A 230,011-nucleotide genomic window follows, 5' to 3' on the forward strand; every position below is an offset into this window, starting at 1 on the left:
GTGCGGCCGGTCGCCCCCGGCGGGACCCGTGGTCGAGTCGATCAGTCGTCTTCGAGGATGCTGTCGGGCTGGATGGGTCATCTGCACCACCGGGCCGCCGCCGCTGGCGCGTCGTCGACCCGGCGCGCGGATCGACATCCGATCAGTCGTCTTCGAGGATGCTGTCGGGCTGGATGTCGATCCGCGCGCCCGTCAGCTTCGCGGCGAGACGGGCGTTCTGGCCCTCCTTGCCGATGGCCAGCGAGAGCTGGTAATCGGGGACGAGGGCGCGCACGGCCTTGGTCGACGCGTCGATGACGAAGGCGGACGAGACCTTGGCCGGAGAGAGGGCGCTGGCGACGAACGCGGGCAGGTCGCTGGAGTAGTCGACGATGTCGATCTTCTCGTCGTTCAGCTCGGTGGTGACGGCGCGCACGCGCTGCCCCATCTCGCCGATGCAGGCACCCTTGGCGTTGACGCCGGGCTCGGTGGCGCGCACGGCGATCTTGGTGCGGTGCCCCGCCTCGCGGGCGAGCGAGACGATCTCGACCACGCCGCTGGCGATCTCGGGGACCTCCAGCGCGAACAGCTTGCGGACGAGCGACGGATGCGTGCGCGAGACGGTGATCTGCGGACCCTTCGTGCCCTTGCTGACCCCGGTCACGTAGACGCGGATGCGGGAGCCGTGCTCGTACTTCTCGCCGGGCACCTGCTCCTCGGGCGGCAGGATCGCCTCGACGGTGCCGAGGTCGACGTGCACCATGCGCGGGTTGGGCCCCTGCTGGATGACGCCGGCGATGATGTCGCCCTCGCGGCCCTTGAACTGGCCGAGCACCTTGTCGTCGCCGATGTCGCGGAGACGCTGGTTGATCACCTGCTTCGCGGCGAAGGCGGCGATACGGCCGAAGTCGCTCGGGCTGTCGACGGACTCGCCGATCACCTCGCCCTCGTCGTCGCGCTCGATGGCGTACACCGACACGTGGCCGGACTTTCGGTCGAGTTCGACGCGAGCAGCCGGCACGCGGCTCTCGGGCTGGTTCGTGTGCTTGAGATAGGCCGTCAGGATGGCCTGCTCGATGATGCCCACGAGCTCGTCGAAGGGGATTTCACGCTCGCGCTCCATGAGGCGCAGCACACTCAGGTCGATGTCCACTGAGGGCCTCCACTATTCAGATCTGCAGGCTGCGCGCGCGGTGGCGCACACAGCATCCCTCTACGGTACCCGAGTGGGGAGCACGGGACGGACCGTTCTCGGACGTCGGCACCGCGCCTCCCGATCTCGACGGCGTGTCGAGCCGAGGAGGCGCGGTGCCGGCGGTCAGGAGGCCCGCGGCGCGGTCAGCGCGGCGACCGCCTCGGCGACGGGGAGGGGTGTCCGCTCCCCCGTGCGGCGGTCCCACAGCTCGACGACGCCCTCGCCCGCCGACCGGCCGACGACGACGATCCGGGGAACGCCGAGCAGCTCGGCGTCGCCGAACTTGACGCCGGGCGAGACCTTGGGGCGGTCGTCGTAGAGGACGTCGAGACGGTGCGCCTCGAGATCGGCGGTGAGCTTCTCGGCCACCTCGTAGACGACGGGGTCCTTGCCGGTGGCGACGACGTGCACGTCGAAGGGCGACACGTTCTCGGGCCAGACGAGGCCCTTCTCGTCGTTGTTCGACTCGGCGATGACCGCGAGGATGCGCGTGACGCCGATGCCGTACGAGCCCATCGTCACCGTGACCTGCTTGCCGTTCTCGTCGAGCACCTTGAGGCCGAGCGCCTCGGCGTACTTGCGCCCGAGCTGGAAGACGTGTCCGATCTCCATGCCGCGGGCGGTCTCGATCGGACCGGAGCCGTCGGGGGCGGGGTCGCCCTCGCGCACCTGCGCCGCCTCGATCACGGCGTCGGCGACGAAGTCGCGGCCGGCCACCAGACCGGTCACGTGAACTCCCCGGCGGTTGGCGCCGGTCACCCAGGCGGAGCCGTCGACGACACGGGGGTCGACGACGTAGCGGATGCCCGACTCGGACTCGAGCCCCAGCGCCTGCGGTCCGATGTAGCCCTTGACCAGGACGGGGTTCTGAGCGAAGTCGGCGTCGCCCGCCGCATCGACCTCGGCCGGCGCGAACGCGACCTCGAGTCGCTTCATGTCGACGTCGCGGTCGCCGGGCAGACCGACCACGACGAGCTCGCGGGTGCCGTCGAGGTGACTCAGGGCGACCACGACGTTCTTGAGGGTGTCGCCGGCCGTCCAGGCGCGTCCGTCGCCGCGCGCGTGCGCGTCGTTGAGCTGACCGACCAGCGTGTCGATCGTCGGGGTGTCGGCGGGCGCGAGCTCGACGGCCGGGGGCTGCCCCTCGATCGGGATCGCCTCGGGCGCGATCGTCGTGAACGCCTCGACGTTGGCGGCGTAGCCGCCGGCCGAGCGCACGAAGGTGTCCTCTCCGACCGCGGTGGGGTGCAGGAACTCCTCGCTGCGCGAGCCGCCCATCGCCCCGGCGTCGGCCTTCACGATGACGTACTCGAGACCGAGCCGCGTGAAGATGCGCTCGTAGGCGTCGCGCTGCGCCTGATAGCTGGTGTCGAGACCGGCGTCGGACGCGTCGAACGAGTAGGCGTCCTTCATGGTGAACTCGCGCCCGCGCAGGAGTCCGGCACGGGGACGCGCCTCGTCGCGGTATTTGTCCTGGATCTGGAACAGCGTCAGGGGCAGGTCCTTGTACGACGAGTAGAGGTCCTTCACCAGCAGTGTGAAGGCCTCCTCGTGGGTCGGCGCCAGGAGGTAGTCGGCGCCCTTGCGGTCCTTCAGGCGGAACATGCCGTCGCCGTACTCGGTCCACCGGCCCGTGGCCTCGTAGGGCTCGCGAGGCAGGAGCGCCGGGAAGTGCACCTCCTGCGCCCCGGCGGCGGTCATCTCGTCGCGGATCACGGCCTCGATCCTGGCCTTGACCCGCAGGCCGAGCGGCAGCCAGGCGAAGACGCCGGGTGCCTGGCGCCGGATGTAGCCCGCGCGCACGAGCAGACGGTGGCTGGTCACCTCCGCATCGGAGGGATCTTCACGGAGGGTTCGGACGAAGAGCTGGGAGAGACGCGTGGACACGCCCCTAGCTTATGGGCTGACCTCACCAGGGCTTGCCGTCGTACTCCCCCGGGTTCTGCTCGTAGTACCGCTGCCGGTCGTTCTCCTGCTGCTGCTCGCGCTGACTCCGGTCGCCCTGGTCGCGCAGCTGGTCGAGGGGATCGGACGACCCTCCTCCGCTCTCGCCGTCGGCGCCTCCACCCTGGCCGGGCTCCCCGTCGTCGCCCGCCTGAGGATCGCCGCCCTCCTGCTCCTGCTGCGCCTCGTCCTGCTTGTCGCCGAGGCGGCCGTCGGCCTGCTCGAGCGGTTCGGACGTGTCGGGCCGGGCGGGGTCCTCGGGGGGCTGGAAGCAGCCCTCGGGCGCCTCGTCGACGGCCTGCCGCCCTTGGGCGAACAGCGCCTCGGCGTCCGCGTAGCGCAGCTCGAGCAGGGCCGCATCGCCCTGCGCCTCGATGGTGAGCACGAGATCGGTGCGGATCACGCACGAGATCGTCGGGTCGTCGGGCGCGAGCTCGAGCGCCGTCGCGAACTCGGTGCGCGCCACGTCGAGCACGCCGATCTGCGCGTAGCCCGTGCCGCGGTCGAAGTGGTGCACCCACGGCTCGATCACGTTGGCGATGCCGAGCGGCTCGCTGAGGCTCGTGCTGCGCTCGAACTCCCGATCGGCGTACGACCACTGCGTGAGAGCCGCGAAGACGGGCATGCTGAGCAGCTTCGCCGCCACGAGCAGCACGATCAGCACGACCGGCAGCGACCAGAGCAGGAGCCGCCGGCGAAGACGCCGGCGGTACGCCCCGATGGCCGCCTCGTCGTCGGCCGGCGTGCGGTCGTCGACGGGCGGGGGCGCGAGCACGGTCGTCATGGGCGGGCCCCTCTCTCGGTGCCGGGACCCGAGGAGGCGCGTGCCGGGTCGTCGCGCCGCCTCACCCGGATCTCCGCCAGCGCCCGGACCACCACGAAGACGTCGACGAGCACGAGGAGGAACAGCGGGATCGCGGGGATCCAGTACAGGTCCGTGACGCTCTCGGCCCGGCCGTCGGACGAGGTGACCCTGCCGTCGCGGGCGTCGGCGACCGCCGCGTCCACCGAGGTCCGCGCATCGCGGTGGACGTACGGGACGCCCAGCTGGTCGGCGATGCGCCGCAGGGCGTCCTCGTCGATCGTCGAGATCGCGTCGGGCTCTCCCGGGAGCGAGCGGTCGACGATGTACTCGTCCGTCGAGTACCGGTCGCCGTAGCCGTCGAAGACCTTCATGCGGCCGCCCTCGCTCGTTCCGTAGCCGAACACGGCTCCGCCGTCGACGTCACCGGCGGACCCGGCGAAGGAGCCGGGCTCGGTGTCGGCGGTCTGCTCTCCGTCACCCAGGTAGTACACGACGTTGGCCCGCCCGGGGTCGCTCTCGCGCGCCTCCTCCAGGCGGTCGGCGAGGAGATCGTCGGCCTCCGTGATCGAGCTCCCGCTCGAGTAGTAGGTGATCTCCTGGTTCATGACCTGCGCGGCGGTGACGACGGCGGCGCTGTCGTCGGTCAACGGCGTCCGCAGCACCGCGGAGCTGTCGAACGAGATCAAGGAGAAGCGGGCACCGGCCAGCTGCTCGGTCACGGCGCCGATGTCGGCTCGCACCCCCTCGAGACGCGGGGCGCCGTCCCCCCAGTCCTCTGCGGCGATGCTCGAGGTCGTGTCGACGACGAAGAAGACGTTCAGATCGGCGGCCGACGCCGCCGACGAGCCGCCGGGCACGCCGGGCCGCACGGCGATCACGAGCAGCAGCGCAGCGATCGCGGACCGGCGAGCCCAGGCGCGGACGAGGCGGCCGTTGCCTCGTTCGGCGACGACCCGCCAGACCGTGAACCCGAGGAGGAGGACGGCCGCGACCGCGAGCACGCCGACCGGGAGCACCGGGTCGAGGACGAGGGCGAGCGGGGTCACAGGCGCACCCGCCAGAGGAGCGCGAACGCGCCCAGCGCGACGAGGAGCCCGGCGATCGCGAGGCCCGCGGGGTCGTCGGTGACGACGAGTCGGCGCGTGCCGGTGAAGAGGCCGGCCTCGCGTTCGTCGATCTGCTCGATGATGCTCGCGACCGAGGTCTCGTCGTCGAGCGCGTAGTAGGCGCCGTCGGTCGACTCGACGACCGTCTTCAGCTCGGCGGCCACCTCGTCGGCGACCGCGTCGGTCGAGTAGTCCGCCGGGTTCAGGGCGTAGACGCGCACGTCGCGGTCGACGGCGAGCTCACCGGCCTCGGGCAGGGTGACGAGCGCCTCGCCGTTGACGTAGTTGTCGGTCGCGAGGATGACCGAGCGGGGCCGGGTGCTCTCGCCCTGGTCGTCGAAGCCGAGCACGCACGAGGCGAGGCCGTCGCCGATCAGCGAGGCGCCTCGCCCGAGGTCGGTGCCGGACCAGTAGCGGGTGCCGTCCTCGCCCACGGTGTCGAACGAGGTGCGGTACTGCTCGAGCTGCGTGCGGACGAAGTCGTAGTCGTCGGTCAACGGGAACGCGGTGACGGACGAGCTGTCGAACAGCGACAGCCCGATGCGCTCCCCGTCGAGCCCCTCGGCGAGGCGCGAGAACGTCTCGACGATCTGGGAGTCGACCTCGGTCATGGACCCGGAGACGTCGAGGCAGAGGACGATGTCGCGCTTGTACGACTGCGGCTCGACCACGTCGACGCTCGAGACCCGAGAGGACAGCAGGGCGCCGACGCCCGCGAGCCCGACCACGGCCACCAGCGTGGCGACGAGGACGACGCGGTAGCGGGCGACGAGGCGCCGGTAGACGGGCAGGCTCGTCAGTCGCTCGCCATGAGCCACGGGCGTGCCGAGCCGTCGCAGACGCTCGCGGTCGCTTCGACGTCGACGGAGGTGGAGGAGCACGGCGCCCGCGGCGATCGCGGCGAGCACGAGGGGCATCCACCAGAAGATCACCCCCATGAGCGCACCACCTCGCGTGCGGTCTCGACCGCTCGGCCCGGATCGCCGGGGTGGAGGCGCTGGAACGCCGGCGGATAGAACTGCTCGACGGCGCCCGTCAGGCGGGGAAGGTCGGACTCCCTCAGGTCCGCGAGGGTCATCACGTGCGTGTCGACCCCGTTCGTCTCGTGCACGAAGAAACGCAGGAGCAGGCTCAGTCGCGAGTGCACGGCGCGCTCGTCGAGGCGGCCGCTCGAGGAGGCGGCCGCGACCTCGTCGATGAGACCGAGGTAGCGGTCTCTCAGGGACGGGAGATCGACCATCCGCCCGCGCCGCGCCTCCCGGACGGCCTTCGGCAGTCGACGGGCGGTGAACCGGAGCACGAAGAGGTACCACGCGACGACCAGCGCCACGAGCAGCAGTCCGAGGACGAGCCACAGCACCCAGCCGGGGTACTGGTAGGGGCCGAAGAAGCCGTTATCGTCGAGCACGGCGGTGCTTCTCGATCACGGCGAACAGGGCGGGCACGACCTCGGCCCGGCTGGCGATCCGCTCGCTGCTGATGCCGAGCGAGCGCAGCTCGTGCTCGGTGGCGGTGCGGCGCGCCTCGTCGGCGCGGTCGAACTCCCGCCTCAGCAGGGGGCTCTCGCGCAGATAGGCGGGCAGGCCCGCCATCTCGTGGACGTCGTAGACGTCGGAGGCGTGGCCTGTACGGGTCATCAGATCGGCGTCGCCGATCGTCAGCCAGACGATCTCGTGCTGCGCGCGCAGACGCCGGAGGAGGCGGTCGAGCCGCTCGTCGAGCGCGACGTCGTCGGTCACGACGAGGAGCATCGACCGCCGACGGATCCCCCGCGCGACCCAGCCGAGCACGCCTGCCAGGTCGCTCCGCGCCGCGTCGAGCGTCGCCCTCCGGTCGACCTGACGCAGGAGCATCTCGAGGTGGGCCTCGGTGCCGCCCGCCGGATGGGCCCGCGTGCCCGACTCGTCACCGGTGACGAGGGAGACCGTGTCGCCGTGGGTCGCGGCGATGTAGCCCAGCGCGCCCGCGGCCATGATCGCGATGTCCTTCTTGGTCTCGCCGCTCGCGGCGGTCGCCGCCATGTTGCGACCCGTGTCGACGACCAGCACCAGATGCTGCCGACGACTCGCGATGTAGCGCTTGACCAGGGGCTCGCCGTGCCGGGCGGTGGCCTTCCAGTCGATGTCCTTCACGTCGTCGCCCGCCACGTACGCCCGCAGGTCGTCGAAGTCGTGGCTGCGCCCGTGGTGGACCGACGCGTACCCGCCCTCGAGCAGGTCGAGGGTCCGTCGGTGGGCGCGGAGGGACATGGTCGTCCGGACCCGCAGCAGCAGGCTGGCCATCGAGGTCAGGGAGTCTGAACCGCGCCGAAGACGGCGTCGATGACGGTCTCGGGCGCGATCTCGTCGGCGGCGGCCTCGTAACCGAGGATGACCCGGTGCCGGAGGACGCCGTGGCGGAGGTGCTTGACGTCCTCGGGGATCACGTAGTCGCGGCCGTGGAGCAGCGCCAGGGCCCGCGCGGCCTGCGTGAAGGCGATGCTGGCGCGGGGGCTCGCCCCGAACTGGACGTAGTCGGCGAGGCTGCCCGGGATGTACTGCTGCGGGTGCCGAGTCACGTAGACGAGCTGCACGATGTAGGTGACGATCGACGGGTCGACGTAGACGCGCTTCGCCAGCCCCTGGAGGAACAGGACGTCGTCGAGGGAGACCCCCGAGGCGGCTTCGGGCGTCGCCTCGTCGTAGACGCCCGACTCGATCCGCCGGATGATCTCCGCCTCCTCGGCGGGCGACGGGTAGTCGAGCACCTCCTTGAGGAGGAACCGGTCGAGCTGGGCCTCGGGCAGCTGGTAGGTGCCCTCCTGCTCGATGGGGTTCTGGGTCGCCAGGACGAGGAAGGGGTGCGGCAGCTTGTGCACGACGCCGCCGATGCTCGTCTGTCGCTCCTGCATCGCCTCGAGCATGGCGCTCTGGGTCTTGGCGCTCGACCGGTTGATCTCGTCGAGGAGGACGAAGTTCGAATGGACCGGACCGAGTCGCGTGACGAAGGTCGACTTCTGGGCATCGTAGATCTGCGTGCCGGTGATGTCGCTCGGCAGGAGGTCGGGCGTGCACTGGATGCGGGTGAAGGTGGCCGCGACCGCCTGGGCCAGCGTCTGCGCCGCGGTGGTCTTGGCCAGGCCCGGCACGCTCTCGAGGAGCACGTGCCCGCCCGTGATGAGGGCGATCAGCAGGGTGTCGCGGAGGCCGGTCTGACCCACGACCTTCCGCGAGAACGCCTGGGACACCGCACCCACGACGTGGCGGGCCCGCTCGAGCTCCGCCGGGTCGATCGGCCCGCGGGCCGGGGCGGGTGGCTGGGGTGTCGCGGTGTCCGTCACCCGCCCACTGTAAACCAGGCCTCCGACGTCACCGCCGGAGCGCCCTCCGCGCCAGGGTGTTCCCCAGGAACTGGACCAGCTGCACGAGCACGATGATGAGCAGGACGGCCGCCCAGGTCACCACGGGGTCGAACTGCCGGTAGCCGTACAGCAGGGCGAAGGCGCCGAGGCCGCCGCCTCCGACGTAGCCGGCGACGGCCGACATGTCGACGAGCGCCACGAAGACGAACGTGTAGCCGAGGATGAGCGGGCCGAGCGCCTCGGGCAGGATGATGCTCCGGATGATGCGGAACGGTCCGGCCCCGGCCGCTCGCGCGGCCTCGACGACCCCCGGCTGCACCGTGAGGAGGTTCTGCTCGACGATGCGGGAGATCGCGAACGACGCCGCGAGCGACAGGGTGAAGATGATGGCCGAGTTGCCGACCCCGCTGCCCACCGCGACCCGGGCCAGCGGTTGCGCCGCCGCGAGGAAGATGATGAACGGGATGGGCCGGAAGACGTTGACGACCACGTTCAGGACGCCGAAGACGGCGCGGTTGTCGAAGAGCGCGCCTCCTCGGGTGAGGTAGAGCGCGAGTCCGAGCAGGAGCCCGCCGAGACCGCCGAACAGCAGCGTCAGGGCGACGATGTAGACGGTCTCGTAGGCGGCCTGCCAGAGCAGGGGCTGGAGCTCGATGAGGGAGTCCATGTCAGCGCCCTTCCGGTTCGGTGGCGGCGGCGCCCAGCTCGACGACGGCGGCGTCGACGGCGGCCGGATCGCCGGAGAGGGCGAGGGTCAGGGTTCCGAAGGTCCGGCCGGCGATCTCGTCGATGCCGCCGAAGACGATCTCGAAGCCGACCGCGTGCCGCGCGAGGACGCCGAACACGTGCTGCTGGTCGACACCGCCCTCGGAGACCCGCACGGTCACCAGACGTCCGGCGTGCCGGGTGCGGAGCGCGGCGAGGTCCTCGCCCTGGGGCGATCCGGCGACCACGGTCGAGACGAAGCGCCGGGTCGAGGCCTCGCGGGGCGACGAGAAGACCTCGAAGGTCTCGCCGATCTCGACGACGCGCCCCTTGTCCATCACGGCCACGCGGTCGGCGATGGACTTGATGACGTCCATCTCGTGGGTGATCACGACGATGGTGATGCCCAGCTCGGCGTTGACCCGACGGAGCAGGGCCAGCACCTCCTGGGTGGTCTCCGGGTCCAGCGCGCTCGTGGCCTCGTCCGCGAGGAGGATGCCCGGCGAGGTGGCCAGCGCCCGGGCGATGCCGACGCGCTGCTTCTGCCCGCCGGAGAGCTGGTCGGGACGGGCGTGCGCCTTGTCGGCCAGCCCGACGAAGTGCAGGAGTTCGCTGATGCGCCGCTGGTGCTCGGCCTTCGGCACGCCGGCCGCCTTGAGGGGGAACTCCACGTTGCCCCAGACGGTCTTCGACGAGAACAGGTTGAACTGCTGGAAGATCATCCCGATCCCGGCGCGCTTGGCGCGCAGCTGCCGCTCGGGGAGACCGGTGATCGGCGAGCCGTCGATCTCGATGCGGCCGCTGGTGGTCGGCTCGAGAGCGTTGATCAGACGCACCAGGGTGCTCTTCCCCGCACCGGAGTAGCCGATGATGCCGAAGATCTCGCCGTCGGCGATCTCGAGGCTCACGCCGTCGACGGCCGTCAGCGGCGACGCGCCCTTCTCTCGGGGCGGATACGTCTTGACGACGTCGGTCAGGGTGATGGCGGGCATGGTTCTCCTCGTCACGGGCGGAACGGCCCGACCCGCGCACCAGCGTGGCACACGGGTCGGGCCGGGAGTCGATCGGGCGGCGTCAGCCGTTCTGCTCGACGAGCTTCTTCGTGTCCTCCAGCGACGACTGCAGGTCGGCGACGGGCACCTTGACGGTGACCGCGGTCCCGCCGGAGTTCTCGACGACGCCGTCGGTGACCGACTGGGTGTCCTGGTAGATCTCGACGAGCTTCTTGTAGGTCTCGTCGTCCGCGTCGCCCGCACGAGCGGCGAACACGTTGACGTAGGGCAGCGCGGCGGGGTCGTTGGGGTCGTCCTGCGCGATGACGTCGTCGACCGAGAGACCGGCCTTCGTGGCGTAGTCGTTGTTGATGATGGCGCCGTCGAAGTCGGGCAGCGACGTGGCGGCGAGGTCCGCGGCGACCGGCGTCACCGTCACGGTCGAGGCGTCCTCGTCGATGTCGTTGATCCCCGAGAAGATGTCGCCGCCGTCCTTCAGCTCGATGAGGCCGTTGGACTGCAGCACGAGCAGCGAGCGCGCCAGGTTGCTGGCGTCGTCGGGGACGGCGATGGTGTCGCCCTTCTGGAAGTCGCTCACGTCGGTGTACTTCTCGGAGTAGAGCGGCAGCGGGTAGATCGCGGTCGACCCGATGGGGACGAGGTCGGCGTCGGCGGCGACGTCGTACTGCGCCAGGTAGACGATGTGCTGGAACTGGTTCAGGTCGAGCTCGCCCTCCGTCAGGGCGGGGTTCGGCTGCTCGTAGCTGCCGAAGTCGACGATCTCGACGTCGATGCCCTCGTCGGCGGCGGCATCGGCGAAGGTCGACCAGTAGGGGTCGCTCGCCCCGACGACGCCGATCCGCACGGTGTCGTCGGACGAGCCGCCCCGCGACACGGCGATGCCGATGCCGACGGCGGCGAGGACGACGACGATGACCGCGATGATGGCGATCAGTCGGCCGGGGCCCTTCTTGGGGGCGTCGATCAGGGGGGTGGCGTCGCTCATGGTGATCCTCTCGGTGGCACAGGTACGCCTCGAGGCCGGCTGCTGTGCGGACCGTCGAGGCCCATCCATGATGACGCACCGTCGGCTCGCACCCGACATCGGCAGGTCACACGACGACACATGAGGACGGACGTCGAGGAGGCGCGATGCAGGTCGTCCTGCACCGCGCCTCCTCGATGTCCGCGCGTCGGCCGTCGTTAGACGGTGAGCACCTGGGGCGAGCCCGTCTCGCCGGGGGGCATCTCGGCCGCGAGGCGGTTGGCCTCGTCGATCAGGGTCTGGACGATCTCGGACTCGGGCACGGTCTTGATGACCTCGCCCTTGACGAAGATCTGGCCCTTGCCGTTGCCGGAGGCGACTCCGAGGTCGGCCTCACGGGCCTCGCCGGGGCCGTTCACCACGCACCCCATGACGGCGACGCGCAGCGGGACGGTCATGCCCTCGAGCCCGTCGGTGACGTCGTTGGCCAGCTTGTAGACGTCGACCTGGGCCCGACCGCAGCTGGGGCAGCTGACGATCTCGAGCTTGCGCTCGCGGAGGTTGAGCGACTGGAGGATCTGGAGACCGACCTTGACCTCCTGCGCCGGGGGTGCGCTGAGGCTCACCCGGATCGTGTCGCCGATGCCCTCGCCGAGCAGGATGCCGAACGCCGTGGCCGACTTGATCGTGCCCTGGAACTCGGGCCCCGCCTCGGTGACCCCGAGGTGCAGGGGCCAGTCGCCGCGTTCGGCGAGCTGGCGGTAAGCCTTCACCATGACGATGGGGTCGTTGTGCTTGACCGAGATCTTGAAGTCGTGGAAGTCGTGCTCCTCGAAGAGCGAGGCCTCCCAGACGGCGGACTCGACGAGCGCCTCGGGCGTCGCCTTGCCGTACTTCTGGAGGATGCTGGGCTCGAGCGAACCGGCGTTGACGCCGATGCGGATCGACACGCCGGCGGCCTTCGCGGCGGCGGCGATCTTGCCGACCTGGTCGTCGAACTTGCGGATGTTGCCGGGGTTCACCCGCACGGCCGCGCAACCGGCGTCGATCGCCTGGTAGACGTAGTTCGGCTGGAAGTGGATGTCGGCGATGACCGGGATCTGACTCTTCTTCGCGATGATCGGAAGGGCCTCGGCGTCGTCGCGACTCGGCACGGCGACCCGCACGATGTCGCATCCCGACGCGGTCAGCTCGGCGATCTGCTGGAGCGTCGCGTTGATGTTCGGCGTCGGCGTGGTGGTCATCGACTGGACGCTGACGGGGGCGTCGCCGCCCACGAGCACCTTGCCGACCTTGATCTGCCGCGTCTTGCGGCGCGGGGCGAGGACTTCGGGGACCTTCGGCATTCCGAGATTGACTGCTGGCACGAGTGCAATCGTAATCCTCGGCGCTGGAAGCCGAGTGACCGTCAGCCGAACAGATCGATCGGATTCACGATGTCCGCGTAGATGAGCAGCGCGCTCATGCCGCCGAGGAGGATGACGACGGCGAAGGTCAGGGGGATGACCTTGGCCGTGTCGACCGGACCCGGGTCGGGTCGACGGAACAGCGTGGCGAACCCTCGACGCACCGCCTCGATGAGCGCACCGGCCACGTGACCGCCGTCGAGCGGCATGAGCGGGATCAGGTTGAAGACGAAGAGCGCGACGTTGAGGCTGCCGACGAGATTGACGACGTAGGCCGCGCGATCCACGATCGGCACCGAGTCGAGGCTGACGATCTCGCCGGCCATCCGGCCGACTCCGACGACGCTGACCGGTCCGTTCGCGTCGCGCTCTCCCCCGCCGAACGCCGCCTGCGCGACTCCGACGAGGCGCTGGGGCAGGTGGATGATGAGGTCGACGACGTGCGTCACGTTGTTCCAGACCGCGGGCAGCACGGCGGTGACCGGCTGCTGGACGGTCTCGCTCGCGAAGCCGATGCCGACGAAGCCGACGTCCTGCGTCTTCGGGGACCCGTCGGCGTTCTCCTCGATCTGCCCCGTGCTGTCGTCGACGACGTACCGCTCGGACAGGGTCGGGGTCACCTCCAGGGTCTGCTCGGCGCCGTCGCGCTCGACGACCACGTCGAGGGTCGTGCCGGCGGAGTCGCGGAGGACGGCGCTGACCTGGTCGCCGTCGCTCATCGTCGTCCCGTCGATCGAGACGATGCGGTCGCCGTTCTGCATCCCGGCGGCGAACGCGGGGGCCGGGGTCGCGTCGGTCGGGCACGAGGTCTCCGTGGAACCGGCGGGCAGGACGCACTCGTTGACGAGCCCCACGGTCGTGCTGGACTGCGCCACGCCGAAGCCGCAGAGGACCACGCCGAAGAGCACGATCGCGATGAGGAGGTTCATCACCGGCCCGCCGAGCATGATGATGATGCGCTTGTAGACCGGCAGCCGGTAGAAGGTGCGGGCCTCGTCGCCCTCGTCGATCGTCTCGGCGCTGGCCGTGCGGGCGTCCTGCACGAGGGTCTGGAAGAACCCGGTGCTGGCCGTGCGCGCCGCCTCGCCCTTCTTGGCCGGCGGGAACATCCCCGACATCGAGATGTAGCCGCCGAGCGGGATCGCCTTGACGCCGTACTCGGTCTCGCCCCTCTTCCGGGAGAGGATCGTCGGGCCGAAGCCGATCATGTACTGGCCGACCTTGACCCCGAACCGCTTGGCCGGAACGAGGTGGCCCACCTCGTGCAGGGCGATCGAGACCGCGAGCCCGATCACCATGATCAGGACGCCGACGATGAAGAGCAGAACGGTGAGCACCGGGCAAGGGTAGCCGCAGCGGACCGGGAACACGCCGCGCTCCACCCCAGGCGTTGCTGGGAGCGGCCTGGTCGGGGGCCGGCCCCGGCCGGACCCGGGCCCGTCCGGCCCGGATCAGCCGGCCAGCAGGGCGTCGGCTTGCCGCCGTGCCCACCTCTCGGCCTCGAGGACCCCCTCGAGCGTGGACGCGCCTCCCTCGTGACGCTCGACGACCTCGCTGACGGTGTCGAGGATCCCGAGGTAGCCCACGCGCCCCTCGTGGAACGCGAGCACGGCCTGCTCGTTGGCGGCGTTGAAGACGGCCGGGTAGGTGCCCCCGGCCCGACCCACCTGCTTCGCGAGATCGACGGCGGGGAACGCCTCGGAATCGAGCGGCTCGAAGGTCCACGAGGAGGCGGTGGTCCAGTCGAGGGGACGGCCGACTCCCGCCACGCGGTCCGGCCACGCGAGCCCCAGGGAGATGGGCAGACGCATGTCCGGCGGCGACGCCTGGGCGATCGTGGAGCCGTCGACGAACTCGACCATGGAGTGCACGATCGACTGGGGGTGGACGGTGACGTCGATGTCGTCGTAGTCGACGTCGAAGAGGAGATGGGCCTCGATCACCTCGAGCCCCTTGTTCACCATCGTCGACGAGTTCGTGGTGACCACGAGGCCCATGTCCCAGGTGGGATGCGCGAGGGCCTCCGCGGGGGTGACGTCCGCCAGCGAGGCGCGCGAACGACCGCGGAACGGCCCGCCGGACGCGGTGAGGACCAGCCGGCGCACCTCGCCGGTCGCCCCGGAGCGCAGCGCCTGCGCGATGGCCGAGTGCTCGGAGTCGACGGGGACGATCTGACCGGGACGGGCCCGGTCGCGGACCAGGTCCCCCCCGACGATCAGGCTCTCCTTGTTCGCCAGCGCCAGGGTCGCCCCCGACTCGAGCGCCGCCAGGGTCGGGGCCAGACCGACGGAGCCGGTGATGCCGTTCAGGACGACGTCGGCCTCGACGTCGCGGACGAGGGCGACCGACTCGTCGGTGCCGAGGGCCACGTGCTCGACGCCGAAGCGTGCGGCCTGCTCGGAGACGAGGTCGCGGTTCGTACCGGCCGACAGGCCGACCACCTCGAACAGCTGCGGGTTCGCAGCGATGACGTCGAGGGCTTGAACGCCGATCGAACCGGTGGACCCGAGGATGGTGATGCGTCGCATGAGCCCACCCTACGGTCGCGTCCGACCCTCCGCCGCGTCGACCCCTCGGGTCGCGCAGGGTGCCGGTCGCGTCAGGCGACCGCGAGGATGTCGATGACGAACACCAGGGTGTCGGTCGGCTCGATGCCGGCGCCGGCCTCGCCCGCCTCGCCGTATCCGTCGGCAGGAGGCACGATCACGACCACCTGCGAACCGACCGTCTGCCCGATCATCGCCTGGGCGAAACCGGACACGACCTGATCGGTCGAGAAGGGAGTCAGCGTGCCCTTGCCCCAGCTCTCGTCGAAGACCTCGCCGGTGCGCCAGTTGGTGCCCTGGTACTGGACGGTGACGTTGGCCGGATCGGGCACGACGGCGCCGTCGCCCTTCTTCAGCACCTCGATCCGCAGGTCGGCGGGCGGGTCGTCGTCCGGGACCGTCACCGTGGGACGGCCGTCGTCGGCGAGCTCGACCTCGGGGAAGCCGCTCTGCACGGGCTGATCGGCGCCCGTGGCCCGCGTCGGCACGATCGAGAACGTGTCGACGACGATGACGGTCGCTGGATTGGGAGCGTCCGTGCCGGGCGAACCGGGCTGCATGTCGGCGGCCGAGGCGACCGTGACGGTGCGGGATCCCGCCTGAGCGCACGACAGCGCACCCTCGATGCCCGGCACGTAGAAGTCGCCGCTGATGGTCAGCTGCTCGCCTGCGGAGCCGGTGTACCCGGCCGTGCTCAGCTCGGCTCCCGTCTCGGCGTCGAAGACGGTGATCGCCACCTGCACGACGTCGCCCACCTCCGTGGTCGGTCCGTCGCCCGGCACGACCACGGTCTGCTGGGTCTCGGCGGCCGTGAGCGGCGCGGGGAGGCCGATGCTCGGCTTCTCCCCGAAGGCACCGGAGACGTCGACCGAGTCGGACTCGGCCCCGGACTCGAGACAGGTGGTCGGCGCCGCCGCGGCCGTGCTGTCGTCCCCGGTCGGGGTCGGCTCCGAGCCGCCCGTGCACCCCGCCACGAGGGCGACCACGATCACGGGGAGCACGGCGACGGCCCACGGCCTCCGCCGGGTGGCCGGGGTGGTCGAGGAGGCGCGGAGCGGTCTGATCACGGAGGTCGCGGGTCTCGATCGGTGCAGCGGGGTCAGCCGACGGCGAGGATGTCGATGACGAAGATCAGGGTGTCGGTGGCCGTGAAGGCGGCCCCCTGGGGCACGTTGTCGCCGTAGCCGTCGGCCGGCGGGATCGACACGATGGTCTGCGAGCCGACGGTCTGGCCGACCATCCCGTCGGCGAAGCCGGTGATGACCTGGCTCGTGCCGAACGTGGCCGGTTCGCCGCGCTGCCAGCTGGAGTCGAACGTCTCGCCGGTCTGCCAGACGACGCCCTCGTACTGGACGGTGACGGTGTCGCCGTCCTGGACGACGTCGCCGTCGCCCTTCTTGAGGACCTCGACCTGCAGGTCGGTCGGCGGCTCGGTGTCGGGGACCGTGACCGTCGGGGCGCCGTCGTCGGCGAGCTCGACCGTCGGGAACCCGGGGGTCGGGTCCTGGGGCTCGCCCGTCGCGCGGAGCGGCACCTCGGTGCTCGCCGAGGCGCTTGGCGTGGATGCTCCCCCGGCGGTGGACTCCTCACCGGCATCGGTGCCGCCGCAGGCGGCGAGCGCGAGGACCAGGGCGGGGACGGCGAGGAGGGCGAGGGGACGGCGCATGGGGATCTCTCGGTCGGAGGGCGGGGACGGTGACGGTGACGCGGTGCCGCCATCGGCACGGCGACCCCGGCCATTCTGCCTCACGGCCGGCAGCGGTGGCTGAGTGGGGGCGCCGCCCCCGGTTCAGCCGGCTGCGGCGTCGCCCGTCGCCGGGTCGCCCGCGACCACGATCCGGGGTTCGTGCTCGACGGGGAACGCCACCGACGAGGCGATGAAGCACTTGCGCGCGGCCTCGGCGTGCAGCTCGCGCGCGCGCTCGGCCATGGAGGCGTCGGCGACCGTCACGACGGGGCGGAGGGTGACCGAGGTGAACCGGCCGCCGCCGTCGGAGGTCTGGGTCATCCGTCCGACGGCGGAGTCCTCGTAGGCGACGACGACGACGCCGCCGGTCGCCGCGACGTGCAGGTAGCTGAGCAGGTGGCACTGCGCGAGGGCGCCGAGGAGCATCTCCTCCGGGTTCCAGCGGTCGGCGTCTCCGTGGAACGTCCGATCGGCCGAGGCGGCGATCTCGTGCAGCTTGCCGTCGGCGCTCAGCGTGTTGTCGCGTCCGTACGACCGGTAGGACACGGTCCCGACGTCGCGGGCGCCCGTCCATCGGAGGCCGACGGCGTAGTCGTGGTCGAGCATGGGGCCTCCTGGGTCGGGGTCTGGCGGTCGGTACACTCCCCATCATGACCGACCTGCGCCGTTCCGCTCCATCCGCCGTCCCCCGCCGACCGCTGACGGTCGAGGGGAGCGTCGAGCTGGCGGTCCTGACCCGGTCGGGTCTCGACGAGAGCCGGCACGTCGGGGCCGGCGTCGTCGTCGACAGCGCCGGCTCCGTGCTCCGTGCCGTCGGCGACGTCGGGGCCTCGATCTATCCGCGTTCGTGCCTCAAGCCGTTGCAGGCCCTGACCGTGATGCGCTCCGGGGTCGAGCTCGAGGGGCCTCAGGCCGTCCTGGCCACGGCCAGCCACGCCGGGACGCCCGAGCACCTCGCGGTCGTCTCGTCGCTGCTCGAGCGTTCGGGCAGCGTCGAGGACGACCTGCTCTGCCCCGCCGACTGGCCGGGCGACCGGGCGAGCGCCCGCAGGGCTCCGGAGGCCAGGAGGCTCGCGATGAACTGCTCGGGCAAGCACGCGTCGTTCCTCCTGGCGTGCGCCGAGAACGGCTGGGATCCCGCGACGTACACCGACCTCGACCACCCCCTGCAGCGGGCCACGCGCGAGACCGTGGCCGAGTTCACGGACGAGACCATCGATCACGCCGGCGTCGACGGCTGCGGCGCGCCGGTCTTCGCGACGACGATCACGGGGCTCGCCCTCGCCGTCGCCCGCGTCGCGGGCGCCGCCGGAGACGGGACGCCGTCGGGCGACCACCGTGCCGGCGCTCTGGTGCGAGCCGTGCTGGCGGACGCCTGGGCCCTCGACGGACCCGGCCGGGCCAACACCGTCGCGATCGACGAGCTCGGACTCTTCGCCAAGCTCGGGGCGGAGGGCGTCCTCGTGATGGGGACCCTCGACGGGATCGGCACCGCGGTCAAGGTCCTCGACGGGAACCTGCGCGCGGCCACGATGGTCGCCCTGCATCTGCTGGTCGGTCAGGGTGCGGTCGACGCCACGGCGGCGGAGGGGGTCGTCGAGGCCACACGCGAACGGGTGCTCGGAGCGGGGCACGACGTCGGTCGCATCCGGCTCGGAGACGGGGTGCTCGCGGCCCGGGCCTGAAGCCGCCGACCCCGGCGTCAGTCCCCCTCGCGGCACGAGACGTAGTCGAGCTCGATCGGGGTCCGGCACGCCGCGCCCGCACGGAGGACGACGACGGCCGTGCCGTCGTCGGCGATCTCGATCAGGGTGTCCACGCGGCCCGCATCCGCTCGGGTCCGCCCGTCGCGGACGGTGAGCTCTCCGGCACCGAGCATCCTCGCCTGGAGGCGGAAGCCGTCGGCGGCTGCTCGGGCCAGGACGCCCGGCCCGACGACTCCCACGACTCCCCTGGCCTCGATGCAGAGAGGGCCGTCGGCGAGGGTCGCCGCATCCTGCTCGAGCCGGGCCAGCGCGAGCACGCGATCGTCGTCGGGACCCGCACCGGCGTCCGCCCGTCGCCGGGTCGGCGCCGCCCCTCGCGACAGCCGGAGTCGGCTCTCGACGGCGCCCCGCCCCAGGACGAGGTACCGCCGACGCCGTCCCTCCGGGTCGTCGTCCCCCGGGTGGCCGGCGGTCGCATCGTCCCGGACGGACCGGGCCGTCGTGCGGCTGCCCGGGAACAGGGTCTCGAGCTCGAGGCGCTCGAGCCGGTGGTGGGCGAGGACGCTCGCGCGGGCCGCCTCCAGGTCGTCGTCGAAGCGGCGCCCCTCGCGCCGTGCCGTCGCCGGCGCGCCGATGAGGGCCTCGACGGCCCAGGCCGCGAGGACCGCGACCAACGCGATCGCCGCGGGGAGGATCACGCCGACGCACCGTCCCGACGCGACGGCGACCGCCGCCGCGGTCACGACGGCCGTGAGCACCGGCGCCCGGACGGTCGCCGCGCGCGGCGGCGGGCTGGGGACGACGACGACACGGCCACCGGGAGGGACGGCGCGGCCGCCGCCGGGAGAGCCGAGGGGACGGTCGTCGACGGGGAGCACGCCCTCAGAGCATCATGACTCCGACGACGGGCGGGGCGGTCCCCGACGGCCCTGGGGAGAGCCGGCCGGACGTCACCGGTGTGGAGGGCTCAGGCGATGACGAAGAACTGCTCGCCGATCTCGACCCGGCAGCCACGGGCGACGCGCACCCGGGTCCCGGGTTCGAGACGCCGGGCCGGCTCGTCGCGGGGGCGGACGATCGTGCCGTTGCCGGACCAGCGGTCGCTGAGCCAGAGCTGCCCGTGCTCCTGTCCGAACTCGAGGTGGGTCTTCGAGACGGACTTGCCCGGGTCGACGATGCGGACGAGCTGGTCGAAGCGCTCTCCCGGCTGGGGCAGGGGGGCACGGCCGACGAGTCCGGTGCCGTCGACCGTCACGCTCTCGCCGGTGCTGAACTGCAGGACGAACTCGGATCCCATCGGGCCCCGACGGACGATCCTCGTCTCGTCGACGTCGTCGTCCGTGTCGACGGTGGCGGGTCGCAGCGGCTCCCGGGGTCGCCAGGCGGTCTCGGGCGCGGTCGGGCGTGCCTCCGGGGCCGGGGACTCCTCCACGGTCGGGGGCGCCTCCGCGGCCGGGGGAGCCGTCGGAGACGCGGACGAGGTCGGCGGCGGCGTCAGGTCTGCGGGTTCCGGGAACGCCACGGGGCGGTCCTCCCGGGACGGCTCCTCGACGTCGTCCCGCCGACGACGGTCACGACGGCTCCGGTCGCGACGGTCTCGGCCGCCACGGCCGCGGTCACGGTCGCGACGGTCGTCGTCGGTCCCCGTGCCGGCGGGCCCGGTCGCGTCGGCGACGGCCGCTCCGGGCTCGGCCGCGGCGATCGCCGGGTCGGCGGCGCTCTCGACCTCCGATGAGGCGGCAGGCGCTCCACCGCGGAGGATCGGGACGATAGGGCCCGTGAACGACAGGGCCACCGACTGGACGACCGCACCGCAGACCCCGCAGAAGATGTCGTCCTCGTGGACGTCGGCACCGCACTGGGTGCAGCGCTCGACGCCGGCGGCCTGACCCGGCTCGACGAGGGGCACCGGGGCCGCGGCAGGCGTCGCGCTCGCCTGCGGCAGCACCGGCTCGACTCGCACGGTGTCGCCCGGTCGCGGAGTGGAGGCGTCGACTCCGGGTGTCGCCGCGTCGTGCGACGACCTCGCGGCGGGTTCCGTCGCGCTCGGGGCCGCTGGGGCGTCGTCGTCGGCCGACGGGGTCTCGGGCTGCGCGTCGGGGCGGGACGGGTCGAGGTCGGAGGCTCCGCCGACTCCTTCGTCGGGCGTGGCGCCCGCCTCGTCGGTCTCGGGGAGCGGCGTCGCGGACGCGACGGGTGTGAGGGAGGCCGTCCAGAGCGGAGCCGTCGACGGCCGAGGGCCGTCGTCGGATCGGGAGTCGGGCTCTCGCAGCGGGGCGGGCACGGGGGTGGGCACCGGGGTGGGGGCGACGGCCTGGGGTGGGGAGGACACGGGCTCGGGACGACCCGCGCCTCCTCGGGGCGCCGGCCCTCCCGGGCCGTCGGGCTCGGACGACGTCGCGGGCTGCGAGGACGTGGGCGCGACTGCGTGGGGGGCCGCGTCGGGGGTCTCGTCACGGCGCGCGGCGGGCTCGTCCGTCGGGGGCGCGTCCCGCCACGCGGGCGGGTCGAGCGGCGCGTCGGTCCGGTCGGCGGGCTCCCGGTCGCGGAGCCACCAGGGCTGCTCGCCCGACGACGCCGGGGTCGGTCGCTGCGGGCTCCACGCGGGCGGGCGTCCGTCGCGCTCGTCGGCGCCGCGGGGGCGATCGGGAGCCGACGTGTCGACTCCCGAGAGCGTGCGACCGCACTCGCCGCAGATCATCGCGCCGACGGGCAACGGGCTGGCACAGGTGGGGCACTGCATCGTGAAGAGACCTCTAACGCTCGGGACGTGTCCGGCCATGGTATCCGCGCAGGGAACGCCAGGAGACCGCGGCCTTCAGCCGCTGCCACCTCGTCGCCCCGGTGTCGAGCGAGCGTCGCATCTCGGAGACGGCCGTCCACACCCGGTCGGCGTCGTCACCCGACGGGGCCGAGGGGGCGAAGGAGGCGCGGTCCGCCACCCGGGCGAGCACGGCCGGGCGAGAACCCCCGACCACCGCGGCGACCTCGCTCCTCGTCGCCGCGACCGGCGTCTCGATCCCGTGATCGGCGAGAGCGTCGTGGAACTCCTGCCACCCCCCGGTGATCCGGGCGGCGGGATCGGCCTGGAGCCGGCGCCGTCGACGACGACGCCATTTGACCGCGACGATCACCAGGAAGGGCGCGGCCACGATGCCCACGACGAGGCCGGAGATCGCGGCGATCGTCGCGGCCAGGACGACGATGCCCACCCAGGCGGGCGGCAGGTCGGCGTCGTCCTGCTCCGACTGCGGCGGAGTCTGCTCGTCGCGGACCTGGGGCTCACGCGGCGGGGGCTGCACGACGGACTCGGGGCGCTCGAGACGGCTCGGGTCGAGCACCTGGTCGTCCGGGATGGGGCGCTCCTCGGGCACCGGGTCGAGGGCGACCCAGCCGAACTCCGCGGTGTCGACCTCGATCCAGGCCGTGACGTCGCCACCGGTGATCGTCGCCGCCTCCCCCGTCGGCGTGTCGCCGTCCGCCGTGAAGCCCATGACGACCCGCGAGGGGAACCCGATCTCCCCGGCCATCAGCGCGGCCGCCGTCGCGTACTGCTCGGCGTCGCCGATCATGACCGGGTCGGTGAACAGCTCGGCGATCCGGTCGGAGCCGTGCCCCGAGCGGCTGGCCGGCTCGTCGGCCGACACCCCGTGGCTGATGTATCCGTCGGATCGCAGGGCGGACAGGGCGGACTGGAGCCGTGCACCGGTCCCCTCGACCCCGCGGACGTCGTCGGCGAGCGCCGTCGTCAGCGCCTCGGGCACGTCCGCGGACGCCGGCACCGTCGCCGATCCGGGGGTGAGATCCGCGAGCTGCTCGGGGGTCGGCTGGACCGGGAGGACGACGTCGACCCGGTACGAGTCCCCCGCCGAGATGCCGCCGTCGACGGCGGCCGTCCCGCTGACGTCGTTGTAGACGAAGTCGTCCCGACGGGCCTGTCCGTCGGCTCCCTCGAACGCGATCGACTCGAGCCGGCCGACCGTGGGGAGCCAGACGTCGTCGTAGGCGCCGACCTGCACAGCCAGCGTCGTGCGGTCGCCGTCGACGCCCGACTGGTCGATCGACGACGGGACGCGGTCGAACGATCCGGATTCGCTCGTCACACGGGGGCTGCCGACCGTGTACGACACGCCGTCGTACGTGTCGAGCGTGGCCAGGCGGAGGAGCTGCCCCGCACCGAGCCCGCGGACCGTGAAGAGCGTGCTGTCGACGGTCGGCTGCTGCTCGTAGACCCGGAACCGCGTGAGGGGGCTCACGAGCTCGCGCGGGTCGAAGGGCTGCTCGACGAGGGTCCGCGCCACGGTGCGCGGAGTCGACGACGGAGACGCCTCGACGACGGCGGCGGCCACGGCCCCCGAGACGAGGACCGTGACGACGGTGCCCGCGACGGCTCGGGCCGCGACCGTCCGGTGTCCGTACGACCGCGTCGACCTCGCGACGTCGCCCGAGCGCTCCAGGGCGGCCCGACGGCGTCGGAGTCGCCACCAGACCGACCAGGCGATGGCGACGGACAGCATCGCCAGCCCGCTGATCACGGGCGACCAGGCCTCCTGGGGGCCCAGGACGATGCCCGCGAGGTACAGCCCGACGGGAGCGAGGACGGCGAGCTCGCCCCGACGGGAACGGAGGGCGATGGTCAGCCCGACGACGGTCGCGAGCAGGACGAGGATGAACGCCGGGACGAGGAGGGACTCGTAGCTGCCCACCGGGAGCGTGATCGTCAGCAGCCGCTTCCAGCCCAGGGCCGTCGCCGCGAGGAGCTCGCCGAACCCGTCGGCGGTGGGCAGGACGCCGGCGACGGCCCGGGAGGGGATCGCGAGGGGGACGCCCAGCACGAGGTAGACGAGCACCGTGGCGAGCAGGACGGAGAAGCTCGACAGCCGCGACGCGGCACCGGCGACGGCGACGACGGCCCCGACGACGACCGTGACCCCGACGAGGAGGACGAACTCCGCGCTCCGGTAGACCGGCCAGAGCGTCGACGCCGCGATCACGACCGCGAGGACGTGCAGACCCGTCGCGGTGGTGACGAAGGAGGCGCGGAGACGGGGCCGCCTGACCCGCGTGCGCCGTCCGGTCGCCGCCGACCCCTCGCCGCCGTCCCGGACGCTCACGACGCCGCCACCCGGGACAACGACTTCTGGAGGTCGTCGAGGTACCCGATCGTCAGGACGGTCAGGTCGGCGACCCGGCGCAGGCCCGGTACGGCCTCCGGGTCGCAGACGATGGCCACGACCTCGACGCCGAGCGGGAACTGCAGGGCCGCACCCCGCATCTCGGCGAGGCTCGTGGTGGAACCGACCACGAGGAACGCGACCGAGATCCCCGCGACGCGGTCCCGCGCGACCCGGGCGACATCGGTGATGACGAGCGCGGACTCCGCGCGCTCGACGACGGCCAGGTCGTCGAGCAGACGGTTGCGCGTGATCGTGCTGAGGGCGCGGACGGCCAGCGTCTTGCGCTTGGCGAAGTCGGGTGTCCTCTCGCTCACGACGACGCTCACCTCACGGGCGTCGCGGATGGCGCGCGCCCCGAGCGACCCCGCGGCGCTGACCGCGAGCTCGAACTCCTCGTCGGTGGCGAAGTCGGACGTCGCGAGGCTCAGGGCGATGACGAGGTGCGATCGGCGGCTGGCATCGAACTGCCGCACCATGTACGCGCCCGCCTTCGCCGTCGACTTCCAGTGGATGTTCCGCCGCTCGTCACCCGGCTGGTATTCGCGGAGGGCGTGGAACGAGAGGTCGTCGGGCGCCAGATCGCGGGTCGGGCTGCCCTCGAGGTCGCGGATGAGGCCCGTGCTGGTGCTCGGGATCCCGATGGTCGCCGGGTGCACGAAGAGCTCGGTGACCGTCGCCCATTCGAGCTCGCGACGCACGAGGCCCACGGCGTCGCCCCGGACGGTGCGAGCGGGTCCGATCCGGACGACGCCGCGCCGTCCGGTCGGCACCGGGAACGACTCGGCGACGGCGTCGCCGGAGCGCAGGCCGGGCAGCCCCACCTCGACCAGGGCGTCGCCCACCGGGATCTCGACGGTCACGCCGAGGACGCGACGCCTCGAGGGGTTGGCGACCCGCACCTCCCCGGAGGCGGGTTCGCCGACCGACACGCGTTCGTGCGGCACGACCAGGTCGATGTCGACGGCCGTCCGTCCGATCAGGAACAGGGCGGCGAGCGCGATCATCACGAGGGCCGCGAGGCCGATGGTGAGGAGCTCCACCCAGCCGAGGAGGCGGCCGCCGGCGAGGCCGATCGGCACGAGGAGGAGGACCGTCCAGCCGAGGGGCGTCACGACGGAGGACGCGCCCCGCCAGAGCGCGGTCGACCCGCGCCGCACGGCCCGGAGCACCTTGACCGCCACGACGATCGCGTCGGCCACCGGGCCCGTGCGCTGGCCGACCAGGCGCGTCCGGGCGTTCGTCAGGCCCTGCGTTCCGGTGAGGGACGACGAGTCCGCCCGTGTCTCGCTGCGCGGGGAGGCCTTGGTGGCGGCGCGACCCCGGCCGGCGCCGGTGACTCCCCCGTCGTCGGCTCCGCGTCGTCCGGTGCGGGACGCGTTCACACGGCGACCCGCTCCGCCGGCGGCGGGGTCTCGATGAGGAGCTGGCTCACGACGCTGGACGGGGTGACGCCGTCGAACTCGGCCTCGGGGTCGAGCACGATGCGGTGCGCGAGGACGGGCTCGGCCAGCGACTTCACGTCGTCGGGGACGACGTAGTGACGGCCGGACGAGGCGGCGTAGGTCTTGGCGCAGCGCACCAGCGCGAGCGCGCCTCGGACGCTGACGCCGAGTCGGACCTCGTCGGCGGTTCGGGTCGCCTCGACCAGGCGAGCGACGTAGTCGTTGATGCTGGGCTCGACGTGCACCGTGCGGGCGAGTTGCGCCATCTCGGTGACGACGTCGGCGCGGACGACCGGCGGGATGGAGCCCTCGTGCACCCGGGTGGCCGAGCCGGCGAGGATCCGGACGGTCGCCGCGTGGTCGGGGTAGCCGATGGAGGTCTTCATGATGAAGCGGTCCAGCTGCGCCTCGGGGAGCCGGTACGTGCCGGCCTGCTCGACCGGGTTCTGCGTGGCGATCACCATGAAGGGCCTGCCGACGTCGTGGCTGATCCCGTCGACCGTGACCCGCCCCTCCTCCATGACCTCGAGCAGGGCCGACTGCGTCTTCGGGCTCGCCCGGTTGATCTCGTCCGCGAGGACGACGTTGGCGAAGACGGGCCCTCGGTGGAACTCGAACTCGCCGCGTCTCTGGTCGTAGATGCTCACGCCGGTGATGTCGCCCGGCAGCAGGTCCGGGGTGAACTGCACCCGGCTGCTCGTGCCCTGCACGCTCTGCGCGATGGCGCGCGCCAACGAGGTCTTCCCGGTGCCCGGGACGTCCTCGAGCAGCAGGTGGCCCTCGCTGAGCATCGCCGTGAACGAGAGCCGGACGACGAAGGTCTTGCCCAGCAGCACCTGGTCGACGCCCGCCACGAGACGCCCGAAGACGTCGGAGAACCAGGTGGCCTGCTCGGGGGTCATGCTCATGCGATCGTGGGCTCTCTGGTCAGGGGGTGGGGCCGGTGGTGGACGGGGCGGGCGCCTCGGCGCAGCGGGCGATCGCCGCGCCGGGGTCGACGTGACCGTCGACGGTCGCCTTGACCTCGACCGACGTCGCGCCCTCCGGGACGATGCTCGACGTGGTGTACGCGTCTCCGCCGGCGTCGGTGCTGCTCCTGCCGCCGGGCAGCGTCTCGCCCACGAACGTCACGACAACGGACGTTACGGGCGATCCGGCGTTGCGCGGCAGCGACGCTCCGAGGGGCGAGCCGACGGTGCAGGTCCCGACCGTGGCACGGGTGTCGACGGGCGTCCCGGTCGCGGCGGACGACGCCGGCCCGCACTCGTCGCGCGTCTGTCCGGCACGGCAGGCGCGGAACGTCACGTCGATCGGGACGCCGTTCCCGTTGTCGTCGAGGACGACGCGGTCGGACGGGATCGGGTTCCAGGCGCCTCCTCCGACGCGGTACTGGTAGAAGTCGACCGCCCCGGAGGCCGCGAGAGCGCCGATGGAGGCCTTGAAGAGCCCGCCCGTGCCGTAGGCCGCCACCGTGATCGAGCCCGTCGTCTGCCCGGGGGGCGTCACGCTCTCGGTCGACGCTCCGGCGCTGGAGCAGAAGAGCCCGTTGCTGGCGACGACGGTGTAGGTGTACGTGGCATCGCGTTCGGGTGACTCGCTGTAGGTGGTCGTCGTCATGCCCGACGCGACCCGCGTGCCCGTGCCTGCGCATCCCGTGACGGTCGAGCCCGAGGTCGAGCGGTACACGTCGAAGCGCGGGGCGTCTCCTCCCGACGCCGAGGGCACCGTCCACGAGACCGAGACCTGGTTCCGCGTGGCCCCCGCACGGACGGCGAACGAGCCGGGGGTCCCCACGGCGGTGGCCCGGACGGCGGCGCTCCTCGACCAGTCGGCGGCGCTGGTCACCTGGGCGCGGTTCGAGGCGTGGACGCGCACGTCGTACCGGCCGCCCGGCACGAGTCCGCCGATCGTCGTCGAGGTCGACCCGGTCGTCTGTCCGCCCGGCGCGTTCGTGCCGGTGATCTCCACGGTGTAGCCGGTCACCGCGGTGCCTCCGGCCGGCCGGCCCACCGCGTCCCATCGGATGTCGAGAGCCCCGGGGGTCGACGACGACGGGACGACCGTGACCCCACCGGGTGCGGCCGGGACGAAGTCGGCGCTGTACGGGGCGCTCGGCGCGCTCGCCTCGGACGAGCCGATGCCGTTGGTCGCCACGACGGCGAAGCGGAAGGTCTGCTCGGGGTCGAGGTCGGTGAGCGTGCAGACCGTCGAGAGTCCGCAGTCCCTCGAGTAGGTCGAGCCGGCCGAGCCCTCACCCGTCAGCCGGAAGCCGGTGATCCGCGAGTTGTTCGCGTTGGGGGCCGCGTAGCTGAGCGTCAACTGCCCGCCGGTGGAGTTCCCGATGCGGACGGGTGCGACGGGCGTGTCGGGGACGTCCTGCACGGAGATGGTCACGTTGCCCCAGACGGAACGGTCGCCGTCGCCCGTCGCGTCGGCCACCTGGTACTGGAGGTTGGTGTCGCCGGGAGAGGCGGACGCCGCCACGGACACCGACAGCGTGCGGGAGTCGGCGCTCGGCGACACCGTGACGCCGGAAGGCACCGAGGCGCCGCCGAGGCCTCGGATGGCCACGACCCGCAGGGGTTGACCCGGGAACGGGTTGCGCGCCTGGTCGTTCGCCAGGACGTCGACGCGCGCGGAGGCTCCCCGGGCGACGACGACCGAGTCCGCTGCGGGGACGACCAGCGGCCGGGTCGACCCGACGACCGCCAGTCGGACCGCCCCGCCCTGTCCCGTCGAGGCGGCGTCCGACACGGTGACGGGAAGCGTCGCCGTGGTCCCCTTGGGCGTCGACGACCCGGCCGTCACGGTGAGCTCCCGCCCGGAGAGCGAGGAGGTGAATCCGTCGTCGGACAGGCGCCCCAGGGTGAATCGCAGTTCGTCGGTGTCGTCCGGGTAGGGGTAGGTCGTGACACGGGTCAGATCGATGGTGCGCGACTGCCCGGGCTCGAGATCCACGGACGTGCCGGTGAACGACGGGGGCTGATTGTCGCGCGGGGTCACCGTGATCGGCAGGACCAGCGTCGCGGTGCGACCGTCCGGATCATCGGACGAGCGACCGTCCGTCACCTCGAAGGACACCGACGCCGCTCCGAAGAACAGGTCGGCCGAGGTGAACCGCAGCGTCGTGTCGTCGACGACGAGATCGTCGCCGTTCGCATGGGTGGCCCGCACCGAGCCGGAGTCGGTGAGGCGCACCCCGCGGTCGCCGGCGGCGATGACGTAGTCGTTGAGATCGATCCGCAGGGTGTCCTCGCTGACGACGGACAGCGGACCCGCCGACCGGTCGAGCTGCGGAAGGGCGTCGTCGAAGCCCGGTACGCGGATGAAGGCACGCGACCGCACGGCGGGGTCGTCGGGGTGGGCCACCCAGAACGGGATGATCTGGCTCGCGTCCGTGATCGCGACCCTGATCCGACGGCCGTCGGTGACCTCCGACGTCGAACCGTAGCCCGGCTCGACGCCGAGCCCCAGCGTCGACACGGGGCCGTCGGCGAAGAAGACGTTGGCCATGACGTCGACGTCGACCGTCGTCCGCCCGGCGATGTCGCCGAGGTCGAGCACGCTGTCGTCGGCGATCGGCGGGTTGACCGGAGCGTCCGGGTCGACGGTGACGGTCACGAAACTCGAGCTGGAGCCTCCCTGGGCGTTCTCGACGGTGTAGACCGCCCCGTACCTCCCGGCGGTGTCCGGCGGCGTGACCGTCACGAGTCCCCCCTCGGCGACGGACGCCGTCACGGCGTCGTCGTTCGGCTCGACGGCCGTGACCGTGAGCTCTCCCCCGTCGGGATCGGAGTCGTTGTCGAGGACCCGGATCGTGATGGAGCCCCCCGGTCTCATCGTGACGTCGTCCGCCACCGCGACGGGGTCGCGGGATCCGTCCGAACGCTCGGATATCCCGATGCGGACGGTGCCGGTGGCACGAGCCCCCAGACCGTCGATGACGCTGTAGGTGAAGGTGTCGGTGCCGGCGGAGTAGGGACCGGCCTGGTACTCGAGGCGGTCCGCACCGGCCATGGACACGGACCCCTTCTCGGGGTTCGTGGCGATGCCGACGAGCTGGACGCTGTCGCCCTCGGGGTCGATGCCGTCGAGGGGCACCCCGATCCGGACCGACTCGCCCGCGACGACCCGGGCCGTCACGGTCTCGGGCACGGGAGGGGTGTTGGTCGTGACGTCGGCCTCGCGGACGGCGATGGTGACCTGCGCGTCGGCGGTCTGACCGTCCTCGCCCTCGATCGTGTAGACGGCCGTCACGTTGCCGGGTGTGGACGGCGCGAGGTAACGGAGCTCGTTCGACGCCGCGAACAGCAGCCCGCCACCGGAGGGGACGTCGCGCTGGAGGTCGTGGGCCAGCGTGATCTCGTCGCCGTCGGGCTGCGAGTCGTTCGCCAGGACGTCGATGTCGACGACGTCGCCGACTCGGACCGTCACCTGATCGTCGGCGGCGATCGGCGGCTGGGTCTGCGCCCGCCGCGGTATCTCGACCACGGTGACGGTCCCCTCCGCCGACGCCAGACCGTTCGTCACGGTGTAGGTCAGCGTCACCGGGCCGTCGTCGAGCGGACCGGTGAGCACGACGCGGATGTACCTCTGGTCGAGGGTCTCGACGCTGACTCCGCTGGACCGTGGCACCTCGGACGTCGACGTGACCATCAGCACGTTGCCGGCCGGGTCGCTGTCGGTCGCGACGACGTCGACGGTCTGGCTGCTCAGGGTCTCGACGAAGACGGTCTTCGGTGTCGTGATGGGGGTGCTGTTCACGTCGGGCGGGGACTGGACCTCGATGCGGATGGTGCCGCTCGCGGTCTGATCGCCGTCGGTCACCGTGTACTCGAGGTCGTGCGTCCGGACCTCGTCGCTGACGAAGAGGAAGGTGCCCGCGTCGTAGCTCGGCGAGATCTCGGCCCCGGTCTTCGCGGGGACGCTGTTCAGCGTGACCGCACCCGTGCCGCCGTGGGCGTAGACGAGCGGCCTGATGGTCTTCTGCTGTCCGGCGTAGGCCTGGACCGAGAAGGAGTCCGCCGTCAGAGGCGTGTCACCCGCCGCGGACACCGTGATGCGCAGCACCCCGTTCGCCTCGGCCCGACCATCCGAGACCGTGAGCGCCACGTCGACCGTGGTCGCGCCCTCCCCGCTGTCCTGATAGACGACGTCGCCCGCCGGGGTGAACGACACCGCGGCGTCGGCCGACGCGCCCGTCAGGTAGAAGGCGTCCCCGTCGGGATCCACCCAGTCGCCGAGCGCGGGCGTCGTGACCCGGCCGGAGGTCGCCACGGCGGCCGTCGTCGTCCGCACCTGGACGGGCGGGCTGTTCTCGTCGGCCCCCTGCACCGAGAGCGTGACCGTGGCGGTGTCCTGCCCGCCCCGGCCGTCGGAGATCGTGTAGTCGAACGCGTAGCGGCCGCTCGCGTCGTCGTCGACGGTCACCAGGAGCTGCTGTCGGTCGTTGATCAGATCGACGCGCCCGAAGGTCTCGTCGACCGCCGAGATCGAGTCGATCACGAGCGGGTCGCCGTTCGGGTCGAAGTCGTTGAGGAGCACCGACAGGGTCGTCGCCCGCCCCGGACGGACGCCCGACTCGTCGTCGAGCGCGACCGGCGGCTTCTGGTCGGGGTCGAGCTCCGGGCTGTCGTCGGCGGAGTCGTTCTCGTCGTCCTGCGGCTGCTGGTCGCGATCCAGCAGCGCAGCCCAGTTGTCGATCACCCGTCCGTCGGACTGCACGGCCCAGCTCCGTCCTCCGACCGGGTCGTTGAGGATCGCGCGTCGACCGTTCACCTGGAAGACCAGCTCGGCGTTGCCGGGCACGCCGTCGAGCCGGGTCACGCCTCCTCGCGAGGTCGAGCAGTCGCTCCAGGCCGTGCCGTCCGACCACGCCGCCTGGATGCAGCCGTCGACGACCACGGGGCGGGCCGGCCGACCGGACCGGTCGGAGACACGGGTGTCGATCCCCTCGCCGGAGAAGGGCACCGTGATGAGTCCCGTCGAGGTCGCGACGAGCACGCCGTCTCCCGCGTCGCTGCTGGTCTGGAGGGCGATGCCGTCTCCGATCCGGTCGGAGAGATCGACGTCCCGGCCGTCGAGGACGAGCGTCCCGGTGGACTCGTCCAGAACCGCCCAGTGCGTGCCGACGGAGGCGACCTGGAACGGGCCGGGACCGGCGAGGTCGACGGGGTGGGTCTCCTCGACGTCGAGTCCCTGCGAGGTGTCGACCCTCGAGACCGTTCCGCTGTCGGCCGAGTACACCACGAGTGCGCCGTCGGGCGAGAGGCCCGTGACGATCTCGCCTCCGAGACCGAGGTCGGGCTCCGAGTCGCTCGCGAACGAGTCCAGCTCGGCGACCGGGAGCGTCCAGAGCTCTCCCGTCCCTCCGGAGACGACGATGGCCTGGTCACCCCGGACGAGGACGTCGGGTCGGTCCGGAGGGAGCGGCGTGCTGACCTCCACGGTCGCGGTCGCGGTGTCGACGACACCGGCGGTGGCGCTGCTCCGGTCGACCATGACGACGGCCTCGGGCCCCTGCGCGACGGCGACGTCCGATCCCTGGCTCCGGACGGCGCTGTTCAGTTCGCCGACGTCGACGTTGGCCCGACCGATGGCGGTCCGGGACCCGTTCGCCGCCCAGACCGTCCCGTCGTCGAGGTCGAGACGTCGCGACTCGTAGCCCGTGCTCGTGATCGCGACCCCGGCGACGAGCCCCGCGATGACGACGCTGCTCACGGCCGTGGCGACGGCGGACCGATGGCCCCTCGCCCAGTCGACGAGACGACTCATCCGCCCGGCTCCGCCGTGCATGTCTCCGCGCTCGGCGCTCCCGTCTTGCCCGCCCGGTTCACCCGGACCGTGATGCAGACCTCGCCCTGATCGGGGGCGTCGCCCATGACGAAGCGGGTGGTCGTCTGCTGGCTCGTGTCGGTTCCCGAGTCCGTCTCGGCGACGATCACGTAGGCGTCCCCTGCCCGGAGGCCCGGGTCGTCCCACTCGAACGTCACGGATGAACCCGTCCGCGTCGCCTCGACGTCGGACACCCGCGGGATCTCCGTCGAGTCGGCCCGGACCAGGACCAGGGTCGCGGCCGCCCCGAGGGCGATCACGACGACGGCCGCCGCGACGAGCAGCCAGACCACGGCGAGCATCCGCCCACTGCGTCCGTCCGCCCTGGTCCCCGTGCCCGTCCCCCGAGGAACGGCGCGACCACGGCTCAGCTCGGAGCCGTGCACGGCGGACGCCTGGGCCTCGGTCACCCGGCGACGACGTCTCCGCCGTCGGCCGGACGATCCGAGCGGCGCGGCCCCTCGGAGGCGCGTGCGGTCCTCGAGATCGGCCACGGTGGCCAGGGCCCAGTCGTCGACGGCCACCTCGATGGACGTCGGCGACAGCCCGAGCTCGGTCTCGACCTGCTGGAGCTCGCGGATCAGCTCGAGGACGCTCGACTGCCGATGCTCAAGACGACGGGACATGGCCTTGGCGAGGACGCGCTCGAGACCGGCGGGCACGTCGGTCCGACCGGTGGGGGCGAGTCTGGCCTTGTCGATCCGACCGATGAGGTCGGACGCGGTGTTCCTGTCGCTGCCCAGGATCTCGAAGGGGCTCCGGCCGGCGAGCAGCGAGTACACGGTGGCCCCGAGCGACCAGACCTCCGACTCGATGGTGCCGTCGGTCTCGTCGAGCAGCACCTCGGGCGCGGACCACGGGATGGACATCCCGACGATGTCGTTGGGTTCGCCCTCGCCGAGGGACGAGGCGATGCCGAAGTCGGACAGCACCGGGTGCCCGTAGGCGGTCGTCAGGATGTTGGACGGCTTGATGTCGCGGTGCAGCACGCCCTGCCGGTGGGCGGTCTCGACGGCGCTGCCGATCTTGACGCCGATGCGCAGGACGTCGGCCACGGGGATGCGGTCGCGACGGTAGCGCTCGCTGAGCGACGACGAGCAGAGCTCCATGACGAGGTACGGGCGACCGTCCGCCGACACGCTGGCCTGGTAGACCGTCAGGATCGACGGGTGCCCGCTGAGCTGGGCCATGAGGTTGGCCTCCGCCTGGAACATCCGCCGCACCTGATCGTCGACGGCCTCGCTCAGCATGACCTTGACGGCCACCTGCCGACGGGGCATGTTCTGCTCGTACAGGAACACGTCGGCGAAGCCGCCCGATCCGAGCACCCGGACGTGCGTGAAGCCGGGCAGCACGGGGGGCTGGGACGGCAGTCGTCGCGCCACGTCGCCCTCCTTCTGACGGTCGGCCGGATGTCACTTCGGCGGATTCGCCGGTGTCGAGTCGGCGTCATCGATTGTAAGTGGGCGGCCGCCGGCCTGTGCCCCGGGGTACATGGCCGGGGGACGACTCGAATGCCCCCATTTCAGGGGAGGGAGGATCCGCTCCGCCCTGTCAGTCGGCGGAGATCGCCCCGTCCGACGCCGGGTCCTCGTCGTCGCCCGTACCCCGGACGTCGATCACGACCGCCGTCACGTTGTCGCGCCCTCCGGCGTCGACCGCGGCGTCCACGAGGGCCGTCGCGGCCTCCAGCGTGTCGCCCACGGCTCCGAGGATCGCGGCGATGTGGACGGTCGGCAGCTCCTTCGTCAGACCGTCCGAGCAGACCAGGAGGCGCAGGCCGACCCGCGCGGGAACGCGCCAGTAATCGGGCCGCTGGTCCACGTCGAAGCCGACGGCCCGGGTGATGACGTTGCTGTCGGGGTGGCCTTCGGCCTCGTCGGCGCTGAGCAGTCCGGCGTCGACCATCTCCTGGACGACGGAGTGGTCGACGGTGATCTGGCGCAGTCCGGCGGCGTCGAGGAGATAGACGCGCGAGTCGCCGACGTTGAACACGACGAACTCGTAGCCGTCGTCGCCGCGCGAGAGGAACGCGCCGGTCGCCGTGGTGCCGACGCCGAGCTCGGACTCCGCCGCCGCCACCGCGATGTCGGCGGTCGCCCGGCGCAGGGCCTCCTCGACGTCCTCGGTGGAGAGGACGGGGGCCGTCGCGACCTCGAGCATGCGGCGGACGACCGCGTCGCTCGCGACATCGCCCGCGCTGTGCCCTCCCATGCCGTCGGCGACGACGAAGAACGGCGACTCGGCGAGGTAGCTGTCCTCGTTGTGGGCGCGACGCCGACCGACGTCGGTCACGCCCGCCCAGTCGAGGACGAGGGAGTCGCCCTCGACGGTCACGGTATGGGCGGTCGTCGGGCGGCCGAGCTCTGTCACGTGTGGGGTTCTTCCTGGACGGTGGTTCGAGGAGGGGCGAGGATCTCGAGAGTGTTCCCGTCACCTAGGTCCACTATCGCGCCTGGGAGCGCCACGGTCGACTCGCCTTGCCGGAGTTTCACGGGATGTCGCGCCGGCAGGCGCACGACCGTGCCGTTGGTCGACCTCAGATCCGTCACGACCACCACGTCGCCGTCCTGGCGGATCTCGACGTGACTGCTCGACACCTCCTGGGCCGGCGAGGGCACGACGACGAGGCGCGGGGCCGGGCCGCTGACGAGACGCGGAGCGGACGGACGCCGCCCGACGATCACCGGGACGTCGAGCCGTTCGATCCGCTCCCCGATCCTGACCGCCGCGATCCGCGGCGGCACCACCGTCGTCGACGTCGAGGGCCCGCCGGTCGCGCCACGCGGTCGGAGGACCGTGTCGCCCCACGCGGCGATCACCGTGTCCTCCAGGTCGTCCCGGCGCGGTGCGGGTTCTCGGGTGCTCACCTGCCGGCCTTCCGTCGGACGTCGTTCAGGAGGCGCGGCTCGCCTCGATGCCCAGGCTAGCGTCCACGGGTGGGCACCTCGCCTCCCCTCCCCCGACGCTCGTCTCGGCGACTCGTCCACACCCGGCTCGGGTCAGGCCGTCCCGCCGGAAGGCCCCGCCCTACCGTGACGGCATGCCAGACCTCGTGCTCGTCCCCCCTCTTCCACCGGACGACGACGAGCTCGACGACGGCATCGGCTTCGTGCGCCTCGACAGTCCGATCGGCCGACTCGAGGTCGTGACCCGGCATTTCGCCGTCGAGCGCGTGGTCGTGGCCGTCGACGAACCGTTGCCCCACGATGACGACGCCGAGCGGCCGGATGCCTTGCTCCATGCCGCCCGGCGCCAGCTCCAGGACTACTTCACTGGCCATCGCCGCCGGTTCGACCTCCCCCTGCGCATGCAGGGCACGTCCTTCCAGCGCTCGGTCTGGTCGGCCCTCGCCGACGTCCCCTGGGGAGAGACGACCACCTACGGGCGAATCGGCGGCGTCATCGGCAGCCCCCAGGCCGGCCGCGCGGTCGGCGGAGCGATCGCGGCGAACCCGCTGCCGCTGCTCGTTCCCTGCCATCGCGTCCTCGGCCGCACCGGAGGGGTCACGGGCTACACCGTCGGGCGCGGTGTGCCGACGAAGCAGTGGCTCCTCCGACACGAGGGGATCGTCTACCGCGAGGGACCGGTTCCCGTCCTCTGAGCTCCCGGCTCCGCCAGGACGGATTCCGAGACGAGGAGGGTCTCGGCGCCCGCCTCGAGCACGATGCCTCGCATCCGCGCCCAGACGAGCAGATCGTCGAGCGTCGAGAGCTCCGGCCGGTCGGCCAGCAGGGCGGCGACGAAGAGCCCCTTGGACTTCTTGTTGAAGTGGTTCAGCGCCCGGCGGCCACCCGCGTCGCCGGAGACGACACGGACGTACGTCGACCGGCTGCCGAGAGGCCCCAGCGCCACGTATCCCTCCGAACGGAGGTCGACGACGAACTCCCCCGTGGCCTGCAGCACGGCGGCCACGTCGTCTCGCCAGGTCGACTTGAGACTCGCCCCCGGCAGCCGGGAATCGTGCGACAACCGGTAGGCCGGGATGGCGTCCCCCGCGCGGACCGGACCGAACAGCGCCGAATGGATGACGATGTGGCGCCGCGCCCACTCCCACTGGGAGTCGGTCAGGGACGCCGCGTCGATCGGATCGAAGAGGACGCCGGTGTACCGCGCCAGGGCCGGCATGGTCGGCGAGGACTCGACCACGAGGTCGCGATCGATCTCCTGCAGCTGCCGAGGGCCGAGCTTCAGGGCCGCCCTGGCCGCCTCGGGATCACGCGCCAGCGTCGTCAGCCGAGCGATGACGTCCTGACGGACCCCCGTGAGCTCGGGGAACGAGAGATCGCCGAGCGACAGTCCGGACACACCACTGCCCCCGTCGAGTTTCGTCTCGGACGGGGGCAGCAGGAACAGCATGGTGGTGCAGGTGGAGGACGAGGTCAGACGAGCTGCGCGTTGCGCGCCACCACGGTGACCGTGTCGTTCTCGACGGAGAGGAAGCCGTCGTCGGCGGTCGCCTCGACGGTAGAACCGTCGGACATCCGCACGCGGACCTGCCCCGTTGCCAGGATCGCCAGGATGGGCTCGTGTCCGGGGAGGATCCCGATCTCACCCTCGGCGGTGCGAGCGACGATCGACGACGCCTCGCCCGACCACACCTCGTGGTCGGCCGAGACGACGCTCACTGAGAGAGCAGCCACGATCAGCCGTTCTCCTTCTGGATCTGAGCCCACTTCTCTTCGACGTCGGAGATGGACCCGACGTTGAAGAACGCCTGCGTGGCGACGTGGTCGAACTCGCCGTCGGCGATAGCCGTGAAGGACTCGATCGTGTCCTTCAGCGGGACCGTCGACCCTTCGACACCGGTGAACTTCTTCGCCATGTAGGTGTTCTGCGACAGGAACTGCTGGATGCGACGGGCGCGCGACACGGTGATCTTGTCCTCTTCGGACAGTTCGTCGACACCGAGGATCGCGATGATCTCCTGGAGCTCCTTGTTCTTCTGCAGGATCGCCTTGACGCGGATGGCCGTGTTGTAGTGCGCGTCGCCCAGGTAACGGGGGTCGAGGATGCGGCTGGTCGAGGTCAGCGGGTCGATCGCGGGGTAGAGGCCCTGCGATGCGATCTCACGGGAGAGCTCGGTCGTCGCGTCGAGGTGCGCGAACGTCGTCGCCGGGGCGGGGTCGGTGTAGTCGTCAGCCGGCACGTAGATGGCCTGCAGCGAGGTGATCGAGTGACCGCGGGTCGAGGTGATGCGCTCCTGGAGGACGCCCATCTCGTCGGCGAGGTTCGGCTGGTAGCCCACGGCGGAGGGCATGCGACCGAGCAGCGTCGAGACTTCGGAACCGGCCTGCGTGAAGCGGAAGATGTTGTCGATGAAGAGCAGGACGTCCTGCTTCTGCACGTCGCGGAAGTACTCCGCCATCGTCAACGCCGACAGGGCGACCCGGAGGCGCGTTCCCGGCGGCTCGTCCATCTGGCCGAAGACGAGGGCCGTCTTGTCGAAGACACCCGCCTCCTCCATCTCGCCGATGAGGTCGTTGCCCTCACGGGTGCGCTCACCGACACCGGCGAACACCGACACGCCGCCGTGGTCCTGGGCGACGCGCTGGATCATCTCCTGGATGAGGACGGTCTTGCCGACACCGGCACCACCGAAGAGGCCGATCTTCCCGCCCTGGACGTACGGAGTCAGGAGGTCGATCGACTTGATGCCGGTCTCGAAGAGCTGGGTCTTCGACTCGAGCTGGTCGAACGCCGGCGGCTTGCGGTGGATGGGCCAGCGCTCGGTGATCTCGATCTTCTCGTCACCCTCGAGGTTCAGGATGTCGCCGGTGACGCTGAAGACCTTGCCCTTGGTGACATCTCCGACGGGAACCGAGATCGGCGCCCCCGTGTCGGTGACCTCCTGGCCGCGGACCAGACCGTCGGTCGGCTTGAGGGCGATGGCACGGACCAGGTCGTCACCGAGGTGCTGGGCGACCTCGAGCGTCAGCTCGCTGGTCGTCTCGCCGATGGTGATGGTGGTGTGGAGCGCGTTGTAGATGCCGGGGATGGCATCGTGCGGGAACTCGATGTCGACGACGGGGCCCGTGACCCGGGCGATTCGCCCGACGCCGGGAGCCGACTCGGTCGCGACCGGCGCGGTTGCGGTGTCAGTCATGGCTTCTCTCTCTTCGGATGGTGAAACTGGTGTGCAGATCTACTTGGACGAGCTCAGGGCGTCGGCGCCGCCCACGATCTCGGAGATCTGCTGAGTGATCTCGGCCTGTCGGGCGTTGTTGGCCAGACGGGTGAAGTCGCGGATGAGGGTGTCGGCGTTGTCGCTCGCCGCCTTCATCGCCTTCTGACGCGCGGCGTGCTCGGAAGCGGCCGACTGCAGCATCGCGTTGAAGATGCGGCTCTCGATGTAGACGGGCAGAAGCGCATCGAGCACCTCGGTCGGGTCCGGTTCGAAGTCGTACAGCGGAAGGACGTCGCCCTCGCTCGGCTCGTCGATTCCCTCGACGACCTCGAGCGGGAGCAGCCGGACGACCTCGGGCACCTGGCTCACCATGTTGACGAAGCGGTTGTAGACGATGTGGATCTCGTCGACGCCGCCCTCGTTCGCATCCGTCAGGAACTTCGAGACGACGGCGTCGCCGATCTCTTTGGCCGTGGCGAACTCGGGCTGGTCGGTGTTGCCCGTCCAGCTTTGCTCCGACTCGCGCTTGCGGAAGGCGAAGTAGCTCTGCGCCTTCCGTCCGACGATGTAGAAGACGACCTCCTTGCCCTGGCTGCGCAGCAGCTCGGCGAGTTGTTCGCTCTCCTTCAACGCGTTCGAGCTGAACGCGCCGTTGAGACCACGGTCGGACGTGAAGACCACGATCGCCGCGCGCTCGATGTTCTCGGGCTCGGTGGTGAGGATGTGGTCGACGTCCGAGAACGTCGCGACGGCGGACACCGCTCGCGTGATGGCACGCGAGTAGGGTCCGGACGCCTTCATCCGCGCCTGCGCTTTCTGGATGCGCGAGGCGGAGATGAGCTCCATGGCGCGGGTGACCTTCTTGGTCGTCTGCGCTGAGCGGATCCTCTGTCGGTAGACCCTGAGTTGGGCTCCCATGGTTCTCCTGTTGTCTCGTCAGTCGTGATCGTCGGCGGAACGCGTCAGCGCTTCGACTTGACGATCTTCTCCTGGTTGACGTCGTCGGCGTCGGTGGCCGTGAACTCCTCGCGTCCGACGGAAGCGAGCGGCTTGCCCTCGCCCGTCTGGAACTCCTGCTTGAACGAGTCGATGCCGGAGTCGAGGCTCGACACGATGTCGTCGCTGAGCACGTTGGTGTCGCGCAGCTTCGTGAGGACATCGGTGTTGCGGCCCATGTAGTCGAGCAGCTCGCGCTCGAAACGCAGGATGTCGGGCACGGGCACCTCGTCGAGCTTGCCGTTCGTTCCGGCCCAGATCGAGACGACCTGCTCCTCGACGGGGTACGGCGAGTACTGCGGCTGCTTGAGAAGCTCCGTCAGTCGGGCACCGCGGGCGAGCTGACGACGGCTGGCCGCGTCGAGGTCGGAGGCGAACATGGCGAACGCCTCGAGCGAGCGGTACTGGGCGAGCTCGAGCTTGAGCGTTCCCGAGACCTTCTTGATGGACTTGACCTGGGCGTCACCGCCGACCCGGGAGACGGAGATGCCGACGTCGACCGCGGGACGCTGGTTGGCGTTGAAGAGGTCGGACTGCAGGAAGATCTGACCGTCGGTGATCGAGATCACGTTGGTGGGGATGTACGCCGAGACGTCGTTCGCCTTGGTCTCGATGATGGGCAGACCCGTCATCGAGCCGGCGCCGAGCTCGTCGGACAGCTTCGCGCAGCGCTCGAGGAGACGCGAGTGCAGGTAGAAGACGTCACCCGGGTAGGCCTCGCGGCCCGGCGGACGACGGAGGAGCAGCGACACGGCACGGTAGGCCTCGGCCTGCTTCGACAGGTCGTCGAAGATGATGAGGACGTGCTTGCCGCCGTACATCCAGTGCTGGCCGATTGCCGAACCGGTGTAGGGGGCGAGGTACTTGAAGCCGGCGGGGTCGGAGGCCGGGGCGGCGACGATGGTCGTGTACTCCATGGCGCCGGACTCTTCGAGCGCGCCCTTGACGGAGGCGATCGTCGAGCCCTTCTGGCCGATGGCCACGTAGATGCAGCGCACCTGCTTGGTCTCGTCGCCGGAGTCCCAGTTGGCCTTCTGGTTGATGATCGTGTCGATCGCGATCGCGGTCTTGCCGGTCTGGCGGTCGCCGATGATCAGCTGACGCTGTCCGCGGCCGACGGGGATCATGGCGTCGATGGCCTTGATACCGGTCTGCATCGGCTCGTGGACCGACTTGCGCTGCATGACGCCGGGAGCCTGGAGCTCCAGAGCGCGACGACCCTCCGTGGCGATGTCGCCGAGTCCGTCGATGGGGGCGCCGAGCGGGTCGACGACGCGACCGAGGTAGCCGTCTCCGACGGGGACCGAGAGGACCTCACCGGTGCGGGTGACCTCCATGCCCTCCACGATGCCCGAGAACTCGCCCAGGACGATCGCGCCGATCTCGTCTTCGTCGAGGTTCTGAGCGAGACCCTGCGTGCCGTCGGCGAAGCGGATGAGCTCGTTCGCCATGACGCCGGGGAGACCCTGGACGTGGGCGATGCCGTCGCTGGCGTCCGTGACGTAGCCGACCTCGGTGGTCGAGGCCTTCGAGGGCTCGTACGACGAGACGAAGTCCTTCAGCGCGTCGCGAATCTCATCGGGGCTGATCTTGATGTCTGCCATTGTGATTCCTATTCGTAGCGAGGCTTCAGGAGGCCTCGAGTCAGTGTGGGGGAAGCTGCGCCTAGCCGGCGAGTTGCAAGCGGAGGAGGCTGAGCTTCGTCGCGACGGTCCCGTCGATGACCTCGTCGCCGATCTGCACGCGCAGACCGCCGATGATGGCGGGGTCGACGACCTGGTTGATGCGGAGGCTACGCCCGAACTGTCGGGCGAGGCCTGCTTCGAGACGGCTCGCGTGGGCGGGGTCGAGCACCGAGGCGCTGGTCACGGTGGCGACGAGCTCGTCCGACTGGTCGGCGACGATGTCGGCCGCGGTGCGGATCAGTTCGCCGATGCGCCGGCCGCGAGGCTGACTGACCAGGTGCGAGACGATGGCGAGCGTCTGCTCGCTCGCCTTGCCGCCGAGGAGCCGCTGGACGAGGCCCGTCTTGGCGGCGCCGTCGCTGAGCTTGGTTCCGATCGCCAGCTCGAGCTGAGCATCGGAACGGACCGCCGCGTCGAACGCGAACAGCTCGCCCTCGATGCTGGTGTCCGGACCGGCCGTTGTGGCGATGACCCGGAAGCCGAGTTCCTCGATGCCGGCCAGCAGGTCGTCCGAGGACGACCAGCGGCTGCCGACGACCGAGACGAGCAGCGCTCGAGCGGCTTCGGAGAACGGACCGAAGAGCCGGTCGACGAGCTGCTTCTTGACCGCGACGTCGGTCGACGGATCGGCGAAGTAGGCCTGCAGCTGGACGGACCCGCCGATGACCCGGCCGGCGTCGAGCAGCTGCTCGCCCGTGGCCAGGTCGGCCGAGCCGCCGAGGTCGGCGAGAACCGACCGCGCCGAGCCGAGGGCCTCTCTGGACATGGAACCCATCGTCAGTTGCCCGCCTTAGCGTTCTGCTCGGCCTCGAGGTCGGCCAGGAAGCGGTCGACCACGGCCGACGCCTTGGCGTCGTCGTTGAGCGACTCGCCGATGACGCCCGATGCGAGATCGATCGCGAGCGATCCGACCTCGGCACGCAGCGAGGCCACGGCAGCCTGTCGCTCGGCCTCGATCTGCGCGTGCGCGGTGGCGGTGATGCGCTCGGCATCGGCCTGCGCCTGCTGCTTCAGCTCCGCCAGGATCTCGGCGCCTTCGGCGCGAGCGGCCTCACGGATGCGAGCCGCCTCGGCCCGCGCGTCGGCGAGCTGCTTCTTGTACTCGTCGAGGGCTTCGGCAGCTTCGGCCTGGGCGGCCTCCGCGTGCTTGATGCCACCTTCGATTCGCTCGGCACGCTCGTCCAGGATCTTGCGGAACCTCGGGATCGCGAAGATGCCGAAGAACGCAGCGATGACCACGAAGACGACGAGGGACCAGAGGATGTCGTAACCAGCGGGGAAGAAGATGGCCGCCCCTTCGGGCGCACCGCCCTCGGCCGCGAGGATCGTCTCGATCATCGGTGTGTCGTCCTAACTGATCAGGAGAAGATGAAGCCGGCGGCGAGGCCGATGAAGCCCAGCAGCTCGGTGAACGCGATACCCAGGAACATGGTGACCTGGAGGCGGCCGGCGAGCTCGGGCTGACGAGCCATGGCTTCGACGGTCTTGCCCGCGACGATGCCGATACCGATACCGGGGCCGATCGCAGCGAGGCCGTAGCCGACGGTCGCGATGTTGCCGTTGATCTCAGCGAGGATCGTGGTGGTGTCCACTTGTGTTTCCTTCCAATTGGGCGGTGTCCGTCGGGCGACGGACGCCGTCGTGCTTAGTGTTCTTTCGCCGCGGCCTGTTGGATGTAGACCGAGGCGAGGAGTGTGAAGACATACGCCTGCAGCACGGCGACGGCCATCTCGACGATGGTCATCACGAATCCGCCGACGAGCGTCAGGGCACCGAATGCCATGAAGCCGCCGCTCATGCTGAAGAAGAAGAAGTGCGTCGCCGCGAAGCAGAGCACCAGCAGGAGGTGGCCGACCATCATGTTCAGCAGCAGTCGCAGGGCCAGGGAGATCGGCCGGACGATGAAGATGTTGATGAACTCGATGGGGGTCAGCAGGATGTACATCGGCCACGGCACACCGGGCGGGAACAGCGCGTTGCGGAAGAACGTGCCCGTCCCCGCTTCGCGGATCCCCGCGTAGATGAACATGACGTAGGCCACGACCGCGAGCAGCAGGGGCATCGCGACGACCGAGGTGCCGGCGATGTTCAGGCCCGGGATGATACCGGTGATGTTCATGGCGAAGATGCCGAAGAACATCGCGGCGAGGATCGGGAGGTACTTGCGGCCGAGCCGTTCGCCGAGGATCTCCTCGACGATCTGGATGCGGACGAAATCGAGGCCAAGCTCGGCAATGCTCTGACCGCGGGACGGGATGAGCCGACCCTTGCGGAGAGCCAGCCAGAAGAGCAGCAGCATGACGGCGATCGCGAAGAGGCGGACCAGCATGATGCGGTTCAGCTCGAAGGGGGTGCCCTCGAAGAAGATGGCGGGCGGGAAGAACTCGTCAAGAGTCGGGGCGTGGAATCCCCCGTCTCCGTGGCCGGCATCGGCGGCGGAGAGCAGGTTCACAGCGTTCGCTATCAGCGCTATCTCCTGTGTCGGGGCGAGCACCCTGAAGTGTCGCGACGATTGGTGGGTTTGTCATCCGAACCCGCAGAGAATCGCGGCCGGGGAACGGTCATTACCTTATCAACTGAACGAGCGTCGCGACGAATCGGCGCAGCTTATTTCACTCGCTGCAGCGTTCGCTGTCAGTCGCGCGGGGCTGCGGGGAGCGTCGCGTCGCTCACGTGCGACAGTCGACCGCGCACGACGACGAGGGCGTCGATGGCGAGGGTCCCCACGATCGACACGACCAGGGAGAGGAAGAGGACCACGTCGTTCACGAACGGCTGATCGCGCACCAGGAGGAGCAGGGCGATGAAGATCACCAGCTTGAGCAGCCAGGCCCCCATCACGATGCCGAAGAACGCGGCGAGCTCGAACCGGATGGCCACGAGCATGCTGGCGGCCGTGATCGCGGCGAAGACGACGGCGAGGGCCGTGCCCAGCAGGGCGCTCCACAGGCCGTCGGCCCCTGCGACGAGGTAGCCCACTCCCCCGCCGACGACGGCGATGACGAGGGCCAGCACGGCCGTGTAGCGCAGGACCTGGACGAAGATCGGTCGGGCGGCGTTCATGGTCGTTCCTTCGGGGGTGTGAGTTCGGGCACCGCGGCCTGCGCGGCCGTGTCGGTGTCGGCGGGGTCGAGGGCGGAGGCGGCTTCGTCGAGCGGGTCGAAGCGACCCGATTCGCTCGCCTGGAGCTGGTCGGGGCTGGTCGCCTGGACGGCGATCTCGACGCGCTTGCGTCGGCTCAGCGGCGCGAGGGTCACCGCGGCGCAGGCGACCAGCCCCACGCCCAGGAAGATCAGCACGAAGTAGGTCGGTTTGACGAAGAGGAACATCAGGCACCCCACCGCGACGACGATGGTCCAGGCGTAGAAGATCAGCACGGCCTGGAAGTGCGAGTGGCCCATGTCGAGCAGCCGGTGGTGGAGGTGCTTCCGGTCGGCCGTGAACGGGGACTTGCCGGCGCTCACCCTGCGCAGGACGGCCAGACCGAAGTCGAGCAGCGGGACGATGAGGATGGCGAACGGCAGGAGGATCGGGATGAATGCGGGCAGCAGGGCCGTCCGCGAGATCTGAGCGGGATCGATCTGACCCGTCACGGAGATCGCGCTGGTGGCCATCAGCAATCCCGTCAGGAGAGCCCCGGCGTCGCCCATGAAGAGTCGGGCCGGATGCCAGTTGAGCGGCAGGAATCCGAGGCAGGCGCCGATCAGCACGGCCGACAGCAGCGCCGCCAGGTTGAAGTACTCGGTCTGGTTGATCGTGATGGAGATGACGAAGCTGTAGACGAAGAAGACGCCGTTCGCGACGATCGCCACCCCGGCCACGAGCCCGTCGAGACCGTCGATGAAGTTCACGGCGTTCATGACCAGCACGACCGCGAGGATCGTGAGGATCAGCGACATGTAGGGCGACCCGATGGCGAGGCTCCCGCCGAGCGGCAGCGAGACCAGTTGCACGCCCTGCCAGGCCAGCACCCCGGCCGCGATGATCTGACCGGCGAGCTTGGTCATCCAGTCGAGATCGTAGAGGTCGTCCACCACGCCGATGATCACGATGACGGTCGCGGCGCCCATGATCGCCAGAGGCGGACCCGGGTCGGCGAACACGAGCCGGAAGTAGTCGACGTCGGAGATGAGGGGGAAGACGAACCAGGCCGAGAGGAGCGCCACCACGACGCCCGCCCACATCGCGACGCCGCCGAGCCGGGGAGTCGGCGTCTTGTGCACGTCGCGTTCGCGGATCTTCGGGTAGATCTTGTACTTGAGTCCGAAGCGCCAGGCGATGACCGACATGACGAAGCTGACGGCGGCCGAGATGGCCAGCGCCAGCAGGTAGTACCTCACGCGATCGCGTCGACCCCGACGACGCGTGTGATCTCGGTGTCGGGGAGCACGCCGTGCCGGACGATGCGCAGCACGCCGTCGTCCGCCGCGGTCGCGTCGACGATCGTCGATCCGGTGTTCGCCCCGGCGCGGCGTTCGTAGCCGCCGCCGACCGGGCCCGCGTCGAGGTAGACCGCGACGTCGTCGCCGAGCATCTCACGGGCGTCGGCAGCCGACGTCGCCGCGGGCCGACCGGTGAGGTTCGCGCTCGACACGGCGAGCGGGCCCGTCTCCTCGAGGAGCTCGAGAGCGAGCGGGTGGCTCGGCATGCGGAGGGCCACCGTGCCGCGGGTCTCGCCGAGGTCCCAGGTGAGCGACGGTCGGGCGCGGAAGATGACGGTGAGCGGACCGGGCCAGAACTCGTCGAGCAGCGGTCGGACGATGCCGGGGACCGACTCGGTGAGGGCGGCGAGCGTGTCGTGGCCCTTGATGAGGACGGGCGGCGGCGACTGGCGCCCTCGCCCCTTGGCGTCGAGCAGACGCTGGACGGCGGCGGGGTCGAACGCGTCGGCGCCGATGCCGTAGACGGTGTCGGTGGGCAGCACGACGAGCTCACCACGCCCGATCGCGGCACGGGCGAAGCGCATGCCGGCGAGCAGTTCGGAGTCGACGGAGCAGTCGTAGAGAGAGGCCATGACCTGTTGATGATAGTGCGACGGACCCTCGGGCCCGCTCAGCGCACCGCCGTGGTGGCCCGGTCTCGTCCGGTGAGGTCGGTGGTGGTGGCGGGTGAACGCCAGCCGTCGGCCTCGAGGATGGACCGGATCGCGCCTCCCTGGAGTTCGCCGTGCTCGATGACGAGGGTCCCGCCGGAGTGCAGGAGGCGACGTGCGGTGAGCGACAGCGCCCGGACCAGCACGAGGCCGTCGTCTCCACCGTAGAGCGCGAGCGCCGGATCGTGCAGACGCACCTCGGGATCGCGCGGGATCATGCCGAGCGGGACGTACGGCGGGTTCGACACGACCACCGAGACCGTGCCGTCGAGCTCGGGCAGGGCGTCGCGCATGTCGCCCTCGACGAGCCGGACGTTCGCCGCTCCCACCGACGCGATGTTGCGCCGGGTCCAGACGGCCGCGTCCGGCGAGAGCTCGACCGCCACGACGGACGCGTGCGGCACCTCCGTCGCCAACGCGAGGGCGAGTGCTCCGCTGCCCGTGCCGAGATCGACCGCCACCGGATGCGGGGTCGCCGTGGCACGGAGCGCGTCGATGGCGAGTTGGGCGACGCCCTCGGTCTCGGGACGCGGCACGAAGACGCCGGGGCCCACGTGCAGCTCGAGCGAGCGGAACGCGGCCGTGCCCGTGATGTGCTGGAGGGGCTCCCGGGAGGCGCGTCGCGCCACGGCCGCGGACATCGCGTCGACGACATCACGGGCGAGGCCCGCCCGTGTCACGGCGCGGGCACGCAGGACGCCCCGCTGCAGCCCGGTCACGTGGCCGAGCAGCAGCTCGGCGTCGACCTCCGGGGTCGGGACGCCGGCATCGCGCAGCACCGCCGACGCAGCCGCGAGGGCGGCGTCGACGGTGCTCACGGCGCGGAACGCGTCGGCGACCGGGACGGTCACGACGCGGTGTCGCCGATCTCGGCGAGACGAGCCTCTTCGTCGGCCTGGATGCAGGAGTCGATCACGGGCCCCAGCGCGCCGTCCATGACGGCGTCGAGGTTGTACGCCTTGTAACCGGTGCGGTGGTCGGCGATCCGGTTCTCGGGGAAGTTGTACGTGCGGATCCGCTCGGAGCGGTCCATCCCCCGGATCTGGCTCTTGCGGGCGTCGGACGCGATCGCGGCCTGCTCCTCCTGCTGGCGGGCGAGGATGCGCGCGCGAAGGACCCGCATGCCGGCCTCGCGGTTCTGCAGCTGGCTCTTCTCGTTCTGCATCGCGACGACGATCCCGGTCGGGAGGTGCGTGATGCGGACCGCGGAGTCGGTCGTGTTGACCGACTGGCCGCCGGGACCGCTCGATCGATAGACGTCGATCTTGAGGTCGTTCTGGTTGATCTCGACCTCCTCGGGCTCGTCCACCTCGGGGAACACGAGCACGCCCGTGGTCGAGGTGTGGATCCGCCCCTGCGACTCGGTCGCGGGCACGCGCTGGACGCGGTGCACCCCGCCCTCGTACTTGAGGTGGGCCCAGACGCCTTGCGACGGGTCGCTCGCGTTCGACTTGATCGCCACCTGGACGTTCTTGTACCCGCCGAGGTCGGAGTCGTCGCTCTGGATCATCTCGGTCTTCCAGCCCCGGGACTCGGCGAAGTGCAGGTACATGCGCAGGAGGTCGGCGGCGAACAGAGCGCTCTCCGCGCCTCCTTCGCCTCCCTTGATCTCCATGATGACGTCACGGCCGTCGTCGGGATCGCGAGGGATCAGGAGGCGCCTCAGGCGCTCCTGGGTCTCGTCGAGCCCCAGCTCGAGAGCGGGGACCTCGTCGGCGAACGCCTCGTCCTCCTTCGCCAGCTCCCGTGCGGCCTCGAGGTCGTCGCCCGCCTGCTGCCACGCCGAATGCGCAGCCACGATGCGGCTGAGCTCGGCGTAGCGACGGTTGATCCTCTTGGCGCGGGCGGCGTCGGCGTGGACGGCCGGGTCGCTGAGCTGGGTCTGCAGAGCGTCGTGCTCGGCCAGCAGCACCGCCACCGACTCGAACACGGGTCAGTGGTCCTTGTGGCCGTTGTCGTGCCCGTTGGCCGGGACCGACTTCTGGACCTGGACGAGGAACTCGACGTTGCTCTGGGTCTCGCGCAGGTTGCCGAGCACGATCTCGAGCGCCTTCTGCTGGTCGAGACCGGCCAGGGCACGGCGGAGGCGCCAGGTGATCTTGACCTCGTCGGGGCTGAGCAGCATCTCCTCGCGTCGGGTGCCGGAGGCGTTGACGTCGACGGCGGGGAAGATCCGCTTGTCGGCGAGGTGGCGCGAGAGACGGAGCTCCATGTTGCCGGTGCCCTTGAACTCCTCGAAGATCACCTCGTCCATCTTGGAGCCGGTCTCGACGAGAGCCGTCGCGAGGATGGTGAGCGAGCCGCCGTTCTCGATGTTGCGCGCCGCGCCGAAGAAGCGCTTGGGCGGGTAGAGCGCCGACGAGTCCACGCCGCCGGAGAGGACGCGACCTGAGGCCGGCGCCGCGAGGTTGTAGGCACGGCCCAGACGCGTGATCGAGTCGAGCAGCACGACGACGTCGTGACCCAGCTCGACGAGGCGCTTGGCGCGCTCGATGGCCAGCTCGGCGACCGTGGTGTGGTCTTCCGCGGGACGGTCGAAGGTCGAGGCGATGACCTCGCCCTTGACCGTGCGCTGCATGTCGGTGACCTCTTCGGGGCGCTCGTCGACGAGCACGACCATGAGGTGGACCTCGGGGTTGTTCTGCGCGATGGCGTTCGCGATCGACTGCAGGACGAGCGTCTTGCCGGCCTTGGGCGGCGAGACGATCAGTCCGCGCTGGCCCTTGCCGATCGGCGAGACCAGGTCGATGATGCGCGTCGACAGCTTCTGCGGCTCGGTCTCGAGGCGGAGGCGCTCCTGCGGGTAGAGCGGGGTGAGCTTGCTGAACTCGACGCGCTTGGCGGCCTCCTCGACGGGCTGGCCGTTGATCGAGTCGATCCGCACGATGGCGTTGTACTTCTGACGGCCCTGACCCTGCTCGCCCTCACGGGGCTGACGGATCGCGCCGACGACGGCGTCGCCCTTGCGCAGGTGGTACTTCTTGACCTGGCCCAGCGAGACGTACACGTCGCTGGCGCCGGGCAGGTAGCCGGTCGTCCGCACGAACGCGTAGTTCTCGAGGACGTCGAGGATGCCCGCGACGGGGATGAGGACGTCGTCCTCGGTGATCTCGGGCTCGAGGTCGTCGTTCTGGACGCTGCCGCGGCCGCGCTTGCGGTCACGCTGGCGACCACGACCCTGGCGGGCCTCGTCGGCCTGCTGGCCGTTCTGCGGGCCGTTGTTCTGGGGGCCGTTGCCCTGCTGGCCGTTGCCCTGCGCGGCCGGTGCCTGGTCTCCGCGACCGGAGTCGGCCTTCTCGCCGCCGTTCTGCTTGGCGGGCTCGTCCGACTTCGGGGCGTCGGTCTGGCCGCTCTGGCCGTTCTGACCGTTCTTGCGGTCGCCGCGGTTGCGGTTGCGGCTGCGGCGGCCACCGCCCTGCTGGCCGTTCTGCTGGTCGGCGCCGTTCTGGTCGGCGCCGTTCTGCTGCTCGGCGCCGTTCTGCTCGCTGCCGTTCTGGTCGGCGGTGTCGTCGCTCGGGGCGACGGCGGCCTCCGGCGCGCTGGCGGGGGCGACGTCGGCCGACGGCACGGCCGCGGCCTCGGCGACGCTCGCATCGGTCGCTCGACGCGAGCCGCGACGGCCACGGGACGGACGCTCGGCGGCGGGGGCCTGCTCCACGGCGGCCTCGACCACGGGAGCCTCGGCCACGACGGCGGCGGGGGTCGTGGTCGGCGACTCGACGACGGGGCTCGTGCCGGTCTCGCCGGCGTTGACGTGGTCGCTGGCGCCACGCTGGGCCGGCGCACCGGCGGCGGAGGTCGCGCGGCGCGATCCGCGGCGCCGGGCCGCAGGGGCCTCGGCGACGGGGAGCTCGACGGACGCGGCGTCGGCGGTCGCGGCGTCGGCCGTCGGGGCCTCCGCCGAGAGGTCGAGCGTCGGCTGCGCGGCGGTCGTCGCGGCCGGGACGGACTGCTCGGCGGACCCCGAGGAGGCGCCGTCGGTCGCGGCGGCGGTGGCGGCCTCGGTCGAGGCGATGGCGGCGACGAGGTCGCCCTTACGGAGCTTGGACAGGCCGCTGATGCCGAGCGACGAGGCGAGAGCCTGCAGCTGCGGCAGGCGCATGGCGCTCAGTTCGGCGGTGCGATCGGTGGACGCGGAGGTGTCGACGTCAGTCACGGGATGGGTTCCTTTCGCTCCCCCGCTCGGAACGGCGGGGCAGAGCTGGTCGCACCTCGTTGCCTCTGGCCTGCATGACTTCGCTGCAGGAGAGGCTCTCGGAGGTGCGGTGCACGACTGCCGGATCGGCAGGCGGACACTGCTGGATGTGCACTACGGGATGGTTGCGACCCGGGGACTCGAAGACGTGAAACCCCATGCGGCCCGGGTGCGATCGCGTCGACCTCTGGTCGGCGGAAACCTGCCCGAACGGTGCTAGATGCCCAGGAAATCTGAGTTTTCTACCGGGTGCGCTACGACTGTAGCACCTTTGAGATCGACGGCCAGCATCAGCGCGTTCCACTCGGAGATGCCGTGCTCGGCCACCAGCTCGGCGGCGAACAGCCGCTGCGCGGGGTCGCTGCCGAGCACCAGGAGCGAGGGCCCGGCGCCGGAGACGACCGCCGCGAGACCGGCGTCGCGGAGCAGGCGGATGAGGACGTCCGTCTCGGGCATCGCGCTCGCCCGGTAGCTCTGGTGCAGGCGATCCTCCGTCGCGGCATGCAGGAGCTCCGGGCTCTGGATCAACGCGGCCACCAGCAGCGCCGACCGCGACACGTTGAAGGTGGCGTCCTCGTGCGGCACCGAGGCGGGCTGGAGACTGCGCGCGAGCTTGGTCGACAAGGTCGACTCGGGGACGAAGACCACGGGCGACACGCCCCGGTGGACGAGGAGGCGCTTGTGCGCCGGCCCCGAGGACGTGGTCCACGCGATGGTCAGACCGCCGAACAGGGCGGGCGCGACGTTGTCGGGATGACCCTCGAGGTCGGTCGCGATGGCGAGGAGCTGCGCCGACGTGAACGCGACGTCGCCCTCGAGCAGCCCCTTCGCCGCCATGATGCCCGCCACGATGGCGGCGGCCGACGACCCGAGCCCGCGGCCGTGCGGGATCGCGTTGCGGGCGTCGAGGCGGAGGCCGGGGAGCTCTCGGCCGACCGACGCGTAGGTCGCGGCGATCGCCCGCACCACGAGGTGCGAGTCGTCGGTCGGCACCTCCCCCGCCCCGACGCCGGTGACGTTCACCTCCACCCCCGTGCCCCGGGTCGACGTGACGACGAGCTCGTCGTAGAGCGAGAGGGCGAGACCGAGCGTGTCGAAGCCGGGACCGAGGTTGGCCGACGTCGCCGGCACGCGGACCAGGACCGACCTCACGGCCGGACCGAGGGTCATGCAGACGCCGGGACGAGCCCGAGCACCTCGGCGACGCGCGCCGTGTCGCTCGCCACGACCGTGGGTTCGACGTTCGAGCCGTCGGCACGGCGGAGCGCCCACTGCGGGTCCTTCAGACCGTGGCCCGTGACCGTGAGGACGACCGTGGCCCCCGCGGGCACCACGCCGGCGTCCGCGCGCTCGAGGAGTCCCGCGACGCTGATGGCGGAGGCCGGCTCGACGAAGACGCCGACCTCGGCGGCCAGGATCTTCTGCGCCGCGAGGATCGCCTCGTCGGTGATGGCGCCGAACCAGCCGTTCGTCAGATCGCGTGCCTCGAGGGCGAGCTGCCAGGACGCGGGGTTGCCGATCCGGATGGCGCTCGCGATCGTCTCGGGGGCCTTGACGACCTCGCCGGCGACGATGGGAGCCGACCCGGCCGCCTGGAAACCGAACATGCGCGGCAGCCGGGTGGCCCGGCCGGCCTCGAGGTCCTCGCGGTAGCCCCGGGTGTACGCGGTGTAGTTGCCCGCGTTGCCGACGGGGATGAAGTGGAAGTCGGGAGCGTCGCCGAGCACGTCGACGACCTCGAACGCGGCCGTCTTCTGGCCCTCGATCCGGTCGTTGTTGACCGAGTTGACCAGGTGCACGGGGTAGTTGGCCGCGAGGTCGCGGGCGATGTCGAGGCAGTCGTCGAAGTTGCCCTGGATCTGCAGCAGCTGTCCGTCGTGCGCGACGGCCTGGCTGAGCTTGCCCATCGCGATCTTGCCCTCGGGCACGAGCACGGCCGCCGTGATGCCGGCGTGTGCGGCGTAGGCGGCGGCGGACGCCGAGGTGTTGCCGGTCGAGGCGCAGATGACGGCCTTCGCGCCGTGCTCGACGGCCTTCGAGATCGCCATGGTCATGCCGCGGTCCTTGAACGAACCGGTGGGGTTCATGCCCTCGTACTTGACGAAGACCTTCGCCCCGGTGCGGGCCGACAGGGCTGGAGCCGGGATGAGGGGCGTGCCGCCCTCGCCCAGGGTGACGATCGGGGTCGCCTCCGTCACGTCGAGACGGTCGGCGTACTCGCGCAGGACACCCTGCCACTGGTGGGCCATCAGGCTCCTTCGACTCTCAGGACGCTCGTGACGGAGTTCACGACCGGGGATACTTCCAAGGCGGCGACCGTGGCGGCGAGAGCGGACTCGCGGGCGCGGTGCGTGCCGATGATCAGAGTAGCGGTGGCCGGCGACCCGGTCTCGCCGTGTGACGCCTCGGGGCGGACCCCGCCGGTCTGCTCGACGCTGTGGACGCTGACGCCGTGCTGGCTGAGCACCCCCGCCACCTCGGCGAGGACCCCGGGCTGGTCGGCGACGTCGAGGGTGATCTGGTACCGCGTCGTGACGTCGCCGATCGGGAGCACGCGCAGATTGGCGTGCGTCGACTCGGCCAGGCCGGGGCCGCCGATGACGTGGCGACGCGCGGCGGACACCAGATCGCCGAGCACGGCGGACGCGGTCTCGACTCCGCCGGCGCCGGCGCCGTAGAACATGAGGTCGCCGGCCGCCTCCGCCTCGACGAACACGGCGTTCTTGGCGCCGTGCACGGCGGCGAGCGGGTGGTCGAGCGGCACGAGCGCGGGATAGACCCGGGCGCTGACGCCCTCGGCGCCATCGGAGTCCACGAGTCGCTCGCAGATCGCGAGGATCTTGACGACGTATCCCGCCTTGCGGGCGGCGACGACCTGCTCGTGCGTGACGCGGGTGATGCCCTCGCGGTGGACCGCCGACAGCGGCACGGTGGTGTGGAACGCGAGACTGGCCAGGATGGCCGCCTTCTGGGCGGCGTCGTAGCCCTCGATGTCGGCGGTCGGGTCCGCTTCGGCGTAACCGAGCTCGGTGGCCGTCGCGAGAGCCGACTCGAGCGTGTCGCCGTCGGTGTCCATCCGGTCGAGGATGAAGTTGGTCGTGCCGTTGACGATGCCCATGATGCGGACGATGCGGTCGCCGGCCAGGCTGTCGCGCAGCGGGCGGATGATCGGGATGGCCCCGGCGACGGCGGCCTCGTAGTACAGCTGCGCCCCGACCTGCTCGGCGGCCTCGAAGAGCTCCGGACCGTGGCTGGCCAGCAGGGCCTTGTTGCCCGTGACCACGTCCGCCCCCGAGCCGAGGGCCTTCAGCACGTGGCTGCGCGCGGGCTCGATGCCGCCCATCAGCTCGACGACGATGTCGGCACCGAGGATGAGCGACTCGATGTCGGTCGTCATCAGCTCGCGGGGCAGGTCGACGTCGCGCTTGGCGTCGAGGTCGCGGACGCCGATCCCGACGAGCTCGAGTCCGGCGCCGGCCCGCCCGGCCAGGTCGTCGGCCTGCTCGAGGAGCAGCCGGGCGACCTGGGACCCCACGGAACCGGCGCCCAGCAGGGCGACCCTCACGTTGCGGTATTCGATCATGGCGTTCCGTTTCTCTGGATGGGTCCGCGGTCGCGCGGCTCGTGTCGGTGAGGAGGACGGGCGGCAGGTCACCCGAGGCCGGCGTCGCGCGCGAGCAGGTCGGCCTCGGTCTCGCCGCGGACGATCACGCGCGAGGCGCCGTCCCGCACGGCGACGACCGGAGGCCGGCCGACGTGGTTGTAGTTGCTGGCCAGGCTCCAGCAGTAGGCGCCCGTCGCGGGCACGGCGAGGAGGTCGCCGGGCGACACGTCGCCCGGGAGGTAGTCGGCGAGGACGACCAGGTCGCCGCTCTCGCAGTGCTTCCCGGCGACGCGCACGAGGGCCGGAGCAGCCGAGGAGGCGCGGCCGGCGATCGCGACCGAGTAGTCGGCCGCGTAGAGGGCCGTCCGCGCGTTGTCGCTCATGCCGCCGTCGACGCTGACGTAGCGACGCACGGCCTGCCCCGCGCCGTCGTCGAGCGACACGACGACGTCCTTGATCGTCCCGACCTCGTAGAGCGTCGTGCCCGACGGACCGATCACGGCGCGACCCGGCTCGACCGCCATCACCGGCACCGGGATGCCGAGCCGTCGGCACTCGGCCTCGACGATGTCGGCCAGGGCGGCCGCCAGCTCCCCGAGGGGCCTGGCGTCGTCGGCGCTCGTGTAGGCGATGCCGAAGCCGCCGCCGAGGTTCAGCTCGGGCACGTCTCCGTCGCGGAGGAGGTCGGCGTGCACGCCGAGGAGCCGCGCGGCCGCCTCGGCGAAGCCGTCCGAGCCGAAGATCTGCGAACCGATGTGCGAGTGCAGGCCGAGGAACCGCAGAGCCGCCCGGGCGCGGATCGACGCGACCACGTCGGGTGCGTCGGAGAGGGGCACGCCGAACTTCTGGTCCTCTCGAGCGGTCGCGAGGTACTCGTGCGTCGACGCGTGCACACCCGAGTTGACGCGCAGTCGGACGGCCTGCACGACGCCGTGCCGTTCGGCGGCCTCGGCGACGCGGACGACCTCGTCGGCGTTGTCGAGCACGATGACGCCGATGCCGGCCTCGACGGTGCGGTCGATCTCGGCGAGGGACTTGTTGTTGCCGTGGAACCCCATGCGGGCGGGGGCGACGCCGGCGGCCCTGGCGACCGCGAACTCGCCGCCCGTGCAGATGTCGACCGACATGCCGGCCTCGCTGACCCAGCGAGCGACCTCGGCCGACAGGAACGCCTTGGCCGCGTAGTACACGGAGACGGTGGTGCCGATGCGGCCGAACTCGCGGCCGAACGAGGCGACGGCGTCGGCCGCCCTCCCCCGGGCGTCGTCCTCGTCGACGACGTAGAGCGGAGTGCCGTAGGTCGCGGCGAGCTCGCCGGCCCGGACTCCGCCGACGACGATCTCGCCGGTGGCGTCGCGACGCGCCGATCGGGACCAGACGGACTCGTCGAGCGCGTTGGCGTCGGCCGGCTCACGGAGCCAGGCGGGGGCGAGGGGGTTCGGCGACACGGATACCTCGGTGGTCGGGGACGGCGGGATCGGATCAGAGCCTAGCGACAGCGCGCACGGCCACGAGCCGTCAGGAGCAGGTGGCGCCCTCGTCGAGGGTCGCCGTCGAGAGGTCGAGCCCCGCCGACGACAGATCGACTGTGGCGCGCTCGGGAGTGACGGCGACATCGCTGATGGTCGCCTCGGCGGGGAGGTACTCGGCCACGCACACGGACGTGGCGAAGTCCCCGAGGAACCGCGTGAGGTCGATCCGCAGCGACGTCTCGGGCAGCGAGGCGGCCGTGGGGGCGAACGCGATGGCCCGGCCGCCGTCGGCCACCGTGGGCGACGCGGACACGTCGACGGGGACGTCGCCGACGATCGGGATCTGGAAGGTCTTCTCGTAGGTGACCGATCCGTCGCCGAACGACACCGTGCCTCCTGAGTCGCGGACGCCCTGCAGGGCGTTCACCGTCGAGGCGTCGGCGGAGATCGTGCCCCGGACGGCGCCGGTCTCGCCGGCGAGGTCGGTCGGGACGTCGGCCGCGTCGATGCGGAAGCTCACCGGGTCGGACGCCGAGCCGGACGACAGGGTCACCGAATCGAGCGTGCCCCGAGAGAGCTGCCAGAGGATGGAGAGACCGTGGACGTCGACGGTCACGTCGTCGATGCCGGAGGTGGACTCGATCTCGGACGCCGCCCTGTCTTCGATGACCGCCCTCGTGATGACGTCGGCGACGACGGCGACGATCGCGAGCATGGCCACCAGTGCGAGGAGGACGACGACCACGAGCAGGGGGCGTCGACGGCGTCGCCGGGTCACCGGCCTCTCGACGAGGAGGTCGTCGGGGGCGCTCATCGGTCGCCCCCGGAGGACCGCGCCGTGCTGACGGCGATCACATGCGGTCCGGTGCGCTGACGCCGAGCAGGCCGAGCCCGTTGCGGATGACCTGACCGGCCGCGTCGTTGAGCCACAGGCGGGTGCGGTGCAGGTCGGTGACGGCCTCGTCGCCGAGCGGGGTGACGCGGCACGAGTCGTACCAGCGGTGGTAGGTGCCGGCCAGCTCCTCCACGTAGCGGGCCACGCGGTGCGGCTCGCGCAGCTCGGCGGCCTGGCGGACGACGCGCGGCAGCTCGGCGAGGGCGCCCAGCAGGGCGGCCTCGGTCGGGTGCGAGAGCAGGGCGGCGTCGAAGGCCTCGCGGGTGACGCCGGCGGCTTCGGCGTTGCGGGCCACCGCCCGCGTCCGGGCGTGGGCGTACTGGACGTAGAAGACCGGGTTGTCGTTGCTGCGCCTGGTGAGCAGATCGAGGTCGATGTCGATCGAGCTGTTCACCGGGCTCCGCACGAGCGAGTACCGACCGGCGTCGACGCCCACCGCGTCGACGAGGTCCTCCATCGTGACGACGGTGCCGTTGCGCTTCGACATGCGCAGCGGCTCGCCGTCGCGGAGCAGGTTGACCATCTGGCCGATGAGGATCTCGAGGTTCACCCCGGGCTCGTCGCCGAAGGCGGCGCACATGGCCATCATGCGGCCGACGTAGCCGTGGTGGTCGGCGCCGAGCATGATGAGGTTCCGCTCGAAGCCGCGCTCGCGCTTGTCGAGGTAGTACGCCAGATCGCCCGCGATGTAGGCGGCCTCGCCGTCGGTCTTGATGATGACGCGGTCGCGATCGTCGCCGAACTCGGTGGTGCGCAGCCAGGTCGCACCCTCGGCCTCGTAGACGTGGCCCAGCTCGCGGAGCCGCGCGACGGCCCGGTCGACGGCCTTCGACTCGTGCAGCGCGTTCTCGTGGAAGTACACGTCGAAGTCGACGCCGAAGTCGTGGAGCGACGCCTTGATGTCGTCGAACATGAAGTCCACTCCGACCGAGCGGAACGTCTCCTGCGCCTCGTCGCGCGGCAGGGCGCGGACGTCGCCGTCGACGGCGGCCATGACGCGGTCGGCGATGTCGGAGATGTACTGCCCGCCGTAGCCGTCCTCCGGGGTGGGCTCGCCCAGCGCACGGGCCAGCAGGCTGCGGGAGAACCGGTCGATCTGCCCGCCGTGGTCGTTGAAGTAGTACTCGCGCGTCACGAGGGCGCCCTGCGCCTGGAACACCCGGGCCAGGCTGTCGCCGACGGCCGCCCAGCGGACGCCGCCGAGGTGGATGGGACCGGTCGGGTTGGCCGAGACGAACTCGAGGTCGATGGTGACGCCCTCGTAGTAGTCGCCGCGGCCGTAGGCGTCGCCCTGCTCGACGATCGACTGCGCGAGCAGCCCGGCTGCGGCGGCGTCGAGACGGATGTTGATGAACCCGGGCCCGGCGACGTCCACGTCGGCGACCCCGTCGACCTCGGCCAGCTCACCCGCGATCTCGGTCGCGAGCTCACGCGGGCTGCTGCCGACGCGCTTGGCGAACTTCATGGCCACGTTGGTCGTCCAGTCGCCGTGGTCGAGGTTGCGAGGCCGCTCGAGGACGACGTCCGCGGGGGTCACCGCGACCTCGTCGGCCAGGCCTCGACGCTCGAGCACACCCGAGACGACGGCGAGGAGGGACGTGGAGAGTTCGGCGGGAGTCACGGTGGACGATCTTACCGGCTGCGGCCTCCTCGGGACGCAGCCTCCGGTCGCCTCCCGAGGTCGCGTCGGTCAAGATGGGAGCATGACGTCGAACCACCGCCGCGCCCGGAGCGGACTCCGTGCCGCCGCCCTCGTCGGACTCGCCCTCGCCTCCCTGTCGGCCTGCACGGCGACCGGCGCGACCTCGCCCACGACGCCTCCCTCGTCGGCGCCGGAAACGAGCGGCTCGGCGACCACCGCATCGCCGACCCCGACCGCGCCCGCTCTGGTGAGCACGCCGTTCGCCGCCGACTGCGCCGCGCTCGTCGATCCGGCGACCCTGGAGTCCAGCTTCCCCGGGCTCACGGTCGCGGACGCGCCCGATCCGGGCACGGGAGTCGACGCCGCCGACGACGACGACGACGACGCCACCGCGACTCCGCTCCAGCAGGTCGCCGACGCCGACGGGACGCTGTGCGCCTGGACCGATGCCGCGGGCGACGAGTTCACCCTCGGCGTCGCGCACTACGACGACGCGGGCCTCACCTCGCTCGCGAACGAGCTGGTGGCCTCGAGCAACTCCGTCCCGACCTACGGGGTCGAGGGGTACTTCCAGGTCGACGGCGGCACCGGCCGCGCGGACTTCTTCCCGCTGCCCTACTACGTCGTGCTCGAGTCGACGGCCTTCGTCGAGCCGGGCTCGGCCGAGCCGATGGCCGCCCAGGTGGTGGCGGCGCTCGACGCGACGGGCACGGCCGGCTGACCCGCGCCTCCTCGGCTCCGGCTCGTCCGGCGGTCAGGCCGCGTGGGCCACGGCCCGGACCGACGCGACGGCGGCGCGCAGCCGTCCGAGCAGCGCCGGCAGCTGCGCACGGTCGGAACCGCGGTCCTCCGGGTGCCACTGCACGCCGGTGACGGGCGCCGAGCGGTGCTCCACGGCCTCCACCGTGCCGTCCGACGACCGGGCGACGACGCGCAGCCCGTCGCCGAGACGCCCGACGGCCTGGTGATGGGCGCTGCGCACCCGCGCGCCGACGCCCAGGGCGGCGGCCAGACCGCTGCCGGGCTCGATCGCGACGTCGTGGCCGACCATCGACCGATCGGCCGGGACGTCCGCGGCGCGGTGCAGGCCGTGCGCGTCGTCGAGGTGCTGCACGAGAGTCCCCCCGAGCGCCACGTTGATGATCTGATGCCCGCGGCAGATGCCCAGCAGCGGGGTGCCGCGACCGATCGCCCGACGGACGAGCGCGATCTGCGCCGCATCGGCCACGACGTCGTGGCTCCCCTCGGCGACGTAGCCGGAGCCGCCGCCGTAGAACTCCGGGGCGATGTCCTCGCCGCCGAGCACGACGATCGCGTCGGCGGCGTCGCTCAGCCGGAGCAGGTCGTCGACGCCGAGGTCGCCGGCCGAGAGCCGGTCGGCCGCCCAGCCGCCCTCGCCCGCGTCGGCCAGCACCTGCGCCACCATCGTCTGCACGTACGCGTCGTAGCGCGGGGCGTGCGGGCGGCGGCGGGTCACCTCGACGACGGCGAGGCGGAGCGGGGCGCGGGACATGACCCCATCGTCGTCACGTCCGCGCCGGGACGCCAGCCGCGTTGCGTCACGTTACGACGCGCCGCGCCGCGCCTCAGGGCCAGAGGGAGGCGCGGGTCCAGCCGTCGCCGTCGCGGTCGTACCGCAGACGCACCTGGTCGCGCCCGCTCGTGGCCTGCCAGAACTCGATCGACGAGGGCTCGACCCGGTAGGCCGTCCAGTCGTCGGGCACGAAGTCGTCGTCCGCCGCGATCCGCTCGCGCGCCGCTGCCAGGCTGCGCCGCGCCTCCTCGGGGTCGTCGACGACGGTGCTCTGCGGCACGGCGATCGCGCCCGCCCGCGAGTCGGGGTGGCGCGATGTGAAGTCGGCCTCGCTCGCGGCCCGCGGTCCGGCGACCGCGCGCCCGACGACCCGGATCTGTCGTCCGCGCTCCGACCAGAAGAAGGTCAGGGCCACGCGGGGATCGGCGCCGATCTGGCGACCCTTCGGGCTGAGCGACGACGAGGCGAACCAGAACGCGTCGTCGACGTCCTTGAGCAGCACGACGCGGGCGGCCGCCCCGCCTCCGGTGTCGACGGTCGAGAGCACCATCGCCTGCGGCTGGGCCACGCCGGCGTCGACCGCGTCGATCAGCCAGTCGACGACCAGGCTGCGCGGGTCGTCCGGCGACTCGTCGGCGACGAGGGCGGGCAGGTCGGGATGCGGGGGCTTGGCCCCGCGGAGACGGTCTCGCAGGGCGGGGGCGGGGGCGTCGGAGCTCATCCGCCCACCCTGCTCCCCCGACCCGAGCCGCGACCGGACGAGTCGCGCGTCGGAGGACCCGCCGAATCGCTGCTAGCCTTGTCGACGACCCGGGCCCCCATAGCTCAGGGGATAGAGCACTGCCCTCCGGAGGCAGGGGCGAAGGTTCGAATCCTTCTGGGGGCACCCTTCTCCTCGTCTCGACCGCGATGGTCCTCCTCGTCGCAGGCGACGACGGCCGTCGTGCGATCAGCCGAACGTCTGCGGCCGCGTGTCGTCCGCGCGGTCCTCGCCGCCGCCGGTCGAGTCGCGCTCCAGCTCCCGTCGGAGCAAGCGCTCACTGACCCCCAGGTGCCGGGCGATGTCGCGGACGGGCGCCTCGTCGGCCAGCATGTCGCGTGCGATGCGGAGTCGATGCCGGCTCACGGTCTGGCGCCGGGGCTGACGCGCATCGCGCTTCCTCCTCTCGGCCGCGAGACCGACCTCGGCCTCGACGGTCCGTTCGTGCGCGGCGAGCGCCGACGCGGCCCGGAAGAAGAACCTCCCCCACGGGCCGATCTCGTCGATCCCCTCGTCCAGGCTGCGGAGGGCGACACCGCGCTCGTCGAGGTCGGCCACGAGCGCGAGCAGGTCGGCGACCGTGCCTCCGAGGCGATCGAGCCGGGTGACGACGAAGACGTCGCCGTCGCGGAGCGAGGCCAGGGCGTCGGCCAGGAAGGGCCGCCGAGCCCGGAGCCCGGTCGCGCGGTCGATGTAGATGCGTTCGCAGGCGGCGGCTTCGAGTGCGGCCTGCTGCCGGTCGGGCGACACGTCGTCGTCCGAGATCCGCGCGTAGCCCACGACGCTCATGGCCCGAACCCTCCGAGGGAGACGAATGGCCCCGCCGAGGCGGGGCCGTGGTCTGGTCGCCTCACCCGCCGGGCGGGTGAGCCGCGTCGATCAGCTGTACGTCAGGGCGATGACCGCGACGTCGAGGGTGCGGTAGGCCCCTTCGGCGCGCGTGGCCGAACGGACGCGACCGCGCAGGACCTCGAAGCGGCCGTCGGTCTCGCGGACGAAGCCGATGACGCCGGCCGTGGGGGTCGAGACGCGGTGATAGCCCTCGCCCAGCGGGATGACCTCGGCGCGGGACGTCTTCTCGAGAACAGCTCCCATGGTGTTCCTCCTCTTGCTGTCGCCGGACCGGCACTGGTCCGACGGATGAAGAGTACGCGTGGACACCCCGCGATCGGGGTACAGATCGCCCAGGAACCATCACACGGGTGGTGGCTCGGTCGGTCGGGCGATCCGGCGCCGCGCCGTGGCCGTCACGCCGACGCTCGCCGCGGTCACGAACGTCAGCGCGACCAGTTCGCGCAGGCCCAGCCGCTCCCCGAGCACGACCAGCCCTGCGAGCGCCGCGACCGCCGGCCCGAGGCTCGACAGCACGCCGAACACGCGCGTCGGCAGGCGGCGGAGCGCCACCATCTCGAGGGCGTAGGGAACGGCCGAGGTCGCCAGGGCGACGATCGCGAAGACGCCGAGGAGGCGCGGGTCGGCCGAGACCGCGGCCGTCGCGTCCGCCGCGCCGAAGGGGACGACCACCACGGCGGCGACGAGCATCGAGACGGCGAGTCCGGACAGGGAGTCCCGGCGCCGTCCGAGGCTCGCGTTGGCGACGATGTAGCCGGCCCAGAAGGCCCCCGCACCGAGGGCCAGCACGACTCCGATCGCCGGGATCGTCCCGCTCGAGTCGGAGCCGAGCACCACCACGCCGGCGAGCGCGAGCACCGCCCAGCCCGCGTCGAGCCATCTCCGGGTCTGCGCGAGCGCGACGACGAGGGGGCCGAGGAACTCCAGGGTGACCGCGACGCCGAGCGGGACGACGTCGATGGCGAGGTAGATGAGGGAGTTCATGCCGGCGAGCGCGAGGCCGAGGAGGACGACGCCGAGCCAGGTGCGGGCGTCCCAGCCCCGCACCCGGGGCCGGAACACGACGAGGAGGATGACGGCTCCGAAGCCGAGTCGCAGGGCCGCGGCCCCCATCGGGCCGAGCGCCTCGAAGTGCGTCCGGGCCAGGGCGGCGCCGAACTGGACGGAGAAGATGGCGGCGACCGCGAGGACGGGCGCGGGGACGAGCTCGAGCGACGGACGTCTCACGACGGGACTCTCCTCACAGGGACCGGCCGGACGGGACGGCGGTCGGGACGTGTGCCGCGGGCGGCCGTGGCCGCGACGCGGCACTACGATCGTGGCATGCCCGACGCTCTCTCCGTCACCTCCTCGGTGATCGAGCTCTTCGGCTGGTTCGGCTTCGTCGTGGGGACGCCGTTCGTCCTCGCCGGAGCCGCGCTGCGGAGCCGCGCCCGACGCTACGAGGAGACGGTCGCCGTGGTCATCCCGGCCCCCGCGTACGCGCGCGTGGCGACCGCCCGCTGGATGGACTCCTGGGGCGACCTCCACGAGACGCAGTTCGAGGAGTACGCGATCGAGACGCCGGTCGAGACCGAGCTGACGGTGCACTACGACCCCCGCCGCCCCTCCCGGGCCCGGACGGATGCGCCGCATGAGGACGGGCGTGCGCTGACGATGGTCGGCCGGGTGCTGCTGAGCGTCGGAGCGGTGTGCGCCCTCGCCTCGGTGGCCCTCCTGTTCGTCGACTGACCGACGACGCGGACGGCGTCACTAGACTCGGCCCCAATCGTCGAGGGGAGAGTCGTGGGCGTCATCACACGGGCAGTCCGGTTCGCGGCGGCGACGGCGTTCGGCGCCGTCGTCCTGATCGCCGGGACGACGATCGGCGTCTCCCCCGCCCATGCCGAGGCGCCCGTGGACCTCGCGGGCTCGTACGTGGTCGACCAGGCCGGTGTGCTCGATCCCGACGACGAGCAGCGGGTCGAGCAGTCGCTCGACACCCTCGCGGCCGAGAACGGCACGAACCTCTTCGTCGTCTACGTCGACTCGTTCAGCTCGCCGTCCGATCGGACGGACTGGGGCCGGGCGACGGCCGAGCTGAATCAGCTGGGGGTCAACGACATCCTGCTCTCGGTGGCCGTCGACGACCGCCTCTACGACCTCTCGATCGCCGACGACTCCGCCGTCACCGCGGCGGACCAGGCGAGTCTCGAATCCGACGTGCTCGTCCCCGAGCTGCGCGACTCGGACTGGGCGGGCGCCGCGACGTCGTTGGCCGCCGCGCTCGGTTCCGACGGGGCGGACTCCGGGGGCGGTGGCGACGCCACCTGGCTGCTCTGGACCCTGGGCGTCCTGGCCCTCGTCGTCGTCGTGGTGGTGGCCGTCGTCCTGCTGGCGCGCGGCCGTCGCCGCCGGCGGCTGCTCGAGCGGACCCGCGCCGAGCTGACCGAGCTCGAGCGCCGCGCGGCGGGCATGCTCGTCGCGCTCGACGACGAGATCACCGCGGGTGCCCAGGAGGTCGGCTTCGCGTCGGCGCAGTTCGGCGACGAGGCCGCCCGGCCGTTCGTCGCGGCCGTCGCCGCCGCACGCGAGAGCGCGCGTGAGGCGTTCGAGCTGAGGCAGCGACTGGACGACTCCGTGCCCGACTCGGACGAGCAGCGTCGCGAGTGGACTCAGCGCATCATCGAGCTCTGCGAGAGCGCCGGCGAGGCGCTGGACACGCAGTCGGACGCCTTCGACGAGCTCCGTCGCGCCGAGGACGACGCTCCGCGCGACGCCGCGGCCCTCACGGACGAGGCGCGCGTCCGCCGCGCCCGCCTCGACGACACGCGCGCCACCCTCGTCTCGCTCGCACGGACGTACTCCCCCACGGCCGTCGCCACCATCGTCGACAACGCCGACCAGGCCGATCGGCTGCTCGACTTCGTCTCGGAGTGCCGGTCGGCGGCCGAGGCCCACCTGACGTCCGCCGAGACCGGACAGGCCGTCGCCCGTATCCGCGCCGCCCGTCAGGCCCTCGGCCAGGTCGACCAGCTGGCCGACGCGGTCGACCGCTCCGCGTCCGCGCTCACCACGGCGGGCAGCACCATCCCGGCCATGACGGAGGATCTCCGGTCCGACCTCACGACGGCTCGATCCGTCGATCCGTCGAGCTCACCGTCCGGAGGCGACCTCTCCGCTGCCGTCACGGCCACGCAGGAGGCTCTGCGCTTCGCGGAGACGACCCGCGACGATCCGCTCGCGGTCATCGATCGTCTCGACACGGCGAACAGCCGGATGGACGCCGCCCTCGCGGCGGTCCGCGACGCCGAGACCGCCGCCCGGCGCGCCCAGGCGGCTCTCGATCAGGCGCTGCTCTCCGGCCGCAGCCGGATCAGCGCGGCCCGCGACTTCATCGAGACCCGCCGCGGAGGCATCGGTCCCGGACCCCGTACCCGGCTCTCGGAGGCCGAACGACACCTGGCGACCGCCGTGTCGCTCGCGACCACCGATCGCGACGCCGCGCTGGGCGAGGCGCATCTGGCCAATCAGGCGGCCGAGGCCGCGTCGACCGAGGCGGCCGCGGAGGTCTCGTCGTACCAGCAGCAGTCGCCGTTCTCCCCGGGCGGCGGGCGGGGGTCGGCGGGGGCCGACCTCGGGGGCATCGTCACCGGTCTGATCATCGGCGGCATGTTCAGCGGAGGCGGCCGCGGCGGAGGCGGCTTCGGCGGCGGCGGTGGCTTCGGCGGCGGAGGCGGCGGCGGCGGCGGCCGACGCTCCGGCGGCGGCCGGTTCTGAGCGGCTCTCCCCCGGCCCGCACGACTCCGCACGGTCCACGATCATCACCAGCATCATCACTCGAAGGGAACACACCATGTCGAAGCAGTCCATCTTCGGTCGGATCGCCCAGCTGACCCGAGCCAACGTCAACGCCCTGCTCGATCAGGCCGAGGATCCGGGCCTCATGCTCGATCAGCTCGTCCGCGACTACACGGCCAGCATCTCGGACGCCGAGAGCGCGGTCGCGCAGACGATCGGCAACCTCCGCCTCATCGAGCAGGACCACGCCGAGGACGTCGCCAACGCGGCCGAGTGGGAGCGCAAGGCCCGTGCGGCGAGCCGCAAGGCGGACGAGCTGCGGACGGGAGGCAACACCGTCGACGCCGACAAGTTCGACGCCCTGGCGAAGGTCGCCCTCGGCAAGCAGCTCTCCGCGGAGAAGGAGGCGAAGGACGCCGAGCCCACGATCGCCTCGCAGACCGAGGTGGTCGACCGCCTGAAGACCGGTCTGACGCAGATGCGGGGCAAGCTCGACCAGCTCAGCAGCAAGCGGGACGAGCTGAACGCGCGCGTGAAGACCGCCGAGGCCCAGTCGAAGGTGGCCGACGCCGTCAAGAGCATCGACCTGATGGACCCCACCAGCGAGATCAGCCGCTTCGAGGACAAGGTCCGTCGCGAGGAGGCCAAGGTGCTCGGCCAGCAGGAGCTGGCCGCCTCCAGCCTCGACGCGCAGTTCGAGGACCTCGAGGACCTCGACGAGCAGACCGAGATCGAGGCCCGGCTGGCCGCTCTGAAGCTCGGGGCGTGACGGCGGTCCCCGCGGGTCCGGCCGTGCCCACGGCCGAGGCCGTGGGCGCCCGTCGCCGAGGGGCCGACCGTCTCGTCGGAGTCGACGTCGCGCGAGGGATCGCCGTCCTCGGGATGTTCGCGGCTCACATGTGGCCGCGCGACCTGCTCGACGAGCGGTTCTTCGACGGCCGCTCGGCCATCCTCTTCGCGACGCTCGCCGGCGTCTCCCTCGGGCTCGTCTCCGGGGGCGCCTCCCCCGCGCCTCGGGATCGACGTGGACCGGTGGCGGGGTCGATCGCGATCCGGGCGGCCCTCCTGATCGTGCTGGGCCTCCTGCTCCAGGCCTGGAACGCCTACGTCCTCGTGATCCTGCCGTACTACGGGGTCATGTTCGTCCTGCTGCTGGGGCTGCTCTGGCTGCCTCGCCGCGCACTCGTGCCCGTCGGCGCCGTCGTGACCCTGGTCGCGCCGTACCTCGCCGGCCGCGTCCCCGTCGACGGCTTCGGCGACACGACGCTCACCGGTCCGCTCGGCCTCGCCGCCGACGCCCTGCTCGTCGGCGCCTACCCGGCGCTCGTCTGGCTGCCGTTCCTCATCGCCGGTCTCGTGGCCGCGCGGAGCGATCTGCGCCGCCGACGCACCCAGCTGACCATGGTGATCGTCGGCGCCGTCGCGGCGGTGCTCGGGTACTCCGCGAGGTTCCTCCCCGGCGCCGGGGCCGTCCCCGCCCTCGACCCCGCCGACCACGAGGGCATGCCCGCCGAGATCGTCGGCTCCGGCGGCGTCGCCGTCGCCGTGATCGGGCTCCTGCTGCTCGTCACCGGTGCGGGTCGTGAGATCGGCGCACCGACGGCGATCGCCCGGACCGCGCTCTCGCCCCTCGCGGCCACGGGCGCGCAACCGCTCACCGTCTACACCCTGCATCTGCTCATCACCGCCCCGCTCTTCACGGCCTACCGGTTCGCCGGAGGCTCCTACGGTCTCCCTCTCGGCTGGCTGGTCACGGCCGTCGTCGGCACGCTCGTCTACGCCTCGCTGTGGCGGCGGTTCGTCGGACGGGGTCCGCTCGAACGCCTGGTCGCGAGGGCGAGCCGGCCCTGGGACCGACCCGGCGACGTGTCGTCGGGATGACCCGCGCCTCCTCGGGGACGACTCCTGTCGACCGGGCGTCGGCTGTGCCAGACTGACGCCCGTGAGGTTCGTCGTGGTTCCGCAGTGGCAGGGTTCTCCGTCGTCGAGGGCGATGCGACTCGCCGAGGGCGCCTACGCGATCCTCGGCGATCTGCCCGCGAAGGCGACCACGCTGGTCGAGGTGCCCGTGGGCGCCGGCGATTCCCTGGGCACGCGGATCCACCGACTGTCGTCCGTGCTGTCGATCGCCGAGGCGGTCGGGCGCGAGCTGCGGTCCGACGACTCGCCCGCGCTCGTCGTGGGCGGCGACTGCGGCGTCGAGTACGCCGCCGTCCGTCACGCGCTCACCCCTCGCACCGCGGTGGTCTGGTTCGACGCCCACCCCGACCTGCACAGCCCGCGGAGCAGCGAGAGCGGCGCCTTCAGCGGCATGGTGCTGCGCGCCCTGATCGGCGACGCGACCGACGAGATGCCGTCGCTCGAGCCCGGCCCCGTCGCCGAGCCGCTCGACCCCTCCCGGGTGGTGCTGGCGGGCACCCGGACCTTCGACGACGCCGAAGATCTCTACGTCGAGAGCCGCCGGGTGCGCTCGGTCTCGTCGCTCGACCTCGCACCCGACGACGTCGTCGCGGCCGTCGCCGACTCCGGGGCGACCGAGGTCTACATCCACATCGACCTCGACGTGCTCGACCCCGGCAGCCTCGACGGTCTGCTCGCGCCCCAGCCGTTCGGCATCGAGCCGGCCGTGCTGATCTCGACGATCGCGGCGCTGAAGGCCCGATTCACCCTCGTCGGAGCCGGCCTGTGCTCGTTCGCGCCGGTCGACGCCGCCCACGCGTCGGACGACATGGGCACCATCCTGCGCATCGTCGGGGCGCTCTCGCGATGACCCCGTCGACCTCCGACGACCGCCCGCGGGTCAGCGTCGAGCAGCGCGGGCACGTCCTGCTGATGGGGCTCGACCGCCCCGAGAAGCGGAACGCCGCCGATCTCCGGATGCTGCGCGAGCTGGCGCTCGCCTACGGCCGGCTCGACCGCGACCCCGACCTCCGCGTCGGCCTGCTCTTCGCGCACGGCGACCACTTCACGGCCGGGCTCGACCTCGGCGACGTGATGCCGGCCGTGACCGACGCCGGGCTCGACGTCGTGCCCGAGGGCGGCATCGATCCGTGGCAGGTGCACGGCCGCTCGCTGAGCAAGCCCGTCGTGATGGCGGCCCAGGGCACCTGCCTGACCCTCGGGGTCGAGCTGGCCCTGGCCAGCGACATCGTGGTGGCGAGCGGCGACGCGCGGTTCGGACAGATCGAGGTCGGCCGCGCCATCCTGCCCTTCGGCGGGGCGACGATCCGTCTGCCCCGGCGGGTGGGGTGGGGCGACGCGATGCGCTATCTGCTGACCGGCGACCTGATGGACGCCGAGGAGGCGCGGCGCATCGGACTCGTGCAGGATCTCGTCCCCGAGGGCGCCGCTTTCGGTCGGGCGCTCGAGCTCGCGGAACGGATCGCCGTCCAGGCCCCCCTCGCCGTCCAGGCCACGCTCGAGAACGCCCGCCTCGCGGTGCGCGAGGGCGACGCCGCGGCGGAGCGGCGGCTGCAACCGGAGCTCGTGCGCCTGCTCGCCACCGACGACGCGCGCATCGGATTCGAGGCGTTCGTCGCCCGCAGCGATGCCGAGTTCACCGGCCGCTGACGAGAGCGCCCATGCGAAGAGCCCGCCCGCCCCGAGGGGCAGGCGGGCTCTGAACGCGGCAGCGCAGCCTACTTGAAGACGTCTTTCACGTCTTCGCCGGCCTTCTTCGCCGTCGCGGAGGCCTGGTCCTTCTGGCCTTCGACCTTGAGGTCGTCGTCACCCTTGTGGTCACCGACGGCCTCTTTGGCCTTACCCGCGATGTCTTGAGCGGCGTTCTTGATCTTGTCGTCGAGTCCCATGGTGACCTCCTCATGTTGGCGCGTCAGCGCGTGATGACTGCACGATATCCACGCCGCGGATCGCCCCGACCGAACGCACACCTGGCGTTCAGGAACATCACCGTTCCCGGCCAGGGCGGCGCCGGGCATCCACCCTGGCGCGAGGACTACGGTCGAGCGATGACGACTTATGACCTCATCGTGATCGGCGCCGGCGCAGTCGGCGAGAACGTGGCGGACTACGCCAAGCGAAACGGCCTCTCGGTCGCCCTGGTCGAAGCCGACCTGGTCGGCGGCGAATGCTCGTACTGGGCCTGCATGCCGTCCAAGGCCCTGCTCCGCTCGACCTCCGTGCTGCGGGCCGCGCGCTCGGTCGGAGGCGCGGCCCAGGCCGTGACGGGCGACGTCGACGTCGCCGCGGTGCTGCGCCGGCGCGACTCGTTCACCAGCGGCTGGGACGACTCCGGTCAGGCCGACTGGGTCTCCGGCGCCGGCATCGACCTCGTCCGGGGCCACGCGACCATCACCGGCGTCAAGGAGGTGACCGTCGACGGGGTCGTGCACACGGCGACCCACGCCGTCGTGGCCGCGACCGGCTCGACGGCGCTGCTGCCCGACATCCCGGGTCTCGCCGACGCGCGCCCCTGGACGAGTCGCGAGGCGACCAGCGCGACGACCGTCCCGCAGAGCCTCGTCGTCATCGGCGGCGGCGTCGTCGCCACCGAGATGGCGACGGCGTACCAGGGACTCGGCGCGACCGTGACCCTGGTCGCCCGCAGCGGACTCCTCGGCGGGCAGGAGCCCTTCGCCGGGGAGCTCGTGGCCGACGGCCTGCGCGAGCTCGGGGTCGACCTGCGCGTCGGGGTCTCCCCGACGAACGTGCTGCGCACCGAGCACGACACCGTCGAGGTGACCCTGGACGACGGCAGCACCGTGGTCGCCGACGAGGTGCTCGTCGCGACCGGGCGCCTGCCCCGCACCTCGGACCTCGGACTCGAGAACGTCGGCATCGAGCCCGGCGACTGGCTGCAGGTCGACGACACCCTGCTGGTCCACGGCACCGACTGGCTCTACGGCGTCGGCGACGTCAACCACCGCGCGCTCCTCACCCACCAGGGCAAGTACCAGGCCCGCGCGGCGGGCGAGGTCATCGCGGCGCGGGCGCAGGGCCGCGAGCTGTCGACCGCCCCATGGGGCGCGCACGTCGCCACGGCCGACGACGCGGCCGTGCCCCAGGTCACCTTCACCGACCCCGAGGTCGCGAGCGTCGGCCTCACCGCCGACGCCGCGACCAAGCGCGGCATCGACGTCCGGGTCGTCGACTACGACCTCGCGGCCGTCGCGGGCTCGGCTCTGCACTCCGACTCGTACAAGGGCCAGGCCCGCATCGTCGTCGACGAGTCCCGCAAGGTGATCGTCGGCGCCACGTTCGTCGGCCCCGACGTCAGCGACCTGCTGCACGCCGCGACCGTCGCCGTCGTCGGCGAGGTGCCGATCGGCCGCCTGTGGCACGCCGTGCCCTCGTACCCCACGGTCAGCGAGGTCTGGCTGCGCCTCCTCGACAGCTACGGGCGCCCGTGACGGGTGTCGTCGTCGACTCGCCGCTCTCGCGTCTCGGCTGCTCGTTCGCGACTCTCGTGGGGCTCACGATCGGCGTGCCGCTCAGCACCGGCCGGGTGCGCGTGGTCGGCGACCTCATCGTCTGCCGAGGGCTCCCCCGCTGGGCCTTCAAACGGGGCGGCACGTGCATCGGGCGGGTCTACCTGACCCGCGACAACGACGGCCCCCGCGTGCTGCGCCACGAGGCCGTGCATGTCACCCAATGGCGGAAGTACGGCATGCTGATGCCACTGCTGTACTTCCTGGCCGGCAGCGATCCACTGACGAACAGGTTCGAGATCGAGGCCGGCCTCGAAGAAGGGGGTTATCGATGACCCGCACCGTGATCATCACCGGAGCCAGCAGCGGCATCGGTCGGGAGGCCGCGAGGGCCCTGGCGAAGGGCGGAGCCGACCTGGCGATCGTCGGCCGCAACCCCGAGAGGACGACCGCCGTCGCGGAGGAGGTCGGCGGCACCGCGTTCACGGCCGACTTCGACCGACTGGACGACGTCCGCGCGCTGGCCGAGCGCCTCCTCGACCGCTATCCGCGGATCGACGTGCTGGCCAACAACGCCGGGGGCCTCGTGAACCCCCGAGGCGTCACGGCCGACGGGCATGAGCGCATCTTCCAGTCGAACCACCTCGCCCCGTTCCTGCTGACGAGGCTCCTGCTGCCGCGCCTGGTCGAGAGCGGAGCACGCGTCGTCTCGACGGCGAGCGTCGCGAACCTGTTCGGCCGTCTGCGCCTGGACGACCTCGACTGGTCGAAGCGCCCCTGGCTCGGCGGCTGGCGACAGTACGGCACGAGCAAGATCGAGACCATCCTGTTCATCCGTGAGCTCGCGAAGCGCACCGGACTCGAGGCGTTCTCGTTCCATCCGGGGATCGTCAAGACGAACTTCGGGGCCGACTCGCCCATGTGGCGCATGGCCAACGTGCTGTCCAACGGTCACTACGGCATCTCCGCGGCCGCCGGTGCGCTGCCGCTCATCCAACTGGCCGGTCCGAGCACGGTCGGCGTGCCGAGCGGCACCTACTTCGACCAGCTGAAGCCGAACGGGCTGGTCGTCGGTCAGGCGAAGGACGATCACCTCGCCGAGGCCCTCTGGGATCGCAGCTCCGAGCTCGTGGGGCTTCCCGCCGAGGTCTGACACGCACCGCGGGCGGGCCGGGCTACATCTCGGCCCGGCCCAGGCGCCAGTAGCCCATGAACGCGACCTGCCGGCGATCGAGGCCCACCTCGCCGACCAGGAACCTCCGCAGGGCCTTGATGGCGGCGGCTTCTCCGGCGAGCCAGGCGTAGAGCTCCCCCTCGAGCGCCTCGCCGTGGCGGCGATCGCCCGGGGGGACGTCCCAGAGGATGTCGTGGTCGATGTCCACCTCGTCGAGCTCGACGCCCCGGTGCCAGGCCGCGACGTACCGGGCCGTCCAGGCGCGCACCGCGTCGACGAGCAGCCGGCCGTGCTCGGAGCCGCTCGCGGAGCGGGGCAGCCAGACGACCGAGACGCCGGCCGGCGCGACGAGGTCGAGGCGGTCGGCGGCTGTCGGGACCTCGAGGAAGACGCACCCCCTGGCGTCGTCGGGCAGGCTCTCGACGATCGAGCAGATCGCCGGGACGGCGGTCTCGTCGCCGGCGAGGAGGACCGAGGAGGCGCGCTGCGGGTTCCATTCGACCCCGCTGCCGGTCACGCCGCTGGTGGCGTCGGGGCCGATCAGCACGATCTCGTCGCCGACCGCCGCGGTCGACAGCCAGGCCGCGGCCGGACCTCCGTCGTCGTGCACGACGAAGTCGACGTCGACCTCGCAGGTGGCCGGGCGCGCGGCCCGCGCGGTGTAGGTGCGGAACGGGTTCTGCTCGTGCGCGGGAAGGGCGCGCCAGGAGGTCCACCAGTCGTCGGTGGGGAAGGTCGCGTAGCCGGTGCGCTCGAGGGGCAGCACGACCTTGATCCGCTGGTCGAGCCCGTCCGCGCCGAAGTCCGTCAGGTCGGGGCCGGTGAACGTGATGCGGACGAAGGACGGCGAGAGCGGCGTCAGCCGGGCGACCCGGACGCGGTACGGGCGGTGGGCCGGACGCGACGGCGCGGCGGCCGGTCGGTCGAGCGCTGTCGGGGACAGGGTGTCAGCCACGGATCAGAGGACCGACGCCCCGTCGACGGCGTGGAAGACGCCGTGGAGGTCGTGCCGGAGGTCGTAGGCGAACGACGTCGGACCGGCGATCCAGATGACGTGCTCTCCCGCCAGGAGGGAGTCGGTGTCGACGTACATCTCGGCGAGCCAGGCGCGGACGGCGCGTTCGAGCGCCTCGCCGGGCGCGCAGGCCCGACCCGACCCCGGCGCGCCCGATCGGCGGTCGCGGGCCAGCCAGGTGACCGAGACGCGACCGGGCGCGACGAGGGTCTCGATCTGTTCGCTGTCGTCGACCTCGACGAAGACCTGGCCCCTGGCGCAGATGGGCAGGGCGGCGAGCATGGCGCGCAGGGCGTCGACGGACGAGGCGTCGCCGGCGAACAGGACGCGCGTGGCGTCGTGCTGGAGGGGCGGGTCGCGGTATTCGAGGTACATGGCCATCTCAGTATAGGTAAGGCTCACCTATCCCGATAGGCGCCCGACGCTTTCCCAGGCGATCGATCGCACCGAGGGCGCGCCGTCCGTCACGGGACCTCGGGTTCGAGGGCGGGAGGCCGCCCGGATGGTAAGTTCTGACGCGTCCGCGGATCCGGCAGCGACCCGCGGCGAGGGGCCGCGCCGTGTCCGACAGCACCACGGTGGCGGATCGTGACGACCGGTTCGGCAGCGACCGGAGATCCCCCGAAGAACCGCCGACTCCCCGTGTCGGCATCCCCCGCCGTGGCGACGTCGCCACGGCCCTCTCCGGAAGGCCTCTCCAGGTGCGCACCCTCCCCCTCCTCGCCGCCGTCGCCGCGCTCGTCCTCGTCACCGCCGGCTGCACGTCGAGCGACTCGTCCGACACGACCGGCACCCCCGACGCGGATGCGACGGTCACCGTCGGGCTCGTCCTCGAACCCACCGACCTCGACATCCGCCGGACCGCCGGCATCGCGCTCGACCAGGTGCTGATCGACAACGTGTACCAGGGTCTCGTCGGCCGCACGCAGGACAACGAGATCGTCGACGTCCTCGCCGCGAGCCACACCGTCAGCTCCGACGGCCTCACCTACACGTTCACCCTGGCCGACGGCGTCACGTTCCACGACGGTGCGGCCCTGACCGCCGACGACGTCGTGTGGTCGCTGCAGCAGGTCGCCGACGACGACACCCTCGCGAACCACTCCGACCTCGCCGCCGTCGACACGATCTCGTCGCCCGACCCGAGCACGGTCGTCCTCACGCTCTCGCAGCCGGACTCGGCGCTGCTGTTCGCCCTCACCGGACGGGCCGGCCTCGTCCTCCAGGAGGACGCCGACAACGACCTGTCGACGAGCGCGAACGGGACGGGCCCCTTCACCCTGGCGAGCTGGACCCAGGGCGACAACCTGCAGCTGAGCCGTTACGACGACTACTGGGGCTCGCCCGCATCCGTCGCCGGCGTCGTGTTCCGGTACATCCCCGACGCCTCCGCCCGGATGAACGCGTCGATCTCGGGCGACATCGACGTCCAGACGGCCGTCGACGCCACCCTGCGGAGCCAGCTCGACGGCGTCGACGGGATCACCGTCGACGAGGGCAGGACCACCGACAAGTACACGCTCGCCTTCAACAACGCCGTCGCCCCCTTCACCGACCCCCGGGTGCGGAAGGCGATCCGGCTCGCCGTCGACAACGACGCGCTGATCACGGCGACGGGCGGCTCCGCCGTCGACCAGGGCGGACCGATCCCCGAACTCGACCCCGGCTACGCCGACCTCACCTCCGTCGACGCCTACGACCCGGACGCCGCGCGCGAACTGCTCGACGAGGCGGGCCAGAGCGACCTCGACCTGACCCTCGAGTACGCGAACGTCTACCCCGCGGCGATCGGAGACGTGCTGACCACGCAGCTGGCCGCCGTCGGCATCACGCTCACCGTCGAGCAGGTCGACTTCTCGACCTGGCTGAGCGACGTCTTCGTGGCCCCGTCCGACGGTTCGACCCGCGACTTCCAGCTCAGCATGGTGAACCACGCCGAGACCCACGACTTCGGCAACTGGGCGAACCCCGACTACTACTGGGGCTACGACTCCCCCGACGTCCAGGCCCTCTACGCCGACTCGCTCGCGGCCACGGACCCCGCCGAGGCCGCCGCCGATCTGGCCGAGGCGGCCGAGATCGTCTCGGAGGACGCGCCGGCCGAATGGCTCTACACCTCGACGACGCTGACGGCCGTCCGCGACGGGGTGACCGGGTTCCCGACCTCGTCGACGACCACCCGACTCGACCTCTCGAGCCTGGCCGCGACGGAGTGATCCGTTTCGTCGCGGGGCGGTTCCTCCTCTTCGCCCTCGGTCTGGTCGTCGCGAGCGTCCTGATCTTCGCGACGCTGCGCCTCCTCCCCGGCGATGTCGCGCAGGTGATCGCGGGGACGACCGGCTCACCCGCCCAGGTCGCCGCCCTCCGCTCCGAGCTCGGTCTCGATCGGCCGGTGGCGGCGCAGTACCTCGACTGGGTCGGCGGGCTGCTGCGCCTCGACCTCGGACGATCGCTGGTCACCGGCACGCCCGTGATCGACGAGATCGCCGAGAAGCTCACCGTCACGCTGCCCCTGGCCGGACTGTCGCTCGTCGTCGGCCTCCTGGTCGGCGTGCCGCTCGGCGTGCTGTCGGCCCTCCGCCGCCGCCGCCCGCTCGGCGTGGGGGTCGGCGTCGGCGCTCAGGTCCTGGCGGCCGTCCCGGCCGTCTGGGCCGGCATGCTGCTCATCGCCCTCTTCGCGGTGACCCTCGGCTGGCTGCCCACGCAGGGGTTCCCGATCGACGGATGGGGCGACCCGGCCGCCGCTCTGAGGTCGCTCGTCCTGCCCGCCGTGACCATCGGCGTCGTCGAAGGCGCCGTCCTGCTCCGCTTCACCCGCTCGGCCGCGCTCGGCGCGCTCGGGGCCGACTACGTCCGCGCCGCGGCCGCCAAGGGCATGACCCTCGACCGCGCCCTCGTGCGCCACGGGCTGCCCAACGTCATGCTGAGCGTCGTGAGCGTGCTCGGCATCCAGATCGCGGGGCTCGTCGTGGGCGCCGTCCTCGTCGAGCAGCTCTTCACCCTGCCGGGCGTCGGCCGCATGCTCGTCGCCGACGTCGGCCGCCGCGACCTCACGAAGGTCCAGGGCGAGCTGATGACGCTGACCGCGATCGTGCTCCTCGTGGGCTTCGTCGTCGACGTCGTCCACCGCCTCGTCGATCCTCGACTCCGGGAGCGCGGCGAATGAGGCGCGGGTCGTGGTTCCGCGCCCTCGTCGCGAGCCCGCAGGGGGCCTTCGGCGTCGGATGGCTCGCCCTCGTCGTCGCGGTGGCCGTGGTCAGCCGCTTCTGGACGCCCCTCGATCCGTTCGCGACCGACCCCTACACCGCCTGGGCGCCTCCCTCGCCCGCCCACCTCTTCGGCACGGACTCGGTCGGGCGCGACATCTTCAGCTACGTGGCCGCCGGCTCGGCGACGACCGTCGTCGTCGCGCTCTGCGCCGGCGTCGTCGCGCTCGTGGTCGGCGTGAGCCTGTCGGCCCTCGGTTCGCTCACCTCGCGGTGGGTGCGCGAGTCGGTCTCGGTGCTGATCGACATCCTCATCGCGTTCCCCACCGTGCTGATCGCGATGGCCCTGGCCGCCGCCTTCGGCGGCTCGCTCGCCGTCGTCGTCGTCGCGGCGGGCACCGGCTACGGGGTGAACATGGCGAGGGTCTCCCGCGCCGAGATCCGCCGGGTCGGCCGCGAGGACTACGTGCTCGCCGCCCGTGCGGCGGGCGTCGGCTCGATCGAGGTGCTCCGCCGCCACCTGCTGCCCAACGTGGCTCCCGTCTTCGCCGTGCAGCTCTCGCTCGCCATGGCGACCTCCCTCCTGGCCGAGGCGGGGCTCTCGTTCCTCGGGTACGGGGCGTCGGCCGAGACGGCGTCGTGGGGGCGCCTGCTCAGCGACCTGCAGAAGTTCATCGGCGTCCACCCGTGGACGGTCGTCTGGCCGGGGGCCGCCATCACGCTGACCGTGCTGGCGTTCAACCTGCTGGGCGACGCCGTGCGCGACGCGGGCGACCCCCGGCTCCGGCGACGCCCCCGACGTCCCTCGCCGGCCGCACCGACGGCGACGGCGGGCACCGACACCGACCGGCCGGGGGTCGTCTCATGAGTCTCGAGATCACGGACCTCCGGATCGAGGTCGACGGGCGACGCGTCGTCGACGGCGTCTCGCTCTCGGTCGCCGACGGCGCCCGGGTCGGACTGATCGGCGAGTCCGGATCGGGCAAGTCGATGACCCTGCTCGCCGTGCTGGGTCTCCTGCCCGAGTCGGCCACCGTGAGCGGCAGCGTGCTGCTCGACGGAAGGGAGCTCGTGGGCCTCGGCGAACGGGAGCTCGCGCCGTTGCGCGGCGCCTCGGTGGGCGCCGTCTTCCAGGATCCGCGCTCCTCGCTCGACCCGCTGCGCACCATCGGCCGCCAGATCGCCGAGCCCCTGCGACTGCACGGCGCCATCACCCGACGCGAGGCGCGCCGGCGAGCCGTCGACGCGGCGGCCGAGGTCGGCCTGCCCGACCCCGAGACGCTCGTCGACCGCTACCCGCACCAGCTGTCGGGCGGTCAGCGCCAACGCGTCGTCATCGCGACGGCGCTCATCGCCGGGCCCCGCCTCCTCCTGGCCGACGAGCCGACCACGGCGCTCGACGTGACCACGCAGGCCGAGGTGCTCGACCTGTTCCAGCGGCTCGTCGACGAACGCGGCGCCTCGCTCCTGTTCGTCACCCACGACCTCGCCGTCCTCCGGCGCGTCACCGACAGCGCGTCGGTGCTGTCGCACGGTCGCGTCGTCGAGCACGGGCCCGTCGAGTCCCTGCTGACCGCGCCGCGGCACGCCGTGACCCGCGGCCTGGTCGAGGCCACCCGCGCGACCACCTGGAGGGCGACGTGAACGCCGACGACACGACCCGCGCCTCCTCGGCACCCCTGCTGAGCGGACGAGGCCTCGGCCGGACGTTCCGCCTGCCCCGCTCGTCGCCGTTCCAGCCCGGACCGGTCCGGCACGCCCTGGTCGACGCCGACCTCGACGTCGCCGCCGGCGAGAGCGTCGCCCTGATCGGCGAGTCGGGCAGCGGCAAGAGCACGCTGGTGCGCCTGCTCCTCGCCCTCGACGCGCCCACCACGGGCGAGGTGGTCTTCGACGGACGCGCCGTCCGCCCGGGCAGGGCCGCCGACCTGCGCTGGTTCCGCCGCGACACGGGCGTGGTGCTGCAGGACCCGTACAGCTCCCTCGACCCGCGGATGCGGGTGCGCGACACGGTCGCCGAACCGCTGCGCGCGCTGCGGATCCCCGGCGACCACCGCGCCCTCGTCGACGAGGTGCTCGAGCGCGTCGGCCTCTCGCGGGACGACGCCGACGGCTACCCGCACGAGTTCAGCGGCGGCCAGCGTCAGCGCATCGCCCTCGCCCGAGCGGTGGTGCACCGCCCGCGCCTGCTGGTCGGCGACGAGCCGATGAGCGCCCTCGACGTGACCGTGCGCGCCCAGATCCTCGGCCTGCTGCGCGAGCTGCGCGACGATCTCGGCCTCGCCCTGCTGACCGTGTCGCACGACATCGGTCTCGTGCAGCATCTGGCCGATCGCGTGGCCGTGCTGCACGACGGGCGCATCGTCGAGGAGGGCCCGGTCCGGTCGGTGCTCCGGCATCCGCAGCACGCCTACACGCGGTCGCTCGTCGCCTCGGTTCCGACGCTCGACTGACGCGCGGTCACCAGACGGGAGGGTGCCTCCGCTGCCAGCGCAGGCGCCGCTCGAGCTGCGCGCCGATCGCGAGCAGGACGTCCTCCCGCCCGGGGCGTCCGATCAGCTGCACGCCGACCGGCTGCCCGTCGACCTCGCCGACCGGCAGGGTGATCGCCGGCAGGCCGGCGACGTTGACGAACGACGTGAACGGCGAGTAGAGGCACTGCTGCTCGAAGTTCCGCTCGGCGTCGACGGCGTCGTACCAGCCCACCGGTCGCGGCAGCATGGCCAGGGTCGGGGTGAGCACCGCGTCGAACGGGGCGAAGCGCTCGACGACCATCCGCTCGAAGCCGGCGAGACCGGTCAGGGCGGCGCCGAGCTGACGGGCCGGGACCTCGCGGCCGCGCTCGACCAGCCACCGGGTGATCGGTTCGAGCAGCGCGAGCTCGTCCTCGGTGTCGGCGGGGATGCCCGCGGCTCCGGCCTGCCAGATGGTGCGGAACAGGTCGGGGTAGTCCGACGCCGGCATCGACGTCTCGTCGACGCCGTGACCCATCGTCGCGAGCATGTCGGCGGTGTCGGTCAGCACGCCGAGGAGGCGCGGGTCGACCCGGACGTCGAAGGCGTCGTCCCACGGGCTCGTCGTCATCACCGCGAGCTGAAACCGACCCTCGCCCCGGACGGCCGTGCCGAGGTAGGCGCCGTCGGGCGACGGCGGGGCCCAGAGCGCCTGGTGGTGCCGGGGAGGCCGCCCGTCGGGCGACACCAGGGCGTCGAGCAGCAGGGCGGCGTCGGCCACCGACCGAGCTATCGGACCGCCCACCGGCAGACCCGCGAGGCTGGACAGCCCCGACTGCGCGGGCACGCGACCACGGGACGGCTTGAGGCCGACCAGCCCGGTCGCGGCCGCCGGGATGCGGATGCTGCCTCCCCCGTCGGATCCGGGCGCGAACGGCAGGAGACCGGCCGCGACGGCGGCCGCGGCCCCGCCGCTGGAGCCGCCCGCACCGGTGTCCGGTCGCCAGGGATTGCGCGTCGGCGGACCGATCAGCGTCTCGGTGTAGGCGGTGAGACCGTACTCGGGCGTGGCGGTCTTGCCGAGGCTGACGGCCCCCGCCTCGTCGACGGCGTCGACGATCTCCGACGAGGCGGCCGCGACGCGCCCTCGCGAGAGTCTCGACCCCGACCAGGTGGCGACGCCCGCCCGGTCGCCGAGGTCCTTGTCGGCCAACGGCAGCCCCCAGAGCGGCGCCGGGGAGGAGCCGCCCGCCGTGAGCTCCGCCGCCCGCTCCCGGGCCGCGTCGGCGGTGACCGTGACGAACGCCCCGATGTCGCCGTCGAGCCGCTCGATGCGGTCGAGGTAGTGCCGGGTCAGCTCGAGCGGCGAGACCTCGCCGCGACGCAGCCAGTCCCACTGCTCGTGAGCGGTCAGGTGGTGAAGTTCGAACACCCGTCGAGCCTAGGCCGCGAGACGTTCCGGCCGTTTTCTGGTACGTTTGTCCCATTCGTGCTCCCTCGCCCGCAGACGGCGGCCGGGATCGTCGCACGCATCGAGAGATTCGGATCATGGGTTACGTCTTCCTGGCGCTCGCCATCGTCGGCGAGGTCTTCGCCACCAGCTTCCTCAAGGTGACCAGCGGTCCCGACGCGAAGTGGTGGCAGTACGCCGCCGTGGTGGTCGGCTACGTCTTCGCGTTCAGCATGCTGTCGCAGTCCCTGTCGAAGGGCGTGCCGCTCGGCATCGCCTACGCCGTCTGGGCCGGGATCGGCGTCGTGCTCGTGGCGCTGATCAGCTGGCTGATCTTCAAGGAGCCCCTGACGCTCGTCCAGCTCGGCGGCATCGTGCTCGTGATCGGCGGGGTCACCATGCTCGAGCTCGGCGGACGTCACGAAGCCGCGGCCTAGCCCGTGAGTGCCGGAACGCCGCCCGGCCCCGCCAGCACCCCGAAGGGCGAGACGAGGAGGCGCGCCCTCCTCGACGGCGTCCTGGCCGTCCTCGAGGCGGGCGGCCCCTCCGCCGTCACGCACCGCGCGGTCGCCCGGGCGGCGGGCGTGCCGGTGTCGGCGGCCACGTACTACTTCGCCGGGCGCGACGACATGCTCCGGGCGGCCCTGCGCCACGCGACCACCGCCTGGGCGGGCTCGTTCGACCGACTCGAGCGCGCCTCCCTGCGGAACCTCGCCGAGACCCTGGTGCGGTACGCGATCGTCGAGCGCACCTCCGCCCTGGCGCAGTACGAGCTGCTCTTCGCGGCGATGCGCGACGAGGCGCTGCGCGACGACGCCGAGCTCTGGTACTCGTCGCTCGAGCACGTGCTCGCGCGCGTCGGCGTCGCCCCTGAGCGTCTCCCCGTCGTCGCGCTCGGCGTCGACGGGCTGATCCTCCGCATGCTCTGGCGCGGCGACCCCGCCGACGTCGACGCCACCGGACGACTGCTCGGCGAGATCGTCAGCGGGCGGGTCGACCCCGGCGCCTCCTGAGCGACTTCTGCATCGTGACGGTGCCGAGCCAGCGGCCGAACTTGAAGCCGACGCGGCCCATCCGGCCGACCTCGGTGAAGCCGAGCCTGGCGTGCAGCCCGATCGACGCGTCGGCGTTCTTGTCGGCGATGACGGCGACCATCTCGCGGATGCCGGCCTCGCGGCACGACTCGACCAGCGCCTCCAGCAGGGCCCTGCCCAGTCCCTTCCCGGTCGAAGCGGCCCGGAGGTAGATCGAGCTCTCGACCGTGTAGCGATAGGCGGCCTTGCCGCCCCACGGCGAGGCGAGAGCGTAGCCGAGGGCCTCCCCCGAGGGGTTCACGGCCACCAGGAAGGGCATGCCGAGGTTCGTGACGAACGCGAACTTGCGTCGCCACTCGACGAGCGTCATGGCGTCCTCGTCGAAGGTGACCGACGAGTTCGCCACGTAGTGGTTGTAGATCTCGCGCACGTACGGCAGATCGGTCGGCCTCGCGGGCCTGATCTCGAAGGCGAAGGACGGCTCGACCGGGGTCGGCGGCTGCAGGGCGCGCGGCAGACGACGCCGGGGCTGGTATTCCTCTTCGAGCACGGCACCACTCTGCCACGCCCGGCGCGGTCAGGCGGGGGGCAGCGACCAGTCGATCGGTTCGCCGGCCTGGGCGACGAGCAGCTCGTTGGCGCGACCGAACGGCTTCGACCCGAAGAACCCCCGGGAGGCCGACAACGGGCTCGGGTGCGCCGACTCGATCGTGGGGACCTCGCCGAGCAGGGGCTTGAGCGCGAGGGCGTCGCGACCCCACAGGATCGCCACGAGCGGCCCGCCCCTGGCCGCCAGGACCTCGATCGCGCGCTGCGTGACCGGCTCCCAGCCCTTCCCGCGGTGCGACGCCGTCTCGCCCGGACGCACGGTCAGCACCCTGTTGAGGAGCATCACGCCGTTCGCCGACCACGAGGTCAGGTCGCCGTGCTCGACCGGCGCGACGCCGAGATCGTCGTGCAGCTCGCGGTAGATGTTCGCCAGGCTGCGCGGGACGGGACGCACGCTCGGGTCCACCGAGAACGACAGGCCGATCGGGTGCCCGGGGGTCGGGTAGGGGTCCTGTCCGACGATCAGCACCCGCACGTCGGCGAGCGGGTACCGGAAGGCGCGGAGCACGTTCTCTCCCGCGGGGAGGTAGCCGCGACCGGCCCGCACCTCGGCACGGAGGTACTCGCCCATGTCGGCGATGCGGTCGGCGACCGGCTCGAGGGCCTCGGCCCAGCCCGCGTCGATCTGCTCGGCGAGGGGACGCCGGCCCGGGACGTCGCCGGGCTCCGTCACGCGGCGCCCAGGGTGCCGACCGAGACGCCGACGATCTCGCCGTCGTCGTCGACCTGGGGCTCGACCCGCCAGACGCTGCCGGTGCCGAGCACGGTCAGGGCGCCCTCGCCGACCACCAACGCGGTGTCCTCGTCGATGGCGACGCCACCCGAGACCAGTCCCGCCTCGGTCGCGGCGATCAGCCGGGTGAGCGTGCCCCACTGGGCGGCGTGGACGTCGACCGCGATGTCGACCAGGCCCAGGCCGCCGCTCAGGGTGACCTCGTCGAGGTCCTCGGAGGCGTCCTCCGGGCAGACCGGCACGTCGCCGATCAGCCAGCCGCCGAGCAGAGCCCGGTCGGCGGCGATCATCGCTCCGGCCGAGAAGCCGAGGTAGGGCAGCCCGTCGGCCACCAGGAGGCGCACCTGGTCGACGAGAGGCGTCATCGCCTCGAGATAGGCGGGCGTCAGCCCGCCCGCGACGACGAGCCCGTCGACGTCGCTCAGCACGGGCGTCTCGAAGCGCTCGCCCGCCTCGATGATCGTGGTGGTCACCTCGCAGCGCCCGCCCGCGGCCAGCATGGCCGGGTAACCGTCGCGGAACTCGGCCGACGGCGAGTCGTCGGCGACGACGACGAGCAGGGCGATGCGCGGCACGGCGCGGCCGACGGCGCCGCCGCGCACGGCGGCCTCGGAGACGAAGAGGTCGTACAGCTCGGGGGCGTCCGGGGACCAGCCCCCGCCGACCAGGTGGATGCTCACGCGCCGACCGCCGCGGTCGCGTCGCGCGTCACCGGCGGGAGCGCGCTCCACGGGAAGGTGATCCAGCGCGAGGTGCGCTTCCAGACGAAGTCGGGCTCGAGGATGGTGCGCGGCTTGCTGTAGAGGCACACGGTGCGCACCTCGTCGGCGACCTCGCCGAGCAGGTCACGCACGAGCGCCAGGGTGCGACCGGAGTCCGAGACGTCGTCGACGATCAGCACGCGCTTGCCCTCGAGCGACGGCGCGTCGAGGGTCGGGGGCAGCAGCACGGGCTCGGGCAGACGCTCGTCGACGCCGGTGTAGAACTCGACGTTGATCGAACCGCACATCTTGGTGTCGAGGGCGTACGAGATCGCGCCGGCCAGGACGAGCCCGCCTCGGGCGACGGCCACGATCACGTCGGGGGTGAAGTCGGCCGCGACGACGTCGCTGGCCAGATGCCGGGCCGCCTCTCCGAACTCGAGCCAGCCGAGCACCTCGCGCTCGGGAGCGGCCTCGGCCGTCGATCCGGTCGACTCCGCCGGCGGGGCCTCCGGGGCTGCGGAGGCGGTGTCGGTCGAGTCGTCGGGTGAGGAAACCATGGGAGCAACCGTACTGGGCGCAGCGCCCCGCCGCGAAGGCGGCGGGTCAGGGCGAGACCCAGCGACCCCCGGGAGGCGCGAAGACGGTGTCGACGCCGTCGGACCAGAGCAGCGAGTCGGGTTCGCGATCCGCGACGCCCGGCAGACCGGAGTCGGCCACGAGCTCGTCCCGCAGGTCGACCAGCTCGGCCCGTCGGAGCGGCCAGGCCTCGTGCCGGTTCGGCCAGAACAGCGTGCGTCCCGCCCGCTCGACGTGCATCCCCCAGCGGGCCGTGAGGAACTCGGCGAGGGGGTCGCCGTCGACGACCTCGTCGGTCGGACGGACGTGCAGGCGCGTCGAGGGGGTGGGGCCGGGGCCGTGACGCCGCGAGGCGTACTCGACGACGCCCTCGCGCCTCCTGCGGGTCATCGAGGCCCAGCGGTAGGGCAGACCGAGACCGACGTTGGCGGCGAGCACCGGCAGCAGCTTCTGCGCCTCGAGGGTGCGGAACACGACGCCGCGCCGGCCGAGGTCGTCGACCGAGTAGAGCCGCACGTTGGTCTCGAGGAACGTGCCGAGCACCGGGACGGGCGGGAACGGGCCGAAGGCGCTGCGCGAGAGCTCGAACGGGATCAGGCCGACCCAGGCCGATCCGTCGAAGACGTCGGGCCGCGTCCCGGTCGGGAGGAGCGGAGCCACCCGGTCGGGCTCGACCCGCCAGTGCGCGAAGGCCAGCCCGCCCCAGTGCTGACGGATCACGGCACGTCGGGCGAGGTCGGGCGCGACGGCGGAGACGGGCTCGGGATCGCGGACGGTCATGGCCTCACCCTACGTGCGCCGGACGGAACCGGGAGGGTCGCGTGAGTAGGGTCGGAGGAGACCCCCGAGAGGAGCGCCGGACGGTGACCCGTGACGACCCCGACCGCGCAGCGGACCCGAGCCCGCTCGAGCGCGCCGTCGACGAGGGGTTCCTGATCATCCGGGCGGCCGCCGTCGTCTCGGTCGCGAACACGGTGATCCGTCGGGCCCTGCAGGAGCATCTGCCCTTCGACGACGAGGTGGCCACGGCGGCCGCCCGGGACGAGCTCCGACGCCTCGAGGCCGAGCAGCGGGACGGCGTCGGGCGACTGCGCTCACTGCGCCGACGGACCCACCGGGCCTACGGGCAGTCCCGTCATCAGTTCGACTACCGCGTCGACGACATCGACGCGCTGCGCCTGCGCGAGGCGACCCACAAGGAGCTGGCCGCGCGCATCGCCCGCAGCGCGCGCGACGACGCCTTCGTCGCCGCCCTCGTCTCCGCTGCGCGCTCCCGCGCCTGGGACGACGTCGGCAGCACCGTCGTCGATCGGCTCGGCTGGGCGGCCGCGCCGTCCCCCGACTACGACGACGGACGCGACGAGCGGATCCGCACCCTCCTCGACGTCGATCTGGCCGCTCTCGGCGCGGCCGACGGCGCGACGACCGACGGCGGCGGCGGGGTCTGAGCCCGGACGGCTACCGCCGCACGACTCCGTCGAGCAGGGCGACCGGGTCGTCGACGAACGATCGCACGGCACGCTCGACGGCCTCCCGGTCGAATGTCGTGTCGTTGTACGAGACGGTGGCGTGCAGCACGCCGTCGAGCACGACCAGCTGCGCCGCGACGGTCTCCGGGGCGATCGGGTGCACGGCCGACACCGCCTCGATGGTGCGGCCGTCGCGGATCCACGGCAGCGACTGGAGGGGCCGGTTGACCCCGAGGTTGCTCACCACGACGTGGGCGCGCGCGTGGGCCGGCGTCGTGTCGGGGCTCTCGTGCCGACCGGGGCGCAGCGACTCCTTGACGGCGCCCGCCATCAGAGCGGCGAGCGGCCGGCCCGAGTCGGTGGTCTGGGCGATGCTCTGGTCGACGGCGACGAGGTCGTCGCCGCCGGTGACCGGGACGCCGGTCACGAAGTTGCCGGTCACCTCCGTGCCCGAGGGCAGGTAGCCGCGGACGTCGTAGACCATCTCGCTGTCGGCGGCCAGTCTCAGGCCCTCCGCGGCGAGCGCCGCCCGCAGGGCGACGATGGCGCCCGCTCCGAACGACACCGACTCGTCGCGCCGACGCAGCCAGGTGTGCAGCCCGCGGAAGGACTCCCGGGTGCCCGAGGCCGCCACGACGGAGGTCGAGCCCGTCCAGTCGATGACCGGACGGTCGACCGGCTCGGCCACCGGGACGACCGACGACTCGACACGGCGGGCGCGGAGCAGCGTCAGGACACGACTCGGGTGCTTCGCGAAGGTCTCGACGAAGGCCCGCCAGAGCGGTCGGCCGGCGTTGTCGGCGCTCAGCCAGGTCGGCAGGTCGCCTCCGCGCGCGACGTCGATGAGCGTCGCGGGGAGGCGCGTGGTGAAGCGCGCGTCGACGACGCCGTGGTCGAAGACGGTGAGGAGGCGCTCCCCCGCCAGCAGGACGAGCACCGGGAGCCCCGGCTCGATCCGGTCGACGAGGAGCTCGATCGCCTCGGCCGCGGTGACGTCCTCGAGCTCGGGCGCCTCGACGACCATCCGCTCGCAGCGCTCCCGCAGGCCCTCGAGAGTGAACGCCCAGTCGCGCGCGCCCGTGGCCCGCAGGCCGAGGCGGGCGTCGGGGCCGAGGGACGCGATGCGCCAGAGGGCGTCCACCAGCGCCTCGCGGGAGGGCAGCGCGACGGGGCCGAAGACGCTCAGCACGTGGCCGCCGGCACCCAGCCGGTCGACGGCGGCGATGGGGAACCGCGTCGTCGGGGCCTCGGCGGGCGCGGACGGGACGTTCCTGCGGACGGCGGAGACCACGGAGGTCACCGGACCCGCTCCGCCACCGAGGGCGCGTGCTCGCGGGTGGGACGGGACGACGAGGCCGGGAGGCGGCGGCCCATCAGGCCGGCGCCGGCCCGACGCTGCCGGAGGTAGAGGTACGGGCCGCGCAGCACCGAGACGAGCTCGTGACGTGCCGTCCGAGCGATCTCGCCCGCCAGGTCGGAGTCCGGGGTCGGGACGGCGACGGCGACGCGGGCGGGCGCCACGGCCGGCTCGGCGACGCGGCGTTTCGCCGCGAGCACGGCGAGCGCCCCCGGTGCCCGGCGGAGGGCCAGACGGAGGGTCGTCGGATCGAGCGCGACCTTCGTCAGCCAGGCTCCGAGACCGGTGCCGTAGCCCGTGGCCTGGACGCGGAGGGCCGCGATGTCGGAACGGTGACGGTGCCAGACGAGGGCGGAGGGCTCGACGACGAGGGCGTGCCCCGCGAGGAGCACCCGGGTGAACACGTCGAGGTCCTCCCCGCCGCCGGTCCGGGTGCCGACGCCGAACGCCGTGTCGAACCCTCCGAGCGACAGGGCGACCTCACGGCGGAGGGCGAAGTTCGCCCCCGTCCCGAAGGCGCCGACCGAGAACGGGAAGAGCGGGAGGTCGGCCGGCGGGGCGGACAGCCGGAAGACGCGCGTCTCGACGTTGCGCGACCACGAGACGCGGTCGTCGAAGAACCGCTGGACGGGGGTGCGCAGCTCGCCGCTCGGGACGAGGCCCGACACGCAGGCGACGTCCTCGCCCTGGGCGAAGCCCGCGACGAGGCCGTGCAGCCAGTCGGCGTCGACGACGACGTCGTCGTCGGTGAAGGCCACGACGTCGCCGGTCGCCGCCGCGAGTCCCGCGTTGCGGGCGCTCGACAGGCCGGGGACGCCCTCCTCGACGTAACGGACCCGGGGGTCGTCGAACGACGAGCGCACCAGGTCGCGGGTCTCGGTCGTGGCCGCCGCGTTGTCGACGACGACGACGTCGAACGACGGGTAGTCGAGGTCGAGCACGCTGCGCAGGGCCCCGCGCAGGTGCTCGGCGCGGTCGCGCGTGCACAGCACCACGGTGACGGTCGGCAGGACGATCGGCTCGACGGGGCTGACCGCCGACGGCAAGGACGAGACCTCCGACCGGACGAGGTCGACGGAGATCCGGCCGTGGAGGACGGGCACCTCGACGAACCCGAGCACGCTCCGCCCGCGACGCACGAGCAGTCGGGCGGCACGGTGGCCGACGGCGGCCAGCGGGACGATGTCGTCCAGGTCGGGGCGGGCCAGCTCGTCGACGTCGATGGCGCCGATCCAGAGCGCGCCGTCCCAGGTGGGGGCCTCGGCGCTGCTCATCGGCCGGGTGAGGTACAGGTTGGTCACGAGGCACCGTCCGTCCGCGCGGCCGTGGCCCCGCGGGTCGTGTCGGAAGAGAGGAGGGCCCGGCCGACCGTCGGGTCGACGGGTGACAGGGAGGCGCGGCGCAGGCTGCCGAGGGCGTAGCCGGACACCGTGGCGACGACCGCGGTGACGAGCGCGACGAGGCGACCCGCGCCTCCTCGGCCGATCGAGCGGAGCTCGCGGAGCACCGCGAGGGGTATGTCCCGTCGCAGGTACGCGGACTCGGTCGAGAGCGAGTCGGCGGCTCCGAGCTGCCGACTGAGCGCGGCCTTCGAGACGCCCTCGTAGAAGGCGCGTCGACGCAGGTAGGCCCAGGTGACCCGGCCCGCCGTCACATGGTGGCGAACGTCGGCCCCGGGCTCGAGGACGATCCGCGCGGAGGGGTCGGCCTGACGGATGCGGATGCAGAGGTCGGTCTCCTCGCAGCCGAGCGGGATGCTGCCCACCCGACCGGTGTCGAGGTTGAAGCCCCCGACCGTCAGGATGCTCTCGCGGCGGAACGCCATCGAGCAGCCGATCACGTTCCGGACGTCGGCCCGGTCGGTCGGCAGGCCGCGGTGACTGCACCCGACGATCCAGAGGAGCTCGGCGGGGTAGAGGGTGTTGCCCCCCTCGGGCCAGACCGGCGTCGCATGCCCGCCGACCCCGGCGACCGCCGGGTCGGCGAAGGGGGCGAGCAGGTGCGTGAGCCAGTCGGGCTCGGCCGTGGCGTCGTCGTCGAGGAACGCCACGACGTCGCCGGAGGCGAGCTTGACGCCCGTGTTGCGGGCTCCGGAGAGCCCCTGCCGGAACTCGTTGGGGACCACGATCACGTCGGACCACCGGTCACGACTGCGCGCCAGCAGGGCGTCGTTGTGGTCGATGACCAGGAGCGCCTCGGGCGCCTCGGGGAGGCCGCGGACGGACTCCACCGAGGCGACGAGGTCGTCCCAGCGGTCTTCGGTGTACGCGCAGACGACGACCGTGGTCGTCGTCGTGCGCGAGGTCACGCGACGTCCTGGCGGGCTCCGAGTCGGGCGTCGAGCCGCGCGCCGTCGACGACCGCGAAGACCGGGGCCGGCTCGTTGGTCGCCTCGGCGGCCGTGACGGCGGCCTCGCGGATCGACCGACGCAGGCGGGCGGCCGCGGACGGGCGACGACGGCGCTCCTCGAGGATGACGCGCAGCACGCGGAAGCCGTCGGAGATCGCGTTCAAGTTGCTGACGCCGTGGATGCGCAGCTTCTCGACGCTCGGCACCTCGACGATGTCGTAGCCGAGGGCGGCGATGCGGCAGTTGAGGATCGTCTCGATCTCGAAGCCGTCTCCGTTGTGCATCTGACCGTCGGCCCGGGGGGCGAGGTCGCTCGGCAGCAGCTCGAGGCTCGGCACGATGCGCTTCCAGAAGGCGTTGTAGCCGTAGCAGAGGTCGGTGTACTTCGTGCCCAGCAGGACGTTGGTCAGGGCGTTGAGGCCCCAGTTGCCGAGGGCGCGGAAGTGCGTGATGTCCTCGCTGCCGCCGCCGTGGACGAAACGGCTGCCCTTGGCCACGTCGGCGCCGGAGGTGAGCGCCTCGACGAAGCGGGGGATCTCGGCCGGGTCGGCGGAGCCGTCGGCGTCGAACATGACGATGATGTCGCCCGTGGCCGCCTCGAAGCCGCAGGCGAGGGCGTTGCCCTTGCCCTTGCGGGTCTGGTGGACGACCCGGATGTCGGGCATGACTCGCTGGGCCGTGGCGACGGTGTCGTCGACGGAGTTCCCGTCGACGAGGATGACCTCGTGGACGGCGGGGAGCATCGGGAGGACGATCTCGAGGTTCCGAGCTTCGTTCCTGGCGGGGACGACGATCGAGATACGGGGGGCGACGCCGTTTTCGGGCGTGGGGAACACCTGGTTCATGGGGTCCTTGCTAGGGGTAAGCGAACTGGCAAAGGGGTGGTGCGGGAGAGGCCCTGCACAAGCGGAGTTTCGGGTTCACGCCAGGAGGGCTGGGTTCGGACGAGCAGATTCGGGCTGATCGTCGTCACCGTCGGGTGAGAGCAAACATACGCGCCATCCGGCAGAACACAAGCGGGCGTGTCGTCGCCGTGTCGCGCTCCGAGCCGACGATCCGCCCTCGCCGGGGACGACTCACCCTCCGCCCGGACCGGCCACCCCGCCTGGGAGGACGCCGGGCCCCGTGTCCCCCGAAAAGCCCCGTCCCCCGAGGGCCGGGGTCGACGTCGGCGTCGGGCTCGGACCCGATCACGATCCCGGGCCGCCCGATAGGCTCGTGCCACGACGGCGGGCTCCTCCACCGGGAGGACCCTCGGCCCCGACCCCTCGGAGGGCACCATGGCGCGGACCGTGAGCGACGACAGCACGCCCTGCGTGTGCGGGCACACCAAGGCGGCGCACGAGCACTACCGCCGCGGGAGCGACTGCGCCCTGTGCGGGGCCACGGCCTGCGGCCGGTTCCGCCCCGCCTCCCGGTCCGGCCGGCGCCGCTTCGGGGGACGCTCCGTGTCCCCCGAAATAAACTGACGGGTACTCAGATTCAAGGCCACCCGGTCCCCCGAAGTGCCGACACAGAGCCGATACCGCCCCTCGAACGGGGGGTCACGGGAGGCTCGCCCGCGGCTCGGGACGACACCGCGGCGGCCGGCTGCCCCCTGTTCTGGGGCGCGCCTCTAACCCGCCGTATCCTCCGCGAATCACCCGTCCGCGACCCGTCCGCGCCACCGGTCAGCGTGTCCGGAGACTCCCCTTCGCCACCTTGTACGTGGCGGCCTGGGCGACGGGCTTGATCGTGACGAGGTCGAGGTTGACGTGCGCGGGCAGCTCGACCGAGTGCACGATCGCCTCCGCCACGTCGTCGGCCACGAGAGGCGCCTCGACGTCGGCGTAGACGGCGTCGGCCCGGTCACGATCTCCCCCGAACCGGACGAGGGAGAACTCCTCGGTGTGCACCATGCCCGGCGCGATCTCGATCACACGGATCGGCTCGCCCGCGAGCTCGAGCCGCAGCACCGCCACCAGGGCGTGCTCGGCGAACTTGGCGGCGTTGTAGCCGCCGCCGTTCTCGTAGGCGACGTGACCCGCGATCGAGGTCACCGTCACGATGTCCGCACCGCCCTCCGCGTCGGCTCCGCGCCGCAGCGCCGGCAGGAGCGCCGACACGGCGCGCTTCGTGCCCAGCACGTTCACGTCGAACATGCGCTGCCAGTCGTCCACCGAGCCGGACTCGACGCTGTCGAGCCCGAACGCGCCTCCCGCGTTGTTGACCAGGGCGTGCAGCGCTCCCGTCGACTCGACGTGCGCTCGGAGGGCCGCCACGTCGTCGTCGCTCGTCATGTCGGCCCGGAACCACGTGGCGCCGGTCTCGTCCGCGAGCTGCCGGAGGCGGTCCTCGCGGCGGGCGACCGCGATCACGTCCCAGCCCCGCCGCCGGAGGAGCCGGACCGTCGCCGCCCCGATCCCCGAACTGGCACCCGTCACCACGACACGCTTGGCCATCTGATCCTCCTCCGTGGTCGTCGACCGCTCGACGACCGTCCGTGCGACGCGTCCCGGCGCACCGCCTCGACGGTAGCGCGCCCGTTACGTCGCGTGTCCGGTCGCATGGACAGCCCGAGCGGGGCCTGCGTACCGTTGCACCACCGCAGACCGGCCGATCCGGCCCACGCAGACCCCGACCGCAGGAGCAGACCATGAGCGACGAGACGCCCGCCTGGAAGTTCGAGACCCGGCAGATCCACGCCGGAGCGCAGCCCGACCCGACGACCCACGCCCGGGCCACGCCGATCTACAAGACGACCTCGTACGTCTTCCGCGACGCGCAGCACGCCCAGGACCTCTTCGCCCTGGCCGAGAACGGCAACATCTACTCGCGCATCATGAACCCCACCCACGACGTCGTGGAGCAGCGCATCGCCGCGCTCGAGGGGGGCACCGGTGCGCTGCTGGTCGCGTCGGGCCAGGCCGCGTCGACCTTCGCCGTCCTCAACATCGCCCAGGCGGGCGATCACATCGTCTCGTCGTCGTCGATCTACGGCGGCACCTACAACCTCTTCAAGTACACGCTCGCGAAGCTCGGCATCGAGACCACCTTCGTCGAGAACCAGGACGACCCCGACGAGTGGCGTCGCGCGGTGCGCCCGAACACGAAGCTGTTCTTCGCCGAGACCATCGGCAACCCGAAGATCAACATCCTCGACATCGAGAAGGTGTCGCAGGTCGCTCACGCCGAGGGCGTTCCCCTGATCGTCGACAACACCATCGCGACGCCGTACCTGATCCGCCCGTTCGAGCACGGCGCCGACATCGTCGTGCACTCGGCCACGAAGTTCCTCGGCGGGCACGGCACCGTCATCGGCGGCTTCATCGTCGACGGCGGCACCTTCGCCTGGTCGACCCATGCGGACCGGTTCCCCGGGCTCACCCGGCCCGACCCCTCGTACCACGGCGCGGTCTACACCGATGCCGTCGGCGATCCGCTGGCCTACATCATCAAGGCGCGCGTGCAGCTGCTCCGCGACCTCGGCGCCTCGAACAGCCCCGACACGGCGTTCTCGCTGATCCAGGGCATCGAGACCCTCAGCCTCCGCATCGAACGTCACGTGCAGAACGCCCAGGAGATCGCCGAGTGGCTCGACGCCCGCGACGACGTCGCCGCCGTCTACTACGCCGGCCTGCCGACCAGCCCCTGGTACGCGGCGGCGAACAAGTACGCCCCGAAGGGCGTCGGCGCCGTGCTCTCGTTCGAGTTGAAGGGCGGCGTCGACGCCGGTCGAGCCCTCGTCGACAGCCTCCGGCTCTTCAGCCACCTCGCCAACATCGGCGATGTGCGGAGCCTGGTGATCCACCCCGCCTCGACCACGCACTCGCAGCTCACGCCCGAGCAGCAGCTCACCACGGGCGTCACCCCGGGGCTCGTCCGGCTCTCGGTCGGCCTCGAGAACGTCGACGACCTCAAGGCCGACCTCGACGCCGGCTTCGCCGCGGCGCGCGCGGTCACCCGGGAGTCGCTGCGCAGCAGCTGAGGCGAGGACGTCCGAGGAGGCGCGGTGCGCGTAACAAACGCACCGCGCCTCCTCGGCTCGTCCAGGATGGATCTCACATGGACTGGCAGAGCACACCCGAGGACACCGTTCCGTCGAGCGTCGTCAGCGAGCGCACGCGCCTCGCGATGCTCGGACGCCCGCCGGTCACCGGCGCCTGGCGCGACGGCGACGACCCCGGCGGCCGCTCCTTCGCCGCCCTCGACGACCTCGTGCTCGAGAGCGGCGTCACGCTGCCCCGCCCGCGCCTCGCCTACGAGACCTGGGGCGAGCTCGACGCCGACCGAGGCAACGCCGTGCTGCTGCTGCACGCCCTCACCGGCGACAGCCACGTGCTCGGTCCGGCCGGGCCCGGGCACCCGACCGCGGGGTGGTGGAACGGCGTCGTCGGCCCCGGCCTCGCGATCGACACCGACCGGTGGTTCGTCGTGGCCCCCAACATGCTCGGTGGTTGCCAGGGCAGCACGGGGCCGTCCTCGTTCGCCCCCGACGCCGCCGAATGGGGCTCGCGGTTCCCGCACCTGACGATCCGGGACCAGGTCGCGGCGCAGGCGGCCTTCGCCGACGGACTCGGCGTCGAGCGCTGGGCCGCGGTCGTCGGCGGCTCGATGGGCGGCATGCACGCCCTCGAATGGGGCGTCAGCCACCCCGACCGGGTGGCCCGGCTCGGGGTCCTGGCCGCGCCGCCGATCGTCAGCGCCGACCAGATCGCGCTCAACACCGTCCAGTACGAGGCCATCCGGATGGACTCCGCCTGGCACGACGGCGACTTCTACGACGCCCCCGACGGCGAGGGCCCCTACCGCGGTCTCGCTCTGGCCCGCCGGATGGCCCTGCTGAACTACCGCTCCCCCGACGAGCTCAACGCGCGGTTCGGCCGCAGCTGGCAGAGCGACATCTCGCCCCTCGGCGGGCCCGGCCGGTTCCAGGTCGAGAGCTACCTCGACTTCCACGGCAACAAGTTCACGCGGCGGTTCGACGCCGGCAGCTACGTCACCCTGCTCGGCGCCATGAACTCGCACGACGTCGGCCGCGGACGCGGCGGCGTCGCGGCCGCGCTCGACCGGGTCACGGCCCGCACCCTCGTGCTCGGCATCGACAGCGACCGGCTGTTCCCCGTCGCCGATCAGATCGTGATCGCCCGCCACATCGCGACCGGCGTCGACGGGCACGAGCCCGCCGTCATCGCCAGCGAGTTCGGCCACGACGGGTTCCTCATCGAGAACGAGGCCGTCGGCGGGCACCTCCGGCGCCTGCTCGAGGGCTGATCGGGACGATGAGGACGAGGAGGCGCGGGTCGCCTCGTCGACTCGACCCGCGCCTCCTCGGCACCCGCTCCCGAGGTCCCGACCGGGTCGCGACGAATCGCGACCACGAGCGTCCCCCGCAGGGGGGTCCTGTGTGAAAGCATGGGGTCTGCTGTCACCCCGACAGGTTGAACGACACCCGATGCACACCTTGGATCTGCATGGACATCTTCTCCCAGGAGCGTGACCGACTGCTCAGCAGCACGGCACGGGCACTCGGCATCCCGTGCGCCCTGGTGTCCCTCGTCGCCCTCAGCATCCCCGGAGTCACCGACCCGGCGCATCTGGCCGCGATCGTCCCGCTCGTCGTGCTGCTCATCGTCTCGCTGTGGATGGTGGCGCGCTCGACGTCGCCGCGCTGGGTGCTGATCGGGCTGGGCTCCGGCATCGCGGTGTCCGTCGTCGCCCTGCTGCCCTCGGGCGATTCGACCGACCCCGCTCTCGCGACCGCGGTGATCCCGCTGGTGGGCGGCGCGACGGCCGCGTTCTGCGTGGTGCTGTCGTCCAGTCGCATCCGCATCGTCACGGCCGCCGTCGCCTTCGTCGTGGCCGTCGCGCTCGTCGCCTGGGCCACCGGATCGCTGCTCACGTTCCCGGTCGCCGCCGTCATCCTGGGCTGGACCCTCATCTTCGTCACCGGGGTCTGGCTCGGTCGCAGCGTCCCGTTGGCCGCCCGCCGCATCTACAGCATCGGCAACGCGCACCGTGCCGAGCGTCAGGCCAGCGAGACCGAGGCGCAGCGCCGTCAGGGCGCTCGGCTGCTGCACGACACCGTGCTCGCCACCCTCACGCTGCTGGCCCACTCGGGCTTCGGCGTCACCCCGCAGGCGCTCCAGGCCCAGGCCGCGGAGGACGCCCGACTGCTCAGGCATCTCCGACTGGGCGGCACCCCGCAGCCCCAGGCCTCCGGCGACTACTCGCTCGAGACCGTCGAGGAGTCGCCGCTCGGTCAGACCCTCGAGTCGGTCAAGCAGCGCTTCGGCCGGATGGGCCTCGAGGTGAGCTGGCACGGCACGGGTCAGGTCCTGCTGCCGACGCACGTGCTCGACGCGTTCCTGCTCGCCCTCGCCGAGTGCCTCGAGAACGTCCGCCGGCACGCCGGGGTGACCGAGGCCCACGTCACGATCATCCACGACGACAGCATGGTCCGCGCCATGGTGACCGACGCCGGCGTCGGCTTCGACCTCGAGGGCGTCAGCGAGGAGCGCCTCGGCTTCAAGGAGTCGGTGGTCGGCCGCCTCCGGGAGGTCGGCGGCAGCGCCAGGCTCTTCTCGTCCCCCGGAGCGGGGACGACCGTCGTGCTGGAGGCACCGCGATGAGCGTGGACGAGAACACCCTCGGCGTCACCCGTGGACGGCGTGCGGCCAGGGGGCTGCCGATCGGCTCGACCGGAGCGCGGTCGCTCCGACAGGCCCGGGCCGCCGGCGCCACCCTCGGCACCGGCTACCTCGGCCTCGGGGCCGCGGTGGTCGCGGGCCTCCAGGCGGTCTACGGCCTCATCTTCTTCTTCAGCCACCTCGAGGACTACCCCTCGGTGGCTCCCGCGCTCGTCGCCTGGCTGCTGTACATCGCCGTCTTCGTCGGCACCGCCGCCCTCGTGACCATCCGGGGTCAGCGTCTGACCGGTCGGATGTTCGCGGCCATCGGCGTCGTCCTGGCGGGCGTCGTCGGGTTCGACTTCCTGGCGATCGCCCCGCTGCACGACGTCGGCGCCTACGCCACGGCCAGCGTCGCCGTCGGCTTCGGCCTGCTGCCGGTCGTCACCCTGCGCCCCGCTCGCGAGATCGTCGTCGCCACCGTCGTGCTCCTGGGCGCCCTCGTCGCCTTCACGCTGGCGACCACGCCCATCACCGCCGACACGGGTCCGCAGCAGCTCGCCGTCATCTCCCTCGCCGTCCTGCCGAGCGCCGTGGCCACCGCCGTGCTGCAGCGGTTCCGCCGCATGGTGCAGGTCGAGCTCGACCGCGTGCTGGTGCAGAGCAACGTCACGCAGCCCCGCTTCGCCGTGGGGATGCTCGCCAGCGACGAGCTCGCCCGACTCGACCTCGCGGCCGAGAAGCTGCTCGACGGCGTCGCCGGCGGCGACGTCCCCCTGCCCCTCTCGCCGAAGGTCGCCTCGCAGGCCGCGTCGCTCGCCACCGAGCTCCGACTGCACCTGATCGAGGGCCGACGCGAGACCTGGCTGCACCACGCGGTGACGGAGTCCGAGTACCTCGGGCGCTCGGTGACGCTGGCCGACCCCTCGTCGCTCGCGGGCCTCCTGTCTCCCCCGCAGCGCGACGGGCTCCTGCAGGCCGTGTGGCTGCTGCTGGGCGACTCGAAGAGCCGGACGCCCGGGACGACGATCACCCTCACGCTCGGTCCGGTCACGGCGGCGGGCCAGTCGGCGGCGGGTCGCAGCGTCGAGGTGCCGGTGACGATCACGACGACCGGCATCCGACGCAACCGCGTCACCCCCGCCACGTGGAACGCCCTCGAACGAGTCGGCGAGTACACCGTGTCCACCCACGAGCAGAGCGTGCGCCTGCGCGTCTCGTGCATCGTCGACAACCCGGCCGAGGCGTGATCGGCGTGGTGACGGCGACGGGACCTCACCTCGTGTCGGCCCCGTCTAGCATGGACCTCACGTCCTGAGAAAGAAGGTCCCCGTGACGAACCCCGACGAACGCATCCGCCTGGCCCTGGTCGACGACCACAAGATGCTGCTCGGTGCCCTGAGCGAGTGGATCCGCGGTGCGGCGAGCGACATCTCGATGGTCGCCGCGGTCGCCTCGTGGCCCGAGCTGCTGACCCACCCCGAGTTCCCCGTCGACGTGGTGCTGCTCGACCTCGACCTCAAGGACAACATCCCGATCTCGCTGAAGATCAACACGCTCAAGACCACCGGCGTCAAGACGGTCCTGATGAGCACCTACTCCGAGCCCAACGTGGTGCGCGAGGCCCTCGCCGCCGGCGCCCTCGGCTACCTCGTCAAGAGCGAGGACGCCGAGATGATCGTCGAGGCGATCCGGTCCGCGGCCCAGGGCGAGTCGTACATCTCGGCCGAGCTCGACCTGGCGCTCAACGCGGCCGAGATCGGCGGAGTGCCCAAGCTGAGCGCGCAGGAGCGCCGGGTGATGGCCCTCTACGGCGGCGGCGAGCCCGTCAAGGCCGTGGCCTACCAGCTCGGCATCAGCGAGGAGACCGCGAAGAGCTACCTCAAGCGCATCCGCGAGAAGTACCGGGTGGCCGGATACGACGTCGGAACGAAGGTCGCGCTCCGCAAGCGCGCCATCCAGGACGGCATCCTGCTGCAGACCGACGCCCCCGCGCAGACGTTCTAGCTCCCCGGGCGGCCAGCCCGCAGCCTCGACCGTCCCGCCTGATCCGTCAGGCGGGACGCGCCTCCGTCAGCCCTGGGTGATGAACACCGATCCGGTGTCGGTGTCCTCCTGGTGGTCCGCTCTCTCCGCCGCGGCGCACAGGGCCGCCTGGCGGGCGTCGCCCGTGCGTTGGAGGCGGAAGCTCACGACGGTGAGGACGACCCCGGCCAGAGCCAACGCGACCCCGACCCAGCCCGGCGCGGCGAACCCGAAGCCCGCCGCGATGACGGCACCGCCGAGGTATGCGCCGGCGCTGTTGCCGAGGTTCATCGACGAGTGGTTGAGGGCGGCGCCGATCACCTGGCTCTCGCCCGCCACCTCCATCAGCCTGGACTGCACCGACGGGCCGATCATCGAGCTGACGAGGCCGAGGAGGAACGTGGTCACGAAGATCCCGACGATGCCGTCGACGAGCAGCGCGTAGGCGACGAGTGCGGCGATCAGGCCGACGAACCCGACGGTCAGTGCGGCCTTGAGGTTCTTGTCGGCCGCCCAGCCGCCGATCACGTTGCCGATCGTCATGCCCACGCCCACGCCGACCAGCACCCACGGCACGACGCCCTCGTCGACGCCCGCGCCCTCGGTCACGGCGTTGGCGATGTAGCTGTAGACGGCGAAGAACCCGCCGAAGCCGATGGCCCCGACGCCCATGACGAGCCAGACCTGGGGCTTGCGGAACGCGCTGAGCTCGCGCTTCATCGAGGCCGCCGAGTCGCCCTCCAGACGGGGCACGGCCAGGGCCACGGCGACGAAGGTGAGGGCGAAGATCGCGGCGACGGCGAGGTAGGCGGTGCGCCATCCCTGGGCCTGCCCGAGCGCGGTGATCGTCGGCACCCCGACGACGTTGGCGATCGTCAGCCCGCTCAGCACGAGGGCGACGCCCTTGCCCCGGTTGCCCGGACCCATGATCGTCGCGGCGACGATCGACGCGATGCCGAAGTAGGCGCCGTGCGGCAGACCGGCGAAGAACCGGGCGCCGAGCACCCAGCCGAACGAGGGCAGCACGGCCGAGAGCACGGTGCCCGCGACGAAGAGCGCGAGCAGCCCCATCAGGAGCTTCTTCTTGGGCAGGTGAGACGACATGGCGGCGATCGTGGGCGCTCCGACGACGACGCCCAGCGCATACGCGCTGACGAGCCAGCCCGCACGGGCGATGCCCTCCTCCGACGACTGCGCGTACAGCCCCGGCAGGAGGTCCTGAGCGATGTTGGGCAGCAGCCCCATGGCCACGAACTCGGTCGATCCGATGCCGAACCCGCCGAGGGCCAGGGCGATGAGGGCGAACGTCTTGCGACGGGTGGAGAGGGTGTTCACGGGCGGCTGCCTTCGCTGGGCTGGAGGGTGTCGGGCGGCGGGGGCCCGGGGCTCTCCGTCGAGCGGGCCGGGGTGGGGCGTCGGGTCACCGGCGCCTCCGGCCCGCGTCCGCCGAATCGATTCGATCGGCGCCGGGCCACCGACGAGCTTACGACCTCGGGAGGCGCGGCGGAAGTCGCCCGCGGCAGGCCCGGTGACCGGGCCGCAGCCCGCGTCAGGAAGCGGGGGCGACGTCGTAGACGGGCGGTTCCTGCCTGACGAGATCGAGGAGGCGCTCGATGCGGAGCGAGCCCGAACCGACCGAGAACACGTACGTCTCACCCTCGGTCAACTCCGCGGCGACGTCGTCCACCGTCTCGGCGGTGATCCCCTCGCGCCTGGCCGACTTCTCACTCGGCGATCTGCGGATGCGTCGTGCGGGATCGGGCACGGCCGCGTCAGGCTGCGGGGCTGAAGTCGTAGAGCGGCGGCTCCTGCTTGACGACCTGGAGCAGCCTCTCGAGACGGAGCGAGCCGGCGCCGACCGAGAAGTCGTAGGTCCGACCCGGGGTCAGCTCGGCCGCGATCCGCTCCGCGTTCTCCGCGGTGACGCCCTCGCGCATGTCGAGGATGCCGCACGACGAGGTGCGCACGCGTACCAGCGCGTACTCGCCGCCGATCCCCGTCCGGCTGGAGCTCCGGCCCGAGTAGGCCTCGACGGAGTCCACCCGGCAGGTCAGCGTCTCACGGTGCGAGGAGTCGTACGACGAGAGCACACGCGGTCCGACGCCGAACGTGCCGACGACGAGCACGAATACCGCGAGCAAGGTGATCAGGATGAGCCGCGCGCGGCGCGTCGAGCGCTTCCTCGGCGGCGCTGCGGCGGAACGGTGTGAATCCGACATGCTCGTTCATCTTTCTCGTCAGACGGCTCGTGCTGCGTCCGGTCAGTGTCGCGGGAGGCTCGGCCCTTCGGCCCCCGAGAGGAAGCCGTTCGAGAACGCCTCCCCAGGGGTCGACTCGGGGTCCGGATCCAACACGTACTGCGCCAGCTCCGATGTCCCGCCCACGAGGCTATCCTGACCCATGTCGAGCAGCCCCTCGCCGGCCGCGTTCCACCGCGGACTCAGCGACGGCAGAGCATCCGACAGGATGTTGGTCGACGAGGGAGCGGGGATGGCGCTCGAGATGCCGCTGGTGACCGACCCGGCGACGAACCCGTTCACTCCCTGGCCGACGTAACCTGCGAACGAGTGATCCTGCTTCGGGTCCAGGCCGTAGTCGAGCACGTTGCTCGTGGCCCCCTCGACGCCCGCGGCCACGGCGCCCTGCCCGGCCCGGCCCACGGCGGCCGTCGCGACGCGCTGCCCGATCGGGGACGCGATGCGCTGGACGGCGGGAGCCACGGCCTGCGAGACGGCCGGAGCCGCCTTGGAGGCGACGGTCGCCGCGGCGCCGCCCGCGGCGCCGGCCACACCGCCGATGAGCATCTGCACCCCGACCTGCTTGTAGTCGACGTTGCCGCTGTCCGGCCCCTGCTGGATGATGTTCATCCCGCCGGCGAGGAGGGCACCGCCCGCGGCGAGCGCGAGGATGTTGACGCCGGGTACGAACATCAGGGCGATGCTCCCCGCGATCATGACTCCTGCGAGGATCGCCTCCCTGTGCGACCAGACCTCTTTGGCGGCGTCGACGATGAACCCCTGGTTCGCATCGTTGTACGCCTTCAGGTCGGCGTCGGTCGCGGGCTTGAGGCCCAGCGGGTCCAGCGCGTGGATCGGGTCGTTCCCCGCGTAGGAGTAGGGGTTGGCGGCCCATCCCGCGCCGAGGGTGGCCACGATCGGATCGGTCGACAGGAATCCCCGCGCCGACGGGTCGTAGACCCGGGCTCCGAGCCAGTCGAGGCCGCCGATGGTGAGTCCGCCGCCCGCCGTCAGGCCGACGCCCTCGGGCAGTCCGAGCCCCGCTCCCAGCTCCGATGCGGAGGCCAGCGCCTCCCAGGGGTCCTCGACGTCGGTGGCTCGTGCCGCACGCCACCCGCTGGAGGTCACCGCCTCGTCGACCGCCGTCACACCACCGGGCAAGGTGAGCACGGGCGCCCCGCCGAGGCAGGCCAGAGACGGCACGGTGGCGACCGAGTCCCACCAGGTGGCCACTCCACCCGCCTCGGCGAGCTCGCCCAGGCCGTCGACCCAGACGTCGATGCGTCCGGTCTCCGTGCCGTCCCGATCGCGATCGACGATGCCGCCGAGACGACCGAGGTCGGACCACAGGTACTCCCGCGTCGAACCGTCCGGCTCGGTCCGCCGGATCCGTCGCCCGAGGCCGTCGTGAACGTACTCGACACGGACGCCGAGCCTCTCCGTGGCGACGAGCTGCGCAGCCCGGTCGTACTCGTGGCGGGTCTCGACCCCGTCCGCGGTCTCGGCGACGAGACGGCCTGCGGTGTCGTACCCCCAGGTCCGCCCGGCACCGGCGCTCCGCTGCGCGGCCACGAGCTGCGCGGCGTCGTCGTAGCGGTACTCGACCCTGCCGCGGGGCCCCTCCACCGCCGCGATGCGTCCGTCCGCGTCGTGTTCGATGCGGGTCGCGTCGACTCCGGTCGCCCGGGTCTCGACGTGCTCCACCACGACGCCGCCCTCGTACGACCACGTCTGCACGAGGTCGCCCGCGATCGACTCGACGACGCGACCGGCGCCGTCGTACGCGACGCCGCCGAGGGGCACGCCGTCGCGCGTCGCCCCGACGATGCGACCGTTCGCATCGCGGCGGTAGTCCGTCCGCACTCCGGCGGGGTCGACTCGGGCGACGACGATCCCGTCGGCGTCGCGCTCCCACGCCATCGCCTGGGCACCCCGTGAGCGACGGACGAGCAGCCCGCGACGGTCGTACCGCAGCTCGTGGTCCACCGCACGACCCGGGCCGCGGGTGTGGTCGGTCACGACGACCGTCCGATCGAAGGGGTCGCGAGCGATCTCGAGCACGACGGCGCCGTCGACCCTCACGCTCTGCTGCCGCCCAGCGCGGTCGTAGCCGTTCTCCGTGACGCGTCCGTCGGGGTCCGTCCGAGCGACGGGCCGACCGGCGGCGTCGTACGAGTACGTCGTCGTCCGCCCGAGGGGGTCGGTGACGGCGATCACGCGATCCGCGGCGTCGTAGGCCCGGCGCGTCACCCCGCCCACCGGGTCGGTCACCGCGACGGGGCGGCCACGCTCGTCGTACTCGTACGAGGTCACTCCCCCGAGGCCGTTCGCCACGGCGATCATCTGACCCGCCGCGTCGTACCGGAACGTCCGCCGCCCGAATCGCAGGTCGTGGCTGGCGACGAGTCGGCCCACCGCATCCCAGCGGTATCGCGCCGTCCCCGCCCCCGGGATGGTCCGGCTCACGACACGACCCACGAGGTCGTACTCAAGACGCTCGACGTCGCCGGTCGGCGCGGTGCGGGTGGACACGCGCGAGTCGGCGTCGTACGTCAGCGTGGTCCGCGCGCCGGTGGCGTCGGTCGCGGCGGCCGCGCGACCGCACGCGTCGTACTCGTAGGTCGAACGCGCGCCCGTGGGCGACGTGACGGCGACCACGCGACCGGCGAGATCGCGTTCGAGGCGCGTGAGCCCGCCCTCCCCGTCGACGAGCTCGACCGGGCGACCGCAGGCGTCGTAGGTGACGAGCTCGTGCCCGCGTTCGTCGGACGTCCTCTCGACGGGCCGGCCGAATTCGTCCGTCCGGAGCGTCGTCGTCGTGAACGCGTCGCGCAGCGACGAGAGTCCGGTCGTCTCGTCGCGGTCAGCCTGGCGGCGCACCCCCGTCGGGTCCGTGATGGACGTGAGGTCTCCGTTGACCCCGTACTCGCGGTCCCATCGGGCTCCGGTGGGGTCGGTGACGACCCGGAGGCGCGACAGGGCGTCGTGCTCGAAGGCCCAGGCCGCGCCTCCCGGCAGCTCGATGCCCGCGACGTCGCCCTGATCGTCCATCGTGCGGGTCGTCGTCCGGCCCAGGGGGTCGGTCTCGGAGACGAGGTCGCCGGCCGGACCGTAGCCGTACTCCGTCCGCGCACCCGTCGGATCCACCTGCGCCTCGAGTCGACCCGCGGGTCCGCGCTCGAATCGCCATTTCGCTCCGTCGGGATCGCGCCGGGAGACGAGCCGCCCTGCTTCGTCGTACCGGTACTCGGTCCGCGCCCCCGACGGGGTGACGGACGCCACCACCTGGCCCCGGGGGTCCCGCTCCAGGCGCACCACGTCGCCCTCGGCGTTCCGGGCCGCGACGACGTCGCCGTACCGGTCGTGCTCGAGGTCGAGCGAGACACCGGTCGCGTCGACCGCCCGCACCAGGCACCCGTCCCGCCAGGTCAGCTCCGATCGCCCCCCGACGGGGTCCTCGAGCGCCGACGGGTTCCTGTCGTCTCCCTCGTACTCGTAGGCGACCACGCCGCCGGACTCGGTCACGACGGTGGTGACGCGGTCGAGGTCGTCGTAGCCGTAGGTGATGTCGGCGCCGGCCGGGGTGACGGTCCGCGTCCGTCGACCCCGGTCGTCGTACCCGTGGACCGTCACGGACCCGTCGCGCTGCGTCGCGGAGACGAGGTTGCCGTGCGCGTCGTAGCTCATGGACTGGCGGCGGTCGTCGCTGTCGACGATGCCCACGAGTCGACCCTTCGCGTCCGCCGACCAGGTGTTCGACCGCGTGCCGTCCTCGTCGGAGACGACGGTCACGCGACCGGGCAGGTAGCCGAAGCGGACCCGGCGTCCGTGCGGGCTGACCTGGAGGACGACGCGCCCGCGCTCATCGTAGGTGTTGTCGACCTCGGTCACGCCCGCGGCGCTCGTGACGGTGGCGATGAGGCCGGCGTCGTTCCAGCCGTAGCGGCGGGTGCCCTCGGCCGTGGTGACGCCGACGAGCCTCCCGTGCTCGTCGTACTCGTACTCGACGCGACGCCCGTCCGAGCCCCGCAGCACGACCACCCGTCCGTCGGCGTGCTCGATCTCGACGAACCGGCCCCGCTCGTGCACGAGCCGGGTGACCACGTCGCCCTCGCGCTCGACGCGGACGGCCGTGCCCCGCCTCCCGCGCTGTCCGACCCACCGACCCGAGGGGCTGAAGTCGATGCGGGTCCCCTCGTTGTCGCGCACGACGAGGAGGCCGTCCTCCTCGGCCAGCCAGCGGTTCTCCCCGATGCCGCGAGCCCACCCCGCGCCCGACCGGGGGAACCTGATCTGACGCCCGTCGGCTCCGACGAACGAGGCGCCCTCGTCGTCGATCAGCAGCCTGGTCTCGAGCACGGACGACCAGCCGGGTCCGAACAGCCCGACGTTCTCGTCGAGCGAGTTGTACATGCGGGTGACGGCCAGCGACGCGGAGCCGCCGGCGAAGCCGAGGTCGTGCTCGGGCTCCAGGAAGTTGCCCGTCGTCGTGTTGACGGGGTCCATGGTGAATCCGGTGGTCGGCTGCTCGCCGTAGGCCCGGGGCGGGTCGATCGCGAGGACCGTGCGGTCGGCGGAGACCCCGGCCGACTGGAGGGCTGCGGCGAGCGCCGAGTCGGCCACCGTCGAGACCGCGCCCTCCCCGCCCGCCGCGGCGAAGGCGTCGGCGACGGTGGTGGCCCACGTGACGTCCTGGCCGTTGGCCTCGAGCCACTTCTCGAAACCGGTCACGAGACCGCTCGCGTCGATCTCGCCCCACTTGCAGCGCGAGGCGAAGTCGGTGAGCTTGCCTCGCAACGAGGCCGGCTTGCCGTTCAGCTCGGTGTCGAGCCCGGAGGATCCCGTCGCGAACGACCGGAGGTTCTCGGGGCGCGCCGATGACGCGCCACCCTCACCCCCGCCGGAGCCGGGCGCCGGGGTGTCGCGGGTGCCGGTGGCGACGGTCGACGCGGGGAAGGTCGGCTCCTTCTCCGCGGGCTCGTTGGGCATCTCCTCCTCGCCGACGATGCCGTCCCACCACTTCTCGATCCCCGATCGGTTCTCGTGGCGCTCGGTCCACTCGCGGGCGCGCTTCCGGCGGGCGTTCTCCTTCTTCGCCGACTCCTTCATCGTGCCGGCCCAGGTCGCGACGTCCCGCAGAGCGGCGCTGATCTTGTCGCCGTCCGCCTTCGCGGTGTCCTGGTTCGAGGCGAAGAGCTCGGAGAAGCGCCCGAGGAAGTCCTGCTCGGCCGTGGTCCGGTACGACCGGCGCGAGCTCACCTGCCCGTCGATGGCCTCGGCCGACGCGTTCGCCTCGCTGATGAGAGCGTCCGCAGCCGCGTCGTCGAAGGTGACTGCCTCGTTGCCTGTCGGATCCGTCACGGTTCTCGTTCCCCCTGGTGATGCGTCTGAAAGACGTCCCGTCGCGACGAACGACCTCGTCGCGATCCCTGCCGTCACCCCCGCGCGAGACGCGCCCCCGGGGCTCGAACGTCCTGACTCTACCGCCGAACGGTCGATCATGCGGGACATCCCCGACAGAGGGGTCGGTATCATCGCGGAATGATCGACTGGACGGTCCTCGGACTCGTGGTGTCCGCCGCCTCCGTGCTGGTCGCCGTCGGGGTCCCCCTGGTCGCCTCCGTCGCCGGGCGGGCCTCCCGTGTCGCCGCTCCCGACGCCCCTCCCCTCTTCAGCACCCGCCCGCCCCGAGCGATCGCCGTCGTCTTCGCCGTCCTGGGTTCCGCCTCGTTCTTCTTCGGCCTGGTGCTGGCGGTCCAGGTCCCCCTCCGTGACGGACCCGACGTGGCCGCGGGGTCGATGACGGCCGGTGCCCTCTGCGCCCTGGGAGCCGGGGAGCTCCTCCTCTGGCGCGGCATCCGGCGCACTCGCCTCGAGGTCCACGACGAGGGATTCCTCGTCCAGGCGTGGTTCCGTCCCGCCCGGTGGGTCCGGGCGGACGAGATCGCCTCCTTCCGTCCGCTGCTCAGTCCGGGAGGCGGCGTCGACGGTTCGGGCATCGACGCCCGCGACGGTCGGCGCAGGCGGCTGTTCATCGCCACCGGACGCGATGAGAACTACCGGGAGCTGCTCCGCCACCTCGAGCGACGTGCCCCGGAGGCGCTGGCCGCCTTCCGGGGGCGACCCGTCGGCTGATCGCGCGCCGGCCGGACGGGCCCTGCGCTGCCCGCACGTCGGGAACGGGTCTCGCCATGGCGACGGGTCTCGCCTAAGCTGACTCTCGGCCGTCCCCGGGGCCTTTTGTCCGATCACGAGCGACTCACCCACGCTCACCGCACGAAAGAGCCCTGTCTTGCGCACTCCTCCCCTGCGTCGCCTCGCGACCGTCCTGGCCGCCGCGGCCCTCGTCTCCACCGTCGCCGTCGTCGCGCCCGTGGCGTCCCCGCCCGCCGAGGCCGCCACCGTCGCGACCAGCGCCTACCCGACCGGGTCGACGTCCCTCGCGACTCCGGCCGCCGGCGGCACGACGATCTGGGTCTCGACGAGCGGCAGCGACTACATCGACCTGCGCTACCCCGATGGTCACGTCGAGCCCTACAAGCGCTCGTACTGCATCGGCAACGCCGCCGCGACCGACTGGGTGAAGAGCCAGTGCCCGGCGGCGAACGCGTCGAACCCGGTGCGTTCGGTCCAGATGGCGATGCTGCTCGTTAAGCCGGGTGACGTCGTCGTGCTCCGTGGCGGCACCTACGAGGAGTCGGTGAGCAACAACTCGAAGGCGGCGACCGCCGCCAAGCCCATCGTGATCCAGAACGCGCCCGGCGAGCGAGCCGTGATCGCCGGGCGGTTCGTCTTCACCGGCGCCGACCACTGGACCGTCTGGGGTCTCCGCTTCGCCTACAACGCGGCGAAGTCGAACACCTACGGACTCGTCACCTTCGCCGGGGGCACGGGCTGGACCTTCCGAGCCAACGACGTCTCCGCGTCGCGGCGCACCGCGAACGTCATGGTCACGACGAAGACCGCCACGGGCACGTCGACGGCCGCCCGTGTCGCGGCGGCCCCGCACGACTGGACGATCGTCGGCAACGTCATCCACGAGAACAAGGGGCAGGACGCGCTCGGCACCGACCACAACCTCTACCTGCTGTCGTCGATCTGGTCGACGAACGGCCTCGTCGAGCGGAACCTGATCTGGGGCGCTCCCCGCGGCTCGAACATCAAGGCGGCGGGCAGCAGCGACCCGAACGAGAGCCCCCGCGACGTGGTGATCCGGTACAACACGTTGATCTACGCCGGCAGCGGCATCACACTGGGGCTCAAGGCCGAGGGCATCGTGATCTGGCGCAACGTCATCGGGGCCCCGCAGGGCGAGCAGTACAACAGCGGCGGGATCAAGACCTACCGGATCGCGCAGCCGGCGAAGAACGTCGCCAAGTACAACTACATCGCCGGGTACCGCTACCCGTACTACACCGACCCCGGCGCGGGCCAGATCGCGAAGGCCGAGAACGTGGCCGTGTCGTACGCCCTGCCGCTGACCGGCTCGGTGAAGACCGACACCGTCCGCCCGGCGAGCTCGTACGTCGACCGCGCGTACGGCCGGAACTACCGCCTGTAGCCGCAGCCCGCTGCGCGACTCGAGGGCTCAGGCGTCGAGCGCGGCCTCGAGGCGGTCGACCTTGCCGGTGAGCTCGCCCGTGCGGCCGGGACGGATGTCGGCCTTCAGCACGAGCGAGACCCTGCTGCCGAACGCGCCCACCGCCTCCGTGGCGGCCTTGACGACGGCCATCACCTCGTCCCACTCGCCCTCGATCTCGGTGAACATCGACGACGTCCGGTTCGGCAGGCCCGAGTCGCGCACCACGCGCACCGCGGCGGCGACGGCATCGTGCACCGAGTCGCCGTGCGCATCGGGGTCGAGGCTGCCGGCGGGGGCACCGCCGCTGGGCGAGAGCGAGAACGCGACGATCATGCGCCCATCCTGTCAGCGCCTCCTCGGGCCCGCACTCCCCCGAGCCGCCACAGCATGACGCAGGCCACGACGAGCAGCACGATCTCGCCGAGGTTCCGCAGGGTGATGACCACGAGCATCCAGGGCTGCACCGTCAGCAGGTCGTCGTAGAACCAGGGGTAGATGACCTGCGTCAGCCCGCCCACGACCAGGGCCACCACAGCGGCGAGGCGGAACGACGGGCCTGCGGCCGTTCCGGCTGCGGACGACCCGGCCCCGTCCCTCCTCGGCCTCGACGCCACCAGGCCCACGACCACGGGCACGGCGAGCCAGGCGACGAACTGGGGCGACCCGACCTTGTTGGTCGCGATCAGGGCGACCGTGAGCGCGAGGGACAGAGGGCCGAGGAGGCGCGTGGCGGCCACGCCCGCCCGTCGCGCGCGGAGCCCCAGCAGCACCACCCCCACGACGACGAGCGCCATGATCACGGTCGTCGCGCGCGCGGCGAAGCCCACCCCGTCGCCCGAGACCTGGAACGTGAGGATCTCGCGGTCGTAGTAGACGGCCGTCCCGGCGACACCCGCGGCGGCACGCCAGAGCCACGGCGTGGCGGCCGGCGACTCGATCTGCAGACCGCGGCCGGCCTGCTGGCCGACGAAGCCCAGCACGGTGGCACCGCTGCCGAGGGCGAGCGAGACGGCGACCACGGCCGCGGTCGTCGCGACGGCACCGAGCAGGACGCTCCACCGGTGACGCGACGAGATCAGGGCGGCGGCCACCAGGGCGGCCGGCCAGACCTTGACCCAGGCCGCGACGGTGAGCAGCACGGAGGCCGCCAGAGGACGGGTCGCGACCAGCAGCAGACCGACGAGCGCGAGCGGCACGGTGACGGCGTCGATGCGGCCGAGCGCGATCGGCCCGAGGGCGAGCAGGAAGGCGAGCCACCACCAGGCGGCCGTCAGCGGTCGCCCGCCGCCGCGGCGTGTCAGCACCGCGAAGGCTCCGGCGTTCAGGGCCAGGACGACCACCAGCCAGGCGTCGCCGTAGTGGGCGTCGCCTCCGAGCCGGGCCAGCAGCATCGGGACGGCGGCCAGCAGCGGATAGACCCAGGGCCGGTCGACGCCCACCCGGGCGCCCCCGTCGACGGCCTCCTGCATCCACTGCCGGTACACCGTCCAGACGTCGCCCATCGACTGGTCGGGCCCGACCAGGTTGATCCAGATCAGCCAGAGGTGGACGGCGGCGAAAGCGGCCCAGAGGACCGTGCGGCGTCGAGCCAGATCCGTCACGAGGCGACCGGCCGCCCCGGGGGCGCGTCGGGCTTCGGGAGGCGCGGCGACGGTCATCCCGTCAGGCTAGCTGCCGGACGTCACATGACGCCTCACAGGGCGCGCGACGTCGGCGGTCACCGATATCCTCTCGCTCATGACCCGAATCCCGTCCCGACTCGTCACCGCGGTCGCGACCGCCTTCGTCGTGGCCGGCGCCCTCGCCGCCTGCGCCCCCACGTCCGACTCGGGGGGCTCCGGCGCGAGCGGTTCCGACACCGTCACCGACGGCGAGCTGACCATCGCCACGGGTGAGCCGGCGTACTCGCCGTGGGTCGAGGACGACGACCCGACGAGCGGCGACGGCTTCGAGGCGGCCCTCGCCTACGCCGTCGCCGACCGGCTCGGCTACGAGCGCGACGACGTCGTCTGGGTGCGGGCCACCTTCGACGAGTCGATCGCCCCGGGGCCGAAGACCTTCGACCTGAACCTGCAGCAGTTCTCGATCACCGAGCAGCGCGCGAAGGCCGTCGACTTCTCCTCGCCCTACTACGAGACCCGCCAGGCGGTCGTCACGCTGCCGGGCTCGGCCGCCGAGGGGGCCACCAGCGTGGCCGACCTGAAGGGTCTCGACATCGGGGCGCAGAGCGGCTCGACGAGCTTCACCGCCGCCGAGTCGGTCATCGACCCCGACGGCGGCGTCCAGGCCTACAACTCCAACGACGACGCCAAGGCGGCCCTCGAGGCGGGCCAGGTCGACGCGATCGTGCTCGACGTCCCCACGGCCACCTACTTCGTCGAGGGCGGCGTCGTGCTCGGCCAGCTGGCCGCGGTCGACGGTGCGAGCGACCAGCTCGGCATCGTCCTGCCGCTCGACAGCCCGCTCACCGACGAGGTCACCCGGGCCGTCGACGATCTGCGCGACGACGGCACCCTCGGCGACCTGCAGCAGCAGTGGCTCGCCGACTACGACGTGAAGGACCTCTCGTAGCGCGCCCCGCGGTCGGCGTCCCTCCGTCGGGCGCCGGTACGACCGACGCCCCGCCGATCAGCGACCTCGAGTTCGGGCGTCGCGCCTACCGCCGCCGTCAGTCCGTACGGTCGGTGACGATCGCCGTCGTCAGCACGGTCGTCTTCGCGGGCGTCGCGTGGCTCGCCGTCACGAGCACCCCCGGCTGGGAGCGCGTCCGCTTCAGCTTCTTCGACGGCGACACCCTCGTCGCCGCCTGGCCCCGCGTCGTCGAGGGCCTCTGGCTGAACGTGCGCGTGCTCGTCGTCGCCGCTCTGGGCGTCGCCGTGCTCGCGACGATCCTCTCGGCGCTCCGCACCCTGCGCGGGCCGGTGTTCTTCCCCGTCCGGGCGCTCGTCCGCGGCTACACCGACCTCTTCCGGGGCCTGCCGCTGATCATCGTGCTCTACCTCGTCGGGTTCGGCGTCCCGGGCCTCGGGCTCGGGATCCCGCGCCTCCCCGCCGAGTTCTGGGGCACCATCGCGCTCATCCTCACCTACTCCGCGTACGTCTCCGAGGTCGTCCGGGCGGGGATCGACGCCGTGCACCCGTCACAGCGCCTCGCCGCCCGATCGCTCGGTCTGAGCCACGCCAAGACCCTGCGGCTCGTCGTGTTCCCGCAGGCGATCCGGAAGGTCACGCCCGCCCTGATGAACGATTTCGTCTCGATGCAGAAGGACGTCGGCCTCATCTCGGTCCTCGGCGCCGTCGACGCCGTCCGAGCGGCCCAGATCGAGACCGCCACCGCCGCCAACTTCACGCCCTACGTGCTCGCCGGCCTGCTGTTCGTGCTGCTGGCCCTGCCGACGCTCTGGCTCACCGACGCGCTGTCGGCGCGCCTGCGTCGTCGCGAGCAGGCCGGGAGCGTCGTATGAGCCGGGCGGCAGGAGGCACGGAGGCCGATCCCGAGATCGTCCTCCGCCTCGAGGGCGTCCGCAAGGCGTTCGGCCCCGTCACGGTGCTCGACGGCATCGACCTCGACGTGGCGCGCGACGAGGTCGTCGCCCTGATCGGAGCGAGCGGCTCCGGCAAGTCGACCCTGCTGCGCACCGTCAACCTGCTCGAACCGATCGACGACGGCCGCATCGTGCTCGGCGGCGACGACATCAGCGACCCCCGCGTGAAAGTCGACGCGGTACGAGCGCGGATCGGGGTGGTGTTCCAGCACTTCAACCTGTTCCCCCACCTGACGGTGCTCGACAACGTCTCGTTGGCGAGCCGGCACGTGCTGCGTCGACCGAAGGCCGAGGCGAACGCCCGGGCCCGTGAGCTGCTCGAGCGGGTCGGGCTCGGCGACAAGGCCGACGCCTATCCCGACCGCCTGTCGGGCGGCCAGCAGCAACGGGTGGCCATCGCCCGGGCGCTCGCGCCGCGTCCCGCGGTCCTGCTGCTCGACGAGATCACCAGCGCCCTCGATCCCGAGCTGGTCGGCGAGGTGCTCGACCTCGTCCGCACGCTGAAGGAGGTCGGCACGACCATCCTCATGGCCACGCACGAGATGGCCTTCGCGCGCGACGTCGCCGACCGGGTCGTGTTCCTCGACTCCGGGCGGATCGCCGAGCAGGGCCCGCCCGAGCAGCTCTTCACCGCACCGCGGACCGATCGGGCTCGCGAGTTCCTCACCCGCTTCACCGCCTGACGGGTGACTCCCAGGTGATCCCAGCCCACACCTAGGGTGACACGTCATCATCTGCGGAGGGCCTGACGGCCCCGCAGCATCCGAGCCGACCCCGAGACGCGTCCGCGTCCGACCCGAGCCGACCCAGGAGAGACGCATCATGAAGAAGAAGACCGGAATCATCCTCGGCGTCGCGGCGGTCGTCGTCGTCGGCGTCGGCGTCACGGCGGCCGTCGCCGGCCCCGCCTTCTACCGCGACGTCATCGTCGGCGAGCCCGACGCCGCCCCGACGGTCTCGTTGACCCCCGGGGCCAGCACGGTCGACCAGAGCCGGCTGACGGGCGACTGGACCGTCGGCGACGGCAGCACGGCCGGCTACCGGGTCGACGAGGTGCTGAACGGCACCGACGTCACCGTGGTCGGCACCACCGATCAGGTGTCCGGCACGGTCACGGTCGACGGCACCAGCGTCACGGCGGCCGACATCACCGTCGACGTCGCCAGCATCGCCACCGACAGCGGCAACCGCGACGGGTACTTCCGCGACGACGCCATGGAGGTCGGCACCTACCCGACCGCCACGTTCACGCTCACCGACCCGATCGACGCCGCCGTCCCCGCCGACGGCGAGGTCGAGACCGTCCAGGCGACCGGCGAGCTGACGATGCACGGCGTGACGCAGACCGTGGAGGTGCCCCTCCAGGCGGCGCTCTCCGGCGACGGCGTGCAGGTCAGCGGGTCGATCCCGATCACCTTCTCCGACTACGGCGTCACCGCTCCGAGCTTCGGGTTCGTCGAGGTCGAGGACCAGGGATCCGTCGAGTTCCTCGTGGCGGCGACTCCCGCCTCCTAGGCCGTCCGCCCGGGGTCGTGAGCGTCGCACCGCGTCGCACCGCGCGATGCGATGCGTCGTTCACGCCTCGGTCGACCCTCCCCGGACCAGCGACGCGATCGTGGCCGGGAGCGCGTCGATCAGGCCGAGCACGGTGATCGGACCGCCGCCGCTCGCTCGGGACGCCGCGATGCCGTGCACGACCGAGGCGGTGGCGGCCAACCGGGCCGTCGCCTCCGGATCCGCCGCGATCTCGTCCGCATGCGTGGCGAGCAGGGCGCCCAGCACTCCGCCGAGCGCGTCGCCCGCGCCCGCGGTCGCGAGCCACGACGGAGCGCTGGCGGCGACCAGGCGGGTGCCGCCGGGAGATGCCACGTAGGTGCGGTGCCCCTTGACCAGGACCGTGCAGCCCCACTCCCCCGCGGCCCGCACGGCCGCGTCGCCCGGATCGGCCGCGACGTCGTCGACCTCGCGCCCCGCGGCTCTCGCGAGCTCGCGGAGATGGGGGGTCAGCACGACCGGCCCCGTGGCCTCCTCGCGCAGCGACAGCGCACCCGCGTCGAGCACGAGCGGCAGCCCGGAGGAGGCGCCGGTCGCGAACCCGTCCCGGGTCTCGTCGTCGAGGTGGTCGGGGTCGACCCCCGAACCGAGCAGCCACGCCTGGACGCGTCCCGGGCTCGTGACGGCCTCGGGGCGACGGTGGAGGACGAAGTCCGAGGCGCGAGCGGGCCCGAGATAGCGCACCATGCCGACGCCGGTGTGCAGGGCGGCCTCCACGCCGAGCACGGCGGCGCCCGGATACGAGGACGATCCGGTGACGACGCCGAGCACGCCGCGGCTGTACTTGTCGTCGTCGGCGCCGGGCACGGCGATCCACTCGGCGGCGTCGGCGGGGGTCCACGGCTCGAAGTCGGTCATGCCGTCGACGGTAGTCGGGACGCGCGGCGCTCGGACCGGGAACACCGGGACCCCGCGTACCGTTGCGTTCGTCGACCGCACACCATCGAAAGGCGATGAACCCCCTCGTGACCCAGACGGCAGCAGCCCCCACGACCCCCGAGACGACCCCCGGCACGACCGTGGGGCTGTTCGATCCGATCACCCTCCGCGGCCAGGAGTTCCGCAACCGGCTCTGGGTCGCCCCCATGTGCCAGTACTCGGCAGAGCTCGAGGACGGCGTCCCCACCGACTGGCACCTCGTGCACCTGGGCTCGCTGGCCCGAGGAGGTGCGGGTGCGGTGATCGCCGAGGCCACCTCGGTCACACCCGAGGGCCGCATCTCGCCGCAGGACCTCGGCCTGTGGAACGACGCCCAGCTCGAGGCGTTCCGGCCGATCACGGCCTTCATCCGGTCGCAGGGCTCCGTGCCCGGCGTGCAGCTGGCCCATGCGGGCCGCAAGGCGTCGACCTTCCGCCCGTGGAGCGACGAGCAGGGCACCGTGCCGGCCGACCGCGGCGGCTGGGCCACGGTGGCCCCCTCCGCCCTCGCATTCGAGGGCTACGACGAGCCGGTCGCTCTGACGACGGCCGAGGTCGCCGACCTCGTGGAGGCGTTCCGCGTCGCGGCCCGCCGGTCCGTCGACGCCGGCTTCGAGCTGATCGAGCTGCATGCGGCCCACGGCTACCTGCTGCACCAGTTCCTCTCGCCGCTGAGCAATCGGCGCGACGACCAGTACGGCGGCCCGCTCGAGAACCGCGCCCGGTTCCTCCTCGAGGTCGTCGCGGCCGTCCGCGCCGAGGTCGGCGACGGGTTCCCGTTGCTGGTGCGCTTCTCGGCGACTGACTGGGCCGACGGCGGCTGGAACGAGGACGACACCGCGACCGTGGCCGCCTGGAGCCGCGACGCCGGGGCCGACCTGTTCGACATCTCGACCGGCGGTCTCGTCGCCGGCGTGAGCATCCCGGTGGGGCTCGGCTACCAGGTGCGCTTCGCCGAGCACGTCCGCACGCGGGGCGAGGTCGAGACCGGCGCCGTCGGCCTCATCGTCGGCGCCCAGCAGGCGGACGACGTCGTGGCGAGCGGGCAGGCGGACGTCGTGCTGATGGCGCGGGAGTTCCTCCGCGACCCGCACTTCCCGTTGCGGGCCGCCGCCGAGCTGGGCGTCGAGCTCGACTACTGGCCGTCCCCGTACCTGCGGGCGCCCTTCCGCGTGCGCTGAACCGTCGTGATCGGCGAGGTGTCAGCGGCCGCGACGCGTGGCGTCCTGCACCTCGCCGATCAGCTCCTCGAGGATGTCCTCCAGGAAGAGCACGCCCTCGGTGGTGCCGTGCTCGTCGAACGAGCGCGCCACGTGCACGCCGCTGCGCCGCATGGTGGCCAGGGCGTCCTCGAGATCGGTTCCGCGGAAGATCGAGATGAGCTGGCGGATCCGCTTGGGCGGCACGGGGTCGCCGAACTCGTCGTCGTCGAGATCGAGGACGTCCTTCAGGTGCAGGTACCCGGTCGGGTCGCCGACGTCGTCGACGAGCACGTAGCGTGAGAAGCCGTTCTGGGCGACGGCGCGCTCGACGTCGGACGGCGTCGCGTCGTCGGGCAGCGTGACGAGGCCCGGCATCGGCACGGCCACGTCGGACACCTTCTTCTCGGTGAACTCGAAGGCCGCCTGCACGGTGCCGCTGGCATCGGTCAGCGTCCCCTCGCGGCGCGACTGCGCGACGATGTTCGCGACCTCGTCGACCGTGAAGGCGCTGGCGGCTTCGTCCTTCGGCTCGACCTTGAACGCCCGCAGCACGGCGTTCGCGGACCAGTTGAGGGACACGACGACCAGGTGCAGCACCCGCGCGATCGCGACGAGGGGCGGGGCCAGCAGCAGAGCCGCGCGGTCGGGCAGCGAGAACGAGATGTTCTTCGGCACCATCTCGCCGAACACCACGTGCAGGAACGACACGAGCACCAGCGTGATGACGAACCCGATCACGCCGACGAGCTCCTCGCTGAGGCCGGTGAGGCCGAGGGGACCTTCGAGCAGGTGGTGGATCGACGGCTCGGACACGTTGAGGATGAGCAGCGAGCAGATCGTGATGCCGAGCTGGGTGGTCGCGAGCATCATGGTCGCGTGCTCCATGGCCCACAGCGTCGTCCGGGCGGCCCGGCTGCCGGCCTCGGCACGAGGCTCGATCTGCGATCGCCGGGCCGAGATGACGGCAAACTCGGCCGCGACGAAGAACGCGTTGCCCATCAGCAGGACGACGAGCCAGACGATCCCCCACCAGTCGCTGCTCATCGGAGGGCCTTCCGTTCGGTGGCGGACCGTCGGTCCGAGGAGGCGCGGGTCGGCTCGTCGCGCCCGGTGCCGGAGTCGTCGCCCGCGTCGTCGTCCGGGGTGGGCGTGAAGCGGATGCGGTCGATCCGCCGCCCGTCGAGCCGCTCGACCCGGAAGACGCCCGCGTCGCTCTCGACGACGTCGCCGACCACGGGCAGACGCCCGAGCTCGCTCATGAGCCAGCCGCCGACGGTCTCGTAGGGCCCTTCCTCCGGCACCTTCACGGAGGCGCGCTCGAGCAGCTCGTCGGGGCGCAGCATGCCGGGGAAGGTCAGCCAGTTGCGCGACCGGACCACGTCGACGCGACTGCGGTCGTGCTCGTCGGAGACCTCGCCGACGAGCTCCTCGATGAGGTCCTCGAGGGTGACCACGCCTGCCGTGCCGCCGTACTCGTCGACGACGACGGCCATCTGGTAGCCCCGCCCGCGCACCTCGGTGAGGAGGTTGTCGAGGGTCATCGTCTCGGGCACCCGGACGGCGTCCGTCTGCAGCGCGGACACCGGCACGTCGGCGCGTCGGTCGCGGGGCACCGACACCGCCTGCTTGACGTGGACGAGGCCGACGACGTCGTCGATGCCGTCGTCGGTGACGGGGAAGCGCGAGTAGCCGGTGCGGCGGGCGAGCTGCAGCACGGTCTCGGCGCTGTCCGTGCGCGCGACGGACGAGAGCCGCGGACGGGGCGTCATGACGTCGGAGGCGGTGTGGTCGCTGAAGGCCAGCGTGCGGGCCAGCAGGGTGGCCGTGTCGGCCTCGAGGCTCCCCTCGGTCGCCGATCGTCGCACCAGCGACGAGAGCTCCTCGGCGGTGCGTGCTCCGGAGAGCTCCTCCTTCGGCTCGATGCCGATCATCCGCAGGATGCCGTTGGCCGTGTTGTTGAGCAGGGCGACGGCCGGCTTGAAGACGGTCGTGAACCCGACCTGGAACGGCATGACGAGCTTGGCCGTGCGGAGAGGCAGAGCCAGGGCGAAGTTCTTGGGGACGAGCTCGCCCACGATCATCGACAGAAGGGTCGCCACGACGATCGACACGATGGGGGCGCCGACCGTCACGGCAGCCTCCGGCACGCCCACCGCCGTCAGCGGGGGCGAGATGAGCCGCGAGATCGCGGGCTCCATCGTGTAGCCGGTCAGGAGGGTGGTCAGGGTGATGCCGAGCTGGGCGCTCGAGAGATGCGTCGACGTGATGCGCAGGGCGCCGATCGTCGTCGCGAGCCCCTTCTCGCCCTTGGTCTGACGGGACTCGAGCTCCGAGCGGTCGAGGTTGACCAGGGAGAACTCGCTCGCGACGAACAGCCCGGTGCCGACGGTGAGGAAGAGGCCGAAGCCGAGGAGGATCCATTCGTTCACGACGAACGGTCACCTCGCTCGGCGCGGTGATGGTGTGCGGTCTCTGACGTCTGAGACGGAGGGTCGTCCATAGACGGACGATCTTACGGTACGGACGGGCCCGGCGGGACTCCGGCCGCGCCTCCCGGGGATCCGCTCGAGCGGCGCCCGGCGCCTCGGCTCACCAGCTGACCGGCAGCGCCTTGCCCTCCTCGTAGCCGGCGGCCGACTGCACGCCGACGAGGGCCCGCTCGGCGAACTCCGGCAGCGAGCGCGCACCGGCGTACGTGAAGGAGCTGCGCACACCGGAGGTGATCATGTCGAGGAGGTCCTCCACGCTGGGCCGCAGCGGGTCGAGGTAGATCCTCGACGACGAGATGCCCTCGGCGAAGAGGGTCTTGCGGGCGAGCTCGTAGGGGTCGAGACGGTCGAAGCGGCCACGGACGGCCTTCGTCGACGCCATGCCCCAGCTCTCCTTGTAGAGCCCGCGCTCGTCGCTCGCGAGCTCCCCCGGCGCCTCGATCGTCCCGGCGAACCACGACCCGATCATCACCGACGAGGCGCCGGCGGCGAGCGCCAGGGCGACGTCGCGGGGGTACCGGACTCCCCCGTCGGCCCAGACGTGGGCGCCCAGCGCCCGGGCGGCGGCGGCCGTCTCGAGCACGGCGGAGAACTGGGGGCGACCGACCGCGGTCATCATGCGCGTGGTGCACATCGCGCCGGGCCCCACGCCGACCTTGACGATGGTCGCGCCCGCGCCGACGAGGTGATGGACGGCCTGCTCGGTGACGACGTTGCCGGCGACGATCGGCAGACCGAGCTTCAGTTTGGCGACGGCGGCGATGGCCCGGACCATGCCGTCCTGGTCGCCGTGCGCCGTGTCGATCACGAGGACGTCGACGCCGGCCGCCGCGAGGGCTCTGGCCTTCTCGACGACGTCTCCGTTGATGCCGACGGCCGCGGCGACGCGGAGTCGTCCGTCGCCGTCGAGGGCCGGTCGGTAGAGGGTCGAGCGCAGAGCGCTCTTGCGGCTGATGGTGCCGATCACCCGGCCGTGGCGCAGCACGGGGGCGAAGTCGATCTCCGCCGCGACCATCCGGTCGAAGGCCGTCCGCGGCCCGTCGACGTCGTCGGCGTCGAGAGAGGTCAGCGCGCCGTGCAGGAGATCGCCCAGGACGGCGTCGCGCGGCGCGGTCGCGAGCCGTGAGGCGGCGATGCAGCCGAGGTAGGCGCCGTCGGCGTCGTGCAGGACGATGCCGTGGCCCTCCACCGCGGGCAGAGTGGCGAGCGCCTCGCCGACGGTCCGACCGGGGTCGAGGGCGTAGGGCGTGTCGTAGTCGACGGGCTGGTCCTTCACCCATCGGATGGCCGCGTCGAGCTGCTGGAGGGGCATGTCCTGGGGAAGCACCCCGAGACCGCCCCGCCGGGCGAGGGTCGCCGCCAGGCGGGGGCCCGTGACCGAGTTCATGTTGGCCGAGACGAGAGGGATCGTCGCTCCCGTGCCGTCGCCGGGTGCGAGCGAGACGTCGAGGCGACTGGTCACCGTCGACCTGCTCGGGACCAGGAACACGTCGGAGTACGTCAGGTCGTGGGTCGGCGTCGTCTCGTAGAACCTCATGTCGACAACGGTAATCCCTGTGAGTCCCCGGGCCGAGGTCGGGGCGAATGCGATTAAGCTGGGACGGAGGCGGGCCCTCGGGCCCCATCTGATCAACAATCAACGGAGAGTGGGCGATCGGCAGTGACAAGCCACGTGACGGGAACGACTGACGACGGCTCGGCAGCCGAGTTCGGGGCCAACGAGTGGCTGGTCGACGAGCTCTACGAGCAGTGGGTGGTCGACAGGAACTCGGTGGACGAGTCGTGGTGGCCGATCCTCGAGTCGTACACGCCGTCCGAGGGGCAGACGCCCTCCGCGCCGTCCGTCCCGGCCGGATCCGACCCCGAGCCCGCCGCCGCCCCCACCGCGGCGCCCGCGTCGGCGTCGGCGACGCAGCCCGTGGCCGCCCGGACCACGTCGGTCGAGCCGTCCGCGAAGCCCATCCCGGCTCAGGCCCCCAAGAAGGAGCCCGCCAAGTCGACCTCCTCGGGCGAGCAGCCCCAGCCGGAGCCCGAGAACACCGTGACCCCGCTGCGGGGCATGGCGAAGTCCCTCGCCACGAACATGGACGCCAGCCTCACCGTCCCGACGGCGACGAGCGTCCGCACCATCCCGGCCAAGCTGATGATCGACAACCGGATCGTCGTCAACAACCACCTCAAGCGGGCGCGAGGGGGCAAGATCTCGTTCACGCACCTCATCGGCTGGGCTCTCGTCCAGGCGCTGAAGGAGTTCCCGAGCCAGAACGTCTTCTACGACGAGGTCGACGGCAAGCCCTCGATCGTGACCCCGCCGCACATCAACGTCGGCCTCGCCATCGACATCCCGAAGCCGGACGGCACCCGCGCCCTCCTGGTCCCGGGCATCAAGAAGGCCGACGAGATGCACTTCGGCGAGTTCCTCTCCGCCTACGAGGACGTCGTCAAGCGCGCTCGCGACAACAAGCTGACGGCGGCGGACTTCCAGGGCAACACGATCTCGCTGACGAACCCCGGCGGCATCGGCACCGTGCACAGCGTCCCTCGTCTGATGAAGGGCGCGGGGTCCATCATCGGCGCCGGCGCTCTCGACTACCCGGCCGAGTTCCAGGGGTCCGCGTCGAAGACCCTGGTCGAGCTCGGCATCGGCAAGACGATCACCCTCACCAGCACCTACGACCACCGGGTGATCCAGGGCGCCGGGTCCGGCGAGTTCCTCAAGAAGGTCCACGAGCTGCTCATCGGTCAGCGCGGCTTCTACGAGGACATCTTCGCCGCCCTGCGCATCCCCTACGAGCCCATCCGCTGGAACCCCGACATCAACGTCAACCTCGCCGAGCGGGTGAGCAAGACGGCCCGCGTGCAGGAGCTGATCAACAGCTACCGCGTGCGCGGTCATCTGATGGCCGACATCGACCCCCTCGAGTACCGCCAGCGGACCCACCCCGACCTGGCGATCGAGAGCCACGGCCTCACCTTCTGGGACCTCGACCGCGAATTCGTCACCGGCGGCCTCGGGGGCACGACCAACGCTCTGCTGCGCGACGTCCTCGGGATCCTCCGCGACTCGTACTGCCGCACCATCGGCATCGAGTACATGCACATCCAGGACCCCGAGCAGCGCCGCTGGATCCAGGAGCACATCGAGGTCCCCTACGTGAAGCCGTCGCACGACGAGCAGATGCGCATCCTCGCCAAGCTGAACGAGGCGGAGGCGTTCGAGACCTTCCTGCAGACGAAGTACGTCGGTCAGAAGCGGTTCAGCCTCGAGGGAGGCGAGTCGACCATCTCGCTCCTCGACACGGTGCTGCAGCAGGCCGCCCGCGAGGGGCTCGACGAGGTCGCGATCGGCATGGCCCACCGCGGCCGTCTGAACGTCCTGACCAACATCGCGGGCAAGACCTACGGACAGATCTTCCGCGAGTTCGAGGGCACGCAAGACCCCAAGACCGTCCAGGGCTCGGGCGACGTCAAGTACCACCTCGGCACCGAGGGCGAGTTCACCAGCGCGACCGGCGAGACGATCCCGGTGTACATCGCGGCGAACCCGTCGCACCTCGAGGCCGGCGACGGCGTGCTCGAGGGCATCGTGCGCGCCAAGCAGGACCGCGGGCCCTCCGGCGCCTTCGCCACCCTGCCCATCCTGATCCACGGCGACGCGGCCATGGCCGGACAGGGCGTCGTGGTCGAGACGCTGCAGATGTCGCAGCTGCGCGGGTACCGGGTCGGCGGCACGATCCACCTCGTCATCAACAACCAGGTGGGGTTCACGACTCCCCCGACCGAGTCGCGATCGTCGGTCTACTCGACCGACGTGGCGAAGACGATCCAGGCGCCGATCTTCCATGTGAACGGCGACGACCCCGAGGCCGTGGCCCGCGTGGCCGAGCTGGCCTTCGCCTACCGTCAGCGCTTCAAGCGCGACGTCGTCATCGACCTGGTCTGCTACCGCAGACGCGGCCACAACGAGGGCGACGACCCCTCGATGACGCAGCCCCTGATGTACAACCTCATCGAGGAGAAGCGCAGCGTCCGCACCCTCTACACCGAAGCCCTGGTGGGGCGCGGCGACATCACGCGCGACGAGTACGACGGTGCGCACCGCGACTTCCAGGACCGTCTCGAACGGGCCTTCGCCGAGACGCACGCGGCGCAGACCGGCTCGATCCCCGTGATCACCGACGACGCCCACGACGTCGCCGACCTCGAGCGCCCCGTCACCCAGCGCGACGACAGCGCGGGCGAGCCGGAGTCGACGGGCATCTCGCTCGACCTCCTGCACCGCATCGGCGACGCCCACGACAACCCCCCGTCGGGCTTCACGGTGCATCCCAAGCTGCAGCAGCTGCTCAAGAAGCGCGTCGACATGAGCCGCAACGGCAACATCGACTGGGCCTTCGCCGAGCTGATAGCCATGGGTTCCGTCGTCGCCGAGGGCACCCCCGTCCGGCTCGCCGGTCAAGACAGCCGTCGCGGCACCTTCGTGCAGCGACACTCCGTGCTGCACGACCGAGAGAACGGCCAGGAGTGGCTGCCGCTGCAGTACATCGCCGACAACCAGGCGAAGCTGTGGATCTACGACTCGCTGCTCAGCGAGTTCGCGGCGATGGCCTTCGAGTACGGCTACTCCGTCGAGCGGGCCGACGCGCTGGTCATGTGGGAGGCGCAGTTCGGCGACTTCGCGAACGGCGCCCAGACGGTCATCGACGAGTTCATCTCGAGCGCCGAGCAGAAGTGGGGGCAGCGCTCCAGTGTCGTCCTCCTGCTGCCGCACGGCTACGAGGGCCAGGGCCCCGACCACTCGTCGGCGCGCATCGAGCGCTTCCTCCAGCTGTGCGCTGAGGACAACATGACGATCGCCCGCCCGTCGACCCCCGCGTCGTACTTCCACCTGCTGCGCCGCCAGGCCTACGCCCGCCCGCGTCGTCCGCTGGTGGTCTTCACCCCGAAGGCCATGCTCCGACTCCGCGGCGCGACCAGCAGCGTCGACGACGTCACCTCGGGCCGTTTCGAGCCCGTGCTCGACTGCACCCGCGTCTCCGAGCCCTCGACGACGAAGCGGGTCGTGCTGCACAGCGGCAAGATCCACTACGACCTGGCGAGCGAGCTCGACAAGCGGGGCGTGCAGAACGACATCGCCCTCGTCCGCCTCGAGCAGCTCTACCCGCTCCCGCTCGACCGGATCCGCGAGATCCTGTCCCGCTACCCCGAGGCGGAGCTCGTCTGGGCCCAGGAGGAGCCCGAGAACCAGGGCGCGTGGCCGTTCGTGGTGCTCGAGCTGCAGAAGCACCTGGGCCGCCCCATCACGGTGGCGTCGCGACCCGCATCCGCCTCCCCTGCGGCAGGCTCGACGAAGGCCAGCGCCGCGCAGCAGACCGAGCTGATCTCGAAGGCGCTGACCCTCTAGCCCGAGGCTCCGCGGACGACGACGCCCGTCCCTCCTCTCGGAGGGGCGGGCGTCGTCGTGTGCGCGTTCGGGCGACCTCGGGCGGAGGTCAGATGAGCTTCGAGTAGCGGACGCCGGCCTCGTGGTACCCGCGCTTGCGGTAGAACCGGTTGGCGGAGTCCGTGGCCGCAGCGGACACCGCGTTCACGACGCGGGCCCCGTGTCCATGCGCCCAGGCCTCGACATGGCCGAGGAGGTGCGACCCCAGACCGTCGCGACGGCCCGCCTCCGAGACGACCAGCAGCAGCAGTTCGGCGGTCGGGGCGTCGTCGTTGTACGCCCAGACGATCCGGCCGCCGGCGACGGCGGTGATGCCGCCGTCGTCGCCTCGCACCACCCAGGTCTCATGACCGGCGTCGGCCGTCAAGCGCTCCAGCCGGGCCGAGAGGACGTCGGCGTCGAGGCTGTAGCCGAGGAGTCGGATCAGCGAGACGAGGTCGTCGAGGTCGCGGGCGGTCGGGATGCCGAGGGGCTGCACCGGTGCGGTCATGCGACGACGCTAGCGCAGCCCCGCAGGGTATGACGACACCGGCCGGCGGCGCCTAGCGGTGAGCGGACTGGAGCTCGCGCAGCCGGGCGAGCACGGTGGCCCGGAGGTCTTCGGGAGCGGTCTCGCGGCAGGCGCGCTGGACGGCCTCGGTCAGCACGACGCCGACCTCGTGCTCACCCGAGCAGTCACCGCAGTTCGCCATGTGCTCTCGGATGTCGGCCGCGTCCTCGCGGCACAACTCGTCGTGCAGGTACTCTTCGAGCTCTGCCTTGGCCTTGGTGCAACCGCAGTCGGTCATTTCTTCACGCCCTTCGACGAGCCGACCGGCACGGCGATGCCACGATCGCGGGCGTAGTCGGCGAGGAGTTCACGGAGCAGGCGACGGCCACGGTGCAGGCGGCTCATCACGGTGCCCACGGGGGTCTTCATGATGTCGGCGATCTCCTGGTAGGAGAATCCCTCGACGTCGGCGAAGTAGACGGCCATCCGGAAGTCCTCCGGCACCTTCTGCAGGGCGTCCTTCACGGCGCTGTCGGGCAGGTGGTCGATGGCCTCGGCCTCGGCCGAACGGGTCGAGCCCGATGCGCGCGTCGCCGACTCGGCGCCGCCCATCTGCCAGTCCTCGAGCTCGTCGATGGTGCCCTGGTAGGGATCGCGCTGCTTCTTGCGATAGGTGTTGATGAAGGTGTTCGTCTGGATCCGGTACAACCACGCCTTGAGGTTGGTGCCCTGCTGGAACTGCGCGAACGCCGCGTAGGCCTTGACGAAGGTCTCCTGCACGAGGTCGGACGCATCCGCCGGGTTGCGGGTCATGCGCATGCCCGCCGCATAGAGCTGGTCCATGAACGGCAGGGCCTGCTCCTCGAACAGGGCGCGCTTGGCAGCATCGCCGTCGACGGCCTCGAGGGCGGCGTCGACGGTGTCGTCGGTCGGTGTGGGCTCGTGGCCCTCGGGGGTGCTCATCAAGGCCGATTCTAGTTCGGCGACGGTGATTTCCCTCGGTGCAAGTGCAACAGGCACAGGTCCTCCAGGTTCTCGCTGCATTACTGTGGTGAACCGATGCAGGTGTACAGGTATTCCGGGCCCGAGTTCTCTCCCTACGGCGACGGGAAGGTGCCGGAGGTCGACGAGGGGCGCTGGGTGGCGCCCACCGCGTCCCGCCCGCTCCGCGCCTCCACGGCGTTGCCGGGGTCGAAGTCCCTGACGAACCGCGAGCTGGTGCTCTCGGCGCTCGCCTCGACGCCCTCGACGCTGCGCCTGCCGCTGCACTCGCGCGACACCGCGCTGATGATCGAGGCGCTCACGGCCCTCGGCACCACCGTCGCCGAGTCCCCCGGCGACTCCCCGTTCGGCCCCGACCTGCTGATCACGCCCGGCGAGCTGCAGGGCGGCGCCACGATCGACTGCGGTCTGGCCGGCACCGTCATGCGGTTCCTGCCGCCGGTCGCGGCCCTCGCGCTCGGGCCGGTCACGTTCGACGGCGACGCCGGCGCGCGCAGGCGCCCCATGCGCACGACGATCGACGCCCTCCGGGCCCTCGGCGTCGAGGTCAACGACGACGGCCGCGGCGCCCTGCCCTTCAGCCTCTACGGCACGGGCGAGGTCGAGGGCGGCGACATCGAGATCGACGCCTCGGCCTCGAGCCAGTTCGTCTCGGGTCTGCTGCTCTCGGCCGCCCGGTTCGAGCGCGGACTCACGCTGACGCACACGGGTGAACGCCTGCCGAGTCTGCCCCACATCGAGATGACGATCGACGCGCTCGCGCAGCGCGGGGTCGAGGTCACCTCGCCCGCCGTCGGCACGTGGGTCGTCCCGCCGACGCCGATCCGGGGCCGTGAGATCGTCATCGAACCCGATCTGTCCAACGCGGCGCCGTTCCTGGTGGCCGCGCTGGTCGCGGGGGGCACCGTGTCGATCGTGCACTGGCCGGCCGACACGACCCAGGTCGGCGCCGACCTGATCGAGCTGCTGCCGCTCTGGGGCGCCACCGTCACGCTCGACGGCGACACCCTGACCGTCGACGGCGGACCGGGGCTGATCGGCGGGGGCTCGCTGCCCGGCGTCGACGTCGACCTGTCGCGCGGGGGCGAGCTCGCCCCGGCCCTGGTCGCCCTCGCGGCCCTCGCGTCCGGGCCGAGCACGATCACCGGCATCGGTCATCTCCGCGGCCACGAGACGGACCGGCTCGCCGCCCTCGCGTCCGAGATCAACGCTCTCGGAGGAGCGGTGACCGAACTCGACGACGGCCTGCGCATCGAGCCGGCCCCGCTGCACGCCGGCCAGTGGCGCACCTACGAGGACCACCGCATGGCGACCGCCGCGGCGATCATCGGACTCGCCGTGGAGGGCGTGGAGCTCGACGACGTCCGCGTCGTCGCGAAGACGCTGCCGCAGTTCGTCGAGCTGTGGGACGACATGCTCGGCCGGGCCGTCCATCGGAGCCCCGCCGACATCGACCTGCTCGGCTTCCTCTAGGCGCCGGGATGATCACGACGAGCGGACGACGATGAGCTGGTGGAGCGACGGCGACGACGCCGACGACGACGACGGCGACTACGCCCAGTACGACGAGAGCTCGGTGCGCGTGCGCCCCAACCCCAAGGGGAACAAGCCGCGCACGAAGCAGCGCCCGGCCTACGCGAACGCCGAGGAGGGCGTCGTCTGGACGGTCGACCGCGGCCGCTACGGCGTGCTCATGGACGCCGGCACGCCGGACGAGCGCGAGATCACCACGGCGCGTGCCCGCGAACTCGGCAAGAAGAGCGTCGTCACGGGCGACCGGGTCGACGTGGTCGGCGACACGAGCGGCTCCGAGGGGTCGCTCGCCCGCATCGTGCGGGTGCGCGAGCGGTCGACCCTGCTGCGCCGCAGCGCCGACGACAGCGACGCCGTCGAGCGGGTGATCGTGGCCAACGCCGACCAGATGCTGATCGTCGTCGCGGCGGCCGACCCCGAGCCCCGCCCGCGCCTGGTCGACCGGTACATGGTGGCGGCCTTCGACGCGGGGGTCGAGCCGATCCTCTGCATCACCAAGACCGACCTGGCCGACCCCGCCCCGTTTGCGGCGCACTTCGCGTGCCTGGACCTGCGGATCGTGACCAGCACCTCCACGTCGTTCGACGAGGTCGCGCCGGGCGGCGAGCCCTCCCCCGCCCTCGACGAGCTGCGGCGCATCCTCGACGGCCACGTGACGGTCACGGTCGGCCACTCGGGCGTCGGGAAGTCGACGCTGGTGAACGCCCTGACCGGCTCGCAGCGCGAGGTCGGCGTGGTCAACGCCGTGACCGGTCGGGGCCGGCACACTTCCTCGTCGACGGTGTCGTTCAAGGTGCCGACCGGCGGATGGATCGTCGACACCCCGGGAGTGCGGTCGTTCGGGCTCGGGCACGTGGACCCCGAGAACATCCTGAAGTCGTTCGCGGCGCACGCCATACCGGCCGAGGGCGAGCCGGTCGACGGGATCCCGCTGGCCGAAGCCCACGACTGGGAGATCGTCGACCGCGTCGCGGCCGGCGAGCTCGGCGAGACCGGGCGACAGCGCCTCGAGTCGCTGCAGTCGCTGCTGGCGTCGAAGGGCGGCGTGAGCGGTCGCGATCAGGCGGCGGCGGCGGACGACGCCCGCGACGACGAGCGCGGCTGAGACGCACCGACCGGCAGGGCGGGCTGGGTACGCTGGCAGGGTGACCGCTGCCGCCGACCCGACCCGCGCCTCCTCGTCCGCTCCGACCGGCGACGCACCCGCCGCGCCCGGCGCCACCCCGCCCTGGGCGGACGACCTGGCCCTGGCCCTCGAGCTCGCGGACCTCGCCGACGCGATCAGCACCGAGCGGTACCGGTCGGCCGATCTGCACGTCTCGCTGAAGCCCGACCGGACGCACGTCACGGACGCCGACCAGGCCGTCGAGCGGGCCATCCGCGATCGCGTGGCCGAGGCGCGACCCGACGACACCTTCTACGGCGAGGAGTACGGCCACGACGCCCCCTCGCACCGCCAGTGGGTGGTCGACCCGATCGACGGCACGGCGAACTTCCTGCGCGGGGTGCCCGTCTGGGCGTCGCTGATCTCGCTGGTCGTCGACGGCGTGCCCGTGGTCGGCGTGGTCAGCGCCCCCGTGCTCGGACGCCGCTGGTGGGCCACGCAGGGCGGCGGCGCGTTCTCGTCCGAGCACGAGGGGCCCCTGCGGGTCTCGGGCGTCCGCGACCTGGCCGACGCGTCGATCAGCTTCAACGGGCTCGACTACTGGATCGACGCCGGGCGTCTGCCCCAGCTGCTCGACCTGACGGCGAAGGTCTGGCGCACCCGCGCCTACGGCGACTTCTGGTCGTACATGCTCGTCGCCGAGGGCGGCGTCGACATGGCGGGCGAGTTCGATCTGCAGCCCTACGACATGGCGGCGGTCGCGGTCGTCGTCGAGGAGGCCGGAGGGCGGTTCAGCAGCGCGGACGGCGAGCCGGGGCCCTGGCACGGCAGCGCGATGGCCACCAACGGTCTGCTGCACGAGGCCGTCCTCGGGATCGTCGCCGCGCCTCCTGCGGGCTGAGACATCGCCCCCGCACGCCAGGATCATCCTCGAGGAGGAGGGCGCTCCGCCTTCCGCTTATGTCGCCGCAACACCCCGACCGCTTGACTGGTCGCACGACGACGCCCGCCCCATCCGGGGCCGAGACACTCGATGTGCGCGTCGGAGAGCCGGTCGCCCCCCCTGTCGGCGGGCGGCCGGCCCTCGCCGACCGACACCACTCGAAGGGCCACTCATGATCGTCACTCCCGCCACCGTCGTCGAGACCTCCAGCGCCTCCTGGGCCTCGATCGACCCGGCAGCGGTCTCGCTGCCGGCCACCCGCCAGGTCGACCTCACGTCGTACGTCGTGGCGGCTCAGTCGGTCGTGTAGCTCGCGACCCGACCGGTCTTCCGGGCGCGCAGGTCGAGCAGGCCCAGCACGAGGGCCACGACGATCAGCGCGATGACGACGAAGAAGCCGTTGCGGTACGCCTCGTGGTAGACGTCGAGGTCGGCGGCCGCGGCGCCTCCCGCCCCGGCGATGACCGAGTAGAACGTCGAGACGGCGGCGGCCGTCCCGATCGCCGTGCCGGCCCGCTGGCCCACCTGCCCCATCGACCCGGCGACGCCGCCCATCTCGACCGGGACCTCGGCCAGGGTCAGCGTCTGGTTGGGCGAGATGACGAACCCGCCGCCGGTGCCCGCGATCAGCATGCCCACGCCCATCGCGTAGGGCGTGAGGTCACGCGGCGTGAGCACCGCGGCCAGCAGCAGCGCGACGAACCCGACGGCGACCAGGACCAGGCCGAGCACCACGAGGCTGCGCCCGTACCGGTCGACCAGGCGTCCTCCGTAGAACGCCGCGACGGCGCTCGTCAGGGCGAACGGGATCGTGACCATGCCGGCGTACACCGGCTCGAGGCCCAGCCCCTGCTGCAGGTAGAGGGTCGTCAGGAGGAACGTGGCGGGGAGAGCGCAGAAGTACACCGTCGCGATCAGGGTGCCGTTGCGGTACGACGCCAGCGAGAACAGGCTGAAGTGCACGACGGGCGACTTGCCCCGGGCCTTGTAGCGCTGCTCCCACCAGACGAACGCGGAGCCGAACGCCACGAAGCCGATCAGGAACAGCCAGCGCAGCGGATCGTCGCCCTGTCCGGTCGTCAGCACGAACGGCAGCATGAGGGTGAAGATCGTGAGGCCCAGCAGCACGATGCCGAACAGGTCGAGCTCGTTGTGGCCGCTGGGTGCGGTCGTGGCCTTCGGCAGCAGCTTCACGGCGAAGACGATCGCGACGAGGCCGAGCGGGATGTTCATCCAGAACAGCAGGCGCCAGCCGTCCTCCGGGCCTCCGACGGCGATCAGCAGACCGCCCAGGGTCGGGCCGAACGCGGTGCTGACCCCGATGATCGCACCGAAGAAGCCGAAGGCACGGCCGCGTTCCCTTCCCTGGAAGAGCTGCTGGATGAGGCCCAGCACCTGCGGCATCTGGATGCCCGCCGCGACCCCCTGCAGGATGCGGGCGGCGACGAGCAGCTCGATCGACGGGGCCAGGGCGCAGAGCAGGCTCGCGACCGTGAACGCGCTGAGCCCGATGACGAACATGAGGCGTCGCGACTTGAGGTCGCCGAGTCGACCCGAGGGGACGAGCGAGAGGCCGAAGGCCAGGGCGTACCCGGCGACGATCAGCTGCAGCGCGGTCGGACCGGCGCCGAGGGACGCTTCGATGCTCGGCAGACCGACGTTGACCTTCGACAGGTCGAGGATCGTCAGCGCGGCGACCCCGACGCACACGGCGAACGCCTGCCACTTCTGGCGTTCGGCGTCCGGCCCCGGGGTGGACGGATCGGGCTGGGCGGAGGCAGGGGTCTCGGGTGTCTTCGTCATGGGATCGTTCCGTCTTACACCCGACCCGCTCGACGCGACCCGCGCCTCCTCGGTGTCGGAGCCGAGGAGGCGCGGGTCGTCGTGGACGGCTACGACGCCGTGATGTAGTCGTTCGGGTTCAGCACGTACTTCGTGGCGGCGCCCTTGTCGAACTCCGCGTAGCCACGGGGCGCGTCGGCGAGGCTGATCGCCTGGGCGTGCACGTTCTTCGCGATGGAGGTGCGGTCGTTCAGGATCGCCGACATCAGCTGCCGGTTGTACTTCATCACCGGGCACTGCCCCGTGGTGAACGACAGCGACTTGGCCCAGCCCGTGCCGAGGCTCAGCGACAGCGAGCCCTTCTGGGCCGCTTCGTCGACCCCGCCCGGGTCACCCGTGACGTACAGCCCGGGGATGCCCAGGGCGCCGCCGGCCGCGGTGATGTCCATGAGCGAGTTGAGCACGGTGGCCGGCGCCTCGTCGCCCGACCCGCCGCCGTGGCCCTTGGCCTCGAAGCCGACCGCGTCGATGCCGCAGTCCACGAGCGGCTCGCCCAGGATCTGGTCGATCTGGTCGGCCGGGTCGCCCTTCGTCAGGTCGACGGTCTCGCAGCCGAAGCTGCGGGCCTGGGCGAGACGATCGGCGTTCATGTCGCCGACGATCACGACGCCCGCGCCGAGCAGCAGCGCTCCGGTCGCGGCGGCGAGGCCGACCGGACCCGCGCCGGCGACGTAGACGGTCGAGCCGACCTCGACCCCGGCGGTGACGGCGCCGTGGAACCCGGTCGGGAAGATGTCCGAGAGCATCGCCAGATCGAGGATCTTCTCCATCGCCTGGTCCTTGTCGGGGAACCGCAGCAGGTTCCAGTCGGCATAGGGCACGAGCACGTACTCGGCCTGGCCGCCCACCCAGCCGCCCATGTCGACGTAGCCGTAGGCGCTGCCGGGCCGGTCGGGGTTGACGTTGAGGCAGATGCCGGTCTTCCGCTCCTTGCAGTTCCGACAGCGGCCGCACGAGATGTTGAACGGCACCGAGACCAGGTCGCCGACCTTGATGAACTCGACGTCGGGGCCCACCTCGACCACTTCGCCGGTGATCTCGTGTCCGAGCACGAGATTCGTCGGGGCGGTGGTGCGCCCTCGGACCATGTGCTGGTCCGAACCGCAGATGTTGGTGGCGACGGTCCGCAGGATCGCGCCGTGGTTGACCTTCCGTCCGACGTTGGCCGGGTTGACGCCCGGGCCGTCCTTGAGCACGAAGGTGGGGTACTCGGTCTCGATGACCTCGACCTCGCCGGGTCCCTTGTACGCGACCGCATGATTCGTTGCCATGGTGATCCTCCTCGACCACTCGAGGGGCACGTCGTCGTGCCCTCGGGTCGAGGCTAGGGCGCGTCCGTCGCGTCGCGGCGGAATCTCAGCGACCCCTCAGACGCCGCGGCGCCGCATCCGGCGTGGCGCCGCGTCCCTGTCATCAGCACGGCGCGACGCGGCTGAAAAATACTCACGTGAAACGGGGTATCTGGTATTCTGCACTCATACTCACAGACGGCGGACGAAAGACGACCGCTCGATCCGACCCGACGCCGTAGGCGCATTCGAGAGACAGGACACCCGTGGAACTCCGCCACCGCATCCCCCGCCGCGCTCCGGGCCGGCGGGACATCCTCGCCACGGAGCGCCGCATCCCGAGCACGACCGGTTCGCACGAGGGCGGGGTCGCGGCGTGATCGATCGGCTGCTGTCGACCGCGGTTCGCCACGCCGGACTGCAGATGGGGCTCGACGCCGCCTCGTGGGTCCTGGCGATCGCCTTCTCCGTGTCGTTGCGCCACGACTTCTCGTACGGACAGGTCTCCTGGCCTCCGGTGTTCGCGGTCGCCGCGGTGACGGTCGCGGTGAGCGGGTCCGTCGGCTACGCGACGCGTCTCTACCGTCGCCGCTTCGTGCCGGGCAGCTTCTCGGAGATCCAGGCGATCGCCGTCGCGGTCGCGCTGACCGGCGTCGTCGTCGGTCTGCCCGTCCTGGCCGTCGGCACGGAGATCTCCGTGGCTCGGAGCACCATGCTCATCGCGGCGCCCGTCGCCTTCGTGCTGATGGGTGCAGGGCGCTCGGCGGCCCGGTTGTCGGCCGAGACACGACACCGGCCCGGCGACGACGCCCAGCGCACGTTGATCTTCGGCGCGGGCCGCCTGGCCGACCACCTCGTCCGACGCATGCTGACGGATCCGGACTCGCCGTACCTCCCGGTCGGCCTGATCGACGACGACCGCACCCGAGCCGGACTGCACCTGTACGGCGTCCCCGTCCTCGGCTCCCGGGCCGACCTCGTCGACGCGTCGAGACGGAGCGGAGCCGAGGCGGTCATCGTCGGGATCGCCGGGGCGGACGCGGCGCTGCTCCAGGAGATCACCGACCTCGCCGCCGAGGCCGGGCTGCGCGTCATGGTCCTGCCGTCGCTCGACGAGATCCTCGAGGGCCGGTCACGCCTCCGTGATGTCCGGGACATCGCGATCGAGGACATCATCGGGCGCCGCCCGGTCGACACGCAGGTCGAGTCCGTCGCCGGCTACCTGACCGGGAGACGCGTGCTGGTCACCGGAGCCGGCGGGTCGATCGGCAGCGAGCTGTGCCGCCAGATCGCGTCCTTCGACCCGGCCGAGCTCATCATGCTCGACCGCGACGAGACCGGACTCCAGGCCTCGCAGCTGGCGATCTCGGGCAACAGTCTGCTCGACTCGCGCGAGGTCGTGCTGGCGGACATCAGGGAGCCCGACGCGCTGCGGGCGATCTTCGACGACCGCCGGCCGGAGGTGGTGTTCCACGCCGCGGCGCTGAAGCACCTGCCGATGCTCGAGCAGTACCCCGACGAGGCGTGGAAGACCAACGTGCTGGGTACGCAGAACGTCCTGGACGCGAGCAAGGCGGTCGGGGTCACGACCTTCGTGAACATATCGACCGACAAGGCGGCGAACCCCACCAGCATGCTCGGGCACTCGAAGCGCCTCGCCGAGCGGCTGACGGCGGCGGCGGCGGCCGAGACGGGAGAGCGCTACCTGTCCGTCCGCTTCGGCAACGTCCTGGGCAGCCGCGGGTCGATGCTGCCGGTCTTCACCTCGATGATCGAGGCCGGCGGCCCCCTGACGATCACGCACCCCGACGTCACCCGGTTCTTCATGACGATCACCGAGGCGTGCCACCTGGTCGTCCAGGCCGGGGGGATCGGCGCACCCGCCGAGGTGCTGGTGCTCGACATGGGTGAGCCCGTGCGCATCCTCGACATCGCCGAACGCATGATCGCGATGTCCGGTCGCGACATCGAGATCGTCTTCACGGGCCTGCGCCGCGGCGAGAAGCTGCATGAGGAGCTCATCGGCGACGGCGAGAGCGACGACCGGCCCGTGCACCCGAAGATCTCGCACACGTCCGTCCCCGCCCTCTGCCCGTCGGAACTGCACGGCGTCCACGTCCCGGCCGGGATGCGGACGGCGGAGCTCGCGATTCCCGAGTTCGGACGCCGCGAGACGACGAACGCCCCCGCCTGATCAGACGGGGGCGTTCGCGAGGCGACGGAGTGTGACGACGGCCGGTGGTGGAGATGGGGGGAATTGAACCCCCGTCCATCGCTGAGATTGCACGCATTCTACGGGCGTAGCCAGATGAGACGTTCTGCTCGGCCCCGACCTTTGCTACTGGCTTCTAGGTCGACGGGCCCAGCCCGAGTGCGAGTCCCGCGTGACCCCCAGGCGTAGTCACGCAGCGAGCCCTCTTGATGACGTCAGGGACTGGTTAGAAGGCGGTCACCAGACTGACGGACTTATTGGCTCTACTGCTTACGCAGCGAGAGCGAAGTCAGTGCGCTTGTTATTGGCACTTATTGTTTTCCAGAGATCGTTTACGAGATAACCCTGGATCCTCGGCCCGCTTCTCGTTCGCACACAGGCGATGTCGAAACCGATCATCCCCCTGAGGGGCCGTTGTCACACTCTGTTTATTTACCAACGCGCCAGTCGGCGCGATCCCTCATTGTACGTCGCCGCTGGCCGCGACGCCACCTCGGCTCGGGCCGTCCGACGCGACGGCGCCGCGCTCACTCGCCGAGGTGCTTGCGGGCCGACATCGCGGCCTGCGCCTCGCGCGTCGCCGTCCGCTCGCGGAGGGTCTGCCGCTTGTCGTACTCGCGCTTGCCCTTGGCGACGGCGATCTCGACCTTGGCCCGACCGTCGCTGAAGTAGATCTTGAGAGGGACGATCGTGAAACCGCCCTCCTTCGTCTTCTGCCCGATCTTCACGATCTCCTGCTTGTGCAGCAGGAGCTTGCGCTTGCGACGGGGCGCGTGATTGTTCCAGGTGCCCTCGGTGTACTCGGGGATGTGCACCGCGTCGAGCCAGGCCTCCCCCGCGTCGACGAACGCGTAGCCGTCGACCAGCGACGCCCGCCCCTGACGGAGCGACTTGACCTCGGTGCCGCTCAGCACGATCCCCGCCTCGTACGTGCTCTCGATGGTGTAATCGTGGCGCGCCCGACGGTTGGTGGCCACGACCTTCTCGCCGCGCTCTTTGGCCACGGTGTGCCTCCTGGTCGTTCGTTCGATGACTGCCCGAAGCGAGCAGCCTGTCAGTATACCTGCGGACGGGACGGCAGGAGGCGCGGTGCCCGTCGGACCGGCACCGCGCCTCCTGAGGGCACCGACGTCGCCGCGCCGTGCCCCGAGGTCACACCTTGAGGTAGCGCCTGATCGCGACGTTGGCCGACAGGGCCGCCAGCACGATCCCGACGAGGATCACCAGCGGGACGACGATGGCCGTGTCGCGCAGACCGACGAACGGCGTGCCGACGAAGTTCACCGCGAGATAGCCCTTCACGAAGAAGTTGACGATCGCGATGATCGCGCCGCCGGCCAACAGCGATCCGATGAGCGCGGCGATCACGCCCTCGAGGATGAACGGCGTCTGGATGAACCTGTTCGACGCGCCGACGAGTCGCATGATGCCGAGCTCGCGCCGCCGACTGAACGCGCTGAGCCGGATGGTCGTGGCGATCAGCAGCACCGCGGCGATGAGCATCAACGACGCGATGCCGATGGCCGTGTAGCTGGCGGCGTTCAGCACCGAGAAGATCGGGTCGAGGTAGCCGCGCTGATCGACGACGCTCTCGACGCCGGCCAGGCTCGACAGGCTCTCGGTCAGCACGTCCGACTGAGTCGGGTCCTTGAGGTTCACCCAGAAGGTCTCGTTGAGGTACGACGGCTGGACGAAGCCCGTGGCGGGGCTGTCGGCGAACTGCGTCGTGAAGCGGTCGTACGCCTCCTGCTGGGTCTCGAAGTACGACCGGTCGACGAACGGCTGCAGCACCTCGGAGTCGAGCTGATCCTGCACCGCGTCGATCTGATCCTGGGTGGCCTTCGCTCCGGTGCAGTTGCCCGTGGTGTCGGTGTCGGTGCAGAGGTAGACGGCGACCTGGGCCTTGTCGTACCAGTAGCCCTTCATCTGGTTGATCTGCATCTGCAGCAGGGCCGCGGTGCCGACGAACGTCAACGAGATGAACGTGACGAGGACGACCGAGACGACCATCGACGCGTTGCGCCGCAGGCCGCTGCCGACCTCGCTGAGAACGAGTCCGAGCCTCATTCGTCCGCCCCTCTCAGGCTGAGGTCCTCGACCCCGATGGCTTGGATGGGCACCGCCTGGGTCTGGTAGCCGCCGCGGCGCTCGTCGCGCAGGATGTTGCCGGCGCTGAGCTCGATGACCCGGCGCTGCATCTGGTCGACGATGCCGGCGTCGTGGGTGGCCATGATCACCGTCGTGCCTCCGGCGTTGATGCGTTCGAGCAGGGTCATGATGCCCGCGCTCGTCGACGGGTCGAGGTTCCCGGTGGGCTCGTCGGCCAGCAGAACCGCCGGCTTGTTGACGATCGCGCGCGCGATGGCGACGCGCTGCTGCTCGCCACCCGAGAGCTCGTGCGGCAGACGCTGCTGCTTGCCGACCAGGCCGACCATCTTGAGCACGTCGGGCACGGCCTCCTGGATGAAGCCCTTGCTCTTGCCGATCACCTGCAGGCTGAACGCGACGTTGTCGAAGACGTTCTTCTGAGGCAGCAGGCGGAAGTCCTGGAAGACCACCCCGATGTTGCGACGGAAGTACGGGACCTTCCGACTCGAGAGCGTGCCGAGGCGCTGGCCGAGCACGTGGATCTGCCCGGCCGACGGCTTCTCCTCCTTCAGCACGAGCCTCAGGAAGCTGGACTTGCCGGAGCCGCTGGCCCCGACCAGGAACACGAACTCGCCCTTGAGGATCTCGAGGGTGACCGCATTCAGCGCCGGGCGGGGGTTGCCGGAGTAGACCTTGGTGACTTCATCAAACCGAATCATGACGGGGATCACCCTAAGCGCCATGACCGTCGATCCGGTCAACGACTCGCCTCGCCGACGGCCTATGAATCAGCTGAGCCCCTGGGGAGGGACGACGCCGACGGGCGGGCCGCCGGGCCGTCGATCAGTCGTCGTCGCGCTTGCGCCAGCGGATGCCCGCCGAGATGAATCCGTCGAGGTCGCCGTCGAACACGTTCGAGGGGTTGTTGACCTCATGCTCGCTCCGGAGGTCCTTCACCATCTGGTACGGCGCCAGCACGTAACTGCGGATCTGGTCGCCCCAGCTGGCCGTGATCGTTCCGGCGAGCTCTTTCTTCTTGGCGTTCTCGGCCTCCTTCTGCAGCAGCAGGAGGCGGGACTGCAGGACGCGCATGGCGGCGGCGCGGTTCTGGATCTGGCTCTTCTCGTTCTGCATCGAGACGACGGTGCCGGTCGGGATGTGGGTGAGGCGGACGGCCGAGTCGGTCGTGTTGACGCTCTGACCGCCGGGGCCCGACGACCGGAAGACGTCGACGCGGATGTCGTTCTCGGGGATGTCGATCGACTCGGTCTCCTCCATCAGGGGGATCACCTCGACGGCGGCGAAGCTCGTCTGGCGCTTGCCGGCCGCCCCGAACGGGCTCATCCGGACCAGGCGATGGGTTCCGGCCTCGACGCTGAGCGTGCCGAACGCGTACGGCGCGTCGATCTCGAAGGTCGCGCTCTTGATCCCGGCCTCTTCGGCGTAGCTGGTGTCCATGACGGTGGCGGACATGCCGTGCTTCTCGGCGTAGCGCAGGTACATGCGCAGCAGCATCTCGGCGAAGTCCGCCGCGTCGACGCCGCCGGCGCCGGCGCGGATCGTGATGACGGCCGGTCGCGGGTCGTACTCGCCGTCGAGCAGCGTCTGCACCTCGAGGGTGTCCATCATCTTCTGCAGCGCTTTGAGCTCCGCCTGCGCCTCGTCGGCGCTCTCCTGGTCGTCGCCGTCGTTGGCCATCTCGACGAGCACCTCGAGGTCGTCGAGACGCTGCTCGGTCGTCTCGAGCTTCTCGAGCTCGGACTGACGGTGGCTGAGGGCGCTGGTGACCTTCTGCGCGTTCTCGGTGTCGTCCCACAGATCGGGGGCGGAGGCCTGCTCGCTGAGGTCGGCGATCTCGGCGACGAGACGCTCTTGCCCGATCACCGCGCGGATGTCCTCGAACGTGGCCCGGAGGGCGGCAATCTGCTCAGAGAAATCCAGTGCGATCATGGTCCCCGAGCTTACCGGGCGCGGCCGACACCCGCGTCTCGCAGGGCCAGGTCGGCCAGTCGCCTGACCGTGTCGACGTCGCCGGCCCGCCAGGCGGCGACCGGATTCGGCGTCACGGCCGCGAGCTCGCGCGCGTCGAGCGTCGACAACGCCCGCAGGGCGAGCAGGTCGTCGCCACCGGGGCTGCGGAGCAGTGCCGACACCGAGGAGGCGCGGCGCACGAACACGATCCGTCGCCTCAGCCAGGTCAGCAGGATCACCACGACGGGCAGACCCGCGACGACGAGCCCGACCACGAGGGAGGCGGTGCCCACCGCCTCCTGCTGGTCCCGCCCCGCAGCCACCAGCGTCGACGCCGCGTCGCTGGCACCGATGAAGGGACGCCCGGCGGCCTCGCCGACGAGCGGCAGACCCGCGATCGACTCGGCCGCGTCGCCCATCGACTGCTGGAAGCCCAGCCCCGCGTCTTCGACCCGACGCCCCAGCTCGGCGAACGTGCGGACGAACGCCGCCGCCGCGAGACCCGCCACGACCGCCGCGACCAGGAACGCGAGCGCCACGACGTCGGAGGTGATCTGGCGCGCGCGGACCGCTGTCGACGCCGAATAGAGCTGCATCGCCCCAGTCTGCCCGCCCTGCCAGCATCGATGTGGCCCGGCCAGGGCATCCGACGCCCTCCAGGGGTTCCGACGGGTCACCTCGACGCGTGGCAGGCGAGGTAGCGGCGGATTCGGGCCGTGAGGACGGCCGCGGCTGCGCCGCGCAGATCATGGCGGCTGACCAGCACGACGCGCCAGCCCTCGTCCTCGAAACGCTCGCGGCGGGCCAGGTCGTACCGCCACGTCTCCAGATCGGTGCGATGGTGATCGCCCTGGTACTCGAGAGCGAGCCGGCACCACCCGTAGCTGAGATCGGGCTTGCCGAGATACGAGCCGTCCGCCGCGTACCTCTTGACGTTCACCTCGGGCTCGGGCAGCCCCGCCCTCACGATCAGCAAGCGCAGGTCCGTCTCCTGAGGCGAGTCGACCCCCGGCCGCACGAAGTCGAGCGCCTCCCTGAGCCGGCGGATGCCGGGGCGACCCCGCGCCGACGCCGCAGCCTGCAGGGTCGTGAGCGGCACTTCACGCGCGAACGCGTGACTCGACCACGACCCGGCCAGTGCATCGCCGAGACGCACCAGGTCGTCCAGGCCGACGTCGTTCGCCGCTTGGACGAGCGCATCGACCGGGTCGGCCACCGGGAGACCGTCGGCGTCGTGGAGCGCGGCCGGGACGAGGCGGTGGCCGACGACGCCGGCCCGACGACGCTGCCGGGATCGAGTCGTGCCGACGTGCAGAGGCGCGGGCTCGGACCGGCGGGGCGTCGGCAGCCCTGCGAGCGCGAGCGCCGTCTCGTGGGCGAAGTACTCGTCGGGGCGAAGCAGGGGCGCGAACTCGCGACACCGGCCGACCAGCCCCTTCGCCGTCGACGGCGACCAGACGCCGTGGAAGGGAGAGCGGAGATCGCGGGCACGGAGGCGCTCGGGCGCGACCCCGTGCGACCGCGCCGTCGCCGTCGAGAACGGGCCCTGGGCCAGTGACGGAGGCAGAGGACGTGGGTGCATGAGGCCATGCTCGCTCCCGCCGCGCGGCGTCTAGCCGGGGCGGTCCACCGCTGTGCACGACCCGAGCACCAAGCCCCCTGTAGAGGAAGCACCGCGCGCCACATCCAGGTGACGCGAACCGGGCACTCCGAGCCGCCCACGGCCCGCTCCGCGTCACCTCGATGGAGCGGGCGGCGCGGCGCGCCGCGGCGCGCGGCGCTAGCGGGCGCCGAGGGCGGGGGCGCGGTCGGCGTAGCCGGCCCGGCCGGCGCGCGCCACCGCGTCGGGCAGCGCCGCGAGCAGCGCGTCGACGTCCGCCACGGTCGACGTGTGCCCGACCGTCATCCGGAGGGCGCCGCGCGCCGCGTCCGCGGACAGGCCCATCGCGAGCAGCACGTGCGAGGGCTCGGGGATGCCCGCCTGGCACGCCGACCCCGTCGACACGCTCACCCCGGCGGCGTCGAGCAGGAACAGCAGGGAGTCCCCCTCGCAGCCCTCGAACGTGACGTGCGCGTTGCCCGGCAGCCGGTCGACGGGGTCGCCTCGCAGCACCGCACCGGGCACCGACGCGAGCACCCCGGAGATCAGCCGGTCGCGCAGCGGCTCGTAGGCGCCGTGCGGCTGCTCGGCCGCGACGGCGAACGCGACGGCGGCCGGGGCGTCCTGCGTGCCCGAGCGCACCTGCCGCTGCTGCCCTCCCCCGTGGATGAGGGGGACGACCGTCGCCGTCCGCGACAGCACGAGCGCGCCGATGCCGATCGGCCCGCCGATCTTGTGCGCGCTGACGCTCAGGGCCGCGAGCCCCGACGCCGCGAAGTCGATCGGCACCTGGCCGTAGGCGGCCACCGCGTCGGAGTGCACCGGCACCCCGTGCGCCGCGGCGAGCGCCACGACCTCGTCGACCGGCTGCATCGTGCCGACCTCGTTGTTGGCCCAGAGCAGGCTGACCAGCGCGACGTCGTCGTGCTCGTCGAGGGCGTCGGCGAGCGCGTCGACCCGGACGCGGCCGAGCTCGTCGAGGGGGATCCAGGTGACGACGGCGCCCTCGGAGCGCTCGAGCCACTCGACGGCGTCGACGGTCGCGTGGTGCTCGCCGGCGGGGACGAGGAGGCGCGGGCGGGGCCGGTCGGACTGCCTCGCCCACCACAGGCCCTTGATGGCGAGATTGACCGACTCGGTGCCGCCCGAGGTGAAGACCACCTCGATCGGTTCGCAGCCGAGGGTCGCGGCCACGCGTTCGCGGGCCTCCTCGAGCACCCGCTTGGCGTTCTGGCCGGCGGAGTGGATCGACGAGGGGTTGCCGACGGTGCCGAGCGCCTCGGCGTAGGCGGCGATGGCCAGCGGGTGCATCGGCGTGGTGGCGGCGTGGTCGAGGTAGACGCTCATGTTCGACTCCTCAGAGGGGTGGGGGCGGGGCGCCTCGGTGACGATCGATGATTTCGGGGCCGACACGCGCCTCCTCTACTGTAAATGCCGTGACCGACCTCGACCCCCTGCGCGACCTCGGCCTGAGCCGAGGTCCGGACGGGCCGACCCTGCGGGTCTGGTCGTCCTCCGCCACGCGCATCGACCTGGTCGTCGACGACGCCCCGCACGATCGCGTCGTGCCGATGGTCCGCGACGCCGACGACGTGTGGAGCGTCACCGACGGCGCGCTCACCCCCGGCCGGCGGTACTGGCTCCGCGCCGACGGCCCGCCGGGCGCCGGCGACGCCTTCGACCCGTCGCTCGAGCTGCTCGACCCGTATGCACGGGGCCTGGGTCGCACCGGGCGGGGCACCTGGCGGTCGGCGGTCGTCGACGAGACGTTCGACTGGGGCGGGGTCGCCAAACCGCGCACCCCGCTCGACCGCGTCGTCATCTACGAGGCGCACGTCCGTGGGCTGACCCGTCTCGCCCCGTTCGTGCCCGAGGAGCTGCGCGGCAGCTACGCGGGACTCGCCGCCGAGTCCACGATCGCCTATCTCACGGGTCTCGGCGTCACGGCCGTGCAGCTGCTCCCGGTGCACCAGCACGTCGACGAGCAGCGACTGGTCGCCCAGGGCATCGAGAACTACTGGGGCTACAACACGCTGAGCTACTTCGCGCCGCACACCGCCTACGCGAGCCGCGACGCCCAGCTGGCCGGCGCCTCCGCCGTGCTGCGCGAGTTCAAGGGCATGGTGCGACTGCTGCACGAGGCCGGCATCGAGGTCTATCTCGACGTCGTCTACAACCACACCGCCGAGGAGGGCGAGGTGGGAGGCCCGGTGACGAGCCTGCGCGGCCTCGACGGCTCCGGCTACTACCGGCACGACTCCGACGGCGAGCCGGTCGACGTGACCGGCTGCGGCAACTCGATCGACACGAGCACCCCGGCCGCGTCGCGGCTGGTGCTCGACTCGCTGCGGTACTGGGCGAACGAGGTCCAGATCGACGGGTTCCGGTTCGACCTGGCCGCGACCCTCGGCCGGGGATCGGACCACGTCTTCGACCCCGAGCACCCGCTGCTGCAGGCGATCGTGGACGATCCGGAGCTGGACGGCGTGAAGATGATCGCCGAGCCGTGGGACGTCGGACTGGGCGGCTGGCAGACCGGCGCGTTCCCCGACGGATGGATCGAGTGGAACGACCGGTTCCGCAACCGGGCCCGCGACTTCTGGCTGACCGACGTGGCGGCCGCGCGGTCGCACGGCGCGCCTCCTTCGGGCCTCGGAGGCTTCGCCTCGAAGCTGAGCGGCTCGAGCAACATCTACGCCCATGAGCGCGGGCCTCTCGCCGGCGTGAACTTCGTCACCGCCCACGACGGCTTCACGCTGCTCGACCTCGTCTCGTACGACGCCAAGCACAACCTCAGCAACGGCGAGGGCAACCGCGACGGCAGCGACGACAACCGCTCGTTCAACCACGGCGTGGAGGGCGAGAGCGTCAACCCGTGGATCTCCGACGCCCGTCGCCGCTCGATGCGCAACCTGCTGGCCACGCTCTTCGTGTCGGCGGGCATCCCGATGCTGACGGCGGGCGACGAGCGCGGACGCACCCAGCACGGCAACAACAACGCCTACTGCAACGACAGCGAGCTGACCTGGGTCGACTGGTCCGCCGAACCGTGGCAGGACGCCCTGCACGACGACGTCGCGACCCTGACCCGGCTCCGCGCCGAGAACCCGGCGCTGCGCCCCGTCCGCTTCGGCGTCGACGGCGCCTGCACGCTCAGCGCCAACGAGATGTCCTGGTACTCGGCGTCCGGCGACGAGATGCGGCCGGACGACTGGAACGACGTCGGCGTCCGGACCCTGCAGTACCTCGCGATCTCGACCCCCGAGCACGAGGCGCTGAACCGCGTCCTGGTGATCGTGCACGGCGCCGAGACGACCGCCTCGGTCGTCCTCCCGAGGCACGACGGCGTCTCGCGGTACGAGGCCCTGTGGTCGAGCGACGACCGCAGCCTGCCGACGGCGTCCACCCCCGGCGACGAGGTGCTGGTCTCGGGCCCGACCGTCGTGGTGCTGCGGGCGAGCTGATCGGGTCCGCCATGTCGAAGAGGAACCCCGCAGGAGGCGCGCACGGCCCCGGCACGCCGGCCACCGTCGCGTTGACGGCGGCCGGCGTGCCGTTCACCGGTCACACCTACGTGCATCACGACACGGCGACGAACTTCGGCGAGGAGGCCGCGGCCGCGCTCGGCCTGTCCGACGACCGGGTGTTCAAGACGCTCGTCGCCGACGCCGACGGCACCCTCGTGGTCGGCGTCGTGCCCGTCGGCGGTCGCCTCGACCTCAAGGCCCTGGCCTCCGCGGTCGGGGCGAAGAAGGCCTCGCTCGCCGACCCGGCCGTGGCGGAGCGGCGCACCGGCTACGTGGTCGGCGGCATCAGCCCTCTGGGGCAGAAGACGGCGGCGACCACCGTCATCGACGCGAGCGCCGCCTCCTTCTCGTCCGTCTTCGTCAGCGGCGGGAGGCGCGGGTTCGACATCGAGATCGCCCCCGACGACCTCGTGCGCGCCACCGGCGGTCGGTACGCGCCGATCGCCCGGGCCTGAGGTGACCGTCGCCTGGGTCGCCGTCGCGCTCTCGCTCGTGCTCGGTCTGAACGTCGTCACGGCGGCCGTGTACGCCGCCGACAAGCGCGCCGCCCGGCGCGGCCGCCGACGCGTCCGGGAACGCACCCTGCTCGCGCTCGGGCTGGCGGGAGGGTGGCCGGGGGCTCTCGTCGCGCAGCGGACCCTGCGTCACAAGACGGCCAAGCGATCGTTCCGTCGCGCCTTCGCGGGCACGGTCGCGGCGAACGTCGCCCTCGTGGCCCTCGTCGCCGCCGTCGCCGTGACGGCCGCCGGAACGGGCCTCGCGCCCTGAGCCGGGAGCGGGTCGGGCGGGCGACCGGACCGGTTCGGGCCGGGTCCGGGCGCACGCCGTCGCTCGTCGTGCTCGTCGATCCCGCGCCGACGCCCAGGGGTTGCGGGCACGGCCGGGATCAGGTGCGATGACCGACTGAGGGCATCGCCGCTCGACGGGCGCCGGGCTCTCGGAGAGTGTCGCTCCGGGCGGGCAGGCCGCGTCGTCGTCCCGACTGTATCGGTCCCCCAAACGGCCGACAAGCGCCATGCGGGAGGCGGGCGTCCCCAGTACGGGGCACGCGTCAGGGTCGGCGGTCGGCGGGCTCGGCGCGTCGGCCCGGAGCCCGCTCCCGGCGCCGGTCGGCTCGTCGCTGGACGAGCCCGGTGGCGATCATGTAGCCGGCGTAGCCGAACAGCGCCACGGCGAGCAGCGGGACGATCCACGCCCTGGCCTGACCGTTGACGGCCTGGTTGACGAAGCCGAGCCAGGGCACGTTGTACCAGAGGGTGCCCCTCACCTGGACGGGCAGCACGGCGGCCTCGTCGGCGGCGTCGTTGTTGTCGCCCTTCGTGACGAACGACGTCGTGCCGTCGGTCGACGAGACGATCTCGATCACGCGGTGGCTGATCACCTCGGGTCGGCCCGACTCGATCTGGTAGGTCACGACGTCGCCGACGCGGATGTCCTCCGTGCTCGTCGGTCGCACGACGAGGAGCGTCCCCGGCGGGAGACTCGGCTCCATCGAGCTCGTCAGCACGGTCAGAGGGGTCGACCCCGTCGCCCTGGGCACGATGACCAGGACGACGGCGAGGGCCGCCACGAGCAGCAGCAGCCCGACGCTGAGACCCAGGCCGAGGGCGTGCAGCAGTCCCCGCTCCCGGCGTGCGACGCGACGCCCGCTCACGGACGGGCCGCCCGGGCGAGGGGCGGGCGGTCATGCTCGTCGGCCTCTGCGTCGGAACGGCGCCGTCGCCCGAGGGCGACGTAGACGCCGCCGAGCAGGGCGACCGCTCCGACGACGGCCGGCAGCCACTCGTCCGGCAGCGGGACGCTGACGAATCGGCCGGTCCCGTCGGACGGCAGCCCGGAGCCGAGCCCCGTCGCACCGGCTCCGGCGGTGTCCGACGCGGTCCCCGCCGTCCTGCCGAGCAGCGCGCGGACGCCGGCCTCGAGCCCTGCGCCGGTGCCGGTGCCGGAGACGGGCGTCTCCTGCACCGACGTCCCGGCGGCCGGGACGGACCCGGCCGACTCCCCCGTAACCCCGCCGTCCGCGCCGTCTCCGGTCGATCCGGACCCCGCCGGGTCGCCGCCCACGACCACGCCGCCGCCCGTGCCGCAGGCGTCGGCGTCCTCGCCTCCGCCCAGACCGGTCAGGGTGACCAGGACGGTGACGCCGATCGACTGCTCGGCGGTTCCGGTGGCGGCCGACTCGGCGAGCCGGATCGTCACGGTGATGGGCGCCTCCTCGCCGGCGGGGAGCGACATGGCCGGCAGGAGGGCGGTGCAGGCGGGTGACGCGAGCGTGACCGGCTCGGGCGACGCGGAGTCGCCGCCGGGAACGGCCGCGGTGCGGGCCGCGGCGCCCGTCGACGCGCTGGCCGTGACCGCCACCTCGCGGGCGAAGGCGTCCGACGACGCCGTGACGTCGACCAGCCGTGCGCCGAGCATCGCGGGCTCGGCGGTCGTGTTCTTGACCCAGAACGTGCCCGACGTGCGTCCGCCGGGCACCAGGGGCAGCCCGTCGGCGAACAGACCGGAATCGAGTCGCGCCTGCCAGAGGAGGCCGTCCGCGCTCACCATCATCCGGGGCTCGTCGGACGACTCGGCCGCGGCGGGCCCGGAGGCCGCCCCGGGGCCCGCGACCGTCAGGAGCACCGTCGACGCCGCGAGCAGGACGAGGCCGGCCCGTCGGGCGAGAGTCACGAGCACTGGATGTTCCTCATGCCGTTGGGGTCGTAGCCGGCCACCACGACTCCGGTGGCGGCGACGTCGCCCGCCTTGCCGTCGACCACGACCCGGATGTCGACGGTGATGGGTCCGTCGCCGTAGGGGTTCTTCGGCAGGGTGTCGCGGGTGAAGGCGAACTCGGGGTAGTGACCGGTCTCGGTCGCGGTGCCCACCCGGGTCGATCCGACGAACGAGCCGTACGACGTCGAGAGGTCGCGATCCGACGGGTCGAAGGTGAGCCGCGCGTAGTAGATGTCGGTCGTCGAGCAGGTGGCCGTCCGCCGCGGCGCGACCGTGTTGTTCTGCACGAAGGACCGGCTCTGCACCGACGCGCTCCACGACCCGGCGGCGAGCGACACCGAGAGCGTCGGGACGACCTGCCCCTTCGGCGACGTGGTCGACGTGGACGACCGGATGCACCAGGCCGTCGACGCGGCGGCGGCGAGGGACCCCGTCAGCCGAGGAGGCGCGGACCAGGTCCCCGAGACCGAGCCCGACCCGACCGAGGCGGACGCCGTGCACGCCGAGGAGGCCGTCGAGCCGCGGGGCACCGGCCAGGCGACGACCGTGATGGACGAGGCCAGATCGGCGGAGCTGCCGGAGCCGAGGGCTCCCGTCGTGGAGTAGGTCGCGTCGACGGACCCGGTGTTCGTGAACGACCACGAACCGGTGATCGCCGGGACCGACGTCGTGTAATCGCGACCGAGCGACGCCGGGTCGGTCGCCGTGAGGGCGACGGTGCCGGTCTTGACCGTCGTCGAGACGGGAGCGCTCGTCGTCCAGAGCGCGGCCGCGGCGCCGCCGGCGGCGAGCGTCGCGCCGACGACGACGCCCGCCACGAGCGAGAGGGCGAGGCCATGACGGCCTCGCGGGCGCCGAGGGACCATCACGGGGCCACCTGCGTTCCGGACAGCACGAACGACACGGGTGCGGTCCTTCCCTGGAGGGACGAGGGGGCATCGGAGTCGAGGGTCAGGACGAGGCAGCCGGTGACCGACTGCCCCGCGGCGAGGGTCGTCCAGGAGGCGCCGGTGTCGAGCGTCGCCGGGCGGGCCTTCGTCCCCGTCGTCGACGCGGTGCACGAACCGCCGCTCGCCAGGACCGCCGTCGTCGCCGTCAGCTCGTTGAGCACGGCGACGTCGGAGCTCTTCGGCGTCGTGCCGGCGAGACGGAGCCCGAGCGCGACCGTCCCGGTGTTCTTGGCGACGAACGTCCCGGAGACCGCCCGGCCCGGCCCGAGGGCCGTGACGTCGAGGGCGGAGACGGAGCTGATCGTGAGGCCCGCGGAGCCCGACGTGATGACCGAGGCGGGTGCTGTGGCCGAGGACCCCAGCAGCGCGTAGGTGCCTCCCGCCGTGGCGACGACGCCCAGCAGGGCGGCGGCCAGCAGCCCGGTGGCCGACAGGAGGGAGCCTCCCGCCCGCCCGCTCCGGGGTCGGCGGGTCGGCTCGGCGCGATGCCGCCCTGCGGTCGGGTTCCGACGGCTCATCACCCCGGCTCCTGTCGTGGTCGTGGCCGTCGACGCGGCCGATTCCGGGACGACGCGGTCGCGGCGTCCCGGGTGGGACGGGATCAGGCGATGGCGCGCTGCTTGAGCGTGAAGCTCAGCTTGCTGAGGTCGAGCGTTCCGTTCATCGTCGACGTGCCGTCGGCGGCCTGGGGGAACTCGACGACGAACGTCACGACCGCGGTCGTGCTGCCGGCGGCGACGGGGCGGACGACGAAGCTCTTCGCGTTCGCGGAGTCGGCGGTGACGCCGGCCGGCAGCGAGGTCGACCCGGCGGCGCTCGAGATGCCCATCCCGGTGACGACGACGCTCTTGAGCGAGCCGGTGATGGAGGCGTCGGAGTAGGTGAGGTCGGCGACGAGGTCGTTGCCCGTGGCGTCGATCCTCATCGGCTGCGAGAAGCGGAGCTTGTTGCCGGGGACGATCTTGAACTGCGACACGTCGGAGATGGCGGCGTTGCGGCCGTTCGTGATGTCGGTCCACGAGCCGGCCGCGGTGGTCGAGAGCGCCAGGGTGCCGGACGTCACGCTCGCGGCGGCGACCTCCGTGTTGGCGTTCCAGAGGGCGAAGGTGCCCGCTCCGCCGAGGAGGAGGGCGATGCCGGCTGCAGCGGCGACGGAGCCTTTGACGAGCTTGTTCATGACGAGTCCAATCCGCGCCGTTCATGGCGCGACGAGCACCGCCTGCGCGTCGAGTCGGGAGGACGCGCAGGTCGATGGAGTTCGGGTGGAGTCCTCGGTCCGTGTCGGCCGGGGCGAGGTGTCGCAGGCGCCGGGCTCTCGGGATTCGGGTTCCGGGCGGGCAGGCCGTGCTGACGTCTTCGACAGTACAGGTCCCCCAAAGTGCTGACACGGAAAATCATGCAGACGTACGGACCCAGTACGGGGGTCAAAACGGACCAGCTGGTCTGTCCCCACCGGTGCGGACGCGATCCTGTACCCCGATCGGCCCGTCGAGCCCGCGTCCGGGGGACGACGACACGCGTCGGGGACGACCGGGACGGATACCGGGTAGCGTCGGCCACGTGGCGACAGCATACGAACCCAGAGTCGGGCGGATCCCCGTCACGACGCTCACCCCGACCACCCCCGACCGGGTGTTCCCCACCAAGGCGTTCTCCGGAGAGGTCGTGCCGTTCGGCGCGACGGTCTTCCGCGAGGGGCACGACCTGATCGGAGCCGACCTCCTCCTGGTCGATCCGGCCGGCGTCGAGACCCGGCACCCCCTGGTCGCGGGCATACCCGGCACCGACCGCTGGACGACCGAGGTGCAGCTCGAGACCGAGGGCGACTGGACCTGGCAGGTCGAGGCCTACACCGACGACTGGGCGACCTGGCTGCACACGGCCGAGATCAAGGTCCCCGCCGAGCTCGACGTCGACGTGACCTTCGCTCTCGGCAGCGAGCTGCTGACGGCGGCGATCGACGACTATCCCGAGACCGCCCTGGTGCGCGACGCCGCCTCGGCGCTGGGCAACACCTCCTTGTCGGCAGGGGCGCGCCTCCGCGTGGCCACGGATCCCCGTCTCGCCGCCGTCTTCGCGAACAAGCCGCTGGCCAGCCTCCGCACCCGGAGCGAGCCGGAGGACCTCCGGGTCGAACGCAGCCGGGCCGGGCTCGGCAGCTGGTACGAGTTCTTCCCCCGGAGCGAGGGCGCCAGGAAGCAGGCCGACGGCAGCTGGCGGAGCGGCACCTTCCGCACGGCGGCGCGGCGTCTCCCCGCCGTCAGCCGGATGGGCTTCGACGTGGTCTACATCCCGCCGGTGCACCCCATCGGCACGACGTTCCGCAAGGGGCCGAACAACACCCTGACCGCCGGCCCGAACGACCCCGGCTCGCCCTACGCGATCGGCTCGCCCGACGGCGGGCACGACGCCATCCACCCCGAGCTCGGCACGGTCGCCGACTTCCGCTGGTTCGTCGAGACGGCGAAGAACAGCGGCCTCGAGCTCGCGCTCGACCTCGCCCTGCAGTGCTCCCCCGACCACCCCTGGGTCGCCGAGCACCCCGAGTGGTTCACGACCCTCCCCGACGGCTCGATCGCCTACGCGGAGAACCCGCCGAAGAAGTACCAGGACATCTACCCCCTGAACTTCGACAACGACTACGACGGCCTGAGCCGTGAGATCCTCCGGATCGTCCGATACTGGATCGACCTCGGGGTCACGATCTTCCGCGTCGACAACCCGCACACGAAGCCCGTCCGCTTCTGGGAGTGGCTGCTGCACGAGATCCGCGAGACCAACCCCGAGGTGGTGTTCCTGTCGGAGGCGTTCACGAAGCCCGCCATGATGCAGGCGCTCGCCCAGGTCGGTTTCCACCAGTCGTACACGTACTTCACCTGGCGCAACGAGAAGTGGGAGCTCGAGGAGTACCTCGACGAGCTGTCCAAGGAGACCAGCGCCTGGCTGCGCCCCAACCTCTTCGTCAACACCCACGACATCCTCACCCCGTACCTGCAGTTCGGCGGGACCCCGGCCTACAAGATCAGGGCCGCCATCGCCGCCACCGCGTCGCCGACCTGGGGCGTCTACTCGGGCTACGAGCTGATCGAGGACGTCGCCCGCCCCGGCAGCGAAGAGAACATCGACAACGAGAAGTACGAGTACAAGCCCCGCGACTGGGCCGCCGCCGAGGCGGCGGGCGCGTCGATCGCGCCGTACCTGACGCAGCTGAACCGCATCCGGGCCTCGCACCCGGCGCTCCGCCAGCTCCGCAACCTCGAGATCCACTCGAGCGACGACGAGGCCGTCCTCGTCTACTCGAAGTACCTGTCGCGGGCGCACACCCGCAGCGGCCGGGCCGACGCGATCATCGTCGTCGCCAACGTCGATCCCCACTCCGCCCGCGAGACCACCGTCCACCTCGACGTGACGAAGTTCGGCCTGACACCGGGAGGCACGTTCACGGTCCGGGACCTCGTCACCGGACAGTCCTGGACCTGGGGCGACGACAACTACGTCCGCCTCGACGCGTTCGTCGAACCCGTGCACATCCTCACCGTCGACCTGAACCGCGCCCCGTAGGAGCCACCGAGATGACCTCCCCCCTCACGCCCCATCCCCGCGAAGACCCGACCCCGGCCGACGTGCCGGTCTCGGCGGCCGACGCCGCGCGCACCGCTCCCCCGCTCGACGACGCCGAGGTGGCGGCCGCCGCCGAGGGCCGCCACGGGCACCCGCACGCGATCCTCGGAGAGCACACCCGCGACGGGGTGACCGTCGTGCGCGTCGTCCGACCGCTGGCCGCGTCCGTCACGGTCACCGGCGCCTCCTCGGAGGTCGTCGTCCTGGAGCACGTGGCTCACGGCCTCTGGCAGGGCGTCGCCGACGCCCCGCTCGGCGACTACGAGATCGAGGCGACCTACGACGGAGGCGCTCCCTGGGTCGCCGCCGACCCCTATCGGTTCCCGCCCACCGTCACCGAGTTCGACCTCTACCTCTTCGGCGAGGGGCGCCACGAGGAGCTCTGGACCGTGCTCGGCTCGCACGTGCGCCGGCACGACGGCGTGCTCGGCACGTCGTTCGCCGTCTGGGCTCCGCACGCCCACGCCGTACGGGTCGTCGGCGATCTGAACGGCTGGTACGGCGCTCTCCACGCGATGCGACGTCTCGACGGGAACGGCGTCTGGGAGCTGTTCGTCCCGGGGCTGACCGAGGGCCGGTACAAGTACGAGATCCTCACGCCCGACGGCGCCTGGGTCGAACGGGCCGACCCGATGGCCCGTCGCTCGGAGGTGCCGCCGGCCACCGCCTCCGTGATCACCTCGTCCGGGCACGACTGGTCCGACGCGGCCTGGATGGACCAGCGCGCCGCGACCGACCAGCACGCCGGCCCCATGAGCGTCTACGAGCTCCACGTGGGCTCGTGGCGGCCGGGGCTCGGCTACCGCGAGCTGGCCGACCCCCTGGTGGACTACGTCACCGCCCTCGGCTTCACGCACGTCGAGTTCATGCCCCTGTCGCAGCACCCGTTCGGCGGGTCGTGGGGCTACCAGGTGACGGGCTATTACGCGCCGCAGAGCACCTACGGCTCGCCCGACGATCTCCGCTACCTGATCGACCGGCTGCACCAGGCGGGCGTCGGCGTCATCATGGACTGGGTTCCCGGGCACTTCCCCAAGGACGAGTGGGCCCTGGGGAACTTCGACGGCCGCGCCGTCTACGAGCACTCCGACCCTCGCCGCGGCGAGCAGCCCGACTGGGGCACGCTGGTGTTCAACTTCGGCGACTCCCAGGTCCGCAACTTCCTCGTCGCGAACGCGCTCTACTGGCTCGAGGAGTTCCACATCGACGGCCTCCGCGTCGACGCCGTCGCCTCGATGCTCTACCTCGACTACAGCCGGAACGACGGCGAGTGGCTGCCCAACCAGTTCGGCGGGCGCGAGAACCTCGAGGCGATCTCGTTCCTCCAGGAGGCCAACGCCACCGCCTACAAGCGCCACCCCGGCATCGTGATGATCGCGGAGGAGAGCACCAGCTGGCCCGGCGTCTCGCGGCCCACGGGCGAGGGCGGCCTCGGTTTCGGGCTCAAGTGGAACATGGGGTGGATGCACGACACCCTCGACTACGTCGAGAAGGACCCGCTCTACCGCTCGTACCACCACGGCGAGATCACCTTCTCGTTCCACTACGCGTTCAGCGAGAACTTCATGCTGCCGATCAGTCACGACGAGGTCGTGTACGGCAAGGGCTCGCTGATCGAGAAGATGCCGGGCGACGAGTGGCAGAAGCGCGCGAACCTCCGCGCCTACCTCGCGTACATGTGGGGGCATCCCGGCAAGCAGCTGCTGTTCATGGGGTCCGAGTACGGGCAGCCCACCGAGTGGAGCCAGGAGAACGGCCTCGACTGGTCGGTGCTCGACCGCCCGGAGCACCAGCAGATCTTCGACCTGGTCAGCCGCCTGAACGCCGTGTACCGGTCGGAGAAGGCGCTCTGGGCGCACGACTTCGACACCGAGGGATTCGAGTGGATCGACGGCGGCGCCGCTCAGCAGAGCGTCGTGGCCTTCATGCGGAAGTCGGGCGACGGCGAGAGCGTCGCCGTCCTGGCCAACTGGTCGGGTCAGCCCGTCCAGATGCGCTTCGGGTTCCCCGAGGCCGGGACCTGGACCGAGATCCTCAACACGGACGCCACCGAGTTCGGCGGCTCCGGTGTCGGCAACTTCGGCGCGGTCGTCGCCGCGGACAGCCCCTGGGCCGGACGGCCGGCCTCGGCCGACGTGCTCCTGCCCCCGTTGGGCGTGATCTTCCTGAAGCTGCGCCGCTGAGGCCGACCGAGCCCCGGCTCGACGCGAACGACGCCCCCGTCCGATCGGACGGGGGCGTCGTTCATGGTGCTGGTGCGGGCGTCAGTACAGGAGCATCGTGAGACGACGGCGCGCCGCCCCGACCCGCGGGTCGTCCACGCCGACGATCTCGAAGTACTCCAGGAGGCGCGCCCGGGCCGCGTCGCGACCCGCGGCGTCCTGGGTCGGGAAGACCGTCAGCACCCGATCGAAGGCGTCCTCGACGTGTCCGCCGCTCACGTCGAGGTCGGCCACGGCCAGCTGAGCCTCCAGATCCGACGGGTCGGCGGCCGCGGCCTCGCGCACCTCGGCGAGCGTCACTCCCTGCAGACGCGCGATCAGCGACACCTGGGCCAGACCCGCGACCGCGAGCTGGTCTCGGGGGTCCTGCGCGATGGCCGTCCGGTAGGCCGTGATGGCCGCGTCGTAGTCGCCCCGGTCGATCGCGTCGTAGGCGTCCTGGTGGTGCGGCGGCAGCGGCTCGGGCTCGGGCTCGGGTTCGGGCGTCTCGCCGTCGACGCCGGGCGCCCCGTCGACCACGGCCGTGCCGGTCACGCCGTTCTGGGCCGCGAGCTCGAGGACCTGCTCGAACGCGTCGCGCACCTGGGCCTCGGGTAGAGCGCCGACGAAGAGCTGGACCGGTCGCCCGCCGATCACGGCGGCGACCGCGGGGATCGACTGCGCCTGGAAGGCCTGGGTCAGCTGCGGGTTCGCGTCGACGTCGACCTTCGCGAGGAGCAGCCGCCCGCCGTATTCGGTGACCAGCTTGTCGAGCACCGGCGAGAGCTGCTTGCAGGGCCCGCACCACTCCGCCCAGAGGTCCACGATGACCGGGACCGTGTTGCTGATCTCGAGGAACTGCGCGAACGACTCGTCGGTCGCGTCGAGCACGAGACCCGGGACCGCCACCGATCCCGGAGCCGCGCCCGCAGGACCGCCCGCCACCGCGCCTCCCTGCTGTCCGGCACCGGCCGGGTCGACCGGTCCGGCACCCGGACGCTGGACGAGCGAGGAGAGGTCGACGGCTCCGCGGAGTCCGGCGGGGAGAGGAGGGACGTTGGTCATGGCAGCTCCTTCGCGCTGATGAGGGCCTGGCTGAATCCGAGCAGGACGATCTTCTGATCGCTGCCCACGGCGGGGACGGAGAAGAGCAGCTCGACGCCGTAGGTGGCCTCGATGCCCTTCGTCGTCTTGTCGAGGCCGGTCAGGTTCTTGACCGCGCCCTCGGGGTTCACCTCGGCGCCCTCGGCGGTCGGCTTCACCGTCTCGACCTCGTTCAGGCCGACGGAGACGATCGCGCCGGCGTCGTTGGTCGCGAAGGCCACGGCGGAGTCGTCGTCGGGACTCGACGAGAACTCGATCGAGGCCGTCTCGGGGAGCGCCTCGCGCTTGGCGTCCTTGTAGGGCTTGCCGATCTTGTCGCGCAGCGTGTCGCCTTCGGACTCGAAGAGCGACGCGTACTCGCTGTCGTCGCCGTTCCGCAGGATGTCGCCGTAGGCCGTGGCCAGCTGGTCGGGCTGCAGGGTGAGGAGCTTCACGTCGGGCGACAGGCGGGCCGCGCCGATCGTGGCGGGGGCGACCGTGGGAGGCGTGGCTCCCGCCTCGAGACTGGTCAGGTACTCGACCTGGTAGTTGTCGCGGGCGCTCTCCTGCACGAGGGTCATCGCGATCGGCGCCACCGCGTCGTCATCGGACTGGACGATCACGAAGACGCTGCGCGGCCATGTGTCGGCCTGCTGCGGCAACGTGAGGGTGACAGCGCCCTCGGGGACGGCGATCGGCTCGGCGGCCCCCGAGTCCTTCGAGCGGAGGGTGTAGTTGGCCTCGCGCTGGGCGAGCGCCGGTCCCGTGAAGCGCGTCGCCGCGAGCTCGGGGTCGAGGGTGCCGTCGGCCTGCGCCGCGGTCGTCGAGATGCGTTGCACGATGCGCTCGGCCTGGGCCACCGTCACCACCGGGGGCTGCAGGTCGTCCTGCTCGTCGCCGACGGGATCGGTCGAGGTCGGCGTCGGCGTGGCGGAGACGCCCGAGCCGTTGCCGCCTACGGCGCTCGGCCAGTAGTCGGCCGTGCACCCGGAGAGGGCGAGCGCGCCGACGAGCACGACGGGCACGACGGCCACCGAACGACGGATCCCCCGGCGGCCGCCCTCGGCGGCGGACGACGTCGAGTCGCCGGCGCCGAGCGCCTTGCGACGCGACCGCCTCGTCAGACGGGGCGGCTTGCCCTGGCCGGAGGTCCGGCGCGGGCCGCGGGTGCGACGGTGGTGCGCGATCGCCCAGATGTAGAGCAGCACGCCGATGAGGAGCACGAGGAGCCCTCCGGCGATGAGGGGTCCGGCTGTGGGCGTCGAGGTCGAGAGCGGCCAGGTCACCCGGACGGTGTCGGGCGCCGGCGCGGTGCCGTCGGAGACGACGATGAGCGAGACGTCATCCGGTGCGTCGAGTGAGAAGGTGGGGGCGGCGCCGGTGTACTCGGCGTTCCAGAGGTCGGAGTCGGCGGGGCTCGGGACGTCCGCCCCGTCGCCGTCGACCAGGGTGCTCACGAGCTCCCCGGTCGACTCGTCGAAGTCCACCTCGTTGTAGGCGGAGTCGCCCACCCAGCCGAGGACGTCGGACGTGCGCCCGTAGGCGGCGAAGACGGAGTCCGACTCCGAGCCGGAGATGCTGATGGTCTGTCGACCGTCGTGCCCGTGCAGGGCCTCCGACGGGACGACTGTGATCCGTGCCTCCGAATCGGAGGTCGACACGGTCGAGGACACGCTCGGCGGGGGCGCGAAGACGGTCCGCTGGGCGAAGCCCAGGGCCACCATGAGCGCCGCCAGGACGACGACGATCACTGCGACGATGAAACGCACGTTTCTCTCCCTCCGTGCCACCATCCCGGTCGGGTCGCGACGAACCGCTCGGGACGGTCACGCCAGCGCGGGCCCTGGCCGGATGGCCGGGCGCGGCAGCAGAATTTAAGACGGCTCAGCGTATCCGACGAGCCTGTGAGGCGCCTAACCGGCCGGTGCAGCCCCCCGTCCGGGGTGGCGACCGGCCTCGCTGCCGCTAAAATCGACGCGTCCGGGCCGTGAGACTTCGCGCCCGCCGCCGAGCTTGAGGAGACACCGTGGCCGCTGACGAAGCAGAATTCGGAACGGAACTCCGGGGCTACCGCAAAGAAGAGGTCGACCGCGCGCTGAACGACCTGCGCCGCGAGCTCATCAAGTCCAATGCCGACCGCGCCGAGGTCGCGTCCGAGCTGGGCCGCATGCAGGTTCGCCTCGACGACCTGCAGTCCGAGCTCGACGAGGCGGGCACCCCGACCTACTCCGGCCTCGGCAGCAAGCTCGAGCAGACCCTGCGGCTCGCCGAGCAGCAGGCGACCCGGCTCGTCAGCCAGGCCGACATCGACGCGGAGGAGCTGCGCCGCTCGTCCGGCGCCGAGGCCGAACGGCTCGTCTCCGACGCCACCGAGCGCGCCGACGCCCTGCTGAACGACGCCAGGGGCCGCGCCTCGGCTCAGATCGACGAGTCGCGCGCGGAGGCCGATCGCATGGTCGCGCGCGCCCGCAACGAGGTCCGATCGCTCCTCCAGGAGGCCCAGCGCGACTCCTCGGCGATGCGCGGCGCCGCCGCGACCGAGGCGGCCGAGAACGTCTCGACGGCACGCCACGAGGCGGCGGCGCTCCGCGCCGACGTCGAGCGCGACGTGGCCGAGCAGCGCGCGGTCGTCGGCCGCGAGGTGGCCGAGGCACGCGACGGGGCCGCCGAGCTGGCTCGGACCACCGAGGAGACCCGCGCCCTGTTCGTCAGCGACAGCGAGCGGCAGCGAGCCGATCTCGAGCGCGAGGGAGACACCCTCCGCGCCGAGCTGGCGCGACTCGACGAGACGACCCGGGCCGAGCTCGACCTCGAGGTGACCACCCGTCGCGCGGACCTCGATCGCGAGATCGCGGCCGCCCGCGCCGACCTCGACGACGACGTCGAGAACCGTCGCGCCGAGCTCGACCGCGACATCGCCGAACAACGCGCCGAGCTGGCTCGCCACGTCGCCGAGACCCGCGCCGAGCTCGCCCGTGAGCAGGACGCCCGACGCGACGACCTGGCCCGCGAGGTCGACTCGACCCGCGCCTCCCTGGCCGCCGAGGCCCTCGAGGTCCGGGCCGGCCTCGAGCTCGAGATCGAGACGGCCCGCGCCCAGCTCGACCGGGACGCCCGCGCCGTGCGCGACGAGCTCGAGCTGGCGCGCACGACCACGCGCGACGAGATCGAGCGCACGACCGTCGAGACGCGCGAGCGCCTGGCCCGCGACGTCGAGCAGCAGGGCGACCGCCTCGCCCGCGAAGCCGACGAGCACCGGGCTCTGGTCGAGGCCGAGACGGCGAACGCCCGGGCCGACCTCGACGCCGAGGTCGCCGAGAGCCAGGCCCGACTCGTCGACGACGAAGGGGCCCAGCGGGCACGGCTCGAGAACGAGGCCGCGACGGCGCGTGCCGAGCTGGCGGCCGAGCGCGACCGAGCCGAGACCGAGCTCGCCCGCGAGCTCGAGGACGCCCGGACCGCCCTCCGTCTCGAGATCACCACCCGCACGGACGACCTCGAGCGCGATCTCGTCGCCCGGCATCAGGCCGCCGTCGCCGAGACGCAGAACTACCTCGACGACGCCCACGCCCAGCTCGACGAGGCGCGGCAGCGGGCGGTCGACGGCCGGCGCGAGGCGGACGAGCTCGAGCGGTCGTCGCACGAGCACGCCCGTTCCGTCCGCGGAGAGGCCGACGCCACCGCTCACGAGGTGCTGACGAACGCCGAGGTCCGGGCTCGGGACATCGTCTCCGAGGCCGAGGAACGCGCACGGGACCTCGTCGGCGACGCCGAGCAGAGGCTGTCCGAGCTGCGGGAGGAGCGCGACGCCGTCGCCTCGTACCTCGAGAACCTCCGCGGCATGTTGAGCGAAGCCGCACGGGTTACGACAGAGTAGGCAGTCGGTGACGTCCCGGTGAACGACGCCATCACCGTCGACAGGAGTCCCCGCCAGTGAAGATCCACAACCCGTTCCGGCTGGGCCTGCTGGCAGGACTCGGCGTGCTGGTCGCCCTCGTGATCGGCGGGGCCGTCAGCGAGCTCTCGACGATCATCACCTACGTCGGGGCCGCGATCTTCATCTCGCTGGGCCTCGACCCCGTGGTGACCTGGCTCGAGAGACGACGCGTGCCGCGGTCGCTGGCCATCGTCATCGTGATGACGGCGGTGCTGGGTGCGGTCGTCGGCGTGGTCTTCGCCATCGTCCCGGTGATCGTGAGCCAGGCCACGGCCCTCATCACGAACCTCGTCACCTATCTGCAGAGCGTCACGACGCAGCAGTTCGTCGACAACCTGCAGGAGCTCGTCCCGCAGAACGTCTTCGACGTGCAGCAGGGTCTCGACTCGGTGGTGTCGTTCCTCAGCGACCCCGACAACGTCGTCACCATCGGCGGCGGGGTCCTGGCCGTGGGCGTCGCCATCGGCAACGGCCTCTTCGCCACCGTCATCGTGCTCATCCTGACCCTCTACTTCACGTCATCGATCACCGTGTTCAAGCGCGGCCTGTACCAGCTCGTGCCGGCCTCGAAGCGCCTCAGATTCGTCGGCATCGCCGAGCAGATCAGCGAGTCCGTCGGCCGCTACGTGATCGGACAGTTCACCCTCGCGGCGATCAACGGCATCCTCAGCTTCGTGTTCCTGAGCATCATCGGCGCCGAGCAGCCGGCGGTGTTCGCCTTCATCGCGTTCCTGGGCTCGATCATCCCGCTCGTCGGCACGATCAGCGGCTCGGCCGTCATCGTGCTGGCCCAGGTCGCGCTGCTGCCGCAGTCCCCCGCGACCTGGATCACGGCCGCGATCTGGTACCTCCTGTACATGCAGGTCGAGGCCTACCTGCTCAGCCCCCGCATCATGCGGCGCGCGGTCAAGGTGCCCGGCGTCATCGTCGTCATCGCCGCCCTGGTCGGCGGCACCCTCCTCGGCGTGCTCGGCGCGCTGATCGCCATCCCCGTCGCGGCGTCCGTGCTGCTAATCATCCGCGAGGTCGTCGTGCCTCGCCAGAACGAGCTCTGACGCGCATCCCGCGTGGCCCGGTCGGCTCGGTGTCGCGAGGCTGAGCCTCCGCCCCCGGGCTCGCAGCTCGGGGGTGGAGCTCCGACCTCAGGGCCAGCTGCTCGGCAGAGGCAGAGCAGCAGGGGCCGCTCGCCGGACGATCTCGGTCAGGACCCGGGACGTCTGCTTCTCGCCGACCCAGAGGTGCTTGCCCCCCTCGACGTCAACGACCTCGACACGCGGCACCGCGCCGAACCGGCGACGGGCCTCGTAGGGCCGGAGGTAGTCGTCGAACTCCGGCACGACGGCGACGATCGGCGTCGACACCTCGTTCCAGGCCTCCAGCTCGGCGTCGCTCGTGCGGTGCAGCGGAGGCGACAGGAGCACGAGACCGGCGACCTCGACGTCGCGACCGTGCTTGAGCGCGACCTCGGTGCCGAACGACCATCCGACCAGCCACGGCGTCGGCAGCCCCTCGTCGCGCACGAACGCGACGGCCGCCGCGAGGTCGGCGGCCTCGGCCACCCCGTCGCCGAATGCCCCGTCCGACCGGCCCCGCGGCGATGAGACCCCCCGGAAGTTGAACCGCAGCACCGCGAGATCGGCGAGAGCGGGGAGGCGCGCAGCGGCCTTCCGGATGACGTGGGAATCCATGAACCCCCCGGCCGTGGGGAGCGGGTGCAACGTCACGAGGGTGCCGACGGCGGGACGATCGAGAGGGACGGAGAGCTCGCCCACGAGGGTGAGGCCGTCGCCGGTGCGGAGCTCGACGTCGCGGCGCCGGGCGGGGAGTTCGACTCCTCCGCGGATCTCGACGGGGCGGTCGGGAGCGTCGGTCACGAGATCCTCCAGCAGTGGGTGTGCCAATGACGGCGGGACGCGAGATCGTCCGCCTCTCCGAACAGGCCGTCGGCCCGCCACACCACGACGTGGGCGGTACCGGGCGCCACGATCAGCGAGCAGCCCGGACAGACGTATTCCTTGACCGACGACGACGCGCCGATCGCCTGAACGGTGTAGCTGCGGCCGTGTCGGGTCTCGGTGGTCGCACCGCCGCGGATCGCTCTCTCGATTCCACCGGACTCGTCGTCCTTCGGTCGGTCGCGGGGTCGGCGCGGTCGATTGCTGCGGGGCATGGGATCCACCGTATCGCGGTCGAGACGGACGACGACGCGGAACGACCGTCTCGACGGGTGAGCCTCGTCGGTCCGACCGGCCCGGGCTCGTGACGTGGGGCCTAGTACCAGTTGACGGCCTGCGAGTGCGACCAGGCGCCGCAGGGCGAGCCGTAGACGCCCGAGATGTAGTTCAGCCCCCAGGTGATCTGGGTGGCGGGGTTGGTCTGCCAGTCGGCGCCGGCCGTGGCCATCTTGCTGCCCGGCAACGACTGCGGGATGCCGTAGGCGCCGCTCGAGCCGTTGGAGGCGTACACGTTCCAGCCGGACTCCTTGTTCCAGAGCGAGACGAGGCAGTCGTACTCGCCCGTGCCCCAGCCCCGAGCCGAGACCATGCCGGCGGCGATGGCCTTGGCACTGCCGGGATCGGGGACCCCGGCCGCAGGAGCGGCGGACACCGCGGGTGCGGCCGCCGAGCTCGACGACTCGTCGACGCTGGCCGTCTCGGCCGTGACGTCGGCGACGACGGGCTCGGGTTCCGGCTCGGGCGGCGGCGGCAGGGTCACGCCGTAGCCGTCGCGGTCGACGGTGACGGCGGACGCACCGGCCACGGAGTAGGACTGCCCGGGCGCCACGAGCACCGAGGCGCCGCCGACGACACGCGTGGTCGCCTCGGCACCCGAGAGGGGATTGACCAGAGAGGCCGACACGAAGGCGAACGAGGCGCAGAACCCGAGGAACGGGACGACGTAGCGACCTCTGCGCGCGCGCCCGGGGCCCGCGGGAGCCGGGGTGGGAGACACCAGGGTCGACGCCGCCACGACTCGGCGGGGAGCCGAGGGTCGTGAGACCAGCGCCGGATGCTCTCGTCGAGTGATTCCGGTCGTCGAAGTTGCCGCGTGCCTACCCATGAGTTCATTCATGGTAACGGAAATGTCACGACCTGACCAGGTCCGCACCCCCGTGTGTCGGCCCGGCAGCTCGTTCCGGCAGCCGGTGGCCCGCGTCCGGCGGCCCCGGCGGCCCCGGCTGCGCCGGGGTCAGCGGACGGCGAGCATGACGTCGACGACGGCGTCGAGCACGACGTCCACCTGGGCCTCGCGGTATCCGCCCCGCTTGGGACGGAAGACCGACGCACGGACGTCGTCGATGCTGAGGGCCCGTCCATCGCCGAAGTAGCCCTGGAGTCGACGGGCGAGGCGATCGACGTCGGCCGGGTGGTAGCCGACCGTGAGGAATCCGACCCGGTCGAAGCGGTGGCCCACCGGACGGTCGAGTCTCGCGACGATCTCCTCGGCGGTCGTCCGGGCGTCCGCGAGCCACGTCGCGTCGGCCGATCCGGAGGCGGACTGCTCCTTCTCCCGGCTGGCGAAGGCGTCCTCGAGTCGTTCGAGAGCGGCGTCGACGTGAGCCGTCGAGTACCCGCCCTTCGCCATCGTGAACGCCGTGCGCCGGATCCGCGTCGAATCGACGTCGGACGCGGTCCGCCCGCCGGAGGCGCCGCCGGAGTACGCGGCCCGCGCGGTGGCGAGGAACGACTCGACCTCGTCGACGTCGTAGCCGAGCTGACCCTGCGGAGCAATCGGGAATGTCGTCTTCACGATGTCCATCATGCCGCACGGGGACCTCGCGTCCGCCTGGACGCCCCGCCGCCCCTCGACCGGCGACGCCCCTAGGTGACGATGAGGAACAGCGCGTAGGCGGCCGCGGCCGAGGGCAGCGTGCTGTCGAGCCGATCGAGGAATCCGCCGTGACCCGGCAACCAGGTGGAGATGTCCTTGATGCCGAGATCGCGTTTGATGAGCGACTCGGAGAGATCGCCGATCGTCGCGGTGACGATGATCACCCCGCCGAGGACGAAGCCGAACCACCAGGCCTCGCCGAGCATCAGCCACGAGGTCAGGATCGCCGCGATGAAGCTCGCCGCGACGGAACCGGCGAAGCCCTCCCAGGTCTTCTTGGGGCTGATCCGCGGCGCCATCGGGTGCTTGCCGAAGTTCAGGCCGGTGGCGTACGCCCCCGTGTCGACCGCGATCACGATGATGAGGGTCGCGAGCGTCCAGTTGGCCCCGTTCGGCTGAGCCGCCATGAGGGCCATGAAGCTGCCGAGGAACGCGCAGTAGATCAGGACGAAGGCCCCTGCGCCGATGTCGCGGAGGACCGAGGAGGCGCTGGTCCGGTGAGAGGGGCGCGCCAGCTCGACGAGTCTCCACACCGACACCACCACGACGCCGCCCAGCAGAGCGAGCCACTGCCCCTGCGCCCCGTAGAGGAACGCCGCCGGGACGATGGCCACTCCGGCCAGGACGCTCGGCAGCCGCGGGACGTCGCGGCCGGCGAACCGCAGGGCGCTGGCCAGCTCGAAGCAGAGCGATCCGATCAGCGCCGCAGCGACGATCATGAAGAACGCCGGCTCGAAGATCAGACTCACCAGCACGGCGGCGCCGAGTCCGACGCCGACGGCGATGGCCGCCGGCAGGTTCCGGCCCGTCCGGGCGGTGAGCTTCTCGTTGCGCGCACCCAGCGCGGCCTTGCGGTTCCGCAGCTGGTTCTCGAGGTCGTGGCGGGCGGCCTGCGCCCGCGCGTCGAAGTCGGCGCGACGGCTGCCGAGGGTTGTCTTGGGGGTCGGCGCCGATTCGTCGGGACGGGGGCCGTCGGGAGCGTCGCTCATCTAGACCTCGAGCAGCTCGGCTTCCTTCTTCTTCAAGGCGTCGTCGATCGAGTCGATGAAGCTCTTGGTGAGGCTCTCGAGGTCCTTCTCGGCACGAGCCACCTCGTCGTCGCCGACCTCGGACTTGAGAGCGTCGAGGTCGTCCTTGGACTTGCGACGGATGTTGCGGATCTGGACCTTGGCGTCCTCGCCCTTGCTCCGGACGATCTTCACGAACTCCTTGCGGCGCTCCTGCGTCAGCTCGGGGATCGTCACGCGCACCAGGGTGCCGTCGTTGGTCGGGCTGGCGCCGAGGTTCGGGAACGTCGCGATGGCCTTCTCGATCTCCTTGAGAGCCGTCTTGTCGTACGGGGTGACGATCATCGTGCGAGCCTCGGGCACCTGCAGCGACGCCAGCTGCGCGAGCGGGGTCGGCGTGCCGTAGTAGTCGACGGGGATCTTCTGGAAGAGCGCCGGATTGATGCGCCCCGTCCGGACCTGACCGAAGTCGGTCTTGGCGGACTCCAGGGCCCGCTCCATCTTCTCGCGCGTCTCGTTCTGTACGTCGGTGATCGCCACAATGCTCCCTTGATTCGTTGTCGAGCTTAGTCGTCAGTTGCTGACGAGGGTTCCGATGCGCTCGCCACGGATGGCGCGGGCGATGTTGCCCTCGCCCTCCATGCCGAACACGTGCATGGGCATGCCGTTGTCCATGCAGAGGCTGAACGCGGTCGAGTCGACCACCTTGAGTCCCTTGACCAGGGCCTCCTGGTAGGTCAGGACGTCGAGCTTCACCGCCGACGGGTCGTGGCGCGGGTCGGCCGAGTACACGCCGTCGACGCCGTTCTTGGCCACGAGCACCTCGTCGGCGCCGATCTCGAGGGCGCGTTGCGCCGAGACGGTGTCGGTCGAGAAGTAGGGAAGTCCGGCCCCGGCGCCGAAGATGACGACGCGTCCCTTCTCGAGGTGGCGCTCGGCGCGACGCGGGATGTAGGGCTCGGCGACCTGGGTCATCGAGATGGCGGACTGGACGCGGGTCGCCGCGCCCGCCTGCTCGAGGAAGTCCTGCAGCGCGAGGGCGTTCATGACGGTTCCGAGCATGCCCATGTAGTCGGCCCGACCCCGGTCCATGCCGCGCTGGCTCAGCTCGGCGCCTCGGAAGAAGTTGCCGCCGCCGACCACGACGGCGATCTCGACGTCCTTGGCCGCCGTGGCGATCTCGCGGGCGATGGCTCCGACGACGTCGGGGTTCACACCCAGCTGGCCGCCGCCGAAGGCCTCGCCGGAGAGCTTGAGGAGCACCCGTCGGCGTCCGGTGGTCTCTGATGTCATCTGGATTCTCCCTCGTTCGTGGCCGTAGCCAGGTTAGCGAGTCGGCGCGCGGCGCCGCTCCTCACCGGTGTCGTCGACCGCACCGCATCGTGATGGGTGCGGGCGCGAAAATGGGGCCTGAGACGTCACGCTGTCTCAGACCCCATCTCGATGCTGGCTAGGCGCCGACCTTGACCCGGGCGAAGCCCGAGATCTCGATGCCGGCCTGCTCGACGACCTTGGCGACGGACAGCTTGTTGTCCTTCGCGTAGGCCTGGTCGAGAAGCGCGATCTCCTTGAAGAAGCCGGTCAGACGACCTTCGATGATCTTCGGGAGCGCGGCCTCGGGCTTGCCCTCGTTCTTCGCGGTCTCCTCGACGATGGCACGCTCTTTCGCGACCTGGTCGGCGGGGACCTCGTCGCGCGAGAGGTACGTCGGAGCGGCGAAGGCGATGTGCTGCGCGATGGACCGCGCGGTCTCCTCGTCGGAACCGGTGTAGCCCACGACGACGCCGACCTGCGGGGGCAGGTCCTTCGAGGTCTTGTGCAGGTAGATCGCGAAGGCCTCGCCGTCGACGCGGCTGACCGAGCGCAGCTCGACCTTCTCGCCCATGAGGGCGGCCTCGTCGTTGACGAACGCCTCGACGGTCTGACCGCCGATGGCGGCGGCGTTGCCCTCGGCGGCGTCCTTCGCGCCGGCCGCGGCGACGGCCTCGAGGACCGAGTCGGCCAGAGCGATGAACTTGTCGTTCTTCGCGACGAAGTCGGTCTCGCTGGCGAGCTCGATGATGGTCGCGTAGCCCGACGACGCCTTGGCGGCGACGAGACCGGCGGTGGTCTGACGGCCCTCGCGCTTGGCGACGCCCTTCAGTCCCTTGACGCGGAGGATCTCGACGGCCTTCTCGATGTCGCCGTCGGCTTCGACGAGGGCGTTCTTGCTGTCCATCATGCCCGCACCGAGGCGGTCACGGAGGGTCTTCACGTCAGCGGCGGTGAAGTTTGCCATGTCTGACTTCCTTTCGTGGAGTCGGAGTGGAAGGAGGGGATTACTTCGAGTCGGCGGCGGCGTCGGCGTCGGCCGGCTCCGCAGCGGTCTCGTCGGTCGCCTCGGCGACGGGCTCGGCGACCGGCTCACCCAGGGGCTTCTCGGCGACCTGAGCGTCGGCGTCGTTCTCCTCGGTGGGGAGCGACTCGGCGGCGGGTGCCTCGGCGGCGGCGTCCGCGGCCTTGGCCTCGCCCTGCGCGAGCAGCTCGGCCTCCCACTCGGCGAGGGGCTCGACGGGCTGGTCGGCGTCCTCGGGCTTCTGGTGACGCTGCACCAGACCCTCGGCGGCGGCGTCGGCGACGATGCGCGTCAGCAGGCCGACGGAGCGGATGGCGTCGTCGTTGCCGGGGATCGGGAAGTTGATCTCGTCGGGGTCGCAGTTCGTGTCGAGGATGCCGATGACCGGGATGCCCAGCTTCTTGGCCTCGTCGATGGCGAGGTGCTCTTTCTTGGTGTCGACGATCCAGAGCGCCGACGGCGTCTTCGTCAGGTTGCGGATACCACCGAGCGTCTTGTGCAGCTTGTCGAGCTCGCGCTTCTTGATCAGGAGCTCTTTCTTCGTGAAGCCCTGAGTGGTGTCGTCGAAGTCGATGTCTTCGAGCTCCTTCATGCGGGCGAGGCGCTTCGAGACCGTCTGGAAGTTGGTCAGGAGGCCGCCGAGCCAACGCTGGTTGACGAAGGGCTGGCCGACGCGGTTGGCCTGCTCGGCGATGGAGCCCTGAGCCTGCTTCTTGGTGCCGACGAAGAGGATGGTGCCGCCGTGGGCGACCGTCTCCTTGACGAAGTCGTAGGCCTTGTCGATGTAGCCCAGCGACTGCTGGAGGTCGATGATGTGGATGCCGGAGCGCTCGGCGAGGATGAATCGCTTCACCTTCGGGTTCCAGCGACGGGTCTGGTGTCCGAAGTGGACGCCGCTGTCGAGCAGCTGGCGGATGGTGACGACGGCCATGGTCGTTCTCCTGTTTCTGGGCGCACGCGTCGGTGCGCCGGATTGTCGGTTTTCTGGACGACCGGTCGGTCGCCGCTGCCTGGTACCCGGGCGCACGTCCGCCGAGCGCACCGTGAGATGCGATCGGACCGAGTGGATGTGGAGGCCGTGAGCGACCGGAGCCGGACGGACCGGCTCGCGATCGGTGAGTCCGGGGACTCACGGGGCACGCGAAGTCAGCCTGCTGAGCAGGCTGCATCGATCATGTTAGCACCCCGGGAGGCGGTGGTCGCCGCCCCGGAGGACGGCGACCACCGCGGATCTCACCGACCGGATCGCCTGCCCAGGCCGAGCAGACGCCGCTTGGTGGGGCGCGCCTCCTCGAGGCCGAAGTGGTCGCCGATGCTGTCGCGGAACTGACGACGCTGCGCCCGGAGGAACCGCTTGTGCTCCGAGTCGAAGGCACGGAACGTCGCCACGCAGATGCCGATCATGACGACGCTGAACGGCAGCGCCGTGATGATGGCCGCCGTCTTCAGCGCGTCGAGCCCGCCCGTGACGAGCAGGGCGATCGCGACGAGGGCCGTGACGCAGGCCCAGAAGATGCGGACCCAGGTCTTGGGCTCCGTGTCGCCGCCGGTCGAGATCATGCCGAGGACGAGGGAGCCCGAGTCGGACGACGTGATGAAGAACAGACCGATCAGCAGGATGGCGCCGAAGACCGCGATCGAACCGCCGGGCAGACCCTGCAGCATCTCGAACAGGGCTCCCTCGGTGTCGACCGACCCGTCGGCGCCCACCAGGGCGCCGTCGCCGAACACCTGCCGGTAGAGCGCCGCCCCGCCCATGACGCTGAACCAGAGGAAGGTGAGCAGAGTCGGGACGACCAGGACGCCGACGACGAACTCGCGGACGGTCCGCCCCTTCGAGATGCGGGCGATGAAGATGCCGACGAACGGCGCCCACGACATCCACCAGCCCCAGTAGAAGGTCGTCCACGAGCCCTGCCAGGCCTCGCCCTCGGCACCCGAGAAGGCGCTGACAGTGAAGGTCAGACCGACGACGTTCTGGAGGTAGGCGCCGAGCGACTGCACGAAGTCGCGCAGCAGGAAGAGGGTCGGTCCGCTGACGAGGACGAAGACGAGCAGGAGCGCGGCGAGCACGATGTTGATGTTCGAGAGCCACTTCATGCCCTTGGTGACACCGCTGACCAGGGAGAAGATCGTGACGCCCGTGATGGCGGCGATGAGGACGATCTGCACGACGATGGTCGGGTCGGCCAGCCCCGCGGCCGAGAGGCCGGCCGAGATCTGCAGCACGCCGAGGCCGAGCGACGTCGCGACCCCGAACAGGGTGCCGACGACCGACACGACGTCGATGACGTTGCCCCAGCCGCCCTTGACGCGGTCGCCGAGCAGGGGCTCCAGGGCCCAGCGGATCGACACGGGACGTCCGCGACGGTGGATCGCGTAGGCCATGCCGAGGCCGACCACGATGTAGATCGCCCACGCGTGCACGCCCCAGTGGAGGTACGTCTGGCTGAGGGCCTGCCCGGCCAGCTCGTTGTCGTTCCCGGTGACGCCGGGACGCGGGCTCGCGTAGTGGCTGAGCGGTTCGGCGACCCCGTAGAAGACGAGGCCGATCCCCATGCCGGCGGCGAAGAGCATCGAGAGCCATGACACGCGGGAGAACTCGGGTTCGTCGTCGTCCTTGCCGAGGCGGATGTCGCCGTAGCGGCTGACCCCCATCCAGAGGGCGAAGACGACGAACGCGGCGGCCAGCAGCACGTAGTACCAGCCGAAGGCCCCGACGATGCCGCTCTGGACCGAGCTGAAGAGCCCCTCGGCGACCGAGGGGAACGCCATCGCGAACGCGACGAAGGCGAGGATGACGGCCGCGGCGGGCCAGAAGACCCACGGGGCGAACGCGCGCGTGCGGGGTGGCGCGACCACCGCCTCCTCGGTGCCGGCCCCGCCGGTGTCTCCGCCGGCCGGGGCCTCGGAGGTCGTGGTGGTGGTGGTCTCGTCGGCAGGCTCGAACGGGGTCGAGTCGTCGGCGTGGCTCATCGGGAAGTCCTTTCACACGGCGAACGCCCCGGCCGGTACGCGGTCGGGGCGTTCATCGATCATGCCAGCGATCAGGCGCGGGCGTTCTTGGCGGAGACGGATCCGTCGGTGGCCGAGACGCCCATCTCCTCGAGGGAGCGCCCCTTCGTCTCGGGGATCTTCGCGAAGACGAAGAAGAACGAGACGAGGGCGAAGAACGCGAAGATGCCGTACGACAGGGTCAGGCTGAGGGCCGCGAGGCTCGGGAACGACACCGTGACGATGAAGTTCGCGATCCAGTTCGCCATGCTGCCGACGCCGAGCGCGGTGGCGCGGATGCTGTTCGGGAACATCTCGCCGAGCAGCACCCACATCAGCGGGCCCCAGGTGGCGCCGAACGAGACGACGAAGAGGTTCGCCGCGACGAGCGCGACCGGACCCCAGGCTCCAGGCAGCGACGGGTCGCCGCTCGCCGACGTGGTGGCCTGGCTGAAGGCGAGGGCCGTCACCGCGAGGCTGACGAACATGCCGACGGAGCCGGTCAGCAGCAGGGGGCGACGGCCGACCTTGTCGACGAGTCCGATCGCGATGAAGGTGACCGCGACGTTGACGATGGCCGTGATCGTCGAGATCAGGAAGCTGTCCTCCTCCTGGAAGCCGACGGCCTGCCAGAGGGTGGTCGAGTAGTAGAAGATGACGTTGATGCCGACGAACTGCTGCAGCACGGCGAGGATGATGCCGACCCAGACGATGGGCTGGAGCCCGAAGCGGTTGCCGCGGATGGAGGACTTCTTGTCGAGCTCGGCTTCGGTCTTGATGGAGTCCGTGATCTCCTTCAGGCTCGTGTCGACCGTCTCGGTCGGCACGATGCTCTCGAGCACGGCCCGCGCCTCGCCCTCTCGCCCTTCGCCCGCGAGGTACCGGGGCGATTCGGGGAGGCGCCAGGCCAGGATGCCGTAGACGACCGAGGGCACGATGCCGACGAGGAACATCCAGCGCCAGGCGGCCAGGCCGAACACCGACGGCTCGGAGGCGCCGCCTGCGGTCACGGCGAAGAGCTGGTCGGACAGCAGCGCGGCGAAGATGCCGAGGGTGATCGCGAGCTGCTGGAACGACGCGAGACGCCCGCGGATGGCCTTCGGCGAGACCTCGCTGATGTAGGCGGGGGCGATCACCGAGGCGATGCCGATGCCGAGACCGCCGATGACGCGCCAGAGGACGAGGTCCCAGACGGCGAAGGCCGCGGCGGCGCCGATCGAGCTGATCAGGAAGAGCGCGGCCCCGATCAGCATGACCTTGATCCGGCCCATCTTGTCGGCGAGACGGCCTGCGACGTACGCGCCGATGGCGCAGCCGATGAGGGCCGACGCGACGGCGAAGCCGGAGGCGAACTCCGTGAGGCCGAACTCGTCGGTGATGGACGACACCGCGCCGTTGATGACGGACGAGTCGAAGCCGAAGAGGAAGCCTCCGACGGCCGCCGCGATCGCGAGACCCGTCACCCGCCTGTTCAGCTTCTTGGCCTCTGGTGATGCTTGCGCCGAGTTCGACACGGTTCTCCTTCTTGCTCCGAGGAGAGGGGCCTGGCCTCGTCTCCCCCACAACGTCGTGCACCCGATGGTCGTGCACCCGTGAACGATACGCCTCGGCGAACCGGGGTGCACACTCGGCAGAATCGCGGCATGACACCCGCACGAGATCCGTCCTCGCGGCAGGCCGCGGCGACGGCGCGCCGGACCGTCGAGGCGGTCGTGGTCGCCGTCGTGCTCGCCGTCGTGCTCGTGGCGGGCGGGGTCGTCGCGGCCGGGGCCTCGCCGGACGAGGCGGCCCCGGAATCGGCCCCGGTCGGAGGTCGAACCCCGGCCCCGTCGTCCGCGGCGGCGACCCGGGCCCTCGCGCCGCGCACGCCCTGGTCGTGGCCCGTGGCCGAGCCGCACCCGGTCGTCCGTCCCTTCGTCGCCCCCGAGCAGCCGTGGTCCCCCGGCCACCGGGGCATCGACGTCGGGGCCGCCCCCGGCTCGATCGTCACCGCGCCCGACGACGGCGTCGTCCGGTTCGCGGGCACGGTCGTCGACCGCCCCGTGCTGTCGATCACCCACGCCGACGGTCTGGTCAGCAGCCTGGAACCCGTGACCGCCGCCGTCTCGGCGGGCGACCCGGTCGCTCGCGGAGAGACGGTGGGCGTCGTCGTCGCCGGACACTCCCCCGACGTCGACGCCGTGCACCTCGGGGCCCGGCTCGACGGCGAGTACGTCTCGCCTCTGCTCTACCTCGGCGGCGGCCGACCGTCCGTGCTGCTGCCGACGCGCCCCCTCGGCTGACACCGACGGGGCCGGCTCAGGCGCGGGGGTGCGCCGTCCGGTAGCTCTCGCGCAACCGCTCGGTCGACACGTGCGTGTAGATCTGCGTCGTGCCGAGGCTGGCGTGGCCGAGCATCTCCTGCACGGCCCGCAGGTCGGCCCCTCCGTCGAGCAGATGCGTCGCGGCGGTGTGGCGCAGGGCGTGCGGCCCCGCGGGGCCCGTCCCGGGGAGGTCGCCGAGGAGGCGCGCGACGAGCCGATGGACCGCCCGCGTCCCGAGACGGTCGCCTCCGCCGCCCACGAAGAAGGCCGTCGTGCCGGACCCGTCGCCCGCGGCCACGAGCGTCGGGCGGGATCGGTCGAGGTATCGCCCGAGGGCCTCGGCCGCCGGCACGCCGAAGGGCACCACGCGCTGCTTCGCCCCCTTCCCGGTCACCCGCACCGTCAGCCGACCGAGGTCGACGTCGGTCACGTCCGCGCCGACGAGCTCGGAGACGCGCAGGCCCGAGCCGTAGAGGAGCTCCACGACCGCGAGGTCGCGCCGCGCCCCCGGGTCGTCGGTCTCGGCGCGGACCTCGAGGGAGTGCAGGAGCGTCTCGATCTGCGGTTCGGTCAGGACCCGGGGCAAGCGGCTCTCGGCCTTGGGAGCCCGGAGGCGGACGCCCACGTCGGTCGGTGTCCGGCCGGTCTCCTCCGACCAGCGGGTGAAGGCGCGGGCGCTGGCCGACCGACGGGCGAGGGTGGCCCGGGCCAGGCCCGATCGCGTCGCACGGTAGAGCCACTCGCGGAGCAGATCGAGGTCGAGATCGCCGAGGACGGGCTCACGACCGGTGCGGACCCGGGCGAAGTCGACGAGATCGGCGAGATCCGAGCGGTACGACCGGATGGTGTGCTCGCTGAGGCCGCGACCGTGTCGCAGGTGCTCCACGAAGGAGTCGACGTCGATCATGCCGCCAGAGTAGTCACGACGCGGAGGGACGCACGGTCTCCGACGCCGAGTGGTCGCGGATGCGTCTCGCGGGCACGCCCGCGTAGACGCCGTGCGACGAGAGCCTGCCGGTCACGACGGCGCCGGCCGCCACGACGACGTCGTCCTCGATGACGGCGCCCGGGAGGATCACCGCTCGAGCTCCCACCCAGACCCGCTCGCCGATCGTGACGGGCCGACCCGACGCACGGGAGTCCCAGGCGCCGGTCGGCGACAGCTCGTGGTGACTCGTGACGATCATGACCTCCATGCCCAGTGCGCTGTCGCTCCCGATGGAGACGGGGGCGACGGCCTCGACGAAGACGCCGCGGTTCATGTAGACGCTCGTGCCGATGGTGAGATCGCCCGGCCGGCCCACGAGGCGGAAACCGCCGCCCGGCCCCGAGCCCGCGCGCGCCCCCGCCGCACGCAGCAGCAGCCGCCGCGCGGTGCGGGGCACGAGCACCGATCCGAGGAGGCGCGAGAACACGATGTGCTCGACGGCCGACGTCGCGTCCTCACGGAGGTCGCGGGCGAACCGGCGACCGGGAGACGGTCGGCGCGGGGCGGCCGGCCCGGTGTCGGTGTCGGTGTCGGGCAGGGTCATGGCGGTCCTGTCGGGATCGGTCACGGGTCCCGCCCGGCCGCGCAGCGGCCCGGCACCCGCGTCGTGCGACGCTCGCGAGACGGTCGTCCCGCTCCGAGACGCTAGGCCCTCGTCGGCCTCCCCCGCTACGGCGCAACGACCCCGTCACCCCGCGTCCCACCTCGCTCTCACCCCCGGCCCGTCGCCGCCCGCATGCGCCGCCAGCCGTCCGCCGACCGGGCGACGAGCCCGAGCTGCTCCAGCTCGCCGAGGACCTCGCGGGCGCGACCCGTCGACAACCCGCTCGCCGCCGAGACCTCGTCCGTGCTCCGGTCGACACGCACGCTGAGCGCATCGCGAACCCGGACCAGGTTGGGGTGCTCGCGAGCGGAGGCCTCGTCGGCGTCCTCCGGGAACCGCCCCGGCAGGAGTCCCACGACGTCGTCCACCGACGTCACGCAGACACCGAGCCCCGACCGGATCACCGCATGGCAGCCCGCCGACGACGGCGAGGTGACCGGCCCGGGCACGACGCCGACCGGTCGCCCCAGCACCTGCGCGTGCGCCGCGGTGTTGAGCGCACCGGATCTCCGCCCCGCCTCGACGACGACCGTCGCGGCCGTCAGCGCCGCGATGACGCGGTTGCGCTGCCAGAAAGTCAAGTTATATGCACGCTAGGCAGGCGGCGTCTCCCCCTTCGCGACCTGCTCGCGGAGGGCTGCGTTCTCCTGGTGGAGAGACTGATTGTCTTCACGGAGTGCGGAGAGCGTCCCGTTTGTCTGCGACTTGATTGTGTCGATCTTTTCGCCCTGCTTGCCCAGCGCGTAGAACGTTCCTACGGCGGTGACCGCGAGTCCAAGGATCGTAACTATAAGAGAGGTAAAGGTTGCAGTCGCGTCGGGGCGGTGGATCGCTAGGACCACTGACCCGATAAGTCCTACAGCGGCCAGGCCGATGAAGGCAATGAAGGCGGCGGTCTTGTTCATGGTGCTTACTTTCTGTTCTTGATGGTGTCGAGGTCGTCAGGCTGGGTTGCCCAGTCGATGCGCGCGAATTCGAGTGCGGTGACGGTGACCTCGGTGATACGGACCGTTGGGGCACGCTTGAGCACACCAAGGGTCATATTCATTTCGCTGGTGTCCTTGAACTTTTGGTTGAATCCCGACCCAAAGATGCCCCGTTCCTGGGGTGCTTTGAGTAACAGAATGTCGATCATGTCTTCCTCCTCGGGAAGGGTTGGTGCGGGTAGGGGTTGGGCCGTGGCGGGGTCACAGACGCCGTGCCATAGCTCGTTTTTGATGGGAAAACTGAAGCCGTAGATCGGCCCGAGACGGTGAAGGGCAAGTTGCACGGGTGTGCCTGCGTAGCCCGCGCCGGAGCCGAAGTCGATGGCGTTCCCCCACTGGTGGTCGGAGGGTCGGTCGGGTGAGTACGCGGGGTTGAAGCCGGGCTTGCCCTGATTCACGAATAGGTAGTTCTGTCGCGCCCACGTGCGGGTGCCCTCGGTGTAGGTGAGGGTCGTGATGCCCGCCGCGACTACGGCAGGGTCGGCCAGCACGGCGGCGGTGAGCGCAGCGAGGTACGGCGCGACCGTTGCGTTGATCGTCTGCCCGTTACCGATTGAGACCTGCGGGCCTGCATAGTCGGTAGCCATTAGCCGACCGCGACCCACGTGAATTGCACAGTGTTGCCGGTGAAGGCCTGCCCATTGCGCCCGTCATCATGCCTGTACACGCGGAAGGCGAAGTTCGTGCGCGAGATCGACCCGTTGACGACGACGGCGGTCAAGTGTTCCGGGATCGTTGATCCGGTCACGACGCTGACGGTCACCCCTTTCGGTATGACCCCGAGCCCGTGCGCGACCGAGATCGTCCCCGAGCCGTCCGTCTGCGCAGACGAGAGTCCGGCGTTGACAATGTTGCGGTTCTCGACACGTGTCGTCCGGGCCATGACGGCGGCGATCTCGTCACCGCGCCTGTTGTCGTTCTCGTAACCAAGTCTGATGTCTTGGTTGCTTGTGTACGTTGCGAGCCCTGCGGCTGCTGCTGCGTCTCCGATTGCCATTTTGTGTTCCTTAACTAGTTGTGTAGGTGGCCCACGTTGTGCCCGTGGGAAGGGAGGTCCAGGTCTTCTGGGCGGGCTGCTGATTCCAGGCATTGACCGGCGTGTTTACGAGCCCCTTCGTCGTGACCGTCATTTCTGCGGTGCTTAGGTCCCATGTGACGGCGGTGACGTAACCGGTCCGGGTCACGTCCGGCGCGCTCGTAATCGAGACCTCGCGGCCCGGCATTAGGTCGAAATCTTCGGCAGCGGTTACCTCTTGCATCACGCGCTTCGCACGGAGGCGGACTAGGAGGTATGCGGCTGCGGTCTTGCCCGGGTAGCCGGTGCTGGTCCGCTCGATGGGGTAGACAGACTGCGGATTGGTCGGCCCCGCGTAGTCGGTCCGCTTGCGGTCGATGCCGTTGCGGTCCCGCCACGTATACGTGATCAGCACGCCGTCCGCGAAGAGAGGCGTGCCGTCTGGCTGTGTGGCGGTGCGGCTCCGTAGCTCATTGGCCGAATACAGGTTCGCCCCGTAATCAAAGTGCACAACGTCGGAGCGGTCTCTGTAATCGTTATTCGTGAGGATGAACGTGCCGTCGAGATCACAGAAGAGACGCTGATTGGCCGCGTCGAGGATGCCCTTAAGGAAGTCGTACGCTGACTGTCCAGGGCTCCACGTCAACGACTCAGGCGGACGCTCCGTGACCGGTACGCGGGTGGACGTTGACGCGTTGGCGTCCCCGTCCCACTTGTAGGCGTACGCGCTCGTATTAGTAGTGTTCCCGTCGAAGTACGGGATGAGTGAGACGTTGTTGGTGTCAAGCCCATTGCCCGCAACGAGGAGAATTGCGTCCCAATACACAACGTCATTCGCCCGGCCAGAGCCGTTATATAGACGTACCTCGACGTTGCTCGCGGTAGCCGGAACGGTGAACGTCGTGCGTACACGTCCGTTGGTGAATCGTGCGGACGGCCCCGCGTCGGACTGTGCGATGACGCGGCCTGTGCCGTTGACGGTGGCAACAATGACGATGCGGCGGGCGCGACTGTTGATCATGCCGCCCGGGGTCTCCCCCATGCGGAACGTGGCCGAGATGCTGTACTGCTGGCCCGCCGACATGCCCGGCTGCGTGGCCGTGTACGTGTCATTAGTTGATCCTGTCGGATTGATTCGACCTGAGAAGGTGCCCGTCGCCGCCCACGAATCGGAGCGCTCAATTGCGGCGTTCCCTGCCGTCCACCCTGCGGCGTTCGCGATTTCAAAACTGGGGTTTTCGATCAGGTTCGTCATCTCGGAGTACGTGATAAACGGTGTGTCAAGGGCGTCATACGATGCCGTGAAGCTCGGTCCCAGGACACGGTTCAGCACGTTGTAGACGATGCTTCGCAGGCTCGACTGCTGGCCCCATGCCGCCAAGTCTTCGGTTGTCGAGGGGAGCTTGTAATCCTGCAAATACTGCTCCGCGGACATAAGGCTGAGAGAGACGGTTCCCTCTGCATCGTTGACTTCAGTTCCGACCAGGGCCAAGCGGAAGAGAGACGTGCCGTTCCACACCGCAAGGGCGCTGTCATCCGCGGCAAGCTCAAGCTCAACGGACACCCGAGTTGCAGGGTCGAGCAACGCCATCACGGCAGCGGATGGTTTCGCGATAACGATCTGCGCGCGACCGAACGGAGCCCAATCCTCGTCAGCCGACAGCGAGCCGGAGAGGAGCCGGAAGGTGGCGAGGGTTTGCAGGCTCGAGTTTTTCAGGCGCGCCATGCGTACGGGTCGGCGGATCATACGATCACCTCGCGGAAGGCGACGCTGACAAGCCAGAAGACGCGCCCCTCAACGTTGAGCTCACGGGTGATGGAGCCGTCCGGCACGTAGGCCATACCAATGGTGGTCAGGTGGTCGTCACGGAACTTCAGGACGCCGGTGCCCGAGTGCATTAGCTCGCACTCGTAGGCGTCAGCCTCGGTCAAGAATTTGTAGGTCAGCGTCCCGGTGCGGAGTCCGGCAGGCGAGAGGGCCGCGTCCTGACCGCCGCCGAGCACGTCGTGGAAGACGTTCTTGGACTCGCGGTTGGACTCGTAGCCGACAACCTGAATGGGATTTGAGGCTGCGGTGCGGGCGTCACTCGACCCGTCGAAGTACGTCTGATCGTTCTGCGCCTCGGTGATGAGCACGGAGTCCCAGCGGATTACGTCTGCGGCAAGCTCCGAGCCGTTGTAGAGCCTGATAAGAGGTGCGTTCGCACCGACCGTGAAAGTGACGGCAAGGCGGCGGGTATCTCCCGCAATATTCAATGCGGCGGCGCTTTGCAGAGCAGCATTTTCGACGGCGTTATATACGACTACGCGGCGCGCACGTGCGTCCAAGGCCGTGCTCGTCTGCGCTGCGGGGACCTGGATATCGGCGCTGACCGTGTACGTAGTGCCCTGTGCAAGGCCATCGAAGGTGACTGTGAGGAACGAGTCCCGGGATGCGGAGCCGTCCGGTGTAAGACCAACGGACGCGCCGCCCGAGGTGGACCACTCGGTCACGCGCGTCTGCGTCACGCGGTTGCCCGTATTACTTCCGGCCTCAACTTGGGGTCGGGATGCGTAGTTTGTGCGCGCAACGACGCCACGGGTTACCTCTTGCGAGGTCGTGGCGTTAGCGGTGCCGGTCCAGCGGTATGCGCTGACAATTTCGGTACTTGTAATTTGGCTGCTCACGGCACGCCTACTCCCTGGCGTGTGCCGAATTGAGATGAAAATGTGGACTGGGTGCGGGCGGTGACGTCCGCGGCGAAGCTCTGACCGTCGAGGGCCCGCTGCACGTCGCGCGGATCGACAACGAGGCGGACCCGAGCGGTGAGCGCTGCGGTGTCAAGCTCGGACTGCGCCTGCGAGGCGAATGAGCCCGAAGCGGTCGGCGTGATGGCGGGTGTGTCGGTGACGAGATTGGTCAGGGCACGCATCGATGCGCGGACCGGTGCTAGCTCTGCGAGACCACCGGCGAAACCCTTCACCGCGAACACGGCGAGTTCCTTCATGCGGCGCGACGGCGAAGCGATACCCAGCGTGGATTTCACGTTGCTGAGCAATGACCGACCGATGTCGGCAGCGATGGACCCGATGCGTCCGAAGCTCCCCCGCACACCGGCGACAAGACCTGAGACGATCTGCCCGCCCGCGGACACGAGGAGGCTCCCCAGGTTGCCGACTGCGGAACGGACCTGACCGGGAAGCTGACGGAAGAATGCGACGGCAGCGCTCAAGCCGGTGCGGATGCCAGCACCGAGGTTCCGGACACCCGCGACGATTGACGACCAGATGCCCGAGAAGAATCCGACCAGGGCGGAAGCGCCAGCGCGGAGACCCGCTACAGCCGTTTGGAAGACCGCTTTGATTCGGCCCCAGACGCTCGACCAGAGGTCACCGAGAGAACGGACGGCACCGCTGAAGTTGCCACTGAAGAGGGCGCTGATCGCCCGGACGGCAATAGTCAACGCACCAGCGATGACCTTGACCACAAAGGTAATGACTTGGATGAGGACGTTCAGGACGGGGACCAGGGCGGAGACGATGACACCGACAAGACCCAGGATCGGGGTCAAAATGACGGTAAAGAGTTCTATCAGCGGTGTGAGGACCGCTGCGGCAAGCTGGATCAGCGGTGCGATCAGGGTTAGGACGGCGGCGACCAGGGGCAGGATGGCACCCGTGATCAGCGGCATGATCGCCGTTAGCAGCGTCGAGATGACCGTTGCAACGAGGGTGATGATGGGCGCGAGGGCGACCAGGATCGTCGTCAGGACAGGCCCCAGAGCACTCACAAGCTGGCCGATGATCGGGGCCAGCGTCATGAGGATGGTGACGAGGGCTCCACCGATGGTCCCGGCTACCTCTGCAATGACCGGGGCAAGGGTGACGAGCACCCCGGCGAGGGCGCCGACAAGCTGGATCACAACGGGCATCACGGCGGCCACGACGGTCCCTAGGACAGTCCCGAGGCTCGTAGCAAGCTGCACAACGGTCGGCAGAAGTGCAACGAATGCACCGCCGAGGGCCGCACCTAGAGCAGCGAACGTCGGAGCAACGGTTGAGGCGTTAGTGCGCAAGTAGTTGAAGACCTGGGCCAGAGGGGACACAGCGGTAGCGATACCTAGGAATTGCTTCACCACGTCTGCTGCGGGGAACGTCCCAGAAATCAGAGTCGAGATGACGCCGTTGAGGCCAGAGACGAACGAGGCGAACCCCTCGGAGTCGTTCAGGCGGACCAGGAAGTCATTGACGAGGGTCAGTGCACCCTTGATGGAGGGCATCAGGCCGGAGGCCAGGGACTCGGTGACGGTGCCGAATTCGTTGCCGATCTTGGCGACGAGACCGGACGTGGTGGAGCCGAACGCGGCAGCGGACCCGCCGAACTCTTTGTTGACTTCGGCCAGGATGATGCCCTGCGCACCCGCCATGTCACCCGCGGCCTGCATGGCAGCGACCTGCTGCTTCTGCTGATCGGTGAACGTGACACCTTGCTTGGTGAGCTTGCTGAGACCTGCCGTGGGGTCGTTCAGCGCCTTACCAAGAGTCATCGACGCAGACTTCACGTCAGTGCCCATGGCAACGGAGAGGTCTAGGGCTGACTTGGTGGCCGCATCGAAGGTCGTGCCCTTGATGTTCGTGAACGTGAGGAGCATGTTCTGCCCCTCTTGGATCGACTCGGCCTCAACGCCTGTCAGTCGTTCAAGTGCGCCGTTAAGCGTGTTGATTTGCTCAACGGAGCGCCCCGCAGCACCGCCCGTTGACTTCACAACGGCCTCGGTCTGCGCGTTCAGGCGCTCAATGCGGGCGAGGCTCTTAACGGCCTCAACCCCGAGGGCACCGATGCCGATAGCGGCAGCGCCGAGGGCTGCGGCGGCACCGAGGGCACCGAGCTTTGCAACCTTGCCGAGCTTGCCGAATCCGTTGGACACGTCGGAGAGACCCGCGGTTGCCTTTTTGGTGTCGGCAAGCACGCTGACGATGACGGTCTGTCCAGCCATTTTGTGCTACTTTCAACGTGGAATAGTGTGGGCCCCGGCAGAGAACGGAAACTCTGCCGAGGCGGCATAGGGGTTACTTGCGTTTGTTTGCCTCGCGAATGATCGCGTCCCGCTGGCGAACGGTCAGGGCGTGGTATTCGGAGGGCGCGACGCCCAGATGCACGACGAACTTCGCGAGATCGTCGGCCCTCCGCTGGACTAGTTTTTTACTTCGGGGTCCTCGTCATCACCGAGGCCGATGATCGCGTTAGCGGCGGTAAGGGTTAGCTGCGCGGCGTCCACGGTTGTGTACTCGGGGCTCCCCGTGCGGCGCTTGACGATTACGACTAGGGCCATGAGAAGGTCGCCCTTTGGTGCGTCGTCATCCCCGATGCTCCCTAAGGAGAGACCGGTGGTCTTCTCTAGGAATGCCACCTCGCCGAGGGTGAGGGATTCGAAATCAAACTTGCTAGACATTGCTTTTCCGTTTCTTATTGAAGATCGTTGCGGCGAAGGATTTCGCCTATACCCTGATCCAGGGTTGAGATCGCATTACCCTTTTGAGCTTCTGCTGCCTCGTTGAGGAATCGTGTTCCGGGGATGTTGCGGGCGGGCCACCCGTAGTTCTGCACGCCCGCGTATTTGGCTTTCACTCCCCCCGCTCGGACTACAGCCTTTGTTGCGCCGCGTCCTGCACGGATACTTCCTGCGAGGGCTCCCGATTTGACGGGAGGTTGTGCTGCGTTGACAATCAAGGTGCCTATTTCGTGCATGAGGTCTTTCATGTCCTGCATATCGGCACCGCTCTGGCGGAGGGCGCGAATTGTTTTATTCAGGCCCTCCACCTTGACGGTCACCGGCGCGGCCATTCTTAGCTGACCAATGTTGTTACTTCGCCGACAACTTTCCACTCAAAATCAGCAGTCCAGTCATCCCCGCTTACCTGGGCGTCTCCACCGAGATCGGGGCGGTTACCGATACGGACCGTGCCGGTAAAAATGGGCTTATCTGCGGTTGCAGTCGTATTTAGTCCGGGTGCAAACTTGAACGCGATCTCCTTACCAGAGTTTGCCCAGGCATAGCGCCAGAAGCTTGAACTGGTAAGGGACTGGATCATCGTTCCGGCGATTGAGGCCTGCTGAGTTGTGCCCTTGGAGGCGTCCTCGAAGGTCACCGTGCCGGAATCTGAATCGGTGTGAAGTATGCGGACATTAGTTGCGTCGGCGGCAAAGTCAGTTGTGCCAACTGTGAATACGAGGCCGGAGCCTTTTAGCCGTGTGCTAGGCATTTTGATTCCTTAGAGATCGATGGTGAAAGAGATTTGGATGGTTTGAGACAGGTACGCGATGCCGTTGAGCGTGATGCTTTGAGGCTGATCGGCCCCGTTGACGGAGATGCCCGCGGACATGAGAGCGGTGATAGCGGAGGAGATGTTGTCGTCTACTTCCTGCGTGACCTTTTCGTTGCCTCCACGGGCCGATACGTACGTGACTTCAAGGTTCAAAGTCGCCGTGGCGAAGGTCTGGCCTGAAGAGAGGTACGGGCTATTCGGGGTGACAAGATAGGCGGGGAGCACAGTGCGCTCGGGAATGTACGTGTATGCCGCTCCGTCGTCCCCAATGAGGTCTGCGAGGATGACGCGCACAAATTCACGCTCTGCGGCGAGGTCGAGACTCATGCGAACCCCAATCCGACAAAGGGCTGAAGCAACGGGTAGACGCTCACCAGGGGGTCGCGGTTCACTCGCATGGGTGCCCCGTCCGCTGTCGCGAACTGGCTGATCCCCATGGGTGCGGACTTGCGCTGGAAGACCTCGGAAGCGGCGACGAGATACGAGTAATCGCGCACCCCAACGGGGACCACGGCACTGCCGACATACTGATCTACTAAAGCGACACCTGTTGTCAGGGCGCGCTCTAGATCAGCGTCGTCGCGGGCCGTGATCCCGACGTAGCTCCGAAGGTCATCCAACGTGATCATGCTTACGCAGCCTTCAAAGGCACGATGCCATTAGGAAGCTCGTTAGCGATAGCTGTGTAGCTGTAGACGCTGAAGTCCTTGGAAAGGTTGATGATGTTATCGTCCTGCAAGCGGACAAGAGGGCTGCGGAATTCGCGGAGCGCATTCGTGTTGATGAACGCGTTCTTGTTTGCAGGGAGCTTGGGGTCAAGCACGATACGAACACCAGCAATGTCGCCGGTTAGAGACTTAACAGATACGGCACCAACGTTGTTTGTACCGGCACCCGTGATAAGGAAGACGGGGCGTCCATCACTGCCTTGCAGAGCGATGAGCTTCTTGAAGGTCGCGGTGTCAACAACGAGGGCGTCAAGGGAGAGGCCATTGTCGGAGTAAATACCCGATGCGTCAACGATTGCGTTGATCCAATCAACATAGGTCGCGGATGCACCAGGAGCAGTAACAGTGTTGTTGTTAGTGGTCGAGGTTGCTACAGCCTTAACGTATTCAGTGCGGAATAGCGTGTTGAGGGCCTTTCCGGCGGCGATTGCCTGAGCGTTGAGGCTGGCGTTCAGGATGTTGAGGCTGCTGCGCTCAATCTCCTGGCGGGAAAGCTGCGTGTAGCCACCGATGGTCTTTACGGGTGCGAACTTGGTTTCTAGCTGCACCTTGCCGAAGACGAGATCGTCGCCCTCGTTGGCCTGTACGGCAACAACAGAGGAGTCGCTCTTCAATTGCCCGTACTCAACGTTTAGTCCTTCAGAAGGGAGAGTGCCGCTGGCGAAGAGGGCACGGAGTGGTGCCGCCTCTTCGATCAGGCGAGTGAGGTCTCCGACCCATGCGTCCTTAACTACAGAGTCAGCAGTGGTGCCACCTGTATAAGCGCGTGTGGTCTCAGCGTCACCCTTGGCGATAGCCTTAAGAACCTCACCAGCGGAGCGGTTGTCGGTCGTAAATGCAGGCTCACCCTGCTCGGATAGTCGAGAGTTTGTGACCTCTAGACGGCGGTCTAGGGCCTCAATAGAAGTGCGGAGTTCTGCAACTTCTGCAGTTGCGTCGGTGCTTTCTGACACGGGAATTTCCTTATTGGTTGGGGTGGCCTCACGGGCCTCGGTGATGGTTGCGCCGGAATAGGCGGGGAATGTAACGGCGGAGACCTCGCGGAGGTCTACGCGGGTGCGGACGATGAGTCCGTCGTCTTCGGTGCGCTGCTCAACGGGAATGAAGCCGACCGAGAAGCGGTCAACTACGCCGTCTTTGAGAAGCGCGCGGGCGTCGCGGCCCTGAGTGGTGTCGCTGATCTGGGCACGAATAAATAGGCCGTCCTCGCGATCCTCAGAGGCGATGACCTTCCCGATGACCTCGCGGTGTTGCCAGAACAACTTCACGTCGGTCGCGTCGATGGAGCCGCGTTCGAACATCTCTTCGAACCGTCCACCGATGGTGGCGCGCTCGTTCCAGGGGACGGCGATGCCCTCAACGACGCCGGAGTCGGCGTCGGCTCGTAGCTCTACGGAGCGGGTTTCAATGGCGGTCATTCGGTTACCTCAGGGGTCTCGGGAGTGGGAGCCGGCGATGCGGACTTGAGGTCGTCGCCGCCCGCTAGAGGCGCTAGGCCTTCGATGGCGCGGACCTCGTTGACGGTCACGAATCCGGCTCCGAGCGCTACGGCGTGGGCGGCATAGCGGGTCGTGGTGTCGGCGCGGAGTAGGCCCTCAAAGTTCCCGCGGACGACGCCGAGGCCGGGGACGAGAGTGGACAGAGCGTCCTCAATCTCGGAGACATAGGCGGTGAGAGAGAAGCGGGCGAATTCGGTCCACGCCTGGGAGACGTTGCTGTAGGTCTGCGAGGTGCCCTGCACGTCAGCTAGGAGGAGTGCTGCGGGGATGCCGAAGATGCGGGCGATGCCGGTCGTGGAGAAGCGCTGGGCTTCAATCCATTGGGCGTCCTCGGGGCTTAGGAAGATCGGGTTGTAGTTGAGCCCGTTGCCGAGTACGCGAACCCCGTAGCCGTTGTTTTCCCAGCGGGCTTTGGCCTCTTCGGCGGACTCGGGAGTGAGGCTCTGGTCGGACTTGAGGATGCCGGTAGGTGTGTCGGTGTCGCGGAACCAATTTGCTGCGTAGTCTCGCGTGTCTATCGCACCACGAAGCTCGGACTGGGCGGCCTGAATGGGACCGAGACCGAGCGCTTGCCCGGGGATGCGGGTCAGGCGAAGGTGACGGACGCGCTCAGGACGCAAGTAATCGGAACCGGTGCGGTACCCCTTGACGGTCCCTGCGCTGTCTACATCAACCTGCGTGGCCTGCGGGTCGAGCACGGTGACGTTGAGAACCTTGCCCGAGGCGTCGCGGTCAACGCGCCAGAAAGCATTACCCGTGAGCGCCATGCTGGTAACGGTTGTTTCCACAAAGCTGCGCTGTGACATATCGGCGGAAGGCTGACGGATGAACGTAGGCGAGTTGGCAACAAGGCGGTCGCCGCGGTACACGTCAAGGGAGACCTGCTTGGCCGCGGTGCTGATGAGCGCTACGGCCCGGTAGACAGTCCCGAGCGTCACGGCCTGTTCGGTCGTCACGCCGGTAGCGCTGGGCGCGCGCGAAGGAATGCGGTGCGCGAGACGGTTGTCGGCGGACGTGGAATCGGGCGGAGTCACCGTGCTGTCAGCACGGGACTCGACGCCCCAAAACCAGTCACCGAAACGGCTCAACGTTTTTCCCTACATTCGAATGTTTATACTTAACATTCTACCTGATATATAGGGTGGTGAGTTGAGGGTCAGAACAATTGGAGTCCCATATCGACGTTATTCTCCGCAACATAGACGGCATTGACGGTCGCTATTACGGAATCAATATCCATAAGTGTTGGCCCTTTAATGAGCCGATAGTCATCTCCACGCGCTTTGGTCGCCGTGCGGGGTATCTGCATCGTCAGCAGAAGGTCTCCCCCATGCCGTATTTCCTTATGTGCAACCTTCGAATAGAACAAGGAAGCCCCGGAATACACGTCCCCGACGTTGATAAACCGGACAGGCATACCGCGTCCCTTGAGGCGGAGCCCAAGTTCCCTGAGATTGAATGAGTCAACTACGAAAGTTGCGACACCTTTCGCGTACAGGGCGATGCACAAGCGCTCTAGCTGATCGATGGTGGGGTTGCGGGGCCACGCGACCAACTCGGTGAAAAGTGTTCCGTCTTCGCGCTTGATGGCGGCGGCGAAGGTCGCGGCGGACCAGTCGTTGGTGCGGTCGATGCTGATGACGGGTCGACCCTTGGGGAACGCCTCTGTGCTGGCGCACTGCGTCCACATCCCGAGGTCCATCCAGCCGGAGTTTCCGGAGATGAAACGGTTGAGGTAGTAGCGGATGGCCTCGCTCTTCGGCAGTCCTCGCACGTCAGACATGACCGCCTCAACGTCCTTGTATCCGCCCTGAACGGCCGGATTTGCGGCGGTGATGTATTGGGCCAGGGTCTCGTCATCGTCCGGCACACGGGCCTCAGGGGCGTCGTAGATCACCGCGTAGAAGCGATCAAGCTCCCCCGCAAAGCTCTTCTCGGCATTGACGTAGAGACGCTGCAGTAGCTCCGACTCGTCATCACCTGCGGTCGTGGCACCGAAGACGAGCGTGTTCCGGCGTCCACCCGTACCAGCTACCAGGGCATCCCAGACTTCAGGCTTGAGAAGGTGAAGCTCGTCGCACACCGCGCCCGAGACAGGGATGCCCTGGAGGCTCGCACTTGATGACGCCTTTAACTCGTAGCGTCCACCCGCTACAGCACGGATACCGCGTGTCTCGGTGAGCTTTTTGAATCGACTGGCAAGCGCGGGGTTGGACTGAATGACCGAAAGGGTCCTGTCATAAATCAGCGCCGCTTGCTCGCGACTGCGGGCCACGCCGACCACATACGCCCCGCGGAGATCGCGGAGCAAAAGATATAAACCGAATGCTGCGGTGAGTTCACTTTTACCAGCCTGGCGGCCCACGCTAAGGAACGCCTGGCGGTGTCGTAGCTGACCGGCGCGCTTGTGGCCCTCAGGGTATTGCTCGGTCGCGCCTCGCAAGATATCGACCTGCCACTGAGCGAGCGAGTACCCGGTACCCGATTTCCAGGCACGCTGAATCACCGGCAAATAGGCATCGATATCGGCGGTGAATTCCGGGGACAGGGGTGGGGTACTTCGCATGGCGCTTACCGCTTTTCGAGAGCGGCAAGCTCAGCCTCTAGAGGGTCGATGGTGACCGGGTTTGCCATCGCGTCCACACGCTTTACAAGGTTCCGATATACCAGTCCGAATTGGCTCTGAAGTGCGCCTTGGCTCGGATCGTCGTCTAGCTCCTTCGCCAGACTGCGGAGTTGCACGAGTGCCGGGGTGTCGGTCGCGGTTAGCTCGGGATGAGCGGCAATGAATTTGCGTACCGCGCCCATATAAGTGGTCGGTAGTCGGTCGGACATTTCAAATCTTTCAGAGTTGGTTTGTGAAAAGAAGAGGTTGAGGCGGGGTGATCTGGGTGCCCTCAGAAAAGCCCCCGGGTCGGATCAGAGCCGATCAAGCCATTTCGGGTTGAATCCCGACATGCGAACGAGTTCTTGTGCTCCTTTTGAGGAGTTGTCAGACCGGCATGATGCAATGAGATTGGTCAGCTCATCTGTGCCGCCATTGGCCTTAGCTATTAGGTGATCGACCGTTGCGTCTGCACCCTCAAGGTGCTTGCCACACCACGCGCACTGCCAGTTATCGCGTGCCAATACCTGCGCCCTCAGCCGATCCCACTCAGGCCCGTGTGAACTGTGCTGACTCACGAAACAGCCCGCCTTCCACGTGCGTAAGCAGCGTGTGCGGCACGGCAGCACTGCTCCCTGCATCCCCTGCCATACCCGCCCTCGGTGCCGTGTGGGACGGGCGCTGAGGTGCTGGCCAGCCACACGCGGCGGTAGTGCGGCGTGCACAGCCCCTTGGCGTACAGGGGGCGTTCACACCCCTCTTCCTGGCATATCTTCATGTATCTATTATCTCATGCTATATATCACATGAGTGCGGCCAAGGGAGATTAGTCCGACTTCCTATATGGGAAGTCGTGCTTATCTGAGTGTTGCTGATTTCCCCTAAACAAACTTGGAACAGTTTGAATTGAGTATGTATCCCACCAACCCACGGTTGACAAGGAGAAAGTTGTTAGTACTCTTCAATCAAAGTGTTCAAGCCGTGCAATCATAGATATATGGCACGCTCGACACCTGCCATTCATATAGACCACCCCGCCCTCCCTTATGCGTGTCGAGCCGCATAACGTTGAGGGCGGGGCTTTCCGTTAGGAATGAAATGCAACCGATCACATGGAGTGAAGCGCACTCGATGCTCACTCAGATTCTTGAACTAACCACCTCAATGACAGAGAGCAACGACAATGACTGACCTAGTCGGGCAGGGTGAGCCTGCTGAAGTAGATTTTGACAAAGTGGCCGCGTTCTACACGGCATTTCAAATGCAAGACTCGCTTCTTGCCGAATTGCTTGCTGAAGGAAGCATCGCGGGCGCTAATTGGAGCGAGGCGATTGCTGACCCCATGACGACGTACCTCGCATGGACTCGTGATCGCGGGTGGCTCCACTGGGAAGGGAAGGTATGGGTCTCCATCCCCGACCCCTCCGCTACCGAACTCGTGCGCCGGGAACTCAAGCTGCTCTTCGGCATGCTCTGCTCGCGACCCGATGTGGACGCCCACCATGTGAAGACTCAGTACGCCCAACTGCTCACCGAGTCCAAGGCCAAAAAGGTCACGTTCTTCCTCAAGGGGCTACTCACTAGGCAGCCCGATTGGTTCGACCGTGAGCCGGATCTGATCAACTGCCAAAACGGAGTGCTGGATCTCCGGACCGGAAGCCTGCATCCACACGCCGCTCGGTGGTACATGACCAAAATCACGGATGCGGAGTATCACCCCCGCGCCAAGCACGCCGACTGGAACCGCGCGCTTCAGGCGATGCCAACTGATATTCACGACTACATGCAGGCCCGCTATGGACAGGCCATCACCGGATATCCCACAGATGACGACGTACTTCTCGTCCAAACGGGCGGAGGGCAGAACGGAAAATCGACCATCGTCAACGCCATCGTGTCGGCCCTGGGCGGGTACGGCGGGTTCGTGCCGGAGAAGGTCTTGCTGGCCAACCCAGGTGAGCACCCGACAGAACTCATGACGCTGCGCGGCACCCGCATGGCCGTAATCGAGGAGACCCCAGAGGGTCATCGCCTCCCTACGAAGAGGCTCAAGGACCTCGTTGGAACCCCGGTCATGACTGCGCGCGCGATGCGTCAGGACTTCGTGTCGTGGAGCACCACGCACACCCTGTTCCTCAACACGAATTACGTTCCCCAAGTAGCTGAGACAGACCACGGCACCTGGCGTCGTCTACAACTCGTCAAGTTCCCATACAAGTTCGTAGACCCCAACGATCCACTCATGGCCCCCAACGAGAAACACGGTGACCCCGGCCTACGAGATCGCATCCGCTACAACAAGGATCGCCAGCTTGAGGCCGTGCTGGCCTGGGTGGTCGAGGGCGCGATGAATTACTACACGAACGGCAAGCGCCAGTTCTCGGTACCCCTCAGCATTCAGTCCGACACGCAAGCTTGGCGCGAAGAGGCGGACCTGATCTTGGCGTACAGCAAGGAGCGCCTCACGTTCGAACCGTCCTCGTCTGTTGCGACGACCGAACTCTACGAAGACTTCTCGACGTGGCTGAAGGACTCAGGACGTTCGACTTGGAACGATCAGACGTTCGCCTCGCGGTTTGGCGGTCACGATCTCGCGGATCGAAACCACGTGACGAAGGTTCGAACGTCTTCACACGCTAGCATCGTGCGTCGAATCGGTGGTGGCTTCGCTCCACCGCTCCCCACCAAGGTCAACGTCTGGAAAGGCGTTTCGTTTAACTAGGTGGACAGGGGTGGACAGGGGTTCATTGTTCGTCTCCTAGTAATCATCTCTAGAGAACAAACCAAGTACCCCTGTCCACCCCTGTCCAGTCGAATCTCACAAAATTACGTCTCCCCGGGTCCTAGACCGATGATAAGTAAAGACCGCTGGCATCACCGTGCTAGTAAGCTCCCGGTCAAATATGCCCGTAATGCGCCATGATCCTTCTTGATCCGGAACCGGCTCAACGATGGAGCCCGAATTTTTGATGGTGTACACCGCATCAACGTCCGAATCATTTGGTCCGCGATAGCTCAGCACGAACTGTCCTGCTGTTGGAGTGCCCTCACCGTCTTTGTCTTGATACTTATGTGCACCAATCCAGTGAGACAACGCATACTCGATCTTGTACTCACCCTTGGTCACTTGGTTCGGCTCTACGATGAGAACGTGCACTCGGTGTAAACCCCCTACACGGAACCCGCTGCTGGCCTTGAGTTCAATCGGCACTTGGCCGTCGTTGCGGATTTCAACGTCGACCAACACTCGCAAGCGGATTGACTCGTCACGTGGCAACCGAAAAATCGTGTTGTCTTCAACAGTCGTCTCTTTCAAATTTGGACCCGGCATCGTCACGTCGGTCATCACGTACCGAGACGCTGAGATGATCAGTTGCGGCGCCCGCGCGTCAAGGCGAGCGATCTGAGCCTCTCGCAGCGTGTCTTGAGCTACAGCAACCGCCGCTTCAGCGGACTGAGCGGACCGTTTCGTGTAGACAGCCTGAAACGCCACCACGACGGCGGAGGCAGTCGTACCGATGGCGGCACCGATGGTTGCGACCACCGACCATTCGTTGAGTTCCATTCATGTAGTTTGGCAGATCACAGCACATCGTCCATGTCAGACGCCACGGCCAGGAAACGAACAACGGCCCTGCCGATGAGGCAGGGCCGTCGTTTCGTTCGTTACGTCAACAGATCGAACAGGTCAGTGACGTTCACAACCAAGTACGTGACCGCCACAACAAATTTCGTCATGGCGGATACGATCATGTTGATTGCACGCGCGACGCTGTTGAAATGTGCCGCACGTTCGTCAATTTTGTCCTTGACTGCGCTAGACTGGGGCATGCCCCGATGTTGAGTACTCATGACGTTCCTTTCGTTGGGTGCCGCCGCGGTGTGAGACTCGAAAACTCACCGTGACAACAGAATTGATGCAGCCCCGTAGCTCCTGCCAGAGCTAACGGGGCTGTGTCTTGCGACATAGCCCTAACGGGCATTGTCGATTCTACATCTGGCTAGAGGCGTTCGTGGGGAAACTGCTCCCGGGAGACAAATCGGCCGACTTTCTTTCTCTCTTGTCCCCGCCTTCTACGCTCATACGGTGTCACAGAGTGGTTTTTGTACCCCGAATTTCTTTCTCTTCTATCTGAAGACCTTCGGCGTGTCGCACTGCCTTCGACTCTTCCTGGGGCTAGCTCAGGGGCTCGACAACAAGCCTTTCCACATCTCGGCTCGGACTCTTCGGATACTTGCGGGCCGAATGGATCGTGATACGGAAGCTCGTACGGAGGATTTCCCTCTGCCTCTCGATACCGAGCGACGCCCAAAACTCTGGCCATCCGGCCTCGTCTCCGTTGTCCGCTTGAGCCTCAGCCCACATCCGTTTCACCTCGGCGGCAAGGTCAGCGGAAGCTAGCTGTCCCCGCTCGCGAGCAATCGACTCCCCCACTTCCAACGAGAGCGCGTCGATCTCGGACAACTCGCGTCGGATGCGAGCCATGTCGATGCCGGGCATCATGGCCAGTTCGGTGACTTGCGTACGTCGTGTAGATAGTTCTGCGGACTCGGACAGAAGCTTGCGGATCGTGTTCGACTCGTGAGCGGTGTCATGCGGCGTGCCTTGCGTAAGGAAGCGCCATCCGATCTCCTCAATGACGATGCTGTCCGCCACGTCTTTTCGGATGAAGACGTGGTTGCCGTTCGTGTTGCCACAGCGGTAGCCGCGCATCATTACGAGTGGTCCACCGCATTCACCACAGATTGCAATGTTGGACAGCAGGTGTTTGGCGACATTGCCCGGACTCGTGCGGCGGCTCGGATCAGCGAGAATCGCGCGTGCGGCCTCGGCATCCTCACGAGATACGAGTGGCGTGATGGCCGTCCCCTCAGTCACAACACCCTGATGCTGCACCTGCCCGCCGTACGCCACCACGTTGATGAGGTCCCGCACACGGCGCGGTTCCCACCGGACCACCTTCGAGTTGGCCCGGGGCACCCCCTCGGCGTTCAGTTCCTTCGCGAGGCCGTAGACCGTGCCTCCGGACAGTATGTGCGCGAATGCCCGCCGTACGATGACGGCCTCTTCTTCGCGGGGCGTCACGTTGTCAGGCTCGTATCCGTAGCGCCGCCGACCAGGGACTGGCCTGCCCGCTGCAACCCGCGCGATGTTGGCCCTCTTCTGGCGCTCCCCCTTGCGTGCGACTTCGAACCGAGCGAGCGCGGTGAGCATCGTTGCCCGGAATTCACCGTCTGCGGTGGTGAGGTCGATCTCACCATCTACGGTGACGATCTTGAGACCGAGATCCAGCAAAGTCAGCATGTCCCGTTGCGAACGGATGAGCCGGTCCAGGTCTACGGCGATCACGTGCGTGAATTGGCCGTCTTCGGCGTCTTTGAGCATTCGGCCCCACGCGCTCTTGGCTCCGCGTACTTTGGAGGCACTAGCGGCGTTGTCCTCGTACTCCGCGGAGACCGTCCAGGAACGCGAAAGCGCCAGTGCCCGCGTGCGGGTCAACTGGCGCTCGATGCCTTCCTGGTGGTCCTGAGACTGGCGGACGTAGATGGCAACTCGGGTCATGCATACGACTGTACTTTGTGGTGCAGGAACCGCCACTTGCTCGGCGTGCTCCCGCAGGGCGACTCGGAGATCACCAGCCCGGTCTCCGCCACCGACCGCAGCAGGGAGTCGTGCCCCGAGGGGTAGAACCGGTCGACGCCGCCCGCCATGACGGCCACCGTCGCGGACTCGGCCGCCAGCGCCGCACGATGGGCCATGCCGTCGATGCCGTAGGCGCCGCCCGAGACGACCGTGAAGCCCCGGTCGCAGAGGGCGCTGCTGAGATCCGCCGCGACCTGCTCGCCGTACGAGGTGGAGGCCCGGCACCCGACGACGGCCACGGACGACTCGACGGTGGGCAGCTCGCCCGCACCACGCAGCCAGAGAGCCGCGGGTGCGTGCTCTCCGAGCCCGTCGAACGCGCGGGGCCAGTCGCGGTCGCCGGGCACGACGAGACGGAGGCCGAGGACGGTCGCCGCCCGGAACGACGCCAGGACGCGGGGCTCGTCGACGCGGGGCGCCCAGCGGGAGAGCGCCTTGGCGATCCGCCGGTCGGGGATCTCGCCGGGGTCGACCCCGGCGGTCCGCAGCGCTCGGCCGAACAGCGACGGGTCGCCGTCCGACTCCCGCCGCTCGATCGACTCGAGCACGACGCGCAGGGCGACGGCCGCGCCCAGCACGCGCCGTGCCAGGCCGCCGACGGCATCGCCAGGCTCGACCAGACCCGACCACGCCGCATGGGCGAACGCGTCGACGGCCCCCTCGCCGCCCGCCCCGTCGCGACGCAGTGGCGCCACGATCTCGGCGAGCTCCTGGCGAGTCGCCCGCAAGAGCCCGTTCACATCGACCTCCGCAGGCCGAGCGCCCCGACGACGTGCCGCCGTTCCGGTCGCTCGACTCCGTCGAGATCGGCCAACGTCCAGGCGACGCGCAGCACCCGGTCGTAGCCCCGCATCGTGAGCGCACCCGTCTCCAGCGCCCGGTCGGCGGGCAGGGTCTCGGCGACCGGCAGGCGGTTCGGCCGGTCCCGCAGCCAGGTGCCCGGCACCTCGGAGTTGAGCCGCCACGGGGTGGACGCGAGGCGCCGGCGCGACCGGGCCCGCGCCTCCTCGACGGATCGCCGCGCCTGGGCCGTCGTGAGACGCTCGGCCTGATCCGCGAGACGGAAGGCGGCCGAGCTGATCCGGGCGACCCGCAGCTGGATGTCGATCCGGTCGACGAGCGGACCCGAGAGCTTGGCGAGGTAGCGGCGCCGGTGATACGGCGTGCAGTCGCAGTCGCCGTCACGGGTGCCGTACTGGCCGCACGGGCAGGGATTGGCCGCGGCGACCAGCTGGAACCGGGCGGGGAACCGCGCCACGGCCCGAGACCGATGCACCACGGCCTCGCCGGACTCCAGCGGCTGCCGGAGACAGTCGAGCACCGACTGGGAGAACTCGGGCGCCTCGTCGAGGAAGAGCACGCCCCTCGTCGCCCGGGAGACGGCTCCCGGGCGGATCACGCCGCTGCCCCCGCCGATCAGCGACGCCGCGCTGCAGGTGTGATGCGGGCTCTCGAACGGCGGCCGGTGATCGAGGCCCCCGGTGACGGGACGGCCGGCCAGCGATCGCACGCTGCCGACCTCGAGGGCGGCGTCGACGTCGAGGTCGGGGAGGATGCCGGGCAACCTCGCCGCGAGCATCGTCTTGCCGGCCCCGGGCGGCCCCACCATCAGCAGGTGATGTCCACCGGCCGCGGCCACGATCAGCGCCTGCACGGCGTCCGAGTTGCCGACCACGTCGGCCAGGTCGGGCCCGGCGACGGACTCGGCTTCCCCGGCGGACCCCGGACGCGCCCGGACGATCGCCTCGACCGGCTCCGGGCTCAGGGCGGCCCCGTGCCAGATGGCCGCGTCGCGCAGACCCGCGACGGCCACCACCCGGATGTCGGGGACGAGCGACGCCTCGTCGGCGTTGTCGGTGGGCACCATGACGATCTCCGCCCCCGCACGCCGGGCGGCCAGCACCGCGGGCAGGACCCCGTCGACCGGCCGGAGGCGCCCGTCGAGCCCGAGCTCGCCGATGTGCACCACCCGTCCGACGGACTCGGCCTCGACCAGGTCGGCCGCGGCCAGGGCGGCCACCGCGATGGCGAGATCGAACGAGGACCCCTGCTTCGGCAGCGACGCCGGCGAGAGATTGACGGTGAGCTTGCGCGTCGGGAGACCGCACCCGGCGTTGGTCGCCGCGGCCCGGACCCTGTCCCGCGCCTCACCGAGCGAGGTGTCGGGCAACCCGATGATCATGAACGCGGGCAGCCCCGCCCCCATGTCCGCCTCGACCTCGACGAGCGCACCGTCGAGCCCGAGCAACGACACCGCCCGCGTCCGCCCGATGCTCACGCGTCGGCCCCACGGACGTGCTCGATCCGCTCGTGACCCTGGCAGCGCTCGATGGTGATCGCCACCACGTCGATGCGCAGGCCTCGGCCGACGCCCGGATGCTCATGGCGCCACGCGCCCGCCAGCCGCCTCAGACGAGCGAGCTTCGTGGCCGTCACGGACTCGAGAGCGTGCCCGTAGCCCGTGCCGGATCGGGTCTTCACCTCGATCACGACGGCCTCGTCGCCGTCGAGGGCGATCACATCGATCTCGCCCTCGCGGCAGCGCCAGTTTCGTCCGACGACGCGCATGCCCTGCGCCTCGAGCCACTCGGCGGCCACGTCTTCGCCGTGCTGCCCCAATTCGTCCTTCTTCGCCATGTCGGCCTCCTCGACACCAGCGTCTCGGAGGCGGACGCGGTGACGCGGGGATCACGTGCAGACGTGGGGAGAACGACGCCCGACCCCCGGTGGTGGAGGGATCGTCAGCGCGGCGAGGAGGTCACTCGTCGAGGGCGAGCTCTTTCGGCAGTTCGAGATCGCGCGAGGTGAGCTCCTCGACGTTCACGTCCTTGAAGGTCAGCACCCGGACGGACTTCACGAAGCGGTCGGAGCGGTAGACGTCCCAGACCCAGACGTCGGTCATGCTCAGCTCGAAGTAGAAGTCGTGCTCGGTGTCGCGCCGGACGAGATCGACCTCGTTGGCCAGGTAGAACCGGCGCTCCGTCTCGACGACGTAGCGGAACTGCGACACCACGTCGCGGTACTCGCGGTACAACGCGAGCTCGACCTCGCGGTCGTAGTCTTCGAACTCGTCCTCGTCCATCGGGAGATCATCTTACGCGGCCTCGTCGCCCGTCGGCGACGCCGGGTCCACGGGGCCGCGCGACTCAGTGCAACCAGGTGAGACGGTGCAGCGGGGACGGGCCGAGCTCCGCGAGCGCTCCGAAGTGGGCCGACGACCCGTAGCCCTTGTTCCCCGACCAGCCGTAGCCCGGGTGGCGGTCGTCGGCCTCGATCATCAGGCGATCGCGTTCGACCTTCGCGATGACCGAGGCGGCGGCGACGGAGGCGCAGTCGCGGTCGGCCTTCACCCGCGTCGTGATCCGCGGCGGCGTCGCCAGGTGCGGCGAGAGGTAGTCGTGATTGCCGTCGAGCACGACGACCGACTGGAGGATGCCCACTCCGGCGTGGTGGAGCGCGGTCAGCGCGCGACGTCCGGCGAGCCCGAGCGCGGCCACGATGCCGATCTCGTCGACCTCGCTGGCGTCGGCGAACCCGACGGCGTGGTGGGACACCCACGCGGTCGCGAGCGGATACAGGGCCTCGCGCCGCTTCTCGGAGAGCATCTTCGAGTCGCGGAGCCCCGCCGGGACGTCGGTGCAGTCGACCGGAACGGCCCCGAGTCCGACGGCGACCGGACCGGCGATCGCGCCACGCCCCACCTCGTCGCATCCGATCACCCAGGTCGCGCCGGCGGCGTGCAGCTCACGCTCGTAGTCGAGCGTCGGGTCGACGACACCCATCAGTCGCCCTCGCGCTCCGTGCCGCGGAAGACGTCGGGGTAGTCGTCGAGCCACTGCCAGCGCGAGCTCGGCCAACTGATCACGAACGCGCGTCCGACGACGTCGCTCATCGGGACGAAGCCCTTGCTCGGGGTCGCGCCGTTGTACCGGCTGTCCTTGGAGTTGTAGCGGTTGTCGCCCATCACCCACAGGGAGTCCGCCGGGACGGTCACCGAGAAGTCGTCGCCGGAGACCCGCGACTCGCCGGACGGCAGCGTCACGTACGGCTCCTTCAGGGGCACGCCGTTGACGGACATCTGTCCGAAGTCGTTGCAGCACGAGACCGTGTCGCCCGGCAGGCCGATGACGCGCTTGATGAGGTGGTCGTTGCTGTCCTGCGCGCCGAGACCGACCTGTGTGAGGAACCACGCGATGCCGTCGGCGACGGGGTTGCCCGACTCGGCCGAGACCGGCGGCGTCCCGTCGAGCCAGCCGCCGGGATCCGTGAACACGACGACGTCGCCGCGCTTGACGTCGACGACGTCGGGGACGAGCTCGTTGACGATGATGCGGTCGTTGATCTGGAGCGTGTTCTCCATCGACCCCGAGGGGATGTAGAACGAGCGGATCAGGAACGTCTTGATCAGGAACGAGATCAGCAACGCCGCGAGGAAGATGATCACGATGTCGCGGAGGAAGGTGCCGACGCCTCGCGGACGGTCGTCGCGCCGTGAGGGGCGCAGACGGCGCCGAAGAGAAGATGTGTTGTTTGTCATTTAACCGCCCGAGCTCCCCGCCATCGTATACGGCGGGGAGCTCGGAAGAGGTTTCAGGAGGCGATCAGTTGTCGCGCTTCTCCTTGATCTTCGCCTTCTTGCCACGCAGTTCGCGCAGGTAGTAGAGCTTCGCGCGACGGACGTCGCCACGGCTCACGAGCTCGATGTGGTCGATGACCGGCGAGTGGACGGGGAACGTGCGCTCGACACCGACCTGGAAGCTGACCTTGCGGACCGTGAAGGTCTCGCGGACGCCCTCGTTCTGCTTGCCGATGACGACGCCCTGGAACACCTGGACACGCGAGCGCGTGCCTTCGATGATGTTCACGTGCACCTTGACGGTGTCGCCGGCCCGGAAGTCGGGGATGTCGTTGCGCAGGCTGGCGGAGTCAACCGCGTCGAGGATGTGCATAGTCGTTCGCTCTCTGCAACCGCCACAGGTCGACTGCCGTTCGTGGTGGTGGACCACCGGTTCGTGATGAAGAGGACGTGCTCTGAGATGGCAGACTCCCCTGTGGCAGAGTCGTGCGCAGGCACAATCGTCAAGTGTGCCATAGACCGACCACGGCGCGCTACCGCGGGCCAGTCGCTCAGGGCCTGGTCGGACCGTCGGGGCCTCGAGGCGCGATGCGGATCACCGGCCCGTCACCTCGCGCGGACGACCCGGACGATCGCGCAGCCTCGGGACGCGTCGTCTCGCGTCCGGCGGAGCTGCCGGACAGACCCGCCAGCCGGTCGAGGTCCGCCATCGACGCCGCCACCCGACGCCCCGTCTCGCGGACGAGCTGCCAGACGGCCGAGGCGATCAGCGCCAGACCCGCGGCGATGACCACGACGGCCGACAGGGCGAAGAGAGCCGTGGAGAGATCCAGCCCGCCCCCGGCGACGCGCGTGTAGGCCGACGCCGCCGACGCGCCTGCCGAGCTGTCGACCAGGAAGAAGCCCAGGGCGAGCTGCGCCGACCACGACACGGCGAGCAGCCCGGTGTCGAGCCAGGAGAGCGTCGAGCTCGAGCGGACGCTGCGTCGAGCGACGATCAGGCCGCTCGCCACGGCCTGGCCGGCGAAGAGGAGCGGGACGAGGAGCAGCTGCCCGACGAACTGGAGACCCAACGGCACGCCGAAGAAGGATCGGCCGAACAGCACCCAGAGCGGGAGGAGGAACAGCGCGGGCCAGAGGAGTCGGTGGAAGACGCGGCGGATCGTCATGCGGCCCAGGATACGGAGCCATCGTGGGGAACGGCTGATCAGGGGACCCCGCCGGGACATCCGCTCGTGCCGGCCCGTGGCCGGCCGCTTCAGTCGAGGAGGTCGGGGCGGACCCGGCGGGTGCGCTCGATCTGCTGTTCGTGCCGCCATGCGGAGATCGCGCCGTGGTTGCCCCCCAGGAGGACCGGGGGCACGTCGAGACCCCGCCAGGTCGCGGGCTTGGTGTAGCTGGGGTACTCGAGCAGGCCGTCCTCGTGGCTCTCCTCCGAGAGACTCGCCGGATTGCCGACCACGCCCGGCACGAGCCGGCCGATCGCCTCGATCATGGCGGTGACGGCGACCTCGCCGCCGTTCAGCACGTAGTCGCCGAGGCTGATCTCGCGGACCGTGACCCGGGAGGCGGCGTGGTCGACCACTCTCTGGTCGATGCCCTCGTACCGCCCGCAGGTGAAGACCAGATGCGGCTCGAGGGCCAGCTCGCGCGCGACCGCCTGGGTGAAGGGGGTGCCCGCCGGGGACGGCACGATCATCGTCGTGTTCTCCGGCGTCGCCGCGTCGCCGAAGACGTGGTCGAGGGCCTCCCCCCAGGGCTCGGGGCGCATCACCATGCCCGCTCCCCCGCCGTACGGGGTGTCGTCGACGGTGCGGTGCCGATCATGGGTGAAGTCACGCAGATCGTGCACCGCGACGTCGAGGAGGCCCTGCCTCCGGGCCTTGCCCATCAACGAGATGTCGAGCACCCCGAAGAACTCCGGGAAGATCGACACGATGTCGATGCGCACGCTCAGCCCTCGTCGGTCGTGCGCGCCGAGGTGTCCTCGTCGTCGGAGGACGCGTCGGCCAGCTCCTCGAAGAGCCCGGCGGGAGGCGTCACCACGACGACCCCTGCCTCGATGTCGACCGAGGGGACCAGGGCCGACACGAAGGGCACGAGCACCTCGCCCGTCGGGGTGTCGACGGCCAGGAGGTCTTGAGCGGGCAGGTGGTCGACCCGGGCGACGGTGCCGACCTGGACGCCGTCACGCTCGACCCGGAGGCCGACGAGCTGGTGGTGGTACCACGCGTCGTCTTCGTCGGGGAGCTCGTCGAGGTCCTGGTCGACCCAGAGGATCGCCTTGACCAGCGACTCGGCCGCGGTGCGGTCGGGGACGTCGTCGAAGAATCCGACGGGCTGCCCGTTGTACCAGCGCAGCTCCGTGAGCGTGAGGGTCCTGCCGTGCCAGGCGCTCGTCTCGGGGACCTGGAGGGTGAACTCCGCGCCCGGGACGAACCGGGTCTCGGGGGTGTCCGTGAACAGCTCGAGCTTGAGCGCGCCCTTGAGTCCGTGGGCCTTGGTCAGTCGTCCGACCCGCAGCTGGGTCGTGTCGTCGGTGCCCACGGCTCAGAAGTCGCCGTCGACCACGTCGACCCGCACGCGCTTGCCGTCGGCCAGCGCCGTGACGAGCGTCCGCAGCGCCTTCGCGGTGCGTCCGGCACGACCGATGACGCGCCCGAGGTCATCGGGGTGCACGTGCACCTCGAGGACGTCGCCGCGCGGCGAGGTCGAGGCCACGACCTGCACCTCGTCCGGGTGATCGACGATCCCCCGGACGAGGTGTTCGAGTGCAGGTGCGAGCACTGACTACGCCTCGGTGGTCTCGGCGTCGTCGGCGGGTGCCTCGGCAGGAGCCTCGGCCTTGGCGGCGGGCTTCTCCGACTTGGGGACGAGCACCGGCTTCTTCTTCTCGTCGGCGACGAAGGCCTCCTTCGGGGCCTTGACCTTGACGGTGCTGACGGCGTCGGCGTCGCCCTTGAACTTGCCCCAGTCGCCCGTGAGCTTCAGCAGCGCCGCGACCTGCTCGGTCGGCTGCGCGCCGACTCCGAGCCAGTACTGGGCGCGGTCCGACTCGACCTCGATGAACGAGGGCTCCTCGGTGGGGTGGTACTTGCCGATCTCCTCGATCACGCGGCCGTCGCGCTTGGTGCGCGAGTCGGCGACGACGATGCGGTAGTAGGGGGCACGGATCTTGCCCATACGCTTGAGACGGATCTTGACAGCCACAATTCTCCTGTGTGATGTGATGTGGGCGAGTTGCTAGCCGTGAGCGTGGGGGCACACTCGGCTCGAAAGCTCTGATGGGAGTCGAACGTCGCCTGATTAGAGGGTCGGACGACACGAGACTCGACCTCCCATTGTTGCAGACGAACGCCACTCAGCACGAATCTCGTCTCACCGTGTCCCTCGCCGCGTCTCGGACCGTCATGGAGGAGGCGCGCGCGGCCCCCGAGGACGACCGCCTGGCAGGATGGACCCCGCCCTGACGCCCATGGGAAGGCCACGCGGATGCGCATCGACTTCACGACCTCCGAGAGGTCGACCCTCGGCATCGAGTGGGAGCTCGCGCTGGTCGATCGGGAGACGGGCGAGCTGGCCCCGCACGCTCCGGCCGTCCTCGCCGACCTCGACCATCTCAACGACGGCGGGCCGGTGCGCCTGACCCACGAGCTCCTGACGAACACGGTCGAGGTCGTCAGCGGGGTCCACCACCGGGTCGCGGACGCCGTCGACGACCTCCGCGGCACCGTCGACTCGATCCACGGGCCCGCCTCCGTCCTCGGCGCCGACCTGATGTGCGCCGGCACGCACCCATTCAGCCGCTACGTCGATCAGGAGGTGACCCCCGACAACGAGCGTTACGCGACCCTCATCGACCGGACACGCTGGTGGGGTCGCCAGATGATGATCTGGGGCGTGCACGTGCACGTCGGCATCGACGCCCGCGACAAGGCCCTGCCGATCCTCAACGGGCTCCTCACGTACCTCCCGCACTTCCAGGCGCTGACGGCGTCGAGCCCGTTCTGGGTCGGCGAGGAGACCGGCTACGCCTCGAATCGCGCTCTGATGTTCCAGCAGCTGCCGACGGCGGGCCTGCCGCCCCAGTTCGGCGCCTGGGCGAACTACGAGGAGATGGTCGCCGACATGACCCGCACCGGGGTGATCGACCACCACAGCGAGCTGCGCTGGGACATCCGCCCCTCGCCGAAGTGGGGCACGCTCGAGACCCGGGTGTTCGACGGGATCGCGACCTTCGACGAGGTCGGAGCCCTCGCCGCCCTCGTGCAGTGCCTGGTCGACGAGATGTCCGAGTCGCTCGACCGGGGCGAGGAGCCCCCGCAGATGCAGCCGTGGTTCGTGCGCGAGAACAAGTGGCGCGCCGCCCGGTACGGGATGGACGCCATCGTCATCCAGAACTCCGACGGCGACGAGCGCCTGGTGACGGACGATCTCCGTGATCTCGTCACCCGGCTCGAGCCGACGGCGGAGCGGCTGGGCTGCCTCGCCGAGCTGCATTCGCTCGACGCGATCCTCGAGCACGGCGCCAGCTACCAGCGCCAGCTGTCGGTCTCGGCGCGCCACGGGGGCGCCCTCCGTCCCGTCGTGTCGTCGCTGGTCCGGGAGCTCCGAGAGGGCGTGGCCGCCGCCTCCTGAGCCGAGGAGGCGCGGTGCCGGAGACGACGGACGCCCGGCGGGTCGTCCCCACCGGGCGTCCGGTCGCGATGGTGCGACTCGACGTCAGCCGCGACCGAGCATCTTCTGCAGCGAGGCCAGCTCGTCAGCAGTCGGGGCCTTGTCGCCCTGCGCGGCTCCGCCGAGGCCGAAGCCCGAGCCGCCGGGCGCGCCGGAGGGCTTGACCCCGGTGGCGAGCGCGGCGTTCTGCGCGGCGCGCTTGGCGGGGTTGCCGGCCTTCGAGCCCTTCTTCTTGGGCTGCGCCTTCTTGCCCCCGTAGGACGCACCGGGGATCGGGCCCATGCCCGGCACCTGGGGCACGCCGCCCTTGGCGACGGTCTTCATCATCTTCGCGGCCTGCTCGAAGCGCTGGACGAGCTGGTTGACGTCGGTGACGGTCATCCCGCAGCCCTTGGCGATGCGCAGACGGCGCGAGCCGTTGAGCAGCTTGGGCAGCTCGCGCTCCTGGGGGGTCATCGACTGGATGATCGCCTCGGTGCGGACGATCTCACGCTCGTCGAAGTTCTCGAGCTGCTCGCGCATGCCCTTGGCGCCGGGGAGCATCCCGAGCATGCCCTTGATCGACCCCATCTTGCGGAGCTGCTGCATCTGCTTCAGGAAGTCGTCGAGGGTGAACGAGTCGGTCGCGATCTTCTGCGCGACCGCCATCGCCTCGTCTTCGTCGAAGGCCTGCTGGGCCTGCTCGATGAGCGAGAGGATGTCGCCGAGGTCGAGGATGCGGCTCGCCATGCGGTCGGGGTGGAACGGCTCGAAGTCGTCGAGGGACTCGCCCGTCGACGCGAACATGATGGGCCGGCCGGTGACCGACGCGACGCTCAGCGCCGCACCGCCTCGGGCGTCTCCGTCGAGCTTGGAGAGCACGACGCCGGTGAAGTCGACGCCCTCCTGGAACGCCTTCGCCGTGGCCACGGCGTCCTGACCGATCATCGCGTCGATGACGAAGAGGACCTCGTCGGGGTCGACGGCCTTGCGGATGTTCGAGGCCTGCTTCATCAGGTCGGCGTCGACGCCGAGTCGACCGGCGGTGTCGACGATCACCGTGTCGTAGACCTTGTCGCGCGCGAACTTGATGGCCTGCTTGGCGACCTTGACCGGGTCGCCGACGCCGTTGCCCGGCTCGGGTGCGAAGACGGCCGCACCGGCCTGCTCGCCGACCACCTGGAGCTGCTGCACCGCGTTCGGTCGCTGCAGGTCGGCCGCGACGAGGAGGGGCGTGTGACCGTCTTTCGCCAGCCACTTCGCCAGCTTGCCCGCCAGGGTGGTCTTACCCGCGCCCTGGAGGCCGGCCAGCATGATGACGGTGGGCGGGTTCTTCGAGAACTCGAGCCGTCGCTGCGTGCCGCCGAGGATCTCGACGAGCTCCTCGTTGACGATCTGCACGACCTGCTGGGCGGGGTTCAGCGCCTTGCTGACCTCGTCGCCGAGCGCCCGCTCGCGCACCGTCGTCGTGAACGCCTTGACGACGTCGAACGCCACGTCGGCGTCGAGCAGCGCGCGGCGGATCTCGCGGACGGTGCCGTCGACGTCGGCCGGGCTGAGCTTGCCCTTGTTGCGGAGGTTCTTGAAGGTGTCCGCGAGGCGGTCGGAGAGCGTTCCAAATGTGGCCATGGTGCAGACAGCTTAACCGACCCTCGCGCTCATGCGATTAATGCACTCAGTACATCAATCGGGCTACACTCCCCCCATGGCCACGATCCGACTGGGGCTCGACGGTGAGCCGCTCGACTACCTCGACGGCTGCGCCCTGCAGCGCGACCTCCACGACGACGTCGTGCTGCATCGCCGCGACGGCGCCCTCGTGATCTGCCAGCACGCGTCCGTCTACACCGCGGGTCGACGGACGGAGCCGGGCGACCTGCCGCGCGACGGCAGCCCCGTGGTCGAGACCGACCGCGGGGGCCGGATCACCTGGCACGGTCCCGGACAGCTCGTCGCCTATCCGATCGTCCGCCTGCCCGAGCCGCTCGACGTCGTCGCCCACGTGCGCGCCCTCGAGGACGTCCTGCTCGAGGTGTGCGCGGCCGTCGGGGTCGCCTCGGTCCGGGTCCCCGGGCGGAGCGGGGCCTGGCTGCCCGGCGCGCTGACGACGTCGGGCCGCGACGAGAAGGTCGGCGCGGTGGGCGTCCGCGTGGCGCACGGCGTCACGCTGCACGGCGTCTCGCTCAACTGCGACAACCCGCTCGGCCCGTACGCCGCGATCGTGCCGTGCGGGATCGCCGACGCCGGCGTGACCACGCTGACCCGCGCCTCCGGACGCCCCGTCTCCCCCGCCGACGTCGCCGACCTGCTCGACGAGGCCCTGACCCGCTACATCACGTCGCTCGCCCACCGGGCCGCCCGGACCGACCGCCTTCTGGAGGCAACCCCATGACCGCAGCACCCGAGGGGCGACGCCTGCTCCGCATCGAGGCGCGCAACGCCGAGACGCCGATCGAGAAGAAGCCCGCCTGGATCAGGACCACCGCCCGGCAGGGGCCCGAGTACCGCGCTCTGACCGACCTGGTGGTCGACAAGAAGCTCCACACCGTCTGCCAGGAGGCCGGCTGCCCCAACATCTTCGAGTGCTGGGAGGATCGCGAGGCGACCTTCCTGATCGGGGGCTCGCAGTGCACGCGCCGGTGCGACTTCTGCCAGATCGACACCGGGAGGCCGAGCCCCCTCGACCGGCGCGAGCCGCTGTCGGTGGCCGAGTCGGTGCGCGAGATGGCGCTGCGCTACGCCACGGTCACGGGCGTCGCCCGCGACGACCTGGACGACGGAGGCGCGTGGCTCTACGCCGAGACGATCCGCCTGATCCACGAGCTCAACCCGGGCACCGGGGTCGAGATCCTCGTCCCCGACTTCAACGGTCGCCCCGATCTACTCGGCCAGGTGTTCGACGCCCGGCCGGAGGTCTTCGCCCACAACGTCGAGACCGTTCCGCGGATCTTCAAGCGAATCCGGCCCGCCTTCACCTTCGAGCGTTCGCTCGACGTGATCACGCAGGGGCACGAGGCCGGGCTCGTCACGAAGTCGAACCTGATCCTCGGCATGGGCGAGGAGCGCGACGAGGTCATCGACGCCCTCGAACGACTCCAGGAGGCGCACACCGACATCATCACGCTGACCCAGTACCTGAGGCCCAGCCCGAGACACCTGCCGGTGGCCCGGTGGGTGCGCCCGGAGGAGTTCGTCGACTACCGCGAGATCGCGGAGGACATGGGTTTCAGCGGGGTGCTCGCCGGGCCGCTGGTGCGCTCGTCGTACCGGGCGGGGCGCCTCTGGGCGCGGACCACCGAGGCGCAGGGCCGCATCGTGCCGGAGGCGCTGCGGCACCTGCTCGAGGCCGGGGCGGGCCGCCAGGCGGTGTGACGCCTCGACCGACTCAGGCGATCAGGCGATCAGGTTCTGCACGCGCGCTGGAGCTCAGAGCGACGCGCCAGCGGCGCCGCGACGCCAGCGCCGAGGGAGCCTGCGACCGAGGGCCCGGTCGCGGCCGAGAAGCGCGACTCAGGCGATCAGGTTCTGGACGAACACGTGCGGTGTGAAGCCGGTGAGGTCGTTGATGCCCTCGCCCTGACCGACGAGCTTGATCGGGATGCCGGTCTGCTCCTGCACGGCCAGCACGAACCCGCCGCGGGCGGATCCGTCGAGCTTGGTCAGCACGAGCCCGGTGACGCCGGCGTGCTCGATGAAGGCCTGGGCCTGCGCCAGTCCGTTCTGGCCGGTCGTGGCGTCGAGCACGAGCAGCACCTCGGCGATCTCGGTCTGCTTCTCGACCACGCGCTTGATCTTGCCCAGCTCGTCCATCAGACCGGACTTCGTCTGCAGCCGGCCGGCCGTGTCGATCAGCACGATCTCGATGCCCTCGCGCATCGCGACCTCGACCGTCTGGTAGGCCACCGACGCGGGGTCCTGGCCCGGCTGCTGGGGCCGGACGATGCGGGCCCCGGCCCGGTCGGCCCAGGTGGCGACCTGCTCGACCGCGGCGGCACGGAACGTGTCGGCGGCGCCGACGACGACCGATCGGTCGTAGTTACGGAGGAACTTGGCGAACTTGCCGATGGTCGTCGTCTTGCCGACGCCGTTCACGCCGACCATCAGCACCACGGCCGGACGGTTGCTCAGCTTGAGGGTGGAGTCGAGCTTCGACAACCGCTCCTCGAGCACCTCGCGCAGCATGCGCTTGAGGTCGGCCGGGTCGGTGGTCGAGTAGCGGCGCACCTTGCCCTGGAGGTCGTCGACGATCTGCTCGGTGACGTCGGGCCCGAAGTCGGCTCCGATGAGCGCCGCCTCGAGGTCGTCCCACGTCGTCTCGTCGATCGTCTTCTTGGCGAACATGCCACGCAGGGCACCGGAGAGAGACCAGGGGGAAGCCATGCCCGTCAGCATATTCGGCTCCCGACGACGGTGCAGACCGTGCAGAGGCTGTAAGCTCGGCGAGTTGAAGGGGAGTACTCCCGCGCGGTGGCGTCGTCAATACGGAAGAGACCGATCTCGACCCGGTGCACCGGTTCGCAGCCGTTCGTTCAGAGCGTGCCCGCGAGTGGAGGAGACCTTCGGTACCCGCTGCGTACTGGAGGTACACACATGGACGTCCATTTCATCACCTGGGCGATCACCATCGCCGGCATCATCGGCCTGCTCTTCTTCGACTTCTTCAGTCACGTGCGCACGCCCCACGAGCCGACCATCAAGGAGTCCGCCATCTGGTCGGGCGTCTACATCGGCATCGCGATCCTGTTCGGCGTCGGGGTCGGCGTCTTCTCGAACTGGACCTACGGCGGCGAGTACTTCGCCGGCTGGATCACCGAGAAGGCCCTCTCGGTCGACAACCTGTTCGTCTTCCTGATCATCATGACGAGCTTCGCCGTCCCGCGGATCTACCAGCAGAAGGTGCTGCTGGTGGGCATCGCCATCGCCCTGCTCTCGCGTGGCCTGTTCATCGCCGCCGGCGTCGTCATCATCGAGAACTTCTCGTGGGTGTTCTACCTGTTCGGAATCCTGCTGTTCTGGCTGGCCTACAGCCAGGTGCGCGGCGGCCACGACGACAAGGACGAGGCGGACAGCAAGCTGATCCGCGCCCTGCGCCGCGTCATCCCCACCTCGACGGACTACGACGGCCAGAAGCTCACGACCAAGGTCGACGGCAAGCGGCTCTTCACGCCGCTCTTCCTGGTCATGGTCGCCATCGGCCTGACCGACGTGCTCTTCGCCCTCGACTCGATCCCCGCGATCTTCGGCCTGACCCAGGAGGCCTACATCGTCTTCACGGCGAACGCCTTCTCGCTGCTGGGCCTCCGTCAGCTGTACTTCCTCATCTCGGGCCTGCTCGAGCGTCTCGTCTACCTCGCGCAGGGCCTGGCCGTCATCCTGGCGTTCATCGGCGTCAAGCTCCTGTTCCACGCCCTGCACGTCAACGAGGTGCCGTTCATCAACGGGGGCCGGCCCATCGAGTGGATCCCCGAGATCCCCATCTGGTTCTCGCTCGGGTTCATCCTGCTGACCATCGCGGTCGCCACGTTCCTCAGCCTCGCGAAGACCCGTCGCGACGCCCGTGCCGCCGCTGCAGCCGGCACCCGACCCGGCGTCTCGGGCACCACGGACGCCGACCACTAGCCCGACCCGCCGTGCGGTCGCCGACCGCGGCCGCACGGCACCGCACCACCTGAACGGAACTCCCCCATGCGTCTCGAACTCATCCGCCACGGCCAGACCGACTGGAACCTCAACGACAAGCTGCAGGGGTCGTCGGACATCCCCCTCAACGAGACGGGCCGGGCCCAGGCGCTCGAGGCGGCCGGACTGCTGGCGGACGCGGAGTGGAGCGCCATCGTGTCGTCGCCGCTCGGTCGCGCCCGCGAGACCGCGCGCATCATCGCCGACACGCTCGGCATCGAGCTCGGCGACGCGTACGACGAGCTGATCGAGCGCGACTACGCGTCGCACGAGGGGCGCACCCCCGAGTCCCCGATCCCCGACGAGCCCAACGCCGACTACCCCGACATCGAGCCCCGCGAGTCGGTCGCCCGCCGCGGCCTCGAGGCCCTCGAGACGATCCGCGATACGCGCCTCCCCCTCGACGGGGACGACGCCCACATCGTGGTCGTCTGCCACGGCACCATCATCCGCTTCGTGCTGTCCGAGATCCTCGGCCGCGAGGTGCCGCACATCGAGAACGCCGCGGCGAACACGCTCGAGTGGGACGGCACGGCCTGGCACGTGCTGAGCATCAACGGCGGGGTCGTCGACACCGACATCGACTGACGACGCGAGTCGTCGACACGGAGCCGAGGAGGCGCGACCGGGCGGGTCGCGCCTCCTCGGCTCCGTCGTCGGGTCGGGTCAGCGCGACGCGCGGCCCACGAGGGAGCGGAGCGAGGGCCCCATGGTGCCGCGCGCGAGCACCGAGGCCGTCACGAGCAGGGCGAGGAGCACGGCCCCTCGGACGAGGCCGTCCCAGTAGTAGCTGACGCCCAACAGGGCGAGCCCGTTCGACAGGATCGTGAAGACCAGGACACCGACGAGGGTTCCGAGCACGTTCGGCCGCCCGTGCCGGCTGAGCGTGGCTCCGACGAACACGGCGCCGATGGCGTCGAGCACGTAAGCCTGACCGCTTCCGCCGACGAACCCGTAGCTCCGCGACGCCAGCAGGATCCCCGCGATCGACGCCACGAGCGCGGCGACCACGAAGACCGCCCCGAGGGCCGGCACCGTGGCCCGCCCCGCGATCCGGGTCGCGGTGCGCTGCTCCCCCGCCGCCGTGACGACGCGACCCCAGCGCGTGCGATCGAGCAGGAACCAGACGGCCACGGCGACCGCGACCGCCGCCACCACCGGCAGGGGCACGCCCAGCACGGTCGCGTTGCCGATCGCGGCGAACGAGTCGGGGGTCGCCGGTCGGCGGAGGTAGATCGGCGCACCGCCGTCGGTGAGCAGCTGCTGCACGCTCGTCCCGACGAACCAGACGCTGAGGGTCGCCAGGAACGCGCGGATCCGCAGCAGCGTCACGAGCACGGCGTTCACGACGCCGGCCAGCGTGCCGAAGGCGAGCCCGACGGCGACGGCGAACCAGGTCACGTAGCCGTCGGCGATCAGCGCGGTGGCGCCCAGGGCGGCCAGGTCGACGGCGACGCCGACCGAGAGGTCGATCCCGCCGCCGCGGACGACGACGGTCATCGCGCAGGCCACGATCGCGAGGAGCGCACCGGCCGAGAGCACCGAGACGAGGTTCGCGCCCGTCGCGAAGGCCGGCGTCGACGACGCGAGCACGACGACGATCACCAGCAGCGCCGCGGGGGCGAGGAGACGGGTCGCCAGCCGCCGGGCGCGATCGGGGTCGGCCGCGGCGGACGGACCTGCCCCGCGCCCCGGGTCGCGCTCGGACCCGGCGGGATCCGGACGGCCCGGCGCGTCGGGGGTGCTCGGCGTCAGCCTGGAGTCCGGCGAGTCGGGGGTGCGCGGCGAGTCCGGGCCGCCGGCGATCGTGTCGGGCGCTCTGCTCATCGGGTGACCCCTCTCTCTCGGACGGCGGCCAGGGCGAGGACCGCGAGGATGAGCACGCCCTTGACGACGCCGACCCACTGGCTCCCCACCCCCAGCAGGGTGAAGCCGTTGCTCAGGGCCGCCACGAAGACCGCGGCCACGAGGGTGCCGCCGATCGTGACGACGAGGCGGCGGGAGAACACCACGGACATGTACGCCGTGAGCACGATGTCGAGCAGGATCTGCTCTCCGACGTCCGGTACGGCGGCGGCGAGGCGGGAGGCGAGCAGGATGCCGGCGACTCCCGCGAGCAGAGCGGACAGCACGTAGCTGCCGGCGACGTACCGCCAGACGGCGACGCCGGTGACCGCGGCAGCGGTCGGGTTCTCGCCGACGGCGTAGCTGCGGACGCCCCAGCTCGTCCGGCCCACCGCCAGGCCGACCACCACCGCGGTGACCGTGAGCACCAGGACGGGTGCCGGGACGCCGCCCACCGTGCCGTCCCTCAGCCACCGGAACACCGCGTCGTCGAGCGGGACCTTCACGTTGCCGGTGGCGAGGTAGACGACGCTGGTGACGATGCCGCCCGACGCGAGGGTGACGAGCAGCGGGCTGACCCCGAGCACGACCACGGTGGCGTTCAGGGCTCCGAAGCCCGCCGACACGGCGAGCGCGGCGGCGATGGCGGGGAGGGCTCCGGCGCCCGTGGCGGCGACCAGGGCCGCGACGACCCCGGAGACGGCGACCACCGCTCCGCTCGAGAGGTCGATGCCCCCGCGGACGACGTCGTCGCCCCCGGTGATGACGACGATCGCGAGTCCGAATCCGGCGATGGCGTACACGGCCGCCTGCGAGAGGATCGTGGCGGCGTTGCCCGTGGTGGCGAACGAGGGCGAGACGACGGCGAGCACGACGAACTCGGCGAGCACGACGGACCAGCCCAGCAGGGAGATCCAGCGGGGCGCCCCGCGACGACGGGGGCGGGAGGTCCCGGTCGGGCGCACCGGCGCGAGGGTCGGTTCCCGGAGGGTCATGCGCCGACCTCCGCGACGTCGTCGGCCCCCGAGGCGATCGAGAGCACCCGGTCGACGCTGATGTCGGCGTGGTCGAGCACGGCCCGGACGCGACCCCGGTGGAGCACCACCACGCGGTCGGCCAGGCCGACGAGCTCGTCGAGGTCCACCGTCACGAGGAGCACGGCGGCCCCCTGGTCGATCTGCTCCTCGATCCGGTCGTAGACGGCCTGTCGGCTGCCGACGTCGACTCCGGCGGTCGGCTGGTCGAGCACGAACACCGTGGAGCCGGCGACCAGCCAGCGCCCGAGCACGACCTTCTGCTGGTTGCCTCCGGAGAGCCGACCGGCGACCGCCTCGGTCGACGCGGGTCGCACGCCCACTCGGTCGATCTGCTCGCGGGCGAGGTCGCGCTCCCGGGGACGGTGCACGAAGGCACCCCACCGGGAGATGGCTCGCGGGCTCGCGAGCGACAGGTTCTCCCGGACGGTGTGCCGCAGCACGATGCCGTCGCGGCGGCGATCGCTCGGCACGTGGGCCCCGCCGGCCCGGACGAAGCCACCGGGGGTGCGGACGGTGCGCGTGCCCACCCGCACCGTGCCTCCTCGGTGCCGGAGGCCGGTGACCGCCTCGGCGAGCACCTCGACCCCGGAGCCGACCAGGCCGGTCACCCCGACGATCTCGCCGGGACGCACGGCGAGGTCGAGACCCTCGAGATGGCCGGGGACGCTCAGCGATTCGAGGGCGAGCGCGGGCTCGACGCCCTCGACGGGCGAGCGGTGCCGGCGTCCGCCGTACTCGTCGACCTGTCGACCGACCATCAGCTCAACCACCCGCGACACGCTCGCGCCCTCGTGCCGGAGGTCGACCTCGCCGACGACGGAGCCGTTGCGGAGCACGACCACGCGGTCGGCGATGCGGCGGACCTCCTGCAGGTAGTGCGAGATGTAGACGACCGGGACGCCTCGATCCCGGAGGCGCGCGATGGTCTCGACCAGCCGCTCGACGTCGTGCGCGGCCAGCGGCGCCGTCGGCTCGTCCAGCACCAGCACCCGAGGTTCGGTGAGGACGGCCCGCGCGATCTGCAGCAGCTGGCGCTCGGCGACCGTGAGGTCGTCCACGAGCAGATCGGCCCGGAGCTCGAGCCCGACGGCCTCGCGGAGGTCCTGCTCGGCTCTCCGACGCAGGGTGCGGGGCGAGACCCAGCCCCTCCTCCCCTCCGAACGGCCGAGATAGAGCTGCTCGGCCACCGTGAGCCGCCCGGCCTGGTGGCGGTCCTGGTGGACCACCTGGATGCCCAACCGGTCGGCATCGGCGGCGGACCCCACGGTGACCTCGACTCCGCCCAGCGTGATCGTGCCCGAGTCGGCGGGGTGGAAGCCGGTCAGCACCTTGATGAGGGTGGACTTGCCCGCACCGTTCTCGCCGACGAGCGCGACGACCTCGCCCGGGGCGACGTCGAGGTCGACGCCGTGGAGGACCTCGATCCCGGCGAACGACTTCACGATCGCCCTCATCGCGAGGGCGACGCCCTGCGGTGCCGCGACGGACGGGGCGGCGACCGGCGGGGTGTCGTGCACCGCGCCTCCCGGGCTCGACCCGTCGGGGCTCTCGAGCGCCGTCACAGCCCCAGCTCGTCGCGCTTCTCGGCGATGTTCTCCTTGGTGATCAGCACGGGAGGCAGGTAGCTCGTCACCGGCACGTCCGCCTCGTCCCCGTCGAGGAACCGGGCGACGTTGTCGACCGAGGTCCGTCCGATGGCCGCGTTCTGCTGGGCCACCGTGGCGGTGTACGACGAGTCGGGGTCGGCGATCAGGTCGAGGGCGCCCTGGTCGGCGTCGACGCCGTAGATCTTGATCTCGTCTCGTCCCGCCGCGTCGACGGCCTGGGCGGCCCCGATCTGCGGCGTGTCCCAGCACGACCAGATGGCCGAGATCTCGCCCTCCGGGTAGCGCTGGAGAGCGTCGGTGATCTGCTGCTTGGCGTCCTCGATGGTGCCGACGTACTTGTCCTGCAGTTCGGGGCTGATCAGCTGCACGTCGGGGTAGTCCTTCAGCACGAGGGAGAGCTCGTCGTAGCGGATGCGGCAGGGCGCGACGCCCGGGAACCCGTTGAAGACGAGGATCCGCCCCTTTCCGCCGATGTCCTCGGCGATGGTGCGGGCGAGGGTCGAGCCGATCTGCCAGTTGTCGCTCGTGACGTTGTTCTCGCTGTACTCGCTGACGTTGTCGATCGTGAACAGCGGGATGCCCGCCTCGTGCACCTTCTCGAGCTCGGGCGCCAGGGTGGTGGCGTCGCCGAGGATGACCACGATCGCGTCGACGTCGCGGGAGATGAGGGCGTCGATGTCGCTGACGTGCTTGTCGTCCTTCGCCTCCGCCTGGGTGGCGACGACGGTGCCGCCCAGCGCCTCGACCCGGTCCTGCACGTTCTCGTAGACGATGCGGCTGAAGTCGTGCACGACGTCCTTCGCGGCGACGCCGACGGTCTTCCCTTCGAGGCTCGGCACGTCCGCGGTGCTCGCCGCCGTCGCGGCGGACGACGGGGCGTCGTCCGCGTCGGCCGTCGACGTCTTGAGCGAGCAGGAGGTGAGCACCAGGCCGATGCTCAGGGCTGCGGCCACGGCCGACGCGAGTCGGGCGGAGCGTGCGGTGCGGGTGATGGGCATGGTGTCCTCTGGGGTGCGCGGGGCCGGTGGGCCGTGGGTGCCGACGCGGCGGGTCGACCGCGGTGGCCACATCCTGGAGCACCGCGTCGGTCCTGCGGAAGCGCAGGACGCCATGCTCCGTCACAGGGCGTCACGCGGCGTAACGACGGCCTCGTGCTCGGCCGACGGACCCCTAGCGTGACTGTCCACACCCACGACTGGAGGCCACGCGATGACCGATCTGCTGAGCTCGCCGACCGCCGACGACACGTCGACGCTCGATCCCGCCACCACGGCCGCTCCCGCGCGGAGCCACTGGACGGGCGTCGCGGCGGAGGACGAGATCGCGCACTGGTCGGCGGTCGCGTCCGAGGTCGCCGCCGTGCTGGCCCGTGACGTGCTCGAGCGCGACCGGCGCGGGGACGACCCCACCACCGAGCTCGACCCGCTGCGCTCGAGCGGCCTGGTGACCCTCCTCGACCCCGCCTCGCTCGGCGGCGGCGGGGCCCACTGGCAGACGGCATTCCGCGTGGTGCGGATCCTCGCCCGGGCGGACGGCTCGCTGGCTCAGCTGCTGCTGTACCACTACGTCAACGTGGCCAACATCGCGACCAGCGCCCCCGCGAGCGAGCGCGAGCGCTTCTACCGCCGGACGATCGAGGGTCGCTGGCTCTGGGGCGACTCGGTCAACCCGGTCGACCCCGACCTCCGTCTGACGCCCGACGACGCCGGCGGCTTCCGCCTGAACGGCCTCAAGCGCTTCTCCACGGGCGTCTCGTCGGGCGACCGTGCGCTGGTCAACGCCGTCGTCGACTCGGGCGACCGGGAGGGCGACGTGATCGCGTTCGTGATCGACGCCCACGCACCCGGCGTCGCGCACCTCGGCGACTGGGACGCCCTCGGCCAGCGGCAGAGCGCGAGCGGCAGCGTCCGCTTCACCGACGTCCGGGTGGAGCCGACGGACGTGCTCGGCGCCCTCGACGGCGAACCGTTCTCGACCCTCATCACGGCCGCCATCCAGCTCGGGTTCGGCAACCTGTACCTCGGTCTCGCCGAAGGGGCGATCGCCGCCGCACGCGAGATCACCGTGGCCCGTCCGAACGCCTGGTTCCTCAGCGACGCCGAGCGGTACGCGGAGGATCCGTTCGTCCGACGCCTCTACGGCGATCTGGTCTCCCGGACGGCCGCGGTCGAGGCTCTGGCCGACCGGGTGGGCGCGCTCTTCGACGTGGAGACGGCCAAGGGCGACGGCGTCACGGCCGAGTCGCGCGGCGCCCTCGCCATCGAGATCGCCAAGGTGAAGGTGGTCTCGAGCGACCTGGCCACCGACGCGACCTCCCGGGTCTTCGAGGCCACCGGGTCGAGCTCGACCCGCAGCTCGGTCGGACTCGACCTCTACTGGCGGAACGCCCGGACGCACAGCCTGCACGACCCGGTCGACTACAAGAAGCTCGAGGTCGGCGCGAACTTCCTGACCGGGGTGCTGCAGCCCCTCTCGCTCTACACCTGAGCCCGCCGCACCGATCGCCCTCCACCGCCGCCCCGTCCGAATCGGAGACCCCGTGACCCTCGACCTCCCCCGCACGATCGCCGGACCGCTCGACCTCGCCGAGGCCCGAGCGCGCTTCGCGCCGCTCTTCGAGCGCATCGCCGAAGGCGCCGTCGGCCGCGAGCGGGATCGGGAGCTGCCCCGCCGGGCTCTCCGCGACCTGCAGGAGGCGCGGTTCGGCGCCCTCACCGTCCCCACGACGCACGGCGGGCTCGGCCTCGGCCTGGCCGACGCCGTCGAGCTGCTGAGCGATCTCGCCGAGGCCGACTCGAACGTGGCCCACGCCCTCCGCGGGCACCTCGCCTTCGTCGAGGACCAGACCACGTCCGTCCCGTCGTCCGCCCGCGACGAGTGGCTGCACCGGATCGCCGACGGGACCCTGATCGGCAACGCCTGGAGCGAGCGGGGCTCCGCCGAGGTCGGCACCACCGCCACGCGGCTGGTCGAGGACGACGACGGCACCCTGCGGGTGCACGGCACGAAGTACTACACGACCGGCACGCTCTACGCCGACTGGACGGACGTCACCGTCGGCCGCGACGGCCTCCCGGACACGGCCGTCGCCGTCTGCGTCGACCAGCCCGGCGTCACCGTGCTCGACGACTGGGACGGCTTCGGGCAGCGGCACACGGGTACGGGCACGGTCGTCTTCGACGGCGCCGTCGTGCAGCCGGAGCACGTCTTCGCCGGGATCGAGCGGGCGCCGCACCAGACGCCGTTCTTCCAGCTCGTGCTGAACGCCGTGCTGACGGGCATCGCCCGGGCGGTCGTCCGCGACGCCACGACCCGGGTGACGGGCCGCAGCCGGGTCTACAGCCACGGCAACGCCGACCACACGCGCGACGACGCGCAGATCCAGGCGATCGTCGGCGAGCTGTCGGCGACCGCCTTCACCGCCGAGGCGCTGCTCCGACGGTCCGCCGAGGCGGTCGAGCGCGTGGCCCTCGCCGCCCGCGACGGCGCGCGCCCCGACGGGCTCGACGAGCTCGTGGCTCGGGCGGGCGCCGATGTCTACCGGGCGCAGACCGTGCTGAGCGACGCGGTCCCCGCCGCGGCCGCGCACCTGTTCGACGCGCTCGGCGCGTCCGGCGTCTCGGTGGACGCCGCCCTCGACCGGCACTGGCGCAACGCCCGCACGGTGGCGTCGCACAACCCGCAGATCTTCAAACGCCGGATCGTCGGCGAGTGGGTGCTGAACGGCACGCCCCCGCCCACCGCCTGGGCCATCGGGGTCGTGCCGGGCGCGTCCTGACCGGCGCCGCGCCTCCTCGGTCCCTCCCGGACGTCCCGACCCGCGGGAGGCCGAGGACGATTCAGGAGGCGCGGGCCAGGTGGTCGCGGAGCAGCCCCGCCAGGGTGGTCGCGTGCGGCTCGCGCAGCAGCGAGCTGTGCTCGCTCGGCAGGTCGACGAACGTGTGCGGGCCCTGCAGCACCGGTCGCCAGTCGCGCTCGGCGCCGTCGTTGCCGTCGGCGACGACGAACAGCACCCGGCCGGCGTACGGGCGCAGCCGGTAGCGGCGCGCGGCGAGACCGGCCTGATCGAAGAACGCGTCGAACTGACGCCGCCCGCGGAACCGCAGCGGACCGACGACGCGGGCGCGGACACGCTCGCCCAGCTGCCGCGCGGCCGGGAGGCCGTCGGGGAGCACGGCCTCGACCCGGCGATCGACCGCGGCACGGATCGCCGACGGCACCCGCCCGAGCACCCCGGAGGCGGCCGGCTCGGGCTCGTGCGCGCGCAGCGGCTCGAACGCGAGGTCCGCCCGCGTCGCCGTGGTGGTCGGCGGGAACGTGTCGAGGAGGGCGAGCAGGGCGACCTCCTCGCCCGCGGCCCGGAGGCGCGAGGCGATCTCGAGGGCGACCAGACCGCCGTAGGAGTGTCCGACCAGCCGGTACGGGCCCCGCGGCTGGATCAGCCGGAGGACGGCGAGGGCGCGCTCGGCGGCCGCCTCGACGCTGCGGTCGGGCAGGCCCCGGGTCTCGAGCGCGTGCTGCTGGACGGCGTACACGTCGTGGTCGCCGAGGTGCCGCGCCACGGGCAGGAACGTCAGCGCGAGGGCGCCGGCGCCCGCGAAGCAGAACAGCGCCGGTCCGCCCGAACCGCTGCGGAGGGTGACGACGTCGGGGTGGCTCGGCAGCGAGCGGTCGCCGCCCGACGCGAGCCGCGAGAACTCCCGGAGGCTCGGCGACCGGACCAGGCTCGTCGACGGCAGGTCGACCCCGAGGGCGGCGTGCACCGCCGCCAGCATCTCGGCCGCGGACAGCGAGTCGCCGCCCAGAGCCATGAAGTCGTCGTCGAGCCGGACGTCGTCGAGGCCGAGCACCGTCGACCAGATCCCCGCCACGACCCGCTCGTACGGGTCGAGGTCCTCCGCCGCGGTCGGACGGGACGGGACGGGCGGCAGGCTCTGCCGGTCGACCTTGCCGCGCTCCGTGCGCGGCAGGGCCGGCATCGTGACCACCTCGGCGGGCACCATGTACTCGGGCACGAGCGCCCGCACCGCGTGGCGGAGCGCCGCGGCGGACGGGGGACGCGACGTCTCGTGCGCGACGACGTAGGCGACGAGCCGCGTGACCTCGCCCGGCACGACGACGGGCACCACGACCGCCTCGCGGAGCTCGTCGACGGTCATCAGGGCGGCCTCCACCTCGGCGGGCTCGACCAGGTAGCCCCGCACCTTCACCGCGGCGTCCGAGCGCCCCAGCAGCACCAGGTCGCCGTTCTCGTCGAAACGCCCCAGGTCGCCCTGACGGATGGTCCGGACCCCGGCCGGGGAGCGGCCGAAACGGAGGGCGTCCTGCTCCTCGTCGCGCCAGTAGCCGGCCGACAGCAGGTCGGACACGACCTCGATCTCGCCGGCCTCGCCGTCGGCGACCGGATCGCCGACGGCGTCGGTCAGACGCACGGTCTTGTTCGCCCCCACCCGGCCGGCGGGCAGCACCCCCGAGGGGACGGGAGACGTCCCCGGCAGGCGGAAGTGGGCCAGGATGCCGATCTCGCTCGACCCGACCTCGTTGACGAACACGGCCCCGGGGGCGAGGTGCCGTCGGGCCGCCTCGACGTCGCGGCCGAGCACGGACTCCCCCACGGTCGCGACGAGGCGGACCCGCGCGAACGCGGGCGCCGGTCGCCCGCGGGCCGAGGAGGAACGGTCGGCCCGCGAGTCGAGGGCGGCCGTCACCGAACGGAGCAGGTGCGGCGTGCTGTGGAGGAGAGTCGGCTCGATCCGCTCCATGACGTCGAGGAGGCCCGCCGTGCCGACCTCGCGGGGGTCGACGCACCAGGCCTCGGCGCCCGACTGGAGGATCGTGAACAGCGAGGACTGACCCGCGGCGAAGCTGAAGGGCAGCACGAACACGGCCCGGTCTCCCGGCGCGTAGCCGAACGCCGCCTGACGGGCGCTCGAGTCGTTCATCACCTGACCGTCCATCTGCACGACGCCCTTGGGCCGGCCGGTCGAGCCCGAGGTGTAGACGATGCTCACCGGACTGGTCGGCGTGCCCGTGCGGGCCGGGACGCCGAGACCGGCGGACACGCCGGACGCCGGGCCGTCCGCGGCCTCCGGCGTCCCGAGGTCGGCGAGCAGCTCGTCCGCCGGCACCACGACCGACATGGTCACGGTGACGCTCGACGCGTCGACACCGGCGGACAGGCCCGCCCCGGGATCGACGACGCAGGCGGTGGCCCCCGAGAGCTCGACGATCCGCTTCAGCCGCGCCTCCGGGAGATGCGGGTCGAAGACCGTCACGAGGTGACCGGCCTTGAGCAGGGCGAGGAGCAGCACGACGGTCGACGCCCGGTGTCCGACGAAGACGCCGACGGGCGACTCGCGGGCGGCGACGCCGGCGAGCAGCGGCACGAGGCGTCCGGCGACGACGTCGCTGCGGCGATCGAGCTCGGCGTAGTCCAGGGTGCCGGTGTCGTCGCTGACGGCGGGCCGGTCGCCGAACGCGGCCACGACGGCGTCGAAGCGGTCGAGCACCGTCGGCCACGGGCCGGGGACGACGAGCGGGGCGAGGGAGGGGTCGGTCGGGGACGCGAGCGAGACGGTCGACGGGGCGTCGACGATCCCGGTCCGGTCCGCGTGGGCGCGCGGAGACATCGGGTGTCCTTTCGGGTAGGACGGTCCCCGCTCGGGTGCGGGGACGTTCAGATGCTAACCCCGGCGGACTCCGAGGTCGAGGGCCTATCCGGCCCGCTCGGTCACGACGCGCTGGCCGACGACCGCGCTGACGCCGTCCTGGCGCATCGAGACGCCGTACAGGGCGTCGGCGATCTCCATCGTGCGCTTCTGGTGCGTGATGACGATGAGCTGACTCGACTCGCGCAGATCCTCGAAGATGGCCAGCAGGCGACCGAGGTTGGCGTCGTCGAGCGCCGCCTCGACCTCGTCCATGATGTAGAACGGGCTGGGCCGGGCCTTGAAGATCGCGATCAGCAGGGCGACCGCGGCCAACGACCGCTCGCCGCCGGACAGCAGCGAGAGCCGTTCGATCTTCTTGCCCGCCGGCCGCACCGTCACCTCGATGCCGGTCGTGAGCAGGTTCTCGGGGTCGGTCAGGTGCAGCGAACCGCTGCCGCCCGGGAAGAGGATCGGGAACACCCGGTCGAACGCGGCCTTCGTGTCGTCGAAGGCGCTGCCGAAGATGGTCTGCATCTTGTCGTCGATCTCGTCGATGATCGTCAGCAGGTCCCTGCGGGTGCGGGTGAGGTCGCTCAGCTGCTCGGTCAGGAACGCGTGCCGCTGCTCCAGGGCCGCGAACTCCTCGAGCGCGAGCGGGTTGACCCGGCCCAGCCGGGCGAGCTTCCTCTCGGCGACGGCGAGCCGCCGCTGCTGCGCGTCGCGGTCGAAGGGCGAGCCGGCAGGAGGCACGGGGCCGTTCCCCGGATCCGCGTCGGCGTCGGCGTCCGCGTCCGCGTCCGCGTCGGATTCCGTCGACGTCGTTCCGCCGAGGTCGTCCGGGACCGGCACGTGCGGTCCGTACTCGTCGACCAGCACCTCCTCGACGAGCCCCAGCTCGGATCCGGCCCGCTCGAGCAGCCCCGAGAGGTGCAGCTTCTTCTCGTAGATCTCCATCTCGAGGCCGTGCACGCTGTCGGTCACCGCGTTCAAGCGGTCGCGGAGCACGCGCTCGTCTCGACGCAGCGCGCTCAGCTCGGCGTTCTGCTCGGTCCGGGCGGCCTCCGCCGCGACCAGCACCGCGCACGCCTCGGTGAGCGACCGCGCGACGGCGTCGAGGGTGGGCGGAAGGGCCTCGAGCACCGACGCCGTCGCGGCCATCTGGCGCTGTCGCACCACGGTGCGCCGCGCCTGGTCCTCCGCCGCGGCCCGCTGGTCGTCGAGCTGCCGCTGAAGGGCGGCGGCCCGCGCGACCTCCGAGCGCACGCGCTCGCGCACCGTCTCGAGCTGGATGCGTCGTTCGATCTCGACGCCCCGCGCCGCCTCGACCTCGGCCGACACGGCGCCGCGCGCCGAGGCGTCGAGCAGCGGACGAGGGCGGGAGGCGTGCTCGTCGTGGGCGGCCGTCGCCATGGCGACCGCGTGCTCGGCGGCGTCGACCGCCTCGACCGACGCGGTCAGACCGGTCGACAGACGCTCGACCTCGGCCTCGGCGGCCTCGACCCGGGCCCGCAGACGACCGAGACGCTGCTCGTGGGCGGCGACCCGCGCCTCCTGCTCCCGGGCGGCCGCCTCCGCCTGCTGCGCCCGGGCACGGGTCTCGGCGAGGACCCCCTTCGCCTCACCCTGCCGCCGCGTCGCCTCGACGTGCTCGGCGGTGAGGCCCTCGAGGGCGGAGTCGACCTCGGCCAGGCGCTCCGCCGCGGCCTCCCGCTCGGCGACGAGCTCGAGCCGCGACCGCTCGGCGCCCGAGCCGCCCCGCAGCAGGTAGTCGGTGAGGACCTCGCCCGACCGCGTGATCACGGTGACGGGCAGCGGGTGCGTGGCGAGGGCCGACCAGGCGAGCCGGGCGACCGCGAGGTCGTCGGCGATCACCGTGCTGGCCAGCACGCCGAGCACCCCGGGAGGCGCGGTGACGACGGACACGGCCGCCACGGCCCCGCCCGGCAGCTCGACCTCGAGCGCCGACAGGCGCCGTTCGGGCTCGGCGATGACGACCTCGACCCGGCCCAGCTCGGCGCTCGTGGCGTGCGCGACGGCGTCGAACGCGGCCTCGGCGTCGTCGGCGAGGACGGAGTCGGTCACGCTGCCCAGCGCGGCCGCGACGGCGGCCTCGTAGCCCGGCCGCACCTGGACGTGCTCGGCGACGAGCCCTCTGACCCCCGGCCGCTCCGCCGCGACGAGCGCGCTCGAGCCGTCCTGCCGGTCGAGCGCCAACGACAGGGCGCCGTGCCGCGCGGCGAGGGCGTCGCGCTCGCGCTCGGCGGCGTGCACGGCGTCGCGGGCCGCCTCGACGCGGACGGTCAGGTCGGCCACGATCTCGTCGGCCTCGGCGCGCGCGGCCTCGTGGTCGACGCCGTCCTCGTCCGCGCGCCCCTGCGGGGTCTCCGCCTCGAGCGCGGCGTACTCGTCCCGCCCGAGGTCGCGTCGGGCCTCGGCGGCCTCGAGAGCGGCACCCTGACGCAGCCGCTCGCCGCGCACCGCCGCCAGCCGCGACTGCGCGACCTCGACCACGCCTCTCAGCCGCGACGCCTCGAGGTCGTGCTCGGACACGAGGGCGCTCTGCGCGGCGATCTCGTCGTCGAGGGCGTCGAGCGTCGAGCGGGCGGCGGCCAGGTCGACGCCGGCCCGGCGGACCGCCTCCTCGGCCTCGGCCACGCCGCCCTGCAGGCGCTCGGCCTCGTCGCGGGCGTCGGCGACCATGGCCGCGCTCACCGTGCTGGCGGCGACCGGCTGGTCGGCCTGCTGCGCGAGCAGCTGCAGACGCTGCTGCGCGAGGCTCGACAGGCTGCGCAGTCGCTCGTGCACCGACTCGAGGCCGAAGGCGACGCGCCGGGCGTCGTCGACGGCGTCGCCCACCATCTCCTGCTCGAGGCGGGTCTCCCGGGCCTTGTTCTGGTCGAGCTGCTCCTGCAGGACGATGCGCTCGCTCTTGCTCTCGGACTCGGTGCGCGACTGCGCCGTCAACGAGTCGCGCAGGGCGACGACCTCGTCGGCGAGCAGACGGGCCCGGGCGTCGCGCACGATGGCGGCGATGGTCTGCGCCTCGCGGGCGATCTCGGCCTGCCGCCCGAGGGGCTTGAGCTGCCGCCGGATCTCGCCGGCGAGGTCGCTCAGCCGGGTCAGATTGGCCTGCATGGCGTCGAGCTTGCGGAGCGTCTTCTCCTTGCGACGACGGTGCTTCAGGATGCCGGCCGCCTCCTCGATGAAGCCGCGGCGGTCCTCCGGGGTCGCGTGCAGCACGGCGTCGAGCTGCCCCTGACCGACGATCACGTGCATCTCGCGGCCGAGACCCGAGTCGCTGAGCAGCTCCTGCACGTCGAGCAGGCGGCAGCCCTCGCCGTTGATCGCGTACTCGCTGCCCCCGTTGCGGAAGAGGGTGCGGCTGATGGTCACCTCGGTGTAGTCGATCGGCAGGGCGCCGTCGGCGTTGTCGATCGTGAGCACGACCTGCGCGCGTCCGAGCGGGCCGCGGGTCGACGTGCCCGCGAAGATGACGTCCTCCATCTTGCCGCCGCGGAGGTTCTTGGCCCCCTGCTCGCCCATCACCCAGGCGAGCGCGTCGACGACGTTGCTCTTGCCCGAGCCGTTCGGCCCGACGACGCAGGTGACACCCGGCTCGAAGGCGAACGTCGTGGGCGAGGCGAACGACTTGAACCCCTTGAGCGTGAGGCTCTTCAGGTACATGCGCCGCGCCTCCTCGGGTCCGTGCCGGTGGTGATGACCAGGGCTCAAGGATAGGGCGCTCGCCCCGTGGCGCCGGGAGGCGCGGGGGGCGTCAGCGCACCCGCTGACACCTCGGGCAGAAGTGGCTGGAGCGGTTCATGAACGCCTCGCGCACGATCGGGGTCCCGCAGCGGGGGCACGTCTCGCCCTGCCGCCCGTACGCGTTCAGGCTGTGACTGAAGTAGCCGGACTGCCCGTTGACGTTGACGTACTGCGCGTCGAAGCTCGTGCCTCCTTCGCCGAGGGCCCTAAGCAGCACCACGCGCACCTCGGCGAGCAGCACGCGGGCCCTCGCGGCGGACAACGACTCCGTCGGCTGCTCGGGGTGCACTCGGGCCGCCCAGAGGCTCTCGTCGGCGTAGATGTTGCCGACGCCGCTCAGCAGCCCCTGGTCGAGCAGGGCGCGCTTGACGCCGGTGCGGCGCGCGAGCAGGCGGGCGATCACCCGGCGCTCGTCGAACGCCGGATCGAGCGGGTCGCGGGCGATGTGCGACACCTGGTGCGGCACGCGTCGCACCCAGTCGGCCGGGTCGGCGTCCGTGCCGACGGCCCCGGGGACGTCGCGGTGGCCTCGTGCGTCCAGCGCGTCGGGGTCGGAGCCGAGGAGGCGCGGGCCGGCGAACCCCGCCGGTCGCCCGTCCAGGGTCGGCACGGTCTCGTCGAGGGCCATCGACCCGAAGATGCGCTGGTCGACGAACGCGAGCCGGATCGGACCGACCGCCGGGCTCTCGACGTCGAGGCGGATGCGCATGAGGCGATCGGGTTCGGCGTCACGGTCGCGCAACAGCACCTGCCCGCTCATGCCGAGGTGCGCCACCAGCGCGAGGGGCTCGTCGTGCGCCCGGGCGGGCTCGAAGGGGAACCAGAGGAACTTGCCGCGGCGCACGGCCGCGTCGATCGTGCCGCCCACCAGCCGGTCGACGAAGTCGTCGGACGGACCCCCGTGCCGCTTGAGCGAACGGGGATCGAGGATCTCGACGCCGGACACGACGGCGCCCGAGACCACCGGCTGCAGACCGGCGCGGACGACTTCGACCTCGGGGAGCTCGGGCATGGCGCGATCGGTGCGTCAGCGGCCGTCGGCCGACACGCTGAGACGCGTCCAGGCCTCGAGCGCGGCGGCCATCTCGGCCTGCTTCTTGCTGCTGCCGATGCCCTGGGCGACGTCGTCGCCGCCGAGCCGGACGGTGGCGTGGAAGCGCTTGTCGTGATCGGGACCGCTGTCGCTGACGTGATACGTGGGCATGCCACGACCGAGCGCCGCGGACAGCTCCTGCAGGCTGGTCTTCGGGTCCATGGCCGCGCCGAACCGATCGGGGTCGTCGAGCAGCGGCGCGATCAACCGCAGCACGAAGGCCGTGGCGACGTCGCCGCCGGCGTCGAGATACGTCGCGCCGATGATCGCCTCGACCGTGTCGGCGAGGATCGAGTGCTTGTCGCGGCCGCCGGTGAGCTCCTCGCCACGACCGAGCCGGAGGTGCGCGCCGAGACCGATGTGGCGGGCCACCTCGGCCAACGCGACCGTGCTGACGAGACTGGCGCGCCGCTTGGCGAGGTCGCCCTCGTCGAGGTCGGGGTTGGTCGTGAAGAGCATGACCGTGACGGCCTGGCCCAGGATCGAGTCGCCGAGGAACTCCAGGCGCTCGTTGTTGGCGATGCCGCCGTTCTCGTACGCGTACGAGCGGTGCGTCAGAGCGAGGTCGAGGAGATCGGGACGGATGTCGATGCCGAGGCGCGACAACAGATCAGCCCGGTCGGCACCAGGGCTCGACACGGGCTGATCGGGGGTCGTCGTCACGTCGACACCGGGGACGAAGACGTGATCACGAGGAGATGGATCAGACGTCGGCGACCTTGCGGCCCTTGTACTCCATGTACAGGGCGGTGCCGGCGCTGTCCTCGACGACCTTCGCACGGTGCGGGAGGCTGTAGGTGACCTTGCCGTTCTCGACGGTCTTGACGAGCTGAACAGGCGCGGCCTTCCACTGCGAGCGGCGGGCGTGCGTGTTCGAGCGTGACTGCTTCCTCTTGGGAACGGCCATGAGCTTCTCTTCTCTCTAGCGGCGCCCTCGCGGGTGCCTGATCTGACTGGTGGGTGACGCGGTGGTGTGATGCGGTCCGACCGGACCGCAGGCCACCCCTACCGACGCGAGTCGGTGTCGGGCGAGCCCTCGGCAGGTGCCGATTCAGCCTGGAACTCCGCGAGGGCCGACCAGCGGGGGTCGATGCTCTCGTGGGGTTGGTAGTCGTGGATCTCCTCGATTCGTTCACCCGTCTCCGGGTCGAGTCCAGGACAATCCGGCCGACACACCGGCTGGAAGGGCAGTGACAGAACCACTGCGTCTCTGACCACAGGTTCAAGATCCACGTGGTCGTCGTGAACCTGATAGTCAAAAGCTTCGTCGACAGCGTACGCGAAAAGCTCGGCGAAATCGACTTCGACAGGCTCGGACAGCGGTTTCAGGCACCGGCTGCACTCCCCCGTGGCCGTGCCGGACACGTGCGTCGAGACGAGGATGCCGTCGTGCAGACCCTCGAGCTTGACGTCGAGACGGAGCGTGTCGCCCTGGGCGACCGCGATCTGACCCTCGCCGAGCTTCTCGGGCACGACGACGTCGATCGAGTGCTCGCGCATCTCGCCCGCGCGGTGCATGAGGTCGTAGACCGGCAGCGTGTAAGGGGTCTTGATGAAATGGGGCACGAGCGGAGAGTTTACGCGGTCGACTCCGAATGCGCGCCGGGCGGGCCCACGAGCGACCGCGGCGCCAGCGTCGCGGTCAGCCGTCGCGCCGGCCCCGCCGCCGCGCGGAGCCCGCGCAGCACCACGGCCGCATCCCGCTGCGCCGACGCGTCGGCCGCGGCGCCGCCGAACCGCTCGCGCTGCAGGGAGGCGACCAGACGGCCCAGGGCGACCCGCGCCTCCTCGGCGATCGGATCGGCGCCTCCCGGTCGGACGTCGCCCGTCTCTCCGGGCCGTGGTCCGCCGAGGTGCCCGGCGAGCAGATCGGCGGCGCCGACGGGCGTGGCGCCCGGCGGGACGCGGACGCCGAGGTCGGCGGCCGTGTCGAGGACCTCGCGCCAGGCCTCGAGGGCGATGTCGGGAGGCGAGGCGTTCAGCCGACGTCGACGGCGCCCCGAGCGCAGACCCGAGGGCACCACGAGCACGATCACCAGGAGCGCCAGGGCCACGAGACCCCCGAGGGCGAGGCCCCGGCCCGACGAGCCGGACGCCGGACCGGCCGCCGAGGCGTCGGACGGGTCGCCCGTGGGCGTCGCCGACGGCGTCGACGACTCGGGGGCGTCGCTCGCGGACGCGCTCGGCGTGGCGCCGTCGCTCGCCGACGGCGCGGCGCTCGGTTCCACCCCGGTCTGCTGGAGGTAGGACTGCGGGGCTCCGAGGCCCACCGTCGGCTCGAAGGGCACCCAGCCGAGTCCCTCGAAGTAGAGCTCGGGCCAGGTGTGCAGATCGTCGCTGCTGACCTGCCGCTGCCGGTCGTCTCCGAAGCCGGTGAGCTCACCGGGCAGGAACCCGACCGCCACGCGGGAGGGGATGCCCAGCGTCCGCGCCATGACGGCCATCGACGAGGCGAAGTGGACGCAGTAGCCGCTGCGCACCTCGAGGAACGTCTGCACCATGTCGAGCCCGCTGCCGTCGTAGCCCTGCTCGACCGGGGTGTCCTCCGAGTAGGTGAAGTCGCCGTCGCGGAAGAAGTCCTGCAGCTCGACGGCCGCGTCGAACATGTTCGGGGCGTCGGCGGTGACCTCGGCGGCGAGATCGGACACGCTCGCGGGCACGCCGTCGACCGCGAGGTAGTCCGCCATCTCGGCGCCGTCGCCGGCGAGCGAGGCGACGACCTGCTCGGGGCTCGGGTCGACGGGGGCGCTCTCGACGCTGTACTCCAGACCCTGGGTGCCCTCGGTCGTGCTGCGCACGGTGACGCCGGACTCGTCGACGGCCTGCCACCCGCGGTCGAGACCGACGACGCTCGTGGCCGGCACGGGGACGGGGAGGTACGGACTGCGCAGCGCTCCGATGGTCACGTCGGTCGTCACGGAGCGCCGGTCGGTGGTCTCGGCCACGCCGGGTGCCGCCGGCAGCTCGTCGAGGGCGATGGAGGGGTCGGGCTCGGCGTCGACCGGGCTCCAGGTCCGACCCGAGAAGTCGACGAGGTCCACGAGCTTGAGGTAGTCGCCGTCGGAGTCGGTGGAGCGGTACGTCAGCACGGTGACGGGAGCACCGCGGCGGAGGTCGTCGCCGAGGTCGACGATCGGGTTGACCCCGGTCGCGAGCCCCAGCCCGGATCCGCCCGAGCCGCTGAGCGGCGCGACGCCCGCGATCGGCACCGTCGCCGTGAGCAGCCCCGCGACCGCGATGGCGGCGAGCCCGCCCACGAGCGCCCCCCTGGTGGGACGCCGCCCCGTCGCGAGGCCGAGCAGGGCGACGAACCAGACCGTCGCGAGCACGACGAACGGCCAGCTCGTCGTGACCCCGGGCACGAAGGCGGGCACCGCGACGACGACGACGGCGACCACGCTCGAGAAGGTCGGGAGCTGACCGATCGACGAGACCAGGTCGATGAGCACGGACGCGAGCAGCACCGAGCCGAGAACGGTCGCCAGGATGCCGTCGGTGACCTCGATCGGCGCCGACTCTCCGACGATCGCCGTCCCGGCCTGATCGGCCAGATCACGGATCCGTTGGACCGTCGCGGGCGTCGGGACGATCCCCAGCACGGCGGTGCCGCCCGAGAGGAACGCCGTCGTCACGGCGAGCCCCGAGATCGTGCCCGCGAGCCAGCCGAGCCAGGCCGGGGCCCGGAGCGCCCGGACGGCCAGGGAGACCCCGAGCACGACTCCCGAGACGAGCGCGGCGGCGAACCACCATCCGACCCCGGCGAAGAGGGGGTGCAGGCTCGCCAGCGCGGTGACGAACACGAGCCAGACGAGCACCGTCGTCAGCCACGATGCGACCCCGACCGGCCGCGGGCCGAACCAGCCCTCGCGGGCGCGCCCGCGAGCGGCGGAGGGCAGGGCGCCTGCCGTCGCGGTCGCACCCGTCGACGTCTGCTCAGCCATCGAGGAGTCCCGCCGCGAGGACGACGTCGGCCACCGGCTCGGCGGACGAGGCGGCGACGACCCGCCACCCCGCGTCGCGGAGCGCGGTCTCGACCTCGTCCGGTGCGAGCAGCCGGTCGGCGCCGGAGCGGTCGGAGACGGCGGGCGCCGGGGTCTCACGGAACCCGAGGGTGGGCGAGACCACCAGCGCCACGGCCGACGACCCGACGCCGCGCGACCGTCCGAGCGCCTCGATCTCCCGCATGCGGAGGCTCGAGACGACGGCCACCACGGGTTCGCGAGCGGCGGGTGGCGGCGACATCCGGTCGAGGGGTTCGTCGAGCCGGACGTCGGCGAGCACGTCGAGGTACGCCGCGGTCGAGTCGGGGTCGTGCCGGGCGACGAGGTCGCCCTGCGGCGTGGTCAGCTGCGTCACCGATCCGGCGTGGCCGAACTCGACGCCCAGGGTCGCCACGACCGAGACGGCCCACTCGAAGGCGTCGCTCGTCGACGCCGCGGCGCCCGCCCCCGGCCTCGCGTCCGACCAGCCCTCCCCCGCGATCGACAGCACGATCCGGGCGCTCGGCAGGCCGTGCTGCTCCTCCTGGCGGACCATGAGCTCGTCGTGCCGGGCCGAGGCCTTCCAGTGCACGCGCCTCATCGGGTCGCCCCGACGGTACTCACGCGTCACCGGATCGTCCTCCCCGCCGGCGAGACTGTGCTCGCGCTGCCGACGAGCGCCGTCGCCGAGTGAGCGGGACTCCCGGGCGACGCCGAGGTCGAGGACGTCGGGGACGACGACGAACTCGGCCGTGCCCGGTGCGACGACCCGACGACGCGCCACGCCGAACGACTCGACGAGATCGACGTGCAGCGGTCCGATCCGGTGACGTCCGCGGGGCAGGGCGCCGTGCCGGAAGACCGCCGAGGAGGCGCGCCCCGTCACGAGCGCGACGGGCACCGACTCCGAGGCTCGCGTCCGGCGCCACGGCAGCTCGTCCCGGAGGCCGACGCGCCCCGCCGATCCCTCGCGGGCCGTCACCGACACGGTCTCGACGACGGTCCAGCCGGCCATGCCGCGGTCGGGCGAGAACCGCCGCGCGACGGACAGACGCGGCCGTCGGACGAGCAGCGAGATCAGCACCGCCACGACGAGCACGACGAGCGTCGTGCCGACGAAGACGAGCGGGGGCGACGGGACCACGGCGCCGGCGGCGACGAGGAGCCCGCCCGCGACGAGCACGCCGTAGCCCCGTGGCGTCGGACGGGGGGCCCCGCCGCGGGCGCCGGCACGAGGCGCCGGGGCGGCCGGCGCCGCGGAGGCGGGACCATCCGCCGTGGACACGCCTCGACCCGCCACGATCAGCCGGCGTCGCCGAGGGGCACGGGCGTCGACCCGACCACGTCCGCCACCACGTCGTACGCCGCGGACACGGCGCCGGCCCCGGCCCGGCCGGCGAGGATGATCCGGTGGCCGAGCACCGGACCGCTCATCGCGTCGATGTCGTCGGGCACCACGAACTCGCGCCCGTTCAGCGCGGCCCATGACTTCGCGGCTCGCATCAGCTGCAGGGTCGCGCGCGGGCTCGCCCCGAGCCGCACGTCCGGGTGCACGCGGGTGGCCTGGACGAGCGCGACCGCGTAGCGTTCGACGGCCTCGGCCGTGTAGACGGCACGGACCGCCGCGATCATGCGGGTCAGCTCGGTCAGCGACACGAGCGGACGGAGCACGTCGAGCGGGCTGACGCGCTCCCGCTGCTGCACCATGCGCAGCTCGCTCGCGGCGTCGGGGTAGCCGAGCGAGATCCGGGCCATGAAGCGGTCGCGCTGCGCCTCGGGCAACGAGTAGGTGCCCTCCATCTCGACCGGGTTCTGCGTGGCCACCACCAGGAAGGGGTCCGGCAGCGGGTGGGTGATGCCGTCGACCGTGACCTGCCGCTCCTCCAGGCTCTCGAGGAGGGCCGACTGGGTCTTCGGCGACGCGCGGTTGATCTCGTCGCCGATGACGACGTTCGCGAAGACCGGGCCGGGCTTGAACTCGAAGCCGCCCGACGGGCGGTCGAAGACCGAGACGCCCGTGATGTCGCTCGGCAGGAGGTCGGGGGTGAACTGGATGCGGGTCACGGTCGCGTCGACGGCCTTCGCCAGAGCGCGCGCGAGCTGGGTCTTGCCGACGCCGGGGACGTCCTCGATGAGCAGGTGCCCCTCGGCCAGCAGCACCGTGAGCGCCGTGCTGATGGCGCCGTCCTTCCCGTCGATCACCGTGCCGACCGCGTCGAGGATGCTGCGTGCGCGGCGCTGCACCTCGTCGAGCGGCATGAGCCCGTCGGCGAGGGAGGCGTCGGTCCGGTCGACGGGACGGCTGGTGGTGGTCATCGGGATGCTTTCTGACGAGTCGGATCGGTCGGGCGGTGCATCGTGTGCTGTTCGGAGCGGAGGTGCGCTCGGGTCGGTCCTCGGACGTCGTGACGCGGGGATCGTGCGGCCGGAGCCGCGCCCTCAGGTCGTCGACAGGTACTCGGCGACCACGCGCGGGACGTACGGCGCGACGTCGCCGCCGAGACCGGCGACCTGACGCACGAGCGAGCTCGACACGTGGGCGTGCGCGGGGTCCGGAAGCAGGAACACCGTCTCCACGCCGGCGAGACTGCGGTTCATGATCGCCATCGGGGTCTCGTACGCCACGTCGACCTGCGAGCGGATGCCCTTGACGAGCACGCTGGCGCCCACGTCGGTGCAGTAGTCGACGAGGAGTCCCATGCTCCAGCTGTGCACGCTGACCCTCTCGGGCAGGCCCGCGTCGCGCAGCGACGCGGTCAGCAGCGAGACCCGCTGGGCCAGGGGCAGCAACGCCGACTTGTCGGGGTTGTGGACCACGAGCACGTGGACCTCGTCGAAGATGTTGGCGGCACGCGCGATCACATCGATGTGACCGAGGGTGACCGGGTCGAACGACCCCGGGACGACGGCGATCCTGCTCATGTCGACACAGTAGTCCGTGCGCCCCGGGGGTTGACCGAGCGCCGCCCGTGACGGCGACCGTCAGTTCTTGCCCATCGCCTCGCGACCGCGATCGTCGAGACGGCGGGCGATCGCGGCGGCCAGCGCCGGGTGCTCGGCCAGACGGGGATCGGCGTCGAGCACCTCGGCCGCATGCTCGCGGGCCAGCCCGATGAGGTCGCCGTCGCGCGCCACCCTCAGCAGACGGAGCGACGAGCGCCCGCCGGACTGGAGGTTCCCGAGCACGTCGCCCTCGCGGCGGAGGTCGAGGTCGACCTGCGCCAGCTCGAATCCGTCGAGCGTCGAGGCCACGGCGTCGACCCGCTCGCGGGCGACCGTCTCGAGCTCGGCATGGGTCACGAGGAGGCACAGACCCGGGTGCCCGCCGCGCCCGACGCGCCCGCGCAGCTGGTGCAGCTGCGACACGCCGAACCGGTCGGCGTCGAGCACGACCATGGTCGAGGCGTTGGGCACGTCGACGCCCACCTCGATGACCGTGGTGGCGATGAGCATGTCGATCCGGCCGGCCGCGAAGCGGCGCATGACGTCGTCCTTCTCGTCGGAGCTCATCCGCCCGTGCAGGGGCTCGATCCGCAGACCGGCGAGCACGGGGAGGGTCGCCGTCGACGCGAGGACGCCCTCGACGCTCGCCCGCTCGGGGGCGGGCGCGGTGCCGTCGCCCTCGGCGTCGCCCTCGCCGGGTGCCGCGTCGGGGACCTCGTCGCCCGGCTCGGTCGTGGCGGCGTCGATCGCCGGGCAGACGACGAAGACCTGCCGCCCCTTCGCGATCTCCTCCGCCGAACGCTGCCAGATGCGACCGGCCCAGCCGGGGTGGTCGGCCAGCGGGACGACGAACGACTCGATCGGCTGACGACCCTTCGGCAGCTCGGCGATGGTCGAGATGTCGAGGTCGCCGAAGACGGTCATGGCTACGGTGCGCGGGATCGGCGTGGCCGTGAGCACCAGCACGTGGGGCGGGGTCGCGCCCTTCCTGCGCAGCGCCTCGCGCTGGTCGACGCCGAACCGGTGCTGCTCGTCGACGACGACGAGTCCGAGGTCGAAGAACTCGACCGTCTCGCTGATGAGGGCGTGCGTGCCGACCACGATGTGCGCCTGCCCGCTGACGATCGACAGCAGGGCCTTCCTGCGCTGGGCGACGGTCATCTGCCCGGTGAGCAGGGTGGGCCGCAGCCGGGCGGCCAGGTCGGGACCGAGGGTCGCCGTGATCGACCGCAGATGCTGGGCCGCCAGCACCTCGGTGGGGGCGAGCAGGGCGGACTGGCCGCCGCTCTCGGCCACGGCGAGCATCGCCCGCAGGGCGACGAGGGTCTTCCCCGACCCGACCTCGCCCTGCACGAGGCGGTTCATGGGCACCTCGGCCTCGAGGTCGCGGGTGATCTCGTCGCCGACGAGCCTCTGGTCGCCGGTGCGTTCGAAGGGCAGGGCCGCGTCGAACCCGGCGAGCAGGGCGCCCCCGCGCCGGGGGGTGGCCGCCGAGCGTCGGACCAGCGCTCGCTGCTGCAGCAGGGCGCTCTGCAGCACGAAGGCCTCGTCGAACCGCAGCGTGTCGCGGGCCGTGAGGTGGTCGCGGTCGGTCTCGGGGCGGTGGATGCGCTCGTACGCCTCGGCCACGGGCATCAGGTCGAGCTCGGACCGGACCGATCGGGGGACGGCGTCGTCGATCGGGGGCAGCGAGTCGAGCAGCACCTCGACCGACTTCTGCACCTGCCAGGAGGCCACCGAGGCGCTGGCCGGGTAGATCGGGATCGGCTGCTTGGCCCACTTCTGGGCCTGCTGGTCGCCGACCCCCGCCACGGCCTCGTGCGAGGCGTCGAAGAGCTCGTAGTCGGGATGGGCCAGCTGCCGGAGACCCCGGTAGTCGCCGACCTTGCCGGCGAAGATGCCGCGCGCGCCGGGGACGAGGTCCTTGGCCCGCCAGGCCTGGTTGAAGAACGTGAGGGTGAGGATGCCCTGGCCGTCGCCGATGCGCACCTCGAGGATCGACCCCCGGCGAGCGCGCATGGTCCGTTCGCGGACGTCGAGCACCTGGGCGACGATCGTGACGGACTCGCCGAGGGGCAGTTGGTCGAGCGCCGTGAGCTCGCCGCGGCGGGCGTACCGCCGGGGGAAGTGCGTCAGTAGGTCGCCGACCGTGCGCAGCCCGAAGGCCTTCTGCAGCGCCGTGGCGGTGCGCCCGCCGAGGGCACCGGCGAGGGACGCGTCGAGGGGTGAGTCGGGCACGGACACCACGCTACTGCCCGCCCCCGACACGCCACGGCCGGTCAGAGCGAGAAGGAGTAGCCCCCGGAGGCGCGGGTCGCCGCGGCGAGCGCCGTCACGTGCCGGTCGTCGTTGACCTCGAGCGCCCTCAGCCGTCGCCCGACCTCGCGTGCGGACTGCTCGCAGAACCCGACGGCCACGCGACGCTCGGCGTCGGAGTCGGCCCGTGCCTCCTGGAGGGCCGTCGAGGCGCGGGAGAGCACGGCCGTCTGCGCGTAGATGCCGCTGGCCGCGTCGGCGAGGCGCTTCTGGACGAGCTGCTGCTCCTGCACCTTCCTGCCGTGCTTCCGCAGCGCCCCCTCGGCCCGCTCACGCAGGCGCGAGACCTGCTCGCCGACCTGGGCGGCCTGCTTCGCGAGCGCGGGGTGGACGCCGACGGGACGCTCGGGCCTGATGCGGCGCTGCACGCGGCCGGCGACGTACGGGGCCAGGACGCCGAGAGCCCGCCCCGGGTCCCCGATCCTCAGCGATGCCACGTCGGGCAGCTCCTCGCTCAGCGTCTTGAGGCCGTTGAGGGCGACGAACGCCCGGAGGACGTCGTTGGCCCCCTCGAAGATCGGGAAGATGCGGAAGTCGCGCAGGGCCTTCGACAGCGGGTGCCCCTCCATGTACGCCTCGCCGCCGTGCAGCTGCACGGCCCGGTTGAGCGCATACCACCCCGTGTCGCTCGCCGCGACCTTGGTCATGGCGGACTCGAGCGCGAAGTCGGTGTCGCCGCGGTCGACGAGACCCGTGGTCAGGTACGACATCGACTCGATCCCGTAGATCTGCCGGGTCATCCACGCGAGCTTGTCGCCGACCATCTCGAAGTCGGCGAGCGGCCTGCCGAACTGGTGTCGCGCCTCCGTGTGCTCGAGGCTCAGCTCGAGGAACCTCTTCATGCCGCCGGCGATGGCCGTCCCCATCGACATGCGACCGTTGTTGAGCGTGTTCACGGCGATCCGGAAGCCGTCGCCCGGCTCGCCGAGCAGGTTCTCGGCGGGCACGCGGACGTCGTTGAAGTGCACACGCTGCAGGTGATTGGCCTTCAGACCGTGCGTCTCGAAGCGCGGTCCGGTGCTCAGCCCCGCCATGCCCTTCTCGACGATCAGGGCGACGTGCCCGAGGTCGCTCTGCGCGAAGACCGTCAGGACGTCCTTGTCGCCGTTGCCGATCCAGCGCTTCTCGCCGTTCAGGATCCAGCTGCCGTCGCTCTGCCGCTCGGCCCGGGTCTCGAGCGCGTAGGCGTCGCTGCCCACGTTCGGCTCGGTGAGGACGAACGCCGCGAGCTTGCGACCGCTCGCGAGGTCCGGCAGCCACCGGGCCTTCTGATCGTCGGTGCCGTACAGGTGCAGGGGCTTCGT

At 71.0% G+C, this 230,011-nt stretch carries 210 protein-coding genes, 1 tRNA gene and 1 other RNA gene (1 of these 212 cut by a window edge); 55 read left to right on the forward strand and 157 right to left on the reverse strand.

Going from position 1 to position 230,011, the window contains the following annotated elements; all coding sequences use genetic code 11:
- Positions 1 to 142: 142 nt before the first annotated feature.
- From nusA to FFA01_RS00085, 17 genes are all read right to left on the reverse strand, one after another.
- A complete protein-coding gene (gene nusA / locus FFA01_RS00005; protein WP_146851635.1) occupies positions 143 to 1,132 on the reverse strand; it encodes a transcription termination factor NusA in 990 nt (329 codons plus the stop codon).
- Positions 1,133 to 1,297: 165 nt separating this feature from the next.
- On the reverse strand, positions 1,298 to 3,061 hold the full coding sequence (locus FFA01_RS00010; RefSeq protein ID WP_146851638.1) for a proline--tRNA ligase: 1,764 nt from the start codon (positions 3,059 to 3,061) through the stop codon (positions 1,298 to 1,300).
- Between the two features lie 22 nt (positions 3,062 to 3,083).
- Positions 3,084 to 3,902 carry a hypothetical protein gene (locus tag FFA01_RS00015; protein WP_146851640.1) on the reverse strand — a complete coding sequence of 273 codons (819 nt, stop codon included), beginning with the start codon at positions 3,900 to 3,902 and terminating at the stop codon, positions 3,084 to 3,086.
- Positions 3,899 to 4,969, reverse strand: coding sequence for a vWA domain-containing protein (locus FFA01_RS00020; RefSeq protein WP_244289613.1), 1,071 nt, complete (start codon positions 4,967 to 4,969; stop codon positions 3,899 to 3,901). The genes FFA01_RS00015 and FFA01_RS00020 overlap by 4 nt, the downstream gene beginning before the upstream one ends.
- Positions 4,966 to 5,967 (reverse strand): VWA domain-containing protein, encoded by a 1,002-nt coding sequence (locus tag FFA01_RS00025; protein ID WP_146851643.1) that lies wholly within the window; start codon positions 5,965 to 5,967, stop codon positions 4,966 to 4,968. Before FFA01_RS00025 ends, FFA01_RS00020 begins: the two co-directional genes overlap by 4 nt.
- Positions 5,958 to 6,437 (reverse strand): hypothetical protein, encoded by a 480-nt coding sequence (locus FFA01_RS00030; protein WP_146851645.1) that lies wholly within the window; start codon positions 6,435 to 6,437, stop codon positions 5,958 to 5,960. The genes FFA01_RS00025 and FFA01_RS00030 overlap by 10 nt, the downstream gene beginning before the upstream one ends.
- On the reverse strand, positions 6,424 to 7,311 hold the full coding sequence (locus FFA01_RS00035) for a DUF58 domain-containing protein (protein WP_146851649.1): 888 nt from the start codon (positions 7,309 to 7,311) through the stop codon (positions 6,424 to 6,426). The genes FFA01_RS00030 and FFA01_RS00035 overlap by 14 nt, the downstream gene beginning before the upstream one ends.
- A 5-nt stretch (positions 7,312 to 7,316) precedes the next feature.
- Entirely contained in the window at positions 7,317 to 8,348 is a 1,032-nt protein-coding gene (locus FFA01_RS00040; protein WP_146851653.1) for an AAA family ATPase, read from the reverse strand.
- A 28-nt stretch (positions 8,349 to 8,376) separates the two neighbouring features.
- Positions 8,377 to 9,036, reverse strand: coding sequence for a methionine ABC transporter permease (locus tag FFA01_RS00045; RefSeq protein ID WP_146851656.1), 660 nt, complete (start codon positions 9,034 to 9,036; stop codon positions 8,377 to 8,379).
- A 1-nt stretch (position 9,037) separates the two neighbouring features.
- Positions 9,038 to 10,066 carry a methionine ABC transporter ATP-binding protein gene (locus FFA01_RS00050; protein ID WP_146851659.1) on the reverse strand — a complete coding sequence of 343 codons (1,029 nt, stop codon included), beginning with the start codon at positions 10,064 to 10,066 and terminating at the stop codon, positions 9,038 to 9,040.
- An 82-nt stretch (positions 10,067 to 10,148) separates the two neighbouring features.
- Positions 10,149 to 11,072, reverse strand: coding sequence for a MetQ/NlpA family ABC transporter substrate-binding protein (locus tag FFA01_RS00055; RefSeq protein WP_146851661.1), 924 nt, complete (start codon positions 11,070 to 11,072; stop codon positions 10,149 to 10,151).
- 197 nt (positions 11,073 to 11,269) lie between these two features.
- The gene (ispG, locus tag FFA01_RS00060; protein WP_182501110.1) at positions 11,270 to 12,418 is read right to left on the reverse strand and encodes a flavodoxin-dependent (E)-4-hydroxy-3-methylbut-2-enyl-diphosphate synthase; all 1,149 of its coding nucleotides are present in this window, start codon (positions 12,416 to 12,418) and stop codon (positions 11,270 to 11,272) included.
- A gap of 41 nt (positions 12,419 to 12,459) precedes the next feature.
- Complete coding sequence (locus FFA01_RS00065; RefSeq protein ID WP_244289614.1) at positions 12,460 to 13,794, reverse strand: M50 family metallopeptidase; 1,335 nt, start codon at positions 13,792 to 13,794, stop codon at positions 12,460 to 12,462.
- A gap of 114 nt (positions 13,795 to 13,908) precedes the next feature.
- Positions 13,909 to 14,985, reverse strand: a complete 1,077-nt coding sequence (dxr, locus tag FFA01_RS00070) for a 1-deoxy-D-xylulose-5-phosphate reductoisomerase (RefSeq protein WP_146851664.1) — start codon at positions 14,983 to 14,985, stop codon at positions 13,909 to 13,911.
- Positions 14,986 to 15,056: 71 nt separating this feature from the next.
- On the reverse strand, positions 15,057 to 16,070 hold the full coding sequence (locus FFA01_RS00075; RefSeq protein ID WP_146851667.1) for an FKBP-type peptidyl-prolyl cis-trans isomerase: 1,014 nt from the start codon (positions 16,068 to 16,070) through the stop codon (positions 15,057 to 15,059).
- A gap of 32 nt (positions 16,071 to 16,102) precedes the next feature.
- Positions 16,103 to 16,669 carry an FKBP-type peptidyl-prolyl cis-trans isomerase gene (locus FFA01_RS00080; protein ID WP_146851669.1) on the reverse strand — a complete coding sequence of 189 codons (567 nt, stop codon included), beginning with the start codon at positions 16,667 to 16,669 and terminating at the stop codon, positions 16,103 to 16,105.
- Between the two features lie 123 nt (positions 16,670 to 16,792).
- On the reverse strand, positions 16,793 to 17,296 hold the full coding sequence (locus FFA01_RS00085) for an OsmC family protein (RefSeq protein WP_146851672.1): 504 nt from the start codon (positions 17,294 to 17,296) through the stop codon (positions 16,793 to 16,795).
- Positions 17,297 to 17,340: 44 nt separating this feature from the next.
- Between FFA01_RS00085 and FFA01_RS00090 the strand changes: the two genes are divergently transcribed.
- Positions 17,341 to 18,375, forward strand: a complete 1,035-nt coding sequence (locus FFA01_RS00090) for an asparaginase (RefSeq protein ID WP_146851674.1) — start codon at positions 17,341 to 17,343, stop codon at positions 18,373 to 18,375.
- A 17-nt stretch (positions 18,376 to 18,392) separates the two neighbouring features.
- Here the strand turns inward: FFA01_RS00090 and FFA01_RS00095 are convergent, their stop codons facing one another.
- The 9 genes from FFA01_RS00095 to FFA01_RS00135 all read right to left on the reverse strand — a co-directional run bounded on the left by FFA01_RS00095 (position 18,393) and on the right by FFA01_RS00135 (position 34,719).
- Entirely contained in the window at positions 18,393 to 19,274 is an 882-nt protein-coding gene (locus FFA01_RS00095; RefSeq protein ID WP_146851676.1) for a hypothetical protein, read from the reverse strand.
- A gap of 89 nt (positions 19,275 to 19,363) precedes the next feature.
- A complete protein-coding gene (locus tag FFA01_RS00100) occupies positions 19,364 to 21,139 on the reverse strand; it encodes an FHA domain-containing protein (RefSeq protein WP_146851679.1) in 1,776 nt (591 codons plus the stop codon).
- 13 nt (positions 21,140 to 21,152) lie between these two features.
- On the reverse strand, positions 21,153 to 23,510 hold the full coding sequence (locus FFA01_RS00105; protein ID WP_146851682.1) for a transglutaminase TgpA family protein: 2,358 nt from the start codon (positions 23,508 to 23,510) through the stop codon (positions 21,153 to 21,155).
- A complete protein-coding gene (locus FFA01_RS00110) occupies positions 23,507 to 24,955 on the reverse strand; it encodes a DUF58 domain-containing protein (RefSeq protein WP_146851684.1) in 1,449 nt (482 codons plus the stop codon). The genes FFA01_RS00105 and FFA01_RS00110 overlap by 4 nt, the downstream gene beginning before the upstream one ends.
- Positions 24,952 to 25,923, reverse strand: coding sequence for an AAA family ATPase (locus FFA01_RS00115; RefSeq protein WP_146851687.1), 972 nt, complete (start codon positions 25,921 to 25,923; stop codon positions 24,952 to 24,954). Before FFA01_RS00115 ends, FFA01_RS00110 begins: the two co-directional genes overlap by 4 nt.
- Positions 25,924 to 25,942: 19 nt before the next feature.
- Positions 25,943 to 31,789: a fibronectin type III domain-containing protein gene (locus FFA01_RS00120; RefSeq protein ID WP_146851690.1), complete on the reverse strand. Its 5,847-nt coding sequence runs from the start codon at positions 31,787 to 31,789 to the stop codon at positions 25,943 to 25,945.
- Positions 31,786 to 33,234 carry a serine/threonine-protein kinase gene (locus FFA01_RS00125; protein WP_146851692.1) on the reverse strand — a complete coding sequence of 483 codons (1,449 nt, stop codon included), beginning with the start codon at positions 33,232 to 33,234 and terminating at the stop codon, positions 31,786 to 31,788. Before FFA01_RS00125 ends, FFA01_RS00120 begins: the two co-directional genes overlap by 4 nt.
- Before the next feature lie 169 nt (positions 33,235 to 33,403).
- Positions 33,404 to 34,222: a PP2C family protein-serine/threonine phosphatase gene (locus FFA01_RS00130; protein WP_146851695.1), complete on the reverse strand. Its 819-nt coding sequence runs from the start codon at positions 34,220 to 34,222 to the stop codon at positions 33,404 to 33,406.
- Positions 34,219 to 34,719 (reverse strand): FHA domain-containing protein, encoded by a 501-nt coding sequence (locus FFA01_RS00135; RefSeq protein WP_244289615.1) that lies wholly within the window; start codon positions 34,717 to 34,719, stop codon positions 34,219 to 34,221. Before FFA01_RS00135 ends, FFA01_RS00130 begins: the two co-directional genes overlap by 4 nt.
- A 173-nt stretch (positions 34,720 to 34,892) precedes the next feature.
- On the opposite strand from FFA01_RS00135, the gene FFA01_RS00140 reads away from it, so the two are divergent.
- Positions 34,893 to 35,453: a methylated-DNA--[protein]-cysteine S-methyltransferase gene (locus FFA01_RS00140; protein ID WP_167627242.1), complete on the forward strand. Its 561-nt coding sequence runs from the start codon at positions 34,893 to 34,895 to the stop codon at positions 35,451 to 35,453.
- On the opposite strand, the gene FFA01_RS00145 is transcribed toward FFA01_RS00140, so the two are convergent.
- The 21 genes from FFA01_RS00145 to argS form a co-directional block, all read right to left on the reverse strand.
- Positions 35,423 to 36,208, reverse strand: coding sequence for a YaaA family protein (locus FFA01_RS00145; RefSeq protein WP_146851701.1), 786 nt, complete (start codon positions 36,206 to 36,208; stop codon positions 35,423 to 35,425). The two genes, FFA01_RS00140 and FFA01_RS00145, sit on opposite strands and share 31 nt — an antisense overlap.
- Positions 36,209 to 36,231: 23 nt before the next feature.
- Entirely contained in the window at positions 36,232 to 36,492 is a 261-nt protein-coding gene (locus tag FFA01_RS00150) for a F0F1 ATP synthase subunit epsilon (RefSeq protein ID WP_146851704.1), read from the reverse strand.
- Positions 36,493 to 36,494: 2 nt separating this feature from the next.
- Positions 36,495 to 37,955, reverse strand: coding sequence for a F0F1 ATP synthase subunit beta (atpD, locus tag FFA01_RS00155; RefSeq protein ID WP_146851706.1), 1,461 nt, complete (start codon positions 37,953 to 37,955; stop codon positions 36,495 to 36,497).
- 39 nt (positions 37,956 to 37,994) lie between these two features.
- On the reverse strand, positions 37,995 to 38,894 hold the full coding sequence (locus FFA01_RS00160; protein WP_146851709.1) for a F0F1 ATP synthase subunit gamma: 900 nt from the start codon (positions 38,892 to 38,894) through the stop codon (positions 37,995 to 37,997).
- A gap of 44 nt (positions 38,895 to 38,938) precedes the next feature.
- Entirely contained in the window at positions 38,939 to 40,576 is a 1,638-nt protein-coding gene (gene atpA / locus FFA01_RS00165) for a F0F1 ATP synthase subunit alpha (protein WP_146851712.1), read from the reverse strand.
- 61 nt (positions 40,577 to 40,637) lie between these two features.
- On the reverse strand, positions 40,638 to 41,432 hold the full coding sequence (locus FFA01_RS00170) for a F0F1 ATP synthase subunit delta (protein WP_146851715.1): 795 nt from the start codon (positions 41,430 to 41,432) through the stop codon (positions 40,638 to 40,640).
- 2 nt (positions 41,433 to 41,434) lie between these two features.
- A complete protein-coding gene (locus FFA01_RS00175; RefSeq protein ID WP_146851717.1) occupies positions 41,435 to 41,995 on the reverse strand; it encodes a F0F1 ATP synthase subunit B in 561 nt (186 codons plus the stop codon).
- Positions 41,996 to 42,015: 20 nt separating this feature from the next.
- On the reverse strand, positions 42,016 to 42,249 hold the full coding sequence (gene atpE, locus FFA01_RS00180; RefSeq protein ID WP_043594505.1) for an ATP synthase F0 subunit C: 234 nt from the start codon (positions 42,247 to 42,249) through the stop codon (positions 42,016 to 42,018).
- A 53-nt stretch (positions 42,250 to 42,302) separates the two neighbouring features.
- Entirely contained in the window at positions 42,303 to 43,109 is an 807-nt protein-coding gene (gene atpB, locus FFA01_RS00185) for a F0F1 ATP synthase subunit A (RefSeq protein ID WP_146851720.1), read from the reverse strand.
- 182 nt (positions 43,110 to 43,291) lie between these two features.
- Positions 43,292 to 43,720, reverse strand: coding sequence for a Cg1360 family ATP-synthase-associated protein (locus FFA01_RS00190; RefSeq protein WP_146851723.1), 429 nt, complete (start codon positions 43,718 to 43,720; stop codon positions 43,292 to 43,294).
- Positions 43,717 to 44,997 carry an MraY family glycosyltransferase gene (locus FFA01_RS00195; protein ID WP_244289617.1) on the reverse strand — a complete coding sequence of 427 codons (1,281 nt, stop codon included), beginning with the start codon at positions 44,995 to 44,997 and terminating at the stop codon, positions 43,717 to 43,719. The genes FFA01_RS00190 and FFA01_RS00195 overlap by 4 nt, the downstream gene beginning before the upstream one ends.
- Positions 44,994 to 45,671 carry an L-threonylcarbamoyladenylate synthase gene (locus tag FFA01_RS00200; RefSeq protein WP_146851725.1) on the reverse strand — a complete coding sequence of 226 codons (678 nt, stop codon included), beginning with the start codon at positions 45,669 to 45,671 and terminating at the stop codon, positions 44,994 to 44,996. The genes FFA01_RS00195 and FFA01_RS00200 overlap by 4 nt, the downstream gene beginning before the upstream one ends.
- 38 nt (positions 45,672 to 45,709) lie before the next feature.
- Complete coding sequence (prmC, locus tag FFA01_RS00205; protein ID WP_371859147.1) at positions 45,710 to 46,600, reverse strand: peptide chain release factor N(5)-glutamine methyltransferase; 891 nt, start codon at positions 46,598 to 46,600, stop codon at positions 45,710 to 45,712.
- A complete protein-coding gene (gene prfA, locus FFA01_RS00210) occupies positions 46,597 to 47,679 on the reverse strand; it encodes a peptide chain release factor 1 (RefSeq protein ID WP_146851729.1) in 1,083 nt (360 codons plus the stop codon). The genes prmC and prfA overlap by 4 nt, the downstream gene beginning before the upstream one ends.
- A gap of 3 nt (positions 47,680 to 47,682) precedes the next feature.
- Complete coding sequence (gene rho, locus FFA01_RS00215; protein WP_182501109.1) at positions 47,683 to 49,905, reverse strand: transcription termination factor Rho; 2,223 nt, start codon at positions 49,903 to 49,905, stop codon at positions 47,683 to 47,685.
- Between the two features lie 255 nt (positions 49,906 to 50,160).
- Complete coding sequence (gene thrB, locus FFA01_RS00220) at positions 50,161 to 51,114, reverse strand: homoserine kinase (RefSeq protein WP_146851732.1); 954 nt, start codon at positions 51,112 to 51,114, stop codon at positions 50,161 to 50,163.
- Positions 51,111 to 52,193: a threonine synthase gene (gene thrC / locus FFA01_RS00225; RefSeq protein ID WP_146851735.1), complete on the reverse strand. Its 1,083-nt coding sequence runs from the start codon at positions 52,191 to 52,193 to the stop codon at positions 51,111 to 51,113. The genes thrB and thrC overlap by 4 nt, the downstream gene beginning before the upstream one ends.
- Positions 52,193 to 53,527, reverse strand: coding sequence for a homoserine dehydrogenase (locus tag FFA01_RS00230; protein WP_146851738.1), 1,335 nt, complete (start codon positions 53,525 to 53,527; stop codon positions 52,193 to 52,195). Before FFA01_RS00230 ends, thrC begins: the two co-directional genes overlap by 1 nt.
- 68 nt (positions 53,528 to 53,595) lie before the next feature.
- Positions 53,596 to 54,996, reverse strand: coding sequence for a diaminopimelate decarboxylase (gene lysA, locus FFA01_RS00235; RefSeq protein WP_146851741.1), 1,401 nt, complete (start codon positions 54,994 to 54,996; stop codon positions 53,596 to 53,598).
- Positions 54,997 to 55,066: 70 nt separating this feature from the next.
- Positions 55,067 to 55,834, reverse strand: a complete 768-nt coding sequence (locus FFA01_RS00240) for an LmeA family phospholipid-binding protein (protein WP_146851744.1) — start codon at positions 55,832 to 55,834, stop codon at positions 55,067 to 55,069.
- A gap of 37 nt (positions 55,835 to 55,871) precedes the next feature.
- Entirely contained in the window at positions 55,872 to 57,536 is a 1,665-nt protein-coding gene (gene argS, locus FFA01_RS00245; protein ID WP_146851747.1) for an arginine--tRNA ligase, read from the reverse strand.
- Between the two features lie 82 nt (positions 57,537 to 57,618).
- On the opposite strand from argS, the gene FFA01_RS00250 reads away from it, so the two are divergent.
- A complete protein-coding gene (locus FFA01_RS00250) occupies positions 57,619 to 58,278 on the forward strand; it encodes a hypothetical protein (protein ID WP_146851750.1) in 660 nt (219 codons plus the stop codon).
- 33 nt (positions 58,279 to 58,311) lie between these two features.
- Here the strand turns inward: FFA01_RS00250 and FFA01_RS00255 are convergent, their stop codons facing one another.
- Positions 58,312 to 59,070: a gamma-glutamyl-gamma-aminobutyrate hydrolase family protein gene (locus FFA01_RS00255; protein ID WP_146851752.1), complete on the reverse strand. Its 759-nt coding sequence runs from the start codon at positions 59,068 to 59,070 to the stop codon at positions 58,312 to 58,314.
- Between the two features lie 73 nt (positions 59,071 to 59,143).
- Positions 59,144 to 59,812 carry a pyridoxine/pyridoxamine 5'-phosphate oxidase gene (locus tag FFA01_RS00260; protein ID WP_146851755.1) on the reverse strand — a complete coding sequence of 223 codons (669 nt, stop codon included), beginning with the start codon at positions 59,810 to 59,812 and terminating at the stop codon, positions 59,144 to 59,146.
- 93 nt (positions 59,813 to 59,905) lie between these two features.
- On the opposite strand from FFA01_RS00260, the gene FFA01_RS00265 reads away from it, so the two are divergent.
- Positions 59,906 to 59,977, forward strand: a tRNA-Arg gene (locus FFA01_RS00265).
- A 63-nt stretch (positions 59,978 to 60,040) separates the two neighbouring features.
- On the opposite strand, the gene FFA01_RS00270 is transcribed toward FFA01_RS00265, so the two are convergent.
- The 3 genes from FFA01_RS00270 to FFA01_RS00280 all read right to left on the reverse strand — a co-directional run bounded on the left by FFA01_RS00270 (position 60,041) and on the right by FFA01_RS00280 (position 61,930).
- Positions 60,041 to 60,640: a recombinase family protein gene (locus FFA01_RS00270; RefSeq protein ID WP_146851757.1), complete on the reverse strand. Its 600-nt coding sequence runs from the start codon at positions 60,638 to 60,640 to the stop codon at positions 60,041 to 60,043.
- A 90-nt stretch (positions 60,641 to 60,730) separates the two neighbouring features.
- On the reverse strand, positions 60,731 to 60,946 hold the full coding sequence (locus FFA01_RS00275; RefSeq protein WP_146851760.1) for a hypothetical protein: 216 nt from the start codon (positions 60,944 to 60,946) through the stop codon (positions 60,731 to 60,733).
- Positions 60,947 to 61,045: 99 nt separating this feature from the next.
- Positions 61,046 to 61,930: an EamA family transporter gene (locus FFA01_RS00280; protein WP_244289618.1), complete on the reverse strand. Its 885-nt coding sequence runs from the start codon at positions 61,928 to 61,930 to the stop codon at positions 61,046 to 61,048.
- 96 nt (positions 61,931 to 62,026) lie between these two features.
- Between FFA01_RS00280 and FFA01_RS16170 the strand changes: the two genes are divergently transcribed.
- From FFA01_RS16170 to FFA01_RS00305, 6 genes are all read left to right on the forward strand, one after another.
- On the forward strand, positions 62,027 to 62,434 hold the full coding sequence (locus FFA01_RS16170) for a hypothetical protein (protein WP_244289619.1): 408 nt from the start codon (positions 62,027 to 62,029) through the stop codon (positions 62,432 to 62,434).
- Positions 62,435 to 62,488: 54 nt separating this feature from the next.
- Positions 62,489 to 64,462: a TPM domain-containing protein gene (locus tag FFA01_RS16050; protein ID WP_146851765.1), complete on the forward strand. Its 1,974-nt coding sequence runs from the start codon at positions 62,489 to 62,491 to the stop codon at positions 64,460 to 64,462.
- A gap of 76 nt (positions 64,463 to 64,538) precedes the next feature.
- Positions 64,539 to 65,252 carry a PspA/IM30 family protein gene (locus FFA01_RS00290; protein WP_146851768.1) on the forward strand — a complete coding sequence of 238 codons (714 nt, stop codon included), beginning with the start codon at positions 64,539 to 64,541 and terminating at the stop codon, positions 65,250 to 65,252.
- Positions 65,249 to 66,364, forward strand: coding sequence for a DUF418 domain-containing protein (locus FFA01_RS00295; protein ID WP_146851771.1), 1,116 nt, complete (start codon positions 65,249 to 65,251; stop codon positions 66,362 to 66,364). The genes FFA01_RS00290 and FFA01_RS00295 overlap by 4 nt, the downstream gene beginning before the upstream one ends.
- A gap of 61 nt (positions 66,365 to 66,425) precedes the next feature.
- Positions 66,426 to 67,253, forward strand: a complete 828-nt coding sequence (locus FFA01_RS00300) for an arginase family protein (protein WP_371859148.1) — start codon at positions 66,426 to 66,428, stop codon at positions 67,251 to 67,253.
- On the forward strand, positions 67,250 to 68,053 hold the full coding sequence (locus FFA01_RS00305) for a crotonase/enoyl-CoA hydratase family protein (protein ID WP_146851774.1): 804 nt from the start codon (positions 67,250 to 67,252) through the stop codon (positions 68,051 to 68,053). Before FFA01_RS00300 ends, FFA01_RS00305 begins: the two co-directional genes overlap by 4 nt.
- A gap of 68 nt (positions 68,054 to 68,121) precedes the next feature.
- On the opposite strand, the gene FFA01_RS00310 is transcribed toward FFA01_RS00305, so the two are convergent.
- Positions 68,122 to 68,292, reverse strand: a complete 171-nt coding sequence (locus FFA01_RS00310) for a CsbD family protein (RefSeq protein ID WP_146851777.1) — start codon at positions 68,290 to 68,292, stop codon at positions 68,122 to 68,124.
- Positions 68,293 to 68,451: 159 nt separating this feature from the next.
- Here FFA01_RS00310 and FFA01_RS00315 point away from each other — a divergent pair, with 159 nt between their 5' ends.
- The 3 genes from FFA01_RS00315 to FFA01_RS00325 are packed head-to-tail and all read left to right on the forward strand — an operon-like array spanning position 68,452 to position 71,023.
- A complete protein-coding gene (locus FFA01_RS00315) occupies positions 68,452 to 69,852 on the forward strand; it encodes a dihydrolipoyl dehydrogenase family protein (protein WP_146851779.1) in 1,401 nt (466 codons plus the stop codon).
- Complete coding sequence (locus FFA01_RS00320) at positions 69,849 to 70,205, forward strand: Fe-S oxidoreductase (protein WP_244289620.1); 357 nt, start codon at positions 69,849 to 69,851, stop codon at positions 70,203 to 70,205. Before FFA01_RS00315 ends, FFA01_RS00320 begins: the two co-directional genes overlap by 4 nt.
- A complete protein-coding gene (locus FFA01_RS00325; protein ID WP_146851782.1) occupies positions 70,202 to 71,023 on the forward strand; it encodes an SDR family NAD(P)-dependent oxidoreductase in 822 nt (273 codons plus the stop codon). The genes FFA01_RS00320 and FFA01_RS00325 overlap by 4 nt, the downstream gene beginning before the upstream one ends.
- Positions 71,024 to 71,045: 22 nt before the next feature.
- On the opposite strand, the gene FFA01_RS00330 is transcribed toward FFA01_RS00325, so the two are convergent.
- Positions 71,046 to 71,999: a siderophore-interacting protein gene (locus FFA01_RS00330; RefSeq protein WP_244289621.1), complete on the reverse strand. Its 954-nt coding sequence runs from the start codon at positions 71,997 to 71,999 to the stop codon at positions 71,046 to 71,048.
- 3 nt (positions 72,000 to 72,002) lie between these two features.
- The gene (locus tag FFA01_RS00335) at positions 72,003 to 72,434 is read right to left on the reverse strand and encodes an SIP domain-containing protein (RefSeq protein ID WP_244289622.1); all 432 of its coding nucleotides are present in this window, start codon (positions 72,432 to 72,434) and stop codon (positions 72,003 to 72,005) included.
- A 185-nt stretch (positions 72,435 to 72,619) separates the two neighbouring features.
- On the opposite strand from FFA01_RS00335, the gene FFA01_RS00340 reads away from it, so the two are divergent.
- Genes FFA01_RS00340 through FFA01_RS00360 form a run of 5 tightly spaced genes read left to right on the forward strand, consistent with a single transcriptional unit; the run spans position 72,620 to position 77,718 of the window.
- Entirely contained in the window at positions 72,620 to 74,275 is a 1,656-nt protein-coding gene (locus FFA01_RS00340; RefSeq protein ID WP_244289623.1) for an ABC transporter substrate-binding protein, read from the forward strand.
- Positions 74,272 to 75,225, forward strand: coding sequence for an ABC transporter permease (locus FFA01_RS00345; protein WP_244289624.1), 954 nt, complete (start codon positions 74,272 to 74,274; stop codon positions 75,223 to 75,225). Before FFA01_RS00340 ends, FFA01_RS00345 begins: the two co-directional genes overlap by 4 nt.
- A complete protein-coding gene (locus FFA01_RS00350) occupies positions 75,222 to 76,133 on the forward strand; it encodes an ABC transporter permease (protein ID WP_146851790.1) in 912 nt (303 codons plus the stop codon). The genes FFA01_RS00345 and FFA01_RS00350 overlap by 4 nt, the downstream gene beginning before the upstream one ends.
- Positions 76,130 to 76,909, forward strand: a complete 780-nt coding sequence (locus tag FFA01_RS00355; protein WP_146851793.1) for an ABC transporter ATP-binding protein — start codon at positions 76,130 to 76,132, stop codon at positions 76,907 to 76,909. Before FFA01_RS00350 ends, FFA01_RS00355 begins: the two co-directional genes overlap by 4 nt.
- On the forward strand, positions 76,906 to 77,718 hold the full coding sequence (locus FFA01_RS00360) for an ABC transporter ATP-binding protein (protein ID WP_371859149.1): 813 nt from the start codon (positions 76,906 to 76,908) through the stop codon (positions 77,716 to 77,718). The genes FFA01_RS00355 and FFA01_RS00360 overlap by 4 nt, the downstream gene beginning before the upstream one ends.
- Positions 77,719 to 77,725: 7 nt before the next feature.
- Here the strand turns inward: FFA01_RS00360 and FFA01_RS00365 are convergent, their stop codons facing one another.
- Positions 77,726 to 79,150, reverse strand: a complete 1,425-nt coding sequence (locus tag FFA01_RS00365) for an amidase (protein ID WP_146851796.1) — start codon at positions 79,148 to 79,150, stop codon at positions 77,726 to 77,728.
- A gap of 116 nt (positions 79,151 to 79,266) precedes the next feature.
- On the opposite strand from FFA01_RS00365, the gene FFA01_RS00370 reads away from it, so the two are divergent.
- Positions 79,267 to 79,605, forward strand: a complete 339-nt coding sequence (locus FFA01_RS00370) for a DMT family transporter (RefSeq protein WP_146851799.1) — start codon at positions 79,267 to 79,269, stop codon at positions 79,603 to 79,605.
- Positions 79,606 to 79,608: 3 nt separating this feature from the next.
- Positions 79,609 to 80,181 (forward strand): TetR/AcrR family transcriptional regulator, encoded by a 573-nt coding sequence (locus FFA01_RS00375; RefSeq protein ID WP_146851802.1) that lies wholly within the window; start codon positions 79,609 to 79,611, stop codon positions 80,179 to 80,181.
- Here FFA01_RS00375 and FFA01_RS00380 read toward each other — a convergent pair.
- From FFA01_RS00380 to FFA01_RS00400, 5 genes are read right to left on the reverse strand one after another with little or no spacing between them, the layout of a single operon-like run.
- Positions 80,150 to 80,752 (reverse strand): GNAT family N-acetyltransferase, encoded by a 603-nt coding sequence (locus FFA01_RS00380; protein ID WP_146851805.1) that lies wholly within the window; start codon positions 80,750 to 80,752, stop codon positions 80,150 to 80,152. The genes FFA01_RS00375 and FFA01_RS00380 overlap by 32 nt on opposite strands.
- A 27-nt stretch (positions 80,753 to 80,779) precedes the next feature.
- Positions 80,780 to 81,484, reverse strand: coding sequence for a uracil-DNA glycosylase (locus tag FFA01_RS00385; RefSeq protein ID WP_146851808.1), 705 nt, complete (start codon positions 81,482 to 81,484; stop codon positions 80,780 to 80,782).
- On the reverse strand, positions 81,481 to 82,224 hold the full coding sequence (locus FFA01_RS00390; RefSeq protein WP_146851811.1) for a Type 1 glutamine amidotransferase-like domain-containing protein: 744 nt from the start codon (positions 82,222 to 82,224) through the stop codon (positions 81,481 to 81,483). Before FFA01_RS00390 ends, FFA01_RS00385 begins: the two co-directional genes overlap by 4 nt.
- Positions 82,221 to 82,805 (reverse strand): phosphoribosyltransferase, encoded by a 585-nt coding sequence (locus FFA01_RS00395; protein WP_146851813.1) that lies wholly within the window; start codon positions 82,803 to 82,805, stop codon positions 82,221 to 82,223. Before FFA01_RS00395 ends, FFA01_RS00390 begins: the two co-directional genes overlap by 4 nt.
- Positions 82,806 to 82,851: 46 nt before the next feature.
- Positions 82,852 to 83,604 (reverse strand): YqjF family protein, encoded by a 753-nt coding sequence (locus tag FFA01_RS00400; protein ID WP_146851816.1) that lies wholly within the window; start codon positions 83,602 to 83,604, stop codon positions 82,852 to 82,854.
- A gap of 83 nt (positions 83,605 to 83,687) precedes the next feature.
- Here FFA01_RS00400 and FFA01_RS00405 point away from each other — a divergent pair, with 83 nt between their 5' ends.
- Positions 83,688 to 84,272 carry a hypothetical protein gene (locus FFA01_RS00405; protein ID WP_146851818.1) on the forward strand — a complete coding sequence of 195 codons (585 nt, stop codon included), beginning with the start codon at positions 83,688 to 83,690 and terminating at the stop codon, positions 84,270 to 84,272.
- 10 nt (positions 84,273 to 84,282) lie between these two features.
- Here the strand turns inward: FFA01_RS00405 and FFA01_RS00410 are convergent, their stop codons facing one another.
- The 5 genes from FFA01_RS00410 to FFA01_RS00430 form a co-directional block, all read right to left on the reverse strand.
- On the reverse strand, positions 84,283 to 85,593 hold the full coding sequence (locus FFA01_RS00410) for a hypothetical protein (RefSeq protein ID WP_146851820.1): 1,311 nt from the start codon (positions 85,591 to 85,593) through the stop codon (positions 84,283 to 84,285).
- On the reverse strand, positions 85,590 to 86,951 hold the full coding sequence (locus FFA01_RS00415) for a glycosyltransferase family 2 protein (RefSeq protein WP_208720820.1): 1,362 nt from the start codon (positions 86,949 to 86,951) through the stop codon (positions 85,590 to 85,592). The genes FFA01_RS00410 and FFA01_RS00415 overlap by 4 nt, the downstream gene beginning before the upstream one ends.
- Positions 86,948 to 87,958 (reverse strand): glycosyltransferase family 2 protein, encoded by a 1,011-nt coding sequence (locus tag FFA01_RS00420; protein ID WP_146851823.1) that lies wholly within the window; start codon positions 87,956 to 87,958, stop codon positions 86,948 to 86,950. The genes FFA01_RS00415 and FFA01_RS00420 overlap by 4 nt, the downstream gene beginning before the upstream one ends.
- The gene (locus FFA01_RS00425) at positions 87,955 to 88,845 is read right to left on the reverse strand and encodes a glycosyltransferase family 2 protein (protein ID WP_146851826.1); all 891 of its coding nucleotides are present in this window, start codon (positions 88,843 to 88,845) and stop codon (positions 87,955 to 87,957) included. Before FFA01_RS00425 ends, FFA01_RS00420 begins: the two co-directional genes overlap by 4 nt.
- Positions 88,846 to 89,670: 825 nt before the next feature.
- Positions 89,671 to 90,441: an SDR family oxidoreductase gene (locus tag FFA01_RS00430; RefSeq protein WP_146851830.1), complete on the reverse strand. Its 771-nt coding sequence runs from the start codon at positions 90,439 to 90,441 to the stop codon at positions 89,671 to 89,673.
- A 194-nt stretch (positions 90,442 to 90,635) separates the two neighbouring features.
- Here FFA01_RS00430 and FFA01_RS00435 point away from each other — a divergent pair, with 194 nt between their 5' ends.
- The 5 genes from FFA01_RS00435 (at position 90,636) to FFA01_RS00455 (ending at position 96,615) form a co-directional block, all read left to right on the forward strand.
- Positions 90,636 to 91,967: a bifunctional o-acetylhomoserine/o-acetylserine sulfhydrylase gene (locus FFA01_RS00435; protein ID WP_146851833.1), complete on the forward strand. Its 1,332-nt coding sequence runs from the start codon at positions 90,636 to 90,638 to the stop codon at positions 91,965 to 91,967.
- Between the two features lie 77 nt (positions 91,968 to 92,044).
- Complete coding sequence (gene metX, locus FFA01_RS00440; RefSeq protein WP_146851836.1) at positions 92,045 to 93,253, forward strand: homoserine O-acetyltransferase MetX; 1,209 nt, start codon at positions 92,045 to 92,047, stop codon at positions 93,251 to 93,253.
- A gap of 200 nt (positions 93,254 to 93,453) precedes the next feature.
- Positions 93,454 to 94,611, forward strand: a complete 1,158-nt coding sequence (locus tag FFA01_RS00445; RefSeq protein ID WP_146851839.1) for a sensor histidine kinase — start codon at positions 93,454 to 93,456, stop codon at positions 94,609 to 94,611.
- Positions 94,608 to 95,858: a hypothetical protein gene (locus FFA01_RS00450; protein WP_146851841.1), complete on the forward strand. Its 1,251-nt coding sequence runs from the start codon at positions 94,608 to 94,610 to the stop codon at positions 95,856 to 95,858. The genes FFA01_RS00445 and FFA01_RS00450 overlap by 4 nt, the downstream gene beginning before the upstream one ends.
- Before the next feature lie 82 nt (positions 95,859 to 95,940).
- Positions 95,941 to 96,615: a response regulator transcription factor gene (locus FFA01_RS00455; RefSeq protein WP_146851843.1), complete on the forward strand. Its 675-nt coding sequence runs from the start codon at positions 95,941 to 95,943 to the stop codon at positions 96,613 to 96,615.
- Between the two features lie 66 nt (positions 96,616 to 96,681).
- Here FFA01_RS00455 and FFA01_RS00460 read toward each other — a convergent pair whose 3' ends face one another.
- The 4 genes from FFA01_RS00460 to FFA01_RS00475 all read right to left on the reverse strand — a co-directional run bounded on the left by FFA01_RS00460 (position 96,682) and on the right by FFA01_RS00475 (position 104,231).
- The gene (locus FFA01_RS00460; RefSeq protein ID WP_146851845.1) at positions 96,682 to 97,968 is read right to left on the reverse strand and encodes an MFS transporter; all 1,287 of its coding nucleotides are present in this window, start codon (positions 97,966 to 97,968) and stop codon (positions 96,682 to 96,684) included.
- Positions 97,969 to 98,182: 214 nt separating this feature from the next.
- The gene (locus FFA01_RS00465) at positions 98,183 to 98,398 is read right to left on the reverse strand and encodes a hypothetical protein (protein WP_146851847.1); all 216 of its coding nucleotides are present in this window, start codon (positions 98,396 to 98,398) and stop codon (positions 98,183 to 98,185) included.
- 7 nt (positions 98,399 to 98,405) lie between these two features.
- Positions 98,406 to 98,774: a hypothetical protein gene (locus FFA01_RS00470; RefSeq protein WP_146851849.1), complete on the reverse strand. Its 369-nt coding sequence runs from the start codon at positions 98,772 to 98,774 to the stop codon at positions 98,406 to 98,408.
- A 120-nt stretch (positions 98,775 to 98,894) separates the two neighbouring features.
- The gene (locus FFA01_RS00475; RefSeq protein WP_146851851.1) at positions 98,895 to 104,231 is read right to left on the reverse strand and encodes a DUF6531 domain-containing protein; all 5,337 of its coding nucleotides are present in this window, start codon (positions 104,229 to 104,231) and stop codon (positions 98,895 to 98,897) included.
- A 180-nt stretch (positions 104,232 to 104,411) separates the two neighbouring features.
- Between FFA01_RS00475 and FFA01_RS00480 the strand changes: the two genes are divergently transcribed.
- Both FFA01_RS00480 and FFA01_RS00485 read left to right on the forward strand, forming a co-directional pair.
- On the forward strand, positions 104,412 to 105,005 hold the full coding sequence (locus tag FFA01_RS00480) for a hypothetical protein (RefSeq protein WP_146851853.1): 594 nt from the start codon (positions 104,412 to 104,414) through the stop codon (positions 105,003 to 105,005).
- Between the two features lie 157 nt (positions 105,006 to 105,162).
- Positions 105,163 to 106,431, forward strand: coding sequence for a right-handed parallel beta-helix repeat-containing protein (locus FFA01_RS00485; RefSeq protein WP_146851855.1), 1,269 nt, complete (start codon positions 105,163 to 105,165; stop codon positions 106,429 to 106,431).
- A gap of 27 nt (positions 106,432 to 106,458) precedes the next feature.
- Here the strand turns inward: FFA01_RS00485 and FFA01_RS00490 are convergent, their stop codons facing one another.
- Positions 106,459 to 106,785: a thiamine-binding protein gene (locus tag FFA01_RS00490; RefSeq protein ID WP_146851857.1), complete on the reverse strand. Its 327-nt coding sequence runs from the start codon at positions 106,783 to 106,785 to the stop codon at positions 106,459 to 106,461.
- On the reverse strand, positions 106,782 to 108,110 hold the full coding sequence (locus FFA01_RS00495; RefSeq protein ID WP_146851859.1) for a glycosyltransferase 87 family protein: 1,329 nt from the start codon (positions 108,108 to 108,110) through the stop codon (positions 106,782 to 106,784). The genes FFA01_RS00490 and FFA01_RS00495 overlap by 4 nt, the downstream gene beginning before the upstream one ends.
- Before the next feature lie 79 nt (positions 108,111 to 108,189).
- On the opposite strand from FFA01_RS00495, the gene FFA01_RS00500 reads away from it, so the two are divergent.
- The 4 genes from FFA01_RS00500 (at position 108,190) to FFA01_RS00515 (ending at position 111,512) form a co-directional block, all read left to right on the forward strand.
- On the forward strand, positions 108,190 to 109,023 hold the full coding sequence (locus FFA01_RS00500) for an ABC transporter substrate-binding protein (RefSeq protein ID WP_146851861.1): 834 nt from the start codon (positions 108,190 to 108,192) through the stop codon (positions 109,021 to 109,023).
- A gap of 113 nt (positions 109,024 to 109,136) precedes the next feature.
- Entirely contained in the window at positions 109,137 to 109,916 is a 780-nt protein-coding gene (locus tag FFA01_RS00505; RefSeq protein ID WP_244289625.1) for an amino acid ABC transporter permease, read from the forward strand.
- On the forward strand, positions 109,913 to 110,680 hold the full coding sequence (locus FFA01_RS00510) for an amino acid ABC transporter ATP-binding protein (protein WP_146851863.1): 768 nt from the start codon (positions 109,913 to 109,915) through the stop codon (positions 110,678 to 110,680). The genes FFA01_RS00505 and FFA01_RS00510 overlap by 4 nt, the downstream gene beginning before the upstream one ends.
- Before the next feature lie 139 nt (positions 110,681 to 110,819).
- Positions 110,820 to 111,512 carry a YceI family protein gene (locus FFA01_RS00515; protein WP_146851865.1) on the forward strand — a complete coding sequence of 231 codons (693 nt, stop codon included), beginning with the start codon at positions 110,820 to 110,822 and terminating at the stop codon, positions 111,510 to 111,512.
- Positions 111,513 to 111,572: 60 nt separating this feature from the next.
- On the opposite strand, the gene FFA01_RS00520 is transcribed toward FFA01_RS00515, so the two are convergent.
- Positions 111,573 to 112,409, reverse strand: a complete 837-nt coding sequence (locus FFA01_RS00520; RefSeq protein WP_146851867.1) for an ADP-dependent NAD(P)H-hydrate dehydratase — start codon at positions 112,407 to 112,409, stop codon at positions 111,573 to 111,575.
- A 95-nt stretch (positions 112,410 to 112,504) separates the two neighbouring features.
- Here FFA01_RS00520 and FFA01_RS00525 point away from each other — a divergent pair, with 95 nt between their 5' ends.
- Complete coding sequence (locus FFA01_RS00525; protein ID WP_146851869.1) at positions 112,505 to 113,650, forward strand: NADH:flavin oxidoreductase/NADH oxidase; 1,146 nt, start codon at positions 112,505 to 112,507, stop codon at positions 113,648 to 113,650.
- 21 nt (positions 113,651 to 113,671) lie between these two features.
- Here FFA01_RS00525 and FFA01_RS00530 read toward each other — a convergent pair whose 3' ends face one another.
- From FFA01_RS00530 to guaB1, 3 genes are all read right to left on the reverse strand, one after another.
- Complete coding sequence (locus FFA01_RS00530; protein WP_146851871.1) at positions 113,672 to 114,715, reverse strand: hemolysin family protein; 1,044 nt, start codon at positions 114,713 to 114,715, stop codon at positions 113,672 to 113,674.
- Positions 114,712 to 116,100, reverse strand: coding sequence for a hemolysin family protein (locus FFA01_RS00535; protein WP_146851873.1), 1,389 nt, complete (start codon positions 116,098 to 116,100; stop codon positions 114,712 to 114,714). The genes FFA01_RS00530 and FFA01_RS00535 overlap by 4 nt, the downstream gene beginning before the upstream one ends.
- Before the next feature lie 160 nt (positions 116,101 to 116,260).
- Positions 116,261 to 117,697, reverse strand: a complete 1,437-nt coding sequence (gene guaB1 / locus FFA01_RS00540) for a GMP reductase (protein WP_146851875.1) — start codon at positions 117,695 to 117,697, stop codon at positions 116,261 to 116,263.
- Positions 117,698 to 117,820: 123 nt separating this feature from the next.
- Here guaB1 and FFA01_RS00545 point away from each other — a divergent pair, with 123 nt between their 5' ends.
- Positions 117,821 to 121,564 (forward strand): multifunctional oxoglutarate decarboxylase/oxoglutarate dehydrogenase thiamine pyrophosphate-binding subunit/dihydrolipoyllysine-residue succinyltransferase subunit, encoded by a 3,744-nt coding sequence (locus FFA01_RS00545; protein WP_146851877.1) that lies wholly within the window; start codon positions 117,821 to 117,823, stop codon positions 121,562 to 121,564.
- Between the two features lie 88 nt (positions 121,565 to 121,652).
- Here the strand turns inward: FFA01_RS00545 and FFA01_RS00550 are convergent, their stop codons facing one another.
- From FFA01_RS00550 to FFA01_RS00560, 3 genes are read right to left on the reverse strand one after another with little or no spacing between them, the layout of a single operon-like run.
- The gene (locus FFA01_RS00550; RefSeq protein ID WP_146851879.1) at positions 121,653 to 122,093 is read right to left on the reverse strand and encodes a GNAT family N-acetyltransferase; all 441 of its coding nucleotides are present in this window, start codon (positions 122,091 to 122,093) and stop codon (positions 121,653 to 121,655) included.
- Between the two features lie 52 nt (positions 122,094 to 122,145).
- Entirely contained in the window at positions 122,146 to 122,391 is a 246-nt protein-coding gene (locus FFA01_RS00555) for a zf-HC2 domain-containing protein (RefSeq protein ID WP_146851881.1), read from the reverse strand.
- Complete coding sequence (locus FFA01_RS00560; protein ID WP_146851883.1) at positions 122,388 to 123,056, reverse strand: sigma-70 family RNA polymerase sigma factor; 669 nt, start codon at positions 123,054 to 123,056, stop codon at positions 122,388 to 122,390. The genes FFA01_RS00555 and FFA01_RS00560 overlap by 4 nt, the downstream gene beginning before the upstream one ends.
- 96 nt (positions 123,057 to 123,152) lie before the next feature.
- Here FFA01_RS00560 and aroA point away from each other — a divergent pair, with 96 nt between their 5' ends.
- From aroA to FFA01_RS15825, 4 genes are all read left to right on the forward strand, one after another.
- On the forward strand, positions 123,153 to 124,568 hold the full coding sequence (gene aroA, locus FFA01_RS00565) for a 3-phosphoshikimate 1-carboxyvinyltransferase (RefSeq protein ID WP_146851885.1): 1,416 nt from the start codon (positions 123,153 to 123,155) through the stop codon (positions 124,566 to 124,568).
- A 31-nt stretch (positions 124,569 to 124,599) separates the two neighbouring features.
- Complete coding sequence (gene rsgA, locus FFA01_RS00570) at positions 124,600 to 125,733, forward strand: ribosome small subunit-dependent GTPase A (RefSeq protein ID WP_146851887.1); 1,134 nt, start codon at positions 124,600 to 124,602, stop codon at positions 125,731 to 125,733.
- A gap of 136 nt (positions 125,734 to 125,869) precedes the next feature.
- The gene (locus FFA01_RS00575) at positions 125,870 to 126,634 is read left to right on the forward strand and encodes an inositol monophosphatase family protein (protein WP_220478147.1); all 765 of its coding nucleotides are present in this window, start codon (positions 125,870 to 125,872) and stop codon (positions 126,632 to 126,634) included.
- A gap of 214 nt (positions 126,635 to 126,848) precedes the next feature.
- Entirely contained in the window at positions 126,849 to 126,986 is a 138-nt protein-coding gene (locus tag FFA01_RS15825) for a hypothetical protein (RefSeq protein WP_167627243.1), read from the forward strand.
- Here the strand turns inward: FFA01_RS15825 and FFA01_RS00580 are convergent.
- The gene (locus tag FFA01_RS00580) at positions 126,971 to 128,479 is read right to left on the reverse strand and encodes an MFS transporter (RefSeq protein ID WP_146851891.1); all 1,509 of its coding nucleotides are present in this window, start codon (positions 128,477 to 128,479) and stop codon (positions 126,971 to 126,973) included. The genes FFA01_RS15825 and FFA01_RS00580 overlap by 16 nt on opposite strands.
- 89 nt (positions 128,480 to 128,568) lie before the next feature.
- Entirely contained in the window at positions 128,569 to 129,789 is a 1,221-nt protein-coding gene (gene fdhA, locus FFA01_RS00585) for a formaldehyde dehydrogenase, glutathione-independent (RefSeq protein ID WP_146851893.1), read from the reverse strand.
- 394 nt (positions 129,790 to 130,183) lie between these two features.
- Here fdhA and FFA01_RS00590 point away from each other — a divergent pair, with 394 nt between their 5' ends.
- On the forward strand, positions 130,184 to 132,001 hold the full coding sequence (locus tag FFA01_RS00590; RefSeq protein ID WP_244289627.1) for a polysaccharide biosynthesis protein: 1,818 nt from the start codon (positions 130,184 to 130,186) through the stop codon (positions 131,999 to 132,001).
- A gap of 45 nt (positions 132,002 to 132,046) precedes the next feature.
- Here FFA01_RS00590 and ssrA read toward each other — a convergent pair.
- The 8 genes from ssrA to FFA01_RS00630 form a co-directional block, all read right to left on the reverse strand.
- Positions 132,047 to 132,422: a transfer-messenger RNA gene (gene ssrA / locus FFA01_RS00595) on the reverse strand.
- Positions 132,423 to 132,546: 124 nt separating this feature from the next.
- Positions 132,547 to 133,023 carry an SsrA-binding protein SmpB gene (gene smpB, locus FFA01_RS00600; RefSeq protein WP_146851895.1) on the reverse strand — a complete coding sequence of 159 codons (477 nt, stop codon included), beginning with the start codon at positions 133,021 to 133,023 and terminating at the stop codon, positions 132,547 to 132,549.
- Between the two features lie 148 nt (positions 133,024 to 133,171).
- Positions 133,172 to 134,086: a permease-like cell division protein FtsX gene (ftsX, locus tag FFA01_RS00605; protein WP_146851897.1), complete on the reverse strand. Its 915-nt coding sequence runs from the start codon at positions 134,084 to 134,086 to the stop codon at positions 133,172 to 133,174.
- Positions 134,083 to 134,826 carry a cell division ATP-binding protein FtsE gene (gene ftsE, locus FFA01_RS00610; RefSeq protein ID WP_146851899.1) on the reverse strand — a complete coding sequence of 248 codons (744 nt, stop codon included), beginning with the start codon at positions 134,824 to 134,826 and terminating at the stop codon, positions 134,083 to 134,085. The genes ftsX and ftsE overlap by 4 nt, the downstream gene beginning before the upstream one ends.
- 124 nt (positions 134,827 to 134,950) lie before the next feature.
- A complete protein-coding gene (prfB, locus tag FFA01_RS00615) occupies positions 134,951 to 136,057 on the reverse strand; it encodes a peptide chain release factor 2 (RefSeq protein ID WP_146851901.1) in 1,107 nt (368 codons plus the stop codon).
- Positions 136,058 to 136,068: 11 nt separating this feature from the next.
- The gene (locus FFA01_RS00620) at positions 136,069 to 136,674 is read right to left on the reverse strand and encodes a hypothetical protein (protein WP_146851903.1); all 606 of its coding nucleotides are present in this window, start codon (positions 136,672 to 136,674) and stop codon (positions 136,069 to 136,071) included.
- 77 nt (positions 136,675 to 136,751) lie between these two features.
- Positions 136,752 to 137,660 (reverse strand): putative endonuclease domain-containing protein, encoded by a 909-nt coding sequence (locus tag FFA01_RS00625; protein WP_146851905.1) that lies wholly within the window; start codon positions 137,658 to 137,660, stop codon positions 136,752 to 136,754.
- A gap of 198 nt (positions 137,661 to 137,858) precedes the next feature.
- Complete coding sequence (locus tag FFA01_RS00630) at positions 137,859 to 139,025, reverse strand: cysteine desulfurase family protein (protein WP_146851907.1); 1,167 nt, start codon at positions 139,023 to 139,025, stop codon at positions 137,859 to 137,861.
- Between the two features lie 47 nt (positions 139,026 to 139,072).
- On the opposite strand from FFA01_RS00630, the gene glgX reads away from it, so the two are divergent.
- From glgX to FFA01_RS00645, 3 genes are read left to right on the forward strand one after another with little or no spacing between them, the layout of a single operon-like run.
- A complete protein-coding gene (gene glgX, locus FFA01_RS00635) occupies positions 139,073 to 141,142 on the forward strand; it encodes a glycogen debranching protein GlgX (RefSeq protein WP_146851909.1) in 2,070 nt (689 codons plus the stop codon).
- Between the two features lie 11 nt (positions 141,143 to 141,153).
- Entirely contained in the window at positions 141,154 to 141,660 is a 507-nt protein-coding gene (ybaK, locus tag FFA01_RS00640) for a Cys-tRNA(Pro) deacylase (protein WP_146851911.1), read from the forward strand.
- A 1-nt stretch (position 141,661) separates the two neighbouring features.
- Positions 141,662 to 141,973, forward strand: coding sequence for a DUF1294 domain-containing protein (locus tag FFA01_RS00645; protein ID WP_146851913.1), 312 nt, complete (start codon positions 141,662 to 141,664; stop codon positions 141,971 to 141,973).
- Between the two features lie 283 nt (positions 141,974 to 142,256).
- Here the strand turns inward: FFA01_RS00645 and FFA01_RS00650 are convergent, their stop codons facing one another.
- The 5 genes from FFA01_RS00650 to FFA01_RS00670 all read right to left on the reverse strand — a co-directional run bounded on the left by FFA01_RS00650 (position 142,257) and on the right by FFA01_RS00670 (position 146,050).
- Complete coding sequence (locus FFA01_RS00650) at positions 142,257 to 142,859, reverse strand: signal peptidase I (RefSeq protein ID WP_146851915.1); 603 nt, start codon at positions 142,857 to 142,859, stop codon at positions 142,257 to 142,259.
- Entirely contained in the window at positions 142,856 to 143,878 is a 1,023-nt protein-coding gene (locus FFA01_RS00655; RefSeq protein ID WP_146851917.1) for a hypothetical protein, read from the reverse strand. Before FFA01_RS00655 ends, FFA01_RS00650 begins: the two co-directional genes overlap by 4 nt.
- Positions 143,875 to 144,789: a hypothetical protein gene (locus FFA01_RS00660; RefSeq protein WP_146851919.1), complete on the reverse strand. Its 915-nt coding sequence runs from the start codon at positions 144,787 to 144,789 to the stop codon at positions 143,875 to 143,877. Before FFA01_RS00660 ends, FFA01_RS00655 begins: the two co-directional genes overlap by 4 nt.
- Complete coding sequence (locus FFA01_RS00665; protein WP_146851921.1) at positions 144,789 to 145,391, reverse strand: TasA family protein; 603 nt, start codon at positions 145,389 to 145,391, stop codon at positions 144,789 to 144,791. The genes FFA01_RS00660 and FFA01_RS00665 overlap by 1 nt, the downstream gene beginning before the upstream one ends.
- Positions 145,392 to 145,474: 83 nt before the next feature.
- Positions 145,475 to 146,050: an alternate-type signal peptide domain-containing protein gene (locus FFA01_RS00670; protein ID WP_146851923.1), complete on the reverse strand. Its 576-nt coding sequence runs from the start codon at positions 146,048 to 146,050 to the stop codon at positions 145,475 to 145,477.
- A gap of 383 nt (positions 146,051 to 146,433) precedes the next feature.
- Here FFA01_RS00670 and FFA01_RS00675 point away from each other — a divergent pair, with 383 nt between their 5' ends.
- Positions 146,434 to 148,434: an alpha-1,4-glucan--maltose-1-phosphate maltosyltransferase gene (locus FFA01_RS00675; RefSeq protein WP_244289628.1), complete on the forward strand. Its 2,001-nt coding sequence runs from the start codon at positions 146,434 to 146,436 to the stop codon at positions 148,432 to 148,434.
- Positions 148,435 to 148,445: 11 nt separating this feature from the next.
- On the forward strand, positions 148,446 to 150,677 hold the full coding sequence (gene glgB / locus FFA01_RS00680; RefSeq protein ID WP_146851927.1) for a 1,4-alpha-glucan branching protein GlgB: 2,232 nt from the start codon (positions 148,446 to 148,448) through the stop codon (positions 150,675 to 150,677).
- Between the two features lie 81 nt (positions 150,678 to 150,758).
- Here the strand turns inward: glgB and FFA01_RS00685 are convergent, their stop codons facing one another.
- The gene (locus FFA01_RS00685) at positions 150,759 to 151,760 is read right to left on the reverse strand and encodes a tetratricopeptide repeat protein (protein ID WP_146851929.1); all 1,002 of its coding nucleotides are present in this window, start codon (positions 151,758 to 151,760) and stop codon (positions 150,759 to 150,761) included.
- Entirely contained in the window at positions 151,757 to 153,547 is a 1,791-nt protein-coding gene (locus FFA01_RS00690) for a DUF8094 domain-containing protein (RefSeq protein WP_146851931.1), read from the reverse strand. The genes FFA01_RS00685 and FFA01_RS00690 overlap by 4 nt, the downstream gene beginning before the upstream one ends.
- A 257-nt stretch (positions 153,548 to 153,804) precedes the next feature.
- Here FFA01_RS00690 and FFA01_RS00695 point away from each other — a divergent pair, with 257 nt between their 5' ends.
- Positions 153,805 to 155,655 (forward strand): DivIVA domain-containing protein, encoded by a 1,851-nt coding sequence (locus FFA01_RS00695; protein ID WP_146851933.1) that lies wholly within the window; start codon positions 153,805 to 153,807, stop codon positions 155,653 to 155,655.
- Positions 155,656 to 155,711: 56 nt separating this feature from the next.
- Positions 155,712 to 156,770 carry an AI-2E family transporter gene (locus FFA01_RS00700; protein WP_146851935.1) on the forward strand — a complete coding sequence of 353 codons (1,059 nt, stop codon included), beginning with the start codon at positions 155,712 to 155,714 and terminating at the stop codon, positions 156,768 to 156,770.
- Between the two features lie 87 nt (positions 156,771 to 156,857).
- Here FFA01_RS00700 and FFA01_RS00705 read toward each other — a convergent pair whose 3' ends face one another.
- The 11 genes from FFA01_RS00705 to FFA01_RS00755 all read right to left on the reverse strand — a co-directional run bounded on the left by FFA01_RS00705 (position 156,858) and on the right by FFA01_RS00755 (position 167,396).
- Positions 156,858 to 157,589: an alpha/beta hydrolase gene (locus FFA01_RS00705; protein WP_182501105.1), complete on the reverse strand. Its 732-nt coding sequence runs from the start codon at positions 157,587 to 157,589 to the stop codon at positions 156,858 to 156,860.
- Positions 157,586 to 157,885, reverse strand: coding sequence for an Rv1322 family protein (locus FFA01_RS00710; RefSeq protein WP_146851937.1), 300 nt, complete (start codon positions 157,883 to 157,885; stop codon positions 157,586 to 157,588). The genes FFA01_RS00705 and FFA01_RS00710 overlap by 4 nt, the downstream gene beginning before the upstream one ends.
- A gap of 101 nt (positions 157,886 to 157,986) precedes the next feature.
- The gene (locus FFA01_RS16175; protein WP_244289629.1) at positions 157,987 to 158,685 is read right to left on the reverse strand and encodes an aggregation-promoting factor C-terminal-like domain-containing protein; all 699 of its coding nucleotides are present in this window, start codon (positions 158,683 to 158,685) and stop codon (positions 157,987 to 157,989) included.
- A gap of 219 nt (positions 158,686 to 158,904) precedes the next feature.
- Positions 158,905 to 159,474: a DivIVA domain-containing protein gene (locus FFA01_RS00720; RefSeq protein ID WP_146852107.1), complete on the reverse strand. Its 570-nt coding sequence runs from the start codon at positions 159,472 to 159,474 to the stop codon at positions 158,905 to 158,907.
- Between the two features lie 62 nt (positions 159,475 to 159,536).
- Positions 159,537 to 160,535, reverse strand: a complete 999-nt coding sequence (locus FFA01_RS00725; protein ID WP_146851938.1) for a phosphatidate cytidylyltransferase — start codon at positions 160,533 to 160,535, stop codon at positions 159,537 to 159,539.
- Entirely contained in the window at positions 160,536 to 161,054 is a 519-nt protein-coding gene (gene frr, locus FFA01_RS00730; protein ID WP_220478141.1) for a ribosome recycling factor, read from the reverse strand.
- A 72-nt stretch (positions 161,055 to 161,126) separates the two neighbouring features.
- Positions 161,127 to 161,846, reverse strand: coding sequence for a UMP kinase (gene pyrH / locus FFA01_RS00735; protein WP_146851940.1), 720 nt, complete (start codon positions 161,844 to 161,846; stop codon positions 161,127 to 161,129).
- A gap of 157 nt (positions 161,847 to 162,003) precedes the next feature.
- Positions 162,004 to 162,831, reverse strand: coding sequence for a translation elongation factor Ts (gene tsf / locus FFA01_RS00740; RefSeq protein ID WP_146851941.1), 828 nt, complete (start codon positions 162,829 to 162,831; stop codon positions 162,004 to 162,006).
- 40 nt (positions 162,832 to 162,871) lie between these two features.
- The gene (gene rpsB, locus FFA01_RS00745) at positions 162,872 to 163,819 is read right to left on the reverse strand and encodes a 30S ribosomal protein S2 (RefSeq protein ID WP_146851942.1); all 948 of its coding nucleotides are present in this window, start codon (positions 163,817 to 163,819) and stop codon (positions 162,872 to 162,874) included.
- 302 nt (positions 163,820 to 164,121) lie between these two features.
- Positions 164,122 to 165,864 (reverse strand): BCCT family transporter, encoded by a 1,743-nt coding sequence (locus tag FFA01_RS00750; protein ID WP_146851943.1) that lies wholly within the window; start codon positions 165,862 to 165,864, stop codon positions 164,122 to 164,124.
- Positions 165,865 to 165,935: 71 nt separating this feature from the next.
- Complete coding sequence (locus FFA01_RS00755) at positions 165,936 to 167,396, reverse strand: sugar porter family MFS transporter (protein ID WP_244289630.1); 1,461 nt, start codon at positions 167,394 to 167,396, stop codon at positions 165,936 to 165,938.
- 129 nt (positions 167,397 to 167,525) lie between these two features.
- Here FFA01_RS00755 and FFA01_RS00760 point away from each other — a divergent pair, with 129 nt between their 5' ends.
- Positions 167,526 to 168,164, forward strand: a complete 639-nt coding sequence (locus FFA01_RS00760) for a murein hydrolase activator EnvC family protein (protein WP_146851944.1) — start codon at positions 167,526 to 167,528, stop codon at positions 168,162 to 168,164.
- A 16-nt stretch (positions 168,165 to 168,180) separates the two neighbouring features.
- On the opposite strand, the gene FFA01_RS00765 is transcribed toward FFA01_RS00760, so the two are convergent.
- The 18 genes from FFA01_RS00765 to FFA01_RS16460 form a co-directional block, all read right to left on the reverse strand.
- Positions 168,181 to 169,092: a tyrosine recombinase XerC gene (locus FFA01_RS00765; protein ID WP_146851945.1), complete on the reverse strand. Its 912-nt coding sequence runs from the start codon at positions 169,090 to 169,092 to the stop codon at positions 168,181 to 168,183.
- A 13-nt stretch (positions 169,093 to 169,105) separates the two neighbouring features.
- Entirely contained in the window at positions 169,106 to 169,717 is a 612-nt protein-coding gene (locus FFA01_RS00770) for an acyltransferase (protein ID WP_146851946.1), read from the reverse strand.
- 167 nt (positions 169,718 to 169,884) lie between these two features.
- Entirely contained in the window at positions 169,885 to 170,358 is a 474-nt protein-coding gene (locus FFA01_RS00775) for a DNA-processing protein DprA (RefSeq protein ID WP_146851947.1), read from the reverse strand.
- A gap of 12 nt (positions 170,359 to 170,370) precedes the next feature.
- Positions 170,371 to 170,682 (reverse strand): hypothetical protein, encoded by a 312-nt coding sequence (locus FFA01_RS00780; RefSeq protein WP_146851949.1) that lies wholly within the window; start codon positions 170,680 to 170,682, stop codon positions 170,371 to 170,373.
- A 5-nt stretch (positions 170,683 to 170,687) separates the two neighbouring features.
- Positions 170,688 to 171,350: a M15 family metallopeptidase gene (locus FFA01_RS00785; RefSeq protein WP_146851951.1), complete on the reverse strand. Its 663-nt coding sequence runs from the start codon at positions 171,348 to 171,350 to the stop codon at positions 170,688 to 170,690.
- Complete coding sequence (locus tag FFA01_RS00790) at positions 171,350 to 171,760, reverse strand: hypothetical protein (RefSeq protein WP_146851953.1); 411 nt, start codon at positions 171,758 to 171,760, stop codon at positions 171,350 to 171,352. Before FFA01_RS00790 ends, FFA01_RS00785 begins: the two co-directional genes overlap by 1 nt.
- A 10-nt stretch (positions 171,761 to 171,770) precedes the next feature.
- Positions 171,771 to 173,525 (reverse strand): hypothetical protein, encoded by a 1,755-nt coding sequence (locus tag FFA01_RS00795; RefSeq protein WP_146851955.1) that lies wholly within the window; start codon positions 173,523 to 173,525, stop codon positions 171,771 to 171,773.
- Positions 173,522 to 174,286 carry a hypothetical protein gene (locus FFA01_RS00800; RefSeq protein ID WP_182501103.1) on the reverse strand — a complete coding sequence of 255 codons (765 nt, stop codon included), beginning with the start codon at positions 174,284 to 174,286 and terminating at the stop codon, positions 173,522 to 173,524. The genes FFA01_RS00795 and FFA01_RS00800 overlap by 4 nt, the downstream gene beginning before the upstream one ends.
- Before the next feature lie 155 nt (positions 174,287 to 174,441).
- On the reverse strand, positions 174,442 to 176,754 hold the full coding sequence (locus FFA01_RS00805; protein ID WP_146851959.1) for a phage tail protein: 2,313 nt from the start codon (positions 176,752 to 176,754) through the stop codon (positions 174,442 to 174,444).
- A gap of 198 nt (positions 176,755 to 176,952) precedes the next feature.
- Positions 176,953 to 177,210, reverse strand: a complete 258-nt coding sequence (locus tag FFA01_RS00810) for a hypothetical protein (RefSeq protein ID WP_146851961.1) — start codon at positions 177,208 to 177,210, stop codon at positions 176,953 to 176,955.
- A gap of 14 nt (positions 177,211 to 177,224) precedes the next feature.
- Complete coding sequence (locus tag FFA01_RS00815; protein ID WP_146851963.1) at positions 177,225 to 177,590, reverse strand: HK97 gp10 family phage protein; 366 nt, start codon at positions 177,588 to 177,590, stop codon at positions 177,225 to 177,227.
- Between the two features lie 14 nt (positions 177,591 to 177,604).
- Positions 177,605 to 178,021, reverse strand: a complete 417-nt coding sequence (locus FFA01_RS00820; RefSeq protein WP_146851965.1) for a hypothetical protein — start codon at positions 178,019 to 178,021, stop codon at positions 177,605 to 177,607.
- Positions 178,022 to 178,030: 9 nt separating this feature from the next.
- Positions 178,031 to 178,411: a hypothetical protein gene (locus FFA01_RS00825; RefSeq protein ID WP_146851967.1), complete on the reverse strand. Its 381-nt coding sequence runs from the start codon at positions 178,409 to 178,411 to the stop codon at positions 178,031 to 178,033.
- Positions 178,408 to 178,713: a hypothetical protein gene (locus FFA01_RS00830; RefSeq protein ID WP_146851969.1), complete on the reverse strand. Its 306-nt coding sequence runs from the start codon at positions 178,711 to 178,713 to the stop codon at positions 178,408 to 178,410. The genes FFA01_RS00825 and FFA01_RS00830 overlap by 4 nt, the downstream gene beginning before the upstream one ends.
- A 2-nt stretch (positions 178,714 to 178,715) precedes the next feature.
- Positions 178,716 to 180,230 (reverse strand): HK97 family phage prohead protease, encoded by a 1,515-nt coding sequence (locus tag FFA01_RS00835; RefSeq protein ID WP_146851971.1) that lies wholly within the window; start codon positions 180,228 to 180,230, stop codon positions 178,716 to 178,718.
- Positions 180,227 to 181,399: a phage portal protein gene (locus FFA01_RS00840; RefSeq protein ID WP_146851973.1), complete on the reverse strand. Its 1,173-nt coding sequence runs from the start codon at positions 181,397 to 181,399 to the stop codon at positions 180,227 to 180,229. The genes FFA01_RS00835 and FFA01_RS00840 overlap by 4 nt, the downstream gene beginning before the upstream one ends.
- A gap of 68 nt (positions 181,400 to 181,467) precedes the next feature.
- Positions 181,468 to 182,877, reverse strand: coding sequence for a terminase large subunit domain-containing protein (locus FFA01_RS00845; RefSeq protein WP_146851975.1), 1,410 nt, complete (start codon positions 182,875 to 182,877; stop codon positions 181,468 to 181,470).
- A 353-nt stretch (positions 182,878 to 183,230) separates the two neighbouring features.
- Positions 183,231 to 183,557, reverse strand: a complete 327-nt coding sequence (locus tag FFA01_RS16460) for an HNH endonuclease (RefSeq protein WP_146851977.1) — start codon at positions 183,555 to 183,557, stop codon at positions 183,231 to 183,233.
- Between the two features lie 542 nt (positions 183,558 to 184,099).
- Between FFA01_RS16460 and FFA01_RS00855 the strand changes: the two genes are divergently transcribed.
- Positions 184,100 to 185,638, forward strand: coding sequence for a DNA primase family protein (locus FFA01_RS00855; protein WP_146851979.1), 1,539 nt, complete (start codon positions 184,100 to 184,102; stop codon positions 185,636 to 185,638).
- A gap of 96 nt (positions 185,639 to 185,734) precedes the next feature.
- On the opposite strand, the gene FFA01_RS00860 is transcribed toward FFA01_RS00855, so the two are convergent.
- From FFA01_RS00860 to rpsP, 14 genes are all read right to left on the reverse strand, one after another.
- A complete protein-coding gene (locus FFA01_RS00860) occupies positions 185,735 to 186,481 on the reverse strand; it encodes a hypothetical protein (protein WP_146851981.1) in 747 nt (248 codons plus the stop codon).
- 612 nt (positions 186,482 to 187,093) lie between these two features.
- Positions 187,094 to 188,479, reverse strand: coding sequence for a recombinase family protein (locus FFA01_RS00865; protein ID WP_146851983.1), 1,386 nt, complete (start codon positions 188,477 to 188,479; stop codon positions 187,094 to 187,096).
- Complete coding sequence (locus FFA01_RS00870) at positions 188,476 to 189,300, reverse strand: DNA-processing protein DprA (protein ID WP_167627245.1); 825 nt, start codon at positions 189,298 to 189,300, stop codon at positions 188,476 to 188,478. Before FFA01_RS00870 ends, FFA01_RS00865 begins: the two co-directional genes overlap by 4 nt.
- The gene (locus FFA01_RS00875; RefSeq protein ID WP_146851987.1) at positions 189,297 to 190,838 is read right to left on the reverse strand and encodes a YifB family Mg chelatase-like AAA ATPase; all 1,542 of its coding nucleotides are present in this window, start codon (positions 190,836 to 190,838) and stop codon (positions 189,297 to 189,299) included. Before FFA01_RS00875 ends, FFA01_RS00870 begins: the two co-directional genes overlap by 4 nt.
- Complete coding sequence (locus FFA01_RS00880) at positions 190,835 to 191,197, reverse strand: YraN family protein (protein ID WP_146851989.1); 363 nt, start codon at positions 191,195 to 191,197, stop codon at positions 190,835 to 190,837. Before FFA01_RS00880 ends, FFA01_RS00875 begins: the two co-directional genes overlap by 4 nt.
- 121 nt (positions 191,198 to 191,318) lie before the next feature.
- On the reverse strand, positions 191,319 to 191,642 hold the full coding sequence (locus tag FFA01_RS00885; protein ID WP_146851992.1) for a DUF2469 domain-containing protein: 324 nt from the start codon (positions 191,640 to 191,642) through the stop codon (positions 191,319 to 191,321).
- A gap of 64 nt (positions 191,643 to 191,706) precedes the next feature.
- Positions 191,707 to 192,342: a ribonuclease HII gene (rnhB, locus tag FFA01_RS00890; protein ID WP_146851994.1), complete on the reverse strand. Its 636-nt coding sequence runs from the start codon at positions 192,340 to 192,342 to the stop codon at positions 191,707 to 191,709.
- Positions 192,342 to 193,097, reverse strand: a complete 756-nt coding sequence (lepB, locus tag FFA01_RS00895; RefSeq protein ID WP_146851996.1) for a signal peptidase I — start codon at positions 193,095 to 193,097, stop codon at positions 192,342 to 192,344. The genes rnhB and lepB overlap by 1 nt, the downstream gene beginning before the upstream one ends.
- A gap of 64 nt (positions 193,098 to 193,161) precedes the next feature.
- The gene (rplS, locus tag FFA01_RS00900) at positions 193,162 to 193,509 is read right to left on the reverse strand and encodes a 50S ribosomal protein L19 (RefSeq protein ID WP_146851997.1); all 348 of its coding nucleotides are present in this window, start codon (positions 193,507 to 193,509) and stop codon (positions 193,162 to 193,164) included.
- A gap of 178 nt (positions 193,510 to 193,687) precedes the next feature.
- Positions 193,688 to 194,305, reverse strand: coding sequence for a hypothetical protein (locus FFA01_RS00905; RefSeq protein WP_146851999.1), 618 nt, complete (start codon positions 194,303 to 194,305; stop codon positions 193,688 to 193,690).
- A gap of 89 nt (positions 194,306 to 194,394) precedes the next feature.
- Positions 194,395 to 195,087, reverse strand: a complete 693-nt coding sequence (gene trmD, locus FFA01_RS00910) for a tRNA (guanosine(37)-N1)-methyltransferase TrmD (protein WP_146852001.1) — start codon at positions 195,085 to 195,087, stop codon at positions 194,395 to 194,397.
- Between the two features lie 2 nt (positions 195,088 to 195,089).
- Complete coding sequence (rimM, locus tag FFA01_RS00915) at positions 195,090 to 195,683, reverse strand: ribosome maturation factor RimM (protein WP_146852003.1); 594 nt, start codon at positions 195,681 to 195,683, stop codon at positions 195,090 to 195,092.
- Positions 195,684 to 195,686: 3 nt separating this feature from the next.
- Positions 195,687 to 195,923: an RNA-binding protein gene (locus FFA01_RS00920; RefSeq protein ID WP_146852005.1), complete on the reverse strand. Its 237-nt coding sequence runs from the start codon at positions 195,921 to 195,923 to the stop codon at positions 195,687 to 195,689.
- Positions 195,924 to 195,926: 3 nt separating this feature from the next.
- Positions 195,927 to 196,346 carry a 30S ribosomal protein S16 gene (gene rpsP / locus FFA01_RS00925; RefSeq protein WP_146852007.1) on the reverse strand — a complete coding sequence of 140 codons (420 nt, stop codon included), beginning with the start codon at positions 196,344 to 196,346 and terminating at the stop codon, positions 195,927 to 195,929.
- Positions 196,347 to 196,628: 282 nt separating this feature from the next.
- On the opposite strand from rpsP, the gene FFA01_RS00930 reads away from it, so the two are divergent.
- Positions 196,629 to 197,774, forward strand: a complete 1,146-nt coding sequence (locus tag FFA01_RS00930; protein WP_146852009.1) for a glutamate--cysteine ligase — start codon at positions 196,629 to 196,631, stop codon at positions 197,772 to 197,774.
- Between the two features lie 84 nt (positions 197,775 to 197,858).
- On the opposite strand, the gene ffh is transcribed toward FFA01_RS00930, so the two are convergent.
- A complete protein-coding gene (gene ffh / locus FFA01_RS00935) occupies positions 197,859 to 199,421 on the reverse strand; it encodes a signal recognition particle protein (RefSeq protein WP_146852011.1) in 1,563 nt (520 codons plus the stop codon).
- A gap of 76 nt (positions 199,422 to 199,497) precedes the next feature.
- Between ffh and lipB the strand changes: the two genes are divergently transcribed.
- Together lipB and lipA are read left to right on the forward strand one after the other, a co-directional pair.
- Positions 199,498 to 200,184 carry a lipoyl(octanoyl) transferase LipB gene (lipB, locus tag FFA01_RS00940; protein ID WP_146852013.1) on the forward strand — a complete coding sequence of 229 codons (687 nt, stop codon included), beginning with the start codon at positions 199,498 to 199,500 and terminating at the stop codon, positions 200,182 to 200,184.
- On the forward strand, positions 200,181 to 201,164 hold the full coding sequence (gene lipA / locus FFA01_RS00945; protein ID WP_146852015.1) for a lipoyl synthase: 984 nt from the start codon (positions 200,181 to 200,183) through the stop codon (positions 201,162 to 201,164). The genes lipB and lipA overlap by 4 nt, the downstream gene beginning before the upstream one ends.
- A 138-nt stretch (positions 201,165 to 201,302) precedes the next feature.
- Here lipA and ftsY read toward each other — a convergent pair whose 3' ends face one another.
- Positions 201,303 to 202,172 (reverse strand): signal recognition particle-docking protein FtsY, encoded by an 870-nt coding sequence (gene ftsY, locus FFA01_RS00950; RefSeq protein ID WP_146852017.1) that lies wholly within the window; start codon positions 202,170 to 202,172, stop codon positions 201,303 to 201,305.
- A 210-nt stretch (positions 202,173 to 202,382) separates the two neighbouring features.
- On the opposite strand from ftsY, the gene FFA01_RS00955 reads away from it, so the two are divergent.
- Together FFA01_RS00955 and FFA01_RS00960 are read left to right on the forward strand one after the other, a co-directional pair.
- A complete protein-coding gene (locus FFA01_RS00955) occupies positions 202,383 to 203,411 on the forward strand; it encodes a TerC family protein (protein ID WP_146852019.1) in 1,029 nt (342 codons plus the stop codon).
- Between the two features lie 66 nt (positions 203,412 to 203,477).
- Positions 203,478 to 204,059 carry a histidine phosphatase family protein gene (locus tag FFA01_RS00960; RefSeq protein WP_146852021.1) on the forward strand — a complete coding sequence of 194 codons (582 nt, stop codon included), beginning with the start codon at positions 203,478 to 203,480 and terminating at the stop codon, positions 204,057 to 204,059.
- A gap of 78 nt (positions 204,060 to 204,137) precedes the next feature.
- Here FFA01_RS00960 and FFA01_RS00965 read toward each other — a convergent pair whose 3' ends face one another.
- From FFA01_RS00965 to FFA01_RS00980, 4 genes are read right to left on the reverse strand one after another with little or no spacing between them, the layout of a single operon-like run.
- Positions 204,138 to 205,298: an ABC transporter permease gene (locus FFA01_RS00965; protein WP_146852023.1), complete on the reverse strand. Its 1,161-nt coding sequence runs from the start codon at positions 205,296 to 205,298 to the stop codon at positions 204,138 to 204,140.
- Positions 205,295 to 206,311, reverse strand: a complete 1,017-nt coding sequence (locus FFA01_RS00970; protein ID WP_146852025.1) for an ABC transporter permease — start codon at positions 206,309 to 206,311, stop codon at positions 205,295 to 205,297. The genes FFA01_RS00965 and FFA01_RS00970 overlap by 4 nt, the downstream gene beginning before the upstream one ends.
- Positions 206,308 to 207,915 (reverse strand): sugar ABC transporter ATP-binding protein, encoded by a 1,608-nt coding sequence (locus tag FFA01_RS00975; protein WP_146852028.1) that lies wholly within the window; start codon positions 207,913 to 207,915, stop codon positions 206,308 to 206,310. Before FFA01_RS00975 ends, FFA01_RS00970 begins: the two co-directional genes overlap by 4 nt.
- On the reverse strand, positions 207,912 to 208,958 hold the full coding sequence (locus tag FFA01_RS00980; protein WP_167627246.1) for a sugar ABC transporter substrate-binding protein: 1,047 nt from the start codon (positions 208,956 to 208,958) through the stop codon (positions 207,912 to 207,914). Before FFA01_RS00980 ends, FFA01_RS00975 begins: the two co-directional genes overlap by 4 nt.
- Before the next feature lie 211 nt (positions 208,959 to 209,169).
- Between FFA01_RS00980 and FFA01_RS00985 the strand changes: the two genes are divergently transcribed.
- Together FFA01_RS00985 and FFA01_RS00990 are read left to right on the forward strand one after the other, a co-directional pair.
- On the forward strand, positions 209,170 to 210,447 hold the full coding sequence (locus FFA01_RS00985) for an acyl-CoA dehydrogenase family protein (RefSeq protein ID WP_146852032.1): 1,278 nt from the start codon (positions 209,170 to 209,172) through the stop codon (positions 210,445 to 210,447).
- 52 nt (positions 210,448 to 210,499) lie between these two features.
- Positions 210,500 to 211,738: an acyl-CoA dehydrogenase family protein gene (locus FFA01_RS00990; RefSeq protein WP_146852034.1), complete on the forward strand. Its 1,239-nt coding sequence runs from the start codon at positions 210,500 to 210,502 to the stop codon at positions 211,736 to 211,738.
- Between the two features lie 61 nt (positions 211,739 to 211,799).
- Here the strand turns inward: FFA01_RS00990 and FFA01_RS00995 are convergent, their stop codons facing one another.
- The 12 genes from FFA01_RS00995 to FFA01_RS01050 all read right to left on the reverse strand — a co-directional run.
- Positions 211,800 to 214,589 carry an alpha/beta fold hydrolase gene (locus FFA01_RS00995; protein ID WP_146852036.1) on the reverse strand — a complete coding sequence of 930 codons (2,790 nt, stop codon included), beginning with the start codon at positions 214,587 to 214,589 and terminating at the stop codon, positions 211,800 to 211,802.
- An 84-nt stretch (positions 214,590 to 214,673) separates the two neighbouring features.
- Entirely contained in the window at positions 214,674 to 218,294 is a 3,621-nt protein-coding gene (gene smc / locus FFA01_RS01000) for a chromosome segregation protein SMC (RefSeq protein ID WP_146852038.1), read from the reverse strand.
- A 91-nt stretch (positions 218,295 to 218,385) separates the two neighbouring features.
- Positions 218,386 to 219,387, reverse strand: coding sequence for an Fpg/Nei family DNA glycosylase (locus FFA01_RS01005; protein ID WP_146852040.1), 1,002 nt, complete (start codon positions 219,385 to 219,387; stop codon positions 218,386 to 218,388).
- A 15-nt stretch (positions 219,388 to 219,402) separates the two neighbouring features.
- Positions 219,403 to 220,131, reverse strand: a complete 729-nt coding sequence (gene rnc / locus FFA01_RS01010) for a ribonuclease III (protein WP_371859151.1) — start codon at positions 220,129 to 220,131, stop codon at positions 219,403 to 219,405.
- 40 nt (positions 220,132 to 220,171) lie between these two features.
- Positions 220,172 to 220,375 (reverse strand): 50S ribosomal protein L32, encoded by a 204-nt coding sequence (gene rpmF, locus FFA01_RS01015; protein ID WP_146852042.1) that lies wholly within the window; start codon positions 220,373 to 220,375, stop codon positions 220,172 to 220,174.
- A 98-nt stretch (positions 220,376 to 220,473) separates the two neighbouring features.
- Complete coding sequence (locus FFA01_RS01020) at positions 220,474 to 221,034, reverse strand: YceD family protein (RefSeq protein ID WP_307725038.1); 561 nt, start codon at positions 221,032 to 221,034, stop codon at positions 220,474 to 220,476.
- Between the two features lie 11 nt (positions 221,035 to 221,045).
- On the reverse strand, positions 221,046 to 223,409 hold the full coding sequence (locus tag FFA01_RS01025) for a transglutaminase TgpA family protein (RefSeq protein ID WP_146852044.1): 2,364 nt from the start codon (positions 223,407 to 223,409) through the stop codon (positions 221,046 to 221,048).
- On the reverse strand, positions 223,402 to 224,733 hold the full coding sequence (locus FFA01_RS01030) for a DUF58 domain-containing protein (protein WP_146852046.1): 1,332 nt from the start codon (positions 224,731 to 224,733) through the stop codon (positions 223,402 to 223,404). Before FFA01_RS01030 ends, FFA01_RS01025 begins: the two co-directional genes overlap by 8 nt.
- Before the next feature lie 17 nt (positions 224,734 to 224,750).
- A complete protein-coding gene (locus FFA01_RS01035) occupies positions 224,751 to 225,764 on the reverse strand; it encodes an AAA family ATPase (RefSeq protein WP_371859152.1) in 1,014 nt (337 codons plus the stop codon).
- Positions 225,765 to 225,887: 123 nt separating this feature from the next.
- Entirely contained in the window at positions 225,888 to 226,370 is a 483-nt protein-coding gene (gene coaD / locus FFA01_RS01040) for a pantetheine-phosphate adenylyltransferase (protein ID WP_146852048.1), read from the reverse strand.
- A gap of 60 nt (positions 226,371 to 226,430) precedes the next feature.
- On the reverse strand, positions 226,431 to 228,629 hold the full coding sequence (locus tag FFA01_RS01045) for an ATP-dependent DNA helicase RecG (RefSeq protein WP_146852050.1): 2,199 nt from the start codon (positions 228,627 to 228,629) through the stop codon (positions 226,431 to 226,433).
- 41 nt (positions 228,630 to 228,670) lie between these two features.
- Positions 228,671 to 230,011 carry the 3' portion of an acyl-CoA dehydrogenase family protein gene (locus FFA01_RS01050; protein ID WP_167627247.1) on the reverse strand. It continues 366 nt past the right edge of the window, so the window shows 1,341 of its 1,707 coding nt (coding positions 367-1,707); the start codon falls outside the window, past its right edge; the stop codon is at positions 228,671 to 228,673.

Source organism: Frigoribacterium faeni (genome assembly GCF_007988805.1).
GTDB lineage: Bacteria > Actinomycetota > Actinomycetes > Actinomycetales > Microbacteriaceae > Frigoribacterium > Frigoribacterium faeni.

Coding starts and splice junctions, on each gene's coding strand:
- FFA01_RS00015 (WP_146851640.1), bottom strand. CDS start 3,902: ATGACGACCGTGCTCGCGCCCCCGCCCGTCGACGACCGCACGCCGGCC.
- FFA01_RS00025 (WP_146851643.1), bottom strand. CDS start 5,967: ATGGGGGTGATCTTCTGGTGGATGCCCCTCGTGCTCGCCGCGATCGCC.
- FFA01_RS00035 (WP_146851649.1), bottom strand. CDS start 7,311: ATGGCCAGCCTGCTGCTGCGGGTCCGGACGACCATGTCCCTCCGCGCC.
- FFA01_RS00045 (WP_146851656.1), bottom strand. CDS start 9,036: ATGGACTCCCTCATCGAGCTCCAGCCCCTGCTCTGGCAGGCCGCCTAC.
- FFA01_RS00050 (WP_146851659.1), bottom strand. CDS start 10,066: ATGCCCGCCATCACCCTGACCGACGTCGTCAAGACGTATCCGCCCCGA.
- FFA01_RS00055 (WP_146851661.1), bottom strand. CDS start 11,072: ATGAGCGACGCCACCCCCCTGATCGACGCCCCCAAGAAGGGCCCCGGC.
- dxr (WP_146851664.1), bottom strand. CDS start 14,985: ATGCGACGCATCACCATCCTCGGGTCCACCGGTTCGATCGGCGTTCAA.
- FFA01_RS00080 (WP_146851669.1), bottom strand. CDS start 16,669: ATGCGCCGTCCCCTCGCCCTCCTCGCCGTCCCCGCCCTGGTCCTCGCG.
- FFA01_RS00085 (WP_146851672.1), bottom strand. CDS start 17,296: ATGCTCGACCACGACTACGCCGTCGGCCTCCGATGGACGGGCGCCCGC.
- FFA01_RS00090 (WP_146851674.1), top strand. CDS start 17,341: ATGACCGACCTGCGCCGTTCCGCTCCATCCGCCGTCCCCCGCCGACCG.
- FFA01_RS00100 (WP_146851679.1), bottom strand. CDS start 21,139: ATGCAGTGCCCCACCTGTGCCAGCCCGTTGCCCGTCGGCGCGATGATC.
- FFA01_RS00115 (WP_146851687.1), bottom strand. CDS start 25,923: ATGAGCATGACCCCCGAGCAGGCCACCTGGTTCTCCGACGTCTTCGGG.
- FFA01_RS00120 (WP_146851690.1), bottom strand. CDS start 31,789: ATGAGTCGTCTCGTCGACTGGGCGAGGGGCCATCGGTCCGCCGTCGCC.
- FFA01_RS00140 (WP_167627242.1), top strand. CDS start 34,893: ATGCCAGACCTCGTGCTCGTCCCCCCTCTTCCACCGGACGACGACGAG.
- FFA01_RS00145 (WP_146851701.1), bottom strand. CDS start 36,208: ATGCTGTTCCTGCTGCCCCCGTCCGAGACGAAACTCGACGGGGGCAGT.
- atpD (WP_146851706.1), bottom strand. CDS start 37,955: ATGACTGACACCGCAACCGCGCCGGTCGCGACCGAGTCGGCTCCCGGC.
- FFA01_RS00160 (WP_146851709.1), bottom strand. CDS start 38,894: ATGGGAGCCCAACTCAGGGTCTACCGACAGAGGATCCGCTCAGCGCAG.
- atpA (WP_146851712.1), bottom strand. CDS start 40,576: ATGGCAGACATCAAGATCAGCCCCGATGAGATTCGCGACGCGCTGAAG.
- FFA01_RS00170 (WP_146851715.1), bottom strand. CDS start 41,432: ATGGGTTCCATGTCCAGAGAGGCCCTCGGCTCGGCGCGGTCGGTTCTC.
- FFA01_RS00175 (WP_146851717.1), bottom strand. CDS start 41,995: ATGATCGAGACGATCCTCGCGGCCGAGGGCGGTGCGCCCGAAGGGGCG.
- FFA01_RS00190 (WP_146851723.1), bottom strand. CDS start 43,720: ATGAACGCCGCCCGACCGATCTTCGTCCAGGTCCTGCGCTACACGGCC.
- FFA01_RS00200 (WP_146851725.1), bottom strand. CDS start 45,671: ATGGCCTCTCTCTACGACTGCTCCGTCGACTCCGAACTGCTCGCCGGC.
- thrB (WP_146851732.1), bottom strand. CDS start 51,114: ATGACCCTCGGTCCGGCCGTGAGGTCGGTCCTGGTCCGCGTGCCGGCG.
- thrC (WP_146851735.1), bottom strand. CDS start 52,193: ATGGCCCACCAGTGGCAGGGTGTCCTGCGCGAGTACGCCGACCGTCTC.
- FFA01_RS00230 (WP_146851738.1), bottom strand. CDS start 53,527: ATGATCGAATACCGCAACGTGAGGGTCGCCCTGCTGGGCGCCGGTTCC.
- FFA01_RS00240 (WP_146851744.1), bottom strand. CDS start 55,834: ATGAGCGCCCCCGACGACCTCCTCGTCGAGAGGCCGGTGACCCGGCGA.
- FFA01_RS00250 (WP_146851750.1), top strand. CDS start 57,619: ATGACGTCGAACCACCGCCGCGCCCGGAGCGGACTCCGTGCCGCCGCC.
- FFA01_RS00255 (WP_146851752.1), bottom strand. CDS start 59,070: ATGTCCCGCGCCCCGCTCCGCCTCGCCGTCGTCGAGGTGACCCGCCGC.
- FFA01_RS00260 (WP_146851755.1), bottom strand. CDS start 59,812: ATGAGCTCCGACGCCCCCGCCCCCGCCCTGCGAGACCGTCTCCGCGGG.
- FFA01_RS00270 (WP_146851757.1), bottom strand. CDS start 60,640: ATGAGCGTCGTGGGCTACGCGCGGATCTCGGACGACGACGTGTCGCCC.
- FFA01_RS00275 (WP_146851760.1), bottom strand. CDS start 60,946: ATGGGAGCTGTTCTCGAGAAGACGTCCCGCGCCGAGGTCATCCCGCTG.
- FFA01_RS16170 (WP_244289619.1), top strand. CDS start 62,027: ATGCCCGACGCTCTCTCCGTCACCTCCTCGGTGATCGAGCTCTTCGGC.
- FFA01_RS00290 (WP_146851768.1), top strand. CDS start 64,539: ATGTCGAAGCAGTCCATCTTCGGTCGGATCGCCCAGCTGACCCGAGCC.
- FFA01_RS00305 (WP_146851774.1), top strand. CDS start 67,250: ATGACCCCGTCGACCTCCGACGACCGCCCGCGGGTCAGCGTCGAGCAG.
- FFA01_RS00310 (WP_146851777.1), bottom strand. CDS start 68,292: ATGGGACTCGACGACAAGATCAAGAACGCCGCTCAAGACATCGCGGGT.
- FFA01_RS00315 (WP_146851779.1), top strand. CDS start 68,452: ATGACGACTTATGACCTCATCGTGATCGGCGCCGGCGCAGTCGGCGAG.
- FFA01_RS00325 (WP_146851782.1), top strand. CDS start 70,202: ATGACCCGCACCGTGATCATCACCGGAGCCAGCAGCGGCATCGGTCGG.
- FFA01_RS00335 (WP_244289622.1), bottom strand. CDS start 72,434: ATGTACCTCGAATACCGCGACCCGCCCCTCCAGCACGACGCCACGCGC.
- FFA01_RS00350 (WP_146851790.1), top strand. CDS start 75,222: ATGAGGCGCGGGTCGTGGTTCCGCGCCCTCGTCGCGAGCCCGCAGGGG.
- FFA01_RS00355 (WP_146851793.1), top strand. CDS start 76,130: ATGAGTCTCGAGATCACGGACCTCCGGATCGAGGTCGACGGGCGACGC.
- FFA01_RS00370 (WP_146851799.1), top strand. CDS start 79,267: ATGGGTTACGTCTTCCTGGCGCTCGCCATCGTCGGCGAGGTCTTCGCC.
- FFA01_RS00395 (WP_146851813.1), bottom strand. CDS start 82,805: ATGGTTTCCTCACCCGACGACTCGACCGACACCGCCTCCGCAGCCCCG.
- FFA01_RS00400 (WP_146851816.1), bottom strand. CDS start 83,604: ATGACCGTCCGCGATCCCGAGCCCGTCTCCGCCGTCGCGCCCGACCTC.
- FFA01_RS00425 (WP_146851826.1), bottom strand. CDS start 88,845: ATGAACCAGGTGTTCCCCACGCCCGAAAACGGCGTCGCCCCCCGTATC.
- FFA01_RS00430 (WP_146851830.1), bottom strand. CDS start 90,441: ATGGCCAAGCGTGTCGTGGTGACGGGTGCCAGTTCGGGGATCGGGGCG.
- FFA01_RS00435 (WP_146851833.1), top strand. CDS start 90,636: ATGAGCGACGAGACGCCCGCCTGGAAGTTCGAGACCCGGCAGATCCAC.
- metX (WP_146851836.1), top strand. CDS start 92,045: ATGGACTGGCAGAGCACACCCGAGGACACCGTTCCGTCGAGCGTCGTC.
- FFA01_RS00445 (WP_146851839.1), top strand. CDS start 93,454: ATGGACATCTTCTCCCAGGAGCGTGACCGACTGCTCAGCAGCACGGCA.
- FFA01_RS00450 (WP_146851841.1), top strand. CDS start 94,608: ATGAGCGTGGACGAGAACACCCTCGGCGTCACCCGTGGACGGCGTGCG.
- FFA01_RS00480 (WP_146851853.1), top strand. CDS start 104,412: ATGATCGACTGGACGGTCCTCGGACTCGTGGTGTCCGCCGCCTCCGTG.
- FFA01_RS00490 (WP_146851857.1), bottom strand. CDS start 106,785: ATGATCGTCGCGTTCTCGCTCTCGCCCAGCGGCGGTGCCCCCGCCGGC.
- FFA01_RS00495 (WP_146851859.1), bottom strand. CDS start 108,110: ATGACCGTCGCCGCGCCTCCCGAAGCCCGACGCGCCCCCGGGGCGGCC.
- FFA01_RS00500 (WP_146851861.1), top strand. CDS start 108,190: ATGACCCGAATCCCGTCCCGACTCGTCACCGCGGTCGCGACCGCCTTC.
- FFA01_RS00510 (WP_146851863.1), top strand. CDS start 109,913: ATGAGCCGGGCGGCAGGAGGCACGGAGGCCGATCCCGAGATCGTCCTC.
- FFA01_RS00515 (WP_146851865.1), top strand. CDS start 110,820: ATGAAGAAGAAGACCGGAATCATCCTCGGCGTCGCGGCGGTCGTCGTC.
- FFA01_RS00520 (WP_146851867.1), bottom strand. CDS start 112,409: ATGACCGACTTCGAGCCGTGGACCCCCGCCGACGCCGCCGAGTGGATC.
- FFA01_RS00525 (WP_146851869.1), top strand. CDS start 112,505: ATGAACCCCCTCGTGACCCAGACGGCAGCAGCCCCCACGACCCCCGAG.
- FFA01_RS00530 (WP_146851871.1), bottom strand. CDS start 114,715: ATGAGCAGCGACTGGTGGGGGATCGTCTGGCTCGTCGTCCTGCTGATG.
- guaB1 (WP_146851875.1), bottom strand. CDS start 117,697: ATGAGGTTCTACGAGACGACGCCGACCCACGACCTGACGTACTCCGAC.
- FFA01_RS00550 (WP_146851879.1), bottom strand. CDS start 122,093: ATGACCGCACCGGTGCAGCCCCTCGGCATCCCGACCGCCCGCGACCTC.
- FFA01_RS00555 (WP_146851881.1), bottom strand. CDS start 122,391: ATGACCGACTGCGGTTGCACCAAGGCCAAGGCAGAGCTCGAAGAGTAC.
- FFA01_RS00560 (WP_146851883.1), bottom strand. CDS start 123,056: ATGAGCACCCCCGAGGGCCACGAGCCCACACCGACCGACGACACCGTC.
- aroA (WP_146851885.1), top strand. CDS start 123,153: ATGCAGGTGTACAGGTATTCCGGGCCCGAGTTCTCTCCCTACGGCGAC.
- rsgA (WP_146851887.1), top strand. CDS start 124,600: ATGAGCTGGTGGAGCGACGGCGACGACGCCGACGACGACGACGGCGAC.
- FFA01_RS15825 (WP_167627243.1), top strand. CDS start 126,849: ATGATCGTCACTCCCGCCACCGTCGTCGAGACCTCCAGCGCCTCCTGG.
- FFA01_RS00580 (WP_146851891.1), bottom strand. CDS start 128,479: ATGACGAAGACACCCGAGACCCCTGCCTCCGCCCAGCCCGATCCGTCC.
- fdhA (WP_146851893.1), bottom strand. CDS start 129,789: ATGGCAACGAATCATGCGGTCGCGTACAAGGGACCCGGCGAGGTCGAG.
- ftsX (WP_146851897.1), bottom strand. CDS start 134,086: ATGAGGCTCGGACTCGTTCTCAGCGAGGTCGGCAGCGGCCTGCGGCGC.
- ftsE (WP_146851899.1), bottom strand. CDS start 134,826: ATGATTCGGTTTGATGAAGTCACCAAGGTCTACTCCGGCAACCCCCGC.
- prfB (WP_146851901.1), bottom strand. CDS start 136,057: ATGATCGCACTGGATTTCTCTGAGCAGATTGCCGCCCTCCGGGCCACG.
- FFA01_RS00620 (WP_146851903.1), bottom strand. CDS start 136,674: ATGCAGCTCTATTCGGCGTCGACAGCGGTCCGCGCGCGCCAGATCACC.
- FFA01_RS00625 (WP_146851905.1), bottom strand. CDS start 137,660: ATGCACCCACGTCCTCTGCCTCCGTCACTGGCCCAGGGCCCGTTCTCG.
- FFA01_RS00630 (WP_146851907.1), bottom strand. CDS start 139,025: ATGAGCGTCTACCTCGACCACGCCGCCACCACGCCGATGCACCCGCTG.
- glgX (WP_146851909.1), top strand. CDS start 139,073: ATGATTTCGGGGCCGACACGCGCCTCCTCTACTGTAAATGCCGTGACC.
- ybaK (WP_146851911.1), top strand. CDS start 141,154: ATGTCGAAGAGGAACCCCGCAGGAGGCGCGCACGGCCCCGGCACGCCG.
- FFA01_RS00660 (WP_146851919.1), bottom strand. CDS start 144,789: ATGGTCCCTCGGCGCCCGCGAGGCCGTCATGGCCTCGCCCTCTCGCTC.
- FFA01_RS00665 (WP_146851921.1), bottom strand. CDS start 145,391: ATGAGCCGTCGGAACCCGACCGCAGGGCGGCATCGCGCCGAGCCGACC.
- FFA01_RS00670 (WP_146851923.1), bottom strand. CDS start 146,050: ATGAACAAGCTCGTCAAAGGCTCCGTCGCCGCTGCAGCCGGCATCGCC.
- glgB (WP_146851927.1), top strand. CDS start 148,446: ATGACCTCCCCCCTCACGCCCCATCCCCGCGAAGACCCGACCCCGGCC.
- FFA01_RS00685 (WP_146851929.1), bottom strand. CDS start 151,760: ATGACCAACGTCCCTCCTCTCCCCGCCGGACTCCGCGGAGCCGTCGAC.
- FFA01_RS00710 (WP_146851937.1), bottom strand. CDS start 157,885: ATGCCCCGCAGCAATCGACCGCGCCGACCCCGCGACCGACCGAAGGAC.
- FFA01_RS00720 (WP_146852107.1), bottom strand. CDS start 159,474: ATGGACATCGTGAAGACGACATTCCCGATTGCTCCGCAGGGTCAGCTC.
- FFA01_RS00725 (WP_146851938.1), bottom strand. CDS start 160,535: ATGAGCGACGCTCCCGACGGCCCCCGTCCCGACGAATCGGCGCCGACC.
- frr (WP_220478141.1), bottom strand. CDS start 161,054: ATGGAGCGGGCCCTGGAGTCCGCCAAGACCGACTTCGGTCAGGTCCGG.
- pyrH (WP_146851940.1), bottom strand. CDS start 161,846: ATGACATCAGAGACCACCGGACGCCGACGGGTGCTCCTCAAGCTCTCC.
- tsf (WP_146851941.1), bottom strand. CDS start 162,831: ATGGCAAACTTCACCGCCGCTGACGTGAAGACCCTCCGTGACCGCCTC.
- rpsB (WP_146851942.1), bottom strand. CDS start 163,819: ATGGCCGTCGTCACCATCCGCCAGCTGCTCGACAGCGGCGTCCACTTC.
- FFA01_RS00750 (WP_146851943.1), bottom strand. CDS start 165,864: ATGAGCCACGCCGACGACTCGACCCCGTTCGAGCCTGCCGACGAGACC.
- FFA01_RS00760 (WP_146851944.1), top strand. CDS start 167,526: ATGACACCCGCACGAGATCCGTCCTCGCGGCAGGCCGCGGCGACGGCG.
- FFA01_RS00765 (WP_146851945.1), bottom strand. CDS start 169,092: ATGATCGACGTCGACTCCTTCGTGGAGCACCTGCGACACGGTCGCGGC.
- FFA01_RS00770 (WP_146851946.1), bottom strand. CDS start 169,717: ATGACCCTGCCCGACACCGACACCGACACCGGGCCGGCCGCCCCGCGC.
- FFA01_RS00780 (WP_146851949.1), bottom strand. CDS start 170,682: ATGAACAAGACCGCCGCCTTCATTGCCTTCATCGGCCTGGCCGCTGTA.
- FFA01_RS00785 (WP_146851951.1), bottom strand. CDS start 171,350: ATGGCTACCGACTATGCAGGCCCGCAGGTCTCAATCGGTAACGGGCAG.
- FFA01_RS00790 (WP_146851953.1), bottom strand. CDS start 171,760: ATGGCAATCGGAGACGCAGCAGCAGCCGCAGGGCTCGCAACGTACACA.
- FFA01_RS00795 (WP_146851955.1), bottom strand. CDS start 173,525: ATGATCCGCCGACCCGTACGCATGGCGCGCCTGAAAAACTCGAGCCTG.
- FFA01_RS00805 (WP_146851959.1), bottom strand. CDS start 176,754: ATGGCTGGACAGACCGTCATCGTCAGCGTGCTTGCCGACACCAAAAAG.
- FFA01_RS00810 (WP_146851961.1), bottom strand. CDS start 177,210: ATGTCTAGCAAGTTTGATTTCGAATCCCTCACCCTCGGCGAGGTGGCA.
- FFA01_RS00820 (WP_146851965.1), bottom strand. CDS start 178,021: ATGCCTAGCACACGGCTAAAAGGCTCCGGCCTCGTATTCACAGTTGGC.
- FFA01_RS00825 (WP_146851967.1), bottom strand. CDS start 178,411: ATGAGTCTCGACCTCGCCGCAGAGCGTGAATTTGTGCGCGTCATCCTC.
- FFA01_RS00830 (WP_146851969.1), bottom strand. CDS start 178,713: ATGATCACGTTGGATGACCTTCGGAGCTACGTCGGGATCACGGCCCGC.
- FFA01_RS00835 (WP_146851971.1), bottom strand. CDS start 180,230: ATGACCGCCATTGAAACCCGCTCCGTAGAGCTACGAGCCGACGCCGAC.
- FFA01_RS00845 (WP_146851975.1), bottom strand. CDS start 182,877: ATGCGAAGTACCCCACCCCTGTCCCCGGAATTCACCGCCGATATCGAT.
- FFA01_RS16460 (WP_146851977.1), bottom strand. CDS start 183,557: ATGCAGGGAGCAGTGCTGCCGTGCCGCACACGCTGCTTACGCACGTGG.
- FFA01_RS00855 (WP_146851979.1), top strand. CDS start 184,100: ATGACTGACCTAGTCGGGCAGGGTGAGCCTGCTGAAGTAGATTTTGAC.
- FFA01_RS00860 (WP_146851981.1), bottom strand. CDS start 186,481: ATGGAACTCAACGAATGGTCGGTGGTCGCAACCATCGGTGCCGCCATC.
- FFA01_RS00865 (WP_146851983.1), bottom strand. CDS start 188,479: ATGACCCGAGTTGCCATCTACGTCCGCCAGTCTCAGGACCACCAGGAA.
- FFA01_RS00880 (WP_146851989.1), bottom strand. CDS start 191,197: ATGGCGAAGAAGGACGAATTGGGGCAGCACGGCGAAGACGTGGCCGCC.
- FFA01_RS00885 (WP_146851992.1), bottom strand. CDS start 191,642: ATGGACGAGGACGAGTTCGAAGACTACGACCGCGAGGTCGAGCTCGCG.
- rnhB (WP_146851994.1), bottom strand. CDS start 192,342: ATGGGTGTCGTCGACCCGACGCTCGACTACGAGCGTGAGCTGCACGCC.
- lepB (WP_146851996.1), bottom strand. CDS start 193,097: ATGACAAACAACACATCTTCTCTTCGGCGCCGTCTGCGCCCCTCACGG.
- rplS (WP_146851997.1), bottom strand. CDS start 193,509: ATGCACATCCTCGACGCGGTTGACTCCGCCAGCCTGCGCAACGACATC.
- FFA01_RS00905 (WP_146851999.1), bottom strand. CDS start 194,305: ATGACGATCCGCCGCGTCTTCCACCGACTCCTCTGGCCCGCGCTGTTC.
- FFA01_RS00930 (WP_146852009.1), top strand. CDS start 196,629: ATGCGCATCGACTTCACGACCTCCGAGAGGTCGACCCTCGGCATCGAG.
- ffh (WP_146852011.1), bottom strand. CDS start 199,421: ATGGCCACATTTGGAACGCTCTCCGACCGCCTCGCGGACACCTTCAAG.
- lipB (WP_146852013.1), top strand. CDS start 199,498: ATGGCCACGATCCGACTGGGGCTCGACGGTGAGCCGCTCGACTACCTC.
- lipA (WP_146852015.1), top strand. CDS start 200,181: ATGACCGCAGCACCCGAGGGGCGACGCCTGCTCCGCATCGAGGCGCGC.
- ftsY (WP_146852017.1), bottom strand. CDS start 202,172: ATGGCTTCCCCCTGGTCTCTCTCCGGTGCCCTGCGTGGCATGTTCGCC.
- FFA01_RS00955 (WP_146852019.1), top strand. CDS start 202,383: ATGGACGTCCATTTCATCACCTGGGCGATCACCATCGCCGGCATCATC.
- FFA01_RS00960 (WP_146852021.1), top strand. CDS start 203,478: ATGCGTCTCGAACTCATCCGCCACGGCCAGACCGACTGGAACCTCAAC.
- FFA01_RS00965 (WP_146852023.1), bottom strand. CDS start 205,298: ATGAGCAGAGCGCCCGACACGATCGCCGGCGGCCCGGACTCGCCGCGC.
- FFA01_RS00970 (WP_146852025.1), bottom strand. CDS start 206,311: ATGACCCTCCGGGAACCGACCCTCGCGCCGGTGCGCCCGACCGGGACC.
- FFA01_RS00980 (WP_167627246.1), bottom strand. CDS start 208,958: ATGCCCATCACCCGCACCGCACGCTCCGCCCGACTCGCGTCGGCCGTG.
- FFA01_RS00985 (WP_146852032.1), top strand. CDS start 209,170: ATGACCGATCTGCTGAGCTCGCCGACCGCCGACGACACGTCGACGCTC.
- FFA01_RS00995 (WP_146852036.1), bottom strand. CDS start 214,589: ATGTCTCCGCGCGCCCACGCGGACCGGACCGGGATCGTCGACGCCCCG.
- smc (WP_146852038.1), bottom strand. CDS start 218,294: ATGTACCTGAAGAGCCTCACGCTCAAGGGGTTCAAGTCGTTCGCCTCG.
- FFA01_RS01005 (WP_146852040.1), bottom strand. CDS start 219,387: ATGCCCGAGCTCCCCGAGGTCGAAGTCGTCCGCGCCGGTCTGCAGCCG.
- rpmF (WP_146852042.1), bottom strand. CDS start 220,375: ATGGCCGTTCCCAAGAGGAAGCAGTCACGCTCGAACACGCACGCCCGC.
- FFA01_RS01025 (WP_146852044.1), bottom strand. CDS start 223,409: ATGGCTGAGCAGACGTCGACGGGTGCGACCGCGACGGCAGGCGCCCTG.
- FFA01_RS01035 (WP_371859152.1), bottom strand. CDS start 225,764: ATGACCACCACCAGCCGTCCCGTCGACCGGACCGACGCCTCCCTCGCC.
- coaD (WP_146852048.1), bottom strand. CDS start 226,370: ATGAGCAGGATCGCCGTCGTCCCGGGGTCGTTCGACCCGGTCACCCTC.